The organism is Arthrobacter sp. 01T428 (assembly GCF_056398685.1).
In genome coordinates, this window is the sequence record NZ_JBFTPW010000007.1 from 1 (window position 1) to 182,803 (window position 182,803).

Annotated in this window: 151 protein-coding genes, 6 tRNA genes, 5 pseudogenes and 1 riboswitch; of the genes and pseudogenes, 92 read left to right on the forward strand and 70 right to left on the reverse strand. The window is 63.5% G+C overall.

Translation table 11 applies throughout. The features are described 5' to 3' along the window. Nucleotides 1-150: pseudogene (locus AC1DJB_RS09855) on the reverse strand (lipoyl synthase); the annotation flags it as partial. Further along, a complete protein-coding gene (lipB, locus tag AC1DJB_RS09860) occupies nt 147-815 on the reverse strand; it encodes a lipoyl(octanoyl) transferase LipB (protein WP_059389125.1) in 669 nt (222 codons plus the stop codon). The gene lipB and the pseudogene AC1DJB_RS09855, both read right to left, overlap by 4 nt. Before the next feature lie 143 nt (nt 816-958). Between lipB and AC1DJB_RS09865 the strand changes: the two genes are divergently transcribed. Continuing rightward, entirely contained in the window at nt 959-2,650 is a 1,692-nt protein-coding gene (locus tag AC1DJB_RS09865; RefSeq protein ID WP_476910176.1) for a serine/threonine-protein kinase, read from the forward strand. Between the two features lie 4 nt (nt 2,651-2,654). On the opposite strand, the gene AC1DJB_RS09870 is transcribed toward AC1DJB_RS09865, so the two are convergent. Continuing rightward, nucleotides 2,655-3,554, reverse strand: coding sequence for a TIGR01777 family oxidoreductase (locus AC1DJB_RS09870; protein ID WP_476910177.1), 900 nt, complete (start codon nt 3,552-3,554; stop codon nt 2,655-2,657). Between the two features lie 84 nt (nt 3,555-3,638). Between AC1DJB_RS09870 and AC1DJB_RS09875 the strand changes: the two genes are divergently transcribed. Beyond that, nucleotides 3,639-7,175, forward strand: a complete 3,537-nt coding sequence (locus tag AC1DJB_RS09875) for a S41 family peptidase (RefSeq protein WP_476910178.1) — start codon at nt 3,639-3,641, stop codon at nt 7,173-7,175. A gap of 85 nt (nt 7,176-7,260) precedes the next feature. Here the strand turns inward: AC1DJB_RS09875 and AC1DJB_RS09880 are convergent, their stop codons facing one another. The 5 genes and pseudogenes from AC1DJB_RS09880 to AC1DJB_RS09900 form a co-directional block, all read right to left on the reverse strand. Continuing rightward, on the reverse strand, nt 7,261-7,689 hold the full coding sequence (locus AC1DJB_RS09880) for an OsmC family protein (RefSeq protein WP_284990745.1): 429 nt from the start codon (nt 7,687-7,689) through the stop codon (nt 7,261-7,263). Between the two features lie 213 nt (nt 7,690-7,902). Continuing rightward, nucleotides 7,903-8,256, reverse strand: a complete 354-nt coding sequence (locus AC1DJB_RS09885; protein WP_306964687.1) for a hypothetical protein — start codon at nt 8,254-8,256, stop codon at nt 7,903-7,905. 121 nt (nt 8,257-8,377) lie between these two features. Then, a complete protein-coding gene (gene sucB, locus AC1DJB_RS09890) occupies nt 8,378-10,138 on the reverse strand; it encodes a 2-oxoglutarate dehydrogenase, E2 component, dihydrolipoamide succinyltransferase (RefSeq protein WP_476910179.1) in 1,761 nt (586 codons plus the stop codon). A gap of 22 nt (nt 10,139-10,160) precedes the next feature. Next, nucleotides 10,161-11,369, reverse strand: a pseudogene (locus tag AC1DJB_RS09895) (dihydrolipoyl dehydrogenase); the annotation flags it as partial. A gap of 234 nt (nt 11,370-11,603) precedes the next feature. After that, a complete protein-coding gene (locus AC1DJB_RS09900) occupies nt 11,604-13,124 on the reverse strand; it encodes a leucyl aminopeptidase (protein WP_284990741.1) in 1,521 nt (506 codons plus the stop codon). A 319-nt stretch (nt 13,125-13,443) separates the two neighbouring features. On the opposite strand from AC1DJB_RS09900, the gene AC1DJB_RS09905 reads away from it, so the two are divergent. From AC1DJB_RS09905 to AC1DJB_RS09920, 4 genes are all read left to right on the forward strand, one after another. Beyond that, nucleotides 13,444-14,382, forward strand: coding sequence for a proteasome assembly chaperone family protein (locus AC1DJB_RS09905; RefSeq protein ID WP_441437399.1), 939 nt, complete (start codon nt 13,444-13,446; stop codon nt 14,380-14,382). Nucleotides 14,383-14,417: 35 nt separating this feature from the next. Then, nucleotides 14,418-15,776 carry an MFS transporter gene (locus tag AC1DJB_RS09910; RefSeq protein ID WP_284990738.1) on the forward strand — a complete coding sequence of 453 codons (1,359 nt, stop codon included), beginning with the start codon at nt 14,418-14,420 and terminating at the stop codon, nt 15,774-15,776. Between the two features lie 102 nt (nt 15,777-15,878). Continuing rightward, complete coding sequence (locus AC1DJB_RS09915; protein ID WP_059389117.1) at nt 15,879-17,096, forward strand: DUF4192 domain-containing protein; 1,218 nt, start codon at nt 15,879-15,881, stop codon at nt 17,094-17,096. A 314-nt stretch (nt 17,097-17,410) separates the two neighbouring features. After that, entirely contained in the window at nt 17,411-18,709 is a 1,299-nt protein-coding gene (locus tag AC1DJB_RS09920) for an RNA polymerase sigma factor (RefSeq protein WP_059389116.1), read from the forward strand. 90 nt (nt 18,710-18,799) lie between these two features. Here AC1DJB_RS09920 and AC1DJB_RS09925 read toward each other — a convergent pair whose 3' ends face one another. Continuing rightward, a complete protein-coding gene (locus AC1DJB_RS09925; protein WP_441437398.1) occupies nt 18,800-20,212 on the reverse strand; it encodes an aminotransferase-like domain-containing protein in 1,413 nt (470 codons plus the stop codon). Between AC1DJB_RS09925 and AC1DJB_RS09930 the strand changes: the two are divergent. Both AC1DJB_RS09930 and AC1DJB_RS09935 read left to right on the forward strand, forming a co-directional pair. Continuing rightward, nucleotides 20,211-21,170 (forward strand): annotated as a pseudogene (locus tag AC1DJB_RS09930) (DMT family transporter). The gene AC1DJB_RS09925 and the pseudogene AC1DJB_RS09930 sit on opposite strands and share 2 nt — an antisense overlap. Nucleotides 21,171-21,222: 52 nt before the next feature. Continuing rightward, on the forward strand, nt 21,223-21,873 hold the full coding sequence (locus AC1DJB_RS09935) for an FMN-binding negative transcriptional regulator (protein WP_441437397.1): 651 nt from the start codon (nt 21,223-21,225) through the stop codon (nt 21,871-21,873). Between the two features lie 120 nt (nt 21,874-21,993). Here AC1DJB_RS09935 and AC1DJB_RS09940 read toward each other — a convergent pair whose 3' ends face one another. Further along, the gene (locus AC1DJB_RS09940) at nt 21,994-22,215 is read right to left on the reverse strand and encodes a DUF7455 domain-containing protein (RefSeq protein WP_059389114.1); all 222 of its coding nucleotides are present in this window, start codon (nt 22,213-22,215) and stop codon (nt 21,994-21,996) included. 222 nt (nt 22,216-22,437) lie between these two features. On the opposite strand from AC1DJB_RS09940, the gene AC1DJB_RS09945 reads away from it, so the two are divergent. Then, complete coding sequence (locus AC1DJB_RS09945) at nt 22,438-24,546, forward strand: DNA gyrase/topoisomerase IV subunit B (protein WP_284990733.1); 2,109 nt, start codon at nt 22,438-22,440, stop codon at nt 24,544-24,546. Nucleotides 24,547-24,592: 46 nt separating this feature from the next. On the opposite strand, the gene AC1DJB_RS09950 is transcribed toward AC1DJB_RS09945, so the two are convergent. Together AC1DJB_RS09950 and AC1DJB_RS09955 are read right to left on the reverse strand one after the other, a co-directional pair. Next, nucleotides 24,593-25,585, reverse strand: coding sequence for a M56 family metallopeptidase (locus AC1DJB_RS09950; RefSeq protein WP_306962502.1), 993 nt, complete (start codon nt 25,583-25,585; stop codon nt 24,593-24,595). Nucleotides 25,586-25,591: 6 nt separating this feature from the next. Further along, nucleotides 25,592-25,978, reverse strand: coding sequence for a BlaI/MecI/CopY family transcriptional regulator (locus AC1DJB_RS09955; protein ID WP_078105520.1), 387 nt, complete (start codon nt 25,976-25,978; stop codon nt 25,592-25,594). A gap of 276 nt (nt 25,979-26,254) precedes the next feature. Here AC1DJB_RS09955 and AC1DJB_RS09960 point away from each other — a divergent pair, with 276 nt between their 5' ends. From AC1DJB_RS09960 to cydD, 3 genes are read left to right on the forward strand one after another with little or no spacing between them, the layout of a single operon-like run. After that, nucleotides 26,255-27,868 (forward strand): cytochrome ubiquinol oxidase subunit I, encoded by a 1,614-nt coding sequence (locus AC1DJB_RS09960; protein WP_476910180.1) that lies wholly within the window; start codon nt 26,255-26,257, stop codon nt 27,866-27,868. 20 nt (nt 27,869-27,888) lie between these two features. After that, the gene (gene cydB, locus AC1DJB_RS09965; protein ID WP_441437395.1) at nt 27,889-28,986 is read left to right on the forward strand and encodes a cytochrome d ubiquinol oxidase subunit II; all 1,098 of its coding nucleotides are present in this window, start codon (nt 27,889-27,891) and stop codon (nt 28,984-28,986) included. 3 nt (nt 28,987-28,989) lie between these two features. Next, the gene (cydD, locus tag AC1DJB_RS09970) at nt 28,990-32,448 is read left to right on the forward strand and encodes a thiol reductant ABC exporter subunit CydD (protein WP_441437394.1); all 3,459 of its coding nucleotides are present in this window, start codon (nt 28,990-28,992) and stop codon (nt 32,446-32,448) included. Here cydD and AC1DJB_RS09975 read toward each other — a convergent pair. Then, complete coding sequence (locus AC1DJB_RS09975) at nt 32,420-33,505, reverse strand: NAD(P)H-dependent flavin oxidoreductase (RefSeq protein WP_284990728.1); 1,086 nt, start codon at nt 33,503-33,505, stop codon at nt 32,420-32,422. The two genes, cydD and AC1DJB_RS09975, sit on opposite strands and share 29 nt — an antisense overlap. 8 nt (nt 33,506-33,513) lie before the next feature. Further along, nucleotides 33,514-34,032 carry a DinB family protein gene (locus tag AC1DJB_RS09980; protein ID WP_059389112.1) on the reverse strand — a complete coding sequence of 173 codons (519 nt, stop codon included), beginning with the start codon at nt 34,030-34,032 and terminating at the stop codon, nt 33,514-33,516. Nucleotides 34,033-34,157: 125 nt separating this feature from the next. On the opposite strand from AC1DJB_RS09980, the gene AC1DJB_RS09985 reads away from it, so the two are divergent. Beyond that, nucleotides 34,158-34,538, forward strand: a complete 381-nt coding sequence (locus AC1DJB_RS09985; protein ID WP_059389111.1) for a VOC family protein — start codon at nt 34,158-34,160, stop codon at nt 34,536-34,538. A 41-nt stretch (nt 34,539-34,579) separates the two neighbouring features. Here the strand turns inward: AC1DJB_RS09985 and AC1DJB_RS09990 are convergent, their stop codons facing one another. Further along, nucleotides 34,580-37,117, reverse strand: coding sequence for a DNA gyrase/topoisomerase IV subunit A (locus tag AC1DJB_RS09990; protein ID WP_476910181.1), 2,538 nt, complete (start codon nt 37,115-37,117; stop codon nt 34,580-34,582). Between the two features lie 54 nt (nt 37,118-37,171). Between AC1DJB_RS09990 and AC1DJB_RS09995 the strand changes: the two genes are divergently transcribed. From AC1DJB_RS09995 to AC1DJB_RS10010, 4 genes are all read left to right on the forward strand, one after another. Further along, the gene (locus AC1DJB_RS09995; RefSeq protein WP_441437392.1) at nt 37,172-39,865 is read left to right on the forward strand and encodes a bifunctional acetate--CoA ligase family protein/GNAT family N-acetyltransferase; all 2,694 of its coding nucleotides are present in this window, start codon (nt 37,172-37,174) and stop codon (nt 39,863-39,865) included. Nucleotides 39,866-39,932: 67 nt separating this feature from the next. After that, complete coding sequence (locus AC1DJB_RS10000; RefSeq protein WP_307055134.1) at nt 39,933-40,661, forward strand: DUF5998 family protein; 729 nt, start codon at nt 39,933-39,935, stop codon at nt 40,659-40,661. Further along, on the forward strand, nt 40,661-41,890 hold the full coding sequence (locus AC1DJB_RS10005; RefSeq protein WP_284990722.1) for an alkaline phosphatase family protein: 1,230 nt from the start codon (nt 40,661-40,663) through the stop codon (nt 41,888-41,890). Before AC1DJB_RS10000 ends, AC1DJB_RS10005 begins: the two co-directional genes overlap by 1 nt. Continuing rightward, entirely contained in the window at nt 41,883-42,599 is a 717-nt protein-coding gene (locus AC1DJB_RS10010; protein ID WP_307055136.1) for a thymidine kinase, read from the forward strand. The genes AC1DJB_RS10005 and AC1DJB_RS10010 overlap by 8 nt, the downstream gene beginning before the upstream one ends. Nucleotides 42,600-42,622: 23 nt before the next feature. Here AC1DJB_RS10010 and sepH read toward each other — a convergent pair whose 3' ends face one another. After that, on the reverse strand, nt 42,623-43,993 hold the full coding sequence (sepH, locus tag AC1DJB_RS10015) for a septation protein SepH (RefSeq protein ID WP_441437390.1): 1,371 nt from the start codon (nt 43,991-43,993) through the stop codon (nt 42,623-42,625). A 283-nt stretch (nt 43,994-44,276) separates the two neighbouring features. On the opposite strand from sepH, the gene AC1DJB_RS10020 reads away from it, so the two are divergent. After that, nucleotides 44,277-44,576 (forward strand): DUF4193 domain-containing protein, encoded by a 300-nt coding sequence (locus tag AC1DJB_RS10020; RefSeq protein ID WP_059389107.1) that lies wholly within the window; start codon nt 44,277-44,279, stop codon nt 44,574-44,576. Here the strand turns inward: AC1DJB_RS10020 and AC1DJB_RS10025 are convergent. Further along, on the reverse strand, nt 44,573-45,073 hold the full coding sequence (locus AC1DJB_RS10025) for a DUF3093 domain-containing protein (RefSeq protein ID WP_476910182.1): 501 nt from the start codon (nt 45,071-45,073) through the stop codon (nt 44,573-44,575). The two genes, AC1DJB_RS10020 and AC1DJB_RS10025, sit on opposite strands and share 4 nt — an antisense overlap. A gap of 110 nt (nt 45,074-45,183) precedes the next feature. On the opposite strand from AC1DJB_RS10025, the gene dut reads away from it, so the two are divergent. The 4 genes from dut (at nt 45,184) to AC1DJB_RS10045 (ending at nt 47,690) form a co-directional block, all read left to right on the forward strand. After that, nucleotides 45,184-45,696: a dUTP diphosphatase gene (gene dut, locus AC1DJB_RS10030; protein ID WP_059389105.1), complete on the forward strand. Its 513-nt coding sequence runs from the start codon at nt 45,184-45,186 to the stop codon at nt 45,694-45,696. 110 nt (nt 45,697-45,806) lie between these two features. Then, on the forward strand, nt 45,807-46,556 hold the full coding sequence (locus AC1DJB_RS10035; protein WP_476910183.1) for a DUF3710 domain-containing protein: 750 nt from the start codon (nt 45,807-45,809) through the stop codon (nt 46,554-46,556). Further along, nucleotides 46,549-46,902, forward strand: coding sequence for a hypothetical protein (locus tag AC1DJB_RS10040; protein WP_059389104.1), 354 nt, complete (start codon nt 46,549-46,551; stop codon nt 46,900-46,902). The genes AC1DJB_RS10035 and AC1DJB_RS10040 overlap by 8 nt, the downstream gene beginning before the upstream one ends. After that, nucleotides 46,899-47,690, forward strand: a complete 792-nt coding sequence (locus AC1DJB_RS10045; RefSeq protein ID WP_284990715.1) for a DUF3159 domain-containing protein — start codon at nt 46,899-46,901, stop codon at nt 47,688-47,690. The genes AC1DJB_RS10040 and AC1DJB_RS10045 overlap by 4 nt, the downstream gene beginning before the upstream one ends. Here the strand turns inward: AC1DJB_RS10045 and AC1DJB_RS10050 are convergent. Next, nucleotides 47,660-48,391 carry a potassium channel family protein gene (locus AC1DJB_RS10050; RefSeq protein ID WP_284990714.1) on the reverse strand — a complete coding sequence of 244 codons (732 nt, stop codon included), beginning with the start codon at nt 48,389-48,391 and terminating at the stop codon, nt 47,660-47,662. The two genes, AC1DJB_RS10045 and AC1DJB_RS10050, sit on opposite strands and share 31 nt — an antisense overlap. After that, nucleotides 48,388-49,062, reverse strand: coding sequence for a potassium channel family protein (locus AC1DJB_RS10055; protein WP_059389103.1), 675 nt, complete (start codon nt 49,060-49,062; stop codon nt 48,388-48,390). The genes AC1DJB_RS10050 and AC1DJB_RS10055 overlap by 4 nt, the downstream gene beginning before the upstream one ends. A gap of 110 nt (nt 49,063-49,172) precedes the next feature. Between AC1DJB_RS10055 and AC1DJB_RS10060 the strand changes: the two genes are divergently transcribed. The 8 genes from AC1DJB_RS10060 to AC1DJB_RS10095 all read left to right on the forward strand — a co-directional run bounded on the left by AC1DJB_RS10060 (nt 49,173) and on the right by AC1DJB_RS10095 (nt 60,638). Then, a complete protein-coding gene (locus AC1DJB_RS10060) occupies nt 49,173-51,146 on the forward strand; it encodes an APC family permease (RefSeq protein ID WP_332603114.1) in 1,974 nt (657 codons plus the stop codon). Then, nucleotides 51,146-52,543, forward strand: coding sequence for a class I SAM-dependent RNA methyltransferase (locus AC1DJB_RS10065; RefSeq protein WP_441437387.1), 1,398 nt, complete (start codon nt 51,146-51,148; stop codon nt 52,541-52,543). Before AC1DJB_RS10060 ends, AC1DJB_RS10065 begins: the two co-directional genes overlap by 1 nt. A 139-nt stretch (nt 52,544-52,682) precedes the next feature. Beyond that, on the forward strand, nt 52,683-55,514 hold the full coding sequence (locus AC1DJB_RS10070; RefSeq protein ID WP_306962474.1) for an aconitate hydratase: 2,832 nt from the start codon (nt 52,683-52,685) through the stop codon (nt 55,512-55,514). A 151-nt stretch (nt 55,515-55,665) separates the two neighbouring features. After that, complete coding sequence (gene dxs, locus AC1DJB_RS10075) at nt 55,666-57,639, forward strand: 1-deoxy-D-xylulose-5-phosphate synthase (protein WP_306962472.1); 1,974 nt, start codon at nt 55,666-55,668, stop codon at nt 57,637-57,639. Nucleotides 57,640-57,733: 94 nt separating this feature from the next. After that, nucleotides 57,734-58,294, forward strand: coding sequence for a hypothetical protein (locus tag AC1DJB_RS10080; RefSeq protein WP_059389101.1), 561 nt, complete (start codon nt 57,734-57,736; stop codon nt 58,292-58,294). 30 nt (nt 58,295-58,324) lie between these two features. Next, nucleotides 58,325-58,540, forward strand: coding sequence for a helix-hairpin-helix domain-containing protein (locus tag AC1DJB_RS10085; protein ID WP_028266791.1), 216 nt, complete (start codon nt 58,325-58,327; stop codon nt 58,538-58,540). 39 nt (nt 58,541-58,579) lie between these two features. Further along, nucleotides 58,580-59,557, forward strand: coding sequence for an aldo/keto reductase (locus tag AC1DJB_RS10090; RefSeq protein ID WP_476910184.1), 978 nt, complete (start codon nt 58,580-58,582; stop codon nt 59,555-59,557). Between the two features lie 10 nt (nt 59,558-59,567). After that, nucleotides 59,568-60,638: a nucleoside hydrolase gene (locus AC1DJB_RS10095; RefSeq protein WP_476910185.1), complete on the forward strand. Its 1,071-nt coding sequence runs from the start codon at nt 59,568-59,570 to the stop codon at nt 60,636-60,638. A gap of 10 nt (nt 60,639-60,648) precedes the next feature. Here AC1DJB_RS10095 and AC1DJB_RS10100 read toward each other — a convergent pair whose 3' ends face one another. The 9 genes from AC1DJB_RS10100 to AC1DJB_RS10140 all read right to left on the reverse strand — a co-directional run bounded on the left by AC1DJB_RS10100 (nt 60,649) and on the right by AC1DJB_RS10140 (nt 70,910). Next, complete coding sequence (locus tag AC1DJB_RS10100; RefSeq protein WP_476910186.1) at nt 60,649-62,799, reverse strand: 3-hydroxyacyl-CoA dehydrogenase NAD-binding domain-containing protein; 2,151 nt, start codon at nt 62,797-62,799, stop codon at nt 60,649-60,651. Further along, nucleotides 62,796-64,088, reverse strand: coding sequence for a thiolase family protein (locus tag AC1DJB_RS10105; RefSeq protein WP_476910187.1), 1,293 nt, complete (start codon nt 64,086-64,088; stop codon nt 62,796-62,798). The genes AC1DJB_RS10100 and AC1DJB_RS10105 overlap by 4 nt, the downstream gene beginning before the upstream one ends. A gap of 281 nt (nt 64,089-64,369) precedes the next feature. Then, complete coding sequence (locus tag AC1DJB_RS10110) at nt 64,370-65,722, reverse strand: HRDC domain-containing protein (RefSeq protein WP_332603109.1); 1,353 nt, start codon at nt 65,720-65,722, stop codon at nt 64,370-64,372. Between the two features lie 69 nt (nt 65,723-65,791). Next, complete coding sequence (locus tag AC1DJB_RS10115) at nt 65,792-66,457, reverse strand: DUF3000 domain-containing protein (RefSeq protein ID WP_059389098.1); 666 nt, start codon at nt 66,455-66,457, stop codon at nt 65,792-65,794. A gap of 61 nt (nt 66,458-66,518) precedes the next feature. Next, nucleotides 66,519-67,631: a threonine aldolase family protein gene (locus AC1DJB_RS10120; protein WP_476910188.1), complete on the reverse strand. Its 1,113-nt coding sequence runs from the start codon at nt 67,629-67,631 to the stop codon at nt 66,519-66,521. Between the two features lie 9 nt (nt 67,632-67,640). Beyond that, the gene (locus AC1DJB_RS10125) at nt 67,641-68,372 is read right to left on the reverse strand and encodes an SDR family oxidoreductase (protein ID WP_476910189.1); all 732 of its coding nucleotides are present in this window, start codon (nt 68,370-68,372) and stop codon (nt 67,641-67,643) included. Then, nucleotides 68,369-69,739, reverse strand: a complete 1,371-nt coding sequence (locus AC1DJB_RS10130) for a DUF6421 family protein (protein WP_284990702.1) — start codon at nt 69,737-69,739, stop codon at nt 68,369-68,371. Before AC1DJB_RS10130 ends, AC1DJB_RS10125 begins: the two co-directional genes overlap by 4 nt. Before the next feature lie 174 nt (nt 69,740-69,913). After that, a complete protein-coding gene (gene msrB / locus AC1DJB_RS10135; RefSeq protein WP_284990701.1) occupies nt 69,914-70,405 on the reverse strand; it encodes a peptide-methionine (R)-S-oxide reductase MsrB in 492 nt (163 codons plus the stop codon). Between the two features lie 13 nt (nt 70,406-70,418). Further along, nucleotides 70,419-70,910: a hypothetical protein gene (locus AC1DJB_RS10140; protein WP_059389095.1), complete on the reverse strand. Its 492-nt coding sequence runs from the start codon at nt 70,908-70,910 to the stop codon at nt 70,419-70,421. Between the two features lie 141 nt (nt 70,911-71,051). Between AC1DJB_RS10140 and AC1DJB_RS10145 the strand changes: the two genes are divergently transcribed. Further along, nucleotides 71,052-72,302 carry an alpha/beta hydrolase family protein gene (locus AC1DJB_RS10145; RefSeq protein WP_476910190.1) on the forward strand — a complete coding sequence of 417 codons (1,251 nt, stop codon included), beginning with the start codon at nt 71,052-71,054 and terminating at the stop codon, nt 72,300-72,302. 27 nt (nt 72,303-72,329) lie between these two features. Here the strand turns inward: AC1DJB_RS10145 and ybaK are convergent, their stop codons facing one another. From ybaK to AC1DJB_RS10160, 3 genes are all read right to left on the reverse strand, one after another. Continuing rightward, on the reverse strand, nt 72,330-72,821 hold the full coding sequence (ybaK, locus tag AC1DJB_RS10150; protein ID WP_476910191.1) for a Cys-tRNA(Pro) deacylase: 492 nt from the start codon (nt 72,819-72,821) through the stop codon (nt 72,330-72,332). Nucleotides 72,822-72,836: 15 nt separating this feature from the next. Continuing rightward, nucleotides 72,837-73,292 carry a SufE family protein gene (locus AC1DJB_RS10155; protein ID WP_284990698.1) on the reverse strand — a complete coding sequence of 152 codons (456 nt, stop codon included), beginning with the start codon at nt 73,290-73,292 and terminating at the stop codon, nt 72,837-72,839. 101 nt (nt 73,293-73,393) lie between these two features. After that, nucleotides 73,394-74,317, reverse strand: coding sequence for a sulfurtransferase (locus AC1DJB_RS10160; RefSeq protein ID WP_476910192.1), 924 nt, complete (start codon nt 74,315-74,317; stop codon nt 73,394-73,396). Nucleotides 74,318-74,526: 209 nt separating this feature from the next. Between AC1DJB_RS10160 and zapE the strand changes: the two genes are divergently transcribed. Next, nucleotides 74,527-75,564 (forward strand): cell division protein ZapE, encoded by a 1,038-nt coding sequence (zapE, locus tag AC1DJB_RS10165; protein ID WP_284990696.1) that lies wholly within the window; start codon nt 74,527-74,529, stop codon nt 75,562-75,564. A gap of 25 nt (nt 75,565-75,589) precedes the next feature. Here the strand turns inward: zapE and AC1DJB_RS10170 are convergent. The 6 genes and pseudogenes from AC1DJB_RS10170 to AC1DJB_RS10195 form a co-directional block, all read right to left on the reverse strand. Next, nucleotides 75,590-76,807 (reverse strand): annotated as a pseudogene (locus AC1DJB_RS10170) (benzoate/H(+) symporter BenE family transporter). A gap of 464 nt (nt 76,808-77,271) precedes the next feature. Continuing rightward, nucleotides 77,272-78,699, reverse strand: coding sequence for an amino acid permease (locus AC1DJB_RS10175; RefSeq protein WP_476910237.1), 1,428 nt, complete (start codon nt 78,697-78,699; stop codon nt 77,272-77,274). A gap of 268 nt (nt 78,700-78,967) precedes the next feature. Further along, a tRNA-Gly gene (locus AC1DJB_RS10180) sits at nt 78,968-79,043 on the reverse strand. A gap of 57 nt (nt 79,044-79,100) precedes the next feature. After that, nucleotides 79,101-79,175 (reverse strand) — tRNA-Val (locus AC1DJB_RS10185). A gap of 41 nt (nt 79,176-79,216) precedes the next feature. Then, nucleotides 79,217-79,287, reverse strand: a tRNA-Cys gene (locus AC1DJB_RS10190). Nucleotides 79,288-79,342: 55 nt separating this feature from the next. Further along, nucleotides 79,343-79,415 (reverse strand) — tRNA-Gly (locus AC1DJB_RS10195). A gap of 260 nt (nt 79,416-79,675) precedes the next feature. On the opposite strand from AC1DJB_RS10195, the gene AC1DJB_RS10200 reads away from it, so the two are divergent. Continuing rightward, nucleotides 79,676-79,750: transfer RNA gene (locus AC1DJB_RS10200), tRNA-Val, on the forward strand. A 76-nt stretch (nt 79,751-79,826) separates the two neighbouring features. Here AC1DJB_RS10200 and AC1DJB_RS10205 read toward each other — a convergent pair. Then, complete coding sequence (locus AC1DJB_RS10205; RefSeq protein ID WP_476910193.1) at nt 79,827-80,975, reverse strand: GGDEF domain-containing protein; 1,149 nt, start codon at nt 80,973-80,975, stop codon at nt 79,827-79,829. A gap of 163 nt (nt 80,976-81,138) precedes the next feature. Between AC1DJB_RS10205 and AC1DJB_RS10210 the strand changes: the two genes are divergently transcribed. The 14 genes from AC1DJB_RS10210 to hisF all read left to right on the forward strand — a co-directional run bounded on the left by AC1DJB_RS10210 (nt 81,139) and on the right by hisF (nt 92,798). Beyond that, nucleotides 81,139-82,020 (forward strand): cytochrome, encoded by an 882-nt coding sequence (locus tag AC1DJB_RS10210; RefSeq protein ID WP_284990693.1) that lies wholly within the window; start codon nt 81,139-81,141, stop codon nt 82,018-82,020. A 50-nt stretch (nt 82,021-82,070) separates the two neighbouring features. Further along, nucleotides 82,071-82,637 (forward strand): peptide deformylase, encoded by a 567-nt coding sequence (gene def, locus AC1DJB_RS10215; protein ID WP_059389087.1) that lies wholly within the window; start codon nt 82,071-82,073, stop codon nt 82,635-82,637. Further along, nucleotides 82,634-83,554, forward strand: coding sequence for a methionyl-tRNA formyltransferase (gene fmt, locus AC1DJB_RS10220; RefSeq protein WP_441437380.1), 921 nt, complete (start codon nt 82,634-82,636; stop codon nt 83,552-83,554). The genes def and fmt overlap by 4 nt, the downstream gene beginning before the upstream one ends. Next, nucleotides 83,551-85,101 carry an RsmB/NOP family class I SAM-dependent RNA methyltransferase gene (locus tag AC1DJB_RS10225; RefSeq protein WP_306962457.1) on the forward strand — a complete coding sequence of 517 codons (1,551 nt, stop codon included), beginning with the start codon at nt 83,551-83,553 and terminating at the stop codon, nt 85,099-85,101. The genes fmt and AC1DJB_RS10225 overlap by 4 nt, the downstream gene beginning before the upstream one ends. Nucleotides 85,102-85,194: 93 nt before the next feature. Next, complete coding sequence (gene rpe / locus AC1DJB_RS10230) at nt 85,195-85,857, forward strand: ribulose-phosphate 3-epimerase (protein ID WP_307054506.1); 663 nt, start codon at nt 85,195-85,197, stop codon at nt 85,855-85,857. Between the two features lie 99 nt (nt 85,858-85,956). Next, nucleotides 85,957-86,111: riboswitch (FMN riboswitch) on the forward strand. 85 nt (nt 86,112-86,196) lie between these two features. Beyond that, on the forward strand, nt 86,197-86,895 hold the full coding sequence (gene pnuC / locus AC1DJB_RS10235; RefSeq protein WP_284990753.1) for a nicotinamide riboside transporter PnuC: 699 nt from the start codon (nt 86,197-86,199) through the stop codon (nt 86,893-86,895). After that, entirely contained in the window at nt 86,892-88,043 is a 1,152-nt protein-coding gene (gene ribD, locus AC1DJB_RS10240; RefSeq protein WP_284990688.1) for a bifunctional diaminohydroxyphosphoribosylaminopyrimidine deaminase/5-amino-6-(5-phosphoribosylamino)uracil reductase RibD, read from the forward strand. Before pnuC ends, ribD begins: the two co-directional genes overlap by 4 nt. Then, complete coding sequence (locus AC1DJB_RS10245; protein WP_441437378.1) at nt 88,043-88,681, forward strand: riboflavin synthase; 639 nt, start codon at nt 88,043-88,045, stop codon at nt 88,679-88,681. Before ribD ends, AC1DJB_RS10245 begins: the two co-directional genes overlap by 1 nt. Before the next feature lie 71 nt (nt 88,682-88,752). Beyond that, nucleotides 88,753-89,373, forward strand: a complete 621-nt coding sequence (gene ribB / locus AC1DJB_RS10250) for a 3,4-dihydroxy-2-butanone-4-phosphate synthase (protein ID WP_370872257.1) — start codon at nt 88,753-88,755, stop codon at nt 89,371-89,373. Continuing rightward, nucleotides 89,370-90,071, forward strand: a complete 702-nt coding sequence (gene ribA, locus AC1DJB_RS10255; protein ID WP_059389084.1) for a GTP cyclohydrolase II — start codon at nt 89,370-89,372, stop codon at nt 90,069-90,071. The genes ribB and ribA overlap by 4 nt, the downstream gene beginning before the upstream one ends. 41 nt (nt 90,072-90,112) lie before the next feature. Beyond that, complete coding sequence (ribH, locus tag AC1DJB_RS10260; RefSeq protein ID WP_441437377.1) at nt 90,113-90,598, forward strand: 6,7-dimethyl-8-ribityllumazine synthase; 486 nt, start codon at nt 90,113-90,115, stop codon at nt 90,596-90,598. 117 nt (nt 90,599-90,715) lie between these two features. Continuing rightward, nucleotides 90,716-90,979, forward strand: coding sequence for a phosphoribosyl-ATP diphosphatase (locus AC1DJB_RS10265; protein WP_018778638.1), 264 nt, complete (start codon nt 90,716-90,718; stop codon nt 90,977-90,979). A gap of 158 nt (nt 90,980-91,137) precedes the next feature. After that, nucleotides 91,138-91,998 carry an ATP phosphoribosyltransferase gene (gene hisG / locus AC1DJB_RS10270; protein WP_284990752.1) on the forward strand — a complete coding sequence of 287 codons (861 nt, stop codon included), beginning with the start codon at nt 91,138-91,140 and terminating at the stop codon, nt 91,996-91,998. A gap of 23 nt (nt 91,999-92,021) precedes the next feature. Then, on the forward strand, nt 92,022-92,798 hold the full coding sequence (gene hisF / locus AC1DJB_RS10275; protein ID WP_078105458.1) for an imidazole glycerol phosphate synthase subunit HisF: 777 nt from the start codon (nt 92,022-92,024) through the stop codon (nt 92,796-92,798). A gap of 88 nt (nt 92,799-92,886) precedes the next feature. Here the strand turns inward: hisF and AC1DJB_RS10280 are convergent, their stop codons facing one another. After that, the gene (locus AC1DJB_RS10280) at nt 92,887-93,531 is read right to left on the reverse strand and encodes a TIGR03085 family metal-binding protein (protein ID WP_284990683.1); all 645 of its coding nucleotides are present in this window, start codon (nt 93,529-93,531) and stop codon (nt 92,887-92,889) included. Between the two features lie 89 nt (nt 93,532-93,620). Here AC1DJB_RS10280 and hisI point away from each other — a divergent pair, with 89 nt between their 5' ends. From hisI to pyk, 11 genes are all read left to right on the forward strand, one after another. Continuing rightward, nucleotides 93,621-94,049 (forward strand): phosphoribosyl-AMP cyclohydrolase, encoded by a 429-nt coding sequence (gene hisI, locus AC1DJB_RS10285; protein WP_332603101.1) that lies wholly within the window; start codon nt 93,621-93,623, stop codon nt 94,047-94,049. Between the two features lie 55 nt (nt 94,050-94,104). Beyond that, complete coding sequence (locus tag AC1DJB_RS10290) at nt 94,105-95,685, forward strand: anthranilate synthase component I (protein ID WP_306962447.1); 1,581 nt, start codon at nt 94,105-94,107, stop codon at nt 95,683-95,685. Next, complete coding sequence (locus AC1DJB_RS10295) at nt 95,682-96,287, forward strand: Trp biosynthesis-associated membrane protein (RefSeq protein WP_284990679.1); 606 nt, start codon at nt 95,682-95,684, stop codon at nt 96,285-96,287. The genes AC1DJB_RS10290 and AC1DJB_RS10295 overlap by 4 nt, the downstream gene beginning before the upstream one ends. Before the next feature lie 89 nt (nt 96,288-96,376). Further along, nucleotides 96,377-96,649 carry an HGxxPAAW family protein gene (locus AC1DJB_RS10300; RefSeq protein WP_236817197.1) on the forward strand — a complete coding sequence of 91 codons (273 nt, stop codon included), beginning with the start codon at nt 96,377-96,379 and terminating at the stop codon, nt 96,647-96,649. Between the two features lie 2 nt (nt 96,650-96,651). Beyond that, complete coding sequence (trpC, locus tag AC1DJB_RS10305; RefSeq protein WP_441437376.1) at nt 96,652-97,470, forward strand: indole-3-glycerol phosphate synthase TrpC; 819 nt, start codon at nt 96,652-96,654, stop codon at nt 97,468-97,470. A gap of 108 nt (nt 97,471-97,578) precedes the next feature. Further along, nucleotides 97,579-98,961 carry a tryptophan synthase subunit beta gene (gene trpB / locus AC1DJB_RS10310; RefSeq protein ID WP_441437375.1) on the forward strand — a complete coding sequence of 461 codons (1,383 nt, stop codon included), beginning with the start codon at nt 97,579-97,581 and terminating at the stop codon, nt 98,959-98,961. Beyond that, nucleotides 98,961-99,773 carry a tryptophan synthase subunit alpha gene (gene trpA / locus AC1DJB_RS10315; RefSeq protein WP_236817209.1) on the forward strand — a complete coding sequence of 271 codons (813 nt, stop codon included), beginning with the start codon at nt 98,961-98,963 and terminating at the stop codon, nt 99,771-99,773. Before trpB ends, trpA begins: the two co-directional genes overlap by 1 nt. A gap of 20 nt (nt 99,774-99,793) precedes the next feature. Continuing rightward, nucleotides 99,794-101,005 carry a prolipoprotein diacylglyceryl transferase gene (lgt, locus tag AC1DJB_RS10320; RefSeq protein ID WP_441437374.1) on the forward strand — a complete coding sequence of 404 codons (1,212 nt, stop codon included), beginning with the start codon at nt 99,794-99,796 and terminating at the stop codon, nt 101,003-101,005. A gap of 262 nt (nt 101,006-101,267) precedes the next feature. Next, on the forward strand, nt 101,268-105,881 hold the full coding sequence (gene gltB / locus AC1DJB_RS10325; RefSeq protein WP_441437373.1) for a glutamate synthase large subunit: 4,614 nt from the start codon (nt 101,268-101,270) through the stop codon (nt 105,879-105,881). Next, the gene (locus tag AC1DJB_RS10330) at nt 105,874-107,331 is read left to right on the forward strand and encodes a glutamate synthase subunit beta (protein ID WP_284990672.1); all 1,458 of its coding nucleotides are present in this window, start codon (nt 105,874-105,876) and stop codon (nt 107,329-107,331) included. Before gltB ends, AC1DJB_RS10330 begins: the two co-directional genes overlap by 8 nt. Nucleotides 107,332-107,388: 57 nt before the next feature. After that, complete coding sequence (gene pyk / locus AC1DJB_RS10335; RefSeq protein ID WP_059389080.1) at nt 107,389-108,888, forward strand: pyruvate kinase; 1,500 nt, start codon at nt 107,389-107,391, stop codon at nt 108,886-108,888. 133 nt (nt 108,889-109,021) lie between these two features. Here pyk and AC1DJB_RS10340 read toward each other — a convergent pair whose 3' ends face one another. After that, nucleotides 109,022-109,627, reverse strand: coding sequence for an ANTAR domain-containing response regulator (locus AC1DJB_RS10340; RefSeq protein ID WP_059389079.1), 606 nt, complete (start codon nt 109,625-109,627; stop codon nt 109,022-109,024). A gap of 196 nt (nt 109,628-109,823) precedes the next feature. Between AC1DJB_RS10340 and AC1DJB_RS10345 the strand changes: the two genes are divergently transcribed. Further along, nucleotides 109,824-109,905 (forward strand) — tRNA-Leu (locus AC1DJB_RS10345). Between the two features lie 218 nt (nt 109,906-110,123). Here AC1DJB_RS10345 and AC1DJB_RS10350 read toward each other — a convergent pair. From AC1DJB_RS10350 to AC1DJB_RS10405, 12 genes are all read right to left on the reverse strand, one after another. Beyond that, nucleotides 110,124-110,306: a hypothetical protein gene (locus tag AC1DJB_RS10350; protein ID WP_476910194.1), complete on the reverse strand. Its 183-nt coding sequence runs from the start codon at nt 110,304-110,306 to the stop codon at nt 110,124-110,126. Nucleotides 110,307-110,581: 275 nt separating this feature from the next. Further along, a complete protein-coding gene (locus AC1DJB_RS10355) occupies nt 110,582-110,914 on the reverse strand; it encodes a hypothetical protein (RefSeq protein ID WP_476910195.1) in 333 nt (110 codons plus the stop codon). A gap of 88 nt (nt 110,915-111,002) precedes the next feature. Continuing rightward, nucleotides 111,003-112,022, reverse strand: coding sequence for an acetylxylan esterase (locus AC1DJB_RS10360; protein WP_476910196.1), 1,020 nt, complete (start codon nt 112,020-112,022; stop codon nt 111,003-111,005). Next, nucleotides 112,009-113,280: a Gfo/Idh/MocA family protein gene (locus AC1DJB_RS10365; protein ID WP_476910197.1), complete on the reverse strand. Its 1,272-nt coding sequence runs from the start codon at nt 113,278-113,280 to the stop codon at nt 112,009-112,011. The genes AC1DJB_RS10360 and AC1DJB_RS10365 overlap by 14 nt, the downstream gene beginning before the upstream one ends. Further along, on the reverse strand, nt 113,277-114,071 hold the full coding sequence (locus AC1DJB_RS10370) for a ThuA domain-containing protein (protein ID WP_476910198.1): 795 nt from the start codon (nt 114,069-114,071) through the stop codon (nt 113,277-113,279). The genes AC1DJB_RS10365 and AC1DJB_RS10370 overlap by 4 nt, the downstream gene beginning before the upstream one ends. Then, nucleotides 114,064-115,971, reverse strand: coding sequence for a beta-L-arabinofuranosidase domain-containing protein (locus tag AC1DJB_RS10375; protein ID WP_476910199.1), 1,908 nt, complete (start codon nt 115,969-115,971; stop codon nt 114,064-114,066). Before AC1DJB_RS10375 ends, AC1DJB_RS10370 begins: the two co-directional genes overlap by 8 nt. A gap of 73 nt (nt 115,972-116,044) precedes the next feature. Continuing rightward, on the reverse strand, nt 116,045-117,004 hold the full coding sequence (locus tag AC1DJB_RS10380) for a glycoside hydrolase family 43 protein (RefSeq protein ID WP_476910200.1): 960 nt from the start codon (nt 117,002-117,004) through the stop codon (nt 116,045-116,047). A gap of 2 nt (nt 117,005-117,006) precedes the next feature. After that, nucleotides 117,007-117,918, reverse strand: a complete 912-nt coding sequence (locus tag AC1DJB_RS10385; RefSeq protein WP_476910201.1) for a carbohydrate ABC transporter permease — start codon at nt 117,916-117,918, stop codon at nt 117,007-117,009. 1 nt (nt 117,919) lies between these two features. Continuing rightward, nucleotides 117,920-118,795: a carbohydrate ABC transporter permease gene (locus AC1DJB_RS10390; RefSeq protein WP_476910202.1), complete on the reverse strand. Its 876-nt coding sequence runs from the start codon at nt 118,793-118,795 to the stop codon at nt 117,920-117,922. Between the two features lie 69 nt (nt 118,796-118,864). Beyond that, on the reverse strand, nt 118,865-120,097 hold the full coding sequence (locus AC1DJB_RS10395; protein ID WP_476910203.1) for an ABC transporter substrate-binding protein: 1,233 nt from the start codon (nt 120,095-120,097) through the stop codon (nt 118,865-118,867). Nucleotides 120,098-120,673: 576 nt separating this feature from the next. Then, complete coding sequence (locus AC1DJB_RS10400; RefSeq protein ID WP_476910204.1) at nt 120,674-121,678, reverse strand: LacI family DNA-binding transcriptional regulator; 1,005 nt, start codon at nt 121,676-121,678, stop codon at nt 120,674-120,676. A gap of 151 nt (nt 121,679-121,829) precedes the next feature. Further along, entirely contained in the window at nt 121,830-124,262 is a 2,433-nt protein-coding gene (locus AC1DJB_RS10405) for a carbohydrate binding domain-containing protein (protein ID WP_476910205.1), read from the reverse strand. 153 nt (nt 124,263-124,415) lie between these two features. On the opposite strand from AC1DJB_RS10405, the gene AC1DJB_RS10410 reads away from it, so the two are divergent. Further along, a complete protein-coding gene (locus tag AC1DJB_RS10410; RefSeq protein ID WP_476910206.1) occupies nt 124,416-125,954 on the forward strand; it encodes an alpha-L-fucosidase in 1,539 nt (512 codons plus the stop codon). 70 nt (nt 125,955-126,024) lie between these two features. Here AC1DJB_RS10410 and AC1DJB_RS10415 read toward each other — a convergent pair whose 3' ends face one another. After that, nucleotides 126,025-126,612, reverse strand: a complete 588-nt coding sequence (locus AC1DJB_RS10415; protein WP_476910207.1) for a DUF1349 domain-containing protein — start codon at nt 126,610-126,612, stop codon at nt 126,025-126,027. Between the two features lie 456 nt (nt 126,613-127,068). On the opposite strand from AC1DJB_RS10415, the gene AC1DJB_RS10420 reads away from it, so the two are divergent. The 11 genes from AC1DJB_RS10420 (at nt 127,069) to AC1DJB_RS10470 (ending at nt 138,640) form a co-directional block, all read left to right on the forward strand. Beyond that, nucleotides 127,069-128,025: a transporter substrate-binding domain-containing protein gene (locus tag AC1DJB_RS10420; protein ID WP_476910208.1), complete on the forward strand. Its 957-nt coding sequence runs from the start codon at nt 127,069-127,071 to the stop codon at nt 128,023-128,025. A 34-nt stretch (nt 128,026-128,059) separates the two neighbouring features. Next, the gene (locus AC1DJB_RS10425) at nt 128,060-128,716 is read left to right on the forward strand and encodes an amino acid ABC transporter permease (protein WP_441437358.1); all 657 of its coding nucleotides are present in this window, start codon (nt 128,060-128,062) and stop codon (nt 128,714-128,716) included. Then, on the forward strand, nt 128,713-129,390 hold the full coding sequence (locus tag AC1DJB_RS10430; protein ID WP_441437357.1) for an amino acid ABC transporter permease: 678 nt from the start codon (nt 128,713-128,715) through the stop codon (nt 129,388-129,390). The genes AC1DJB_RS10425 and AC1DJB_RS10430 overlap by 4 nt, the downstream gene beginning before the upstream one ends. A gap of 115 nt (nt 129,391-129,505) precedes the next feature. Continuing rightward, nucleotides 129,506-130,270 carry an SDR family NAD(P)-dependent oxidoreductase gene (locus AC1DJB_RS10435; protein ID WP_476910209.1) on the forward strand — a complete coding sequence of 255 codons (765 nt, stop codon included), beginning with the start codon at nt 129,506-129,508 and terminating at the stop codon, nt 130,268-130,270. A gap of 14 nt (nt 130,271-130,284) precedes the next feature. After that, nucleotides 130,285-131,187: an amino acid ABC transporter ATP-binding protein gene (locus AC1DJB_RS10440; RefSeq protein ID WP_476910210.1), complete on the forward strand. Its 903-nt coding sequence runs from the start codon at nt 130,285-130,287 to the stop codon at nt 131,185-131,187. 63 nt (nt 131,188-131,250) lie between these two features. Next, the gene (locus tag AC1DJB_RS10445) at nt 131,251-131,979 is read left to right on the forward strand and encodes an amino acid ABC transporter ATP-binding protein (protein ID WP_476910211.1); all 729 of its coding nucleotides are present in this window, start codon (nt 131,251-131,253) and stop codon (nt 131,977-131,979) included. Nucleotides 131,980-132,274: 295 nt separating this feature from the next. Continuing rightward, nucleotides 132,275-133,906, forward strand: a complete 1,632-nt coding sequence (locus tag AC1DJB_RS10450; protein WP_476910212.1) for an FAD-dependent oxidoreductase — start codon at nt 132,275-132,277, stop codon at nt 133,904-133,906. A gap of 31 nt (nt 133,907-133,937) precedes the next feature. Then, entirely contained in the window at nt 133,938-135,272 is a 1,335-nt protein-coding gene (locus AC1DJB_RS10455) for an MFS transporter (RefSeq protein WP_476910213.1), read from the forward strand. A 23-nt stretch (nt 135,273-135,295) separates the two neighbouring features. Further along, entirely contained in the window at nt 135,296-136,183 is an 888-nt protein-coding gene (locus tag AC1DJB_RS10460) for an MBL fold metallo-hydrolase (protein WP_476910214.1), read from the forward strand. A gap of 4 nt (nt 136,184-136,187) precedes the next feature. Next, entirely contained in the window at nt 136,188-137,792 is a 1,605-nt protein-coding gene (locus AC1DJB_RS10465; RefSeq protein WP_476910215.1) for a thiamine pyrophosphate-dependent enzyme, read from the forward strand. Then, entirely contained in the window at nt 137,789-138,640 is an 852-nt protein-coding gene (locus AC1DJB_RS10470) for a hypothetical protein (RefSeq protein ID WP_476910216.1), read from the forward strand. Before AC1DJB_RS10465 ends, AC1DJB_RS10470 begins: the two co-directional genes overlap by 4 nt. 87 nt (nt 138,641-138,727) lie before the next feature. Here AC1DJB_RS10470 and AC1DJB_RS10475 read toward each other — a convergent pair whose 3' ends face one another. Beyond that, nucleotides 138,728-139,435 (reverse strand): GntR family transcriptional regulator, encoded by a 708-nt coding sequence (locus tag AC1DJB_RS10475; protein WP_441437348.1) that lies wholly within the window; start codon nt 139,433-139,435, stop codon nt 138,728-138,730. A gap of 157 nt (nt 139,436-139,592) precedes the next feature. Further along, nucleotides 139,593-140,732 (reverse strand): histidinol-phosphate transaminase, encoded by a 1,140-nt coding sequence (gene hisC / locus AC1DJB_RS10480; RefSeq protein WP_476910217.1) that lies wholly within the window; start codon nt 140,730-140,732, stop codon nt 139,593-139,595. A 68-nt stretch (nt 140,733-140,800) separates the two neighbouring features. Between hisC and AC1DJB_RS10485 the strand changes: the two genes are divergently transcribed. After that, nucleotides 140,801-142,249, forward strand: a complete 1,449-nt coding sequence (locus AC1DJB_RS10485; RefSeq protein ID WP_476910218.1) for an aldehyde dehydrogenase family protein — start codon at nt 140,801-140,803, stop codon at nt 142,247-142,249. A 166-nt stretch (nt 142,250-142,415) separates the two neighbouring features. Here AC1DJB_RS10485 and AC1DJB_RS10490 read toward each other — a convergent pair whose 3' ends face one another. Next, nucleotides 142,416-143,516, reverse strand: coding sequence for a LacI family DNA-binding transcriptional regulator (locus AC1DJB_RS10490; protein WP_476910219.1), 1,101 nt, complete (start codon nt 143,514-143,516; stop codon nt 142,416-142,418). Nucleotides 143,517-144,071: 555 nt separating this feature from the next. On the opposite strand from AC1DJB_RS10490, the gene AC1DJB_RS10495 reads away from it, so the two are divergent. From AC1DJB_RS10495 to AC1DJB_RS10515, 5 genes are all read left to right on the forward strand, one after another. Beyond that, nucleotides 144,072-145,400, forward strand: a complete 1,329-nt coding sequence (locus AC1DJB_RS10495; protein ID WP_476910220.1) for an ABC transporter substrate-binding protein — start codon at nt 144,072-144,074, stop codon at nt 145,398-145,400. A 104-nt stretch (nt 145,401-145,504) separates the two neighbouring features. Next, nucleotides 145,505-146,443: a carbohydrate ABC transporter permease gene (locus tag AC1DJB_RS10500; RefSeq protein ID WP_476910221.1), complete on the forward strand. Its 939-nt coding sequence runs from the start codon at nt 145,505-145,507 to the stop codon at nt 146,441-146,443. Then, nucleotides 146,440-147,303: a carbohydrate ABC transporter permease gene (locus tag AC1DJB_RS10505; protein WP_476910222.1), complete on the forward strand. Its 864-nt coding sequence runs from the start codon at nt 146,440-146,442 to the stop codon at nt 147,301-147,303. Before AC1DJB_RS10500 ends, AC1DJB_RS10505 begins: the two co-directional genes overlap by 4 nt. Then, the gene (locus tag AC1DJB_RS10510) at nt 147,300-149,390 is read left to right on the forward strand and encodes an alpha-galactosidase (RefSeq protein ID WP_476910223.1); all 2,091 of its coding nucleotides are present in this window, start codon (nt 147,300-147,302) and stop codon (nt 149,388-149,390) included. Before AC1DJB_RS10505 ends, AC1DJB_RS10510 begins: the two co-directional genes overlap by 4 nt. A gap of 57 nt (nt 149,391-149,447) precedes the next feature. Continuing rightward, nucleotides 149,448-151,115 carry an amylo-alpha-1,6-glucosidase gene (locus AC1DJB_RS10515; RefSeq protein WP_476910224.1) on the forward strand — a complete coding sequence of 556 codons (1,668 nt, stop codon included), beginning with the start codon at nt 149,448-149,450 and terminating at the stop codon, nt 151,113-151,115. An 88-nt stretch (nt 151,116-151,203) separates the two neighbouring features. Here AC1DJB_RS10515 and AC1DJB_RS10520 read toward each other — a convergent pair whose 3' ends face one another. The 8 genes from AC1DJB_RS10520 to AC1DJB_RS10555 form a co-directional block, all read right to left on the reverse strand. Continuing rightward, on the reverse strand, nt 151,204-151,464 hold the full coding sequence (locus AC1DJB_RS10520) for a hypothetical protein (RefSeq protein WP_476910225.1): 261 nt from the start codon (nt 151,462-151,464) through the stop codon (nt 151,204-151,206). Nucleotides 151,465-151,809: 345 nt separating this feature from the next. Beyond that, the gene (locus tag AC1DJB_RS10525; RefSeq protein WP_476910226.1) at nt 151,810-152,763 is read right to left on the reverse strand and encodes a LacI family DNA-binding transcriptional regulator; all 954 of its coding nucleotides are present in this window, start codon (nt 152,761-152,763) and stop codon (nt 151,810-151,812) included. 87 nt (nt 152,764-152,850) lie between these two features. Next, nucleotides 152,851-154,074, reverse strand: coding sequence for a glycoside hydrolase family 1 protein (locus AC1DJB_RS10530; protein WP_441437337.1), 1,224 nt, complete (start codon nt 154,072-154,074; stop codon nt 152,851-152,853). A gap of 87 nt (nt 154,075-154,161) precedes the next feature. After that, nucleotides 154,162-156,429 (reverse strand): glycoside hydrolase family 3 C-terminal domain-containing protein, encoded by a 2,268-nt coding sequence (locus AC1DJB_RS10535; RefSeq protein WP_476900898.1) that lies wholly within the window; start codon nt 156,427-156,429, stop codon nt 154,162-154,164. A gap of 69 nt (nt 156,430-156,498) precedes the next feature. Continuing rightward, nucleotides 156,499-157,845, reverse strand: coding sequence for an MFS transporter (locus AC1DJB_RS10540; RefSeq protein WP_441437335.1), 1,347 nt, complete (start codon nt 157,843-157,845; stop codon nt 156,499-156,501). 79 nt (nt 157,846-157,924) lie between these two features. Continuing rightward, nucleotides 157,925-160,405, reverse strand: a complete 2,481-nt coding sequence (locus tag AC1DJB_RS10545; protein WP_441437334.1) for a glycoside hydrolase family 2 TIM barrel-domain containing protein — start codon at nt 160,403-160,405, stop codon at nt 157,925-157,927. Between the two features lie 119 nt (nt 160,406-160,524). Next, complete coding sequence (locus tag AC1DJB_RS10550; protein ID WP_441437333.1) at nt 160,525-161,490, reverse strand: alpha/beta hydrolase; 966 nt, start codon at nt 161,488-161,490, stop codon at nt 160,525-160,527. Between the two features lie 332 nt (nt 161,491-161,822). Continuing rightward, nucleotides 161,823-162,434, reverse strand: a complete 612-nt coding sequence (locus tag AC1DJB_RS10555) for a TetR/AcrR family transcriptional regulator (protein WP_476910227.1) — start codon at nt 162,432-162,434, stop codon at nt 161,823-161,825. A 65-nt stretch (nt 162,435-162,499) separates the two neighbouring features. On the opposite strand from AC1DJB_RS10555, the gene AC1DJB_RS10560 reads away from it, so the two are divergent. The 4 genes from AC1DJB_RS10560 to AC1DJB_RS10575 are packed head-to-tail and all read left to right on the forward strand — an operon-like array spanning nt 162,500 to nt 166,606. Further along, the gene (locus tag AC1DJB_RS10560) at nt 162,500-163,279 is read left to right on the forward strand and encodes an SDR family NAD(P)-dependent oxidoreductase (RefSeq protein WP_476910228.1); all 780 of its coding nucleotides are present in this window, start codon (nt 162,500-162,502) and stop codon (nt 163,277-163,279) included. A gap of 41 nt (nt 163,280-163,320) precedes the next feature. Beyond that, nucleotides 163,321-164,820: an FAD-binding oxidoreductase gene (locus AC1DJB_RS10565; protein WP_441437330.1), complete on the forward strand. Its 1,500-nt coding sequence runs from the start codon at nt 163,321-163,323 to the stop codon at nt 164,818-164,820. Next, nucleotides 164,817-165,842, forward strand: a complete 1,026-nt coding sequence (locus AC1DJB_RS10570) for a zinc-dependent alcohol dehydrogenase (RefSeq protein ID WP_441437329.1) — start codon at nt 164,817-164,819, stop codon at nt 165,840-165,842. Before AC1DJB_RS10565 ends, AC1DJB_RS10570 begins: the two co-directional genes overlap by 4 nt. After that, entirely contained in the window at nt 165,839-166,606 is a 768-nt protein-coding gene (locus AC1DJB_RS10575) for an alpha/beta hydrolase family protein (RefSeq protein WP_441437328.1), read from the forward strand. The genes AC1DJB_RS10570 and AC1DJB_RS10575 overlap by 4 nt, the downstream gene beginning before the upstream one ends. Before the next feature lie 562 nt (nt 166,607-167,168). Here AC1DJB_RS10575 and AC1DJB_RS10580 read toward each other — a convergent pair. Continuing rightward, entirely contained in the window at nt 167,169-168,077 is a 909-nt protein-coding gene (locus AC1DJB_RS10580; RefSeq protein WP_476910229.1) for a GntR family transcriptional regulator, read from the reverse strand. Here AC1DJB_RS10580 and AC1DJB_RS10585 point away from each other — a divergent pair. The 10 genes from AC1DJB_RS10585 (at nt 167,986) to AC1DJB_RS10630 (ending at nt 178,023) form a co-directional block, all read left to right on the forward strand. Continuing rightward, complete coding sequence (locus AC1DJB_RS10585; protein ID WP_476910230.1) at nt 167,986-168,939, forward strand: succinylglutamate desuccinylase/aspartoacylase family protein; 954 nt, start codon at nt 167,986-167,988, stop codon at nt 168,937-168,939. The genes AC1DJB_RS10580 and AC1DJB_RS10585 overlap by 92 nt on opposite strands. Before the next feature lie 2 nt (nt 168,940-168,941). Beyond that, complete coding sequence (gene solA, locus AC1DJB_RS10590) at nt 168,942-170,099, forward strand: N-methyl-L-tryptophan oxidase (RefSeq protein WP_476910231.1); 1,158 nt, start codon at nt 168,942-168,944, stop codon at nt 170,097-170,099. Nucleotides 170,100-170,208: 109 nt separating this feature from the next. Beyond that, nucleotides 170,209-171,132 (forward strand): ABC transporter substrate-binding protein, encoded by a 924-nt coding sequence (locus AC1DJB_RS10595; RefSeq protein WP_476910232.1) that lies wholly within the window; start codon nt 170,209-170,211, stop codon nt 171,130-171,132. Nucleotides 171,133-171,179: 47 nt separating this feature from the next. Further along, nucleotides 171,180-172,076 carry an amino acid ABC transporter permease gene (locus tag AC1DJB_RS10600; protein ID WP_442003132.1) on the forward strand — a complete coding sequence of 299 codons (897 nt, stop codon included), beginning with the start codon at nt 171,180-171,182 and terminating at the stop codon, nt 172,074-172,076. Next, nucleotides 172,073-172,840: an amino acid ABC transporter ATP-binding protein gene (locus AC1DJB_RS10605; RefSeq protein WP_476910233.1), complete on the forward strand. Its 768-nt coding sequence runs from the start codon at nt 172,073-172,075 to the stop codon at nt 172,838-172,840. The genes AC1DJB_RS10600 and AC1DJB_RS10605 overlap by 4 nt, the downstream gene beginning before the upstream one ends. Nucleotide 172,841: 1 nt before the next feature. Beyond that, the gene (locus AC1DJB_RS10610) at nt 172,842-174,023 is read left to right on the forward strand and encodes an FAD-dependent oxidoreductase (protein ID WP_441437321.1); all 1,182 of its coding nucleotides are present in this window, start codon (nt 172,842-172,844) and stop codon (nt 174,021-174,023) included. A gap of 10 nt (nt 174,024-174,033) precedes the next feature. Further along, nucleotides 174,034-174,552 carry a RidA family protein gene (locus tag AC1DJB_RS10615; protein ID WP_476910234.1) on the forward strand — a complete coding sequence of 173 codons (519 nt, stop codon included), beginning with the start codon at nt 174,034-174,036 and terminating at the stop codon, nt 174,550-174,552. Between the two features lie 17 nt (nt 174,553-174,569). After that, the gene (locus tag AC1DJB_RS10620) at nt 174,570-175,676 is read left to right on the forward strand and encodes an alanine racemase (RefSeq protein ID WP_442003133.1); all 1,107 of its coding nucleotides are present in this window, start codon (nt 174,570-174,572) and stop codon (nt 175,674-175,676) included. A gap of 54 nt (nt 175,677-175,730) precedes the next feature. Continuing rightward, nucleotides 175,731-176,474: an SDR family NAD(P)-dependent oxidoreductase gene (locus AC1DJB_RS10625; protein ID WP_442003134.1), complete on the forward strand. Its 744-nt coding sequence runs from the start codon at nt 175,731-175,733 to the stop codon at nt 176,472-176,474. An 88-nt stretch (nt 176,475-176,562) separates the two neighbouring features. After that, nucleotides 176,563-178,023 (forward strand): NAD-dependent succinate-semialdehyde dehydrogenase, encoded by a 1,461-nt coding sequence (locus tag AC1DJB_RS10630; RefSeq protein ID WP_441437317.1) that lies wholly within the window; start codon nt 176,563-176,565, stop codon nt 178,021-178,023. Nucleotides 178,024-180,414: 2,391 nt separating this feature from the next. On the opposite strand, the gene AC1DJB_RS10635 is transcribed toward AC1DJB_RS10630, so the two are convergent. Further along, on the reverse strand, nt 180,415-180,768 hold the full coding sequence (locus tag AC1DJB_RS10635; RefSeq protein WP_476910235.1) for a TraR/DksA family transcriptional regulator: 354 nt from the start codon (nt 180,766-180,768) through the stop codon (nt 180,415-180,417). Between the two features lie 145 nt (nt 180,769-180,913). Beyond that, nucleotides 180,914-181,246: pseudogene (locus AC1DJB_RS10640) on the reverse strand (LLM class flavin-dependent oxidoreductase); the annotation flags it as partial. Nucleotides 181,247-181,311: 65 nt separating this feature from the next. Between AC1DJB_RS10640 and AC1DJB_RS10645 the strand changes: the two are divergent. Further along, complete coding sequence (locus tag AC1DJB_RS10645) at nt 181,312-181,491, forward strand: hypothetical protein (RefSeq protein ID WP_284991722.1); 180 nt, start codon at nt 181,312-181,314, stop codon at nt 181,489-181,491. A 170-nt stretch (nt 181,492-181,661) separates the two neighbouring features. On the opposite strand, the gene AC1DJB_RS10650 is transcribed toward AC1DJB_RS10645, so the two are convergent. The 3 genes from AC1DJB_RS10650 to AC1DJB_RS10660 form a co-directional block, all read right to left on the reverse strand. Then, complete coding sequence (locus AC1DJB_RS10650) at nt 181,662-181,949, reverse strand: hypothetical protein (protein WP_284991723.1); 288 nt, start codon at nt 181,947-181,949, stop codon at nt 181,662-181,664. Between the two features lie 17 nt (nt 181,950-181,966). Then, nucleotides 181,967-182,341: a hypothetical protein gene (locus AC1DJB_RS10655; RefSeq protein ID WP_306961475.1), complete on the reverse strand. Its 375-nt coding sequence runs from the start codon at nt 182,339-182,341 to the stop codon at nt 181,967-181,969. Between the two features lie 34 nt (nt 182,342-182,375). Further along, a partial coding sequence (locus tag AC1DJB_RS10660; RefSeq protein WP_476910236.1) for a J domain-containing protein occupies nt 182,376-182,803 on the reverse strand: 428 nt, incomplete at its 5' end.

Genomic DNA, 182,803 nt, shown 5'->3' on the forward strand with positions numbered 1-182,803 from the left:
GCCTTCTTTTTTCACGAGGTTCTTCAGGCCCACGAATTCCGGGCCCATCTGGACCTTGGCCTTGATCCACTCGGGCTTGCGTTCGACCGGGACGGCTTTGTTGCGCTGTTCAACGCGCAGCAGCTTACGGCCTTCAGGTGCCAGGGTCACTGGAGTGCTCCTTCGGGGCTGGATACGAGTGCTTCTTCGTGCTTGCGGAACTCTTCGATGAAGCGCTCGGCAATGTCGGCCGGGTTGATGGTCTTGCCGGTCTCGATGGACATGGTGGTGACGCTCGCGTCGGTGATGCCGCACGCGATGATCTGTGCGTAGGGAGCGAGGTCATTGCTGCAGTTGATGGCCACGCCGTGCATGGTCACGCCGTCGAGGACGCGGATACCGATCGCGGCGATCTTGCGGTCCGGACCCTTGTCGTCCGCGAGGACCCAGACTCCCGCCCGGCCTTTGACCCGCGTGGCCTTGATTCCGTAGTCCTCCATGATCGCGATCATGACGGCTTCGAGACGCTCGACGTAGTCACGGATCCCGGCGCGGTTCTTCAGTTTGAGGATGGGGTAGGCAATGAGCTGGCCGGGTCCGTGCCAGGTCAATTTGCCGCCACGGTCCACGGGAACAACCGGCGTGCCGTCAAACGGGCGCTCGTGGTCCTCCGTGAGCTTGCCTGCCGTGTACACCGCGGCATGTTCAAGGAGCAAGACGGTGCTGGGTTTGTCGCCGGCAACAACCTTGTTGTGGAGTTCGCGCTGGATATCCCAGCCCTGCATGTAGTCAACGAAATCCGGGGCAAGACCCAGCTGTGAAAACTCAAGAGTCATGGGGACAAGCTTAGACCCCGCGGGGCGCAGGCCATGATTTTGTGGCCAAGCTCTCAGTCGTACTCGGCTTGCTTGCGGGGCTCCGGTCCTTGGCCTGTGGATAACTTCTGCGGGAATCCGCGATTTCCGGTATTTGTTGAGGCATGGAGACTTTTTCGACCTGCGGGAGTGCCCAGGACCGTGAGCGGGACATGCCCTCCCAAGGGATCGAACCTTCCGAACCTGTGATCCCGGGCTTTGTTGCGGTGCGTGAACTGGGCCGCGGCGGAAGAGCCACGGTGTGGCTCGCAACGGAACAGCGGTCGGGGAAAAGCTTCGCCGTGAAATGCCTCGGCCGGAAACCGGAGACGGCGGATCCACGCGACGCCAAGTCATCCCTGCTGCGTGAGGTGCGGCTTCTATCCAGGCTGGACCACGAGCACCTCGTCAAAGTCCATGGCGTTGTTGAGTTGGCAAAGTCCGTCGACGGCGGCTTGGGCGTGGTCATGGACTACGCCCCTGGCGGCTCGCTTGGGCAGTTGGTGTCCAGCAGGGGGAGTCTTGGCGTGGGCGAGACAGTGACCATCCTGACGCCCCTGGCACAGGCCTTGGCCTATCTGCATTGCCAAGGGGTGACACACTCCGATGTTTCGCCCGGAAATGTCCTCTTCACCGCGCAAGGGAAACCGCTCCTCTCGGACATGGGCATTTCCCGCATGGTGGGGGACGCCGCGGGGGTTCCGGACTCGGGCACCCCAGGATTCGCGGATCCTGCTCCGGCTGTCCGGGGGACAGCGGAACTGGAGCCGCAGCGCGATACCTACGCCCTCGCCGCGCTTGGCTGGTATTGCCTCACGGGTTCCGCCCCGGACACTGCGGCACGCCGGCCGCCCTTGACACTCTTGGTGCCTGCGGTGCCTACTGCCTTGGCCGTTGCGATCGAGGCCGGGCTTCATCCAGACGCGCAGCAGCGGCCGTCCGCGGCCGAATTGGGTGTCGCGGTCTACCGAAGCGCACCGCCGGAAGCTGTGGACCTTTCCGTTTCGGTGCACGCGACGGTTGTTCCGGAACTGATGACCCGGCGTCGGGCTTCTGCTCCTCGCCCAAAGCGCGCCCGCATCGCGGCGCTTTTCGGCCGCTTCCGCCCTCCAGGGTCGGGACGCAGACACCGGCGTGCGGTTGCGCCGGTTTCGGCACGACGGCGGGCGGCGCCCGTCGTGCTCGCTCTGGGGATGATTGCGGGCGCCGGATCAGTAGCCGCTGTGTGGTTGGCTGGTGCGGTATGGTGGGCTGGCGATCGAGGACCGGGAGCCGGGCAGACGGCCCCTGGCCCGGCGTCGAGTGCTTCCCAGGAAGAACGGGGCGCGAGCGAGCCCGGCATGCCGCGCAATACCCAGCAGGGGGCCGGTCCCGATAAAGTCCCGGTGGAGGCAGAAGTTCCCGCGGTGGTATGGGGCCGGATCCGATCCGCAAACCCGGAGGAAGCCATACGGGGACTGTCGGCACTCCGGGACAAGGCGCTGAGTTCCGGAAAGTTCGAGCTCCTGGAACACGTTAATGTGCAGGGCTCGGCGGCTGCCGCCTCCGATGGAAAGCTCAAGGACGAATTGCTCGGCGCCGGCTTGGTTCTCGCGGGCTTTTCCACCACCCTCTCGAGCGTGAGTGTGGAGAGACCTTCCAGCCCGGACCGGGCAGCAGTTGCTGTCACGGTGGAAACGTCCGCGTATGAAGAACGGGACGCCGCAGGGGAGATCGTCGGAGCGCGCCCCCGGGGCGAACCACAGGAACTCAGGGTGGTTCTCCTGCGTGGCGAGGACGCGTGGAGGATCACCGAGATCCTGGCCAAGCAGTCTTAAATGATCATTTGCCGCCGCTTGCCACCCATTGGGCGGCATCCGCCAGCGCGGGGTGCTTCCAGGCAAAGCCTGAGTCCACCAGCCGTGCCGGTTCCATGCGCTGGTTGGCGAGGACAAGTTCCTCCGCCAGATGGCTGCCGAGGACCAATCGCAGCGCGGGGGCAGGTACGCGAAGGAACGCAGGCCGGTGCAGGGCCGCCGCCAACTGCGCAACGATGGCGTTGACGTCAGCGCTTTCCGGGGCGCACACGTTGACGGGACCTTCGAGCGCCGAGTTGAGCAGGTATTCGAAGGCTGAAACTTCATCCACAAGGGAAATCCAGGGCCAATATTGCCGGCCGTTTCCCAACGGTCCGCCCACGCCCATCTTCAACAACGGAAGAAGCGGCCCCAGCGCTCCGCCATCAGGGCTGAGGACCACGCCGGTACGCGGCGTCACCACCCGCACGCCGGCAGGCGCCGTGTGGGCGGCGGCCTCCCAATCGACGCACAGGGTGGCCAGCATGCCTTTGCCTGGCCCCGCGTCTTCCCGGAGCAGGCCGGCACGGGACGAGCCGTAATAACCCGAGGCGGACTGGCTCAGGAATGTTCCGGGCGGAGTTCCCAGCCGTCCCATGGCTGCCGTGAGAGTTTTTGTGGTCCGCAATCGTGAGTCGATAATTTCGCGCACGCGTGCTTTGGTCCAGCGCCGCTCCCCGATGCCTGCACCGGAGAGGTTGACCACAGCGTCTGCGCCATCGAGTACCGCCTCATCCAGTTGGCCCGCGGCCGGATCCCAAGAGGCTTCGCCGGTTCCTGCAGGCGGGCGGCGAACCAGCCGGACGACGTCGTGCCCGCTGCCGAGGAGATGCGCGGAGAGCGCAGTTCCGATGAATCCCGAGGCACCCGATATCACGATTCGCATGCCCTATCTCATCATGGCAAGCATCACTCCGGCATTACGGCAGGCCTCAAAAGCCCTCGCGACTCCTTTGACTATGATCGAACAATGACCTCCTCCAGCTACTTCCGTTTCCCGCATTTGCACGGTGATTTGATCACCTTCGTGGCCGAAGACGACGTTTGGATTGCGCCCGTGGCCGGAGGCCGCGCGTGGCGGATTTCGGCCCAGCAGCTCCCTGCGCGCAATCCCCGCTTCACCCCGGACGGCAAGCGGCTTGTGTGGACGACGATCGTCGGGGCTGCTCCCGAGGTGGTGACAGCGAACGTCGACGGCGGCGGGTACCGGCAGTTGAGCTACTTCGGTCACAGCACCACCCGTGTCAAGGGATTCACCTCCTCAGGCGACGTTGTGGTCACGACGGCTTTTGAACAGGCCGAGGGGCGGCACACGCATGCTTACGCCTTGCCGTTCGACGGCGGCCCCGCCGTCGAGCTTCCTTTCGGCCCCGTCGAATCGGTGGCGTTCGGCCCGGAAGTGGGGGACGAGCGACCCGTTGTCCTTGCCAGTGTGCTCTCGCGCGAGCCTGCCTGGTGGAAGCGGTACCGTGGCGGTACCGCGGGCAAACTGTGGATCGACGCCGACGGGAACGGCGAGTTCGCCCGCTTGCTTTCCGGGCTCGACGGGAACCTCGCGGACCCGCTGTGGGTAGGCGGACGGATCGCCTTCCTCTCGGATCACGAGGGCTACGGAAATCTTTACTCGGTGCGGCCGGACGGTTCGGACCTGCGCCGGCACACCGATCACGAGGACTTCTACGTCCGGCACGCCGCGAGCGACGGCAAGCGGGTCATCTTCGAATCGGCTGGCGAGTTGTGGATCCTGCCGAGTCTTGAGTCCGACGCCGAGGCAGTACGGCTTGACGTCAGCCTGGGCTCGGCATCCCAGTCGCGGCGGCCGGCACCCCTCAAAGTCGCCGCCCACTTGGGCGACGTCTTCCCCAACGCGGCCGGTTCGGCAAGCGCTGTGGAATCCCACGGAACCATCCACTGGCTGCGCCACAAAGACGGACCGTCCCGCGTTGTCGAAGCGACTCCCGGCGTGCGGGCACGGCTTCCCCGGCCCCTTATTGACGGTCGTATCGCCTACGTAGCGGACCATGACGGCGTCGACGCCATCTACATCAAGAGGATTGCCCCGCGCTTGTCGCAACCGGCGGTCGAAGCACCAGTCCAGGACGCCGCACCCGCCCGACGCGAAGGTGAAGAGGACGGCGCCGGACAACTGCCCCGCCCCGTCTCGGCATCGGCGATCACGGGACAGCCCGCGACGTCCGGTGTTCGGCTGCAGGAACCGCACGCGGAGCCAGCTGCGGCGTCCGCGGATAGCGTGACTGCACCGATGAGCGCCACACGTGGCGGAGCCGAAGAGCCACGGCTCGACTTCCTGAGGATCGATTTCCCCAGGGCAGCCCGTCCAAGCGCCCTCGAAGCCAGTCCCGATGGCAAGTGGCTTGCCGTGGGTACCGCGTTCGGGGACGTTTACCTGGCCGACACTGCCAATGGCACCTTGTCGCGGCTTGTCAGCGTAGGGGACGGCAGCATTGACGGCCTCGCGTGGTCGCCGGACGCGCAATGGCTCGCATGGTCAGAGCCTGTGACATCCTTCGGCTCACGGAGCAAGTTGCGCATGGTCAACACCGCCAACCCTGGAGACATCGTGGAGGTCACGGACGGCCGCTTCTGCGACGAATCGCCGGCCTTCACTCCCGACGGAAAATTCCTGGCGTTCCTCTCGAACCGCAGCTTCGATCCCGTGTACGACGGCCATGCCTTCGACCTGTCGTTCCCCAGCCCCATCAAGCCGTACCTTGTGGCACTCGCTGCAGCCACTCCTTCGCCCTTCGGCCCGGTAGTGGACATGCTGGACGAGGAGGAAGCGGACGCCGTACCCGAAGGGGAGAACGGCGCAAGGAACGCCGAGAAGGACGGTACCGGGGATGGTGCCGGAACCGCCGTCACGGTCCGGGTGGACCGTGAGGGCCTGCCGTTGCGCGTCATCGGCGTCCCGGTGCCGCAGGGCAACTACTCGGCGCTTTCGGCCTCCAGCGGCGCGCTGCTGTGGCTCGATACCCCCCTCTCAGGCGTCACGGGAGATGGCCGTGGCACGGTGCAGGACAAGGCACCTGCTCCAGCGCTGGTCCGCTACGAGCTTTCGAAGCAGAAACAGGTCACACTCGTCCCCGCCGTGGAGCGCTACCGACTCTCCGGAGACGGCAAGAAACTGGTCTTCGTCAATGACAAGCAGGTTGTCGCCGTACCATCCGAGGCCAAGGCCGAGGAAGAATCGGGAGAGCTTGTCAAGGTTGAGCTGAACCGGATCCGGATGGTCTTGGATCCGTTGTCCGTATGGGGACAGGCATTCGACGAAGCATGGCGGCTGCAGCGGGACTTCTTCTGGACCGAAGACATGGCGGGCCAGGACTGGGATTCGGTCTACCGGCGGTACCGTCCCGTCGTCGAACGCCTCGGCTCGCACGACGACCTGGTGGACCTTCTGTGGGAACTGCACGGTGAGCTTGGCACGTCCCACGCATACGTTCGTCCGGCTGCGGTGGGCGAACCAGGGAGCAACGGCCAGGGCAGGCTCGGTGCCGACCTCAAGCTCACGGAAGCCGGTTGGGAGATCACGCGCATCCTCGCGGGAGACACTTCCGACCCTCTGGCCAACTCGCCGCTGACCCGGCCGGGAGCCGACGCGAAGGTGGGCGACGTGATCCTGGCGATCGACGGCGTCGGGCTCTCCGCAGACCGTACTCCGGCCAAGCAACTGGTGGGCGCTGCGGGCCGGACCGTGGAACTCACGATCCTGAACGGCGGCCGGCACGCCGGGGCGGCAGGCCGGCAGCGGCGGATCGCCGTGGTTCCCGTGAAGGATGAGGAACGCTTGCGGTACCAGGAGTGGGTGCACGCCAACAGGCGCACCGTGCGCGAGGCCTCGAATGGAAAGTTCGGCTATCTGCATGTACCGGACATGATGGCCAACGGCTGGGCGCAGCTTCACCGGGACCTTGACACCGAGACCGCGCTGGACGGGTTGATTGTCGATGTCCGGCGGAACCGCGGTGGCCACACGTCGCAGCTCGTGGCTGAACTGATCGGCCGCAAGGTCACCGGCTGGAGCATGCCGCGCGGCGAAAAGCCGCGTACGTACCCGCACCACGCCCCGCGCGGCCCCGTCATTATCCTCGCCGACGAATTCGCCGGCTCCGACGGCGACATCATCACGCAGGTGTCCAAACTCCGCGGCATCGGCCCGGTCATCGGCACCCGGACCTGGGGCGGCGTGGTCGGCATCGACAACCGTTTCGCCCTGGCTGACGGCACCGGCGTGACCCAGCCGCGCTATGCCACGTGGTTCTCCGGCGGCATCGGTTGGAGCGTGGAGAACTTCGGGGTTGAGCCTGACATCGAAGTAGTGTTCCCGCCGCACGCCTACGCGGCCGGTACCGATCCCCAGCTGGAGTACGGGATCGGCGCGCTCAAGGAAATGGTGCAGGAACTACCCACGGACCGGCCACCGGTGCGTGAAGGCTACCGCAAGCTCCGCCCGGCCGCGTTGCCCGCAAGGCCGCAAAAGAGCTAGCTGGAGGCCCGCACGACGAAGTCCCCGCCCTTCCGGAAGGAAAGGCGGGGACTCGCTTTTTGGACAGGTTTCGGACGGGTTGCCGCTAGGAAGCGAGCGTGGCATCCAGCGTGATCGGGGTTGCCCGGAGTGCCTGGGAAACCGGGCAGTTGAGCTTGGCGTCTTCGGCGAGGCGCTGGAATTCCTCTTCGGAAACACCCGGGATGCGTGCGCTCACGGTCAGGTGGATGCCCGTGATGCCTTCGCCTGGCTGGAAGGTGACGTCGGCCTTGGTGTTGACCTCCTCCGGCGCGAAGCCTGCGCCTGCGACGCCGTTGCTGAAGGCCATCGAGAAGCATGCCGAGTGCGCGGCGGCAATCAGCTCTTCGGGGCTGGTCTTGCCCTCTGCGGACTCCGCGCGGGCCTTCCAGGTGACGTTGAAGGTTCCGAGTCCGGAGCTGTCCAGCGTGGTGTTGCCGGCGCCTTCGATCAGGTTGCCGTTCCATACGGTGTGTGCGGTGCGTGTTGTTGCCATGTCCACTCCTCAGCGTCGTTGCGAATTGGCATCCGGATACCGGATGCCGCCGGGTTCAATCCTAGGGATTCGACGGCGGCCGCGCACCGCTTGTCCGCTCTCAGAGGATTGTGACTGCCGTGGTTCGGGCGGCCACGGATTAAGCGGCGACGGCCGCCCGGACGAATGGTCCAGGCGGCCGCGCGGTTTGCTCCGGTCAGCGCTTTTCCGCTCCTACTGCCAGATCGTTGCGATGGCGATGTTGAGCAATCCCAGGCCGCCGACGCCATGGGCCAGTCCTGTTGAGACCGGTTCGCCCTTCTTGACCTTGCGTGAGCCGATGACGGCGAGCACGGCCACGGCGAGGCCGATCGCGAACTTGATGCCCAGCTTGAAGTAGTCGGGGTGGGCGTTGGGCAGCATGGGGAGGATTCCCATCATGGCAATGCCGGTGATCAGCTGCACGAAGGCGCCGTCGCGCTGGCGCGGGTGGACGGTCGGCTGCTTCATGGTGGCGATCCAGTAGCCCACAATCATGGCTGCGCCGACGATATGCAAGAACAGCAGGACGTTGAAGAGGATAGTCATGGCTCCAGCTTAGCCAGATTCTTCTACGAGCCGTAGCAAAGCCACGGAAGAAAATGCATGCAAAGACGGGAAGGTCCCGGCGGTTTCCCGCCGGGACCTTCCCGTCACGTGATGATACTTATTAGAGGCCGAGGTCGGCTTCGAAGGCACCTTCCTCAAGGCGGGCCCTGAGGGTCTGCAGGAAGCGGCCGGCGTCGGCACCGTCAACCAGGCGGTGGTCGTACGTGAGGGACAGGTACATCATGGAGCGGATGGCGATCGAGTCGTCACCGTTTTCGTCCGCAACCACGACAGGACGCTTGACGATCGCGCCGGTGCCCAGGATGCCCACCTGCGGTTGGTTGATGATCGGCGTGTCGAACAGTGCGCCGACAGAACCGATGTTGGTGATGCTGAACGTACCGCCGGACAGCTCGTCCGGACCGATCTTCCCCTGGCGGGTGCGGCCGGCGACGTCGGCGATCTTGCTGGCCAGGCCGGCAAGGTTCAGGTTGCCGGCGTCGGAAATGACCGGAACCAGCAAGCCCTTGTCGGTGTCCACCGCAATCGCGAGGTGTTCCGCGTTGTGGTAGGTGATTTCCTGCTTGTCTTCGTCATACGCAGCGTTCAGCTTGGGGTGCTGCTTCAAGGCTTCGGCCACGGCCTTGGCGATGAATGGCAGGAAGGTCAGCTTGACGCCGTTCTGGGCCTCGAAGGAGCCCTTGGCCTTGAGGCGGAGCTTGGCGATCTTGGTCATGTCGACCTCGTGCACCTGGGTCAGCTGCGTTGAAGTTTCGAGGGACTCGCGCATGCGGCGGGCGATGACCTGGCGGATGCGGGGAGCCTTCTCCACGGTACCGCGGAGCGAGGAAGCAGCCACGGGGGCGGCAGCAGGCTTGCCGGGTGTCGCGGCTGCGGCCGCCGGCGCAGAAATCGATGCTGCCTGCGCAGCCGTTTTCATTGCGTCGGCTGCGGCGAGCACGTCCTGCTTCCGGATACGGCCGCCGACGCCGGTGCCCGTCACGGTGGTGATGTCGACACCGTTCTGGTTGGCAAGCTTGCGGACGAGCGGGGTGACGTAACCGGACTCGCTCGAAGACGCTGCGGGTGCCGGAGCTGCTGCCGGCGCGGGTGCGGCTACCGGGGCAGCCGGTGCTGCGGGTGCCGGTGCTGCTGCCTGCGCGGGTGCGGCTTCAACGACGGGTGCCGGTGCGGCGGGGGCTGCAGCCACAGGTGCCGGGGCTGCGGGTGCTGCCGCAGGTGCGGGTGCCGCTGCGGCGGGGGCGCCCGAGCCGATGACGGCAAGGACAGAGCCGACTTCAGCGGTCTCGTCCTCGTTGACGCGGATCTCAAGCAAAGTACCGGCCACGGGGGAGGGGATCTCGGTGTCGACCTTGTCGGTGGAGACCTCGAGGAGCGGTTCGTCCACCTCGACGCTGTCGCCCACGGCCTTGAGCCAGCGGGTGACGGTGCCTTCGGTGACGCTTTCACCCAGGGCGGGGAGAGTCACATCGTGACCCGATGCCTCGCCGGAAGCTGCCGCCGGGGCTGCGGCTTCTTCGGCAACGGGAGCCGGTGCTGCTTCAGGTGCCGGTGCTGCTTCAGGTGCGGGGGCTGCCGGTGCTTCTTCCGCAGGTGCGGCGGCGGGCGCTGCAGCGCCGTTGCTGCCGCTGCCGATCCGGACCAGGGGAGCGCCGACTTCGGCGGTCTCGTCTTCAGCCACGAGGATTTCTTCGATAATGCCGGCAATAGGAGACGGGATTTCAGTGTCTACTTTGTCGGTGGAAACTTCGAGCAGGGGCTCGTCGACTTCCACTCGGTCACCAACCTGCTTGAGCCAGCGAGTGACGGTGCCTTCGGTGACGCTTTCACCAAGGGCGGGCAAGTTAACGGATTCAGACATGTCGTCCCCGTTCTCCTTATTGATCTTTAGTGCGGATGAGTGTTGCCTGCTGGGGTCCTGCGCCCGCAGTTCGTGGGATGGAGCTCTTGCCGTTGCCGGCCAGGTTGTATTCCTGGGTCTGGACCTGGTCCTCGCCGAACTTCTCCTTGGCGCCCTTTTCGGTGTAGCCGACGGTGGCGATTTCAGGTTCGCAGAAGGTGACCTTCGGGATGTTCACGTCTTCCACGACTACCGGGTTCAGGCCGGCGATCTCTTCGGCGACGAAGATGCCCTGCTGGTAACCGCGGTGGGCCAGCTGGACGCCCGGGACGATGTCGCCGACGGCGTAGACGTTGCCGACGCCGGTGTGCAGGCGCTCGTTGGTGATGACGAAGCCGCGGTCGATGGTGACGCCTGCCTCTTCGTAGCCGAGGTTGGCGGTGACGGGGCCACGGCCAACGGCAACCAGGAGGAGATCGGCTTCGAAGGTCTGGCCGTCAACCAGGGTGACCTTCACTCCGTTGTCGTCCTGCTCGACGCCCTGGAAGAAGACGCCGGTGCTGAACTTGATGCCGCGCTTCTTGAAAGCGCGCTCAAGGTTCTTCACGATGGCGGTGTCTTCGTTCGGAACGAGGGAGGGGAGGCCTTCGACGATCGTGACGTCGACGCCGAAGGACTTCCACACGGAAGCGAATTCGACGCCGATGACGCCGCCGCCGAGGACGATGACGCTCTTGGGGATGTAGTCCATGGTCAGCGCTTCATCGGACGTGATGACGCGGCCGCCGATTTCCAGGCCGGGCAGGGAACGGGAGTAGGAACCCGTGGCCAGGACGATGTTCTTGCCCTTGTAGGCTGTGCCGTCCACGACGACGGTGTCGGTGCCCTGCAGCTTGCCTTCGCCTTCGATGACCGTGATGCCCTTGGACTTGATGAGTCCCTGCAGGCCCTTGTACTTACCGGCGACGATTCCGTCCTTGTAGGCGTTCACGGCCGTGATGTCGATGCTGTCCAACGTGACGTTGACGCCGTACTTGGCGGAGTCGCGTGCGTGGTCGGCCAGTTCGGCCGAGTGCAGCAGGGCCTTGGTGGGGATACAGCCGTTGTGCAGGCAGGTGCCGCCGAGCTTTCCCTTCTCGACGAGGCCAACGGTGAAACCAAGCTGAACGGCACGCAGAGCCGTGGCGTAGCCGCCGCTGCCGCCACCGAGTACCAGGATGTCGAATTCTTGCGCAGTTGCCTGATCGGCCACTAGGACGCTCCCTCGCGTGAGCGATGACACGCGACTACGCGTCATCTGGTCTTGGAACTTGTACTGCCGCGATTATGCCAGCACCGAAGTTCTCTTGCATTTGTGACTACCGTGGTTCACCTTAGCGAACCACTTATCCATGCTCCACCCTGCCGGGGCATTTGTGGGGCGCTTGTGGCCAGACTCACGTCGGGCCGTGGGGCCGGTCATGAACCGGCCCCACTTGGGACTTGCTTAGGCTGTCGCCAGCACGTCTTCGACGTAAGCGAGCAGCGTCCGGACAGTGCAGCCGGTGCCTTGCTTGGGCGTGTAGCCGTAGGGGCTGCCGTTGTTGAAGGACGGGCCGGCGATGTCGACGTGCGCCCAGGGGATCTGCTTGCCCTCGGCGTCCTTCCCGACGAACTCACGCAGGAACACGGCCGCCGTCATCATTCCACCGTGGCGTTCGCCGATGTTGGCGATGTCCGCCACCTGCGAATCAAGGCTGGCCCGAAGCTCCTCCGGCAGCGGCATCGGCCACACGAGTTCGCCCGCGCGATCTGCCGCGGACTTGAGCGCGCCCGTGACGGAGTCGGAACCCATGACTCCGGCAGTGCGGTTGCCGAGGGCGATCAGCTGGGCGCCCGTCAGCGTCGCGACGTCGATGATGGCGTCCGGCTGCTCGAGGCTGGCCGCGACGATTCCGTCCGCCATGACCAGGCGTCCCTCGGCGTCGGTGTTGAGGACCTCGACCGTCTTGCCGCCGTACACGGTAAGGACGTCTGCCGGGCGCTGTGCAGCGCCCGAGGGCATGTTCTCGGCGATGCAGAGCCACGCGGTCACCTTGACGGGCAACCCGAGCCCCGCGACGGCCAGGACAGTATTAAGTACGACGGCGGCGCCCGCCATGTCGCTCTTCATGTCGCCCATGCCGAGGGCCGGCTTGATGGAAATGCCGCCCGTGTCAAAGGTGATGCCCTTACCGACCAGGGCGATCTTCTTGGTGGCCTTGGCCGGGGCGTACTCCACCTTGACGAGGCGCGGCTGGCGGGTCGAACCTTTTCCAACGCCCAGGATTCCGCCGAACCCGTCCTTTTCGAGGCGTTTTTCGTCCCACACGGTGACCTTGACCGGCAGCCCCTTGGAGAGTTCCTTGGCAGCTTCGGCAAAGGACTCCGGGTAGAGGTGGCTCGGAGGCTCGTTGACCAGCGTGCGGGTGGCGTTGACCGCGCGTCCCACGAGCAAGGCCCGATCGAGCGCGGGCTGGACGTCCTTGCCGTCAAACGCCGTGTGGATCAGGACCTTGCCGACCGGGTCCTTGAGGCCGTCCTTGCTGGAGCGGTGCTCTGTATAGGAATAGGAACCCAGCACAGCGCCTTCGGCGACGGCTGCGACGTCGGCGAGGGACGCCGTCGGGAGGGCCAGCGTCACGGAGGACAAACCGGCAAGTTGGCGGACGGCGGATCCCGCAGTCCGGCGCAGGGTTTCCTCGGCCAGGAGGGCGTCGTCGGCGACTTTGCCGACACCCGCCAGGACGAGGACGCCCGAACCGGTCTCCGGAAGACCCGGCAGACGGTGTACCTGATCGGCTGCTCCCGTGATGCCGAGGAGGCCCAATGAAGCCGCGAGGGTTTCCGCGGCCTTCGCGCCCAAGGGGTTCCCGAGCAGTACCGGCCCGTCTTCCCCCTGACCGACGGCTATCACGAGTGCGTCGCTGGGCGCCTTCTTCAGGTCCTTGGCGATAGTGCCAAGGGTGATGTCTGTAGTCTTCACCACGAGGATTTGTCCTCATCTCTCTCTGCATGGCTTGGCCGGGCTGCATGTTAGGCGCCCGGCCCTGGTACCCCTCCGTTGTCCGCCTGGGACAACGTCGGTGGTTGCTTGGGTCCGCACACGGCGGCACGTCTCGATCGTAGTCTGTCTGCCGCGCCGGAAAGCAATTAAATGAGAGTTGCGGCACATTGGCCGACAGGAATGCGCGGCCCGTCCGGGGCGTTGTACCAATACAGGGAGCGTGGCCGGCCGCCAAGGCATCCGCTGCGGCGTGCAGCCGCCTGCTCCTCCAATGAACTTGAAACTGCGAAAGGAACATGCCGTGCTTGAACGGATTTCCGGCTCACTCCTTGACCCTGAGTCGCTCTACGCGAGCAACATCGAGCTCTTCCACAGCCCGGACACCAGGGGCCTCAACATGCTGATGGGCTTCACGGGATTCGCTGACGCCGGGCACGTGGTCCAGCAGATCAACCGGGAACTGCTGGATACGCTCGAAGTCGAAACGGTGGCTGTGTTCGACGCCGACCAGCTCATCGACTACCGCACGCGCCGTCCCCACATCAGCTTTGTCGAAGACCATCTGGAAGACTACAAAGCCCCTCAATTGGCGCTTTACAAGCTGAATGACGGCTTGGGCGAGCCGTTCCTGTTGCTTGCCGGTTTTGAACCGGACCTCCAGTGGGAGCGTTTCGCGCGCGCCGTCGTCGGGATCGTGGAAAAACTGGACGTCAACCTGGTGACCTGGATCCACTCCATCCCTATGCCGGTTCCGCACACCCGGCCGGTTGGTGTCACGGTGCACGGCAACCGTCCGGAACTCATCGAGGGCATTTCCACGTGGAAGCCGACGGTCGAGGTTCCTGCGGCCATTGGCCACATCCTCGAGTTGCGGCTGGCCGAAGCCGGGCGGAAAGTGGCCGGGTATGTCATCCACGTCCCGCACTACCTTGCGGATGCCGAGTACCCGCCGGCAGCGGTGGCGGGACTCGAATACCTCGGTGCAGCCACGTCCCTGATGCTGCCGACGGACCGCCTTCGCGAGGCCGGCAGGGAAGTGGGCAGGCAGATCGCCGAACAAGTGGAAGCATCCGAGGACGTCCAGCAGGTCGTTTCCAAGCTGGAGTCCCGCTATGACGACAAGGCCGAGGGAACGGTCCGCCGTTCCCTGCTGGCCGACGAGAACGACGAATTGCCCAACGCCGAGGATCTGGGCGCGGCGGTTGAGGCGTATCTCGCACGTAAAGATGCGCGCCCATAAAGCAGCTTTAATGCGGCCCCGGGCATAATGGAAGGGTGAACGCACCCCGCGCCTGGCTCATTTGGACGATCGGGGTGCTTGCCTACCTTGTGGCAGTGGCCCAGCGCACATCCTTTGGTGTGTCCGGGCTGGAGGCTACCGAACGGTTCCATGCCAGCGCGGCGGCCATCTCCTTCTTCACCGTGCTTCAGCTGCTGGTCTACGCAGGCCTCCAAATACCGGTTGGGCTCCTGGTTGACCGCTTCGGCTCGCGCGCCATGATCGCCAGCGGTGCCGTACTCATGGGCCTCGGTCAACTCCAGCTGGCATATGCCGACGCTGTTCCGGCTGGAGTGCTCGGCAGGGTCCTGGTCGGCGCCGGGGACGCCATGACCTTCGTCTCCGTGATCCGCCTCGTGCCGATCTGGTTCGCGCCGGCGAGGGTTCCGCTCGTCACTCAGCTGACGGGAATGTCGGGCCAGCTCGGCCAGCTCATCAGTGTGGTGCCCTTCGCCCTCGTCCTTCATTCGGCAGGCTGGAACACGGCTTTCCTGGCGTTGAGCTCGTTGTCCGCGCTCGCCGTCGTCCTTGTCCTTGCCTTGCTCAGGGACGTTCCGCCGGGCCACCCGCCCAGGGAGAACGCGCAGGGGCTGCGCGCCACGGGCGTGACCCTCGCGCGTGCCTGGAAGCAGCCCGGCACGCGCCTGGGACTCTGGTGCCACTTCACTGTCCAGTTCAGCGGCAACGTCTTCGCCATGTCCTGGGGCTACCCGTTCCTGGTCTCGGCGCAGGGCCTGAACCCGGCCACTGTGTCCGCCCTGATGGGACTGTTCGTCGTCACCAGCATTCTCGTGGGCCCTCTGTTTGGAACCTTCGTGGCCAGGCACCCGATGCGGCGCTCGGCCATGGTGCTCCTGATCACGGCGGCTACGGCACTTGCCTGGGCTGCTGTCCTGCTGTTGCCCAGCAGGGCGCCCCTGTGGTTGCTTGCATTGCTCGTGATTGCCCTGGCGATCGGCGGACCCGGGTCCATGATCGGCTTTGATTTTGCCCGGACATTCAATCCTTCCCACAGGATTGGTACCGCCACGGGCATCGTCAATGTGGGCGGCTTCGTTGCCGCGCTCCTGACGATCTACTTGGTTGGGCTCATCCTCGACATTCTCCACACGAGTGGTTTCTCGGGCGGGGAGCTGTACGGCCTGGCGTCCTTCCGCATCGCATTGAGCGTGCAGTTCCTGTTCCTTCTCGTGGGCACGGTGTTGATCCTCATGACCCGTCGCAAGGTGCGCCGTCAGATGGCCGCCCAAGGCGTCCACGTCCCGCCGCTCCTCGTGTCGTTGGCGAACCAGCGCCGGCGCCGCGTGGAATTGCGCCGCGAACGTCTCGCGAAGCAGCGGAGTTCCACGCCGTAGCCTGTTTTCGCGGTGTTCCTCCACAGGGGTCGACGGACACCTTTGTCCACATAGGGCAATTGAGGCCTGCCGTGGCCCGCCATTGATGCCGATGCTGGATTCATGACAGCAGACAACCGCGTGACCGTCTTCCGGCCCGAGGACATCCTCGGCTTCATTCCCCACGCCTTGGGGCTCTGGCCAAAGGAGAGCCTCGTTGCCATCACGCTGCGGGGGCAGACACTTGGCGCCACACTCCGCGTGGACCTTCCGGGCGAGAGATCCGACCGCGCGCTTGCCGCGTACTCACGGAGGATCGGTGAGTATCTGGAAGCGGACCATGACGCCGACGGCGTGCTCTTGGCATTCTTCAGCGACGACGGTTGGGACGCCGGCGGCGCCGTGCCGCACGGCCTGCCGCTGCTGGAAGCCCTGGTACGCGTCCTGGATCATCGGGGCTTGGTGTTGCGGGATGCATGGTTCATTGGTTCCGACTACTGGCGAAGCGCATTCTGCACCGATGTGGAGTGCTGTCCCCTTCCCGGCCGTCCCGTAGACCAGATCCTCGATAGCCGGCTCAACGCGGAAATGGTGTTCCGGGGGAGCAACGTCTTGGAATCGCCACTGTTGTTGGGGCCTGAGGACGAGCCCGTCCGTGATCCGGAATTCATGCGCACGGAAGACGCCACGCTTGGGGAATTGCTCCGGCTATGGCGGAGCAGGAAGGCATTCGAAGAAATGCTGGATGTGTGGAGCGGGGTCCTCGATTCCGGCCGCCCAGCGGAGTTCGACTGCGAGGCTGCGGCGTTCCTCCGGGCAAGCCTGCGGGTCTCCGCCTGGCGCGACGCCGTGGTGGTCCTGGCGGCTGCCGGGAAAACCGTCGCTTGTGGCGGTGCGGAGGCCTTCGGCTTCTTTGACCAAGACGACGATGAACAGGGTTCCTTGGTCGTTCCGCCCGGTCTCTGTCCCCCTCCACCAGCAGCGGGCAAGCGGACTCCGGCCACGGATGTCAGCGTCTTGCGCTATGGAGACGTGCTCCTGGGCCTCTACCCGGAGAACCCCGACTGGAGACGGTTGACGAGCCTGGACGGGGTTCTGGCGATGCTCTCCCGGCGCAGTGGTGGGGAGGCGCGCGCTGCAACGCTTACGATCCGGGGGTGGATTCAGTGGTGCCGGGGGAGCGGTTCGTTCGCCCGCGAGCTCCTGTCCCAGGCTGACGCTGAACAACGGGGCTATCGACTCGCGGAGTTGCTCGCCGAGGTGGTGAGGCGCGGAACAGTCTGCGGCTGGGCCAAAAGCAAGTCGTCCGCGTGGCGGAAGTTCGGTGGTGCGGTGGCATGACTCCAAGCCCCGGGGTGACTCCAGGAGCGTCACATTGAGTGAAATCCGTGCGGCACGTAATTGTCTGCCCGGTAGCGGATATCGACCCCCGGAACTCAAAACCGTGAGACAATGGTTGCCGAGACCCGGTTGGGTCCGTGTTTCAAGTGCCGTTAACGTCCCCTGAACTCTAGGGAACATTAAGGCGCCGTCGGGAGTTTTACGTAGAGACTCTGCAGTCGGCGATGGCACTTGATGTTGATCACGGACTTGACAGGGTCATAGTGGTGTTGCCCCCATGGTGATTCCACAGACCGCCGCTAGAAAGGTTTTCTGTGACCCCGTCTTCCGCCGAGAAGGAACCCGCCGCCCTGGCCGAACTGTCCGCCGAAGAAAAGAAGGCGGCTACAGCTGCGAAGCGTGCGGCAACGCGTGCTGCCAATGCTTCGACTGCAGGTGCAGACAAGCCGGCACCCAAGAAGCGCGGGCCCAAGCCCGGCGCCAAGGCCGCTGCCGAAGCAGCCAACAAGTCCGCCGGCGCCGACGAGGACTCCGAAGAAGAAGCCGAGGATTTTGACGCCGTCGTTCCCGACGAAGCAGAGCTCACGGAGGAAGTCGAAGAAGGCGAAGAGGGCAAGAAGCCCGCGACCACCGGCTCCGGCTTTGTTTACTCGGATGCCGATGACGATGACGCGCCTGTCCAGCAGGTCATGTCAGCCGGTGCCACGGCCGACCCCGTCAAGGACTACCTGAAGCAGATCGGCAAGGTTGCCCTGCTGAACGCGGAGCAGGAAGTCGACCTTGCGCTCCGCATTGAAGCGGGTCTCTTCGCAGAAGAGAAGATCAATGCCGACGACGGCTCCATGGACCCGAAGCTCAAGCGTGAACTCGAGTTCATCATCCACGACGGCAAGAGGGCCAAGAACCACCTCCTCGAAGCCAACCTGCGCCTCGTGGTCTCGCTGGCCAAGCGCTACACAGGCCGCGGCATGCTCTTCCTGGACCTCATCCAGGAAGGCAACCTGGGCCTGATCCGTGCAGTGGAGAAGTTCGACTACACCAAGGGCTTCAAGTTCTCCACCTACGCCACTTGGTGGATCCGTCAGGCCATCACCCGCGCCATGGCGGACCAGGCCCGTACCATCCGCATCCCGGTGCACATGGTGGAAGTCATCAACAAGCTGGCACGCGTCCAGCGCCAGATGCTCCAGGACCTTGGACGCGAACCTACGCCTGAGGAACTTGCCCTCGAGCTGGACATGACTCCCGAGAAGGTCGTTGAAGTCCAGAAGTACGGCCGCGAGCCCATCTCGCTGCACACTCCGCTGGGCGAGGACGGCGATTCCGAATTCGGCGACCTCATCGAGGACTCCGAAGCGGTTGTGCCCGCGGACGCCGTAAGCTTCACCCTCCTCCAGGAACAGTTGCACTCAGTGCTCGATACCCTGTCCGAGCGGGAAGCAGGCGTCGTCGCGATGCGCTTCGGCCTTACCGACGGCCAGCCGAAGACTTTAGACGAAATCGGCAAGGTCTATGGAGTCACCCGCGAACGCATCCGTCAGATCGAATCGAAGACGATGTCAAAGCTGCGCCACCCCTCGCGGTCGCAGGTTCTGCGCGACTACCTTGACTAAAGCAACGGACGCCATGCCTTAGCCGGCACCGCCCGTCAAAAGTGGACCCCCGGATTCCCCGGGGGTCCACTTTTGCATCAGCGGCTGTATCTAAGGGCTGTTCCGTTCGAGCGCGTGGCCAAGGATGCGGGCACCTTCCGGGAACGCCGATGGGTTGGGTCCCGCATAGTTGAGCCGGATGAACGGTCCCGCCGGTTCGGCGGGGAACCACTCAGTACCGACCGCGATCATCACCCCGGCACTCTCGCAGTCACGGGTCAGCCCCTCGAGGTCCGTGCCGTCCGGCAGGCGTGCCCAGAGATTCAGCCCTCCCTTGGGGATGAGGCTGAGGTGGGCCTGGGGGGCGTGCTCACGAAGGCTCGTGACAAGGAGGTCGCGGCGCGACTGAAGCTGATGGCGGAGGCTGCGCAGATGCGTCTGCCAGGCCGGCTGCGTGACCACATCGAGTGCCGCAGCCTGGAGGAGCCCGCTGACGTACATCGACTCGGCTGCCCGGTCCGCAAGGATGCGTTCGCGGGCCGGGCCGCGAGCAATGACCGCGGCAACGCGGATGGCGGGTGAAACGCTTTTCGTGAGGGAGCGCAAGTAGACCACATGGCCCGAATCGTCACGTGCGGCGATGGGTACCGGCGTCGACGTGATGCCGAAGTCGTGGGCCCAGTCGTCCTCGACGAGGAAGGCGCCGTACTCCCGGACAACATCCAGGACTTCTTCCCCACGGCGGGCGGACCACTGCGCACCGGTGGGGTTGGCATAGTTCGGTTGGGCGTAGAACAACCGGGCGCCCGTCTCCTCAAAGGCCCTGGCCAATTCTTCGGGCTCGGGCCCCTCGGCTCCGCTGGGCACCGGGACGATGCGGACTCCGGCCTGGGTCGCGGCCAGGATGGCTCCCCAGTAGCTCGGGGATTCCATGAGCAGTGGCTGCCCGTGGCCCACCAATGCCGTGAAGATGGAGCTGAGGCCTCCTTGGCTTCCCGGCAGGACGATGACGTCGCTCGGTGTCGGCGGGGTGAGTCCTGCCGGCGTCGCGGTGCCGAGTTCGTGCGCGAACCAGGACTGCAATTCGGGAAGTCCCGGCGCCGGAGGTCGGGACAGGGCAGCGTCGCCGCGGGCCACGCGGGCGAGAGCGGCCCGGACAAGCCGTTCCGGCAGGAGTTCCCGGTCCGGGTATCCGGAGTGGAAGGCAATAGTGGCGTTCGAGGTGTCGCGCATCGTGGTGGAGGCTGAGCGGGAAGGAGCCTGCGGCGCACGCAACGCTGCGGTTTGCCAGCCGTAGTCCGAGGGGCGCGCTGTCCGGACGGCCCGGACGAAGGTCCCGACGCCGGGCCGGCTCTCGATCAAGCCCTGCGAAGTGAGCGTCTGCAAGGCCTTCTGCACCGTCACAGGGCTGGCCTGGTACTCGGCAACCAGTGACCGCGTGGACGGCAGCCGGGATCCCGGAGCGGCCCCGGTGATCCATTCCCGCAGTCGCATCGCAATCCTGGAACTGCTATCGTTGTTCATGAAAGACAATAGTAGCGCTACTACAATTATTCGAGAAGTGATACCGTCCCGCTCGATAACGGGCCTCTGGTGGGGCCTCCTCGGAGTAGCGGCGTTTTCCTTCACTGTTCCCTTCACCCGAGTGGCGGTGGGTGGCCTGTCGCCGCTGTTCATCGGCTCCGGCCGTGCCGTCGTCGCAGCGATACTCGCGGCATCCGCCCTCGTGCTCACCAGGCAGCGCCTTCCGCGAGGCAAACAATGGGCACGGCTCGCGGTGGTCGCCGCCGGGATTGTTGTCGGCTTTCCGCTACTCACCTCATTCGCGCTTACGACGGCGCCGGCCAGCCACGGCGCTGTCGTCATCGCCCTGCTGCCTGCTGCGACGGCAACCGCCGCGGTGCTCCGCGGGCGTGAGCATCCTCCGGCAGCCTTCTGGCTGGTCACGGCCGTAGGGGCCGTTGCGGCCATCGGATTTGCCCTATCGCAGGCCGGTAACCCAGCGCAGTCCGGTGGGTTCGGGCAACTCAACTGGGCAGACGTGCTCCTCCTCGGCGCCGTCGTTTCCGCGGCCATCGGTTACGCGGAAGGTGGCCTGCTCCCCCGCGAACTCGGCGCATGGCAGACCGTATCCTGGGCGCTCGTCCTGGCCCTGCCGTTGATGGCCGGCCTGACAGCACTCTCCGTGTCCCAGCAGCCGCCGTCAGCCTCACCGGTCCAATGGGCCGCTTTTGCATACCTCGGAGTCGTCAGCATGTTCTTCGGCTTCGTCGCCTGGTACCGGGGCCTCGCCGTCGGGCCCATGGCCAAGGTCAGCCAGGTATAACTCATCCAGCCCGTGCTGAGCATTTGCTGGGCAGGGCTGTTGCTGGGCGAATCCCTGGGCTGGACCACGATCGTCGGCGGGCTGGCCGTCATCGCTTGCGCCGGCATCGCGGTCCGGGTCCGCCTCAATCCGCAGCCCGCCGACCAAGGCCGCTGAAGACCAATAGAACACCGAGACCACCCGCCACAGAAAAGGAAGAATAGAACCCATGTACATCCCAGCGCACTTCGAGGCCGGTCCTGACGTGATCCACGACCTCCTGACGCGGCCAGGTGCAGCCAATCTGGTCACCATGACATCACAGGGCATGCTCGCGACTTTCCTGCCGCTCATCTACGAGCCCTCGATCGGCGAACACGGCGCGCTCCACGGACACCTCGCCCGAACCAACCCGCAATGGTCCGAGCCCTCGATCGGGGAATCACTCGTCATCATCCAGGGCGCGGACGCCTACATCTCGCCTACCTGGTATGCATCGAAGGAAGAGCACGGACGCGTCGTCCCGACGTGGAACTACTCCACGGCCCACGTTTACGGCAGGCTTGCCGTCCATGACGACGCCGAGTGGCTCGGGAATCATGTCAGGCAGCTGACCGGGCTCAATGAAGCCCGTTCCGAGCGGCCGTGGTCCGTGGATGACGCCCCGGAGCGCTACGTCTCCGGCCAGTTGCGTGCGATCGTCGGCATCGAGCTGGTGATCAGCCGTATCGAGGCGAAGGCAAAACTGAGCCAGAACCGGCCCGATAAAGACATCATTGGGGTCGTGGCCGGCCTTGGCGCCCAAGGGCACCAGGAGATCGCTGCCGACGTGGCCAGGGCCAGGCAGGATAGGACGCACCGGGACGCGGGCCGCGCCTAGGCAACGTTGCGGCCTGGGCCGGGAGACCCCGGTTAACGAAGCGGCCCCCTCCGTCCGGAGGGGGCCGCTGTCTCTATGAAGTTTTGTCAGCCAGGTGGCCGCGGGGGCCAGCCATTGGGGCTAGTCGGCGAGGACGGGTTCCTTCTCCTGAAGGCGCGCCGTCTCGTCATGCCAGTCCGAAGTCATCGGCCGCAGCGTGGCCTCTACTGCACGTGCGTGGTGGCCGCAGAAGAGCAGCTCACCGCCGGAGGACTCGAGTACAACGCGGACATATGCCTGGGCCCCGCAACGGTCGCACCGGTCGAGTGCATTGAGTGTGCGGTCTGCAACTGCTGTTGTCATGTTCGGCCTCCTTAGTAGTTCTGTGTATCCATATAACCAGCATTCGAAGCAAAACCATGGCAAGGATGGGTCACGTTCGCTGTCCGCGTATCACATGTGCGTAACACCGGGAAGTGGCGTCCAGCACGATTGGGAGTGGCAGCTCTCGTCCGGGCTCCGGGGCAGCTAGCCTAGGAGGAGTGTTTTTTGCCTCTGTTACACCCCCGAAGGAGCGCCCCGCCCGTGGCACCGAGTTCTGAATACAACGCCCGGCACCTTTCAGTTTTGGAAGGACTGGAGGCGGTCCGCAAACGTCCGGGCATGTACATCGGCTCCACCGACTCCCGCGGCCTCATGCACTGCCTGTGGGAGATCATCGACAACTCCGTGGACGAGGCGCTGGCAGGCTTCGGACACGACATCCAGATCATCCTCCATGCGGACAATTCGGTGGAAATCCACGACGACGGCCGCGGCATCCCCGTGGACCTGGAACCCAAGACCGGGCTCACCGGCGTCGAAGTTGTCTTCACCAAACTTCACGCAGGCGGAAAGTTCGGCGGTGGCTCCTACACGGCGTCCGGCGGTCTGCACGGCGTTGGCGCGTCGGTAGTGAACGCGCTCTCCGCCCGTCTGGACGTGCAGGTGGACCGCGGCGGCAAGACCTACCAGATGTCCTTCCGCCGGGGCGAGCCCGGACGGTTCAAGGACACCGGCTCGAAGCTCAGCCCGACGTCGGTCTTCGAACCGTTCGTCGAGAACTCGGTGCTCGACGTCGTCGGCAAGGCCAAGCGCGGCGTCACCGGTACCCGCATCCGCTACTGGGCAGACCGGCAGATCTTCACCCCGGACGCGAAGTTCGCCTACGAGGACTTGGCCGCGCGCGCCCGCCAAACGTCTTTCCTCGTTCCGGGCCTCAAGCTCACTGTCCGGGACGAGCGCCGGCTCCCCGGCACCCCCGGCGAGAGCGGCCCGCACCAGGAGGTCTTCCACCACGACGGCGGCATTTCCGAATTCGTCGACTTCCTCGCCGCGGATTCGGGCGTCACGGATATTTGGCGGCTCCATGGCGCGGGCAAGTTCAAGGAAACCGTTCCGGTCCTTGACGAAAACGGGCACAGCAAGATCGCTGAAGTGGAACGCGACTGTGAAGTGGACATAGCGCTGCGCTGGGGAATCGGCTACGAAACCACCATGCGGAGCTTCGTCAACATCATCGCCACGCCCAAGGGTGGCACGCACCAGGCCGGCTTTGAGCAGGCACTCCTGAAGACGTTCCGCAAGGCCGTCGAAACGAACGCGCGCAAGCTCAAAGCGGGCAACGACAAGATTGAAAAAGACGACGTCCTGGCTGGCCTCACGGCAGTGCTGACGGTCCGCTTGGCCGAGCCGCAATTCGAGGGCCAGACCAAGGAAATCCTGGGGACATCGGCTGTCAGGGCGATTGTTGCCAAGGTGGTCGAGGATGAGATCACCGCGCGCCTGAACTCGGCGAACCGCAACGACAAGGCCCAGTCCGCCCTGCTGCTCGAGAAAATCGTCAGCGAAATGAAGTCCCGTATCTCGGCCCGCGTCCACAAGGAAACGCAGCGCCGGAAGAATGCGCTGGAAACGTCGTCGATGCCCACCAAGCTGGCAGATTGCCGCACGGACGACGTCGGACGCTCTGAGCTGTTCATCGTGGAAGGTGACTCCGCCCTGGGCACCGCAAAGCTGGCGCGGTCCTCGGACTTCCAAGCGCTGTTGCCGATCCGTGGCAAGATCCTGAACGTGCAGAAAGCCTCGGTGGGGGACATGCTCTCCAACGCGGAGTGCGCAGCCCTCATCCAGGTGGTGGGTGCCGGCTCGGGCCGCAGCTTCGACATCGACGCCGCCCGCTACGGCAAGGTGATCCTGATGACCGATGCAGACGTCGACGGCGCGCACATCCGTACGCTGCTGCTCACCTTGTTCTTCCGGTACATGCGTCCGATGATCGACGAGGGCCGGGTATATGCGGCCGTCCCGCCGCTGCACCGTGTGGAAGTCATCAACGCCGGCCAGAAGGCCAACGAGATGATCTATACGTACTCGGAGGCCGAACTGCACGTCCTGCTGGCCAGGCTCGCCAAGGAGGGCAAGCGCTACAAGGAGCCGATCCAGCGCTACAAGGGCCTCGGCGAAATGGACGCCGAACAGCTCGCCGAGACCACGATGGATCCGCGCCACCGCACCCTCCGCAAAGTGGGGATCGAGAACGCGAAGATGGCGGAGGACACCTTCGACCTACTCATGGGATCGGACGTCGCCCCGCGCAAGGACTTCATTATTGCCGGCGCAGCGGACCTGGACCGGGAACGCATCGACGCCTGATCCGGTGGGCCTGCGTAGCCCGGCAGCCTGCTCAGTCCAATCCGGTTCAGCCCAGCAAACCCGGGACAATCAGCAAGCCTGTCGGCACAGCGAGCAACATGGCTGACGCCGCGAGGACCAGGGCGCGCTGGGCTGCCGGAAGCGGTGGCTTGGGTGAGAGCAGCCGGCTGACGCGCGACGCCGTCGTACGCGGTGAATCGGCACCGCCGGTGCCGCTCAAGGTGCTGCCTTCGGGGGAAGCGTCGTCGCTGCTTGTTCCGGGCGGGGCGAATTGCTCCACGGGACGGGCGGAACCGCTGGCCACGATCGCGATCGCCTTGATGAGTGTTCCTTTGCTTTCGGTGCGCAGGGCCACGTCATCGGCGAGCATTTCGATCAGGGAGTTGACCGCAACCTGGGCGAGCCGCGTGGTGGGGAACCAGGGGAGTGCCTGGCGCCACGCCGCGAAGGCCCACAAGAGAAGGTCATGGCGTTGCGAGAGGTGGGCATTCTCGTGGATGAGGACGGCCCGGAGCTCGGCAGGCTCGAGGGCAGCCATCAGGCCGTCGGACAGGACGGTCACCGACCGTGCGCCGCCGGGCAGGCAGTACGCAACGGGGGAGTCGTGGTTGATGACCACGGTGCCGGGGCCGTCGTCGGACGGTGAGGCCAGGAGTGCGAGGAGTTCGCGGTGCCTCCGCCGCTGCCGCTCGATCTTGACGTAGGTGAGCAGCAAGGTGAATACGAGATGGGCGCTCAACAGTGCCGCGGCGGACAAAGCGAACAAGTGCCAGAAGCCCAGTGCCGTGGTGGGCTCGTTGTGGAGCACCATGCCGGCCAGGGAACGCAGGCCCGCAATGAGGTTGTCGCCGATGGGCTCGAGCCCGTAGACGAGCATGGCGCCGATCATGGAGAGGCCACCGGCGAGTGCGATGGCCTGCCAGAGGACCATTGCCATGAAGGGTGCGCGTGACGGCCATTCGGCGCGCGACAAAAGGACAGGAACCGGCCAGGCCAGCACCAAAGCAAGGACCGCCAGAAAATATGAGGTCCAGAACATGGGGGCTTAGTTTTTGCCGAGCAGCTTGCGCAGCGTGGCGGCTTCACTTTCGCTTACGGAACCGATGAACCGGGCCAGCACGGCTTCGCGGTCCGGGGCGGAGCCAAGGGCCTCGTGCATGAGGTCCGCCGTGTGGTCCGCGCGGCTCGAAACAGCCTGGTAGCGGTGCGGGCGGGTGCCGCGTTCGCGCTCCACGAGGCCTTTCTTCTCGAGGCGGGACAAGACCGTCAGCACCGTGGTGACTGCGAGGTCCTTGCCCTGGTGTCCTGCAATACCATCCGTGGCGGCGGAATCCTGCGCCAGCAGATCACGGAGTTTGTTGGCTGTCGCAGCCTCCTGGCCCGCCCAAAGGAGATCCATGACCGCCCGTTCCAGTTCGCCAAGACTTGCCATCAACGCATCCCTACTTTCCGCACTTGCCTTGCCCGTTTTCGCGGGCTGTATGGAAGTGCGACGATCCAACATTCCTCCCTCAATCTACCCCTTTTCGGGCGGCGATTCTACGTGAGGTAGAACATGCGGCGCGGCGTGTCCTTGCGGCACTGTGACACCGCTGGAAGAGTGGTGAGCACATCGCAGGGGTTTGTTCTACACTGTGTAGAAGAAGTCGGTTCTACGCAACGTAGAAAATGGACGCCGCCAGAGGGCGGCGGAACAATAAGGACAGCCATGGACGCCTTGGAAATCGCACGCTGGCAATTTGGAATCACCACGGTCTACCACTTCATGATGGTGCCGTTGACCATCGGGCTGGGCCTCGTGGTGGCCGTCATCCAGACCCTCTGGTATCGCACCGGCAAGGTGGAATACCTGCGGATGACCAAGTTCTGGGGCAAGCTCTTCCTCATCAACTTCATCATGGGCGTGGCCACGGGCATCGTGCAGGAATTCCAATTCGGCATGGCGTGGAGCGAATACAGCCGGTTCGTCGGCGACGTGTTCGGTGCGCCCCTGGCCTTGGAAGCGCTTCTGGCGTTCTTCGTCGAATCGACCTTCCTGGGACTCTGGATCTTCGGCTGGAAGCAACTCAAGCGCGGCATCCACCTCGCGTGCCTCTGGATCGCCGTGATCGGCTCGGTCTTCTCGGCCTATTTCATCATCGTGGCCAACTCCTGGATGCAGCACCCCGTCGGCGTCACGATGGTCAACGGGCGTCCCGTCATGACCGACGCCTGGGCGGTCTTCACCGACAACACCGCCATGGTGGCCGTACCCCACACGCTCTTCGGCGCGCTGGCCGTCGCCGGTGCGTTCCTCCTGGGCATCGCCTGGTACCACCTCTGGCGCCGCCGCCACGATGGCATTGACACCGTAGGAGCCGATGGCCGGGCCGTAGCAGGCGAAGCCGTCATTCCCGGACGGGACAAGGCCGACTACAAGGTGTGGATCACCTCCCTGCGGATCGGCGCCGTCGTCGCCATGATCTCGTTCGCCGGCACCGCATTCACGGGCGACTTGCAAGGCAAGCTGATGTTCGAACAACAGCCCATGAAGATGGCCGCGGCCGAGGCCGCCTGCCACGATGGCACCGGATTCTCCGTGCTGAGCGTGGGCAACCTCGGGTCCAAGAGCTGCAACGACATTGTGGCCGTGATCGAGGTCCCCGGCATCCTTTCCTTCCTGGCCAAGGGTGATTTCAACACCGAAGTGAAGGGCGTCAACAGCCTCCTTGACGAATACAAGGCCAAGTACGGCACCCACCTGCCGGACAATCCCCTGTACGGCGATCGGGCAGGCCAAGACATCCAGTACGTACCCGTCATGGAAGTGACCTACTGGGGCTTCCGCATGATGATCGGCTTCGGCGGGATCGCTGCCTTTGCCGCGTTGCTCGCCCTGTGGGTGACCCGCAAGGGCATGGTCCCGCAATCCCGCTGGATCATGCGCCTGGCGGTCTTCGGCATCCTCGCTCCCTTCGGTGCAAACGCCGCCGGTTGGATCTTCACCGAAATGGGCCGGCAGCCGTTCGTCGTCGCGCCCAATCCGGACGCCAGCGGCGTCGACCAAGTGTTCATGTTCACGGCCGCGGCCGTCTCACCCGGCGTCTCCGCCGCCGAGCTCATCACCTCGCTGGTCGTGTTGGCCTCCATCTACGCGGTCCTGCTGGTGGTCGAGGTCCGGCTGCTGGTCAAATACGCCCGGGGCGGAGTGGTGTCCGCCATGCCGGAGCTTGCCGAAGCCCGCCAGGGCGAAAAGAAGGAAAAGAAGGACGACGACGGCGGGACGCCGGGTGCTCCGGGCCAGCCCGGTGACAGCGACGACGTCCTGGCATTCGCCTACTAGGAAGCAAAGGGATCTTTCGAATGGAACTGTTGCCTACCGTCTGGTTCGTGGCCATCGCCGTGCTGTGGACGGGTTACCTCTTCCTGGAGGGCTTCGACCTCGGCGTCGGAATGCTCATGAAGCTCTTCGCCCGGAACAACACCGACCGCCGGGTGCTGCTGAACACGATCGGCCCGGTGTGGGACGGGAACGAAGTGTGGCTGCTGACCGCGGCCGGTGCCACCTTCGCGGCTTTCCCGCTGTGGTATGCCTCGTTGTTTTCGGCGCTCTACTTGCCGCTGCTCATTGTCCTGGTGGCCCTGATCTTCCGGGCTGTGGCCTTCGAGTACCGGGGCAAAGTGGACACCGCGCGCTGGCGGACCGTCTGGGACTGGGCGATCGCCTTGGGCTCGTTCACGGCCGCGTTCGGCATCGGCGCTGCCCTCGCGCTGACCACCACCGGGCTGCCGATCGACTCGAACGGCGACCGCCAGGGCGGCCCCTTTGCCTGGTTCAGCGGATACGCGGTGCTGGGCGGATTCGCCGTGGTCGCGTTCGCCCTGGTGCATGCGCTCGCGTTCCTGGCACTGAAGACCGACGGCGAAGTGCGCCACCGGGCGCGCCGCTGGTTTGTGCGGCTCGCCCCGCTCGCATTGCTGCCGCTGCTGGCATGGATGGTCGCCGTGCAGCTGCTCAGCGGCAAGCCGTTGACGTGGATCCTGGTGGCCCTCGGAGTCCTTGCAGCGGCAGGCGCCTGGGTCCTCGCCCGCCGCGGCGCTGAGGGCAAGGCTTTCGGAGCCCTGGGTGCGTTCCTGGTGTGCGCCACTGCGTCCATCTTCGGTGCGGCGTTCCCCGTGGTCATCCCGTCCACCTTGAACCCTGCCTTCAACCTCACCATTTCCAACGCCTCGTCCTCCGCCTACACCCTGGGGCTGATGAGCATCGTGGCTGCCGTCGGCTTGCCCCTCGTCATCGCCTACCAGGCCTGGACCTATTGGGTGTTCCGCCGCCGCGTGAGCGCTGCACATATTCCCCCCGCACATGGTTTCCTCCCCGCCATCGCGGCAAAGGTGCTGGTGGGCCATGCGGCGCCGGGCGGACCAGCCGCCAAACACTCACCCCACGACGCCGGCGAGTAGCGGATGAAGCCCCAGCTGCCTGCCGGACCCGCCACCCGATCGGCTTTGTATTTCCTTGGCCTGCTGTCCTCACTCAAGGCCTTGTCCCTGGTACTGATTGCGCAGGCCATCGCGGGGATGCTGTCCGGACTTGCGGCAGGCGGCTTGGGGTGGCGCGAAGGACTCCTTTGGGGCGCCGCCGGCGCTGTCCTGCGCTCGCTGACAGTCTGGGGCCAGGGAGTCGCGGCGCGCCGCGCGGCCCTCGGGGTCAAGGAAGAGCTGCGGTCCCGGCTGCTCGGGCGGGCACTCGGCCCCGGGGCAGCGGGACGGGTCGGCGACGTGAACGACGGCGGCCTCGCCGTGCTTGCGACCCGGAGCCTTGATGCACTGGACAACTACTACACCCAGTTCCTTCCCGCGTTGGTCAATTGTGCCGCTTTGCCCTTGCTCCTCGGCGTACGGATCCTCTTCGCGGACTGGGTCAGCGCCGTGGTGGTGGTGCTGACCCTGCCGCTGGTCCCGCTCTTCATGGTCCTGATCGGCCGCCATACCGAGGACCGGGTGCGCGAAGCCCAATCCACGCTGCGGAGGCTCTCGGGGCACATTCTGGAGTTGGCCAAGGGACTTCCGGTGCTGGTTGGACTGGGTCGCGCGGGAGAACAACGCGCAGCCCTTGAGGACCTCTCCGAGGAATACCGCTCGCGCACCATGGGAACCCTGCGGACTGCCTTCCTGTCGGCTCTCGCCCTGGAACTCATAGCCACCATCTCCGTCGCCGTCGTGGCCGTCTTCATCGGGGTTCGACTCGTGGCCGGCGACATGGGTCTGGAAGCAGGCCTGCTGGCCCTCATCCTGGCCCCCGATTGCTATCTTCCCCTGCGCGAGCTGGGCACTGCCCACCACGCCAGCGACGACGGGCGTGAGGCTTTGGCTGCAGCCACCGCCGTGCTGGAGTCGCCGGCGGGACGCCCGCTGAATGACGGGCACGACGACGGCGCGCACGCCAGCAGCGGGGCGCCAGCCGGCGTCGTGGTCACCAGACTGACGGTGACGTACGCGGGAAGGACGGCTGCCGCCGTCGGGCCCATCGGCTTCAAGGCTCCGGCCGGGCAGATCACCGCCCTTGACGGCCGCAGCGGTTCCGGCAAGAGCACCATCGTAGGTGTCCTCGCCGGCACGATCGGCGACGGTCCGCTGGCAACCCTCGAAGGGTCCGTCACCGGACTGGAAGCCGGAGCGGTCGCTTGGGTTCCGCAGCATCCCGTCATGGTCGCCGGCACGGTGCTCGACGAGATCATCCTTTACCTGAACGGCGGCAACCAGGACTTCGCGCCGTCCGGCCCTGGATCCACGCCGGACGCTGATATCGCAAGGGCCATGCGTTGCCTGGAGCAGGCCGCCGCGGAGCACCTCGCGTTCAAACATCCTGCCGAGTTGAGCCCTGGCGAAGTGCGGCGGGTGGCCGTGGCCCGCGGCTTGGCGCGCCTCGACGCCGGTGCCACGGTCCTGCTGCTCGACGAACCCACCGCCCACCTCGACGCCGCGTCCGCGGACGCCATCCGTTCGGCGATCGCGGGGCTGCGGGGGGCCGCGACTGTCATCCTCGTGGCCCACGACGCCGCGACCCGGAAGCTGGCGGACAACGTAGTGAGCGTCGACGGCGGGACGAGCGACCGCGTGGCCGCGCAGGAACACTCCGGTCCCGTGGGCCTGGAATCCGCCGTGTCCGTGCCTCCTCCGCTCCGGGGCGACGCGACTCCGGGAACTACACCGGACGGGGGAATTGAACCCCGCACCGCCATCTCCACGCTCAAGGCCCTCGCACGGATCCTGGCGCCCGTCCGCTACAAGTTCGCCGTTGCCGTGCTGCTCGCGGCGCTCGCCGCCTTGTTTGCCGTGGCACTGTCCGGGCTGTCCGGCTGGCTCATCATCCGGGCCAGCGAGCAACCGCCCATCCTGTACTTGCTTGGAGCGATCGTGGGCGTCCGGTTCTTCGGGATAGGCCGGGCGGTGCTGAGGTACGCCGAACGGCTGGTCGTCCACGACACGGTCTTCGCCGCCATGACGAGGCTCCGGGGCGCGCTCTGGGCAACTCTCAGCGCCCGGGCGCTGTCCTTGCGGCGGCTCCTGCAGGGCGGCAATGTCCTTGGAGCTGTGGTGGACGACGTCGATACGCTGCGCGACGTTCTGCCGCGCGTCGTGCTTCCCCCGCTGTCAGCGCTCGCCGTCGCGGTGTCGGCGGTGGTCGCCTCGGCGCTGCTGGTTCCCGCCACCGTGCCGGCGGTTGCAGCGACCGCCGTGGTTGGGCTGGTCCTGGCTCCGGTTCTTGCCCTGACAGCGGACCGCAACGCGGCACGCGCCGAGCAGGAACTGCGCTCGCTCGTTCTGCGCGATGTTGCCGCGGCCCTCGACGCCCGCGCGGAGCTCAGCGCCAACGGCGTCGCCGGAGCAGTCCTGTCGTCCTTGACCCGGAAGGACAACGCAGCCACGGTGGCAGCACAGCGTTCCGCGTGGGCTGATGGAATCGGCCAGGGGCTGACCGTGCTTGCCTGCACCCTGGGAGCCCTGGGGGCTGGGATTTTGGCAGCACCTTCAGTGCAGGCCGGAACGGTCGCGCCGGCGGTGCTCGCCGTCGTCGTCCTTGTCCAGCTGGCCCTCGCGGAACCCTACGCGGCGGCAGTGTCCGCCGTGCGGCAGGGTCCGGCATTGGCCGCGGTACTGCGGCGGATTGCCCAGTCAGGTGCCTTCGATACGCCGGAGGTCGACGGCGGTGTGCTGACGCTGCCGGAACGACCCGACGGCTCTTCGGGGCTGCTGCTGGATGGCCTTGAAGCGTCCTGGCCCGGCAGCGCGCCTGTATTCGGAGGGCTCAGCGCCGAAGCGGTGCCCGGACGCTGGCTCGCGGTCACCGGACCCTCCGGCTCGGGGAAATCCACGCTGCTCTCCGTGCTGCTTGGCTTCCTGCCCGCATCATCCGGGAGGGCCTACATCGGCGGGAAGGCCGCGTGGTGTCCCCAGGAGGCCCATCTCTTCGACTCCACGATTCGAGGCAATTTGCTGCTCGCCCGCCCGGCCGGCCGCAAGCCTTCCGAAGCGGATATGTACAAGGCCTTGGGCGCCGTCGGGCTTTCCGGAGTGGTTTCCGGGCTTCCCGGTGGTCTCGATAGCCGCATTGGCCCCTCGGGTTCGTTCTTGAGCGGCGGCGAACGCCAACGGCTGGCCATGGCACGCACCCTCCTCACAGGAGCAGCTGTGCTGCTCCTGGACGAGCCGACCGCCCATCTCGACGCCGAGGCCGGGCGGCTCATGATGGCGGAGCTGCGCGCCGGGCTGAAGGACGTCACAGTGGTCCTCGTGACCCACAACCCGGCCGACATCGACGGGAAAGATTCCCGGCTTGATCTCGGCTCGCCGTCGGCGCTCCCGGAGCTGGTGCGCGGGAACTGGCCCGAAGTTACGTTTGTCCGAGCCGCCCGAGGGTAGCGTCCACAGACTCGACGATATTGTCCACGAGTTTCCGGGCGTCGTCCTCCCTGATGAGCGGCGTCGATTGGCCTGCCCACAGCGACATCAGGCCCGGGATTCCCTGTGCCGCCGCGGCGGGCCGGAACTTGCCGGTCAGCCAGTTCTGGATCGGGAACGGGGCATGCACGGAAGGATCGGCGAGCTCCGCGATGATCCTGTTGGGGATGCCGCGAGCCAAACGGCCGCTGAGGGCACGGGTCAGGACCGTGTGGGCGGCGCCGGGTCCGCGCATCGCGGCCAGGTGTGCGGGACTGATGGCTGACTGCCGCGTGGCCAGGAAGGCCGAACCGATCTGGACGGCGTCCGCGCCCAGCGCCAACGCGGCAGCGACTCCACGGCCATCCGAGATACCGCCGGCCGCGATGACCGGAACCGAGACGGCATCCACCACCTGGGGCACCAGGGCCATGGTCCCCACGAGCGAGTCCTCCGGGGCGCGCAGGAAGGAAACCCGGTGTCCGCCGGCCTCCATCCCCGTGGCGACGATGGCGTCCACGCCGCCGGCATCCAAGGCCACCGCTTCGTCAACAGTGGTCGCGGTACCGACCACCACAATGCCGTTCCGCCGGGCCTGTTCAATGACGGCCCCCGATGGAACACCGAATACGAAGCTCAGCACAGCCGGCCGGGCCTCGATGGCCGCTTGGATCTGTTCCTGCAGATCGGGCAGGTAGGCGTCCGGTTGCGCGGGTGGTTCCACGCCCACCAGCTCGAAGTACGGCCGGAGGATGTCCACGTAGGCGGCGAACTGACCGGGGTCCGCGGTTGGCGGCTCCTCGCCCTCGATGGGGAGCCAAAGATTCAGTGCGAACGGTTTCCCGGTGGCCTCCCTGAGGTCGCGGGCCGTGGCCGCAATCCGTTCCGCATCGTAGCCGTAGAGGCCGTACGAACCCAGCCCGCCGGCTTCGCTGACTGTGGCCGCCAGCTCCACCGATGACAGGCCGCCGAATGGTCCGAGGACAATGGGCAGATCAATGGTGAACAGGCGGGTTGCCCTCGTGTCTTTCCACGACATCGCGGCGCCTAGCCGTCCACGTCGTGCAGGTGATGGACGACATCGTGCAGGAAGTACTGGGCGAACGTCAGCACTGTGAACGTCGAGCCGTTGCTGCGCACCCCCGTGCGGGGCCATTCGTCCTCGTGCACGGCAGCGAAGGAGTTGGCAATCTGGGTGCCCTCGGCGGCCAGCTGCCCAGCGACTTCGGCCGGATCCGCATTCGCGTAGTCGCCGTCGATCGCGGCCTTGTCCTGGTCCCAATTGGCGAAGCGGGCGTCGTCCTCCCGCAGCATCAAGTTCAGGCGCTGGTCGAAGAGGCTGAAGACATCCCGCACGTGGCAGGCATACTCCAGCGGTGACCACGTGTGTTCGTCCGGGCGGGTGGAGGCGTCCTCCCGGCGCAAAACGGCCCGCCAACGCGGCAGCATGTTCAGGACTGTCCCCGGGACGGTGGACGGCGTCACAGTGGCGGCGTCGAAGCCGCACTCGGGACAGGGCGTGGACAGGACCCAGGTCCAGTCCTTGTCATCGGGAATGATCGGCATGGCAGTAGTCTAGGGCCCGGATTCCTGATCCGGTCACACCGCACGTAGAGCGCCCTGTTCCAGCCCTGATCAGCCCGATCAGGAGTAAAGTTAGGTGCTGGGGAAGCCTGGAAAGTGAAACTGCCATGCTAAAGGATCTAAACGTCGCCGGCGTGCTCCCTGCCAGCGATATCGCCCGCGCACGCGACTTCTACCGCGACAAGCTAGGCCTCGAACCGGATAACCCGGAAGCCACAGACAACCTGATGTACAAGTGCGCCAACGGCACAGCCTTCCTGCTCTACGAGACGCCCAATGCCGGGACCGCGAAGAACACCCAGTTGGGATTCCAGAGCACGGACCTGGACCAGGACATGGCCGATCTCAGGGAACGCGGAGTGGTCTTCGAAGAGTACGACTTCCCGGGCCTGAAGACCGAAAACGGCGTAGCCACCATGCCGAGCGGAGAACGGGGAGCCTGGTTCCTCGATTCGGAAGGAAACATCCTCAGTATCGCCACGATGTAGCCCAGCGCGGCCGGGACGTACCCTTCAACGGCTACGTCCCGTCATTTCTCGCCGGCGTTTCCTTCTTCCCAAGCCATGCTCGCACCGATGGCATCCACGGGCTGGGAGAGGGGAACGCCGGAGCCGTCGCGGCGGCCGTGTTCTTGTGGGAGGGCACGGGCAACGCCGGCGCTGGATGACGCCTTCGCCGGACCATGGCCCGCCCACCCGAGCAGGAGTGTGTCTTCACCCTTGAGGAAACGGTGCGCCCGCACGCCTCCGGTCGCCCGGCCCTTGGCCGGGTACTCCTCGAACGGGGTGATCTTCGCCGTGCCCGGAGCGGTTCCCGGCAGCGCGCCGTTGCTGCCCGCAATCGTCACCACGACGGCGGCTGGATCATTGGCGCGCACCGTGCCGAAGTGGATGACGTCGTCGCCGACCCCCAGCTTGATTCCCGCCATGCCGCCGGCGGTACGGCCCTGCGGCCGAACGGCGGAGGCGCTGAAACGCAGGAGCTGCGCAAGCCGGGTCACGAAGACGAGGTCGACGTCGTCGTCCTGGGCGGGCTCCACGCCCACCACAGTGTCCTTGTCCTTGAGGGCAATGATTTCCCAGTCTTCGCGGTTTAGCGGGTAGTCAGGCTGGACGCGCTTGACGACGCCCTGGGCCGTACCGATGGCCAACACCGCATCCAGCGGCACGAACGCCACGAGCGATTCGCCCTTGAGCAGGGTGATGAAGTCTTTTGCCGCGACGCCCCCGGCAAGGTTGGGCAGGACGGACATTGCCGGCAGTGCCGGCATGTCCATGACCTGTACCCGCAGCATGCGGCCCTGCGAGGTGACCGCGCCGATCTCGCCGCGTGCGGTTGTCTTGACCACGGAGCGGTAGACATCATGCTTGCTCCGCGGGCCGGATTCGGCCAACGGCTCCTGATTGGAGGTCCGTGCGATCTGGCCGGAGGCGCTCAGGAGGGCCCAGCAAGGGTCATCGGGGATTTCGAGCGGGAGCGCGGCGGCCTTGCCCTTGCCGGCCGGGACGGCTGCTGCGAGGGCGGCGGCGACGGTGGGGGAGACAGCCTCGGATTCAAGGAGGACCGTGCGTCTCGGGGTACCGTACTTCTCGGCCACTTCGGCCAACTCTCCGGACACCAGCTCGCGCAGGAGCACGTCGGATGCCAGGATCGCCTCGAGCTCGGCGATCTCGCGCCGCAGTTCTTCCTGCTCCTTCTCGAGTTCGATGCGCGAGTACTTGGTCAGTTGGCGCAGGCGGAGTTCCAGGATGTAGTTGGCCTGGATCTCTGACAGGTCGTAGATGGACATCAGCCGTTCGCGGGCAGCCGATGCCTCGTCCGAGGAGCGGATGATCTGGATAACCTCGTCGATGTCGACGATCGCGATCAACAGGCCCTCCACCAGGTGGAGGCGGTCCTTTTTCTTTCCCAAGCGGAAGGCTGTGCGACGGCGCACGACGGACAGGCGGTGGCCGACGTACACCTGCAGGAGCTGGAGTAAGCCCAAGGTCTGCGGCTGCCCATCCACCAAGGTCACGTTGTTGATGCCGAAGGAGTCTTCCATCGGCGTGAACCGGTAGAGCTGCTGCAGCACGGCGTTGGGGTTGAAGCCGTTCTTGATCTCGATCACGAGCCGCAGTCCGTGCTTGCGGTCAGTGAGGTCCATGACGTCGCTGATGCCGCTCAGCTTCTTGGCGTTGACGGCATCCTTGATCTTTTCAATGACCTTCTCCGGACCCACCATGTAGGGGAGCTCGGTCACCACGAGGCCGGTGCGGCGCGCCGTGAGCTGCTCGATCTCCACCTTGGCGCGGGTCTTGAATGAACCGCGTCCCGTGGCGTAGGCGTCACGGATTCCGTCCAGGCCCACGATCCGGCCGCCGGTGGGCAAATCCGGGCCGGGCACGAACCGCATGACATCTTCCAGCGTGGCATCCGGGTTGGCGATGAGGTGCCGGGCGGCCGCGATGACTTCCACGAGGTTGTGGGGTGCCATGTTGGTGGCCATGCCGACGGCGATGCCCGTAGTGCCGTTGACCAGCAGATTGGGGAAGGCGGCCGGGAGCACGTCCGGCTGGGTGAGCTGGTTGTCGTAGTTGGGGACGAAGTCCACCACGTCTTCGTCGAGGTTCTCGGTCATCGTCATCGCAGCCGCGGCGAGCCGGGCTTCCGTGTAGCGCGGTGCTGCCGGGCCGTCGTCGAGCGAACCGAAGTTTCCGTGCCCGTCGATCAGGGGCAAGCGCAGCGAGAAGTCCTGTGCCATGCGGACCATGGCGTCATAGATGGCCGCATCACCGTGGGGGTGCAGCTTTCCCATGACTTCGCCCACCACGCGGGCACTCTTCACATGGCCGCGGTCCGGGCGCAGGCCCATGTCGCTCATCATGTACAAGATGCGCCGCTGAACGGGTTTGAGGCCGTCGCGCGCATCGGGGAGCGCACGGGAATAGATCACCGAATACGCGTACTCCAGGAAGGAGCCTTCCATTTCGGAAGTGACGTCGATATCGATGATGTTCTCGGTGAAGTCCCCGTCGACAGCGGCCGAGGCCGCGTTTGAGCGGGAGGGACTTTGGCTTCGTGCCATGGAGTCGGTGGATCCTTAAACGTGTACTGCGGAAGACTTGGCTAGGCTAAGCCTATGGTGGATCAGCCGGGCGCCGGCGTATATCCGGAATATTGGGAGGCCGATGTCGTGCTTCGCGACGGCGGAACGGCCCACTTGAGACCAATCTCACCCGAAGATGCCGGCGCCCTCCAAGCCTTCCATACGGCGCAGTCCGAGACGTCCATCTACATGCGGTTCTTCTCGTTCAAGCCGAGGCTCTCCAGCAAGGAACTGCACCGCTTCACAGAGGTGGACCACAAGGACCGGGTGGCGTTTGTCATCACCATCGGCGGAGAGATCGTCGGCGTCGGCCGCTACGATCGGCTCGATGACCCCACGGAGGCCGAAGTGGCCTTCAATATTTCCGATGTCCAGCAGGGCCGGGGCATCGGCTCCATCCTGCTCGAACACTTGGCCGCGGCCGCGCGGGAGAACGGCATCCGCCGCTTCACGGCCGAGGTCCTGCCGGAGAACCGCAAAATGCTGCGGGTCTTCGCCGATGCCGGCTATGAGCTTGCGCGCAAATTCGACGACGGCGTCGTCAGCGTTGAATTCAACATCGACCCCACCGCAAAATCCCTCGCCGTCATGGAATCGCGGGAACACCGCGCCGAGGCCCGCAGCGTGCGGGACTTGCTTGCGCCGTCGTCGATCGCGGTGGTGGGCGCCAGCCGCCGGTGGGGGACCGTCGGGCACCAGTTGCTTGAGCACATCCTGGATGGTGGATTCACCGGTGCGGTCTATGCGGTCAACCCTGAAGCCTTCGAGGTGGGCGGCATGAAGTCGTTCGCCCGGATCGGCGAAGTCCCCGGGCCGGTGCAGCTCGCCATCGTCGCTGTGCCTAACGAGGAAGTGCCGAAGGTCGTGGACGAGTGCGGGGCGGCCGGGGTCAAAGGCCTCGTGGTCGCCACAGCAGGGTACGCGGACGACGGCGAGCGGGGGCTGCGGAGGCAACGTGAGCTCGTGCGCCAGGCGAGGTCCTATGGGATGCGCGTGATCGGCCCCGAGTCCTTGGGGATCGTGAACACGAACCCGGAGGTTTCCCTCAACGCCTCCATGGCCCCGCACCTGCCCCGGCGCGGGGGACTGGGGCTGTTTTCGCAATCCGCGGCCATCGGGGTCTCCGTCTACGCGGCAGCGAGCCGCCGGGGCCTGGGCCTTTCCTCGTTCTTGTCTGCCGGCAACCGCGCCGATGTCTCCGGCAACGACGTCATGCAGTTCTGGGAAGACGATCCCGATACTGTCGCCGTCGGGCTCTATTTGGAGTCGATCGGCAATCCGCGCAAGTTCTCCCGCCTGGCCCGCCGATTGTCGCGGAGCAAGCCGGTCATCGTCGCCAAATCGGATGTGACGGGGCTTCGGCTTCCGCCGGGGCACGTGGTGAGGACCACACTGGCGCCTGCGGCCGCCCTGGACGCGATGATGCGCCAAGCCGGCGTCATCGCCGTCGAAACCATCGAACAGCTCATGGACGTGGCGCAGATCGTGTCCAGCCAGCCCCTGCCCAAGGGCCCGGCGCTCGCCGTCTACAGCAATTCCGCGGCCTTCGGCAAGGTCGTGGCGGACAACGCGGCGCCCCAGGGGCTCGTCGTCGACAGGATCGTCACCGACGTAGATCTGGACGCGGGGATGTCCGCATCGCGGGACGGGCTGCGGCGCAGCCTCCGGAAGAATCTTGCAGACGATTCCGTGCATGCGGTAGTGGCGGCCATGGTGCCGTCCCGCAGCCTCACGATGGAAGCGATCGCGGGAGTGCTCGCTGAATGCGCGGCGGAGGCCGGAAAGCCCGTCGTGGCGGCATTCACCGGGATCCTCGACACTTCCGTGCAACTGGACGGATTACTCGCCCCAAACGGGGAGTCCGGACCTTCCCTTCCTTGCTACTCCAGCGCGGGCAGCGCAGTGGCGGCCTTGGCGGCTGTGGTCCGTTACGCGAAGTGGCTGGACCGGGACCAAGGCATGTTCATCGAGCCTCCTGGTTGCGACCGCGAAGGTACCCGCGAACACATCGAGCGGCTCCTGTCTGCTGTCGCGGGGGAGCAATTGGTACGGCTCGACGGCGGCGAATCGGCCGCGCTTCTGTCCCGCTACGGAATCCCCGTGGTGCCGTCGGCTGTGTTCGAGAGCGACGACGAAGCGGTAGACGCCGCCGAACGGCTCGGCTGGCCCGTGGTGCTCAAGACCACGGATCCCGCCCTCCGGCACCGCCTGGACCTGGGAGGCGTGCGTCTCGACATCGAGGATGCGGACTCGCTTCGGCGCAACATCGCGCAGATGCGTCGCGCACTAGAGCCCTACGGTTCATCGGCCATAGAGGTGCAGACCATGGTTCCAGTGGGACAGGCGTGCACCTTCCGGGCCATCGAGGATCCGCTCCTGGGGCCCGTGGTCTCTTTCGGTTTGGCGGGAGACGCCGTGAACCTCCTGGACGATTGGGCGCACCGGGTACCTCCCTTATCCACGACTGATCTCCACGACTTCATCAGGGCACCCCGGGCTTCCCTGAAACTGTTCGGCTACCAAGGGCTGCCGGCCGTGGACGTGGCCGCCCTCGAAGACCTCGGAGCACGGCTGGTCCGGCTCAAGGATGAACACCCCGAAATCGCGCTCGTGGAGTTCAATCCCGTCCTGGCCGGGACCCGGGGCGCGAAAATCCTTGCCGCCGAGGTGTGGATCGGGAACGCCGCACAGCGCACAGACAGTGCCCGCCGTGCGATGCTCAGCTGAGCTGGCAGTTGACCGCCGGAGGGCCGGACGGTTATGAAGTCCCCAGCCGATCTGTGAAAATGGGGGTATGAGCTCGAAGTCCCCGACGCCTCCGTCCGGTCCGGCTACCACCGGGCACCATGCAACACACAACCACAGCTCGCAGGGGCAGAGCCTGGACCAGGCACTTCAACGGGCAGGCTTCTATCCTGTCCTGGTTGCCGATGTTGTGGCCGACGCCTTGGACGGGCGCGACTGCCTTGCGCATCTGGTGCATTTGGAAACACATTTCGACCGTGCCGAGGTCCGGCGGCACATCACGGTCCTCGTCCTCACCGAGGACATGCTGGTGATCACCCACGTCGACGACCAGCAGCTCGACGAAGCCGGGGAGCAGATCGTCGCCCAGATTTCCACCGAGTCCGTCCCCGTGGCACAGATCCGCTCGGTCGTCCTCAGCTACATGTATGCGCAGCCGCAGAACTACACTCCCAGCGACCCCGTCAGGGAGCTGACCCTCTCCATTGCCTGGTCCGGAGGCCAGCGGCTGGACGTGGGACCCGCCAGCTGCGGCGATCCCCAGTGCGAAGCCGACCACGGATACACGGGCACCATCTCCCAGGAGGACATCGTGCTGCGGATCAGCTCCGAGGCTGACGGACCCCGGGCCGTTCAGGACGCGAAGGTCTTTGCCCGCGCGCTGCGGGCCGTGAATACGGGCGCGCCCGGGCCCTCGGTTCACGCAAGTACCATCTCCGGTCCGCGACTCCGCTCCGGCGTCTTCGGCAACAGGCTGAGCCGCGGGCACCAGCGCTGATGGCGACGTCGGAACCCGTCGCCCAGGACACCGTCCCCGTTACCGGCGCCATCCCCGAGCTTCCCGGCGCGCCGCTGTATGGCAGCAAATCGATCGCCGAGGTTTTCACGAGCGCCGCGGCGAGCATGGGCCTGCCCGGCTTCGACAACAAACTGCACTTGCCCGCATCGCAACGCGTGTGCGTTGTTCTCGCCGATGGCCTGGGGCGCAATCTCCTGAAACAGAAGGCCGCGCACACCCCGTTTCTGAGGTCGATTGCGAATTCGGGACAGGGTGCCGTCCCGGTGTGGCTTGATTCGGCTTTTCCTTCCACCACGGCATCGTCCTTGGCCAGCCTTGGAACCGGCCGCACGCCCGGTGAACACGGCATGGTGGGCTATGACGTCCTGGATCCTGCCCAGGACAAGGTAGTCAACTTGCTCGGCAATTGGGACGCTGGTGTCGACCCCTTGCGTTGGCAGCCGTTCCCGACAATCTTCGAACGGGTGGCCGCTGACGCCGACGTCGTCACCGTGAGCCTGCCCCAGTTCGGGGCGTCGCCGATGACCCGCGCGGCGCTCCGGGGAAGCCGGTTCGTGGGCGGCACCTCGCTCCATGCCCGGACGGCAATGGCGGGGGAGGAAATGGCTGCGGGAACCCCCTCCCTCATGTACTTCTACGTCAACGAGCTGGACAAAGCCGGACACCGCTACGGCTGTCAGTCCGATCGCTGGGAGCACCAGCTCGAGGAAATCGATTCGACGGTCAAGAGGCTCTCTGCCTCACTGCCGGCGGGGACAACCATCCTGCTCACGGGCGACCATGGAATGCTCGACGTTCCCGAGTCTCAGCGCATCGACTATTCCGCCGATCCTGCCCTTATCGCAGGGGTGCGGCACACAGCGGGCGAGCCACGCATGGTCCACCTGTACCTCGAACCCGACGCCCGGGAGCTTCACCGGGACGCCCTGCTGGATGCCTGGCGCGCCCGCTTCGGCGACCGGATCTGGGCCTTCACGCGCGGGCAGGCCCTTGAAGCAGGACTCTTCGGGGTCCTTCGGCCGGAGGTTTCCCCCCGGATCGGGGATGTCATGATCGCGGCCCGGGACACCTTGGCGCTCTACGACGTCCGCCGCGTCCGTCCGACTGCCTTGGAGGTGGTGGGGCAACATGGTTCGCTGACCAAGGCGGAGCGTGAAGTTCCCTTGCTATGCTTCCAAGCCGGAGGTCCCAAGGGCCGCCGTGGCTGAACTCATTTTCTTCTCCGGAACCATGGACTGCGGCAAGTCCACCCTTGCCTTGCAGATGGATTACAACCACCGTGCCCGCGGCCGGGGCGGGGTCCGGTTCAGTTGCAACGACCGCGCCGGCGGATCCGTCATCTCCAGCCGTCTCGGGCTCCAGACGGACGCAGTGGAAGTCATTGACACCACCGATTTCTGGGACGAAGTTGTCCGACGCCGGACCACGGGCCTCAAGGTGGACTACCTGATCTGTGACGAAGCCCAGTTCTACTCACCCGTGCAAGTGGAACAGCTGGCGCGCGTGGTTGACGAGATGGGCGTAGACGTGTTCGCTTTCGGAATCACGTCCGACTTCCGCACCCGGCTGTTCCCCGGATCCCAGCGTTTCGTCGAGCTCGCGGACAGGGTCCAAGTCCTGCAAGTGGAAGCGCTTTGCTGGTGCGGCCGCCGGGCGACACACAATGCGCGGACCGTGGACGGCATCATGGTGGTTGAAGGCGAGCAAGTCGTGGTGGGAGACGTTGCCAGGGAGGCCGGACAAGCGGAGGTCACCCCGGAGCAAATCGACGCGTCGCACCCGGTTGTCGGGTACGAGACCCTATGCCGAAGGCACTACATGCGCCGGGTCACCGCTCATGGAGCCAATCTCATGGCGAGCCGGGATCAGTTGCTGCCGTTCGACGTCGACGCTTGCCTTTGGCACGGCGCCGGCTGAAGCCGCAACGAATTGAACGCTGCCTAGTCTCCGCGCGTCCCGAAGACGATTTCATCCCAGCTCGGAATGCTGGAGCGCTTGGGCCGTGACGGCTGGCGCTCGGCCGCTCCCGCGTCGGAAGTTTCTTCATCCTTCTGCCCGGAACGGGTGGGCTTCGGCTCTTCGCGATCCCGCCGGGGAGCGCCGCCGAGCAATTCGTCCAAGCCCGCCCGCGGCGATGCTGCTCCCGGGGTTCGCGCCTCGTCCTGGCCGGTCTGACCGTCGTGATCGTTCCTGCCGCGCAACATGGTCACGGGGCGCAGCGGACCGGGGATCACCGTGATTTCACGGGTGTCCGTGCTGACGCCGTCGTGAAGGTGGAGGGAATCGTCTTCCTTGTCGTCATGCTTCGGGGCCAGGCTCAGCCGCGACAGCATGGATGCACGCGCGTCACGGCGGCTGGGGGCCGGCCCGGATTCAGGCTGCTGGACCGTTGCCGTATCGGCCGGCTCTTTGTCAGCTGCGTCGCTGTCCGCACGTTCGTCGTCGACGTCGCCAGGACGTGGATGCGCAGCCGGAACGCCGCTGCTCAGAAGCAGCGCCAACGCGTCGTCACTGTCTTCGTCAAGTCCCAGCCTCTGTCCGCGACGCGAGCGCAACATGTCAAGGAGCCCATCGGCTTCCTTCGTGGCAGCGGCGGCAGCCGCGCGTGCGGCGGTCCCGGCATCGGCCTCAAAGTCAAAGGGCCGGTCGGAGACGGCCGCGAGCCGCCGCGCCGGTACGGGCCCATCAAGTGGTTCCAGTTCGCTGAGCTGCTGGGCCCAGCGGTTGGCGTTCTGGATGGATTTGCGGGCGGGATGGAACGTCCACATCGCGGGCGGTTCTTCGCCGATGCTCTCCAGGCTGCCTGGCTTGGTTTCGAAGCGTGCGACGACGGTCCACGTGCCATCGGTCCGGCGCCAGGAATCCCATTCCACGCTAGAGGAATCGATTCCGTGGGCCGTGAGCCGGTGTGCGACCATTTCGCCCAGGCTTGCGGGTTCATCGCCGAACGCTGCGCGGTAGGCGTCCTGGCCGGGGGCAGGGGCAGCGACTTCGACTTTGCGTGCCTGCTGGGCGATGTACTCGCGCTCTGCAAGCACAGGGCCCTCATACCGCTGCACGTTGGCGAGCGGCATCCCGGACAGCTCCGCCACTTCCGCGGCCGTAGCGCCGCTGCGGATGCGTGACTGAATGTCACGGGGGGACATGGCGACGGGCGTGATCGAGGAACGTGCGGCCACCTGGGCAGGTGTCCGGCTCGCTGCAACCCGCAACGCCTCATCAATCGGAAGCTGGAACATCTCGCCGCCGGTACCGCTCAACAGGAGATGTCCGCCGTCGTCGTGGACGCCAACCAGCCGTAGATCCCGCATAAAATCCTCCACCATGGCCTATCTGACATTCGAAACTCTGCCACCCGGTACGGCCTTTTCCTACTAGGACAAAGGGCGCGCCGCGATATTCCGCGATTTCCGGCATTCCGTGCGCAGGCGATCGGCACCGGGGTATGGACATTCGAGACATCCGGGAGGACAATCTGCCCGATATCGGGCACAAAAATGCGGCCCGCTGCGTTACATCCTTAGACCGGGCGAGGTTCCGGTCTACAGGATCGCAAGCCCTGCGTGACGTGCACGGGAGAACGAAGAAGGGACCATGGCAACGGACTACGACGCCCCTCGGAAGACCGAAGAAGACACCGAGGACTCGATCGAGGAACTCAAGTCGCATCGCACCGAGAAACAGTCGTCATCGGCTGTTGACATCGATGAGACTGACCTCGCGGACGCCTACGAGCTCCCCGGGGCGGACTTGTCCGGCGAAGAGCTGCTGGTCCGCGTCCTGCCTCCGCAACCGGACGAATTTACGTGCTTCAATTGCTTCCTCGTCAAACACCGCTCCCAGATTGCGCGGGAGAAGGACGGGCACCTTTATTGCAAGGAATGCGAAAGCTAGCCTCGTGAAGACTGCGTGGACAGCGCTGCCAGAAGTTCTTCGGGGCGGCGCGTGGACGTCAACCAGTACGGGGTGCGGTCCGCCGGGTCGGTGATTTCAATACGCACCACGGGATCGATCCAGCCCCGGAGGCACAGGAACGCCAGTCCGTGGAGACGGGTTCCGCGCTCCGCGGTGGCCTCGTCCTTGTGGTACGCGGTGACGGCGCCGACAAACTCGCGCTGGATAGTAGCGCGTCCCACTTGGACGGTGTCCCGGTCAACCACAATCGCCGGGGTGGACAACACCAGCATGGTGGTCATGATCGCAAAGAGGACCAGCGCGGCGATAAGCCCCGCGGTGATGCTGATCGGCGCGAACATCAAGATGCCCGCGGCGGACAAGCCGACCACCACAATCCAAATCCAGGGGGAGGGCCAGAGCTTTTCCGTAAACAGGACGCCCGTTCCACTCGAGGAATGGTGCGGCGCGGGTACGGAAGCAGTCGATTCAGGCATACCACCAGCTTATCGGGACTGTGCCCCCGGGAATTAACGCCCCTCATGCCCTGCGGCCGGCGTGCGGCCGCAACCGGGGAAGCACTCCGTGGGCGATAGAATGTGTGACTGTGAGCCACGAGACAGCAGTAGCCAGCCCAGCAGACACCTCCGCCGAATACGGCGCGCCGACCCTTCAGGTCCAACTGAAAATGCTCGACGCCGGATTGGAAGCGCCGTCCTACGCCCACCCCGGTGACGCCGGGGCGGACCTTCGGGCCCGCGCGGACGTATCGCTTGCGCCGGGTGAGCGGAAGCTTGTTCCCACGGGCGTCTCAATCGCACTGCCGAACGGCTTTGTCGCGCTGATCCACCCCCGGTCAGGGCTGGCAACCAAGCACGGACTCACGGTGGTGAACGCTCCCGGGACGGTTGATGCCGGCTACCGAGGTGAAATTTCCGTGACGCTTTTGAATACCGACCAAAACCACGCAATCGAACTCAAGCGCGGCGATAGAATTGCTCAAATGGTGATCCAGCGCGTCGAGTATGCGCAGTTCGTATCCGTGGAGGAGTTGTCCGACACCTCGCGCGGCACCGGCGGCTTTGGATCCACCGGAGGCTTCGCGCCGGCCGTGAGCTAGCAACAACCCTCGACAATCGGCGCCGCACGGAGCTGATTGCCATGCTGCCCGCGAGTTGATGGGCAGTCTGCGGTTTACTGGGGATAGACCACTACTAAGGAGACAACCCGATGCTTTTTGGGCGCGGAAAGAAGTCCAAGGCTGAGCAGCCGAAAGACAACGGTACTGAGCAGGCCAATGCCGCGACGACGCAGCAGGACGCCGGCACGGTAGCCAGTGGAGCCGCCAAGGGCGACTTCCGCCTGTCCAAGGGGCCATTGGATGCCAGCGAAATAGAGAGCCAGGATGGCTACGTGGATCTTGGCGCCTTGCTGATCGAGCCTTCCGATGGCCTTCAATTGCGCCTCGAAGTAGAAGAAGCAACCCAGCGGGTAGTGGCCGTCACCATGGACCTCGATGGCTCGAGCCTCCAGCTCCAAGCATTTGCCGCGCCACGCTCCGAAGGGCTGTGGGACGAGATCCGCGAACAAATCGGCCAGTCCGTATCCAGCCAAGGAGGCGAAGTCGAGGAGATCGTCGGCACCTTCGGCACGGAACTCATCGCCAAGCTTCCCACCGAATCCGCCGACGGCGGCCGTGGCTTCCGGGCCGCCCGGTTCATGGGCGTGGACGGACCCCGCTGGTTCCTCCGTGGCGTCATCGGCGGCAACGCGGCCTTGGACAGGAAAGCGGCCGAAGGACTGGAGAACCTCTTCCGCAAGGTTGTGGTCATTCGCGGAGACAACCCCATGCCGCCCCGCGAGCTGCTTCAGCTGAAGCTTCCCAAGGATGCTGTGGCCTCCGGCCAGCACGGCGCTCCCCATGAAACGCCGGAGCTTCAGCGGCCGGAACGCGGCCCGGAGATCACCCAGATTGGCTGACAAAGCGGCGCGTGCCGCTGCCGCCCATGGCAGCTCGGCGTCCCTGCCCCTCACTGAACTCCCTGTCCGGGGCAGGGTCGACTGCACGGGTTTCATCGAGTCGGTCACCTACCAGCCCGCCAATGAGCAAGCACACTTCTCGGCTATCGTCGTCGACCGGATTGCGCATAGGGGCGACACCGGTCCGTTGACCCGACTCCGCGTCATCTGGCTCGGGCGCCGCAAGGTGCCCGGTATTGAACCAGGGACGGTCCTGCGGCTCGAGGGCATGGTCACGCCGAAAGACGGGATGCCCACAATGTTCAATCCGCGCTACGAAATCCTCTCCCGGCAGGAGCACCAATGACCGTCGCCAATGGATCCGGCCCCCACGAAAAACCAGCGGAGGAGGAGCCCGGCTCGGCCGAGGAGGCCAGGCAGGGCGCCCAGGGGCCGAGCATTGCGGACATTGCCGCCGGCTACGCCGAGAAAGCCGGACTCCAACGCAACAGCCACGGGCACGTGGATATCCTCAAATCCGCCGGGGGTGTCCAGGGCATAGCCGAGAGCATCGTGCCAGGCCTCGTCTTCCTGATCGCTTTCATGGTCACCCGCGACCTTCCGGCGTCCCTGATCGCCTCCCTCGCGGCGGCAGCCGTCTTCACCGTAGTCCGGCTTGTCCAACGGCGCCCGTTGACCCAGGCGCTTGCGGGGATCGCCGGCGTCGCCATCTCCGCTTGGCTCGCGAACACCACCGGCAAGGCCGAGGATTTCTACGTCCTGGGCTTCTATACGAATATCGCCTACATCGCCGGAATGGTGCTGTCGATCCTGCTCAAGTGGCCGATCGCCGGCCTGCTTTTCGGATTCGTCCGCAACGAGGGCTTCGAATGGCGGAAGAACCCGGAGCGCCTGCGGGCCTACGCCATCGGCACGTGGGTAGTCATTGCCGTCCTGGCACTACGGCTGGTGGTCCAGGTGCCCCTGTATTTCATGGGCGAACCCGGCCTTGCCGCGCTCGCTACCATGAGGCTGATCATGGGCGCTCCGCTATACATCCTTGGGCTCTGGATTGCCTGGCTTCTGACCCGGCCGGTGCCGGGCCAGAAGCCGGATCGTGATCCTCAGCCGTCGAAGCCGTCGTCGTCGGACTGATCCGAAAACTCTTCTTCGACGTCAACTGAGCCGTGGTCCGCGGCGGACGGGGAAAGCAGCCCCCTGAGGCCGTCCTCAGCCGCAATGGTGGTGACGAAGAACAGCTCGTCGCCGCCGTCGATCACGTCGTCGCGGCTCGGCGTGATGGGCGCATGGTCCCGAAGGATCGCCACTAGGGTGGCGTCTTCGGGCCATTCGATGCCGCCCACGGTGCTGCCGATGATGTGCGAGTCGTGGGGAACGGTGAATTCCACGAGTGAGGAGACGCCCGTCTGCAAGGTCAGCAAGCGGACAAGGTCACCGATTTCCACGGCTTCTTCCACGAGCGCCGTCATGAGCTGCGGGGTGTTGACTGCGACGTCGACGCCCCAGGAATCGTTGAACATCCAGTCGTTCTTGGGATTGTTGACCCGGCCAACCGTGCGGCCCACACCGAATTCGGTCTTGGCCAGCAAGGACACCACGAGGTTGACTTTGTCGTCGCCGGTCGCGGACACGACGACGTCGGCCCCTTCCAGCTTCGCTTCCTGCAGCGTGCTCAATTCGCACGCGTCGCCCACGAGCCAGCGCGCCCCGCGGAGCCCGCTGCGACCGATGACCTCCGGTTTGAGGTCGATCAGCATGATCTCGTGTTTGTGGGCGAGCAATTCACGCGCGATCGATGAACCGACGCTGCCCGCGCCGACAATAACGACTTTCACTCAGACTCCTTGGCAGGTGCGCTGGAAAGGATGCGCGCCACCTCGGCGCTGCGGTCCAGATTCAACATGGCGTGCACGGTGTCGCCCTCCTGGTACGCCGTTCCGGCCTGGGGCAGGACGCCCTCTCCAAAACGGGTGAGGAAAGCGACACGGATTCCGGATGCTGCTTCGATGGCAGTCAGCGGGTGCCCGATCCAGCCTTGGTCGAGGTCCACTTCGGACAAAACCAACCGGCCCGAGGGTTCGCGGTAGTCGCCCGCCAAGTGTTGCTCGGGCAGGATCCGGCGCAGGACCTGGTCCGCGCTCCAGCGAACGGCGGCTACCGTGGGGATGCCCAGGCGCTGGTAGATTTCGGCGCGGCCGGGATCGTAGATGCGGGCAACAACATGCGAAACATGGAAAGTCTCACGGGCTACCCGGGTGGCGAGGATATTGGAGTTGTCACCGCTGGAGACGGCGGCGAAGGCGTACGCTTCCTCGCAACCTGCCTGCTTGAGGGTGTCCCGGTCGAAGCCGACGCCGGTGACTTTCCTGCCGGTGAACCCGCTGCGCAGGCGGCGGAAAGCACGGTCGTCCTGGTCGATGATTGCCACCGAATGGCCGGCGTCTTCCAAGGTGTGCGCCAACGTTGCGCCAACTCGTCCGCAACCCATGATCACAAAGTGAGCCACGGTTTCTCCTTCACTCTTATGCATGCCGCTCGGTAAGACTCTACCGGGGCAAGTCGCGGAAGCCAGTCCGCCGTCATGACATCGCGTTCGATTCAGAGTAGCTTTGCGGAGTGCTGACAATTCTCAACGCCGCGAAGCGGGTGTTGGTGGGGCGGCCGTTCCGGAACGACCGCCTGGCCCACACCCTGCTTCCCAAGCGCATTGCCCTGCCGATTTTCGCCTCGGACGCCCTGTCCTCCGTGGCGTACGCCCCTGACGAAATCCTGCTGACGCTGGCCCTCGCGGGCGTGAGTGCCGTGGCTATTTCGCCGCTCGTAGGCCTCGCGGTCATGGTGGTCTTGCTCACGGTTGTTGCCTCGTACCGGCAGAACGTCCACGCCTACCCTTCCGGTGGCGGCGACTACGAAATCGCCAACGTCAACCTGGGGAAGTTCGCTGGCCTGACCGTCGCCGCCGCGTTGCTGGTGGACTACGTCCTCACCGTCGCCGTGTCGATGTCCTCCGCCGCGGCGTACCTGACCACGGCGATCCCCTCGCTGCACGGGCAGCAGGCGCTCATCGCCACAGTCGGCGTCATCGTCCTGGCACTCGTCAACCTGCGCGGAATCAAGGAAGCGGGCAGTGTCTTCGCGGTTCCCACCTACATCTTCATGTTCTCCATCTTGGGCATGACGGCCGTCGGTATCTTCCAGGCGGCCACGGGCCAACTCGGCCAGGCTCCCTCGGCAGCCTTCACCATCGTCCCGCAAGAGGGATTCGACCAGGGACTCGTGGGCCTGGCAGGTGCGTTCCTGCTGCTGCGGGCTTTCTCCTCCGGAGCAGCCGCACTGACCGGTGTGGAGGCCATCAGCAACGGTGTACCGAACTTCAAGAAGCCCAAGAGCAAGAACGCCGCCACTACGCTCTTGCTGCTCGGCGTCATCGCCTCGGCCATGCTCGCGGGCATCATCTACCTCGCCAATGCCACCAAGGTCCACATCGTGCTGGATCCGGCCAAGGAATTCCTCCTGCATGGCCAGCCGCTCCCGGACGACTACATCCAGAACCCTGCCATCAGCCAGATTGCACAGACGATCTTCGGCGCCGGGTCCATCCCGTTCTACGTTGTTGTCGCGGCCACGGGCGTCATCCTCGTCTTCGCCTCCAACACGGCGTTCAACGGATTCCCGGTCCTAGGGTCCATCCTCGCGCAGGACGGCTACCTTCCCCGCCAGCTTCGGACCCGCGGAGACCGCCTGGCCTTCAGCAACGGCGTCCTCGCCCTTGCTGCCGGCGCCTTGGTCCTCATCATTTCCTTCAACGCCGATGTCACCAAGCTGATCCAGCTGTACATCGTGGGCGTCTTCATTTCCTTCACGATGAGCCAGTTGGGCATGGTGCGTCACTGGGGCAGGGAACTCAAACTTGCGCAGGACAAAGCCGTCCGCCTCAGGATCGTGAAGTCCCGCACCATCAACATGCTCGGCTTCGCCATGACGGCGCTGGTGCTGACCATCGTGCTGATCACCAAGTTCGAACAGGGTGCCTGGATCGCCCTTCTCGCGATGTTCGTCCTGTTCCTCATCATGTGGAGCATCCGCGCCCACTACGACAACGTGGCCAAGGAACTGGCCGTTGACGAGGATTCTTCCCCGCGTGCATTGCCTACCCGGGTCCATGCCGTGCTCCTGGTGTCCCACGTCCGCAAACCGGTGCTGCGCGCCCTCGCCTACGCGCGGGCGTCGAGGCCGTCCCGGCTGGACGCCATCATCGTCGACATCGACCACGAGGAGACCGCGCACACCGTCGAGGCCTGGGACAAGCTGGACATCCCTGTCCCGTTGACCGTTTTGGCGAGCCCGTACCGCGAAACCGTCACGCCGATCCTGGACTACGTCAAGAACATGCGCCGTGATTCCCCGCGCGACCTGATCGTCGTCTACATCCCGGAGTACGTCGTCGGCAAGTGGTGGGAACAGCTCGTCCACAACCAGACCGCCTTGCGCATCAAGGCCAGGCTCCACTTTGAACCCGGCGTCATGGTGGCCAGCGTCCCTTGGCAATTGAAATCCTCCGAAGAAGCAAAGGCATTGCAGGATACCTGATGACCCACCCGATCAACACCGAATCCAGCTCGCCCACGGCCCAGGACGGAGCTGCCACGGAGCTGGTGGTGGACGTCGGCCCCATCGCCCATGGCGGCCACTTTGTCGCACGGCACGAAGGCCGGGTTATTTTTGTCCGGCACGGCATCCCGGGGGAGAAGGTCCGGGTCCGGCTGACCGACGCAGGAGAGTCTTCCCGTTTCTGGCGTGCCGACGTCGTCGGCGTCCTGGAAGCGTCAGACGACCGGACGCGCCATTTCTGGCCGCTCGCCGACTCTCTTGCCGCCTGGCGCAAGGGCGGTCCGCCCGTGGGCGGCGCCGAACTCGGGCACGTAACACTGGAACGGCAACGGCTGCTCAAATCCGAAGTCCTCGCCGAACAGTTGAAGCGGCTCGCCGGCGTCGAACTCGATGTCGAAGTGGAGCCGGCGGCCGCCGGTGACGCGGCCCCCAGCGGTGTTGCGGCGTCCGACGGCGATACCGGGCTCGGCTGGCGGACCCGTGCCAGCTTTGCCGTCACCCCCGATGGCCGGCTGGGGATGCATGCCCACCGCTCCGACGTCGTGATTCCTGTCCATGAGATGCCTTTGGCACTGCCGGGCATCAACGAGTTGCGGCTCTGGGACATCGATCTGCGGGGGATCTCGCGGGTGGAAGTGGCCGCGCCCGCCAACGGATCGCGTCCCCTCGTCCTTCTCGCCCCGGAGGAGGGTACTGACGCCCGGCGCCTCAACCGGATCCTGGGCCAGCTCCCGCAAGAAGTCTCAGTGGCGAGCTTCGACCCCGTGGGTGGAGATGTCCTGCAGCTGCGCGGCAGGACGTGGGTCCAGGAATCGGCTGCCGGCCACGAATACCGGGTGACGGGAGAAGGGTTCTGGCAGATCCACAAGGACGCGCCCGGGACCCTGGTGGGGGCGGTGACGGGATTCCTGCACGACGGCGGCTACCTCCTTCCGGGATCGGCCGTCGCCGATCTTTACGCGGGAGCCGGATTGTTTACGGCGCCCTTGGCGGATGCCGTGGGGATCACCGGTTCGGTGCTGTCCGTCGAAGGATCGCCCGGGACCAGCCGCGATGCCCGCAAGAACCTGCACGGAGAGACCCAGGTGGAAATTGTCCAGGGCAGGGTGGAACGTGTCCTCCGGCAGCGACCCCGGAGCTTCGACGCCTTGGTGATCGACCCGCCGCGGGCCGGCGCCGGCAAGGCCGTGGTCAGCCAGCTCATCGAGTCCGGGCCCCGCGCAATCGCCTATGTGTCGTGTGATCCGGCCTCCTTCGCGCGCGATCTGGGGTACTTCCGGAACAGCGGATGGCGCCTCGAATCCCTCCGGGCATTTGACTTGTATCCGCACACACACCACCTGGAGACCGTTGCGTTGCTGGTGCCCGCGGCATAGACGCCACTACGATGGGGGAGAAGTCCTACGTCGCGCTTCACTTCTCCACCGGCCGGCAGTCGCTCAGATTAGGTTTGCCTAACTAGCTAGCGGTCAACCACGCGACAAAGATGAAAGCTGTTGCGAGAGGAGTCCTGCCATGAGCACTGTGGACAGCTTCGGTTCCAAAGGCGTACTGAATGTAGCCGGCACCGATTATGAAATTTTCCGGTTGAACTCCGTTGAGGGCGCAGACAGCCTTCCGTTCAGCCTTAAGGTATTGCTTGAAAACCTCCTGCGGACAGAAGATGGCGCCAATATCACGGCCGACCACGTCCGCGCCCTGGCTGGCTGGGACCCGGATGCCCAGCCAGACACCGAGATCCAGTTCACCCCGGCCCGAGTCATCATGCAGGACTTCACCGGGGTTCCCTGTGTGGTTGACCTTGCCACCATGCGTGAAGCCATCAAGGACCTCGGCGGCGACCCCAAGCGCGTCAACCCGCTGGCTCCGGCTGAGATGGTCATCGACCACTCCGTGCAGATCGATGCCTTCGGCAACTCCGGCGCGCTTGAGCGCAACATGGAGATCGAATACCAGCGCAACGGCGAGCGTTACCAGTTCCTGCGTTGGGGCCAGACTGCTTTCGACGACTTCAAGGTTGTCCCCCCGGGAACCGGCATCGTCCACCAGGTCAACATCGAATACCTGGCACGCACCGTCATGACCCGCGAAGTTGACGGCGTCCTCCGTGCCTACCCGGACACCTGCGTCGGCACGGACTCCCACACCACCATGGTCAACGGCCTGGGCGTGCTCGGCTGGGGCGTTGGCGGCATCGAAGCCGAGGCCGCCATGCTTGGCCAGCCCGTTTCCATGTTGATCCCGCGCGTTGTCGGCTTCAAGCTCACCGGCTCCATCCCCGCCGGCGCCACCGCCACGGACGTCGTCCTGACCATCACCGAGCAGCTGCGCAACCACGGCGTGGTCGGCAAGTTCGTGGAATTCTACGGCGAAGGCGTTGCGGCCGTGCCGTTGGCCAACCGCGCCACCATCGGCAACATGAGCCCGGAGTTCGGCTCAACGGCAGCGATGTTCCCGATCGACGACGTCACCCTCGAGTACTTGCGCCTCACCGGCCGCTCCGAGCAGAACGTCGCCCTGGTCGAGGCCTACGCGAAGGAACAGGGCCTCTGGCACGATCCCTCGCACGAGATCAAGTTCTCCGAGTACCTCGAGCTCGACCTGTCCACGGTTGTTCCCTCGATCTCGGGCCCGAAGCGTCCCCAGGACCGCATCATCCTCACCGAGTCCAAGGCCCAGTTCCGCGAGGACCTGCGCAACTACGTGAAGGAAGACCTGGCCGACGGAAGCCTGGACGAAGCGATCGACGAGAGCTTCCCGGCCTCCGATTCGCCGTCGTTCACCGCCACCGCGACGCACCTGTCCGACGTCGCGCCGCACGGACACGGCCCGAAGTCCAACGGTCGTCCGTCGAACAAGGTGAGCGTCACAACAGCGGACGGCCGCGAATTCGAACTGGACCACGGTGCCGTTTCGATCGCGTCGATCACGTCCTGCACCAACACGTCCAACCCGTCGGTGATGCTTGCTGCCGCGCTGCTCGCCCGCAACGCCGTCGACAAGGGCCTCACGTCCAAGCCGTGGGTCAAGACTTCGGTTGCTCCCGGCTCCAAAGTTGTCACCGACTACTACGAGAAGTCCGGCCTGACCCCCTACCTGGAGAAGCTCGGCTTCTACATCGTGGGCTACGGCTGCGCCACCTGCATCGGCAACTCTGGACCGCTCGACGCCGAAATCTCCGAGGCCATCCAGGCCAACGACCTTTCCGTCTCGGCTGTCCTCTCCGGCAACCGCAACTTCGAAGGCCGCATCAACCCGGACGTCAAGATGAACTACCTGGCCTCCCCGCCGCTGGTCATCGCCTACGCCCTGGCCGGAACCATGGACTTCGACTTCGACGCCGATCCGCTAGGCCAGGACCAGGACGGCAACGATGTCTTCTTGAAGGACATCTGGCCGAACCCGGTCGAGGTCCAGAAGGTCATCGATTCCTCGATCGACAAGGAAATGTTCGCCCGCGGCTACGAGGGCGTCTTCGACGGCGACGATCGCTGGAAGGCACTCGACACTCCGGCAGGCGACACCTTCGCCTGGGACGCCAAGTCCACCTACGTGCGGAAGCCCCCGTACTTCGAAGGCATGAAGGCGCAGCCGGAACCGGTAACGGACATCGCCGGAGCCCGCGTGCTGCTGAAGCTCGGCGACTCCGTCACCACCGACCACATCTCCCCGGCCGGTTCTTTCAAGTCGGACACCCCGGCAGGCCAGTACCTTCTGGCCAACGGCGTGGAGCGCAAGGACTTCAACTCCTACGGTTCGCGCCGTGGCAACCACGAGGTCATGATCCGCGGAACCTTCGCGAACATCCGCATCAAGAACCAGCTGCTCGCTGACTTCAACGACGGTGCGGGCGTCGAGGGTGGCTTCACCCGCGACTTCACCCAGGCGGACGGCCCCCAGGCCTACGTCTACGACGCTGCCCAGAACTACCAGGCAGCCGGCACCCCGCTGGTGGTCCTGGCCGGCAAGGAGTACGGCTCCGGCTCGTCCCGTGACTGGGCTGCCAAGGGAACCGCGCTGCTGGGCGTCAAGGCTGTCATCGCCGAAAGCTACGAGCGCATCCACCGCTCCAACCTCATCGGCATGGGCGTCCTCCCGCTGCAGTACCCGGCCGGCGAATCGGCTGCGTCGCTCGGCCTGGTCGGAACGGAAACGTTCTCCGTGGAGGGCGTCACCGAGCTGAACAACGGCACCACGCCGCGGACGCTCAAGGTCACGGCAACGGCCGAGGACGGCAGCACCAAGTCCTTCGACGCCGTGTTGCGTATCGATACGCCGGGCGAAGCGGACTACTACCGCAACGGCGGCATCCTTCAGTACGTTCTGCGCCAAATCTCGGCCCACTAGCCGATACCGGCGCGGGCTCCGCCTGCGCCAAAGGCAAAAGCTACAGCCCCGGCTGGTCATCGACCGGCCGGGGCTGTAGCCTTTCCTGCGGCTTGGTTCCGGCCAAGGCGTTAGAGTTGTATAGCACGTCAACCACCCTAAGGAGGGGCCGTTGGGACTCTTGGAGACAATCCGGAACCCGCAGGACCTGAGCAAGCTCACCGGTCAGCAGCTGGAGCAGCTTGCAGGCGAGATCAGGACTTTCCTCATCACCAACGTCGCCCAAACGGGTGGTCACCTTGGACCGAACCTTGGCGTGGTGGAACTCACCATGGCCATCCATAAGGTCTTCGATTCGCCGCGCGACAGCATCGTTTTCGACACCGGCCATCAGTCCTACGTCCACAAATTGCTGACCGGCAGGCAGGACTTCAGCACCCTCCGGCAGCAAGGTGGCATGTCCGGCTACCCCGATCGTGCCGAGTCCGAGCACGACATCGTGGAAAGCTCCCACGCGTCCTCTTCCTTGTCCTGGGCCGACGGTATCTCCCGTGCCCGCCAGTTGACCGGCGAAGGCGACCGCTGCGTTGTCGCCGTCGTCGGAGACGGTGCGCTGACGGGCGGCATGGCTTGGGAGGCAATCAACAACATCGCCGCCGACAAGCGGCGACGCGTGGTGATCGTCGTCAACGACAATGGCCGCTCCTATGCCCCGACGGTCGGCGGTCTTGCCGACTACCTCGCTTCGCTGCGCCCCACGATCGATTCCTTCCGGGCAGCCCCCACCTATGAAGTGGTGTTGGACTGGTGGAAGAAGAAACTCCAAAGCGGCGGCCCGATCGGCCAGTTCACCTACAGGAGCCTGCATGCCATGAAGAAGGGCATCAAGGACTGGTGGGCTCCGCAAGGCATGTTCGAAGACCTCGGCATGAAGTACATTGGCCCTGTCGACGGCCACAACATGCGTGCCCTTGAGCACGCGCTGACTACCGCCCGTAATTACGGCGGCCCGGTGATCGTCCACGCCATGACTGAAAAGGGGCACGGCTACGCGCCTGCCCTCGCCAACGAGGCGGACCAGTTCCACGCCGTCGGGATCATCGATCCCGAAACCGGCGAACCCACCGAAGCCGGTGGAGCCCGCTCGTGGACATCTGTGTTCGCTGAGGAAATCGCGGACATCGCCGATGAGCGCGAAGACATCGTCGGTATCACCGGGGCCATGCTGATCCCCGTCGGGTTGCACAAGTTCGCTGAACGGCACCCGGAAAGAGTGATCGACGTCGGGATCGCCGAACAGCACGCCCTCACCTCGGCCGCAGGCATGGCCTTCGGTGGACTGCACCCCGTCGTCGCCGTTTACGCGACGTTCCTGAACCGTGCCTTCGACCAGCTCCTCATGGACGTCGCCCTGCACAAAGCCGGAGTGACGGTCGTGTTGGACCGCGCCGGCGTGACGGGCCCGGACGGGGCCAGCCACCACGGCATGTGGGACATGGCGATGGTCCAGATCGTTCCAGGGCTGCACCTCGCGGCTCCGCGGGATGCCAGCCGCCTGCGGGAAGAACTCCGCGAAGCGGTTGCCATCGCCGACGCGCCCAGCGTGGTGCGCTTCTCCAAGGGCAGCGTGGGAAGCGAGATCGAAGCGATCGAACGGCTTTCCGACGGCGTCGACGTGCTGGCGCGCCGCCCGGAAGGCTCTACCGAGAACGATGTCCTGGTTGTCAGCGTAGGCGCAATGTCCGAACTCGCCCTCGACGTCGCGTCCCGGCTCGGATCCCAAGGCATCAGTTCCACCGTGGTGGATCCGCGGTGGGTCCTGCCTGTACGCAAGTCCATCATCGCCCTCGCTGCCCGGCACCGTTTGGTGATCTGCATCGAAGACGGCGTCCGGGCAGGCGGCGTCGGCTCCCGGATCCGCCAGGAGATGCGCGCGGCCGGCGTGGACACGGCCCTCAACGAAGTGGGGCTTCCGGTCGAATTCCTCGACCATGGAACCAGGAGCCAAGTCCTTGAGCGCGTGGGCCTTACCGCCCAACAGATAACGCACGACGTCGTCGCGCAGGTCCTGGGGACAAAGGTGCCTTTCGCGCGGCCCCTGCCAGGACAAGAACACCCCAGCACAGGCAGTCTCCCCAAACTGTGAACCGCCTGTTCAAGGCAGTATCCAACAAACAGGCACCCTTCGACGGCACAGGTCCGAACAGCACCTGCCCGGAGTGGTTCAGAAAAGGACAGGCATGAGCGGCATCATCCGCACCTATAAGCGCGACGACGAAGCGGTCCTGCATTTCCGGGAAGCTTGGTATGACGACGAATTCAAGCAGTTCGTCATCAACCACGGGGTCGTAGGACACCAGAGCAGCACTGACGAAACCGACGTCGACGACGAATCCGCCGTCGAAGGCCTCATGACGGCCTTTGCCGCGCAATGCGAAGAGGATGGCTACGCGGAGATTCCCGAGACCGAGCAGTTTTGGGTGGTCGCTCAGATCGCGCTCAAGACGAAGGACGGCACCGACCGCGACCGCTATCTTGAACGCAAGGCGAAGGCCGCGCTGACGAGCGAACTGGCCTGGCGCGGTTTGGGTACCGTGGATCGATCCGATATCAGCGACTCGAAGCTCAACATTTTCTGTCTGTGCCCGGATGTCAACAAGGCCGTCAACGCCATCAAGGTGTGCATCAGGGGAGAAGACCTGGACTTCACCAAGCTGAGCATCGCGGCGGCGCCCCATGCCGAACCCACCGCATTCAAAGTAAAACACTCGCCGAAAACGGGCGCGGGCTTTACCCTCTAAGGACCACATCACCGCTTCGAAGGGACACGCATGGCGCCCAAGAGCAACTGGCCCGGACACACTCCGCTGCCCAAGGGCTTGTCCGCTCCCGCACGAAGGGCACTCGCCCACGAAGGTCTGGAAACCCTGGAACAACTCGCCGAGTTCGGCGAGGGACGGGTCGCGGCCCTGCACGGCATGGGACCCAAGGTCATGGCCCAGTTGCACGATGCGATGGAAGAGGCGGGAATCGCCTTCGGATCCTGAGCGGCGGACCCGCCCCCGCGGTCGTTGTAGGGTGAAACCATGACTGAATATCGCCGTCTTGGAAATTCCGGATTGACCGTCTCAGTAGTCGGTTTGGGGTGCAACAATCTCGGGCGGGCCAATACAGCCACTGAGCCGCAGGAGGGTACCAACGCGGTAGTGCACGCCGCCTTGGACGCCGGAGTGACGCTTTTCGATGTTGCAGACGTCTACGGCCGGGAGCCCGGCCTCAGCGAGACCATGCTGGGCGTCGCCCTGAAAGGTCGCAGGGACGACGCCGTCGTGGCCACGAAATTCGGCATGGACATGCACGGCGCCAACGGCAACGATTTCGGCGCCCGGGGATCGCGCCGCTACATCATCCAAGCAGCCGAGGCATCGCTGCGCCGCCTCGGCACGGACTGGATTGACCTGTACCAGTACCACACCCCGGACCCCCTCACCCCGGTTGACGAGACCCTCGCAGCCCTCGATGACCTCGTCACAAGCGGCAAGGTCCGGTACCTCGGCCATTCCAACCGTGCTGGGTGGCAGATCGCCGAAGCCGAATACGTCGCACGGATACAGGGCGGTGCACGGTTCATTTCGACGCAGAACCACTACAACCTTCTGGACCGCCGCGCGGAACTCGAAGTCCTTCCGGCCGCCCAGGCTTTCGGGCTCGGTGTCCTGCCGTATTTCCCTCTGGCGAACGGGCTCCTGACGGGCAAGTATGCTCCAGGCAGCGCCCCGGAAGGATCGCGCCTCAGCCACACGCGGACCAACATGGTCCACGACGCCGACTGGGTCCAGTTGGGCAGGTTCAGCCAATTCGCCAAGGAGCGGGACCTGAACGAATTGCAGCTGGCCTTCTCCTGGCTGGCCGCCCAGCCCGCAGTCAGCAGCGTCATTGCGGGAGCCACCCGCCCGGAGCAGATCGCAGAAAACGCGAAAGCCGTGCGCTGGGTGCCCACGGCGGAAGAACGTGCCGAAATGGACGACATCTTCCCGCGCACGCCCAAGGTAGCCCTTTTCTAAGGAGCGTTCCATGAGCGGGGAGCAGGCAGTGGCTGCAGGCCGGCGCGAATCCGTGAGCTTGCTGGTGGACTGCGACACAGGAATCGACGACGCCCTGGCCCTCGCCTACCTGTGCAGCCAGCCGCAGGTGGAACTCGTCGCAGTGAGCAGCACTCCGGGCAACGTCGGGGCGGAGCAGGTGGCACGCAACAACCTGTCCCTGCTCGAGTTGTGTGGCCGCCCTGACGTGCCCGTTGCCATCGGGGCCCGGGCTCCGCTGCGGATCCCGCTGACCACCACGCCGGAAACCCACGGTCCCCAAGGCGTGGGCTACGCCGAGCTACCGGAACCGCGCGGACAACTGAACGGCGTCGACGCCGTCGAGCTTTGGGTCGAAGCGGCCCGGTCACGGCCGGGGGAGCTGACCGCCCTGTTGACGGCGCCCCTCACCAACTTTGCCCTCGCCCTGCGGGCCGAGCCGCGGCTGCCGGAGCTGCTGCGCGGCGTCGTGATCATGGGTGGCAGTTACTACTACCAGGGCAACACGACGCCCACCGCCGAGTGGAACACCCACGTTGATCCGCACGCAGCCGCCGAGGTGTTTGCGGCCTTCTCCGGACTTCCCGAGGAATGCCTTCCGGTGGTGTGCGCCTTGGAGACCACGGAACGGATCGAACTGACACCCGGGCACGTGGCGGCCTTGGCTGCCGAGGCGGGTTGCACGGAGCCGGAACTTGTCCTCCCGGAGCAGCCGGAGGGACGGCGCAGTACTGCGTCCAACGAACTCGTGCGGCACCTCAGCGATATGCTGCGCTTCTATTTCGAGTTCCACCGAAAGTACGGCCAAGGCTACGTGGCGCACATCCACGACTACTTCGCGGCGTCCGTCGCCGCACGCACTGCCAGGTACAGCACCCGCACGGCCACGGTGCACGTCGAGACGGCGGCCCCCAAGCTCATCGGAACCACCGTGGCGGACTTCCGCGGACTGTGGGGCGAGCCTCCCAACGCGCGCATCGTCTCGGAAAACCACCCAAGCGAAGCCTTCGCCGAACTGGTGCGCGCATTGGGCGGCCTTGCCCGGAGCCTGCCGGGTTCTTGACGCCGGAACGCTACCCGGCGGCCGGCTTCGACGCGATCCCGGGAGCCAGGAAGCGTTTGCCGTTGACACGCTCGGAGGCGCCCACCCGATCCAGATACGGTGTGATGCCGCCCAGGAACATCGGCCAGCCGGCGCCGAGGATGACACAGAGGTCAATGTCTTCAGGCCCGGCCACCACGCCTTCGGACAGCATGAGTCCGATTTCCTCGGCCAGGGCGTCCTGCGTGCGACGAAGGACCTCCTCGGAAGTGGACGGCGTGGTGCCGAAGGACATGAGTGCCAACGTGTCGGCCGGGATGACCGGCTGTCCGTCAGGACCCGGAGCCCAGAGTGACTTCACGCCGTTGTCAACCAACTTCTGCAGGTTCTGGGATACCGCAAAACGCTCGCCGAAGGCAGCGTGCAGCGATTCCTGGACGTGCTGGGCGACCGGAAGGCCTACCATCGCGCTGAGGGTGAACGGACTCATCGGCAGGCCCATGGGGCGAAGCGCCGAATCGGCGACGTCCGCCGGCGTCCCTTCGTCGAACGCGGCAATGACTTCGCCCATGAGCCGCAGCAGGATCCGGTTGACAACGAAAGCGGCGGCGTCCTTGACCAGCACGGCTGTCTTCTTCAATCCCTTGGCGAGCTCGAACGCGGTGGCCAGCACGGCGTCGTCGGTCTTCGGGGCACGCACGATCTCCAGGAGCGGCATGACGGCGACGGGGTTGAAGAAGTGGAACCCGACCAGGCGTTCCGGGTGCTGCAGATCCTCAGCCATCGCGGTCACGGACAGCGAGGACGTGTTGGTGGCGAGGATGCATTCGGGGGAGACAATGGCCTCCACTTCGGCGAAGACCTGCTTCTTGACGTTGAGTTCTTCGAAGACAGCTTCAATGACGAAGTCTGCGTCGGCGAATGCCTCTTTGGAGACGGAGCCGGTGACCAGGGCCTTGGTCCGGTTGGCGGCGTCGGAGCTGATCCGCTTCTTGCCGAGCAGCTTGTCCACCTCCGCATGGACGTAGGCAACTCCCTTGTCCACGCGTTCCTGGTCGATGTCCGTCAGGACCACGGGCACTTTGAGCTGGCGCGCGAACAGCAGGGCGAGCTGGCTCGCCATCAGGCCGGCACCGACGACGCCGATCTTCGTCACCGGGCGCGCGAGCTTGCGGTCGGGCGCACCGGCAGGCCGCTTGGACCGTTTCTGCACGAGGTCCAGGAAGGCGTAGACGGTGGAGCGGAACTCGTCCGTCTGCATCAACTCTGCGAGCGTCTCGCATTCCAGGGCCGCGGAATCCGCCTTGCCCATGGTCCGGTTGGCCTCGAGGATATCCAGCACCTTGGCCGGAGCCGGTGATGCGTTTGACGTTTTGGCTTCCACGAACGCACGGCCCGCCGCCACAGCGCCGGCCCAGCGTTCGACAACCGAGGGGTCCTCCGGGTCCACGGAGTTGCTCCGATCCGGGACGGCCTCGCCCGCGATCACTTTCGCGGCCCAGGCAATGGACTGCTCCACGAAATCCGCGGGTTCGAAGATCGCGTCGGCAATGCCCAGCTGGAAAGCCTGGGGACCGGTGAGCGTGCGGTTGTTGCTCAGCGGATTCTCGATCATGACCTTGACGGCGTTTTCCGGGCCGATGAGGCGCGGCAGGATGTAGACGCCGCCCCAACCAGGGACGAGCCCGATGAAGGCTTCGGGCAAAGCGAGGGCACCGGCGCCCGTCGAGACCGTGCGGTACGTGGACTGGAGGGCGATTTCGAGGCCGCCTCCGAGCGCGAGGCCGTTGATGAAGGCGAAGCTGGGAACACCCAGATCGGCGAGCGTCGCGTAGACATCGTGGCCCAGTTGCGCCATCCACAGGCCGTGTTCCCGCTCTTCGAGTCGCTTGACCGCAGAGAGGTCCGCGCCGGCCACCAGGAAGTATGGCTTGCCTGTGACGCCGACGCCGACGATCTCGCCGCGCGCAGCGCGATCCTTGAGGCCTTCAAGTACCGTCCCGAGCTCGACGAGGGTATTCGGTCCGAGGGTGGTGGGCTTGGTGTGGTCCAGGCCGTTGTCGAGGGTGATCAGGGCGAACGTTCCGGCGTTGCCGGGGAGTTCGATGTCCTGAACGTAGGAGTGGGTCACGGTCTCGTCCGGGAACAGTCCGGCCAGTTTCTGGAATTCTGCGGCGCTCATGCTGCGGCTCCCTTGCTCTCGGTCTCGACGGCGGTCTCGGTCTCGCTGTTGTAGCTGTTGTGGCTGTTGTAGTCGGGGTGGTGCGGGTTCTCCCAGATTACTGTGGCACCCATTCCCAAACCGATGCACATGGTAGTGATGCCGTACCGGACGGACGGGTCTTCCTCGAACTGGCGGGCCAGTTGATTCATGAGCCGAACGCCGGATGATGCGAGGGGATGCCCGACGGCGATCGCTCCGCCGTAGCGGTTGACGCGAGGGTCGTCGTCGGCGATTCCGAAGTGGTCCAGGAAGCTCAGGACCTGAACCGCGAAGGCCTCGTTGATCTCGAAAAGGTCGATGTCCCCGATGCCGAGTCCGGCGTTCTTGAGGGCCTTCTCAGTGGCCGGGACCGGGCCGATACCCATGACCTCGGGTTCGACCCCCGCGAAAGCATAGGAGACCAGGCGCATTTTCACGGACAGGCCGAGCTCTTCGGCAGCCTCCGCGGAGGCCAGGACTGCCGCCGTCGCGCCGTCGTTCAAGCCGGCCGCGTTGCCTGCAGTGACCCGGCCATGGGCCCTGAACGGCGTACGCAGCTCCGCGAGGTCTTCAACGGTGGTCCCGGGCCGCGGCGGCTCATCGACGGTGTTCACTGACCAGCCTTGTCCGGGCTTCATCGTGGCGACCGGGACCAAGTCGGGCTGGATCTGTCCCTTGCCGTAGGCGGCGGCGAGCTTTGCCTGGGACGCCGCTGCGTAGGCGTCGGTTCGCTCTTTGGTGATCGCCGGGAAGCGGTCGTGCAGGTTCTCGGCGGTGTTGCCCATGTTCAGGGCGGCTGGATCGACGATCCGCTCGGACATGAACCTGGGGTTGGGATCCGCGCCCGCGCCCATGGGGTGGTTGCCCATGTGCTCCACGCCCCCGGCGATCACGACATCGTACGCGCCGAAACCGATGCCGCTCGCCGTCGTCGTGACCGCGGTCATTGCGCCGGCACACATGCGGTCGATCGCAAAGCCGGGCACGCTGCGGGGGAGGCCGGCCAGGAGGGCCGCAGTGCGGCCGATGGTCAAGCCTTGGTCGCCGGTCTGCGTCGTGGCGGCGATGGCGACTTCGTCAACGCGTTCGGCGGGCAAGCCCGGGCTGCGTCGCATCAGTTCCCGGATGCACTTGACCACGAGGTCGTCGGCGCGGGTGCCTGCATAGATGCCCTTGTCGCCCGCTTTGCCGAATGGCGTCCGGACACCGTCAACGAAAACGACGTCGCGGACTGTCCTCGGCTTGGCGCTGTTCCCGGTTTGGCTCATGTGTGACTCCTCGTTGAGACATGGATGCCGGACAGCCCTCATGGGGGAAGCCGGTGTCATTTACCGCCATGTTACTCGCCAGTAACTTAGCGCGCAAGGAGATCCCCGCTCACATATGACTGCCTTTGGTCCGATCCTCGCTCACGTATGACCGGTTTCCGGCGGACCCTCGCTCACGTCACCGAGCGGGGGTTGGGCCGGGAGGGCTCGTTTGTGAGCGGGGGTCGGGCCGGGAGGGCTTGTTTGTGAGCGAGGGTCCCAGGGGAGGCGGAAACCTCGGTTCAGGGCGCCGGGGTCCGTTCCTTGGACGCCGGGGTCCGCGGCTCTTTGGGCTCCTTGGGGGGCAACGGCTGCGGATTAAGTGACGCCTCGGTGAGGATCGGCGCCGTGATGGCGATTTGCCACTCGCGGGCGCCAAGGGCGCGCAGCTCTTCCGACACGGACTCCACGGTGATGTCCGACGGCGGCCGCCACAGCACGCGCCTCATGTAATCCGGGGTGAGCAGGTTTTCCACGGGAAGCTTGAGCCGATCCGCGGCCTCTTGTAGCCGGGGCCGGGCAGTCCCGAGCCGGGCCGCGGCTTCGGGATCGCGGTCTGTCCAGACACGAGGCGGCGGGGGAGCGTTGGTTGGAAGATGGAGCGGCGGAAGGTCGTCGGTGGTCCTCGCGCCGGCAATGCAGCGCAGCCAGCGTGGTGCTTCGCGCTGTGCCGCCCGTCCGTGGAAACCTTTGGTGGCCAGGAGCTGCGGAACGGTTGTGGGCATGGCCTTGGCGGCGGCGACCAAGGCGGAGTCGGGAATGAGGCGGCTGGGAGCAACATCCCGTTTCCGAGCGAGCTGATCCCGTTCGTACCAAAGTTCGCGCACGGCAGCCAATTGGCGGCGGTCACGGATCTGGTGCAGTCCGGAGGTCTTGCGCCACGGGTCCACCCGCGGGGCGGGAAGGCCTGCTCCGAGGATTCCGGCGAATTCCTGTTCGGCGAAATCCAGCTTGCCATCCGCTTCCAGGAGTTCGATCAGTTCTTCGCGCAGTTCGGCGAGCACCTCGACGTCGAGGGCCGCGTACCGCAGCCAGGGTTCCGGGAGGGGGCGGGTGGACCAGTCGGCGGCCGAGTGTTCCTTGGCGAGGCCGAAGCCCAGGAGCTGCTCTATGACGGCCGCCAGGCCTACGCGGGGCAGCCCGGCAAGGCGTGCGGCGAGCTCCGTGTCGAAGAGCTTGTCGGGCCACATGCCAAGCTCGGCCAGGCACGGAAGATCCTGCGTCGCGGCGTGCAGGATCCACTCGACGCCGCGCAGCGCCTCGTTGACGATTTTCAGGTCATCGAAGGGTTCGGGATCGATCAGCCAGGTGCCTGCGCCGTCGCGCCTGATCTGCACGAGGAAGGCGCGCTGCCCGTAGCGGAAGCCGGAGGCTCTTTCGGCGTCGACCCCGGCGGGGCCGGATCCCGCGGCGATGGCAGCGGCGCACCGCTCCAGGCCGGACAGGGTGTCGATGACAAGCGGCACCCCCTCGCGCGGGGCATCCAGATCGATGATCTCGGGTATTCGGCCTTCGAAGCCGTCTACCGTGATGTGTGGTGTGGGATCAGCAGCCGGAGCGCCGGCTGTGGTGGGTTCCAGATTTTCAGGGGTCATGGTGCCTTCAGTTTACCGACTCTGTGCCCGGCCGGTCCGGCCAAGGGCTCCAGCACACCTTCACAGGCTTCATGTGAGCCGCCGATTTGGCAGGGGCGTGACACCGGGAGGCAGGGGAGGGAGCCCCGCGAACGTGCAGACCATATCGCACCATGCCTCCAGATGGGCCTGGACATCGGAAGACGCTGGTGTCCATGAGGCGCGGAGTTCGATGTCGATGGTTTCAGGTCTTTCGGCCAACGTGCCGAAGCTCTCGGACAGGATGCGCGTGGCCGTTCCGCCAGCCGCCCGGTACTGGGCTGAATGGTTCTCCAGGGAGTCCACGAGCCATGTCCACGCAACGGAACCGAGCATGGCGTCATTGCCCATGTCGGCTTCCAGCTGGGCGCGGATATAGGTGACGATCCGGAATTCGCCGTCCCATACAGCCGAGCCGTCGGGATCATGGAGCAAGATGAACCGGCCTGTTGCAAGCTCGTCGTCTTCGTCGTCGGCCGCGCCGGGGGAACCCGGTGTGTTTTCGCTGGAAAATGCCATGGCGGCGGGGCCATGGACCGGGGTCCGGCCGGGACGCGTCGACCGGCTGAATACCTCTGCCCCCAGGGCAACGGCGTAGGGGGCCAAGCGGGAGGGCGCCGGGATTTCCGCGAGCCGCAGCTCGCTCCGGCACTTTGCTTTTCGTAGCGTTCCCAACGCATGCAAGAAATCCGCGGGAACCTGTGCGAGTGCGTTCACCTTCGCAGATTATGTGTCCGGGGCGGCGAAACCTTGAAGCCACGCCGCCCCGTCCTGCGGCCTATGCCGCGGCCAGTTCGCGCTTGATTGCGGCAACGAAGGAATCGATGTCCTCTTCGGTGGTGTCGAAGGAACACATCCAGCGCACCTCCCGGTTCGCTTCGTTCCAGTCGTAGAACTTGAAGGAGGAGCGGAGGCGATCGGCGACGCCGGCGGGCAGTACCGCGAAGACGCCGTTGGACTCCGTGGCCTGGGTAGGCTCCACGCCCTCGATGGAGTCGACCGCCGCACGCAGCCGTGAGGCCATGGCATTCGCGTGTTCCGCTGAGCGAAGCCACAGCCCGGACTCCAGAAGCGCGACGAACTGGACCGAGATGAAGCGCATCTTGGAGGCCAGCTGCATGTTCATCTTGCGCAGGAACTTCAGCCCGTGGGCGGCCTCGGGATTCAGGGCGACCACTACTTCGCCGAACAGCAGCCCGTTCTTGGTGCCGCCGAAGGACAAGATGTCGACGCCGGCGTCGCGGGTGAACGTCCGCAAGGGCACGCCAAGGTGGGCGGCAGCATTGGCGAGCCGGGCGCCGTCCATGTGCAGTTTCATGCCCTTGGCATGGATGTGGTCGGCGATCGCCCGGATTTCTTCCGGCGTGTAGCACGTGCCGAGCTCCGTGGTCTGCGTGATGGAGACGGCCAAGGGCTGCGCGCGGTGTTCGTCGCCCCAGCCCCACGCTTCGCGGTCGATCAATTCCGGGGTCAGCTTGCCGTCCGACGTCGGGACCTGGAGAAGCTTGATGCCGCCGATCCGCTCCGGTGCGCCGTTCTCGTCCATGTTGATGTGGGCGGTCGATGCGCAGATGACCGCACCCCAGCGCGGCAGCAGCGACTGCAGGGACAACACGTTCGCGCCAGTCCCGTTGAAGACGGGGAAGCATTCGATGCCTGCGCCGAAGTGCTCCTCCATGACTTCCTGGAGCCGGTCCGTGTACTGGTCCTCCCCGTAAGAGACCTGGTGGCCGCCATTGGCTGCGGCCAGGGCCGCCAGGATTTCAGGGTGGACGCCTGAGTAGTTGTCCGAGGCGAAACCGCGGACGGAGGGATCGTGGAGGCGCCCAACGGCTTCCGTGTCGAGGGCAGCCGGGAATTCTTCTGTAGTGCTCGTCACTTGTTCATTCACGCTTTCAGTCTATTTGGCCAGGAGGAGGCGCTGTCCGTTCAGTTCCGCTGCAGGCCTGTCGAAGAGCCCGACGGCGGCCGCCGCCAAGTCCTCGACGTCCGTGTACCCGGGGAATTTCCGCTCCGGGTGCTCCCGCCGCATCGCCGCGTCCAGGAGCGACTTCACCACGAAGACGACGGCGGCGCTGTGCTGCTCGGTTGGTTCGTCCTTGTTTCCTGATTGATCGCGGCGGAAACCGTCAGCCACGGCCAAGGTCCAGGTCTCCGCGGCAGCCTTGGCCGCCGCGTAGGTGGCGGCCCCGGCGGTAGGTGCGGCGACCGCCGTCGAACTCACCATGGCGAAACGGCCCGTGGGGGAAGAGGCGAGATCCTTGTAGAAGACCCTGGAGACGTTCCTCAGGGTTGTGATGGCGCTTTGCTCAAGGGCGGCCCAGTCTTCGTCCGGCTGGTCTTCGATTCCCTTGGCTCCGCGCCACCCTCCCACCAGATGGATGACGCCGTCGACCCTTTCCGTGCTCCCGTGGATCTCCGAGGCGAGTTCGCGCACGGACTCAAGCCGGGAAAGATCGCATACGAGGGGAGTGACGTCGTCGCCCGCTTCGGCCGCTGCAGCCTCGATTCGGGCCTCGTTTGAGCCGATGGTGAAGACCCGGTGCCCGGCCAGCGCGAAGGCGCGGGCCACGGCGATGCCGGAAGAGTTGCTGCCACCTGTGACGACGACAGTCAGCGGTCCGCCGGTCATGAGGCTGCGGTCTGCCCGGTGATACCGGTGGTTGATTCGATGATCGGACGCATTTTCTTCTCCAGTGCTTCGTAGAACATGGACAGGGGGAATTCGTCGTCGAGGACCTGGTCTGTGAGGCCGCGGGGCGGCCCGTCGAGCGGCAGTGCCTCCGGGCCCTTCGCCCAGACCGAAGCCGGGTGCGGAGTGACCGTACCGGAAATGAGCTTATACGCTGCAAGCCAGTGGGCGGCCTTGGGGCGGTCGATCGAGCGCCAGTACAGTTCTTCGATCCGGGCACCGAGCTCGATCACGACGTCGGCTGCCTCGTCCCAGTCGATGCTGAGCTTGCTGTCGGTCCAGTGCAGGACGTGGTGCTGGTGCATCCAGGCGAAGAGGAGCTGGCCGCCCAGTCCGTCGTAGTTGCGGACCCGGTTGCCGGTGATCGCGAAGCGGAAGATGCGGTCGAAGATGACGGCGTACTGCACGAGCTTCGCGTGGCGCCGGGCGTCCGGGGAGGCATCCTCGTCCTTTTCGATCCGGACGGATTCGCGGAAAGCCGTCAGGTCGCAGCGGAGCTCCTCGAGCGAGTAGAGGAAGAACGGCATCCGTTGCTTGATCATGAACGGATCGAAGGGAAGGTCGCCGCGCATGTGGGTGCGGTCGTGGATCAGGTCCCACATGACGAACGTGCGCTGCGTGAGTTCCTGGTCATCCAGCAGCTCGGCGGCATCTGGGGGAAGCTGCAGGGACGTCGTTGCGGCGGCTGCTTTGAGCACGCGGCGGAAGCGGGCGGCCTCGCGGTCTGCGAAGATGGCGCCCCACGTGAAGGCAGGCGTTTCCCGCACTGCAACGGTCTCGGGGAAGAGGACGGCCGAATTCGTGTCGTACCCGGGAGTGAAATCCACGAAACGGATGGGTACGAACAGCTTGTTGGAGTAGTCGCCGGCCTCCAAGGCGCCGATGAACTCGGGCCAGATCACCTCGATCAGGACCGCTTCCACGAGACGGCTCGTGCTGCCGTTCTGGGTGTACATGGGGAACACTACGAGGTGCTGGAGCCCGTCTTCGCGGTGTTCCTGCGGCTGGAAGGCCAGCAGTGAGTCGAGGAAGTCCGGAACTCCGAAGCCGGCGTCGGCCCAGCGGCCGAAGTCCGCGACCAGGAGTTCGAGATAGGCGGCGTCATGCGGGAACGCAGGTGCCATGCTCTTGATGGCTTCCGTGATGGTGGCCGTGTATGCCCGGGCAGCCTCGTGGTGGAGGGAATCCTGGATGGAACCGTCCTGGCTTTGGAACGCCTGGAGGGCAGTGGCCGCGGCCTTCAGGGAAATCCAGTCCCGGTTGTCAGAGGTGATGCGCGGACGGGTGGTGGTAACGGTGATGGTCATCGTCGACGGTGCCTTTCCTCAAGAATCATTGTTCTGAGGCGAGCGTAGCAAGCGGCCAGAGTCGCTAATTCAAAAGTGGCTCGAGCATAAGAAACTCTTTCGCAAGTGGCTCCGGCAGCCCCGGAAGATCCAGCCCGGGGAGGGCTGGCCTTGGGGACTGCCGGTAGCTTGGCGCTACTGCCCGGCCCGGGACTCGACAAGCCTGAGCGAAACGGAATTTATGCAATACCGCTGGTCAGTAGGTGTGCCGTAGCCCTCACCCTCGAAAACGTGCCCCAAGTGGGAATCGCAATTGGCGCAGCGGACCTCCACCCGTTCCATTCCCAAAGTACGGTCGTGGATGTAACGGACTGTGCCTTCCGCGAGTGGTGCCCAGAAGGACGGCCAGCCGCAATGGGAATCGAATTTCTCGTTGCTGGTGAAAAGCTCTGCGCCGCACGCGCGGCACTGGTAGACGCCTGCCGTATGGGTGTCCCAGTACTCACCCGTGTACGGGCGTTCCGTTCCGGCTTGGCGAAGAACCCTGAACTCCTCCGGGGTAAGTTCCTCGCGCCACTCGGCGTCCGTTTTCTCCACGCATTGCCCGTCCTTCGGGACATCCTGGAGGGGAACCCCGGCCAAGGGGTCCGCGGCTTGGAAGTACTTCCTGTTATCTGCAGTGCTCATGCTCACTCAACGCTCACGAGTCGCCGATAAATCCCGAGCCGGCATAGAGATGCAGGACGGGCAGCCCCAACTGATCCTGGGCTTTGTTCGCCCAATCTGTATGGAAGGTATCGGCGATCGCGTGCGGGCGGGTCACGACGACGGCCTGCGCGGCATTGAGAGCCTTGACCTTGGACACCAAGCCGGCCACCGCGCCGCCGTCGACGATTTCACCAGTCACCCCGCCACCCAGCCCATCCAGGGCCGCGAGCGACGCCGACAAGGCCTCGGCAGCCTGGGCCCGCTCCGACTGCGGATCCGGCGCCTCCGCGAGCAGATCCCGGAATGCCTTGGCTACTTCAAGCAACGAGAGGTTCTCGAGGAAGTCCACCAACAAATGCCGTTCGGTGTTTGCGGGCACCAGCACCACCAGGGGCGAGTCTCCGCCGTCGATCAGTTTGGCAATATTGACGCGGTCGTCCGGGCCGAGAGGCTCTTCGGTAAGGATGACGATTGGTTCACTCATGGCTACAGCGTAGACCTGAGCCGTGCCGGGAGGCATGGTTTCGCGCGGCAATTCTGTTCTCGCCGCGGTGTTGCCTCCCGCGAGGAAACGCCACAGAGGGCGCTGTTCGGAACACTGCCCCGCAACCGGGAGAATGGTCACATGGCATCCATGACCCGAGCTGCGCCAAACGTTGAGACCGGTGCGAAAATGTCCGTCCGCGCCAAATGGGCCGTTGCGGGGATCGTTGCTGGAAGCAGCATCGCCGGCTTGCTGGGCGCAGGGTCTTCTGCGCTCGCAGCCTATTTTGCCCGGCGTGTCATTACCCCCTCAACGCGCGAAGCCGACCAGGAGGTGTTGGCGGTGGTACGCGGTGATAAGGGGCTCCAGGTCATTCTCGCGGCCACCCCGGACACCACCGTCGACGGCGTGTTCAGCCTCTTCTTCGCGGGCGGGACAGGGTTCGCGCGGATCGGTCGGATCGTGTCCTATTCGCCCGCCGAACGGACGGTGCAGCGCGAAGTCGAGGAAGTCTATAGCGGGGATCTGTCGACGGCCCGGCGCGGGTGGTGGAGCGGTGCTGTGTACGACTCCCCGGCGGCGCTTGGCCTGGACTCCGAAGACATACAGATCGACGTCGAGGGTGGGCAGGCGCCTGCGTGGCTGGTTCCGTCAAGCGCCGGGAAACCGGCGAAAACCTGGGCGATCATGGTCCATGGCCGTGGGGCCACGCGGCTCGAAGGCTTGCGAGCCGCGCGCGTAGCGCACGACCTTGGGCTCAACAGCCTGCTCATTTCCTACCGGAACGACGGCCTGGCGCCGTCTGCCCCGGACGGGCGGTACGGCCTGGGGTCGACGGAATGGCACGACGTCGACGCCGCCATTGAGTACGCACTCGCGCACGGCGCCCGCGAAGTGGTCCTGTTCGGGTGGTCGATGGGCGGGGCGATCTGCCTGCAGACGGCCGATCTCTCGCATCACCGCCATGTGATCAGGGCCATGGTCCTGGACGCACCCGTGATCAACTGGGTCAACGTCCTGGCGCACCACGCGCAGATCAACAGGATCCCCTACGCCGTGGGCCGTTACGGGCAGCTCATGTTGGGGCACCCGTTGGGCAGGCGCCTGACCGGCCTGGCCGCGCCCGTCGACTTGAAGGCGATGGACTGGGATGCCCGCGCCGTCGAATTGCGGACTCCAACCCTGGTCATCCACAGCGTGGACGATGAGTATGTTCCCTACGAACCCTCGGCCAGCCTCGCCGAAAAGAATCCCGACATGGTCACCTTCGAACCTTTCGAAGGCGCGCGCCACACGAAGGAGTGGAATGTGGATCCGCAGAAATGGGAGCGGTTGGTGCGCTCATGGCTCGCTCCGCACCTCACGCCCCGCGGCGGGCCTGTGTCGGCGTGAGCATGCCGGTGCTACTGCCGGCGTTTGCTAGGGGCTGCCGATAGAGGCAGTCCGAGCGCCGGTCAGCCGGATAAGGTCTGCGGGATCCAGCTCGATGTCCAGGCCGCGGCGTCCACCGGACACGAGGACCGTGCCGAAGGCCAACGCCGATTCGTCGAGCACAGTTGGCGACGGCTGGCGCTGGCCCAGCGGGGAAATCCCGCCCAGGACATAGCCGGTGCGCCGCTCGGCCATCTTGGGGTCGGCCATGGTGGCCTTCTTCGATCCAAGAGCTGCCGCGATTGCCTTGAGATCCAGCGTGCCGCTGACCGGAACTATGCCTACCGCCAGCTTGCCGTCAATGTCCACCATAAAGGTCTTGAAGACCCGCTCGGGATCGATACCGAGGACCTCGGCCGCTTCAAGCCCGTAGCTGGCCGCCGAAGGATCGTGCGCATAGGGGTGCAGCGTGAAAGGAACGCCGGCCGCAGCCAGTACGGCTGTGGCCGGCGTTCCTTGTGAAGCCTGTTTCTTGGCCATTCCCGGTATCCCGGATCAGGACAACAAGCGGTCCGCCGCGGCGACCTTGCGCTTGATCCGCCCCAGCATGGCCGTCATGCCACGCATGCGCAGGGGAGTGATTGCCCGGGTGAGGCCCAGCAGTTCCGGCATGTCATCCGGTACAGCCAGGATCTCCGCGGCAGTCAGCCCATCCAGTCCTTCGTGCAGAACCCCCGCGAAGCCGCGCGTGGTAGGTGCCTCCGGCGGTGCCTTGAAGAACAAACGGTAAGCGACGCCGTCGGGGTTCTTTTCCTGTTCAATGGTCAGGAACAGCGGCGACTGGCACTCCACCACTTGTTCCAGCAGCTCAGGGTGGTCCAGCAGCCGTTCCGGCAAAGCCGGGAGCCCACGCGAGAACTCAAGCAACAGCTGAAGGCGATCGGGCTCGGTCAGTGCCTGGAAGTCATCGACAATTTCCGCCAATGCGGCGGGCAAAGTATAAGTACTCATCACTTCCAGCTTACGCAAGTCCGGGCCGGTCTGGCTCCTGTTGCTTGAATATGGCTTAGCCAATGTGGCAGGCCCATCGGGCAGGGCACGGAGATTCCGGACTACTTTCCGGCGAGTGCGGGGACGGAGCCTCGCTCAGCGCCCTTGGCGATCGGGACGCGCACTGCATTGCCCCACTCCGTCCAGGAACCGTCGTAGTTGCGGACCGTTTCGAAACCAAGCAGGTACTTCAGGGCGAACCAGGTGTGGCTGGAACGCTCGCCGATACGGCAGTAGGCCACGACGTCGTCGCCTTCCGTGAGGCCCGCTTCCCCGAGATAGAGGTCCTCAAGTTCGGTCCGGTTACGGTACGTGCCGTCTTCGGCAGCGGCCCGTGCCCACGGGATGGACGCCGCGGTGGGGATGTGCCCCCCGCGCAGGGCGCCCTCTTCGGGGTAGGCAGGCATGTGGGTGCGCTGGCCGGTGTATTCCTCAGGGGAGCGGACGTCGATCAGCGGCTTGCCGAAGTGGGCCAGCACGTCATCCTTGAAGGCACGGATCGGGGCGTCGTTCCGGTCGATCACGGGGTACTCGCCCGGGGCGGGCTGGGGGACATCAGTGGTGATGTCGCGGCCCTCGGCGATCCACTTGTCACGGCCGCCGTCCAGGAGCCGGACGTCCTCGTGGCCGAAAAGCGTGAAAACCCAGAGGGCGTAAGCGGCCCACCAGTTGGACTTGTCGCCGTAGATCACCACGGTGGTGTCCCGGGAGATGCCCTTGGCGGCCGCCAGGGCCGCGAAGGCTTCACCGTCGACGTAATCCCGGGTGACTTCATCATTCAGGTCCGTATGCCAGTCGATCTTGACCGCGCCCGGAATGTGGCCGGTCTCGTACAGGAGGACGTCTTCGTCGGATTCGACAACAACCAGCTTGCCGTCGCCAAGCGCGCCGCCTTCAAGGGCTGAGGCAAGCCACTCGGTGGACACCAGGCGTTCGGGGTGGGCGTACGCGGCGAACTTCTCGTTCTGTTCAACGGGGTAGGACATTGGTATGGCCTTTCACTGACACTTTCACTGACACCGGGCGGCACCGGGCGTTAGGACATGCCCGGGCTTTAGTCCCACAGTATCGAGGGCCGGGGACTAAAGCTCCTCCCCGTTCATATGGTGAAATATGGCCTTCATCACGTGTCCGCCCGGGGCATGGCATTGCCGGTATTCTTGCTGGGGACTTACGACACGAAGAACGGACCGCATTGGTACAGATCGAACAGCTCGCCGCGCGCACGCCGGCGGTCTCAGCGGATGAGATTCTCAAGGGTTTCTACCCTTCTCCACGGTTCGGCGAGGTGTCCTTCAAGAGCTACCGGCCTGATCCGAACCAGCCCAGCCAGGCGGCAGCGGTCAAGTCCCTGGAAGCGTTTGGGGCGACGGTCGGAGCCGGCGACGGAGACGGCCTGTTCAAGCGCCTTTTCAGCAAGAAGGCCAGCACCAGGGCCGGCATCTACCTCGACGGCGGATTCGGCGTCGGAAAGACCCACTTGCTGGCCTCCCTGTGGCACTCGGCTCCGGGTCCGAAAGCCTTCGGGACATTCGTGGAGTACACCAACCTCGTGGGCGCCCTCTCCTTCCGGAAAACCGTGGAGGCTCTGAGCAGCTACAAGCTTGTCTGCATTGACGAATTCGAGCTCGATGATCCGGGCGACACGGTGCTGATGTCCCGCCTCATGCGTGAATTGTCCGACGCCGGTGTGAAGCTCGCTGCCACATCCAACACTCTGCCTGGTTCACTGGGAGACGGCCGCTTTGCCGCCGTCGACTTCCAGCGGGAGATCCAGGTCCTTGCGGACCAGTTCGATGTTGTCAGGATCGACGGGGAAGACTTCAGGCACCGCGGCTTGCCCGCGGCTCCGGCACCCTTGAAGACCGAAGACCTCAAACGGCAGATGCACGCCGAGTTCGACGGCCAGACCGTGGCCGTGGACGACTTCCGCGGCCTGATCGACCACCTCGCCGGTGTCCACCCCAGCCGCTATCGCAAGCTGATCGCAGGCATCGATGCTGTTGTCTGGCGCGACGTCGAAACCATTACCGAGCAGGCCGTCGCCCTACGCTTCGTGGTACTGGCCGACCGCCTGTACGACAAGGACGTCCCGATCCTTGCCAGCGGTGTGCCCTTCGACAAGCTCTTCACTGAGGAAATGATGACTGGCGGGTACATGAAGAAGTACTTCCGCGCCGTGTCCCGTCTGACCGCCCTGGCACGCGAGGGCCAAAACCACGAGCCGTCGTAGAGATTGGGGCAGGCTGCCCCACGCTCTACTTTTGGGGTTCCCTGTCTTTCAGGACCCAACGCACCAGGATTCCGGCGGCAAGCGCCCAGAACGCGGCGCCGATCCCGGCGAAGCTGAGGCCCGAGGCCGCGATCAGGACCGTCACGGAGGCTCCCATGCGTTCTTCGGCAATAGCCAGGGCAGAGGCGATGGCGGATGCCAGGGTGCCCAGCAGGGCCAAGCCCGCGACGGCTTCCAGGAGCCCTGCCGGTGCCGCCGCCACAACGGTCACCAACGCGGCGGAGAAGGCTGCCAGCATGAGGTAGGCCAGGCCTGATGTGAAGGCCGCGATCCAGCGCCGGCCCCGGTCCGCACCTGCTTCTTCCCCTGCCGCCAGGGCAGCGCTCAACGCCGCCAAGTTGATCGCATGCCCGCCAAAGGGAGCCCCCAGCGCGGTCCCTGCGCCGGTCACCAGCATCGACTGGCGCCACGGGACGGTGTACCCGAAGGACTTCAGCACGGCCACCCCCGGAATGTTCTGGGAAGCCATGGTGACAATGAACAACGGCAGGGCGATGCCGGCCACGGTGGTGGGAGTGAAAGCAGGGGTGGTCCACTGCAACTCAGGCAACAGTCGGTTCACAGGAATATCCACGCCGTTGACCACGATGTAGATTCCGATGACTGCGAGTGCCACCAACAATGCGGCAGGGACCGACCAGCGGGGTGCCAGCTTCATCATGACCAGCCAGCAGAGGATCACCGGAGCCACCAAGAGGGGAGCGGTGCCCAAGGCTTTGAACGGGGCAAGGCAGAGGGACAAAAGCACTCCGGCCAGCATCGCCTGGGCGAGGGCCGTGGGAATCTTCGCCATTAGCTTGCCAAGCGCCGGAATGAGCCCGGTCAAGGCAATCAGTACACCAGCGATGAGGAAGGCGCCGACGGCGGCCGGCCACCCGCCGTCGGGCACTCCGGTTCCCGCCAGCAAAGCGGCCCCTGGCGTCGACCACGCAAGGGTGACAGGCAAGCGGGAGCGCCAGGAAAGCCAGAGCACGCCGAGCCCGAAGGCGAGGGTGAGGGCCAGGAGCCCGCTGGCGGCTTATTCCTGGGTGGCCCCCACCGCCCGGAGGCCTGCGAGCACTACTGCGAAGGAAGAAGTGAAACCGACCAGCGCGGTCACGATTCCAGCAACAAGCGGGCGGGAGAGCTGCCGGGAGGCGGAAGCTGGACGTGGCTGTCCGGTGTGGAGTGATGACGCTGGCATAGTCCATCACGTTACCGGAGCCTTGGTGCGCGTGCCGAGGCGGTAACAGTTAAACGCCAAGGGCACCGGCGGCGCCTCGCGGCGGGACCGGTGCCCCGTTGACGTAACTGTAATCGGGAGCTCTGGCCGGCAGAACCGGCTACGGAGCCTCATTGGCGGAGGGAGCTGTCCAGGCCGTAGCCCTTTCAGCGTCACCGTCGAGGTTGTCCACGAACTCGGAAGCGGCTCTCTGAACCGCATCTAGTCGTCGATAAAATCGGCGGTCTATTCGATCCCGTCCTTGATGGCTTCTTCACTGCCACCAACGAGGTCCTGAACTTTGCCCTTCAGATCGTCAAGTAATCCCACGGGCACCTCCCTTCAATCACGGAGCCAGTTCGCTCCTCCGTTCTCGATCCTAACCCGAGACCTTGGAGGTGCCAAGGGAAAATTTGACTGGAATGTCAAACGATCCTTGGAAAAGGTCACAGCTGCTTCTCGGGAGAAAGCTCCTGGTGGCGGGGGCTGTCCGGATCCATCAAGGAGTGCTTGCGACCGTAGCTGAAGTAGATGACCAGTCCGATGACCAGCCACACCACAAAACGCAGCCAGGTTTCCCAATGGAGCTGGAGCATGAGGAAGCCGGATGCGAGCATTCCGAAGGCCGGAACCACCGGCATGAACGGCAGCCGGAAGGTACGGGGCGCATTGGGCTTCTTGTAGCGGAAGATGATGACTGACAAGCACACCACCACAAACGCCGCGAGGATGCCGATATTGGTCAGGTCGGCGACGGCCTTGATGGGGAAGACGCCGGCGAGCAGCGCCGAGGCGATGCCTGCGATCCACGTGACGCGCTGCGGGGTGCCGTGCTTGTCGGTCCCCGCAAACCAGCCCGGGAGCAGGCCGTCACGGCTCATGGAGAACCAGACACGGGTGACGCCGAGCAGGAAGGTCAGCATCACGGTCAGGATGGACAGGACCGCGAATACGGAGATGATGGTGGCGATGACGGGCAAGCCGACTCCGGTGAAGGCGGAGGCGAAACCGGCGGTGGGATTGATGTCCTTGTAGTTCTGCATGCCGGTAAGTACCAGGGTGGCCGCTACGTAGAGGAGCATGGCGATGACAAGCGAAAGGACGATTGCCTTGGGCATGTGCTTCTTGCCGTCCTTGGCTTCCTCCGCGGCCGTACTCATGGCGTCATAGCCGAACACTGCGAAGAAGACCGTTGCGGAGCCGGCCAGGACCGGCCCGAAGCCGCTGGGCATGAATGGGTTGTAGTTGTTGGTGTTGATGTAGAAGATGCCCAGACCGATGATGAACAGAATGAGCACCACTTTGATGGCCACCGCCACGAGTTCGAAGCGGCCAAACGCCTTGGTTCCGCGGCTCAGGATCCAGGTGACCAGCAGGCAGACCAGGATGGCCGGAAGATTGATGACCCCGCCCTTCCCCTCGTCCACGGTGGAGGTCATCCAGGTGGGCATGTGGATGCCTATTCCGGCGAGGAATGCGTCAAAGTAGCCGGAGATGCCGATCGCGACGACGGCAACGATTGCGATGTACTCCAGCAGCAGGTCCCAGCCGATGAACCATCCGATGACCTCGCCAAGGGCGACGTAGCCATAGGTGTAGGCGGATCCGGCGCGGGGGATCATGCCCGCGAATTCGGCGTAGGAGAGTGCCGCGGCCGCAGAGGCAAGGCCCGCAACCAGGAACGAGATCAGCACGGCCGGGCCGACACCCGGGGTATCCGCGCTTCCGTGCGCCACGAGCCCGGCCAAGGAGAAGATCCCGACGCCGATGATGCCGCCGACGCCGATGGCCGTCAGTTGCCAGAGGCCCAGGCTTTTGAAGAGCCCGCTGTGCTTGCTTTCCTCCTCGATGTCGTCAATGGGTTTCTTCCTCATGATCGAGCGGACGAGAGTTTGTTGATTCACCATGTGCTCCTGCGTGTGGGCGTGGACGAATTAGGCCTGAAGAAAAGTATGCGAGCTGAATCACATTGGATAAAGTGATTTTTGCTGAGTGGTATTGATCAGTTCTGCTGATCTTTCGGGTGGGCGACACAGGTAGGCGGGGCGTAGTGGGTGGCTGCGGGCACAAAAAAAGCAGCTCCGGCGGAGCTGCTTGAACGGTGTCACTGCATTTGACCAGGTGCAATTGCGATGGAGGAAATGGAGCGGACGACGAGATTCGAACTCGCGACATCCACCTTGGCAAGGTGGTGCTCTACCAGCTGAGCTACGTCCGCACATGATGGTCATCCGGCCGGGGCCGGACGTTCATCAACAAGCAAGTTGCCTTGCCTTGGTGGGCGATACTGGGATCGAACCAGTGACCTCTTCCGTGTCAGGGAAGCGCGCTACCGCTGCGCCAATCGCCCAAATGCAATCCGGCCTGGACCGGAAACCAAGGTTTTCACCGAGGTGGGTACGGGATTCGAACCCGTGTATACGGCTTTGCAGGCCGCTGCCTCGCCTCTCGGCCAACCCACCGTGTAAGCACGATTCCTGGGGCTCCAAGAAGTCAATGCCGTGACAGTGTCCTGCGAGCGGACGACGAGATTCGAACTCGCGACATCCACCTTGGCAAGGTGGTGCTCTACCAGCTGAGCTACGTCCGCATAGTCTTCTTCGGCGGCCTGCCCGCAGGGGGCATTCCGTCGCTTTCCGACGAGTAAAAACTCTATAGGAGGTTCCGGGAAACTCCAAATCGATCTGCCGGAATCGTGAGCAATGGGCGTAAGTTCCTTGAATTGGCGCGGAATTTTCGAGTTACACGCTTGTGATTCTTGGGCATTTTCCTGGTTGTTGCCTAGCCGGCCGGCCCGATACTTTCCGGATTTTTGAATTCCGGCCGGGGTCGGTTAGTCTTCTTGTGCACGGGCGATTGGCGCAGTGGTAGCGCGCTTCGTTCACACCGAAGAGGTCACTGGTTCGAACCCAGTATCGCCCACCAAGAAGAGGTCCTGTGCGAAACATGGTTCATGTTTCGCACAGGACCTCTTGTCGTTGCTCGTGGATCCATCGCCCAATCACGCAAGGGGTGACGCCCGGACCACCCGGTTCCTTCCGAGTGACTTGGCTTCGTAGAGGGCCGCATCGGCGGCCGCAATCATCGCGGTGAGGTCGACGGCGTCGAACTCAGTTGACGTGACCCCGTAACTCACCGTTGGGACGTGGATGTCGTCGAGGCTCTTGGCTGCCGCCAAAGAGCGATTGATGTCGGCCGCGATGCTTTCAGCCCTTTCCTGGCTGGCTCCCGGCAAAAGCAGGATGAACTCTTCGCCCCCGTAGCGTCCGACCAGGTCCGTGGATCGTACCGACTCGGTGCACGCAGCCGCGAACGCCTGCAGTGCGGTGTCCCCGGCGGCATGACCGTACTCGTCATTGATCGCCTTGAAGTGGTCCAGATCGGCCAGGATCAATGAGGCGACCGAGTTTGTGGTGTGCAGGCGCTCGAGCTCCTTGGTGGCCAGCTCCATGAACGTGCCACGGTTGAGGAGCCCGGTCAGGTTGTCGCGGGCAGCGCGTTCGCTGAGCCGGTTGATCAACTGATCGTTGCTGAGGGCGGTCATGCTGAACGAGACGGCAACCAGGAGTATCAGCGTGACCAGGCTGGCCATGGAGGGGCCAAAATACAGGCGGAAGTTCGGTCCGCTTGGACCTTCGACGAGATACACGGACAGGCGGCAGAAATAGTAGGCCGCCAGGAATCCCGCGGCCAAGGCCATCGACTTGTGCACATGGGAGTAGCTGGAATCAAGTAGCCACAGATCGCGGGACGCCAACGCGATTCCCACAGTCATGAATCCCAGATAGACCAGGCCCCCGGACCACGTGTTGTGACCGGGGCTTTCCAAAATGGAGGCGATGGCCGTGACGCCACAGGCCGCGGCAAATTGCCACCGAGGCGGCGGTAACATCCTGAGGGACCGGGCGCCGGTCCACACACTGAACGCTCCGCCCACCAGGAGGACGTTTCCCGAGGGATTCGCCCAGACTTGATACGGCGTCCCGTTGAGAAGGAACGCAAGGTTGCCTGCGAGGAAGAAGAGGAGTGCGATGCACCACCACCCGTTGTAGGACGACCGCGTGCGCCTGAAGGATGCGTAGAACAAGAGGAGCAGGGTCAGGGCGACCACGCCTAGGGCGACTCGCAGTGTTGTTATATCGAGGACCAAGATGCGCTCCAGTAGCCGAGGACGTGACCAATTATGGCACCGTGAGTCAAGGAACCTTGCGCGCCATGCGTGGGGGCCTTGTGAATTACGGGACGGGGAAGTTCCGTCGACGGCCACCAAGGCTCCGCGTTTTCTTGTCGGCGGTGTGTGAAAGAGTTTTCTTATGACAGATCCACTGCTTGCCCATGCCACCGAATACGGCCGGATGTATGCCCGGTCCACGTCCGAGACTTTCTCGGTCCCTTCCATCACCACGGTGATCGGCCAGCAGGCCCATTCCCTGGACGGCTGGTTCGGCTACATGGGCGCCAGCAGCTTGGCGAAGGACCCGGAACTCCCGCAACATCTTTCCAGTCCTGCCAAGATGCGGCAGGCCGTCAACAAGGCAGCCAAGGCCGCGGAGGTGTACCGGGACGACGCCGCGCGCCGCGGCGACCGCGTGCACAACTACTGCGAGCAAGTGGCCCTCCGCGCCCTCGGACGCCCGCACCGCGTCAAGGAAACGCGTGAAGAGCTCGCTTCAAACGGCGAGGAAGCCTTCGCGGCCCGCTTCGATGAATGGTGGGAGTTGTACCGGGTGGAGCCCATCGCTCCCGAGATTACTGTCTGGAACTCAAGCGTTGGTTACGCCGGAACCTTGGACCTCGTCGCCAAAATCAACGGCAGGGTCTGCCTGATCGACTACAAAACCAAGGGCACAACCCGTGACGGAACAGTGAAACCGCTCGACGACAAGGTAGTGATGCAACTGGTTGCGGGCATGAAGGCCGAAGAAAGCCTCGTGGATCCGGTGGCCGGGGAGTGGGAACCGTGGAAATACGGTGAGAACCCGGTCCTGCTTGCGGTGGCTATCGGCGAGACCGAAGTGCGTCCCCAGCGGGCCAATCCGGACGTACTCAAGCACCACTGGTGGAAGTTCTGCGCCTTGAAGCGGGTGTGGGAGATGTCTGCCGATGTGGCCGCAGCGGGAACGGCGCTGCTCCCGGTAGCTCCGCCGTCGTACCCTGCCGCTGCAGCGCCCGCAGGCTCAACTAAACTGGCCTAGGCCCCTTTTGCCGGGACCGAAGCTTCGCCGATCGTGAGGAAAGACAGCACATGGCCATTTTGAGTATCCGTATCATCGGCGACCCCGTGCTCCGCACGGTTGCTGATCCAGTCACGGAATTCGGGCCTGAGCTCGCCAAACTGGTGGCGGACATGACCGAGACCATGGAGGACGTGGACGGTGCAGGGCTCGCCGCACCGCAGATCGGTGTCAGCCAGAGGGTCTTCACCTACCGGATCGGCGGGGTGGAAGGCCACATCATCAACCCCGTGCTTGAGAACAGCGATGACTTCCAGCCCGACGAGGTAGAGGGCTGCCTCTCCATTCCCGGACTCGCGTTCCCGGTTCGTCGCCGCAGGACCACCCGTGCAACCGGTGTGGACATCAACGGCAACACCGTGTCCGTGGAGGCGGAGGGCATGCTCGCGCGCTGCTTCCAGCACGAGACCGACCACCTGGACGGGATCCTGTTCACGGACCGCCTGGAGGGTGAGGACCGGAAAACCGCTCTCCGCGCCATCCGCGCGGCGAACTACCACTCCGTGACTGAACGGACCACGGCCAAGAGGGCCAACACCGTGGGCTCGAGCTTCGGCAGCTTCGGGGCCGCCGAATGAGGGTGCTCTTCGCCGGCACCCCGGCTGTCGCCGTCCCTTCCCTTGACGCGCTGATCGAGGCCGGATTCGAGATCGTCGCCGTGCTGACCAGGCCGGATGCCCCGACCGGCCGCAAGCGGATCCTGACGCCGTCTCCCGTGGCGGCACGTGCGGCTGAACTCGGCATCGACATCATCCACGCCTCGAAAGTGGACGCCGGGACCACCGAGCGGATCGCTTCGTATGAGCCGGACGTCGCCGCGATCGTCGCCTACGGGGGCCTCGTCCCCCAAGCCGCGCTCGGAGTACCGCGCCACGGCTGGATCAACCTCCACTTCTCCCTCCTCCCTGCCTGGCGCGGCGCGGCGCCGGTCCAACGCTCAGTCATCGCCGGTGACGACATCACCGGAGCCGCCACGTTCCTCCTGGAAGAAGGACTCGACACCGGACCGGTCTTCGGGACGTTGACGGAAACCGTGCGCCCCGAAGACACGGCCGGCGACTTGCTGGAGCGGCTCTCGCGCAGCGGGGCGGTCCTGCTCAGCCAGACGCTGTCCGCCGTCGAGTCCGGCAAAGCGGCGCCCCAGCCCCAGCAAGGCGATGTCTCGCTGGCGCCAAAACTGACGCTCGACGACGGCCGCCTCGACTGGACGCAACCGGCCCTCGCCATCAACCGCCGGTCCCGCGGCGTCACGCCCGAACCTGGAGCCTGGACCACGCTCGACGGACAGCGCGTCAAGCTGGAACCCGTCGGATTGCGCCCGGACATCCGGGACCTTGCGCCCGGCCAGGTCCGGGTTGACGGTAAGAACGTCCTGGTCGGGACCGGATCCCATGCAGTGCAGCTCGGGCGGATCCAGCCTGCGGGCAAGAAGATGATGCCGTCGGCCGATTGGGCCCGTGGTTTGGCAACACCAGAAAGCGTGGAATTCGAATGAATGAGTCCGGCCGGCGCGGCCCTAACAACAGCGGGAATCGGGACGGCGGGGGCCACGGCAACCGCGGTCCCCGGGGCGAGAGCATCCGCAACGCCCAAGGCCGCGAACGCAATAGGGGCCCGCAGCGCGGTTTCTCGACCAACGCACCGTCGCAGCGGACCCGGCGCGCGGATCCGGCACGATTGGTGGCGTTCGAAGTCTTGCGCGCAGTCGCTTCGGAAGACGCGTATGCGAACCTCGTGCTGCCCTCACGGATCCGCCACCACCACCTCGACAAGCGCGACGCCGGATTCGCCACCGAGCTGAGCTACGGGGCACTGCGCGGCCAGGGGATGTACGACGCCGTCCTGGCCGAGTGTGTCGACCGGCCGCTCGCCCAACTCGATCCGGCAGTCCTTGACGCGCTGCGGCTTGGCGCCCACCAATTGCTCGCCATGCGCGTTCCTGCCCACGCCGCACTCGACCAGACGGTCGGGTTGGCCCGCGCGGTCATCGGGGCCGGCCCGTCGTCGCTCATCAACGCAGTGCTTCGGAAAGTCACCGCCAAGACGCTGCCGGAGTGGCTCGACCACCTGCTGGAGAACGAGACCGACGAAACCAGGATCGCCTCCGTACGCCATGCGCACCCGGAATGGATTGTCAGGGCGCTGCGCCAGTCCCTCGTCATGCATGGACGTCCCGCGAGCGAAATCACCGAACTGCTCGAAGCCGACAATGCGGCGCCGGTGGTGAACCTCGTGGCGCTGCCCGGCATCGGCAATCTTGATGAAGCCCTGGAGAGCGGGGCCACCCCCGGCGAACTCGTCATCGATTCGGCGCTGTCCAGCGGCGGCGACCTCGGGCGCATGTCCTCCATCCGCGAAGGCACCACGCGCGTCCAGGACGTCGGATCCCAACTGGTAGCCCGCGCCGTCGCTGGTGTGGACCTCGGACAGTCCGCCAAGGACGGCGAGAAGTGGCTGGACCTGTGCGCCGGTCCCGGTGGCAAAGCAGCGCTGCTGGCGGCCCTCGCCCACCAGGAAGGTGCGACCCTCCTCGCGAACGAGCCCGCGGAACACCGGGCAAAGCTGGTCAGCCAAGCCCTCTCGGCGGTCCCGGCGGACGCCTGGACCGTACGGGTAGGCGACGGGCGCGACGTCGGCAAGGAACAACCGGAGACTTTCGACCGCGTGCTGGTCGACGTTCCCTGCAGCGGCCTTGGCGCGCTGCGCCGCCGCCCCGAATCACGGTGGCGCCGGACGCCCAAGGACCTTGCCGATCTCGGTCCGTTGCAGCGTGAACTGCTTAACTCGGCCATCGACGCCGTCAAGCCGGGCGGAGTAGTGGCGTACGTGACGTGCTCCCCGCACCCGGCCGAAACCACCGCCGTCGTCAGCGATGTCCTGCGCAAGCGGGACGACCTGGAGCAGATCGACTCCGGCGCGGCCCTGGATGCCGTCAGCCTGAGCGGCAACCTGGGCGCCGGGCACGGGTTGACCGCCCAACTGTGGCCGCACGTGCACCAAACCGATGCGATGTTCCTGGCCCTTATCCGGAAGAAGCCGTAACCTTCGGCGTCTTTCCCCGGCTGAAAGTCCCGCGTGCCTAAGCTGGAGAACTGCCAAACCACCCAGACCGCCACCAACACTGAGGGAACTGCCTTGACTGAGTGCTGTATCAACCCGAGCATCCTGTCCGCGGATTTCGTGAACCTGGAAGCCGAGCTGAAGAGAATCAGCAACGCCGACGCCGTCCACGTCGATGTGATGGACAACCACTTTGTCCCGAACCTGACGCTCGGCCTGCCGGTCGTGGAGCGGATCCAGGCCGTCAGCCCGGTCCCGCTCGACGCCCACCTGATGATCGCCGACGCCGACCGCTGGGCACCGGCCTACGCCGACGCGGGCGTGGCTTCCGTGACCTTCCATGCGGAAGCGGCGATGGCTCCCATCAAGCTCGCCCGTGAGCTCCGTGCCCGCGGTTCGAAGGCGGGCATGGCCCTTCGTCCGGCTACGCCGGTGGAACCGTACCTGGACATGCTCAGCGAACTGGACATGCTCCTCATCATGACCGTGGAACCGGGCTTCGGCGGGCAGTCCTTCCTTGACGTGACGCTGCCCAAGATCCGTCGGGCGCGTGCCGCGATCGACGGCTCGGGTGTCGGCGTGGCAATCCAGGTGGACGGCGGCGTCACGGAGGAGACCATCGTCCGGGCAGCCGAAGCCGGCGCGAATGTGTTCGTTGCCGGATCCGCCGTCTATGGCCACGAGGATCCGGCTGCCGCGATTGAGCGGCTGCGCGCCGCCGGCCTCGCGGCAATGTGACCGGCCCCGCGGCAATGTGACAACAATGACGCAATTGCCTGCATATTGGTCGGGGAATACATCAGCCATTCCTCCAGTTGTGTCAGAATAGCAATACACATACGTGCTCCGGGGTCGGTGTAATTCCGAACCGGCGGTTATAGTCCGCGACCCGCGAGCCATCGCGTTTCCTTCACGGGAATCACGGCGGCGGACGGTTGAACTGGTGGAATTCCGGTACCGACAGTTAAAGTCTGGATGGGAGAAGCACGTACAGTCATGCTTTGGGCGCTCCGTGCGCCCGGCATCGCGCTGTCGTACACCCCCGGAGCCATCGCGGCATTCGAGGGAAGGAACGACATGGACTTTCTGCGATGGCTCTTCGAAGCACAGATTCCCGTAGGCGGATCTGTGCTTGTTCTTCGCGAAGTGCTAGGCAATATTTTCGGGCTCGCCAGCGCCCTGGGCGGCATGCGCCGCAAAGTCTGGGCATGGCCCATCGGGATCGCAGGCAACGTGCTCCTGCTGACCGTCTTTCTTGGCAACGTCTTCGGTGCCGCCTCACCGGCAACCCTCTGGGGCCAGGCCGGACGACAGATCATGTTCATCAGCGTCGCCGCCTACGGCTGGTACCGCTGGCGCCAAGGCCTCCAAGCAGGCACCCACGGCCACGCCATTGTGCCCGGCTGGGCAAGCCCCAAAGTGCGGATCGGAATGCTGGCCGCCATGATTGCCGGAACAGCCGCACTCACCCCCGTCTTTGATTCCATGGGCTCCTACCCGCCCGTGTGGGCTGATGCCTGGACCTTTATGGGTTCACTCTTGGCAACGTATGGGATGGCGCGCGGCTGGACCGAATTCTGGTTGATCTGGGTTGCCGTGGACATTGTCGGAGTTCCGCTGCTTTTCAGCGCGGGCTACTTTGCCAGTGCGTTTATGTATCTCTTTTACGGGTTCTTCACACTCGCCGGATTCTTCGTCTGGTGGCGTGCGGACCGACGGGAAAGCCAGCCGCTCAGGGCAACAGCCGAGCCGGAAACCGCAGGAGCCCTCTCATGAGCGATGCCATTAACCCGAAATTTTCGGAAGCTGAGTCGGCGGCCATGGAGACCGCACTCCACGTGGCCCTCCGGGGACACCGTGGCGCCAATCCCTTGGTGGGAGCAGTAGTGCTCGGGCCCAAGGGAGAGCAACTCATCACGGGCTACCACCGGGGCGCCGGCACCCCCCACGCCGAGGCGGACGCGATCACCAAAGCGCAGGCAAGAGGCCTCGACCTCGCCGGAACCACCATGGTGGTCACCTTGGAGCCCTGCAACCACGTGGGCCGCACGGGACCGTGCACCCAGGCGATCATCGACGCCGGCGTATCGCGAGTGGTTTACGCCGTGGACGACCCCCACGATCCGGCAGCGGGAGGGGCCGCGAGGCTGCGCGCTGCCGGTGTGGACGTGCGGTCCGGGCTGGCCGCCGCCGAGGCCTTGAAGCTGAACCGGGAGTGGTTCAATGCGGTGGAGGCGAGGCGCCCGTTCGTCACTCTTCACATTGCCCAGACCCTGGACAGCAGGATCGCGGCCGCGGACGGGACCAGCCAATGGATCTCCAGTCCGGAATCGTTGGCCGACAACCACGGACTGCGCCGCTTGATCGACGCCATTCTGGTGGGTACCGAAACCGTCCTGGTGGACAACCCGCGGCTGACGGCACGGGAAGAGAACGGCGATGAATCGCCAAGCCAGCCACTCCGGGCCGTCATGGGTCTACGGGAGGTCCCGGCGGACGCCGCCGTGCGGGGGACTGACGGGAAGTTCGTCCATTTACCGACACGCGACCCTTCCGAAGCTTTGGAGTTGCTCTTCGCCGAAGGCGTCCGGCACGTCATGGTGGAAGGCGGCTCCCGCATCCTGAGCGCCTTCCTTGCCGCTGGCCTTGTGGATGAATTGATCGTCTATCTTGCGCCGACCTTGTTGGGCTCCGGTACGCCGGCCCTGACGGATCTGGGCATCTCCACCCTCGCAGACGCCCAGCACTGGAACTGGGACGACGCCGGTGGCGGTGCGGTCCATGCACTGGGCCGCGACCTCCGGCTGCATCTGAGGTCCGGCCCGTCGGATGGAAACAAACCGGCGTGGACGAAGTCGCACACCGAACACCATGAACCATTTCCGGGCAAGGACGCCTCGGACACCACTACAGGAGGACACTGATGTTTACCGGAATCGTTGCTGAACAAGGCACGGTCCTGTCCGTCGAGCACGACGGCGAGGCCAGCGCTACGCTGCGCCTCATGGCCCCCAGCACCACCGAAGGGCTTGGCTTGGGCGGCTCCATCGCGGTCAACGGCGTGTGCCTTACCGCCACGGACATCGACGGCCGGGAGTTCAGCGTTGACGTCATGGGCGAAACCCTCGTCCGCACCACCATCGGCGAACTGGCCGCGGGTGACACCGTGAACCTCGAACGGTGTGTCCAGGCGGGCGGCCGCCTGGACGGCCACGTCGTGCAGGGCCACGTCGACGGCGTCGGGCAGCTTCTGGAGCGCGAGTCGCTCGGCAATTGGGACCGGCTCCGCTTCGGCGTGCCGGCCCCGCTGGCACGGTACATCGCCGAAAAGGGGTCCATCGCCGTCGACGGCGTTTCACTCACCGTCACTGCCGTCAGCCCGGCCGAAGCAGAGAACCCCTGGTTTGAAGTGGGGCTCATTCCCACCACGCTGGACGAAACCGGACTCGGGGCCAAGGCCACGGGCGGGCGCGTCAACCTTGAGGTGGACGTTCTCGCGAAATACACCGAGCGCCTTTTGTCCTTCCGTGCGCCAGCAACCACCGGCGGGGCTGCCCAGTGAGCGCCGCACACAACGGCAGCACCACGGTGGTGCGCCAAGGGCTGGACCCCGTTGAAAAGGCCGTGCAGGCGATGGCGGCCGGCCGTCCCGTCATTGTCGTGGACAATGAAGACCGCGAAAACGAGGGCGACATCATCTTCGCCGCCGAACACGCGACGCCTGCACTCATGGGCTGGACCATCCGCTACAGCTCGGGCGTCATTTGCGTCCCCCTCGAAGGGGCGCGGGCCGATGCCCTGGCGCTGCCGCCCATGGTCCTGGTCAATGAAGATGCCAAGGGCACGGCCTACACGGTGTCCTGTGATGCCGCTGTGGGCGTAAGCACCGGGATTTCCGCCACGGACAGGGCCCTGACAGCCCGGATTCTGGCTGATTCCAGCAGCACGCCGTCCTCGATCACACGGCCCGGGCATATTTTTCCGCTCCGGGCCGTTAATGGGGGAGTGCGTGAACGTCCGGGGCACACGGAAGCGGCAGTTGATCTCTGCCGGCTTGCGGGGCTCGCCCCGGTGGGCGTGATCGCCGAGTTGGTACATGACGATGGTGAAATGATGCGCCTGGACAGCCTCCGGGAGTTCGCTGCGGAGCATGGATGTCCTCTGATTTCGATCGAGGATCTCGTTGCTTATGTTGTAGCGTCGGAGGCTGGGAACCAGGTTGCAATTCCGGCAGGAAACGAGGAGCAGCGATGACTACAGCGACAACGCACGACGGCGGCACTCCGGCGCGCGCAACGCATCCGGTGAGCGGCGGCCCGATTGTCCAGCTACCCACCGCCTTCGGTGAGTTCGTGGCACAGGCGTGGACCGACCTTGCTACCGGTGCGGAGCACCTGGCCGTGAGTTCCCCGAAGGCGCCGCTCGAAGGCAAGGCCCCGCTGGTGCGCCTGCACTCGGAGTGCCTCACGGGCGACGTTTTCGGTTCGTACCGCTGCGATTGCGGCGAACAGTTGGCCTATGCCCTCGAGCTGATCCGGGAAGAGGGCGGCACGTTGCTCTACCTGCGCGGACAGGAAGGCCGCGGCATCGGTCTCGCAAACAAGATCAAGGCCTACGCACTGCAAGAAGCCGGATTCGACACGGTCGAGGCCAACGAGCAGCTCGGGCTGCCGGTGGATGCACGCTGCTACAAAGCGGCTGCCCAGATCCTTGCCGAAATGGGCCTCCACGAAATCCGCCTCCTGAGCAACAACCCGGACAAGCAGAACCGGCTTGCCGCGGCCGGCGTGAAGGTTGTCGAGATGGTGCCCACCGAGGTTCCGTCCCGTGAAGAAAACCTTCGGTACCTTCAGACCAAGAAGGACCGGATGGACCACCGCCTGACCCTCGGTGACACCGAACCAGCCGGCACCCACGCTTCCGCCGGCACATTTGACCTCGAACAAGACTGAACTTCACCTACAAGCCTGACTGAACGGACTAACACACACCCATGAGCGGACACGGCGGCCCCACCATCGACCTCACCACCCTCAACCCGGCGGAAACCCACCAGCTGAAGCTCGCCATCGTGGCGGCCAGTTGGCATACCCAGATCATGGACGGGCTCCTCGACGGAGCACTGCGTGCCGCGAAGGAAGCCGGCATTGCCGAGCCCACTGTGCTGCGCGTCCCGGGATCCTTTGAGCTTCCCGTCGCGGCTGCACGGCTCGCGCCGCATTTCGACGCGGTCGTCGCCCTCGGCGTCGTCATCCGCGGCGGGACGCCGCACTTTGAGTACGTGTGCCAGGCGGCGACGGCGGGACTCACTGAAGTCAGCGTCCGCACCGGGGTGCCGGTCGGCTTCGGCGTGCTCACGTGCGACACCGAACAGCAGGGCCTGGACCGGGCCGGACTGGAAGGCTCGTCCGAGGACAAGGGGCACGAGGCCGTGACCGCTGCGCTCTCCACGGCACTGACCCTCAAGCAGTACACCTAGCAAATCGACGAAAGGGATGTGGGCATAACCGCGCACCTTGTGCGTTCGCTCACATCCCTTCCGTCATGCAATGACCCGACAGGCGGGCACCGCCCCCGAGCAAGTAGGCTGTAGGGCGTGAAGAATTTCGAGACGCTGTTCGCAGAACTGAGCGAAAAGGCAGCGACCCGTCCGGCAGGCTCCCGCACCGTCGCCGAATTGGACTCCGGAATCCACGGCATCGGCAAGAAGGTCGTGGAGGAAGCCGCCGAAGTCTGGATGGCTGCGGAGTATGAGTCCGATGAAGCCGCGGCCGAGGAAATCTCCCAGTTGCTCTACCACCTGCAGGTCCTGATGCTCGCCAAGGGACTGAGCCTGGAAGACGTTTACAAGCATCTCTAGCCACGTCCGCTTCGTCAGGACCTGGCAAGGTCCCACCGGAGCCCCAGCGTGGCCCCCGCGCTCACTGCATGTTCCCTCTGAGAAAAGTCTCATCTGAGAACAGTGCTGTGGGCACCATGCCTGAAACACTTACCTTCCACCCCCAAGAAAGTCCCAACATGCTGCGAGTAGCCGTCCCCAACAAGGGATCCCTGTCCGAAGCCGCCTCCGCGATGCTGTCCGAGGCGGGATACCGCCAGCGCCGCGATACCCGCGAACTGGTCATGGTCGATCCCGACAACGACATTGAGTTCTTCTTCCTCCGCCCCCGCGACATCGCCGTGTATGTCGGCCAAGGAACGCTCGACGTCGGCATCACGGGTCGAGACCTCCTGCTGGACGCGCAGGTCGAAGCGGAAGAGCTGCTTCCCCTTGGCTTTGCCGCGTCCACCTTCCGCTTCGCCGGCCCCGTCGGCGACTTCTCCGCCGTCGAGCAGCTTGAAGGCAAGCGCCTCGCCACGAGCTACGACGGCCTCCTGCGCGATTACCTCGCCGAGCGGGGCGTCAAAGCCAAGGTGGTCCGCCTCGACGGCGCCGTGGAGTCTTCCGTGCGCCTCGGCGTCGCAGACGCGATCGCCGACGTCGTCGAGACCGGAAACACGCTCAAAGCAGCCGGAATGGAGATCTTCGGCGAGCCCATCCTCAAGTCCGAAGCCGTCCTGATCCGTCGCACCGGCGAAGGTGGTGCCGCAAACGGCACCGTGAAGGAAATCGAGGTCCTGATCCGGCGCCTGCAGGGCGTGCTCGTGGCCCGCCAGTACGTCCTCATGGACTACGACATCCGCAAGGACCTCGTGGAAGAAGCCGCAACCCTCACCCCGGGCCTCGAATCGCCCACGGTGTCGCCGCTGCGCGACTCGGACTGGGTTGCCGTTCGCTCCATGGTTCCGAAGAAGGAAACCAACCGGATCATGGACGAGCTGTACGACCTTGGCGCCCGCGCGATCCTGGTCAGCAGCATCCACGCCTGCCGCATCTGACACGAGACAATCCAGGAGTAGCAATGGCTGTAGCAGTACGGGTCATCCCGTGCCTAGATGTCGACGCCGGCCGGGTGGTGAAGGGCATCAACTTCGAGGGTCTTCGCGACGCCGGAGATCCCGTCGAGCTGGCGCACCGCTATGACAACGCCGGGGCGGACGAGCTCACATTCCTTGATGTCACGGCGTCTTCCGGCAACCGGGAAACTACGTTCGACGTCGTTCGGCGCACTGCCGAGGAAGTCTTCATCCCGCTGACGGTCGGCGGTGGTGTCCGTGGCGTGGCCGAAGTGGACAAGCTCCTGCGTTTCGGCGCGGACAAGGCCTCCATCAACACGGCCGCCGTCGCACGCCCTGATGTCATCGACGAGATCACACGCCACTTCGGCTCACAGGTGCTGGTCCTGTCAGTGGACGCGCGGCGCACGAGGCCCGGCTCCGAGCCCACGGCCTCCGGCTTTGAGGTGACCACCCACGGCGGACGCCAGGGCACCGGAATCGACGCCATTGCGTGGGCCAAGGAAGCCGCGGACCGCGGTGTGGGGGAGATCCTCCTGAATTCCATCGACGCCGACGGCACCAAGGACGGTTTCGACCTCGAACTCATCCGCCTGGTCCGTGCGGCAGTCCACATCCCGATCATCGCTTCCGGTGGCGCTGGAAAGCCGGCGCATTTCCCGCCCGCGGTGGAGGCAGGTGCCGATGCCGTGTTAGCGGCTTCGGTGTTCCACTTCGGTCCGGATGACATGATCGCCCAGGTCAAGGCAGCGATCCGCGAAGCAGGCTTCCTGGTCCGCTAGCGGGTCCCGCCCAACTAGCTCGCAGTTGTTGTCGTTTTGAGCCCTCATAGCGACAACAACTGCGAGCTAGTTGGGGTTAAAGAGCAGGTTAGAGGCCGACTTCGGCTGACTGGAGGAGGGCGACGGCGTCGGGCTGGCCTTCGAAGGTGACGAGCGCGTGATGCGTGCGGCCGTGGGCGTGCATCAGGAGTTCACCGGGCTCGCCCACGATGGCGACGGATACGGGTGCCCGCTTGGCAACATGGCGCGGACCGGTAGGGCGGACCAACACGATTCCGAGGTCCACGCCGCGGTAGAGAATGGCGGCACGCTTGATCAGTTCATCCCACAGGGCGTCCGAGTATTCCTCGTCCAAGGCACGGGGGGCCCAGCGGTCTCCGGCCCGGCGGATGTCTTCCGTGTGCACGAAATACTCAATGAGGTTCGAGGACTCGTCGAGGGCCTTGATCTTCAGGGGAGACAACGCCGGTGGCCCCGAGCGGAAGGTATTCACCAGCTCGGCGTAATCTTCCGGCGTTTTGAGCTTCGAGGCCAGTTTGGCCGTGGCTTTATCGGAGGCCCTGGCGAGGCTCTTGATGAGCAAGCCGATACCGACGGCCGCTTTGCGCTCCCGCAAGTACAAGTGCGCCGCGAGGTCCTTTGTCAGCCACCCTTCGCAGAGCGTGGGGGAGTCAGGTCCGGCCGCCAGGAGTGTTTCGGCCAGTACTTCGCGGGAGGGATCGACGAAATGCATCACTTGTGAAACTAGCACGAGACGCGCTCTGTTGCGCAGTGGAACCGCCGCTGAATTTCGGCTCCATTTGAGGCACTAGACTTGATCTGATGTCTGAGCAGTCAACACCCCCAGCCACGCCCGCCGCCGCTTTCGCCGCGGAGCCCGCCGTCGCGCCCGTCAGCCCGCTCCCGCACGAGCTGGCCACCGCGCTGAAGCGCGATTCCGCCGGTCTCGTGGCAGCGATCATCCAGCAATTCGATACCGACGAAGTGCTGATGCTCGGCTGGATGGACGACGAAGCTTTGCACCGGACCCTGACTACGGGACGCGTGACCTTCTACTCCCGCTCCCGCCAGGAATACTGGCGCAAGGGAGACACCTCCGGGAACGTCCAGTTCGTGAAATCGGTGGCCCTGGATTGCGACGGCGATGCCCTCCTGGTCCGCGTCGACCAAGTGGGTGCGGCCTGCCACACCGGTACACGCACCTGCTTCGATGACCGCAGCCTCGCAGCCGTGACAGGCGAGCGGGACTAGCCCACCACACACCATCCACTGAGGCAAGCACACAAGAAGGCGGAGAACACAAACCATGCAGGACCTTGGAATCATCAGCCCGGGCCTGGAGGAGTTCCGCGAACTCGCCGCACACAGCCGGGTCATCCCGGTCCGGCTCAGGGTATTGGCCGACGCCGAGACGCCCATCGGGCTCTACCGCAAGCTGGCCCAGGGCCAGCCCGGCACCTTCCTCCTGGAGTCGGCAGCCGTCGGCGGAGCATGGTCACGCTATTCCTTCATTGGCTCCCGTTCGCGTGCAACACTGACCAGCAAGGACGGCCAGGCCCACTGGATCGGCGAGCCTCCCGTCGGCGTGCCGGTAGACGGCAGCCCGGTCGACGCCGTCCGTGACACCATTGCAGCCCTGCAGACGGACCGTTTCCCGGACCTTCCGCCCTTCACCTCCGGCCTGGTCGGCTTCCTCGGGTGGGAAACCGTCCGGCACTGGGAGAAACTGACCAGCCCCCCGGAAGATGACCTCCACCTGCCGGAACTGGCCCTGAACCTTGTCACCGACATGGCTGTCCACGACAACATGGACGGCACCGTCCTGCTGATTGCCAACGCGATCAATTTCGACAACAGCTCCGAACGCGTCGACGAAGCCTGGCACGACGCCGTCGCCCGCGTGAAGCGCCTCCTGGACCAGATCAGCACCCCCGTGAAGCAGCCCGTATCGGTGTTGCAGTCCGAAGCCCTCGACTTCGCGTCGAGCGTCCAGGAACGTTGGAACGAGCAGGAATACCTCAACGCGATCGACCGCGGCAAGGAAGCCATCGTAGACGGCGAGGTCTTCCAAGTGGTCATTTCGCGACGCTTCGAAATGGAGTGTGCCGCGGATCCGCTGGATGTCTACCGCGTGCTGCGCAACACCAACCCGAGCCCGTACATGTACCTCTTCAGCCTCGAAGATCCGGACGGCCGCGAATACACGATTGTCGGTTCCTCTCCCGAGGCCTTGGTGACCGTCACGGGCAATGAGGTCATCACCCACCCCATTGCCGGTTCGCGGCCCCGAGGCAAGACCGTCGAGGCCGACAAGGCGCTGGCCACCGAGTTGCTCGCGGACCAGAAGGAGCGCGCCGAACACCTCATGCTCGTGGACTTGTCCCGGAACGACCTGTCCAAGGTTTGCGTTGCAGGAACCGTGGACGTTACGCAGTTCATGGAGGTGGAACGCTTCAGTCACATCATGCACCTCGTGTCCACGGTGGTCGGAGAGTTGGCGCCCGGGGCGAAGGCATACGACGTGCTGAAGGCTACCTTCCCGGCCGGTACGCTCTCCGGTGCCCCCAAGCCGCGCGCCTTGCGTCTCCTGGACGAACTCGAACCTCACCGGCGCGGCATCTACGGCGGCGTGGTGGGTTACCTGGACTTCGCAGGCGATATGGACATGGCGATCGCCATCCGTTCAGCATTGTTGCGTGAGGGCCGGGCCTACGTCCAGGCGGGCGGCGGGATCGTGGCCGATTCCCACAAGCCTTCCGAAGCGCTCGAGACTGTCAACAAGGCGGCGGCCCCCTTGCGTGCCGTGCACACCGCGGGATCGCTCCACAACATTTCCCCGGACGCAGTTTCCGTGGAGACGGTCGTCGACGGGAACCCCGGCCTGTGAGCGCTGCCCGCCCTCAGCCGGCCACCACCAAGCCTCCCGTGTGGGCACGGAAAGGCAATGTCGTGCTCGGCATGGCAATTCTTGCCCTCGCGGTCTTCGGGACCACCACACAGACCTGGATCAACGTCCGGCTCGATCCCGCTGCCGCGGCGAATGCCGATCTCCACGTCCAGGGGAGCAAAGCGGCAACTGCGGTGACCGCACTCGCGCTCGTGGCACTTGCCGGGGGACTGGCATCGTCCATCGCGGGCAAGGTTTCACGCTGGATCATTGCAACGATCATCGTGCTTGCCTCGGCAGGGATCCTCATTGCCGCGGTGACCGTCCTGGCGGATCCCCTCGGCGCGGCGCAGGGAACCATTGCGGCGACCACCGGGATTTCGGGTGGGCAGGCAGCTGCGTCGTCCACTGTGTTCCCCGTGCTCGCGGTCGTGGCTGCGGGCCTGCTCGCTTTGTGCGGCGGCCTGCTGCCGCTCGCGGGCCGGCACTGGAAGGCGCGCACCAAGTACGACGTCGCCAGCAGGGCGGCCCTCGCGGGTTCCGGGCCGGTCGACGAGATCGATAGCTGGGACAGCCTCTCGCGCGGAGAAGACCCTACGTAAGACCCGACTGTCCGGACGTCGGACGATGTCCCGGGTGCGGTCAATAAATGGCAGAATGTAAGCAGTATTCATCCTGAGGAGATTTTCACATGAGCAAAACCACAGTGTCCGCGAGCAAGGCCCCTGTGACCGCTGCGAGCCACAGCGACGCCATCGGCCACGGCAACAGCCCGGCCGCGTGGACCTGCGTGATTGTCATGCTGGTAGGGGCCTTGGTGTCCTCCATCGCCTTTGTCATCGCCAGCACCCCCATCTTCATCGCCGGCATCGTCGTGATGGTGGCCGGCCTGATTGCCGGCTGGGCCATGCGCAAGGCCGGCTACGGCGTCGACGGCAGCAAGCTGAAGAACGCCGGCCACTGACTGTGACCGTTCTTGATGACATCATCGTCGGTGTCAGGGAGGACATGGAGGCCCGCCGCCGTCTTGTTTCCCTCGACGAGCTGAAAGAGCGCGCCGCGGCCACCGCGCCTGCGCTGGACGCGTGGGCTGCCTTGGGCGGTCCGGCGGCCAGCCGCGACGAACTGAAGGTCATCGCGGAAATCAAGCGCCGCAGCCCCTCCAAGGGCGATCTGGCGAGCATCGTCGACCCCGCGGCCCTTGCGGTGCAGTACGCCGACGGCGGTGCCTCCGTGATCAGCGTCCTCACCGAGCAGAGGCGCTTCAACGGGTCCCTGGCGGACCTCGACGCGGTGCGTGCCGCCGTCGACATTCCGTTGCTGCGCAAGGACTTCACGGTTGACGAGTACCAGATCTGGGAAGCCCGCGCCCATGGCGCGGACCTCATCCTGCTGATCGTCGCGGCGCTATCGGACGCACAGCTGCGGGAATTCAGCGCGTTGAGCCACGAGCTCGGCATGAACGTCCTGGTGGAAACCCACACGCCCGAGGAAATCGAGCGTGCGGCCGCGGCCCAGGCCCGGATCATCGGCGTGAACGTCCGCAACCTCAAGACGCTCGACGTCGACCGCTCCCTGTTTGCCTCGCTCGCCGGAAGCATTCCGGCGGGAGCGGTGGTCGTGGCCGAGTCCGGCGTGCGAAACGCCGACGACGTCGCGCATTATGCGGGGAACGGTGCCGACGCAATCCTTGTGGGCGAAGCCCTTGTCAGCGACTCCACCCCGCGCCAGCGGATCAGCGAATTCAAGGCGGCCGGAGCTGCCGCCATCGCCGTCAGGACCTGAGACAGGGCTGATTCGCGGCGTGGACCCGGACAGCAGCAGACGCGGCTGGTAGCTGTCCTGTGGCTCCTGGAAATACCCAACTACCAACTGAACAGGACGGTGAGACTGATGGTGGACGCATCAACAGCCAACTCGCAAGAGAACGTGGCAGACGCATTCCTACAAGGTGGAGCCTCGCTCCGCAACGCCGCCGGGCCGTACTTCGGCTCGTACGGTGGACGCTGGATGCCCGAGTCCCTCATCGCCGCCCTGGACGAGGTCGAGGACACGTTCGAGAAGGCCAAAGCCGATCCGGAGTTCCTTGCCCAGCTGAAGGACCTCAACAAGAACTACTCGGGCCGTCCGTCGCTGCTCACGGAAGCCAAGCGTTTCTCCCAGCACGCCGGCGGGGCCCGCATCTTCCTCAAGCGCGAAGACCTGAACCACACCGGATCCCACAAGATCAACAACGTCCTCGGCCAGGCTTTGCTCGCGAAGCGCATGGGCAAGACCCGCGTCATCGCTGAGACCGGCGCCGGCCAGCACGGAGTTGCCAGCGCCACCGCCGCGGCCCTCCTCGGCCTGGAATGCGTCGTCTACATGGGCGCGGAGGACTGCCGCCGCCAGGCACTCAACGTGGCCCGCATGCAGCTCCTCGGCGCTACCGTGGTTCCCGTGACGAACGGATCACAGACGCTCAAGGACGCCATCAACGACGCCCTCCGCGACTGGGTTGCCAACGTGGACAACACCCACTACCTGCTGGGCACCGCCGCCGGGGCACACCCGTTCCCGGCGATGGTGCGCTTCTTCCACGAGGTCATCGGCGAGGAAGCCCGTGCCCAGATCCTGGAGCAGACCGGAAAACTTCCGGACGCCGTCTGTGCCTGCATCGGCGGCGGTTCCAATGCCATCGGCATCTTCCACAGCTTCCTGGATGACGCCTCCGTGAAGATCTACGGCTTTGAAGCCGGCGGCGACGGTGTCGAAACCGGACGCCACGCGGCCGCGATCACCCTCGGACGGCCCGGCGTGCTGCATGGTGCCCGCTCCTACCTCATGCAGGACGAAGACGGCCAGACCATCGAGTCCCACTCGATTTCGGCAGGCCTGGACTACCCGAGCGTCGGCCCGGAACACTCCTACCTCGCAGACATTGGCCGCGTCACGTACGAGCCCATCACGGACACCGAGGCCATGGACGCGTTCCGCCTGCTCTGCCGGACTGAAGGCATCATCCCCGCCATCGAGTCCTCGCACGCCCTGGCCGGCGCCATCAAGGTGGGCAAGCAGCTGACCGAAGGCAAGGAGAACCCGGCCGACACGATCATCATCGTGAACCTGTCCGGGCGTGGCGACAAGGACGTGGAAACGGCGGCCGAATGGTTCGACATGTTGGATGAAAACGGCAACGTCAAGGGCACCACCCTCTCCACGCGCAAGCCCAAGGGCCCGTCCGAACGCAGCAACCTTGAGATCAGCACTGACGAAGCAAGCGAGGGCCAGAACTGATGACTGAGCAGATGACCAGCAAGTCCGCGGCCGCGATCGACCGTGCGAAGGCCCAGGGCCGGGCCGCGTTGATCGGATACCTCCCGGCAGGCTACCCGGACGTTCAGTCAAGCATCGACGCCGGCATCGCCATGGCGCGTAACGGCGCGGACCTCATTGAAATCGGCATCCCGTATTCGGACCCCGTCATGGACGGCGCTGTCATCCAGGCTGCCACCACGGAGGCAATCGCCAACGGGTTCCGTGTTGCCAGCGTCTTCGACGTCGTAGCGGGCATCACTGCGGCCACCGACGCCGCCGTGTTGGTCATGACCTACTGGAACCCGGTCATGCGCATGGGCGTCGACGAGTTCTCGCGCAGGCTGGCCGAGGCCGGGGGAGCCGGGCTCATCACGCCGGACCTTATTCCGGACGAGGCAGCCGAGTGGTTTGAAGCTTCGGACAAGTATGGACTCGACCGGGTCTTCCTCGTGGCCCCGTCGTCCACGCCGGAACGCCTGGCCATGACGGTGGAGGCAAGCCGCGGCTTCGTCTACGCCGTCTCCATCATGGGTGTCACCGGAGCCCGGCAGTCAGTCAGCAGCGCCGCGGAGAAGGTTGTGGCCGATACGCATGCTGCCGGCGCCGAACGGGTTTGCGTCGGACTCGGTGTCTCCACCGCGGACCATGTCCGCGAGATCGCCGCTTACGCCGACGGCGTGATCGTCGGTACCGCGCTGGTTGCGGCAATCCGCGATGGCGGCGTTGACGCCGTCGCGCAACTCACCAAGAACCTCAGCGCCGGCCTCGGCCGCGCAACAGCGCAGGCCTAGAAAAAGGAAAAGCGTAGACAATGCAGAGTCTCCTCCACGTCGCGGCAATGGCTCCCATGAGCATTCCGAGCCCCTCATGGTCCGGATTTGATATTCCGCTGCCGTGGGGGACTCTGCGCATCCATGCGTACGCCCTGTGCATTCTTCTGGGCATCATCCTGGGCCTGTGGCTCACCGCCGTGCGCTGGAAGCGCCGCGGCACCCCGGAAGGCAGCCTGTGGGACATCGCCATCTGGGCCATCCCCTTCGGCATCGTGGGCGGCCGGCTCTACCACGTCATCTCCTCACCGGACGCCTACTTCGGCCCCGGCTTCAACGGCACGGGTGACCTCTCCCTGATCCCGCAGATCTGGCGAGGCGGCCTGGGTATCTGGGGTGCCGTGGTTCTCGGCGTTGTCGGTGCCTGGCTCGGTTGCCGCCGGTCCGGCGTCAAGCTCACGGCCTTCCTGGATGCCGCAGCCCCCGGGCTGCTGCTGGCGCAAGCGATCGGACGATGGGGAAACTGGTTCAACCAGGAACTCTTCGGCGGACCCACCACCTTGCCGTGGGGCCTCCAAATAGATCCCAACAGCCCCAATTTCCCGGCCGGAATGCCCAGCGACACGCTCTTCCACCCGACGTTCCTTTACGAATCCCTCTGGAACATCGTCGGCGTCGTGGTCCTCCTCGTCCTGGACCGCCGCTTCCATTTCCGCCGCGGCAGGCTCTTCTGGCTGTATGCCATCTACTACACGCTTGGCCGCGTCTGGATCGAAGCGTTGCGGATCGACGATGCCGAACAGATCAACCTCTTCGGCATCACCACGCGGCTCAACGTATGGACGAGCATCTTCGTCTTCGTCGCGGCGCTCATCATCTTCATCGCCCTGAGCCTGCGCGGTAGGCCGGAACCGGACACAGCGTACCTTCCCGGCAGGGAGCCCTCCGCGGTGACAAGCGACGAAGATGAGCCCGCCGCCAACTCAAATGCCGATGAGCCGACTGCTGCCACTGAGACGGACAGCACAATTGTGACCGATGCGAAGGCCCATGATACGGACGGATCTGTCTCAGATACCGGTGCGCATGGTAATCTCCGGAATAACCAAAGCGATCTGGGCCATACTGCTGAGCCTACGGAAACGGCCGAGGAGTCACACGCCGGCGTCACGTCGGATTCCGGCTCCGCGTCCACCGAAACCACCGCCAGCAGCGCCCCCGGATCCGGGCCGGAAGCTGGCAGCACCAAGTAGCCAGCGCTACGGCACAGGGGAACCGGGCTACCGCCCAGAGGCCCCCGGCCACAGCGTCGTGGCACACTTGGCAGTCGCCCGGCAGCACACAGAGGCTCCGCGGTCAAGCTTGGGTCAGGGGCATGCGTAACTGTTCGTTGCGACTTGCCCGCTGACCTACAATTTCAAGTAACTAGCGCTTTGTTATGCCCGTCACACGGCAGGCAAGGTGGGGCCAACGTTGTCCCTTCCATTCGCACGATCTCGAGGAAGGACGTCTTCAATGACCCATCTTCATAACCCAAGCTGGTCCGAAACAGTCGAACCGCAGGGGGCCATCTCGCCCTTCAAGCGTTTCGCTGCGCTCCCGGAAGCCCAGGGACTCTACAACCCTGAGCAGGAGAAGGACGCTTGCGGCCTGGCCATTATCGCCACCCTGCGTGGTGAACCCGGCTATGACATCGTGGAAGCGGCACTGACTGCCCTGCGCAACCTCGAACACCGCGGCGCCGTGGGCGCCGACGAAGGCACGGGCGACGGCGCCGGGCTCCTCATGCAGGTTCCGGACGAATTCTTCCGGGCCGTCACTGAGTTCGAGCTCCCCGCACCCGGCCAGTACGTGGTGGGCACCGCCTTCCTGCCCGCTGAAACCCGCGAAGCAGAGACCGCAAAGGCCGGCATCGAGGCGCTTGCAGTCGATGAGGGACTGACGGTCCTTGGCTGGCGTGAAGTGCCGGTGGTCGGGGACCTGGTCGGCGCCATGGCCCGTGCCTGCATGCCTTACTTCGCGCAGCCGTTCCTTGCTTCCGCGACGGGCGAAGTGCTGGACCGGAATGAACTCGACTCCCGGGCCTGGCGTATCCGCAAGCGTGCCCAGAACAAGTTCGGCGTCTACTTCCCGTCGCTGTCCTCCCGCACCATCGTGTACAAGGGCATGTTGACCACTGCCCAGCTGGAGCCGTTCTACCCGGATCTCTCGGACAAGCGCTTCAAGACCAAGCTGGCCATCGTGCACTCGCGCTTCTCCACGAACACGTTCCCGTCGTGGCCGCTCGCCCAGCCCTTCCGCACCATCGCCCACAACGGCGAAATCAACACCGTCAAGGGCAACCGGAACTGGATGCGGGCGCGCCAGTCCCAACTCGCGAACCCGCTGCTGGGCGACTCCCCGGAGGAGTTGTACCCCATCTGCACGCCGGGTGCCTCGGACTCCGCGTCCTTCGATGAGGTTGCCGAGCTGCTCTGGCTTTCCGGGCGGCCCATCACGCATTCGATCATGATGATGATCCCCGAGGCGTGGGAAAACCACGCCACGATGGATCCGGCACGCCGCGCCTTCTACGAGTACCACTCCCTGCTCATGGAGCCGTGGGACGGTCCGGCGGCGGTGTCCTTCACCGACGGCAACCTCGTTGGTGCGACCCTTGACCGCAATGGCCTGCGCCCCGGCCGTTACTGGATCACCGAAGACGGCCTGATCGTCTTCGCCTCCGAAGTCGGCGTGATCGAGGTCGAACCGGCCAAGGTGGTCAAGAAGGGCCGTGTTTCGCCGGGGAAGATGTTCCTGGTGGACACCGAAGCCGGTCGCATCATCGACGACGCCGAGGTCAAGGCCGAGGTGGCCGCGGCCAACCCTTGGGCTGAATGGGTCAAGGACAACCTGATCGACCTCAACGAGCTACCCGAGCGCGAGCACGTGCTGCACACGGCTGCGTCCGTGAACATCCGCCAGCGGACGTTCGGCTACACCACCGAGGAGTTGAAGATCCTCCTCGGGCCGATGGCCCGGACCGGGGCCGAACCGCTCGGCGCCATGGGCTCCGACACTCCGGTTGCCGTGCTGTCCAAGCGCCCGCGCTTGCTGTTCGACTACTTCGTGCAGTCTTTCGCCCAGGTCACCAACCCGCCCCTGGACGCGATCCGCGAAGAGCTCGTGACCTCGCTAAAGTGCGCCATCGGTCCCAACGGCAACCTTCTCGACGTCGGGCAGGTCCGCCAGCCGCAGATCTCCCTGCCGTTCCCGGTGATCAACAACGACCAGCTCGCCAAGATCGCCAACATCGAGAACGCCGACGGCGACAAGGTCGCCATGAAGGTCCGCGGACTCTACCGTCCGGAGGGCGGCGAAGCAGCACTGCGGAGCCGCCTCACGGAAATCTGCGAGCAGGTTTCCGGCGCGATCAACCGCGGCGTGCAGTACATCGTGCTGTCCGACCGCGACTCCAACGCGCAGTGGGCCCCGATCCCGTCCCTGCTGCTCGTCAGCGCGGTACACCACCACTTGCTGCGCAGCGCCAACCGCACCAAGACCGCCCTGGTGGTCGAGGCCGGCGACGTCCGCGAAACGCACCACGTGGCGGTGCTCGTAGGCTTCGGCGCTTCCGCCGTGAACCCTTACCTGGCCATGGAATCCGTGGAGCAGCTCATCAGCACCGGCGAAGTGGTTGGCGTGACTCCCGAAGACGGCGTCTACAACCTCATCAAGGGCCTCGGCAAGGGTGTCCTGAAGATCATGTCCAAGATGGGCATTTCCACGGTGGCTTCCTACACCGGTGCCCAAACATTCGAAGCCTTGGGCCTGTCCCAGGACCTCGTGGACGAGTTCTTCTCCGGCACCCACTCCCAGTTGGGTGGCGTCGGCCTGGACGTCATCGCCGCCGAGGTTTCGGCACGCCACCAGATGGCCTACCCGGAAGGCGGCATCGAGTTGCCGCACCGTCCGTTGCTCGGCGGCGGCGAATACCAGTGGCGCCGCGACGGTGAACCGCACCTGTTCAACCCGGAGACTGTCTTCCGCCTCCAGCACGCCACGCGCGAACGCCGCTACGACATCTTCAAGTCCTACACCAAGGGAATCGACGACCAGTCCGAGAACCTCATGACCCTCCGCGGGCTCTTGAAGTTCAAGGACACCCTGCGCCCCGCCGTGCCGCTTGAGGAAGTCGAGCCGGTTTCCAGCATCGTGAAGCGCTTCTCCACCGGGGCGATGAGCTACGGCTCCATCTCCAAGGAAGCCCACGAAACCCTCGCAATCGCCATGAACCGGCTGGGCGCCAAGTCCAACACCGGTGAAGGCGGCGAAGACGTGGACCGCCTGCTGGACCCGGAGCGCCGCTCCGCGATCAAGCAGATCGCCTCCGGCCGTTTCGGCGTGACCAGCCTGTACCTGACCAACGCCGAGGACATCCAGATCAAGATGGCCCAGGGCGCCAAGCCCGGTGAAGGCGGCCAGCTGATGGCGCAGAAGGTGTACCCCTGGGTAGCCCGGACCCGCCACTCGACCCCCGGCGTCGGGCTCATCTCCCCGCCCCCGCACCACGACATCTACTCGATCGAGGACCTCGCACAGCTCATCTACGACGCCAAGCGGGCCAACCCCTCGGCGCGCGTGCACGTGAAGCTGGTGTCCGAAGTCGGGATCGGCACGGTGGCGTCCGGCGTCACCAAGGCGAAGGCCGACGTCGTGCTCGTCTCAGGGCACGACGGCGGAACCGGCGCCTCGCCGCTCAACTCGCTCAAGCACGCGGGTGTCCCGTGGGAGCTCGGCCTGGCCGAGACCCAGCAGACGCTCATGCTCAACGGGCTCCGCGACCGCGTGGTGGTCCAGGTGGACGGCCAGCTCAAGACGGGACGCGACGTCGTCATCGCCGCCCTGCTGGGTGCCGAGGAGTACGGTTTCGCGACCGCGCCCCTGGTGGTTTCCGGCTGCATCATGATGCGCGTCTGCCACCTCGACACCTGCCCGGTCGGCGTGGCAACCCAGAACCCCGAGCTCCGCGCCCGCTTCAACGGCAAGCCGGAATTCGTGGTCAACTTCTTCGAATTCCTTGCCGAGGAAGTCCGCGAGCTGCTTGCCGAACTCGGTTTCCGCAGCCTCGAAGAGGCCATCGGCCACGCCGAAGTCCTGGACACCCGGGAAGCGGTGGACCACTGGAAGGCGGACGGACTCGACCTCGACCCGATCCTGCACGGCCTCGAGTTCGACGACGACGTTCCCCTGCGGAACCTCACCGGCCAGAACCACGAGCTCGACAAGCACTTCGACCAGCGCCTCATCGGTATGGCCGCCGAGGCTTTGAGCGACCGCACCCCGGTGAAGATCGCGGTCGACGTCATCAACACGGACCGGTCGGTCGGCACCATGCTGGGCCACGTCGTAACCAAGACGTTCGGCGTCGATGTGCTCGCGACGGACACGATCGACATCACGCTGAAGGGCACCGCCGGGCAGTCGCTGGGCGCCTTCCTTCCGGCAGGCATCACCCTGCGCATGTTCGGCGACTCCAACGACTACGTCGGCAAGGGTCTCTCGGGTGGACGCATCATCGTCCGCCCGGACCGCACCAACGTTTTCCAGGCGGAGCGCAACGTCATCGCCGGCAACGTGATCGGCTACGGTGCCACGAGCGGCGAGATGTTCCTGCGCGGCCAGGTGGGCGAACGGTTCCTGGTACGCAACTCGGGCGCGACCGCCGTCGTCGAAGGCATCGGTGACCACGGCTGCGAGTACATGACCGGCGGCCAGACGCTGATCATCGGCCGCACCGGACGCAACTTCGGTGCCGGCATGTCCGGCGGTACAGCCTACGTGCTGGACCTCCAGCCTGCCCGGGTCAACAAGCAGGCGTTGGATTCCGGCGAGCTGCAGTTGCTCGAGCTTGACGACGAGGACCGCACCATCGTCCGTAGCCTCCTGGTCAAGCACCTGGAAGAAACCGAATCCGTCCTGGCGGGCCGCTTGCTCGAAAACTTCGATGACACAGCCGCCCGCATCACCAAAGTTCTGCCGCGCGACTACGCCGCAGTCCTGCAAACCCGTCTCGACGCCATTGAAGAGGGCCTTGATCCCGATGGCGAAGAAGTATGGTCTCGAATCCTGGAGGTAACCGGTGGCTGATCCACGCGGATTTCTGAAAGTCCGGCAGCGCGAGACGCAGCCTCGCCGTCCTGTTCCCGTCCGCATCATGGACTGGAAGGAAGTCTACGAAGCCCAGGACAAGGGCGTGCTCAAGAGCCAGGCAGGGCGCTGCATGGACTGCGGCGTTCCGTTCTGCCACCAGGGCTGCCCGCTCGGGAACCTCATTCCGGAGTGGAACGACCTGACCTGGCGCGGCAAAGGCGAGGAAGCGATCGAGCGCCTGCACGCGACGAACAACTTCCCGGAGTTCACCGGCCGCTTGTGTCCCGCGCCGTGCGAAGCATCCTGTGTCCTGGGCATCAACCAGCCCGCCGTGACCATCAAGCAGGTGGAAGTTTCGATCATCGACGACGCCTTCGAAAACGGCTGGGTCCAGCCGCTTCCGCCGGCACGCCTCTCCGGCAAGACGGTCGCCGTCGTCGGCTCCGGCCCCGCGGGGCTTGCCGTCGCACAGCAGCTGACTCGGGTCGGCCACACCGTGGCCGTCTACGAACGCGACGACAAGATCGGGGGACTGCTGCGCTATGGCATCCCCGACTTCAAGATGGAAAAGGAGCAGGTCGACCGCCGCGTCGAGCAGATGAAGGCCGAGGGCACCCGCTTCCGCACGGGTGTGGCAGTCGGAAGCGACGTGACGTGGGAGCAGTTGCGCCGCCGTTACGACTCCGTGGTGATCGCCACCGGTGCCACCGTTCCGCGCGACCTTCCCATCCCCGGCCGCGAACTCGAAGGCATCCACTTCGCGATGGACTACCTGGTGCCCGCCAACCGCGTGGTTGCCGGTGAAACCGTCGAGGGCCAGATCGACGCCAAGGGCAAGCACGTGATCATCCTCGGCGGCGGCGACACCGGCGCCGACTGCCTCGGCACGGCACACCGCCACGGCGCCGCGTCTGTCACGACCCTCGCGATCGGCAAGCAGCCGCCACTCGAGCGCGCCACGCACCAGCCATGGCCGACGTTCCCCACGCTCTTCGAGGTTGCCAGCGCACACGAAGAAGGCGGCGAACGCACCTACCTCGCTTCCACCGTTGAGTTCGTCGGCGAAAACGGCAAGCTCACCGGGGTCAAGGTCGCCGAGACCGAGTTCGTGGACGGCAAGCGCCTCCCGAAGGCCGGCACGGAGCGCGTCATTCCGGCCGACCTGGTCTTCCTGTCGCTCGGCTTCACGGGGGCGGAACCTGCCGGTATCACCGAACAGGTCAGCGCAGAATTCGACGGCCGCGGCAACGTGGCCCGAGATGGGTACTACATGACCAACACCGAGGGTGTTTTCGTGGCAGGCGATGCCGGCCGCGGGCAGTCCTTGATTGTCTGGGCGATCGCCGAAGGCCGCGCCTGCGCTGCCGCCGTCGACAAGTACCTCATGGGCAGCACCATTCTCCCCGCGCCGGTGGCTCCCACCGACCGGGCCATAGCGGTCCTCTAAGGACCGGCGCACGACGCTTTCCCAACTCCAACCGCAGCACACTACTAGGGTAGGTATATGAGACGCGCAAAAATCGTGGCAACGTTCGGACCGGCAATTTCCAGCTTTGACAACACCCTCGCGGTGCTGGAAGCCGGCGTCGACGTCGCCCGCATGAACATGAGCCACGGAGACTACTCGGTACACGACAACACGTACGAGAACGTCCGCAAGGCTTCCGCCCAGCTCCACAAGCCCGTTGCCATCATGGCCGACTTGCAGGGCCCGAAAATCCGCCTGGGTCGGTTTGTCGACGGCCCCCACGAACTCGCCGTCGGTGACACTTTCACCATCACCACCGAGGACGTCCCGGGTACCAAGGAAATCTGCTCCACCACGCTCAAGAGCCTGACCGAAGACGTCAACGTCGGCGATGCACTCCTGATCGATGACGGCAAGGTTGCCCTGCGCGCCATCGAGGTTGACGACGTCAAGGTGGTCGCCACGGTGACCGTCGGTGGCTGGGTCTCCAACAACAAGGGCATCAACCTTCCCGGCGTTGCCGTCAACGTCCCCGCACTGAGCGAAAAAGACGAAGACGATCTCCGCTGGGCCATGAAGCGCGGTGTCGACATGGTGGCACTGTCCTTCGTCCGCGATGCGTCCGACATCAAGCGCGTGCACGAAATCATGGACGAAGAAGGCCGCCGCGTGCCGGTGATCGCCAAGATCGAGAAGCCGCAGGCAGTGGAGCAGCTCCACGAGATCATTGACGCGTTCGACGCCATCATGGTTGCCCGTGGCGACCTCGGCGTGGAACTCCCGCTCGAGGAAGTGCCGATCGTCCAGAAGCGCGCCATCGAACTGGCCCGCCGCTGGGCCAAGCCGGTCATCGTGGCCACCCAGGTCCTCGAATCCATGATCGACAACCCGCGTCCGACCCGTGCCGAGGCTTCGGACTGCGCCAACGCAGTGCTCGACGGCGCCGACGCAGTCATGCTTTCCGGCGAGACCAGCGTGGGCAAGTACCCGATCGAGACGGTCAAGGTCATGGCCCGGATCATCGAGTCCACGGAAGAACACGGTCTTGAGCGCGTTCCTCCGCTGGGGACCAAGCCCAAGACCCGCGGTGGCGCCATCACGCGTGCCGCCGTCGAAATCGCCGACCAGCTGGACGCAAAGTACATCTGTACGTTCACCCAGTCCGGCGACTCGGCGCGCCGTCTGTCCCGCCTGCGTCCCGTCAAGCCGGTGTTCGCTTTCACCCCCGTGGAGCACGTCTGGAACCAGCTGGCGCTCACCTGGGGCATCCAGCCCGTCCTCGTCCCCATGGTGGGCCACACTGACGCCATGACGGCCCAGGTGGACCGCAGCCTCCTCGAGATGAAGATCGTGGAGAACGGCGACCTCGTGGTCATCGCGGCCGGTTCCCCTCCCGGACAGGCCGGTTCCACGAACTCGCTCAAGGTCCACAAAGTGGGCGACCTCGCAGACACGTCCCGTGTGGAAGAGGCCGCAGCCCGCAAGGAAAAGGTCGGACCGTGGCCTGAAAAGAAGAAGTCCAAGTCCAAGGCCTGATCTTTTAGCGCTGTTGAGGAGGCTCCGCCGTGTGGCGGGGCCTCCTCTGTCTTGTTTTGGGGCGGGGTGGTTCGCGTCCGGAGACGACGAAGGGCGCCGCTTCCCGTGGAAGCGGCGCCCTTCGCGGGGAGTGCTAGTTGACCTGGTTGATGATGGTCTCGGCGACCTCGCGCATGCTGAGGCGACGGTCCATGGAGGTCTTCTGGATCCACCGGAATGCTTCCGGCTCCGTGAGGCCCATCTTCGTGGTCAGGAGGCTCTTGGCGCGCTCCACAAGCTTGCGCGTGGCGAATTGCTCCTGAAGGTCGGTTACCTCGCTTTCGAGGGCCCTGATCTCCTCATGGCGGGACAGTGCGATTTCGATGGCCGGGATCAGATCGGCCGGAGTGAAAGGCTTCACGACGTAGGCCATGGCCCCCGCGTCGCGGGCGCGCTCCACGAGTTCCTTCTGGCTGAACGCTGTCAGCAGGACGACGGGGGCAATCCTCGCCTTGACGATCTTCTCCGCGGCAGAAATGCCGTCCATGACAGGCATCTTGACGTCCATGAGGACCAGATCCGGCTTCAGTTCTTCGGCCAGCTGGACGGCCTTCTCACCGTTGTCGGCTTCACCGACAACGTCGTAGCCCTCACCCTTCAAGATCTCGATGATGTCCAGGCGGATGAGGGTTTCATCTTCTGCGACAACTACTCGGCGTGCCGGCTGGGATGCGGGCTTGGACTCCGTCTGTTCTGACACGGGATCTCCTTCAAGACGTACGGCGGGTTCTCAACCATCTTAGTTGCACCCGGTCCCTGCGTATGATTTATCGCTCGGCCGAGCCGGTTCTGGAATTTAGCCTATCTGCATGTAGAGTAGTTTCGCGCACTGCAACAGGGAGCGTTGAGTTCTGTGAAGAGCCCGACGTCGGTTAGTCTTGTTTCGGTGTTTCCGCGCCCGAGTGGCGGAATTGGCAGACGCGCCGCACTCAAAATGCGGTATCGAAAGGTGTGTGGGTTCGAGTCCCACCTCGGGCACGGCATACCCCCTCGTCAGAGGGGGTATTTGCTTTAACGTGTGTACAAATTAGGTGGTCAGTTCCCTCTGACATTGACCGCGGGGTGTGCCTGGCGCCGCGGTTCGCCTGTTTTGTTGTGGGGGAGCGGGTTCAGGGTCGTGGCTGGTTGGCCCTCCGCGTGCTGTGAGCTGGGGTTATATGTTCCTCTCTTGGTTCGTTCGGTAGGTCGTGGTTGGCCTACACCTCTTCATGGGTAGGGGTACTGAGCACGACATGACTTCGAGAGCCTGCGTCAAAGTTCTTCAGTTCTGGCTCATTGCCGGAGCGGAGAGCCTTAGCTGGGGACGGCTTTGTCAGGCCAAAGCGGGTCTGTACATTGTCCACACTTAAATCCGCTTTTTCGTAGCTGTTCGCAGCCATTTGCCTAGTCCTCCTTCGGCCCACATTCTGCTCATCGCATGCGGTGCAATGACGACATGACGCCGGTCTTGAATTTCATTGCGTGCGCGGTTCCGTCGCTGAGCCGACCGAGGGCATTCAGGCCGGATTTATCCGTTTAGTCGATGCGGCACTACGAATGCAAGGGGGGCGGCGCGGGCTCTTAGTCGTTGGCAGGGGCTGTGGAGGTTTGCCGGATCACGCGCTTGACGGCCGAGCGTGCGGAAGCGGCCAGTCTGCCGATAAGTGCCCTGTCGTCAAGCTAAGGAAGAGGGGACCGTCAGGGGCGTTGATTTCTCAGACTCGCCTTGGAACTCGGCCGACAGGGAAACCCCGAGGACGAATGCGGCACCATCGAAGACGTTCGTTTCGACGACCGCGCCCAGGTTCGAGTCGGTGATAATGCGGACAAGCAGGATCACGAACACGACGGCGCTGAGGACCGCTACGATGTGGGAGAACTTATGGATGCAGCGGTAGCCGATGATCGCCAAGGTTGCCGACATGAGGGCAACGTCGAAGTACCCACGGGACACAGAGACCGGGTTACCCTTGCCGAACACCTTGTTCTGATCTTGCATTGACAGCACGCGGCGAGGTTCTTGATGAGGATTGCCGTCGAAAATGCACAAACCCACTAGTAGCAGGTTTGTCTTTTCGGCCGATTTGAACCGGGAGTTAGACTAGGAGCTGGCGGAGAAACAGAACCTGCTTTATCCAGTGGTGTTCCTGCCCTCCTTCATGGTTGTTGAACCTGTACACCTCCATCTCCTTCGTTGGGCCGGGACGGGACGCGTCAGAAGTGCCCGAGCCGTACGCGTTGAAGCTGGCGAAGACAGTAGAGGGCGGGCAGATGTCGTCACTTTGCGCTGCCGAGTAGAGCGCAGGCGCCGTAGCCCATCGTCCGAGGTTGACGCCGTCGAAATAGCGCAGGACGTCAAGTACTTGCTCATACCGGTCCCGATGACGGGCAAGGAAGGCGGCGATTTCCGGGTACGGGCCACGCGGGGCGATGTCGATAGCGCGCGGAAAATCCTGCAGGAACGGGACGTCGGGCAAAGCTGCCACGACGCCGTCGAGCCGACCGGCCACCAGCCCGGAGACAGCTACCACAATGCCGCCGCCCTGACTTCCGCCGGCGAGGACGACTCGTGCCGCATCCACCTCAGGGTGGGATTGTGCTGCCTCCACTGCCCGGAAGGCATCCGTGTACACCCGCCGGTAGTAGTAGTCTTCGCGGCTGCCGACGCCCCGGGTCATGAAGCCGGCATAACCCACGCCGCCAGCCGACGGATGGGGATCAGCAGTCTCACCCACAGCAAAACCGTAACCCTGGCCACGGGTGTCCATGATGAAATGCGCGTACCCCGCCTGCGCCCACCCTGTTTCCTGGTTCGCCAGTCCCCGCCCACCGGAGTAGCCGACGTAGTGGACCACCACAGGCAGCCTGGAACCTGAGTCCCTGATGGCAGGGAGGTGCAGCCATCCCTTGATGGGTTCCCCACCGTACCCTGCGAAGGTCACGTCAAAGGTATCGATCACAGAAAGGTAGTTCTCGACGGGCTCAAACCGGGCGTTCAGGGGGTAGGCTCTGGCATCCCCGATCGTGGCATCCCAGAATTCGCGAAGGTCTTCCGGCATCGTCACATCGGAGGTATAGCTGCGGAGCTGGGCCAACGGGAGGTCAAAAAGTGGCATCGCGTCCGATTCTGTTGTTTTCTGGAGGGGCTGGCTGGATCTGGCTTGGCATTTCCGTACCAGGAGCAGGTCCGAGGGCGGCTGCGGCGGAGAAGGCACCATCGATGGACCAGGAGTGGAGGACGGCGGCCACGTCCTGCCGCTTCTCGTCCCGGACAGCCTCTTCATAGGAACGTTCCAGTAGTGCGTCGATCTGCACCCGCCAGCCGGTGGCTGCGCTTTCGATGGCTGCTTCCACCATGGCCAGGCTGAGGATGTTCGCGTGAACCTGACCCATGGGCGGAGTTCCTGTTCGGAGCGCTGAAACGAACTCGTGCAAGGATCCGTGGACGTCCGGGCCCGGCTCCTCCACCACTCTCGGGCCCGGGTGAACGGGGGCATGCACCTGAACAGTATCCTCTACAGCAATGTCAGCAGCGGCGTCTGCGGGGGAGGATGGGGTCACGGTCGGGGGATTATCACCGTCCCACACGACAGTCCCGTTTTCGCCGCCGAGCCGCCAGGCTGCGTTCCAGGAGGTTTCCTGCCCGGGGCTGCACCAGCTTCCGTTGAACACGAACCGCTCGCCGCCGGACATTTCGAAGGACGCTACGGCTGCCGCGTCCCCTCGATACCAGCTCCAAGCAGGGTTGTATTCCTCGCAGAATACGGAGACGGGGTCCGCGTCCAGGAGGAAGCGCGCCATGTCGAACTGGTGGATGGCCATGTCCAGCAGTAGCGGGTGCTCCATCTGGTCGCGGTATCCGCCGAAATGCGGTGCCTTGAAGAAATCGGCGGACAGCGTGCCCAGCCGGCCGAGCCCGCCGGCGAGAGCCTTGCCGGCGAACAGGTCGCGGTTGTAGCGGCGGGACTGGCTGACCATGAACAGCTGGCCGGTGAGCTCGGCGGCAGCGACCAGGCTCAGGCCCTGAGCCACGGTGGACGCAACCGGCTTTTCGCCCAGCACGGGAAGCCCGGCGAAGAGCGCCTCGGTGGATACGGGATGGTGGGCGGCCGGAACCGTGACGTTGATGACCGCCTGGGCGCCGACGTCGGACGCCAGTTGCGCTGTTCCCCTCCCCACCGGAAGGTCAGGTTTGCCGATCGAGGCGGCGCTGGCACGCGCGGCGTCCAGGTTAAGGTCAACGATGCCGCTGAGCTCCACGAGCGGGGAGGCCTCCACCGCCCCCAGCCAGGTGTGGCCCATGGCTCCGGCGCCGACCAGCAGCACTTTTAGCGGACCCCGGTCGTCCTCAATTGTCGCGAACGGGCGGCTCATGCCGTGGTTTCCTCGTAGATCGCGGTGGCGCCCTTGTAGTCGGCGCCCTTGTAGAACTCATCGGTGTCATATTGCAGCAGTTCCGGAAGTTCCCGGCGTGGCCGGTCGGTGAATGCCCACTGGACGGCGTTGGAGATGACCCGGCGGATGTCTTTGTGGTGATACACCGGGAAGTCCTGATCGCCGGGGCTGAAGTAGAAGATCTTGCCGTGGCCGCGTCGGAAGGTGCAGCCGGAGCGGAAGACTTCGCCGCCGCTGAACGAACTGATGAAGACCAGTTCCTCGGGCGCAGGGATGTCGAAGAATTCGCCGTACATTTCCTGCCCATCAATGATGATGGGGTGCGGAACGCCCTTGGCGATGGGGTGGGTGGGGTCCACGGTCCACACCAGCTCGCGGTCCTGCTCGCTCCGCCAGCGCAGGGTGCACGTGGTGCCCATGAGCTTGGTGAAGATCTTGGACCAGTGGCCTGAGTGGAGCACGATCAGCCCCATTCCCGAGAGCACATGGCGGTGCACCCGCTCCACGATCTCCTCATCGACGTCGCCGTGGGCCATGTGCCCCCACCAGGTCAGGACGTCCGTGTTGCCCAGGACCTCTTCGGTAAGGCCGTGCTCCGGCTCGTCCAGGGTGGCGGTGCGGACGTCGACGGCGGCACCCAGGTTCTCCTCGATACCCTCCTTCACTGCGCCATGAATGCCCCGGGGGTAGAGTTTTGCCACCTGCTCGTGTTCCTGCTCATGCCGGTTTTCGTTCCAAACTGTGACCCGGATCGGGGTGCTTTCACTCATTGAAGCTCCTTGTACTTCTGTCATCGCCGGACTCCACGGGAAAGTAGACCGTGTAGTCGCCTTCAGTTACGTCGGAAAGGGGTACGAATTGTATGTCAGGGGTGCGGATGGTGCGGTACGTGCCTGCATTCCACCAGTGATGCGTCCTGGTCTCATCCGGCGCGAGAATAGTGGTGGCGTCCCCGCCATGTGCGCGTTCGACTGGCACGCGCCGTGAGGTCAATCCAGCGAGAACATAGGGTCCGTCTTCGAAGGACAGTACGCCAGGGTTCTCGGGAGCAGGGATGGCCCGAACCCGGGTCGGAAATTCGACGCGTAGGAGATCTCCCGCCGACCACTCGCGATCGACGAGAACCCACCCTTCTTCCTCGACGTAAGCAAGCTCATTCTCGTTGCAATACACGCGAAGTGGGGCACGGACCCAATCTGGTATTCGTAGTCGCAACGTGAATCGCGTCGTTTGGTCTGGACGCACCTCGATATCGAAGACCATTCGGTCGGGGCGTTCGGTCGGCAGATCCGGCTCCAGACGTTGGATAGCGTTTAGACCGCGCAGGGTTTCAGTTTGTCCGAACACCACACCGTCGAGAGGATCCTGCTGAATCCGAATAGCGACGCTTGTGTCGGCAACATCGTCCCAATGTGTGTCCGAGGGTATGTATTGGCTGATGCGGAGACCATCCTCGTCTCGCTGCACGGCAGCCGTCGCGTGGTGAGAGTGCGCTTGCAGGAGGGTGCCGTGGCAGCACCAGAAGTCGTTGGTGCGCGAGCCCCATTGTTTCTCACTGCCAGGCGCGAGGGAAAGAAAGTACGTCACCATGCCTGTCTTCTGATTTTGCTGCGCAAAAATTCCGTTAACCAGGTTGCGTTCAAAGTAGTCCGCATAGCTCTTTTCGCCCGTCCAGCTATACAAGACTTGCGCCAAACGCATCATGTTGTAAACAGTGCAATGCTCCTGCACGCGGTGTAAACGCAAAAGTACAATCTTCGAAGGTTGCCAGACCTCTCCCGATGTAGACCCACCCGTACAGTAAGTGCCACGGGAAGTAACGGCCTGAAACCAAAACGCTTCGACGATGTCACGCCAGCGCCGGTCTCCCGTAACCTCCCACGCTCGGGCAGCGCCCAGTATTTCAGGGATTTGCGTATTGGCGTGCCTGTTGGTCAACACGTCCTCACCGTTGAGCAGACGATCGAAGAAGCGTGGGCGGTCGTAGCGACTCATCAACACTGAGTATTTATTCTCGCCCGTTTCGCCGTAGAGATTCGCCCAAATCTCCAGCATCCCCCCGGTCTCCACATCCAGAACATCGTCAAGCTGCCCGCGGCTCAAATGATCCGTCCACTGCACGAACCAATCAGCGAAGTTCGTGAGCAGCTTCAGCGCTGCGGCGCTGCCTCCGGTCGCGTACATGTCCCACAGCCCCATGAGGATCTTGTGAACCGTATATTGGGGTGCCCACACCTCCTGACCCTGCACAACCCGGTCCATATATCCGCGCGGAATCCCAGCCACCCACTGACCGCCATTCGCCTCCTGGCATCTGACCAGCTCTTTGACAATGTGGTTGGCTCGCGCTCGTACTTCCTCGTCGTGTGTTGACAGGTAGGCTGCGGCCGACAACCAGTGACCGAGGATATGTCCGCGAAGGTCACTCGTGGGCGATTCCCATCCCCAGTGCCAGTTTTCGGGGCCGTCGGCTGCAGTTTCTCCGACAGTTGTCCCTACGGAGCCGGAGTATCGCCACAACCCCGCCTCCATGCGATAGGGGCGAAGTAAGTTCTCAGCGGTGAGACTCATCAAATATTCGCGATTCACCTGTGCTCTGGACAGCGCGGGACCCTCAAGTAGTTCCGCATCACGAGGTCCTACGAAGCCAAGTGGAATTCTCTGATTCACAAGTTCTCCCGATCAGGTCAAATGGACACTAAGGAAAGGTCGCCCGGCTAAGCCACTGAGGCGATTGTTTTGTTTAGTTGGAATAGTCGTCATTTGGAGCTGGGACCCGGTAGATCCCGTTGGTTTCGGCCACGCGTTGGATGGTAAGCCTTTCGAAGGTAAGTTCGTTGGGCTGGTGAAACACCAGAAAGCGGCTATTTCGTGTTGTGAGCAGCATTGCGTGTCCGCCATCAGATCCAACGAGGGGTTGCGGTTCGTGCGCCCATGGTCCGGTGATGAGTCCGGTGGAGCTGCGGGCCACTCCGACTGAATAGCCTCCTTCGCCGCCGCTGGACCAGAGGAGTGCAAGCCCCGCGTCATCGTGGATCACGAAGGGACCATCAGTGATGAACGCGAGGTCGTCGTAACCCGTTTCCTCATTGCGAAAGGGTCGTGTCCAGGGCGCCTCGGAGGCAGTGAACAGGAGAATCGGATCCCCTCTCGAGGTTCGCAAGTCGTCACTGAGACGCTGCGCATAAATTGCGCCATCCCCTGCCTGAAGCCATTCATGACAGAAGACCAGCCATGGCGCACCGGAGCGGTCCTGGTACAGGGTGCCATCAAGACACATCCATCCACTCGGTGTGACAGGTCCGTCACTCCAGGGTTGGAACAGCCCATCTGGGGCTGCTGCTGCCAGCACCTGGGTGCCGCGGCGGCCCGCGCGGTCGGCGAAGGTCGCAAACATCCACCATGTGCCGTTGTAGTAATGCACTTCTGGCGCCCAAAATTGGGTCTCGCCCCAGAATCCAGGACCCGGACGAAAGGCAGGGAAGGGTCCACTCCACTGCTCGAGGTCATCGCTCTCGTAACGGTCGAACCCGGCCCCCGGCCCGTGCCAGGGGCTCGGATCCGTCGTCCCGAAGAGCAGGTAGCGGTCCTCGTACTCCACGATGTACGGGTCTCGGATGCGCAATTCGGACCGTTCGATCGTGGCGTGGCGTGGGTTCGTTGTTTGGAGAGCGGTTGCCTGTTGTGAGTTGTTGTTCGCCATTGTCAGGACTTCACGGCACCCATCGTGAGTCCGCTTACGATTTGCCGTTGCAAGAAGGCAAACACGATGAGTAGGGGCGCGACGCCGAGCAACGCGGCGGGGAAGAGCAAACTCGGGTCCAGGGTGTAGCTGCCAACAAGGGAGTAGGCATTCACCATCACCGTTTTCAACGATGGATCCTGCACGAAGACCAGCGGAATGAGCAGGTCATTCCAGACACTGAGAGTCAGGAACGTGGCAAGGGTCGCAGTGACGGGTCGGAGGAGAGGGAACAGCACAACGAAGAACGTGCGCACCGGTCCCGATCCATCGATCGCGGCCGCTTCCTCCAGCTCGATCGGAATCTGTCGGAAGAACGACGTGTAGAAGAAGATCGCGACCGGAAGGTTGATGGCGGTGTAGGCGAGAATGATTCCCGCGTAGCTGTTCAGAAGGCCAACGTCTCGAAGCAAGAGGTACAGCGGTGCGATTAGTACAAAGATCGGGACCGTCGAGCCCGCAAGGAAGAGGCGATACACCCACGTCGTCCACGAACGGGTGATACGTGCAAGCGGGTACGCGGCAAGCGCTCCGACGATGATGGTCAAGATCAACGTGCCCGCCAAGACAACGGTCGAACTGAGCACCCCTTGGGTGTAGTTCATCTTCGAATAGGCGTTCGTGATGTTATCGATCGTCAGGCTCGTCGGCCAGCCCAGCGGATCGTTGATCACGTCGGAAGGAGGGCGCAAGGATGTCACGACTGTGTAGGCGAACGGGGCGAAGATCAGGATGACGGCGATGGCCAGGATCACGTCGCCGACCAGCGATAGGGGTCCGCGCCGACGTCGTGCCCCGGCTCGACGTTCCGCTCGACGTTCCCCTCGGAATGCTGTCGGGGCCGTGCGGGTTGCGGTGATGGTTGTGTTCTCCATGTTAGATTCGCTCCTCGCGACGTCGAAGAAGGGATTGGGTGGCTCCGGCAAAGAGCACGACGACAACCAGAAGGAGGACGGCAATGGTCGTGCCATAGGCGAAACTTCCCTGTCCTCCGAAGATCTTTTGGAAGATCAGCATGGTCAGGGTCGTGGTTGAACCGGCTGGCCCGCCGTTCGTCATCACGAAGGGGAGTTCGAAAACTTTGAGCGACCCCAGAAGGGAAAGGGTGACGCTTACGGTTGTGGCCGGGGCGAGAAGCGGCCACTCGACCGAGACAAATCTGCGCCAGCCTGTCGCTCCATCCACGCTCGATGCGTCGAGGAGTTCGGCCGGGAGGTTCATGTACCCGGCTAAAAAGATGGCAGCTGAATAGCCCGAAAACATCCAAATGTTGACCAGGGCGATCGCCCAGAGTGCCGTTGACGGATCGCCGAGCCACACATGTGTGAGCGTGTTCAAACCCAGCGATTTAAGGAGGGAGTTGACAGCTCCGTCTGGTGCCAGAAGCGAGTTCCAGACGAACGCGGCCATCACGGCCGACATGAGAGTGGGAACGAGAATGATTGTGCTGCCCAGTTGGCGGACGCGCGGGCGCATGAACAGAGCCCTGGCCAGGACCAGACCGATCGCATTCTGTGCGATGACCACCACGACCGCATACGCCACCGTGACGCCCAGTGCTCGTATGACGTCGCCGTCCTTTGCCATGGCGGCGTAGTTCGCCGCTCCGACGAAGTCGCCTGCATTGCCAATCTTGCTGTTCGTGACGCTCAACACGAGCCCCTGCACCAGCGGGTATACAATAATGGCGAAGTACAACGCCAGGGCGGGGGCCATGAATGCGATGGCTACGAGCGGTCTGCGGTGGATCATCGAACTTCCTTTAATTGAACTGAACGGCAGGGGTCGAGCTGGATGCCACCCGTCCCCTGCCGCCGTTGCCTACTTCTTGGGCTTGAGCTTCTCGTCGAGGTTCTTGACCGTCTGATCGATGCTCTGCTGACCAAGCCAGAGGGCCTGGATCTGCTCCTGCAATGTTTTCTCGCCCGCGGCATCCGCCCACGTGTTGGAAGGAAGGATGCGGTACCTTCCCTCGTTCACCGCCGCAACGAAGGCCTTTGTCGCGGCTCCGGAGGGGTTCTCGCCGTTGGTGAACGGCGACACTGCGTTCTCGGCGTCCAGGTAAGGCGAGGCGTTCTTGCTCTCAGACCAGAACTCGACGTACTTCTCTGCCGCCGATTTGGCCTTCGACTTGGCATTGACGCTGAACATCGTCCCGACAAACAGGTTCGCGTTCGAATCGGCCTTGCTGGTCGCCGGCCACGGGATGAATGAGTCATCCAGTCCGGCCTTCGTGAACGCTGATTGGTTCCACGCGCCCTGCAGATAGAATGCGCTCTTGCCCGCCTGGAAGTCAGAGATCCCAGTGCTCCACTCATCAACGCCGAGCTCGCTCTTGAAGTCAACAAACCCCTTCGACTGCAGATCCATCAGTTGCTGCAGCGACGACTTCCATGTAGAGAAAGACGCCTTTCCTTGCACGAAGTCCGCGTCGAACGTCGGGTTGTCTTTGTACACGAGCGTGGCAGCAATGGCGTTGATCGCCGCGTCTCCCGTCCACCCGCCCTTGTTGGGCAAAGAAATTGGAGTGATGCCGGCGTCCTTCGCCTTCTGAAGGGCCGCCTCGAACTCGGGCCACGTCGCGGGCGTCGACGTGATTCCTGCCTTCTGCAGCAGGGCGTTGTTGGCGAACAGCGAAATGCCAATAACCTCCATCGGCATCGCATAGGTCTTACCCTCGTTCTCAACGAACGGCTTGATCTCCTTGCGCACCCCGCCCACCCAGGGCTGCGACGACAGATCCTCGAGGTATCCCGAGGATCCCCAGTCCTGAACCTTGGCCGAGTCGGTCATGATGACGTCGGCGGTGTTTCCGGCGAGAAGTTCGGACTGCACACGCTGGGGATATGCAGCTGACGGGATGAATTCGTACTTGAGCGAAATATCAGGATTCGCCTTCTCGAAGGCGGCGTTGATTTCTTTCACGTTCGCCGGCTCGGCGTCGCCGCCTTTCCAGCCATACACCTTCAAGACAGTCTTGTCGCCGGTTCCGCTTGCGCCAGTCGACGAGCAACCCGTCATCAGGAGCGCGGACAGGGCGAGAACAGCTCCCACGACCAGGCGTCCGCGACGGCCTCTAGTGCTGTCTGAAGGAGCAACATCCCTGCGAACAGGTCGGGTGCTGTGATTCATGGTGTCCTCTCCATTGAGAATTTGTAACGCTCCAAATGGGCGCATCTACAGAATGATCTCGGACCATGGATTTGTCAAGTCAGCGCTTTCGACTCTTCAGAGATGCCCGGGAGCGGTGTTCGAGGAATCCTCTGTGAATGTCCCGTAGCGGCGGGCGCCGTCTGGCGCGCGCCGCTTTGGCACGCTCCACCGCGGAGCCTTCAAAAAGCGAACGCAGTGACGTCACGAAGGCGATATCGACCCGCTACGCCCGCTTCAATCTGGCAGCGAGAAGCAGGTTCCGGAGGAGTTTGTGTGCGAGGACCGGCTGCACCGGGACCATGGACGGAAGGCGGTGCGGATAGCACCGGAGGCTGAGGGCCGTCCACCCGCGGGCGCCGCAGCGTCCGCCCTTCGGGGAGCCGGTGATGGAGGCTCTGCGGTTCTGCTGGGCAGGGCAGGGGGCAGTCGCTGCGCAGGTGCCGGCGACAACTGATGTGGTTTCCCCGGGTCAGCGGGCTAAGCGGTTGATTCGCGCGCGACGAGGTGGAACGGAACGCTGAGTTGTTCGGGGACCGAGTCCGGGTCGGTGAGTTGCTTGGCCAGCAGCCGGATCGCCTCACGCGCCATCCACTCTTTGTCGATGAACATCGTGGAAAGCGTCGGTGAAGCAAACCGGCCGTCTTCGATGTCGTCGATTCCGATCACCGCGACGTCCTCCGGGACCTTCAGGCCGCGTCGGCGAAGCGCCGACATCGCGCCCAGTGCGAGCAGGTCGTTCGCGCAGAAAACCCCGTCAAACTCGACGCCGGCGTCGACGAGCTCTTCGATGGAGCGGGCTCCGTCTTCGCGAGTCCAATCCCGAACGGCCGTGACGGGCCCGGCTTCGCGCAGACCGGCCTCCTCCAGCGCCAGGTGAAAACCGGCTTCACGCTCCGACACCACGAATGGGTCACCGAACGTCTTGTCCCCGATCATCACCAGTCGCGACCGGCCCTGATCCAACAGGTGCTTGGTGGCAGTGTGCGAGATCGCCACCGAGTCAATGCCGACGCGATCAACGGACGACAACTTCGATCGCTCACCCAACAGCACGAGCGGTGCCCGACCACGCCTCAGTTCGATCTCTTCGTCCTCGATCACCGATGGGCTGAAGATGAGACCATCCGCGGAGCCCAGATTCCACGAGTCCGCAGCTTCTCGTTCACGCTCCAGGAGATTATCGGTCTGCTGAACGATCAGGCGCATCCCGGCATCGTCGGCTGCTGCAACCGCGGCCCGCGCCAACTCGGCGAAGTAGGGCTGCGCAAAATTGGGGATCGCAAGACTCACGAGACCCGTCCGCCCTGAGACGAGATTCTGGCCAATGGCCTGGGGGCGGTAGCCGAGTTTTTCGATGGCCGCGTTGACGCGCTGGCGCATCGATTCCCTAACATTCGGATGGTTTCGGATCACGTTCGAAACGCTGCTCTTCGAGACGTGCGCCTCGGCGGCGACGTCTTCCAGTGTTACTTGCCGGCCCATTCCCGTCCTTCGATCATTAACTCGCCGCGCCTGAAGATCCATCGGCCGGCGGCCGATTTGGAGCGTACCAAAGACAGTAGCGTACGAAAGACAGTAGCGCGATGTGGCTGTGTCGGCGATTTGCCGACACAGCGACAGATTGAGTTGGTGACTAGCCCAGCTCTTTCAGCGCGAGGTCATCGCATGCCCCGGCCGCCGATCCCGCGTTCTTGTAGCAATAGACGGTTGCTTGCGTGCTGGCAGTGCCCGTGGTGAACACCACTGCCGAGGGAGCGTATGTCGCCCCGGCCACCGCGTGGAATGACTCGGCAGCGCCGAATGACTTGACGCCCAGAGCAATCTCCTCGCCCGACACCGCATGCAGCCACCCAGTGAGAACGTACGTCGTGCCTGGCCGGAGGCCGCTGATCGTTTGCTGAACCCCGCTGTTCGCCGGTCCCGTCGCGAGCCCGAACGACCCGCTGTGGGCGGCACCAGCGGTGAGGGTGCCGGGGACTGACGACGACGGTGTCCAGGGTGATGGAGAGCCGGTCTCGAACCCTCCGTTAGACACCAGGCTTCCCGGGTTGGTGAGCTTGATGATGCTGAAGTCGTCACAGAAGCCCGGGCCGGTCCCGGCGTTCTTGTAGCAGTAGATCGTCGCGGTCGTGTTGGTGGATCCGGTCGTGAACGCCACCGTATTGAGTGCCCAGGCCGTGTCGGTCGATTTGCTGAAGGTCTCCGTTCCGCCGTAGTTCTTGACTCCTATCGCGAGCTGCTCGCCGACGACACCCACCTTGACCCATGCCAAGAGGAGGTACGTGGTCGAGGGAGTGAGCCCGCTGACAGTGTTTTCGGCTCCGCTGTTCGCATTGCCGGTCTGCAGGGCAGAGGTGCCATTCGACCACGTACTTGTCGTCACTGACGATCCTGACCCACTCAGCGTCCAGGATGTGAGGGCTCCCGAATCAAAGCTGCCATTTGGAACAAGATTCGTGCTGGCTCTCTCATAGGCACCGATACTGGGTACGGCCGCAATCGGATTGCCGGCGAAATCCCGACCGCCGTTCGAGGCGATGGGGACGCCAGCGCCCAAGGCGGGCGAGGACTCGCGCGGCTGATAGGCCGCCGCGCCGCCCGAGGCCTGCGTCGCGGATTGCAGCGGACCGACCAACTGTGGCGACAGATAGATGGTCCCCGTCGTCGGCTCATTGTTATTGCGCGGCCCATACAGCAGGTTGTTGGCGAAGACGGAACCCGTCGTCTGCAGGTAGCCCTTGGATCCGAAGTTCAGCACCAGGTTGTTTCGGAACTTGTAGGAACCTGACTGCGTATTGCCGGTTCGCGTTCCGATCACCGATGTCGCCCGTCCGGATGAGATATAGATGGTGTTGTTGTAGATGTCCGGAAGGGGCGCGGCTGAGCCGCTCTGGTTGGGGATGGCCCCGGGAAAGTCAAACACGTTGTGGGCTCGGTTGAAGTTGCTGGTAATCGGGCAACCGGCCGTGTTCGTATCGTCTTCGCTCACGTTGTAGCGGACGACCGTTCCGTCGCTTGGGGGTTCGCTCCCGATCTGCTGCATCATCAAGAGAAAACCACCGGAGTTATTGCGCGAGTAGTTGTACTGGATCGTCGTATTGTGGTTGCCCCAATCGACGTCGAACGCCATGCCGTCCTGCTGGTTGATCGTGCACGCCACTGTGTTGTTCTGGATCGTCGTGTCGCTGCTGCCGGCCACCCAGATTGAAGCTGCGGCCGTATTGCAGATGTTCCCGGAGGGCGGGCAGCCGGTCGTCGCTTTGACCCCTCCGTATGCCGCATCATTCCCGTCAATCAGCGCTGCAGCGCCGTTGACGACCAGGATATCGTCGCCGCCGGAGTACCGGATGTTGTTGTTCAGGATGCGAATGTTCGTCGTCTGGCCCGTGCCACGAGCGTTGCCGTCTGGTGTGACAGCGATGGCGATGCGGTCGACGTGGTCGAAGGTGTTGTTGGCGATGGTGATGTCGTTCCAGGTGGAGACGGACGCGGTCTGGTCGGTCTGGATGCCGATTCCCGCGTTCGACGAGTACCAGCCGCCTGACCATCCGGAGATGTTGCGAACGGTCATGTCGGTGACGGAGATGCCCGAGAGCGTCGTCCCCGACGAGTTCTCGACCAGCACTCCGCTCCTGAACGCGGGGGACGCCGCGGCGTTGCGGACCTCGAGACCCGAGAGTTGCCACTGCTGGACGTTGAGGAGCTTGATCACTGCACCCACCACGCCGTTGCCATCGATGATCGGCTTGGCACCAGATCCATAGCTTGTGATGACGGCGGGACTGCCTGCCGCTCCCGACCCGGACGGTGTCAGCTGACCCACGCAGGTCATTCCCGCCTTGAACAGGACTCGTTCGCCAGGGCCGAACTGCAGGGAGTTCACCGGTGCCAGCGAATTCCACGGACTCGCCTGAGTCCCCAGGCCATTCGTGCTGGCCGAGCAATCAACGAAGTGGTCTGATCCTGCAGCGTTTGCCACCCCGGCGTTGCTTTGTGCCGCCACCGTGAGGAGTACGGCGGCGAGGAGGGAAAGCATGGCTCGGGGACGTTTCGGACTTTTCAGCATGGGATGTCCATTCTCCTTTGAACAGTGAGATCCTTGGAACGCTCCAAGGACTGGGGTACACTGTCCTGCAGAACGCCCAGGCTGTCAACGACCATTCGGGTTGGTCTGGCCCAACGACCTCGATTTCAATGACGCTCGCGAGAAGGATCCACAATGACGTTGCCCTTGATCAACCCTGACGACCTCCCCGTTCCGGTCGATGTTTCTGATAACACCGCAGCGTTGGCGGGCGTTAAGCAGGTCATCGATGCCGGGCCCTACGACTCGACCTGGGAGTCGCTACAGAGGTACCGGGCACCGCTGTGGTATCACGACGGCAAGTTTGGGATCTTCCTCCATTGGGGAGTGTTCTCCGTCCCTGCGTTTGAGGACGAGTGGTACTCCCGCTCCATGTACCTGCAGGGTACGAAGTCATTCGAGCATCACATCGCCACATACGGAGCGCAGCGCACATTCGGGTACAAGGACTTCATCCCAAGTTTCACCATGGACAAGTTCCAGCCCGACGACTGGGCCGCGCTGTTCAAAGAGGCCGGGGCGCAGTTCGTGGTGCCGGTGGCCGAGCACCACGACGGCTTCGCCCTGTACGACACCGATCGTTCGCGCTGGAGCGTGACGCAGATGGGGCCGCGCCAGGACGTGTTCCGGCAGCTCGGCGACGCAGTGGATCGTGCCTGGATGGTTCTCGGCGCGTCGAGTCATCGCGCAGAACATTGGTTCTTCATGAACGGAGGTGCCCGGTTCGACTCCGACGTTCGCGATCCCGCTTACGCGGACTTCTATGGACCGGCCCAGCGTGAGGAGATCGCGCCGAATGAGCGCTTTCTCGAGGACTGGCTTCTGAGGTGTGTCGAGATCGTCGACAAATACCGGCCGCAGATCTTCTACTTCGATTGGTGGATCGAGTCGGCTGCGTTCGAGTCGTATCTGCGTCCCTTCGCTGCGTACTACTACAACCGCGCCGCCGAGTGGGGCCGTGAGGTCGTCATCAACTTCAAGTGGAATTCATTCGCGCCCGGGAGCGCTGTCTACGACATCGAACGCGGGACGATGGGCGGCATTCGCGACGACGTTTGGCAGAATGACACGTCGGTGTCGCGAACATCGTGGAGCTGGGTCGAAGGACACGTGTACAAAGGCGCCGACGAGCTAATTGCCGAACTGGTTGACACCGTCTCAAAAAACGGCGTTCTCCTCCTGAACGTCGGACCGAAGCCCGACGGCACCATCCCGGAAAGGGAACGACAGCTCCTCAAAGCGATCGGGGAGTGGCTGACCCGAAACGGGGAAGCGATCTACGGCAGTCGACCGTGGATCATTCCCGGGGAAGGTCCAACGGTGGTCATGGCCGGCTCGTTCGTCGACACTTCCTCGCCTGATTACACCGGCGCCGATGTTCGTTTCACGACTCGGAACGATATCACCGGCGACTACGTTTATGCGACATTGCTTGCACATCCGCAGGATGGAAAAGCCAGAATCCGATCGTTTGGAAGCGGCGCCGGGCTCCTTACCCGAGGAATCCGGGAGGTTCGAGTCCTCGGTTCTGCCGACGACGTTGCTTGGCAGCGTTCCGCTGAGTCGCTTGATGTGACGTTGCCGCCCCAATCGTCGACGGCGGCGGGTCCGGTCGTGCGGCTCTATCTCGAAGACGAGGCTCGCCCACCCCGTCAAGACTTCTTGCACGGATGAGGAGGATATCCGTGCTGGGAGACTGCAGGACAGTTAGGGCAGGCGGGGGAGCGCGGCCTTCGATGGGCACCTAAGCGTCGGGGTGCAAGCTGTCGTCCGGGGCTGTCGTTCGCCAGGACGTGAAGAGCACGGTGAGGTTAGGGCGCGAAGGGGCGCAGCAGTAGGGCCCTGCGGTGACGACAGCTTCCGGGTCAAGAGGCGCTACCCTTACCAGCTGCCATGGGTCGTCATCAACTCGGGCCCGGACGGTCAGGGCGTTGCCGGACCTACTAGCCCGGACAGTGACGTACCGGCCACCCCAGCCGGGAACCGGGGACAAAGACCAATCAGATACACCACGCGTCACCACCGCTCCGAGGCTTTCCTCGCCGTCGCTCCACTCGATGCCCGTCTTGATCCATGTCGTGTCATCGACACGGATGAAAATCCCGGCCTGGTCGAACTGGGCCGAGAAATCGAGATGGAAAGACACCTCCATGGCAGTGTCCTGCCCGAAAGGGGCGAGGAGGGCGTGTTCGGTGTCGTGAATGAATCCGTACGAAGTGACGCGCCAGGCGTCACTCTTCTCGACGGCGGTCACCAGCATGCCGTCTTCGGCAAACTCCACGTTCGCAGGTTCGGTCGTCCAAGTTCCCTCGGTCCAAGCAATTTCAGTCATTGTGTCAATTCCTTTTCGCCGCAGTCGGCGTCGGCGTGGCTGTCTTGCTGGCAGGCTTGGACACGGCGTCGCTCGACGTGCCGCTGCCTCCGCAAGCCGTCAAAGCGATGACGATCAGTGCCGAGCCCCAAATCCATGCAGAGCGTTCTCATTCATAGATTTCCCCAGGAAAGTCGAGTGGTACGACGGCAACGGCAGATGAGATAACACTACTGCCTGCCAGAGCGAGGAACGGTACTCGCCAGCCTGACGCGCATGCACGGGTATTCATGACCCGGGAATTGCCGGCACAACCGGCCTAGTCAAAGCCCCGATCAAACCCTGCCCAGACAAGTTTGGCGAAACTTCAAATACGATCAAAAACCTGTAGGTTTTCCTATACGATATGAGATAGCATGATTTACATCACAGCAACGTGGATCGAATGAGCCGCGTCCCCACAAGGAAGGACTTGAGATGGCCATCAGCGACAAGACCGAGAACGACACGCAGGAAGCCCCGGCAACCAAGGCCACTGAGCACCCCGGACGCCGCGGGCTCATTGCCGGCGCAGCCGCTGGTGCTGCCGTATTTGGCCTGACCCGCCTCATTCCGGGCGCCGACGGCGGTGCGAGCTCTGGGGGTGCCGGCGCGCCGGACAAAGAACCTTTGGTGGACAAGTGGCGTCGTACAAAGGAAGCCAACCTGGGCTGGGAGTTCTCCACCCCCTTGATGCAGTTCCGCAACTCCGCAGGGGAGCCGGACGGGTTCAGCGTTGAAATGGTCAAGATGATGATGGCAGACCTGGACAAGGACATTAAGATCAACTTCACCGAGATGCCCTTCGCTCAGCTGGTCCCTGCGCTGGTGTCGGGCAAAGTCGAAATGCTCGAACCGGTGACGAACCTGCCGACTCGGGCAAACGAGGGCATGTTCGCGGATATCCCGGCGAACTATGCAGCCATCTACGCTCTTCGTAAGCCTGGCAGCACTCTTGAAAAGGACGCCCAACTGAACGATCCAGCCGTGAAGATCGCTGTGATCCAGGGATCCTCGCAGGCCATTATCGGCGCCCAACGATACCCCAAGGCAACGTTCGTTGCTTTGGCCGATGCAACTGTGGCTATCGCAGAGGTTGCTTCGGGCCGTGCGGACATCACGTTGGCATCGATCTTCAATGTCATGAACGGGCTCCGCAACAACCCGGGCCTGACGGTGTTGCCCGGCGATCCGCTGTACGTAGACGTCAACACCTTCCTTCTGCCCCAGGGCGACTTCAAGTCCCAGGTCTGGGTTTCAAACTGGCTTCGCCACCACGCTGGCCGTGGCACGATCGCGACACTGTGGAACAAATGGGTCGGAGATGCGCTCCGGACCGAATTCAAGCTCCCGGTCGTCACCGTCGGACCCGGCGGCGCCCTCATTGAGGTCTAACCGGGATAGCCTCCCCACATCCACTTAGGAAATAATGCCTGATATGAATTGGGGCGAAGTCCTCAGCCGGTATGACCTCTTCCTTGCCGGGGCAGCAGTGGACATTTACATTGCCCTTGCAAGCTTTGTGCTAACAGTCGTCGTCGGCCTCTGCTTAGCCTCGATGTCCCGCGGAAACGGTTTTTTCAGAACGATTTCCTACATCCTCGTCCAGTTCGTGCGCGGGGCCCCGTTGTACGTTCTCCTTCTCTGGGTCTATTTCGGCGTATCGCAGGTCATCGGCTTCAACATCCCGCCGGTGGCTGCCGTGATCGTCGCGCTAGGCATTGCAACGTCCGGAGTCACGGCCGAGGTCTTTCGATCCTCATTCCTTGCCCTCGACAAGGGACAGGCGTTGGCGGCCAAATCCTTCGGAATGACACGCTGGCAGGCTTACAGTTCCGTGCTGTTTCCCCAAGCAATCCGGATTGCCTTACCCCAGCTGGGGAACGTCTTCGTCATGCAACTCAAAGGGGCCACCTACGCTGCCGTCATCGGAGTCGCTGAAGCCGTTTTCGTAGCCCAGGACATGTCGACAAGCCTGTTCCTGCCGTTCGAGGCCTACGCAGGATTGGCAATAATCCTGATCCTGATGGCCTTCGCGGCGTCCTTTGCCTTCAACCTCGCCGAAAGGGGGCTACGGATCAAATGAGCGACTGGTTCGAAAAGCTTTGGGCCACGTGGGGTCCTGTTCTGGGTTCCACCGGTGCGATCTCCGAGGGCATCTACGTGACACTCGCGGTGACCTTCGCATCCTTCGGCCTTGCCTGCATCGGTGGGCTCATCCTGACCCTGATGCGTCTGAGCGGCCTCAAGTGGCTGGAAAAGACCGCATTTGCATTGACGCAGATCTTCCGGTCGCTCTCGGCTTTTGTTTACATCCTCTTTATCTACTTCGCACTCCCTGCCGTCACCGGCATTCCGATCCCACCCATCGTGGCTGGAATTATCGGTCTTACCATTCTCAACAGCGCCTATATCGCAGAGATCCTGCGCTCGGCCTTGTCCAGCGTTGGAAGCGGCCAGCGGGAAGCGGCGGCCGTTTTGGGCATGTCGGCCACCCGCACCTACACCGACATCATCCTGCCGCAAGGCATCCGGGTGGCCATCCCTTCGTTGGTCAGTCAGTGGACGATCATCCTCAAGGATTCGTCGATCATCGGTGTTATCGGCGTTGCCGACATCATGTACAGGGCAAGCCACACAGCTGCCAAGACCTTCCAATACTTCGAGTACTACACCCTTGTCGGACTCATGTACGTGGTGGTCGTTTTCATCATGACTATCTTCAGTTCATGGGTCGAGCGAAAGCTGCGGATTCCGTGACCTGGTCCCTCACTCATGCTCGCCGGCGGCCTTCCACGGCCGTCGGGCAACAGATCTTCAAGCCAGCACCCCTTATACGCCAGGCAAATGGTGCACATCAAACCGGAAGGCTCCCATGCGTTTTCAATCAAAGGTAGTCCTCATCACTGGAGCTGCCGGCGGTTTGGGGGAGGCCTGCACCCGACGCTTTGCAGCTGAAGGCGCCTCACTGGTCCTGACCGATCTGGACCAGGACAAAGTCGAGACTCTGGCGGCCAAGTGCCGTGCCGGGTTCGGGACGGAGGTCGTGACTGTGGCCGGCGACGTCTCGGAAGAAGAGGTCGTGAACCGGGTGGTGGCGACCGGCCTGGAGGCGTTCGGGAGCATCGATGTGCTGTTCAATAACGCCGGAATCAATCCAACTGGCAACGTCGTGAACACCCCGCTGGACGTTTGGGATCTGACCATGAAAGTCAATGTCCGCTCAGCGTTCATGATGACTTCACGCGTCATCCCGTCGATGATCGAAGCCGGAGGCGGCGTCATCGTCAACACAGCCTCCATCGCCGCGTTCAAGGCCTCCACCAACGAAGCCGCGTACAGCGTCTCCAAGGCAGCGTTGCTCCAGCTGACCAAAGTGACGGCCCGAGACTTCGCCGATGCCAACATCAGGGCCAACGCAGTTTGCCCAGGAATTCTGGAAAATTTCATGGCAGACCGCAAGGTCATTTCCTCCGACGAAATGATGGAAAAGCGGCGGGCCAGGGTGCGGGAAATTGTTCCCTTTAAGAGGGAGGGGCGCTATGAGGAGATCGCTAACCTCGTTGCTTTCCTTGCCTGCGATGATTCGTCGTATGTCACCGGCGCTGCCTTCACGGCTGATGGCGGCCTCACAGTATGAAAGGGCCACAAGCCATGAACGATCCGCTAGTCGAAAACGGCGAAGAACTCATGACGCACGAGGATATAGCCGTTGGAGACATTGAAGATCTCCCTGACGCGGACCCCCAGCGCGACGAAACTGAACAGCGCGTACCGATTCTTGCACTTCGCAAAGTGTCCAAGACCTACAACGCCGGCACCGCCAAAGAGGTCAATGTACTCAAAGGCATTAATCTGGACGTCTACACCGGCGAAGTAGTGGTCCTTGTCGGCCCCAGCGGCTGCGGCAAGAGCACACTGCTGCGGTCCATGAACCTCATTGCGCCCCCAGACACGGGATCCATCACCTTCAAGGGCAAGACCTGGACCAACAGTGAGATCGACTTCTTCGATTTCAGGGGTCGCCGGGCAGAAATGCAGGCGATGGCACAGTGGCGGATGTCCATGGGTATGGTTTTCCAGAGTTTCAATCTCTTTCCCCACAAGACAGTGCTTGAGAACGCCATGATAGGTCCGCTCAGGGCTAAGAACATTGATCGTGTCGAAGCTGAGAAACTTGCCCTTGCCGGGCTGCGCAAAGTCGGCATGGAACAGAAGAGAGACTTCTTCCCCAGTTCCCTCTCCGGAGGTCAGAAGCAACGCGTTGCCATTGCCCGTGCGCTTGCTATGCAGCCTGACGTCATGCTCTTTGACGAAGCGACCTCCGCTCTGGACCCTGAGTTGCGGGTCGACATACTTGAGGAAATGAAGCAGCTCGCATCCGAGGGGATGACCATGGTGGTCGTCACCCACGAACTTGCCTTCGCGCGGGAGGTCGGCAGCCGCGTCATTTTCATGGAAAGCGGTCAAATTGCCGAGGATGGGCCAGCCAAAGAGACCATCGACAACCCCACGCACCCACGGTTCATCGAGTTCCTCCGTGCACTTCACCACTGACACGCCGGCCGGCTTCGCCCCAAGTCGAGCCCACGGCAGTTACGCAAGCAAAGGACGCATCACATGATCACTGCTCAGGGCGTCTCCAAGTCCTACGGGGCTGTGGAGGTTCTCAAAGATTGTTCCCTGCAGGTGGAGAAGGGGGAAGTCGTCATTATTTGCGGCCCGTCCGGCTCCGGCAAGAGCACTTTCATCAAGACCCTCAACGGACTCGAACCGATCAACGCGGGACGAATTGACATCGCCGGGTTCAAGCTGGAGCCGGGCAAAAAAGTGCCCCGGAAACTCCACTTCAACGTCGGCATGGTCTTTCAACACTTCGAACTCTTCCCACATCTCACGGCCCTGCAGAATGTCGCATTGCCCCAGGTCAAGGTTCTTCGCCGAAGCAAGGCCAAAGCCATGGAACGGTCGAAACAACTGCTGGCCCGTGTCGGGTTGGAAGCGCACGGGGACAAATACCCGCAAAACCTCTCTGGTGGGCAACAGCAGCGGGTGGCTATTGCGCGCACCCTGGCGATGGACCCTGAGATCATGCTCTTCGACGAGCCGACATCCGCGCTGGACCCTGAAATGGTCAACGAAGTGCTCTCAGTCATGACTGGTCTGGCCAAGGAGGGCATGACCATGCTGTGTGTCACCCACGAGATGGGCTTCGCCAAAAGGGCCGCGGACCGGGTGGTTTTCATGGACCAGGGCAGGATCCTCGAAGACCTGCCCGTTGAAGAGTTTTTTGAGAACTCCACAACGCAACGTGCCAGGGATTTCCTCTCGAAGATTCTGGTGCTGTAGGGCCGACGGGTCCTTTTGGTGTTAGGGTCCGCGACTCGGCTGAGTCCACCAGCCTACGGTTCAGATGGAATCGTGGGGCCCCGCCGTCCTGGACATCTTCCGTGAAACGATTTCACTATTGAAGGATCTCCTATAGGATTTCCAATAGCATGATACGCGTCACGGTAGGCGGCGCAGAGAACAGTCCGTTTGCCCTAAGCAACCCGGGAGGGAAGAACCACCGCCGATGAAACCCGCAACAAGCACCATTCAGCAGACAATCCCGAGAAGCAACGAAAGTGGGGGGACGCAGGCCATGAGCAGATTCTTTTACGACGTGGCAGTGGTTGGTTCCGGCGGCGCTGCTCTCGTTGCCGCGTGCGCCGCGGCCGACCGCGGTTTGTCCGTCGCCGTCCTGGAGTCGACGAATCTTCTTGGTGGGACAACAGCGCTCTCTGGTGGTCAGATGTGGATTCCAGCTTCTCCGGCTCTGACTCGTGCCGGCGTGAAAGACTCCGCTGACGATGCCCTGCAGTACTTGCGGCGTATCACGCTCGGAACCACCTCGGAAGCGTCCCTGCAGTCTTTTGTTGCCAACGGGCCGCGCTTTATTGACTACCTTGAGAACGAACTGGACATGCCGGTGGTCAATATTGACCGTCCGGACTATCACCCCGACTGGACGGGCGCCGCCTCCGGTCGTTCGCTCGAGCCGTCGCCGGTCTCCACGGAGGAACTTGGTCCATGGCGTGATCGCACCCGGACATCGCCGATAAGGGGACCCATTACCGGCCCTGAAGGACGTACCGGGGTCCAAGAGTCAGTTCTTCGTGAGCGCTCCGCTGCCGACGTTCGCACACAGGGTTCCGGGCTTGTTGCGGGTCTGGTGAAGGCGGCACTGCGGCGCGGTGTCGATCTGCAGATCAATTCGCGGGTCACGGCCATCACAAGGGCACCCGAACAGTTTGTTCTGGACACTGAAAAGGGCCAGGTCAGTGCAGGAACAGTAGTACTGGCCGCCGGCGGTTTTGCCAGCAACGCAAACCTTCGCTCTGCCTTCCTGCCCCCTGTTGACATCGTCCCCACCGCGGCACCTGGATCGTTGGGGGATGGCCTGAAGATGGGCACCTCCCTTGGCGGGTCTCTGCGGGGGATGAGCGAAGCGTGGTGGACCGCTGCGATATCCATCGGCGGCGAATCCATAGACAATGCGCCCTTGCATCGTAACGTCGTCCGGGAACTCGCCTACCCGGGATCCATCCTCGTCAACGCGGCAGGGGAGAGGTTCGTCAATGAAGCAAGTTCCTACAACGACCTCGGCAAAGCGTTCTTTGCGTTTGATCCAGCCAGCCACCGGTTCCCTAACCAACCGGCGTGGCTGATCTTCGACGCCGACTTCCGCAGCACCCGAACGGTTGCCGGAGTGGCCCCCACGGCGAGCCTTCCAAACGAATTTATCCAGGAAGAGGACCTTGAATCCCTTGCCGACCGCGCCGGTATCGACGCAACGTCGTTGATTCAAACCGTCACCCAAACCAACCAGATGGCTGCAACCGGCACCGATATCCAGTTCGGCCGGGGGAACAGCCCCCACGACCGGTTCAACGGCGACGAAACACACAAGCCCAACCCCTGCCTTGGCCGTGTGGCGCAGCCGCCATTCTTCGCTGTCCCGGTCGTCCTTGGTGCCAACGGAACCAAAGGCGGCCTTGCCACGGACCACGTCTCACGAGTCCTGGACCACGACGGCATACCGGTCGAAGGACTCTTCGCCGTCGGTGAGAACGCAGCGGCATTAATGGGCCCGGGATACGCAGGATCAGGAGCCTCCCTGGGCCCGGCCCTCACCGCGGCCTTCACGCTTGCCGAACACCTGGGCCGACCCCGAACCAACTCCCAGGCCAGCGACCACAAACACTCAATAGCCCCGCAGGTTAAACCCTCCTGACCCGGGTTGCACCACAGAAAGGAGGCCACACGTGGCCACCCAAACCAACAACCTACCCCGGCCTAAACCGAGGATTGTTCTCGCCGCATGCTTCGGTCACGCCGTTGAATGGTTCGAATTCGGCGTTTACGGATACCTGGCGACGGTGCTGGGAAAACTGTTCTTCCCAAGCGCAGATCCGGCAACCTCGATCCTGTCGGCATTGGCGGTATTTGGCGTAGCCTTCCTGGCCCGCCCCGTGGGTGCTGTGATCTTCGGCAATCTCGGAGACAAACTCGGCCGTCGGGCCGTCCTTTCCACCACGATCTTGCTTATGGGCGGCGCCACAACAGCCATCGGCCTGCTGCCTACCTACGAGGCCATTGGCGTCCTCGCGCCCGTTCTGCTGATCTCCCTTCGTCTTCTTCAAGGACTCTCCGCCGGTGGTGAGACATCCGGTGCAGCAGCGTTCCTTGCCGAGTCAGCTCCCGAAGGCCGGCGTGCGCTGTGGACTTCCAGCATCCAGGCAGTGGGAATCGTTGCGTTTGTCTGTGCGGCGTCCCTTGTAGCGGGCCTGACGGCCGTCCTTGGTGAAGAGGCATTGATCGCCTGGGGTTGGCGGATTCCTTTCCTGCTGTCGCTCCCGCTGGCCGGCATCGGGCTCTATCTCCGATTCAAAGTCGAAGAAACCCCTGCGTTCCAGGCAGCCGTAGCCAAGGAGGAGTCCGAACACCGGCCCGTGCCGATCAGGCAGCTGCTCGGTCACCACAAGAAAGCACTGCTGCTCCTGATCTGTATCGTCATGGTCGAAGCTGTCGCCTCCTACGTGGCCAAGACGTACGCCTCCACTTACCTCATCTCCACGATCGGTCTGAGTTCCAGCGCGGCTCTGCTGTCCACATCGGTGACTTTGTTGCTGGCGGCGGCGTTGATTCCCTTCTACGCCCTGCTCAGCGACCGGATCGGTCGTAAGCCCCTCCTCATCGGCGGCACCATTGGACTCATGGTTCTGGCCGTCCCGGCCTTCCTGCTCATCGGATCCGGCAGCCTCGGCGGGGCCATCGTCGGGCAGATCATGGCCATTGTTCCGGGAACAGCCATTTCCGTAGCCGTGGTCGTGGCCCAAACCGAACTCTTCCCGACCGAGGTCCGCTACTCCGGTGCGTCACTGGGCTACAACGTCGCGTACGCCCTGTTCGGCGGCACCGCCCCATATATGGCAGCGTTCCTTGTAGCTTCCACCGGCCTGAAACTCATGCCCGCGTTCTACCTGATCGTGATCGGGGCTATCGGGATGATCGCGATCTTGAAGCTGCCGGAGACCTATAAGAGGAACCTCATCCACGCATCGGTGAGCCCGGCGCGCGTTCCCGTGCATTCACAGTGATCCCTCAAAGGAGAGCGCCACGCATGAGCGAATCAAAGGACTCGGCACTGACGCCGCATGTCAACGAAGTTGTCGTGCTCGGCTCAGCCGGCGGTCCGACCCCTAAACCCGGTCGGCGTCCCGTTTCCCATGCACTGGTGATTGAGCAGGACATCACCCTCGTCGACTGCGGCAACGGGACAGTCAGCCAGTTCGTTAGTGCCGGGTTGAACCTGGGCCGACTCCGCAGGATCCTGATTTCGCACCACCACATCGACCACGTCGCGGACGTGGCCATGCTGCTGCACCTGGCATGGTCGCAACTGAGCGCCCCTGTCCACGTCATCGGTCCACCGCCCTTGGCACGTCTGTTCGAGCTGCATTACCAGGCCTTCGACTTCGATATACGGTCGCGCATGAACGATGAAGGCCGCCCCCACCTGCGCGAATTCGTCCGTGTGCAGGAAATAACCGGCCCTGAGGCCATCAACGACGGCTCCACCACAATCACCGCGGCATTGGTGGATCACCCACCGGTTGAACACGCCTTCGGCTACCGGATCGACCAGGGCGGCCTGAGTGTGTGCTTCTCCGGGGACACACGACCCAGCGAAGCGATCACCTCCCTGGCACGGGGCGCGGACCTTTTGATCCATGAGACGACCTACCTGACCAACGCCACTGACTATCTAGGCGCTGAACGGGCTGCTCTTGTGCTTCCCCGCATGCGCAGCGTCCACAGCGACCCCGGGGGAGCCGCCCGTGTTGCCGCCGAGGCTGGGACCAGGGAGCTTCTGCTTAGCCCGGTAGGCACCTTCGGCCCGGCGTCCGACGACGAAATCCTCGCTGAGGCGGCTATCGAATTCACCGGCAGGACCTGGGTCGGCAGCGACTTCCTACGCATACCACTTTCACAACCAGGAGAGAACTAATTCCATGACCACTTACAACACCGGCGGCGAAGCCGTCGTCAACAGTCTCAAGGCCAACGGTCTGACCACTGTCTTCGGACTGCCCGGCGTCCAGAACGACTGGTTGTACAACGCCTTCTACGACGCCGGAGATGACATCCGCCTCATCCACACCAGGCACGAGCAAGGCGCCGCCTACATGGCACTGGGGCACACCATGGCTACCGGAAAGCCCAGTGTGTGCAACGTCGTTCCGGGCCCTGGCGTATTGAATGCAGGAGCTGCCCTGGCCACCGCCTACGGCCTGAACGCCAAAATGCTATTCCTTACCGGCCAGATTCCCCAGAAGCTAATCGGCCGCGAGCTGGGAACCCTTCACGAAGTCCCGGATCAACCTGGACTGCTGCGCTCACTTACCAAGCATTACGACCGTGTCACCCACCCTGCCGAAGCTGGCAGCAAAATCGCCGACGCCATCCGCGCCCTCAACACAGGACGGCCCCGCCCCGCTGCCTTGGAAGTTCCCATGGACGTTCTGGAACAGCGCGCTCCTGTCCCGGACCACGTTCCGGTGGCCGACATGGCCGAAGACATCATCGACGAAGAGGGCATCGAAAAGGCTCTGAGCATCCTGGCCAGCGCAAAGAACCCCATGATCTTCGTCGCCAACGGCGCCCAGGATGTCTCTGCCGAAGTCACCAGGCTCGCCGAAATCCTTCAGGCGCCCGTGGTCGGTTACCGCACCGGACGAGGCATTGTTGACAGCCGCCACCCACTGAGCTGCTTCCTGCCCGAAGCCAAGCCGCTGTGGGCCGAAACCGACGTCGTCATCGCTCTGGGCGGCAGTGCCCGGTCTGCCCTGCAGGGTTGGGGACGTGGCAACCGTAAACTTATCCGCATCGACGTCGATCAGACGGTCCACGGACGCTACGGCCAACCCGACGCGGCCATCACTGGACGCCTCGAATCGCACCTGCCTGCCCTGATCGAGGGTCTGGAAAAACGCGGTGTCCAGAACGCCGACATCACCGAACAAATGACACTGGTGCACAAGGAATGGAAGGAACGCAGCGCGGTCCTGGACCAGCAGACAGCCTACCTCGCAGTGGTCCGCGAAGCCCTGGGCGTGGACGGGATCTTCGTTGACGAACTGACTCAAATTGGTTTCGCAAGCCGCATCCTGCTCCCTGTCCACAAACCCCGCACCTTCATCTCCACCGGGTACATGGGCACCCTTGGATACGGGTTCCCGACAGCGCTTGGTGCGAAGGTCGCAAAGCCGGACACGCGGGTGCTTTCCGTTACCGGAGACGGCGGATTCATGTTCGCTGCTACGGAACTGGCGACCGCAGCCCAGCACAACATTGGCCTCGTAACGGTCCTGTTCAACAACTCCCAATACGGCAACGTCCAACAAATGCAGCGGGATCTCTACGGCGGCAAGGTTATCGCCACGGACCTGGTCAACCCGAACTTTGAACAGTTCGTCACCTCGTTTGGTGCCTCCTATGGCCGGGCGACGTCCCCGCAGCAACTGGGGCCGGTACTTGAAGACGCCTTCCGGTCCGGCAAGCCCACGGTAGTTGAGGTTGTGGTTGGAAACATGATCAGTGTGGATCAGTTCCGGTGAGCCAGACGCTGAAAAGGCCGCCGGCGCCATACCTGGAAGAACTTTGGGGCAAGCTGGACGAGCTACGCTGCGTCGTCATCGTCGGGCTGCCCGGGACCGGGAAAAGCCTGCTGGTGCGTGAACTCGCAGCAGCCGTGGAATCGACCGGACGAACCAGTACCGTCCTGCAATGGGATGTCTCACGGGAGTCCTGGGATTCCCATTCCACGGCGTCGGCGCTCTATCCCGAAGTTGACGGGATTACCCATGCGGGGATCAGGCTCGCCATGGGCACCTGGGTTCGAACGGCCGTGGGAAAGTGGTTCGCAGAGCACCCCGGCCGCGAAGAAATGCTGATCATGGAAGCTCCTCATATCGGGGGCAGGTTCTCTGAGCTGTCCCACATCATTGGCGATGAGGCAGAACGGCCCCTGGCCGGGCCAGAGACACTTTTTGTCGTGGTTGCTCCTACCAAGGAACTGCAGCTCACTCTCAAACGCCAGCGGGCTGAGGACATGGAGTCCAGCGAAGGCTCCTACGAGAGCAACAATGCCACTCCTGACCTCTTGGATGAACTGACCAACTCGCTTCGGGCTCCTGCCGGAGAGTTGGGGATCTCCGGAGCTACCTCAACCGGGTACGACCCGGAACTGTACGCCGGTCTCATGCGGCATGTCCTCCGCCACCGGCATGTCCTGCTGATCCGTCCTGACGCGTTGATGAAGGTCACTGGTTCGGTCTACTCACTGGGTGTCAGCTCGAACCGGATATGGGCCACCGAGCAGGAAGTCACCGAATCACTGCACTTGGTGGCATCGCTGTCCTCGACCGAACTCACGCAGCGCACTGCAACTTGGTTCAGGACGTAAAGATGGCAACAGAAGAGAGGTGGTACTGGCTCTGCGGCCGGTACCACCTCTCTTTTCTCTTTGATTTACCGGGCGTGCAACCGGCATTTAGGCTGCAGGCCGGGAACTCAATTTTTCCTGCACGCGGCGGACCAAAACCAACGTGTGCTCGCGGCTGATCTCTTCAAGGTTGGAGTTGGCCTCTCCGTTCTCGATGGCATCAAGAATCCGGGTGTGGAAGCCAATGGTTTCTTTACCCGCAGAAAGCCCGAGGGTCTGAATGATGATGCCCCGTTCGCGCGCGAACACAAGGCTGCTGACCGTGTCTGTCCACTGGGACAGCCGCTGCAGTTCCTGGATCAGCAGGGCGTTGGGGCAACGGTTATGGATCATCTCGTGGAAGCGCCGGTTCAGGCTGGTCCAGGATTCAAAATCGAACTCATCCAATGCGCCCATGAGGAGGCCGTTGGTCTCCCGCAGTGCCGCAATCTCTTCGGCGGTGAGCAGCGGCGCCGCCGCCCGGGTCGCGTAGGCCTCCATGACGGCCTTCATCTCCATCAGGTTGAACCAATGCGTCTTGTCCAGCTGCACGATGGAAGGACCCGAGTTCGCCCCGTACTCGACCAAACCTTCAGCCTCGAGCCGGCGCAACGCCTCGCGGATCGGAGCCTGGCTGACTCCGATGTCCTTGACAAGATTGTCAATGATCAGACGCTGGCCCGCAGCGTACTGTGAGCCGACTATGCGGTTGCGAAGGATTTCATGGGCAAAATCAACTTTGGACTGGGTAGCAGCGGCTGGTGTTGTAACTGTCATGTCTCCCCCTTGGAGCGGTAACTACAAAAACTCAGGCATTGGCAATGCCCTTTCCCGCGACGGTCAGGGGCAGCTCACGGCAACCAAAAGGGCCGTATAGCTAATCCTATGCGATTGGGCCCAGTTGCGACGGGATCCACTCGCAAAATCTCCGCTCTTATGCCCTCTGCTGGGCGGTGTTGAGGACAACGCGGCCCATGGCGGCGATGGTTGCCTTCACCTGTTCCGGGGTTCCAACGGTGATCCTGACACTTTCGGGATCCCCCATGGCGTTACCGGGGCGAACAATGATTCCCTCGCCTTCCAGGGCCTTGGTGAAGGCCTTGGCGTCGCCGACTTTGACGTAGACGAAGTTCGCATGTGACTCCAGGGGCTCAAATTCGAGCTCGCGCAGGCCGGTGGTGAGGGCGTCACGGCCGTCCTTGTTCAACCCGACGCGGCGGGTGAGTTCGGCTTCCTCGTTCAGGCTGGCCAGGGCTGCAGCCTGGGCGACGTTGGAAACTTCGTAGTTGCTTTGCACCTTCTGGACAGCGGCGATGAGTTCGGGGGAACCCACGAGGTAGGCCACGCGCAGCCCGGCTAAACCGTAGGCCTTGGAGAACGTCCGGAGAGTGACGAGGTTGCGGCGGTTGAATGCGGGTTCAGCAATCGTGTTGGTGTATTCAGGGGACTGGGCGTATTCGAAGTAGGCCTCGTCCACCACAATGGTGACGTACTTGGGGACGTTATCGATGAAGCGAATCAGCTCTTCGCGGCCTACGATGCCGCCGGTGGGGTTGTTGGGGTTGCAGACGTAAACGATGCGGGTGTCTTCAGTGATCAGGCCCAGCATAGCTGCGAGGTCGTAGCTGCCGTCTTCGCGCACGGGCGTGCTCAGCGTCGTTGCTCCCTGTTTCCGCGCGTCGAGGGCGTAGGCGTGGAAGGTGGGGGTTGAAACCACAATGTTAGTCCCCTCATCGAGGAGGGCAACGGACAAGTGGTGGATCAGTCCGATGCCGCCGGCTCCAACGGCGACCTCAGCGATGTCGACGTTTAGCATCCGGGCCAATTCTCCGCGCAGGGTGCGGAATCCGGACTCTGGGTACAGGTTTGCCTTTCCTACCTGCTCCAGTGCGGCCTTCGCCGCGGACGGGAACGGGCCGTAGGGGCCTTCATTGGCGGCCAACCCGAGGAGCTCCAGCACGGCGCCTTCCCCAGCGGCATCACGAACGCTCCTTCCCGCGCTGTAGGGGGGAAGCCCATCGATCGCTGCCCGGATCCTGGGGCCGGCTCCGTTTTCATTTGCGGTGGTCTGCATATTTACCAATCCTAAGTTCTCCTATAGACTTTCCTATATGATTCTATACACGGTAGGGGAAGAGGACAATGGCTGAAACCGCAGTGTTGAAGGGGATCTTCGTCGGCAACCACTGGCGGCCGGCTACTGGCTCGAATGTTCTGGGTGTGTACAACCCGGCCAACGGCCAGCTCATCGGAGAGGTGGCCGCAGCCAGCCATGCGGACGTTGACCGTGCCAGTCTGGCCTCTCTTGAGGCCTTTCCGTCTTGGAGTACCACATCAGTAGGGGAGCGGGCTGCGATTGTCGCCCGGATTGCCGATGGCCTGGAGGCAAGGGCCGAGGAACTGGCCGATGGCATCACCGCTGAAGTGGGAACGCCACGACACAAGTGCGTGCGCATGCAGGTGCGTCCGGCCGTTCACAGCTTCCGCAGTGCTGCCCGGCTCGGCCCCGGCGTCCTGGTTCCTGAACGGTTGGACTCCACCCAAGTCCACAAAGTTCCTGTTGGGGTCGTAGCGTGCATCACCCCGTGGAACTACCCGCTGTACCAGATTGCATCCAAGGTTGCAGCGGCCCTCGTGGCCGGCTGCACGATCGTGCTCAAGCCCAGCGAGGTGGCGCCGAGCAACGCGGCGATCCTGGCAGATGTTGCTGCCGACGCGGGCCTGCCCCGGGGAGTTTTCAATGTTGTCTTCGGAGATGGCCCCACTACTGGTGAGGCAGTGATCAGCCACCCTGCAATCGACTTCGTGTCCTTCACCGGATCCACCAGGGCCGGCGGGCGGATCGCCAGCGTCGCCGGTGGGCTCATCAAACAGGTCTCTTTGGAGCTCGGAGGAAAATCGGCAAGCCTCATTCTTCCCGGTGCCGACCTTCCGCATGCCGTGGGCAAAACACTCGAGAAGAGCTTCCAGAATTCCGGGCAAACATGCGCAGCCCTCACGCGTCTCCTGGTCCCCTCCGAGACGCTGGAACAAGTCTCCTCGGCTCTGAAATCACAGGTGCCTGTTTTTGCCGTCGGCAGCCCCCAGGATACTGCCACTGTCCTGGGCCCGGTTGCCACGGCCGCACAGCGCGACAAGGTCCTCAACCTCACCACCGCAGCCCGTGCATCCGGAGCTGAAGTTTTGGCCTCCGGCCCTGTTTCAGGGGATCCGGAAGGCTATTACGTCCCGGCTCAAGCTTTTCTCACCGGCGCCAATGACGAACTGGCCCAAGAGGAAGTCTTCGGTCCAGTGCTGGCCGTCGTCCCATACGCCGACGTGGAGGAAGGCATCTTCATCGCCAACAACTCACCGTATGGCCTAAGTGGGGCTGTCTGGGGGCCAAGTCCGGAAGAAGCTGGCTTGGTGGCCACAAAGATCAGGACCGGAAGCGTTTCAGTGAATGGGGCGGCCACCCACCCGGATGCCCCATTTGGAGGTTTCCGGATGTCAGGGTTTGGCCGGGAACGAGGAGCCCACGGCATCGAAGAATTCCTCACTACTCAGTCAGTACATTTCCAAGAACCTCACCAAGCGGAACGCGCAACATGAAGAACCCCGATGAGAACTGGCCAAACCACAGCCGACCGCCTCCTACGGCCGGAGAGCAACGGCGGCGACGACGACTGCCATTCCTGCACCGGGCCGGAAATTGACCGGCTTCGAGCGCTGCGATAGCTATTTCCGCATGGCTGCCCATGCGGAACAGGTCGGTGACTCAGTCAGGGAGTGGGTCAGCTGGTCCAATACGTGTTCGAAAACTGGCCGTGGGGGCTTTGCCTGTCGTACTCGATCGAATCGTCAGCCCGGGTTCGAGGAGCAGATGGCGCGCTTGATCAGGGGGATCGATGATCATTTTCACGAGTTCCTGGGCGATGCGAGTCGACGGCTGACGTACTGACGTGATGCCGATGGCGCCCAATGACGTCAAGGATGTATCATCGAACCCGGTCACGGCCACGTCAACACCTGGAACGAGACCGAGTGCCCGCACCGCGAAGATCGCTCCAACTGCAAGGTAATCCGACGCGCAGATGATGGCGTCCGGCGGCGACTCCGACTGGAGAAGCTGCATGGCTATTTCTTCCCCTGCAGCGATCTCATCGGTGGCGAGGGAAACGCGGTCCGCGATGACTGAGCGCTGAAGTCCGTGCTTCCTGCACGCCGCGACGTATCCCTCGAGTCGCGCCGCGCTCCACACGGCATCGACCCCGAGGCCGATGAAGGCGAGCTGCCGGTGACCGCGTTCAACGACGTGCTCGACTGCCAGCTCAATTCCGTGTGCTTCGTCGATCTCCACCCAACTCCAAGGCGCCGATTTTCCTTCCAAGGTCTGGCCGTACCCGGCGAAGGGAATGGAACGCGATACCAGCTGCGCAGGGCGGGGATCATGGGGGGCGATGCTGCCCATGATGATGCCTGCGGCTGAGCCTCCGAAGTAGAGCGCATCGCATGCACTGAGCCAATCCTCAGGGTCTGCTGCGGCGATGAGGGTCAGATGCATGCCCTTTGCCTGGCACGCGGCCGCGAGCGAGTATAGGAAGTCATCCATATACCCGTCACCGCTGCGCTGGGTGGAGGGAAGCGCGTATCCGATCTGAGTCGGCTTGGACAGGCGCAGGCTCGTGGCGGCAGTGCTTTTCCTGTAACGGAGCTCTCTCATCGACGCGAGGACCTTTGCTTTGGTCTTCTCGGAGACGATATCCGGGCGATTGATGACATTTGAGACCGTCATCACTGAAACGCCCGCGTGTGAGGCTACATCGTTCATGTTGGTATGACGCGGGGCGCCCCCCGGTTCGTTGTAGTCGGCTGCCATTTTGCCCTCCCTGCCTGCCAGCTCGTAGTGGAACGCGATTGGCGCCAGCCCTGCTTATAGAGACGCACTTAACCCCGGCTCGGATTCGAGTTCGCGAGCATTCAGCCTCAAGCCGGGCACAATCAGCGAACCGGTTGAGCCCGACCTGACTCACGCGGTGTCCCCGGGGGCTGGCTCGGCGACGAGCGGCAGTATGGACGGGGAAAACGCAGCGAGGGGTGTCGTGGCCACTACGCACCCACGGTGGGTGCTGGATTTATTGTAACGTAAAAAATTTCTCAAAAAAGAATTGTAACGTCATTAATTTGTGGGTACGATCTCTCCTAAGTCCTCCGTATCCCGGTCAACCTCCGTATCCCGGTCGACCCTCCGTACCCGGTTATCCCCTCCTTATCCTGGTCATTCTCCGTGCCCGGTCACACTCCGTGTCCCGGTCGACGATGCCTGGCTGTATTCGCGGCAGGCTCAGAACGACGCGTTCAGCAGCTGTAATGGCGCACCCTGATCGAGCCCAACGTTGTACCGGACCCGCATCACATGAAAGAGGAACTACCAATGAAGCTAAAACCCTTCACCAGACGGCTTGCTGCCGTGTTCAGCATCGGCGCCCTCGCCGCAACGGCACTCGCGGGTTGCAGCTCGGGCGGGTCATCATCCGGCGACGGCAAGACTCTCAGCGTCTGGACATGGACGACGGCGGGTGCGCTTCTCAAACCGGCCGCGGACGCTTTTGAGAAAGCCAACCCGGGAACCAAAGTCGACATTGTCGATGTAGGAAACCCTGCCATCTGGGACAAAATCACTACCGGCCTCGCTGCTGGGGGCCAAGGACTCCCGGACATCATGAACACCGCTATCGACCAACTGCCCGGCTACACCGACAAGTTCCCGAACGGTTTCGTTGACATGGGCTCCTTGGGGGCCAAGGATCTCGCTGGCGATTTCGTACCTAGCGCCTGGGGTGGAGGACTGGGCAAGGACGGGCAGGTGTGGGGTATCCCGTTTGAAGTGAACACGGCCGGATTTGCTTACCGCAAGGACCTCTTGGACGCCGCCGGCATCGACATGGCATCCATCAAAACTTGGGACGAGCTCATCGACGCCGGTGTCACTCTGAAAGCCAAAACCGGAGCGAGTCTCTTCGAACTTAACAAGGCCGCAGCGAATACGAACGCAGCGGACTTTTGGCAGACCCTTACGCAGCAGCAGAACGCGTTCTACTTCAACAAAGACGGCGACATCACGCTAAATGGCCCGGAAGGGGTCAAGTCGCTGACACTGCTCAAGAAGATGAATGACAAGGGAGTCCTCGCGGACTCTGCATCCTTTACGAGTAGCAATGGGCTTAGGTTCGCAGACGGGTCGGTGGCGATAAGCCCGAGTGCGTCATGGTGGCCCGGTTACATCGAGGCCAAGCAACCTCAGCTCAAAGGAAAAATGGCCACCGCACTGCGCCCGGTGGTAGACGCAGGAGGCTCAACAGCTGCGCTGGCGGGATCCACCTACCTTTCCATCGCAGGCAACAGCGCCAACAAGGACCTGGCGTGGAAATTTGTTCACTTTGCCCTGGGCACACTGGATGGTCAGCAGGCGATGCAGACCGCACAGCCCTTCACCCCCGGCTTCGTACCGATGTATAAGACTCCAGGCTTCACTGACAATAGCGGCTACTGGGTCGGCGACTCTCCAAGCAAGGTCTTCGTCGACTCGATCACTCAGCCCGACCTCGCCGTGTCGAACTACACAAGCGACTACGCCCGCGCAATCAGAATCTACACAGATGCCCAGACAAAAGTGATGCTCTCCGGAGCAGACCCGAAGGCCGCGCTCGACGAGGCTGCCAAGCTCCTCGCCGCTCAAACTGGCCGAAAGATCGCCAGCTGAAACACCGGCTGAAGCCGCTTTTCACCAAATCCGATAGAGCGTCTGGCCCCGCCCCACCAGGTAGGCGTGGCGGAGCCAGGCGCCACCGAGGGAGCACCACGGTCATGACCGATACGCACGTCCAATCGCCACAAGTTGAATCGCCGCCGGTGGCACGGCGAGTACCCCCTTCCAGGCGGCCCTGGCTTACTCCAGGCAGGGTGCCATATGTCCTGCTCTCTCCGGTGATCATCCTTTTCGCCGCGTTCAAGGTCTACCCCGTCGGCTATGCTGCGTGGCTAAGTTTCACGACCAACCGTGGGGGAGTGCAGGGCTTCGCTGGGTTCGCGAACTACGAGCGCATTTTTAGCGACCCCCTGTTCTACAACGCTCTGGGCAATACCTTAATCATCTTGGTGATCCAAGTACCGGTGATGCTCATTTTGGCGCTCCTGCTGGCAGTGGCTCTCCATTCGACCCTCCTGAAGTTCCGTGCGGTCTTCCGTCTCGGTTACTTCCTTCCGGTCGTCATGGGTCTCGTCTCTTATGGTGTTGTCTTCAGCATGATGCTTGCCACGGACAACGGCATCGTGAACGTCGCGCTTCAGTCGGTTGGTCTACCGGCGATCCCTTGGCTTCAGGACGCGTTCTGGGCGAAAATTTCGCTCGGAATCGCGATGACGTGGCACTACACCGGGATCAACGCTGTCATTTATCTTGCCCAGCGGCAGAGCATCTCCGGGGACCTCTACGAAGCGGCCTCCATGGACGGCGCAGGTACAGTCAAACAGTTCTTCAACGTAACCATCCCGGGGTTACGCCCGGCAATCCTCTTGACGGTCGTCACCTCAACCATCGGCACACTTCAGCTGTTCGATGAACCGTACATCCTGACGAACGGCGGTCCCGACAACGCAACCATGACGATCGGCATGTACCTCTACCAGAACGCCTTCAAGTTCTTTGATTTCGGCTATGCCTCAGCTATTGGCTTCGTCCTTGTCGGAATGGTTGTCATCGTCAGCCTGGTCCAGTTCCGGTTCATCCAGGAGAAGAAAAGTTGAGCACCTCAGTAGAGAAAATGCGTGCTTCCGCGCGCATCCGGCACACCAAAGCTTCGAGCGCACTGCTCACGGCAGTCATCTTCCTAGGGTTCATCTTGATGGTGGCACCCTTCTATTGGCTGGTCATCGGCTCAACGCACAGCTCAGATGAAATCTTCGCCAATCCTCCAAATCTATTGCCGGGAGATCAGCTGTGGACAAACATTCAGGTCCTGTTCGGTGACCTCGGATTCGGGCGTGCAATCGCGAACTCCGCTGCTGTCTCGGTCATCTTCGTGATTCTTGGTGCGTTGATCTGCCTCTGTGGCGGATACGCCTTCGCGAAGTTTCAGTTCCGAGGCCGAACGCTGCTTTTCGGCGTGGTTATTGCGACCCTCGCCATCCCGAGCCAGGTAACTCTGGTTCCCCTGTTCCAGACGATGGTGACACTCGGATGGCTCAACTCATATCAAGGCCTCATCCTCCCGGGACTGGCCTACCCGTTTGGACTATTCCTTATGCGGCAGGCCATGGAATCAGTACCTGACGAATTGATCCAGGCCGGCCGCATCGATGGCGCGGGCGAGTTCCGCATCCTGTTCCAGATCGTGCTCCCAACGATCCTCCCGGCAATGGCCGCTCTGGCGATTTTCCTCTTCCTGGCGATCTGGAACGAATTCGTCTGGCCCTTGGTGATCCTGCGTGCAGAATCTGCTTACACGGTGCCGGTGGCACTTGCGTCCTTCCGTGATGTCAGTCTGACCGATTACGGCACCCTCATCACGGCAACAACCTTCTCCATCATCCCCGTATGTCTTGTGTTCATCTTCCTGCAGCGCTATTTCGTTGCTGGTCTTCTGTCTGGAGCTGTCAAACAGTGACCATCGATTCAAGTGTTAAATCCGCCTCCGTCGTGTCGTGGTCGATCCTCGCCTCTGGGCCTTCTGACACCGAAACCAGCCCGCTCTGGGAGCTGACCAACAACAGCACCCAGATGCGCCTCAGTATCGCTGGGCCGGTCTTTGAAATCGATGGACGAGCTGTAACGTGCAACGTTGGCGAGTTCGGACACGGACTCAAACGCCGTACCCTGAACAACGGCGCAGCCGAGGAATTCATATTCGAGGGCGAGGTCGACGGCGAGCCCGGCCTGCAGCTCACGCTGCTGCTGCGGGTGGCACCGGAAAGCCCCGTGGTGCGCTTCCGCTACGAATTGCGCAGTTCGACGCCTCGGCGGCTCACCAAGAGTGCTGGCAAGGAAGGGATTTCATATGTCGAGTTGCTCCGTCCCACCAGTGCCATCACTGAAGTGAGGATCTCCGATTTCGTCGAGCTTGGCCACTCTTTCATGCCCAACGAGGTCCCTATCGATTCTGCGGCTGCCAAGGCATTGTCGCCTTTGATCGGCCCCATTCTGGTAGGCGCTGAGGACGGGGCTTCTTGGCTGCTGGCCTACGAGCATGGAACCTCTGGCGGGGATCTGTTCTGCGGGTTCTGGGTCGATGGCGCCCGCGGCGTTCGAATTGGCTCAGTCAAGGGTGCCTACCTTAACGGTCAGCGGCTGGACACGGCCCAGGGATTCCGGACCCCCTGGCTTCTAGCGGCCGCTGTCGAAGGCAATCTGGACGACGTGGCGGCAGCGTTCCGTACGTTTCTGTTGAAGTACCAGTCCGAAAACGCGGAGTCCCGTCGACCGCAGATCTTCTACAACACATGGAACTTCCAGGAGCGTGAGCGCTACTGGCACGACAGGACCTACATCGATGGTCTGACTGAGGAGCGCGTGCTCGCCGAGATGGAAGTGGCAGCTCGGATGGGAATCGACACTTACGTGATCGACACCGGCTGGTACACCGCAACCGGAGACTGGGAGGTGAACCCGGAACGTTTCCCTGGCGCCCTGCTGAATGTCAGGCAACGAGCAGGCGAACTTGGCCTCCGCCTCGGGATCTGGTTCGATCCGACGTTGGCGGCATTCTCGAGCCGCGCTCTGGCCGCGCATCCCCGCGACATGAAGACGTGGCAAGGAGAACCCCTTCGGCCACGAGCAGTGTGGGAGACCGAGCCCAGCGCCCCCATGTGTTTAGTTAGTGACTGGTTCGAGACATTCGTGGGTCACCTCATCCGGATCAATCGCGAACTCGGCATCACATACTTCAAACTTGATGCGGTGAGCCAGTACGGCTGCGACAGCCCGGAACACCATCACGGAGACGACACCAACACCCCGAGCGAACGAGCGGACCGTTTCGCTTTCATGATGAGTGAGAGGATGACGGAGATCGCAGAGCGGTTGATGACTGCGGTGCCCGGTTCAATTGTCGATTTCGACGTGACCGAGAATCACCGATCTTTCGGCTTGAGCTTCCTTTCGGCTGGCAAGTACTTCCTCGTCAACAACGGACCGTACTACTCGGACTACGAGCTGCCCGCGGACTTGAACGGGGTGAACACCAATATGTTCTTCCACCCGGGTCGTTCACGCGGTTGGATATGCCGGGAACCATATGCCTTCGACCGATGGATCCCGTCCGTGCTGACCCTGGTCCATTATTTCCCGGACGACCCGCACGGCCACCAGCAGGAAAGCCTCGCAGCGATCATGCTCGGACACCACGGAATCTGGGGGGACCTGCTCACCATCTCGGAGGACGGCGTAGAGGGAATCCGCTCAACGCTTGACCGGTACCGGGCAGTCGCCATGGACTCGGCCCGGGCCAGCATGGTTACCATCGGGCTGGGTGCGGGAGCCGCAGAGATACGGGAGAAGATTCTCCCGCAAACTGGTCGTGGCGTCGTGTCGTTGTTCCCGGCCCGCGGGCAATCGATCCAACACGTGACCGCAGTTCCGGTGGATTCAGGCTATTGGAGCGGCGACGGCGTTGAGGTTTCCATAAACCCGGACGGCCGTGCTGTCATCCGCGCGACTCAGTCCGGGTCAGCAATTTTCGGGACCATTGGAGTCTGACCCGTGTCCAGTCAGCGCTCCTCCACCCCCTCAACCGACCTAGCAATTGAGTACTCTGTGAATCCCTTTGACCTCGAACACCTCCCGTTCGCCACGGCTGGCTCGTACTTCGCCGTGACATCAGCCGTGAACACTGAAGACGCCGGGAAATGGGTGGAGCTGCGGACGGTCCGGGGCAGGGCTGCAACGCGTGCACTTCTGCGCATCGCGCCTCGCGACGGACTTCACGGCAAAGCAGCGTTCGATATCGACCACCTTGTGCTTCCCGCAGCGGCAGGTCACGTCAGCGTCGACTTCAACACACACCGCGTTCTCAGTGTTTCCGGCGCAGGCGTTGGCTTCGAGCTCATCATGGAGGCGGCAAGCAACTACGACACGCTGGTCCGTGTGGCCGAAGATGAATGGCGCTACCTCAGATTCTCCTCACAGGTAACGATTGCCATCTGCGTTCTCAGGGGCAGAGGCATAGAGGAATCGACGTGGGCTGGAGAACGTCACACCATGGCTACACTCCAGTTCGCGCCCGGCAGCGTCGTGTTCATTGAGGAGACGAATGATGCGACGCCGACCGCTCGGAAACCCTGGTCGCCACCGTCATTCGATGTATTCGCCGCCGCTATGCCCGAGGTAAAACCGGAGCATCAGGCGGCGAAACAGCTCGCCAGCTACATCATGTGGTCCTCGATAGTAGAGCCCTCCGGAGCAGTGCAACGGCCGGCGATGTACATGTCGAAGGGAACGATGACCAACGTTTGGAGCTGGGACAACTGCTTCAACGCAATCTCATTAGCACAGCTTCCCGAGCTCGCTGAAGACCAGTTCTTCGTGCCGTTTGACGCCCAAGCGACAAGCGGTCGGCTGCCGGACTCCGTCAACGACAAGGTCATCGATTACACCTTCACCAAGCCTCCAATTCACGGATGGGCTCTGATGGCGCTATTCAGGGCGGGCGCGGTCAACTACGAGTGGTTGCTTCGTGCGTATGATCCTCTCCAACGGTGGACGCAATGGTGGCTGACGGAACGAGTCGCATCAGGACGCATTTTGCCGCACTACTTCCACGGGAATGACTCCGGGTGGGACAACAGCACGATCTTCGCCACAACGGTGCCTGTAGAGTCTCCTGATCTCGCGGCCTTCCTGGTCCTGCAGACAGAAGCGCTCAGTGAGATTGCCTCGCGACTGTCGCGTCCGGACGAAGCCAAGAAATGGGCAACCGTTTCATCCTCTCTCCTCAATTCGCTGCTCAAGGAAATGTGGGACGGTAGCCGATTCATCGCCCGCAAGCTCGACTCAACAGTCATCGAGTCCGCATCGCTCCTTCACCTCCTACCGGTAGTGCTCGGATCCCGTTTACCATCAGAGGTCTTCAACACACTTGTCAGTGACCTGGGGCGGTTCCGGACGGAATATGGTCTGGCAACCGAAGCCACGGATAGCCCGGCCTACATCGCCGATGGCTACTGGCGAGGTCCGATCTGGGCGCCGTGTACCGCATTGATCATTGACGGTCTCATCGATGGCGGGGAGGAACAACTAGCCCTGGATCTCGCCGAAAGATTGTGCGCAATGGCCTCTGCCTCCGGAATGGCCGAAAACTTTGACGCGGTCACTGGCGTCGGTCTGCGCGATCGAGCGTACACGTGGACCTCGAGCGTCTTTCTGACTCTGGCAGGACTGCTAGCTGCTGAAGAGCGAACGAACGACCCCTGCACAGGGGTCTAACGACGACGGAGTCGGCTCCGCTCCACTCAAACGCCGACCACGGACGCTCCCTCAACCTCGGTCAGTTGACTGCACTGCGTCCTCTACATCAATCATCCGCTGCACCACTCTGCCGGCCATCCAGAGGTTCGTGCTGTTGGCGGACCAGCCCGAACGGGACGGCCGGATGTGCCCGCACGATGTATACGCCAGCGTCGATGCGCGATATAAGAATCCCTGTTTTGTGTTCCGTGGCGGCGATCTTGACGACGTCGATTGCTTTCGTAAGGGCCTCGTCTACTTCGGTAGCGTGTTTGGCATGTACTTCCAGCATGCCCGGCGTTTCTGTTTGCTGACGGTTAATGTCCATGATCTTCCTGACTGTCCGTTGATGTTGCTGTCTAGACACTCCGCAGGCCTGGGCGGGGGTGATCCTTTTTCACGGGCGGAGAGGTGTGCATACCGGGCAGGGCTCATCCGGCTGCTGGTGGGCAAGTCGTGGGGTGAGCCAGCAGGAGGCATTTTCTCGGTGTAACTGCCACTCCGTGCCCGCTTGTTGCCTGCGGCGGTACGTGAGTGACGCATGACGAGAGCGGCTCGATTAACTGCCCCGCCAAAGGGATACCTAGCGGCCCAATAGGCCGGTGGCACGTTCTTACCCGACGGGGCCGGGACGAGAAGATCCGGCCCGGGGTAGTGATCCTGGGCTGGTGGCCTAGGCGGTCGACCGCTCGATGATGTCGATGTGAAGCTCGGGAATGGGTTGGTCCGCCTGCTGCTCATCCAAACGGTTAAGCAGCGACTGCATCGAGAGCTGACTGACCTGAGTGGGGTCGTATCCCATCGTGGTCAGCGGGGGGATGGTCAGCTGCGACAATGGGGTGTTGTCCATTCCGATCAGAGCGATGTCTTCGGGGATGTTCCAGCTTTTCTCGTGGGCAGCGTGCAAAAGTGCGGTGGCGACGTCGTCGTTGTAGCAGGCCACGGCAAATCCTCGGTGTCCCAATTCTTCCAGCGCCTTTCGGGCGTCCACGGGTGTGATATCAAGATGCAGAACGTGGGGTTCGTCAAGGCCCTGCCTAAGACACTCTTCCCTGAAGGTGCGTTCGCGGGGGCCGCCGAACGGGTCGCTGCGCGCGTCCCGCAGGTGCGCGTACGCAAGCTGTTGATAGCCGCGTTCGATGAGGTATCGCGCCTGCAGTCTTCCGATTTGCGCGTTGATGCCGTGACTGCCGGATTCGTCGGTCTCCAGCAGCTTGACGCCCCGGCGTTCAAGCAGCGCGCGCTGTCCCTCGGAAAGGGCAGCCAGCGTCAGGACTGCACGTGGCTTCAGCCCGACGATGAGCCTGTCGAAATCAGCGTCAGTACGGCTCGATAGACGCAGGACAAGTGTCAGGCCTCGTGCAGCGAGTTCATCCGTGAGCAGACCGTAGATGTCTTGAAGGTTGCGTCCGAAGGTTGTGTCAGGAATCAGCGCGATCACGATATCGCTGGCGCCGCGGGCCAGCGTACGTCCTGCTGACGATGGCTCGTAGCCTAGCTCAGCCACAGCTTTGGCAACACGGTCCCGCGTCTCCTGCGAAAAGGCTTTTTTCCCGTTAAGGATCATGCTGACCGTGGAACGAGCCACCCCGGCACGGTTGGCGACATCCTGGCTGGTGGGTATCACGACCGCCCGCCTTCCGTTGTTCGAGGTCTAATTATCATAGCTTCGGCTTCAGGGCGGGCTGCCCATGGCGGCGTTCCCCCGGGCCTGTCAGGACCCGCTGAGCCTCGCGCCGCCGGAGCGGGCGATGTTTCCGAGCCATCCGAGGCTTTCTTTGGGTTTACGTTCAAAGGTGGTCCGGTCTACGGCGACGAGGCCGAATTTCGGTTCCCAATGGCCCCATTCGTAGTTATCCAACAGTGACCAGTGCAGGTAACCGCGGACGTCGACACCATCTTCCATGGCCGCGGCCAGGTGCTGCAGGGCCTCGCGGGTATAGGCGATGCGCCGTGTGTCATCCGGGGTGGCGATACCGTTCTCGGTGACAAGGATGGGCACGTTTGCCACTTGGGCGGCGTGCCTTACCGCCATAGCAAGCGCGTCCGGCCGGTATGCGGTACCGATCATGGTGTTGTCCGGATGGGCCGGATGCGGCACCAGACCATTGGCGTCTACCTGCTGGGAGGTGTAGGACTGAACACCGACGAAGTCATCACCCTTCGCGGCCTCAAGGTAAAGGTCTTCAAAGTTCCACCGGATCTGCAGGAGGCGTTCTTCTCCTCCCGGTGCTGCAGTGAAGGACTGGTTTGCCACGCTCCAGCCAACTTGGGCGTCCGTGCGCTGGCGCAGTGCCTCGCGCGCCAGATGGTGGGCTTCGACGACGTACTTCCCGTCGTCTGGCACCGGAACCGGCAGCGGAGGCTGCTTATATTCGGTCTCACCCTGGTTTTCGACAGTGGGGCTCTGCCACGAGTCCAGTTCACCACGGCTGGCTGCTGCTTCCAGATTGAGCATCATGGCGAGCATGTTGGGTTCGTTGATGGTGATGACGTGTCCGACGTCGCCCAGAATGGACGAAGCGGCCTCCACGTAGCGTGAGAAGCGTTCGGGTGCAGCGGGGGCACTCCATCCGCCTTCGTCTGCGAACCATCGCGGGGAGCTGAAGTGGTGGAGGGTGATGACCGGTTTGATGCCCAGCTCCAGGGCGGTGTCAATCATGTGACGGTAATGAGCCAGCAGTGCAGGGGAGAACACTCCGGGCCGGGGTTCGATGCGCGCCCACTCGATTCCGAACCGGTAGGAGTTCAAGCCAGCCTCGGCGAGGAGGGTCATGTCCTCCCGGTAACGGTGATAGCTGTCGTTCGCGTCACCGCTGAGCTCCATACCAGGGAAGAGCCCTTCCCGGGCCCACCAGTCACTGTTGATGTTGTTTCCCTCGATCTGGTGCGGCGCCGTCGAAGCACCCCAGAGGAAATCCGGGCCAAACGTTGTCATTGGTGTCCTTTCGATGGGGCGTGGTGTCATGTGCGGGGTGGGAATCTCAGTCATGGGTGTGTTTTCCGTGGGTTTCAGGCCGGTGGGCTAGGCGGGGGAGGAAGTAGCCTCAGCGGGCTGCTCAAGCAGGGAGACAAGCCAATCGCCGTCAATGGCACCGCCGAGGATGCTCAGGATCTGGTTCATGGGCATGGAGAGCACCATGCGGGTGCCGTCGCTGTCGTCGTCCAGCTGTTGGCCGGATGCCGCCATGATGGGGTTGAGTTCGTTCGCCAGTGCCGGCCCCGCCGTGGGGTGTGCGAGCCACTCCGCAACGTCGGATTGCAGCGACAGGAGGCGTGGCAGTTCGTCACCGTCAAGTGCCACGTCCTGCTCCAGCAGGACGTGTGAGGCATTGTCGGATACTTGCACGGTGTAGCAGCCCGGGGCGACAACCCAGCGGTCAAGGATAACGTCCCAGTACCGAAGGTTCCTGCGGTCCAGGAGGAAATGGACCTCCCGGGTTTCGCCCGGTTGAAGGAGGACTTTGGTGAAGGCGGCGAGGATCCGTTCCGGGCGCAGGACCGGCCCGGCGTCGGTTGAAAGGTAGATCTGTATGACGTGTTTTGCCGGGATCTTTCCGGTGTTGGTGATATTCGCCGTAACAGCGATTTCGTCATGGCCGCGCGCTTCGGCCCGGAGGTCCGTTGTTTCGAAGGTGGAGTAACTTAGCCCGTGCCCGAAAGGGTACCGGACGGGCCGCTGCACCGTTTCGTAGTAGCGGTAGCCGACCATGACGCCTTCGGTGTAACGGACGTGGCCCTGCTCGCCGGGGAAGGACAGGTAAGTGGGCGTGTCCTGCAGCCGGAAAGGAATGGATTCGGCCAAGCGTCCGGAGGGACTCGTCACACCGAACAGCAGGTCAGCGATCGCTCTACCGCCGCCCTGGCCGAGGAGGAAACCTTCCAGGATGCCGTCCACCTGGTCATGCCATTCTTCAAGGGAGACAACACCCCCGTTCGCCAGGACAACGACGGTACGGGGGGCGGCGGCCGCGACCGCCCGGATGAGCTCGACCTGCACAGCGGCGAGTTCCAGCCTCGTCCGGTCGAACCCTTCGGATTCCTCCTCTTCGGGGTTGCCCGCGAATATGACAGCGACGTCCACGGTGCGGGCCGCCTCCACGGCGTGGGCACGGAGTTCAGCATCGTTCTCGCCGGGTTGGAGAGAGAAGCCCTGCGAGTAGTGGACGCTGCCATCAGAGACAGCGGCCCCCGCCTTGAGTTCCTCCAGGGGTATGTCGATGAGTGTGGCGTTGACGTGTGAGCTGCCCCCGCCCTGGTACCTGGGGTTGGTGGCGAATTCTCCGACAACCAGAAGGGATGTTCCTGGTTTCAGGGGCAGTACGCCGTCCTGGTTTTTGAGCAGGACAGCGCACTCGGTGGCGAGCTCACGTGCCAGTTCATGGTGCGCTGCGGAATCGAACTCAGTTGGGGCGGTCCCGGTGATGCGGGGTTCGCTGTAGGCGGCAAGGTCCAGAACCCGTTCCACTGCCAGATCGATCGCCGACTCGTTCACGCTCCCGTTTTGGACGGCCTTGATGAGCGCTTCGGTGGCGTACTGCCCTGGTCCGGGCATTGCCAGATCCAAGCCGGCGTTCAGTGCTGCCGGCCGTGTGCGGACCGCGCCCCAGTCGGACACCACAACGCCGTTGAATCCCCATTCGCCGCGCAGTACATCAGTGAGAAGCCAGCGGTTTTCTGAGGCGTGGACGCCGTTGATCTTGTTGTATGAGCACATGACCGTCGCCGGTTGCGCTTCGGTGACGACTCGTTCGAAGGCTGACAGGTGCACTTCGCGGAGTGTGCGTTCGTCGACGTCGGAGCTGATGACCATGCGCTCGGTCTCCTGGTCATTGGCCGCCAAATGCTTCACGGATGCTCCCACACCGTGCTCCTGCAAAGCCTTGACGTAGGCGCTCCCAAGTACGCCGGACAACAGCGGGTCCTCGGAGTAGTACTCGAAGTTCCTGCCTCCCAGAGGTGAGCGTTTGATATTCACGCCCGGGCCGAGGAGGATGTCCACGCCATGGGCCTGTGATTCTTTGGCCAAGGCGGCGCCGACGCGTGCGGCGACGTCCTCGCTCCAGCTGCATCCGATTCCTACCGCAGGCGGAAAACACGTTGCGGGCTGACTGCGGTATAGCCCGAGGTGGTCAGTCCCATGCTTCTGCATGCGGACGCCGTGGGGTCCGTCCGCCATGGTCACGGCACCAATGTGATGGTCCTTGATGGCAGTGGTTGACCAAAAGGTATCTCCGATCAACAGGGACGCTTTTTGCTGCAGCGTCAGCTGGCTGACGTCGATGTTCTGCATGGAATTCCTCTGTAGTAGGGGTGGCCCGGTTGCACGCTTGTCTGCTGCATTCCGTGTCGGACCGCGGGATCAGCGGACGGCTTTGACCTTCAGGACGACGACGCCGCCGAGGATCGTGAAGGCTCCGGCCAGCAGGTAAAGCAGGGAGTAGTTTTTGTCTCCTCCAGCGGCTACACCAATGCCCAGGAAAAGCGGTGCGATCAGCGGGGCGGCTGACTGTGCCAGGGAGTTAGCGAGTCCATTGATGCCTATGAACCGTCCGGCGTCGGTGTCCCGCTCGGGCAGTACGTCCAGGACCAGAGCCTGGTCAACGGCGGAAAAGATGCCAAGGCCCAGGTTTGAGATGGCTGAACCGATGAGAAGCATGGGCAGGTTGTCACCGAAAGCCATGACTACTGCGCCGGCGGAGAACATGAAACCGGCGCTGAGCACGAAGGGCTTGCGCTTGCGCAGCTTGTCGGAAAGGAAGCCGCCTCCGATGGAGCCGATGATCACCGTGACGATACCGAGCATCCCGCCGATTGCCACGAGGGTGCCTATTTCGGTGATCTGAACCCCGAGCCGCTGTGCGAAGTAGAACGCAGTGAAGGTTGAGCTCATGGTGAGGCCGAAGTAGAAAAGGAATCGTCCGAGCCAGTTCCACGAAAAGTCGGGGTGCGTGCGGGGGTTGTACACGAATTTGGACAGGACCAGGCGAAGGTTCAGCCTGTCCTCGAAGTTGCGGGTGCGGCTGTCGTCCTCACGGATGACGAATGTGAACAGAACGGTAAGGACCAGGCCGAGCACCGCGGGGATCATAAAGAGCAGCAAGGCGTCTTTGGCGAGGCTGCCGGCGAGGATGGCGCCTGTCACCGGTGCTGCCATGGTGACGAAGCCGACCAGGCCGCCGACTTTTCCGCGCTGGGACTCCGGCAGGCGATCTGCCTGGGAGTTGGTCAAGTTTCCAATGACGGTGTTCCAGCCCAGCGTCGTGACAACCCACCCCACGGTAACCATGGGCACGTCCGGTGCGAGGGCGATAATGAGCAGGCCCAGGGTTCCGAGAAGGGAGCCGGCTACGAGCCAGGGGCGGCGGCGCCCGAAGCGGCTTCGGGTGCGGTCACTGAGCACCCCGATGATGGGACCGGAGACCAGCGAGACTACGGCGGCGGCGCCGATGACGAACCCCAGGTACTCCTCGTGATCCGGTGCAATTGCTTTGATCTTGATGGCCAGGGACAGGGCAATGGGTGTCACGAGGGCGATGTAGGTTCCGAACATGCCCAGCAGCAGGAGCCAAATGTACTTGGCGCTGACCTTGGGCAGGTCCACCTGCCCGGTGACAGGAGGAGCAAGAAGTATTTGCTCCTCCGCCACCTCGGCTGGTGTGCCCCCGATGGTGGCGGTGGCCGGAGGAAGGTTGTTGTTGTTTTTCACGGCAGGACTCCGTCGTCTTGATGTACGGGTGTTGGGGGATTGAGGTGAAGTAAACACAGTTGGAGCGGTGGTGCTTGTGCTAGGAGACGAGCTGACGTTCTCCCGTTGCTTCGGTTGCGTTGGCACCGATGGTGACGGTGGCCGGTTGGCATCCGGAGGCTGTCACGGTGACGGTGACAGGGCCTTGCCCGGTTGGGCGGATGATGGCCAGGGCGCGGCCGTCAAAGGTTGTATGTGAGCCTGCTGTGAAGGGCTCGTCTGTAGCGGGATTGGCGCTTCCGAGGCCTTGGAGGACCGCGGGTCCGTCCACCGTTACGGCGACCTCGCGGTCCCGGCCGTTGTGAAGAACGCCGCTTCCGTCCGTGAGTGCTATTCGCAGGAAGGCGAGGTCCCCGGTGCCGGCTGTGAGTAGGTCGACGTCGGAGCTCACGTCAAGGTGCAATCGGTCGCGTGCCGTGGATAGCTGCACACGGGAATGCTCCTGGCCGTCCTTATACGCGACAGCGGTCAAGTCACCGGGGGTGTAGATGATGTCGAAATCGGTACGGAAGGCCAGGTTTTCTCCTACCTTGGATCGTCCGACAGGCACCCCGTTGAGGAGCAGTTCGACGTCGTCGGCGTCCGAGTACACCTCCACCTGGATCGGCTGTCCCTCGAATCCCTCCCAGGTCCAGCTGCTGATCGCATCACTCCAGGACCAAGGCGTCATGAGCGGTGTGCGCCCATGAAACTGCGGGCGCTGGACCGCGATGTATGGCGTTGACCGGAGCCCGAAGACAATCTCCCGGTAGTAGGAGGCGGGGCGGCGCTCACCTGTGATGTCGATGTCGCCTGTCCACGCGGTAAGCCACGGGTAGGGACGTGCCACGCTTGCTGCTGCACCATGGCCGCCGTCGGCGTATCCCACCGAGCCCAAGCCGGCTTCTCCCAGGTAGTCCCACCCGGTCCAGGCGAAGTCGCCAATAACATGATCGTTGGCTTTGACGAGGTCCCAGTTTTTGGCGATCTGCCCCGGAAAAGTCTCAGTGCCGGCAATGACGCGGTTCGGAAAGAGCGTCTTATCCAGCAGGTAGCGTCCGTCACCGTAGTTCATTCCTGCCACGTCAAGCACCGAAAAGGATTCGGCGGTCCGTTCGCTGACCATTTCGGAGGCCGAGATATGGTTCATCATGTCTCCGACCTGGGTCATCATCCCGTTCACGCCCGCTCCGGTGTCGCCAGCTGCGCCCTGGTGCTGTTTCATGCCGGCCAGGACAATGTCCAGACTCGATACAAAACCGTTGATACCGTTGGTGATGGGCCGGGTCCCGTCCAGCGACCGCAGTTTTTCGGCAAGCCGGCGGCTCCACACCCCGCCATCAGCAGTTCCGGTTTCCGGAATCTCATTGCCGATGGAGTACATGATCACACTGGGGTGATTGATGTCCTTGGCCACAAGGGCCTCAAGATCACGTTCCCACCACTGCGCGAAATCAGTGGCGTAGTCGTAATCGGATTTACCCGAGGTCCAAACGTCGAACGCTTCATCGATGACGAGCATCCCGAGCCGGTCACAGGCATCCAGGAGTGCCGAGCTCGCGGGGTTGTGCGAACTCCTGATGGCGTTGAAACCGGCTTCCTTCAGGACCCGGACCCGGCGCTCCTCGGCCGCGGCAATAGTCGCCGCACCCAAAGGTCCATTGTCGTGATGAACGCAGGCACCGCGCAGTTTCACCGTCTCACCATTGAGCCTCAACCCTCTCTTGGCGTCGACCTGGATCCGACGGATCCCGAACGTGACGGATTCCCTGTCGATGACCGCGCCTGCGTCTCGCAGCAGCAGGACGCACGTGTACAAGGACGGCGAATCGAATCCCCACAAGGCAGGATTCTCGACCATCAGCCGATGGCGCACCACAGCCGAGGTGCCTGGAAGCAGTGTGACAGGGGACTCGTCGCTGGCGACCTCGGCGATGCCTTCTTCATTGACCGACGCTGCTAAGTTGACCGTGGTGGTCACGGCGGTGGTGTTGGTGATCCTTGCAGTCACCTCCACCATCGCGCGATTGCTGTCGATGTCAGCAGTGGTGACACGGACACCATCTACCCCGATGTGGATAGGCTCCTTAACAATCAGGTGCACGTCCCGGTAGATCCCGGCACCGGTGTACCAGCGACTGTCCTTATGCGCCCGGCAGACCACCCGGACCTCGTTCGCGGCACCGAACCGAAGGAACGGGTCAATGCGCACGGTAAAGCGCGAGTAGCCATAAGCGTCTTGGCCGGCCAGGGCACCGTTGACGTACACCATCGCGTCCCGGTAAACGCCGTCGAACTCGAGAGCGAACACCTTGCCGCGATCTGCCTCATCAACATCGAGCATCCTGCGGTATTCGAAAGCACCACTGGGAAAATATCCGCCAGCCGCGCCGGCAGGAGCATCACCGCTTCTGGTTTTCGAGATCAGCGCATCATGCGGAAGCATTACATCAACCCACTGTTCACTTGCTCCGCCCAGTTCAGCGAAAGCACTGACCCTCGTCCGGACGGCCCATCCTTCGTTGAATGGTTTCCTGGCCATTAGCACTCCTAGAAAAATCAATAGCGATTGTCAGTGACTCGTCACGGCTTAACCACGCGCTGGTGCACGTCAACGGATGGTTGATTCCCGCGGTTGAGCGTCGTCGTCTCTCATGAAGCTCATGCTGCTGCCCAGGAGGCTTCAAGGAATCGGCGCGCCTGCTCGATCTGTTCTCGATCCTCCGGAGCCTCTCCCATGAACATGCCGTGCGGGGCACCTTCCCAGACATGAAGTTCGGCGCGGACGCCGGCCTGAAGGAGTTTGCGGTGCAACCGCACGGTATCCGAGAGGAGGAAGTCGCGCGTCCCGGAGGTCAGCATGACAGGCGGGAAGTCTGCGGTATATGTGCCGAACAGAGGTGAGATGTAGGGGTGCTCGAGTGACTGATCACCGCGGTATAGCTCGAGCATGTTCTTCGGGTGCCATTCGCTGAGGCCAAACCCGAGGGTGGTGTACGTGTCGCCGGCAAGCGTGAAATCGACACAAGGAGAAATGAGGCAGGCGGCGGCTGGCATTGGCAGACCCTCGTCTCGGGCCCTAAGGAGAAGGGCTGCTGAGAGATTGCCGCCTCCGGATTGCCCGGCGATGGCGATCGTCTCCGGCCTATGGCTCTTCAGCAGTTCGCGGTATACCGTCATGCAGTCATCCAGGCCAGCCGGGAACGGGTTGTCCGGGAGTTGCCGGTAGTCCATTCCCCAGGTGCGCACGCCGATGTTGCCGGCGATGAGCTCGGTGGAGCGGCGCGCAGTGGGCCCGCCGCCCCAAAGGAAACCTCCGCCGTGGATGTACAGAAGGACCCGCTCGTCGTCAGCTGCGATGTCCGACGGCTCAGCCATAAAGAATTTCGCCCCATGAACCTCGCCGGCTTCTACTGCTACTGCAACGTCTGATGTCACGGCGCCAGTTGTCGCTCGCGCCATGGTTTCGACGAAGACAGGGTCTGAGGATTCGGCGGCCGCCGCCAGGGCACGCCAGACCTCGACATCCTCAGGGGCGGGATCAGGCTGCGGCGGCCTTCCGGCGGCCATGGCCAATACATTCTGTGCCTCGAGGCTGATGGTGGTTGGAACAGGGTATTCGGTCATCGTGGAACGTTCTCCTCTGCGGGGATCGATCGTGAACTATTCGTGAAGTCAGGCGCTCTCGCGGTTAGTCGCGACATCGTGGGTGACGCGCGTCACCGATCTAATCACGCGTGGGTGACACGCGTCAATAGGGGCTGAAATTTCCCGTTGGGAATGCAGTGCATTGAGCGGCCGCGGCGCACAGATGGGTGTCGGCTGCAGCAAAGCCCTTGAAGAGCCACTCCAGTGGATCGCACCAGCTCAAGCATCGAAATGCGAAGCAGTTGATCCTCCGGGCCAAACTTTGACCCTGGAGCGTACGTCATCCGTCCAAGATGGGGGCGAAGACCTGGTTAGCCCAGCTGGAGGACGGCAAGCGCCCGCCGAAGGTAGGGGGCAGGGTCAGTGTCATCATTAGCCGCCCATTGCAGCCAGGCTTCGAATAATGCGCCAGCAAGAGCGGCGCACAGGTACCGGGCAGTGTCTTCAGGAATGCCACGGGCGGTGAGGTAGGAGCGGGTCTGGTCGTTGCGAGTCCCTAAGAATTCCTGGCTGCGGCACAGCAGCTCCGGGTGTTCGGCGATCAATCGGAGTCTCCCGCGGGTCACGGCGAGGTCCGGGAGGGCGGCAATACCCGTAAGCACGGCTTCCCGAAGTCCGTCCAGAATCGCCTGTCGGGACAGGGGATGTGCAGGGGCCGACTCCAAGGCAGCGGCGGAGGCTTCTATTACAGGTCCCATCCCGCCCCATACCAACTCTGCTTTATTGGCGAAATGGCGGTACAAAGTCTTCCGCCCAACGCGGGCCTCCCGCGCAATATCCTCCATCGAGGTCTGCTCATACCCCCGCTCGGCGAACATTTTGAGGGCAAGGGCGGCAACCGCTTCAGGGTCGATGCTCACCGGCCGCCCCGGCGACCGGTGGATAGTGATTGAATCGTTCGAAAGCATCTCACCAGTATTCACCCTTCCATTATGACACTGAGTATCGTAATCTTGGCTGCGACATCATCAGCGTCTGGAAGGACATCATGGGCAGCGAAGCCTCGTGGCAGGAAACCATCACTAATGGCCGCTTTGCGGGACAAACCGTCGTCGTAACGGGTGCAGCGTCCGGCATAGGGCAGGCGACTGCCATGCGCATCGCCAAGGAGGGCGGCAAGGTTATCGCCGCGGACATCAGCAAGCAGCGCCTCGAGGCTCTCGTTGAAGAGAATAAGAACCTGGACCTGGTGCCAGTGGCCGGTGACATCTCTACTGAGGAAACTATTGCCGCTGTGGTTTCTGCCGCCGGCGGGCGCATCGACGCCTTGGCGAACATTGCCGGAATCATGGATAACTTCGCACCAATCCATGAGGTGGACGATGACCTTTGGGACCGCGTTTTCCGGATCAACGTCACCGCCCTCATGCGTCTTACCCGCGCCGTTGTACCGCTGATGCTGGAAGCCGGGGCGGGGTCGGTAGTCAACGTTTCCTCAGAGGCCGGCATCCGCGGTTCGGCTGCCGGGGCTGCATACACTGCCTCCAAACATGCCGTTGTTGGCCTGACCAAGAACTCCGCCGTGATGTACGGCCCGAAGGGTCTTCGCTTCAATACCGTGGCTCCCGGGCCCACACTCACTGGCATCGAGGCAAACTTCGGCTCCCAACTGGCCACCGAACGGCTCATCCCACTCATGCAGGCCAATATCCCCACGCCCGCTAACGCCGCACAGTTGGCAGCCTCAATCACTTTCCTGCTCAGCGACGACGGCACCAACCTAAACGGCGCGGTTCTGGCCTCCGACGGCGGCTGGTCGGCGATTTAGCCGCCAAACAAAAAACCCTTCAAAAACAGGAGTTTCTTCTAATGTCAGAAAAGTTCTTTGAGGCAGTCTCCCAGATCCTTGGTCAAGATGCCGTTGACGTTTCGGATGCTGGCCGCGCCTCATACAGCAGCAACCGGCTCCCTGGCGGAGACCGTCAAACCGATGGGATTGTTTTTCCTTCTTCCACTGAAGACGTTTCCACCATTGTTCGCCTGGCCGCCGAGCATGGAGTGTCTTTGTGGCCGACCAGCACGGGCCATAACTGGGGCATGGGAGAGTTTTCCCCAGTCCGGGAAGGCCAGGTGGTTATGCACCTGGGCAAACGGATGAACCGCATCCTGGAAGTTGATGAACGACTCGGCTACGCCGTCATCGAACCGGGAGTAACCTTCCGACAGCTTCGGGCAAAAATGGCCGAACTCGGCGACAAGTTCATGATCAGCGGAACCTCCGGTCCGCCCGATGGCAGCATCATCGGCAATGCCCTCGACCGCGGTGCCGGCTACACCCCTCACTTCGATCACTTCGGCACGCTCTGCGGGATGGAAGTAGTTCTGCCCAACGGGGAAATCTTCAACACCGGAGACGGGTCCCTTCCCAATTCCAATAGCCGCTTTACTAATAAGTCGGGGTTCGGACCGCTCCTGGACGGCATCTTCACTCAATCCAACTTCGGCATTGTCACGCAGACTGCTGTCTGGCTGATGCCACGCCCGCCGGTCATTGTGGGATTTGCTTTCTCCTTCGCGGAGGACGAGGACCTTTCCGAGATCTTTGAAATGGTGCGCCCGCTGAAGCTCAACTCGGTGGTTCCTACCCTCATCAAGGTGACCTCCGGCGGTTACGGCTTCGCTACGGAGGATACCTACCCTTATAACCGCACCGACGGTCAGGTGCCACTGCCGGATGCCATCCGCCGGGAACTGCAGGAAAAGCATGGCACCGGAGCGTGGCTCGTGTCCGGCGCCCTGTATGGGCCTTCCGAGGAGGCGCTGCAGCCCACGCTCGGTAGGATCCGCGCCGTTTTCGAGGCATCAGGTAAGGCCACCTACATTTCCCACAAGGAAATGCTGGATAACCCCATCTACAAGATCCATCTCGACACCTACAGTGGTGAACCCACAGACAGTGAAGTCGACATGCTCAACTGGCGCCCTGGCGGTGGCGCGACCTGGTTCCTGCCCGCCACACCTATGATCGGCGAAGCTGCTGAGCTTCAGCACGAAACCTCACGCCGCGTCCTTGCCGAGCACGGGTTTGAGTACTTCGTCGAGTTCGTTTGCAGCACCAGGGCAGCACGCGGCCTGCACCTCATCATCTTCAACCGTCAGGACGCTGATGAGGTAGCCCGCATGAACGCCGCCTATGCTGCCTTGGTCGAAGCATACGACGAGATCGGCTACCCCATCGGACGAACCCCGACTGACTGGCAGGAACGGGCCATGGCCCGTCTGCCGGTACTGCAGCAGGTCACGCATCAAATTAAGGCGGCACTGGATCCCAAGGGAACCATCGCGCCGGGCAAGTACGGCATCTCATGAGTGCTGCAGCCATCAGCCTCGGTGGCCGTGTTCTTGAGCTGACAGCACCCTATGAGATGGATACTGTCGTACGCCCTGACCTAGGTCAGCCCGGCCCCGGTCAAGTCGTTGTCCGCATGGTCGCTCTGGGCCTGTGCGGCACAGACCTTCACATCTACTCCGGTCGGGGATCCATGTATCCATGGGTAACGGGGCATGACGGAGCCGGAATCATCCAATCGGTAGGGCCTGGAGTCGATCTCCAAGAGGGCCAACGCGTTGCCGTTGACCCCGTCGTCCGATGCGGGAAATGCGCGATGTGCCGGCAAGGCAAGGTGCAGCTCTGCGCGGACGGCGGATACCTCGGCATGCTCGGCCCAGGTTTGGCCGCTGAATATGTACAGCTTCCGGCGGCCCAACTCATTCCGCTGCCGGACGCGGTATCAGACCTGGCGGCCACCGTCTTGGAGCCCGTCGCCGTGGCCCTTCACACACTTCGCCGGGTGGCGCCCTTAATGCCCGGCCAGGGGGCCGCCGCCATCATTGGTGGAGGCCCGTTGGGCATCCTGCAGGCACAGGTATCCCAGCACTTTGGATGGGATTGCGTTGTCTTCGAGCCCCAGAAGCGACGCCGGGACCTGGGCAGCTCCCTTGGCGTGAAGATGTTCGATCCGGCGGAAGCTGAGGACATCGAGACACTTAAAGGCGGCCCGATACTGGTGATCGAGACATCCGCGGCCGGCGCGGGCGTCGACCTCGCCGAACGGATAGCAGCCCCGGGTTCCGTTGTTGCCATCGTGGGCCGTGGGCCGCATTCCCCGTCGCCAGCGAGCATCTTGCTCAAAGAGCTGTCGGTGCTGGGAATCAAGGGAGGCCCAGGCATGTACTCCGAGGCGGTGCGCTTGGTCCAGGAGGGCGTGGTTGATCCGGCATCAGTTATCACTGACCAGTTCCCTTGGTCGCAAGGTGCCAAGGCGTTTGCGCACACCGTTCAGAACCCCGAAACCGTGGTTCGCAGCGTCCTCCATGGGGCGTGGCAATGACAAAGCAAGTCATTAACTACGGAAAGCATCCTTCTCAGTTTGTCGAAGCCTGGTTTCCCGAGAACTGGTCACAGGACAGTGCTGTCGTGCTGCTCCATGGTGGCTGGTGGCGTGCTAAACACGACCTGCATCTGATGGATGAGCTGGCTGCTGATCTGCATCAGAGGGGGTATTTGGTTTGGAACGTAGAGTATCGAAGGATCGATGGCGACGACGGCGGTTGGCCTGGGACATTGGACGACGTCCTGGCAGCCATTCACCACCTGACCTCAGAGCCGCTGCGGGTAAACCCGTCATCCATTGCGGTCATTGGACATTCCGCCGGCGGACACCTGGCCCTGCTCGCGGCCAAGACAGCGCGACTGGCTGCTGTCGTTGCGCTCGCCCCGATCACGGATGTCGCCCGCTGCGCGGCTGAAGGACTGGGAGAGGGAGCGACGCCGGTCTTCCTCGAAAAGGCTGGTCTTACCAAGAAAGTCTTTGAAGAAGCTTCGCCTTTGGAGCAGGCACCGATCCGTGTTCCCCAATTGGTCGTCCACGGCTCGGATGATGTCCGGGTCCCCTTGAGCCACAGCAAGGCATACGTCTCCAGAGCCGCCGGGGTGGGGGACAATGTTGAACTTCGGGAAGTTCAGGGGGGCGACCACATGTTCGTCCTGCAGCCCGATCATTCGTATTGGCCCAAAGCGCTGGAGTGGCTGAACGACGTAACCGCCGACTCAGCGCCCGTACCTTCCGCCGGAGAAGACAAGCTCTCATTATGACGGGGAGCACAAAGATCCTCGGACCCGGAGAGGGCGAAACGCATACCAACCATGCGATTCGGGCTGCGCATTCTCCGGGTGATTCCGATCCGGGCGGCGATGGCATCGGCAGCGAAACGCGCATCCGCCTCCAACTCACTAGTTATCGTCTCGTCGATGCAGTCAGGGACTCCTGACATTCTGTCTCTGACGTGATTCGTCCTGGAAGAAAAGTGGGAAATTCTAGGGAAGGGATCCGAAATCTCACTCCAGTTTTTGGTGGCGCTCCCGGGAAATGTCTCTAGAGCTACCGTTTGATTGCTGAGCCGCGGCGGGGACTTGGCCCGCCAGAGGTTGCGGTTCGAGTTCGGATCCGGTGCCCTCGTGGCTGAGGCGAACGACGGCAACGTGACGCGGGCGAGTGCGCAGCACCACGCCCGACCGGTTCCTTACCTGATCCAAAGAGTCGTCAGATAGCAGCCCACTACTTTTAGGCCAGGTCTCGATCAACCACTTTCGAGCGGTGAGCATTCTGGTTCGGTGCCGCAAAGAAATATGAGGCCACGGCGTGGCCGATCTGCTGTTACTCCTGGTAGTAGTGCTGTTCGAGACCCTTGATGAGCAGTTCGGGCTCTCCGCTCATTGCGGCGTCGACCAGCAGCAGATGCCTGTCCGCCTGGCTGTCGGCGGTTCCCACGCCGCGCCGCATTATCGGCACCATCATGACGGCGAGAAGCGACTCCAGGCTCTGCCATGCCTCCACCAGTTTGGCCTTTGGCTGCTGATTCATCAGCGTTCCGTGGAACTCGCGGTCCAACCTCATGAGATCGTCTACGTCCTCTGGCAGACGAAGCCCCCGCATGCGTTCGGCGATGCGCCTCAGTTCTTTCTCAACGCTTTCGGACGGCGGAAGCACGGCGTGCATGGCAGCTCGTCCTTCGAGGGCTGCGAAGACTTCCCCGATCTCGGCGATGTCGCCGTCGCTGAAGTATCGAACCCGGTTACCTGAACCCGGCGAGAATTCGACGAGCCCGGTTGCGGCAAGGCGCGTCAGGGCCTCGCGGACTGTGCCGCGGCTCACAGACAGATCTTCAGCGAGCCTCTTTTCTACGAGATGCCGACCCGGATCGAGGGTTCCCAGGATGATTTCCCTCCTGATTCGGTGCGCCACTTGATCCACGAGCGTTGTTCGCTCCGCAACCCGAGGCGCAAGCGTTCTCGCGAGAGACGTCCTTGCTGGCTCAGAGGTAGGTTGACTCTCCATTGCGCTCACACCCCTATCGGCTAATGGCAGCCACCCGCGCTTTGGAGTGGGCCTTGACACTAGATCACCAAACGATAGTATCAAACAATCATGTCGGACATGATTGTCGGACACTATGGTCGGATAGGACACCAAAATGCATGATGGCTTCAGAAGCCAAGAGGCCGTGTTTCGCGGCCACTTCCACATTGCTGCCCTCCCTGGCGGCGGTTTGGATCTGCCGTACATCGAGATCCATGGCCGGGAGACCGGACCGCGGCTGACAGTGCTCGCAGGGGTCCACGGCTGTGAGTATGCGGCCATGGCTGCTCTGCGGGAGTTCGTTGCGGAGGTAAATCCTTCGGAACTGAGGGGGATCATCACGGCGGTTCCCGTGGTCAACCTCCCGGCTTACCTGAGCCGGACGCCCTTCATCGTTCCGGTGGACGGCAAGAATCTGAACAGGTGCTTTCCTGGAGACCCGAACGGCAGCTTTTCGGACGTACTGGCACACCACGTGTTCGAACGCTTCATCCGGGGAGCCGACTACGTCATCGACCTTCATTCCGGAGACGTACCGGAAGCTATTGAACCGGTAGTTATCTACGACGAGTCACCGGTGGGTGAGGCTGCCCGGCGGATCGCGGTGGCGTACGGAACCCAACATGTGATCAGGCAGCCTGCCGCCTCACGGGTAACCACCGGCACCACGAGTTCTGCTGCCGCGGATGCCGGTGTCCCGGCGATCACCGCTGAGGCAGGAGGCGGCGGCATCATCGATCGCAAGGCTGTCGCCATTCATGTCAGGGGTCTGCGGAATGTGGCTGCGACCTTGGGAATGCTCCCCTATGACGTTGAGCAAACCCCCGGCCAGGCCGAGCACGACCAAGGGTGGAGCTGGATTCACTCGCCGGTGGGCGGTTGGTGGCAACCGAACGTCGAACTTGGCCAGCCTGTCTCCAACGGCGAGCTTCTCGGACAGGTCAGTGACCTTTTCGGCGACGTCATCCACGAAGTAAGGGCGACGGAAGCCGGGATACCCATGATCATCACCACGAGTCCCGCGATAGCCGCGGACGGACTCCTTATGGTCCTAACCCAGGAGGTTTAAGAATGAGCACCACCAAGAAGCGAGTGGCCGTCATCGGTCTCGGAACGGCAGGCAGCATGTCCGCCTGGCGCCTGGCTTCACGGGGCATGGATGTAGTTGGTTACGAGCAGTTCGGAATTGCCCACGACCGTAGTGCCCACGCGGGCGAGTCCCGTATCTTCCGTACCGCTTACTTCGAAGACCCTGAATACGTGCCATTGCTTCGCACCGCCAAGGCGCTGTGGCAACAACTCGAGGGTGAGACGGGCACCAAACTGCTCACTCTTGCCGGCAATCTCATGCTGGGGGAGGCATCATCGCAGATGGCCAACGTCAGTGACTCCATCGATAAGTTCGGGGTGGACGCCTCCATCATTCCGCTCGACGAGGCGCGCACCCGCTGGCCGCACCATCCGTTCCACGAGGGCGACGCCGTTGTCCTGGACCGTGAAGCAGGCTATCTTCGCCCTGAGCTCGCGGTGCTGAAGGCCGCCTACCGGGCCAAGTCGCTGGGCGCCCAACTCCGCACCTACACCCCGGTTGAAGGGGTCGAAGTCAAGGACGACGGGGTCTGGGTCAGCGCCCATGGCCGGAGCGAGCGATACGACCACGTTGTGGTCACCACCGGTCCCTGGGCCGCGAAGCTGCTTCCGGAACTCGCGCCACTCGTGCAGGTTCGCAAGGCGGTGTCAGCGTGGTTCGTCACGAAGGAACGCGGAGCATTTGATCCGGCCAACTTCCCATGCTTCATACGCACGACGCCTGAAGAGTTCTATGGACTGCCGGCGATGGACGGGAACGGGCTGAAACTAGGCCTGTCCGGAACCGTCAACCGTCTGGTCGATGACCCCGACGCCCTCGACCGCACGGTCCCCATCGACGAAATGAAGGCATTCAGGCAACTCGTCGCCGATTCCTTCCCTGCACTCTATCCGGATCCTGTCCGTGTGGCCGCCTACATGGAGGGCTACACCCAGGACGGGCACGGGATCGTTGGGCGGCTTGGCGGCGAGGACCGCATCACCGTCCTCACAGGCCTGTCCGGTCATGGGTTCAAGCTTGCACCGGCGCTCGGCGAAATCGCCGCGGACTACGCCCTTCATGGTGCCAGTGACAACACGATCCCGCTCCTGAGCCCCGACCGGTTCCTTACGATCCAGACCTCGACGGCGAACCCGTGAGGTGACGCAAGGCCCGTCCCAGCCATTAACTACATCCATCTGGCACCACTACACGGCTTTTTCTGTAACCGCACCATCCCCAACCAAAATAAATTCCAAGGAAAACACCATGAAGACACAAAACAAGGTCCACGCCGCTGTGGCCTCACTGGCCCTCCTCATTGGCCTAACCGCGTGTGGCAACGCCGCCGGCAGTGAACCTTCGGCCAGCCCCACCGAGCTGGGCCTCAGGGACATCTCTGAGGGTGTCCAGCCCGATCCGAAGGCTGTGAGCCTCCTGCCGAAGTCGTACAAGGACAAAGGTGAGCTCACGGTGGCCGCGGACCTGCACTACCCGCCGACCGTCTTCCTCGCCGAAGACAACAAAACCCCGATCGGCCTCAACCCGGATATCACCCGGCTTATTGCCAAGAAGCTTGGCGTCAAGGTGAAGTTCGAGGACACGAAGTTCGACACCATCATTCCGGGCCTTGACGGTGGCCGCTTCGACTTCACCGTTTCGACCATGGCCAAGACCGAAGACCGGCTCAAGGTCGTGGACATGATCGACTACTTCAAGGCCGGCAGCTCCATTGGGGTGACCGCCGGAAATCCGCAGAAACTCACCAACGAGACCCTGTGCGGGAAGAGCATCGCCGTCACCCAAGGCTCAACCGGTCAGCTGCTGCGCCTTCCAGCCCTGAACGAGATGACCTGCACCTCCAAGGGACAGCCCGCAATCAACGCAGTGACGCTGCCCAACATCCAGGAAGCCCTCGTCCAGCTGCACTCCAAGCGCATCGACGGCATCCTCTACGACACCACGGCACTCGCCTGGGCGCAGACGCAGCAGCCGGGCTCCTTCCAGATGCTCACCCCTCCCCTCAACGTCGGCGGAACCGGAATCACGGCAGTTGCGCTGAAGAAGGGGTCGCCCCTGACCCCCGCCATTCAGGCAGCAGTCCAGTCGATCCTCGCTGACCCGGAGTACAAGGAGTCCCTCAAAACCTGGGGCCTCGAGTTTGGGGCCATTACCGACGCCAAGCTGAACTAGCAGGTGCCTGAATGACAACGGCTATCAGCAAAGGAAACAAAGCTGCCATGGGAAGCGTAGATGCAGCCCTCAAGCCACGGCTTCGGCTTCGGACCCGCTCCGAATACGCGGGGTGGATCCTTAGCATCCTCGTCGGCGTCGGGATCCTCACCTCGGTCCTCACAAACTCCAACTTCAAGTGGGAGATCGTCGGGAAGTACTTCTTCGCTGAGACGATCCTGCGCGGGCTCATGCTCACGATCTTCCTCACGGTTGCGAGCATGGCCCTGGGAACCTTGCTCGGGCTTGCCCTCGCGATCATGCGGGCTTCGCACGTGAAGCCGGTCTCCATGACAGCCGGGCTCTACATCACATTGTTCCGTGGCACCCCAGTGCTGGTGCAGCTGATCTTCTGGTTCAACATCTCCGCCCTTTACCCGAACCTGAGCATCGGGATCCCGTTCACCGACATCAGCACCGCCATCGACGTCAACACGATCATGGGCCCGATCACCGCAGCGCTTGTGGGCTTGACCCTCAACCAGGCCGCGTACATGGCCGAGATCATCCGCGGCGGCTTCTCCGCAGTAGGCAAGGGCCAGCTTGAGGCCGCCGACTCGCTCGGAATGAGCGCGTCCATGAGGATGCGCAAGGTCATCATCCCTCAGGCCATGCCGTCCATCATCCCGGCGACCGGCAATCAGTTCATCGGAATGTTCAAGGAAACCTCGCTGGTTAGCGTCCTCGGCGTGGCCGAGCTTCTGCAGAGCACCCAGTTGATCTACGCGCGCACCTTTGAGACCATCCCGCTGCTCATCGTGGCGAGCCTGTGGTACCTGGTCATGACCCTGCTGCTGAGCTACCCGCAGTCCAAGCTCGAACAGAAGTACTCCCGCGCAACAGCCCGGCTTCCGCGGAAGTCGAAATCCGTTGTGCTGACCGACCCGGAAGGTATCGCGCGATGAGCACCGACGGCACTATCCTTGCCCGGAAAATCCGAAAGTCCTTTGGACCCAAGACAGTCCTGAAGGACATCGACCTGGAGATTGCCAGCGGAGAGATCTGCTGCATCATCGGCCCCAGCGGCTCGGGAAAGTCCACCATCCTGCGCTGCATCAACGGCTTGGAGACCGTGGATTCCGGAATCCTGAAAGTCAACGGCGAGGACTTCGGCTACTACGAAACCGACAAGGCCTACCACGCCCTGCCTGCGAAGAAACTGGCCCAGCAGCGCACCAGGGTTGGCATGGTCTTCCAGTCCTTCAACCTGTTTCCAAACATGACCGCCCGGGAGAACGTCATGTCCGGACCGGTCCTGGTCAAGCGCGCGGACAAGAAGGAATCAGCCAAACGCGCCCAGGAACTGTTGACAAGCGTGGGCCTCGGCGCTTTCGGGGACCGCTACCCGGCCGAACTCTCCGGCGGGCAGCAGCAACGCGTCGCGATCGCGAGGTCCCTGGCCATGGATCCGGAAATCATGCTCTTCGACGAGCCGACATCTGCACTGGACCCCGAAAAGGTCGGTGAAGTCCTGACCGTTATGAAGGAGCTCGCCGAGAAGGGCATGACCATGGTGGTGGTCACCCACGAGATGGGCTTCGCCCGCGAAGTGGCCGATTCCCTGATCTTCATGGACGACGGCTACGTCGTCGAACGCGGCGACGCCCGCGAAGTGCTCCGCAACCCCCAAGAGTCCCGCACCCAGTCCTTCCTCGAGAAAGTGCTCTGAAATGACAGATGGAAAGTTGGCCGTCATCGGCCTCGGCACCATTGGCAGTATGGCCCTCTGGCAGGCCTCCCGGCTATCCGATTCCGTGGTCGGATTCGAAGCGCAGCTCCCTGCGCACGGACGCAGTGCCGTTGGCGGAGACACCCGCCTGTTCCGCATGCTCAACCTAAACCCGGGCTTCAATCCCATCCTGCAGAGCTCCCAACGTCTCTGGGCCGAGCTTGAGGACGAAACCGGACAGGACATCCTCCTGCGCTGCGGCGGAATCTACATTGGTACGGCGAACGGGGCGTACATCCCGCAGCTGCTCGAGTCGGCGCGGGCGACCGGCGTAGCGCACCAGATCCTCTCCCGGACGGAGATGGCCGAGCGGTATCCGCAGCACAACCTGCGTGCCGATGACATCGGTGTGTTCGACCCCAACGGCGGCGCACTCAGGACGGATCGGGCCGTCACGGCTGCGGTCTCCGCAGCCCAGGCCAACGGTGCGACAGTGCTCACCAACACCCCGGTAGACGGGATCCGGGAAACCGTAGACGGTGTAGTGGTGACCTCCGGGGACAAGTCCTGGACGTTCGAGAACGTCATCGTCGCCTCCGGCGGCTGGTCGCAGAAGCTCATGCCGGAGTCGCTCCAAGCGCACACCCAACCGAACAGGGTCTTCCTCACGTGGTTCGTCGCCAAAAATCCCGCGCTCTTCTCCCCAGAGCGGTTTCCTGTCTTCGTGCGGCTCTCCGGAGACCGGTCCATGTATGGTGCGCCCGCAGTTGATGGGGTCACCGTCAAGGCAACCCTGAATTTCCGGCCAACGCCTACCGGGAACCCCAGTGCGGTTCCGAGGGAACTTACTCCGGCAGAGATTGCCGAGACGACCGAGACGGTGAGCGAGTTCTTCCCCGGCCTGTATCCAAACATCGTCCGCTCGGACGCGTTCCCGGACCTCTTCACGACCGACCGCAACCCGCTGCTCGGCCGCCTCGACGCCGGTAGCAGGGTCTACTGCGCAACCGGGTTCTCCGGCGGGGGCTTCAAAATGGCCACCGGATATGGCGAGATCGCCGCCCGCGAAGCGCTCGGATTACAGACGTTCGATGGCTTGGATTTCGTACGTCCGGAACGGTTCATGAGCGTCCATAGCATGCAGGCTGCCGCGGCCGGACAATCCTCTTCCCACAACCAGTGAAAGCGTTGATATGAGCCTTCCCTTTGCCCCCACTGATTCTCGAGTCGGGCTGGTCGCCAACGGTGTGTCCGGCTCGCCATCGCACCGGCTCCAGGCTCTCGGCTTGAAGTTGCCCAGCCTCGCTGACAACCCGTACTACCTGCATCACCGGTCGGTGGACTCCAGTATTCACATCTCAGGCCAACTGCCGTACAAAGACGGCGAACTCCTGGGCACCGGCATCGTCGGCCACGATGTGGAGCTTGAAACAGCGCAGGAGCTTGCCCGCCACGCCGCGCTTAACGCACTTGCTGCCGCCGTCCAAGCGGTGGGCGACCTGGACAAGGTCCGCATCGTGCAGATGCTCGTTTTTGTGGCCAGTACACCGGACTCCGGTCTGCAGTCGCAGGTGGCCAATGCAGCCAGTGACTTGCTCATCGGGGTACTGGGTGAAAACGGACGGCACGCCCGTACTGCGATCGGTGTAGCCGGGCTGCCGCGCAGGAGCCCGGTCGAGATTCAGATGGTCTGCACGGAGGCGAGGGCATGAACCATAAGGAGCACTGCGTGAACCGCATTCAGCAAGCACTCGAGGCTCTCGTCGATCGGATCGACACGCCCTCACCCATCGTGCTGTCCGACGTGATGCAGGACAATATCGACCGGATGCAGGCCTTCGCAACCCAGCAGAACCTCGACGTCAGGCCACACGTCAAAACCCACAAATGCGTGGAAATCGGCCGGCGCCAGCTCAAAGCGGGTGCGGTCGGAATCACTGCAGGCAACGTCGGTGAGGCAGAGGTCTTCGCCGCGGCCGGGTTCGACAACGTCTTCATCGCCTACCCGATCTGGCCGGCTGGAACCAAAGGCCCACGGATCCGCGAGCTGGCCGAGACAACCCGGCTCCGGGTCGGAGTCGACAATGTGGCGGCGATCGATGCCTTGGCCGATGCGATGGGATCAGAAGCGGAGCTGCTGCAGGTGGTGATCGAGGTCGATTGTGGTGCGCGCCGTTCCGGGGCCGCTCCCGAGGCTGCCGGCGACCTCGCCCTCGCCGCCCGCAAGCGTGGCCTGATCCCGGCGGGCGTCTTCACCTATCCTGGCCATGGCAGTGCCGGACCGGACGCGCGCAAGCGAGCCGCCGAGGACCAGGACGCCGCACTCATCACCGCGGTACGGAGCCTCAGCGCAGCTGGCGTGACCGCAGAGGTGGTCAGCGCCGGCTCCACACCCACTGTGGAATTCGCCACCAACAGCGTCATCACCGAGATCAGGCCCGGCGAGTACGTCTTCAACGACCTCAACAACACCAGGCTCGGCGCCTGCACTGAGGACCAGATCGCGCTGTTCCTCGCCGGCACAGTGGTCAGCGACTGGGTCCCGGAGCAGGTCCTGCTCGATATCGGCACCAAAGCCCTCGGTCGCGAAGGCAGCCCCGAGATCGGGTACGGCGGCATTGCCGGCACTACGGCCGTGTTGTCCAAGCTCAATGAGTACCACGGCTTCCTTCCCCTGCCCGGGGACGGATTCCACCCCCGCGTCGGGACCGTGCTTCCCGTGGTGCCCAACCACGTCTGCCCGGTGGTGGTCAATTTCGAGGAGTACATCGTCACCGACAGCACCGGAACCACCCTGGAACGGTGGCCTGTGGACGCCCGCGGATTCCTCAACTGACCGCCTGAGGACTTTCGTCCCAACCCGACAGCCAACAATCAACCTCACGATGGAGTGCCTGACTTGAGACTAGACAAGACCACCGCCGTGGTGACCGGCGCCAGCAGCGGAATCGGCGAGGCGGTGAGTGCCCACTTCCGCCGCGAAGGTGCCCGGCTGCTGCTCACTGGCCGAAGGGAGCAACTTGATACGGCCCAGCCAGATGACCTGTACGTCCCGGGAGACCTTAACGACGAGGCCTTCGTCGAAAGCCTCGCCCGGCAGGCCGCCGAATCCTTCGGCACCGTCGACGTCGTCGTTATTAACCACGGCTTGCAGGTCACCGGCCCGCTCACGGAGATGGCGCACGAGGACGCGAAGAACGTGCTCAACAGCAACCTGCTCAGCGCCTTCCTGGTGATGAAGCATTTCGCACCACTGATGCCCGCGGCGGGAGGCTCGTTCGTGCTCGTCAGCTCACGGCTCGGCATGGTCGGCATGGCAGATCAAGTCCTGTACTCCGCAGCGAAGGGCGGCCTCATCATGCTGGCCAAGGGTGCCGCGATCGAGTGGGCCCCACAGAACATCCGCGTCAACGTTGTCGCTCCCGGGCTAACCATCACGCCAGTCATCGAAGCATCAATTCAGCGCACGCCCGATCCCGAGGCCTACCGCCGGCAGCGCGAGGGCCAAATCCCGCTCCAACGCCTCGCCACCCCCGAGGAAATCGCCGACGCCATCCTCTTCCTCGCATCCAAGGAAGCGTCCTACATCACCGGAGCGACGCTCCCGGTAGACGGCGGATACACCGCCTTCTAGCAGCGCATGATCCACAAAAACAGCGGGGCCCGGTCAACCGCCGGGTCCCGCACCCTTCCCAACAAAGCCTGAAACTGGAGCAACGCCCATGAGTACTGGAGCCACACTGGACCTCACCGAAACCCGGCTGTTCATCGGCGGGAAATGGATACCATCCGGCACAGGAGCCACGCTGCCGGTCATCAACCCTGCCACCGGCGAAGCGATCGCGCACGTTTCCGACGGCTCCGTCCAAGACGGAGCGGCGGCACTGGATGCCGCCTGCGCCGCCCAGGACGCTTGGGCAGCAACACCGGCAAGGGACCGCGCCGACATCCTTGCCCGCACCTATCAGGGCATCATCGACCGCCGCGACGAATTCGCCCGCCTGATCGTGGATGAGATGGGCAAGCCCTGGGCAGAAGCCCAATCCGAAGTCGACTACGGCGCAGGCTTCTTCCGCTGGTTCGCAGAATCCGCCGGACGGATCCACACCGAAGGCCAGTTCGGCGTCGAACCGGGCTCCAACTACCACATGGCAGTGTCCAAACGCCCGGTGGGCCCCTCCCTGCTGATCACCCCATGGAACTTCCCCCTTGCCATGGGCGCCCGCAAGATCGCACCGGCCTTGGCCGCCGGCTGCACCACCATCCTCAAGCCTGCCGCCCAGACCCCACTGACGTCCCTGCTACTCGCCCAGGTCCTCCAGGAAGCAGGCGTGCCCGCCGGTGTGATGAACGTCGTCGCGACGAGCAACTCCCGGGATCTGATCGGCGGCATCATGAGCGACGAACGGACCCGAAAGATCTCCTTCACCGGCTCCACCGAAGTCGGCCGGGTACTCCTGGCCCAAGCCGCGCAGAACGTCATGAACACCTCCATGGAACTCGGCGGGAACGCGCCATTGATTGTTTTCGACGACGCCGACCTCGATACCGCCATCGAAGGCGCCTACCTCGCCAAGCTCCGCAATGGCGGCCAGTCCTGCGTCGCAGCCAACCGGATCTATGTCCAGGCCGGCATCGCGCCCGAGTTCACCAAACGCTTCACGGAACGCCTCGCCGCCGTCAACGTAGGCAACGGCCACGAACCCAGCACCGGCCTAGGACCACTGATCGATGACAAGCAACGCGCAACCGTCCACAACCTCGTCACCGACGCCGTCGCCAAGGGAGCAACCTGCCTCACCGGCGGCCAGGTCATCGACGGCCCCGGCTACTACTACCAACCCACCGTCCTGACCAACATTCCAACCAACGCCAACATCAGGGAAGAAGAAATCTTCGGCCCCGTCGCAGCCATCTACACCTTCGACACCGAAGAAGAAGCCATCGTCGAAGCGAACGCCACCCCTTATGGCCTGGCCTCCTACATCTTCACTCAGGACCTTGGGCGGGCACTGCGCGTCGCCGACGCGATTGATGCCGGCATGACAGGAATCAACCGCGGACTCATCAGCAACCCGGCCGCACCCTTCGGCGGGACCAAACAATCAGGCCTCGGGCGCGAAGGGGGAATCGAAGGCCTCGAGGCCTACCAAGAAACCAAATACACCGGCATCCAACTCTGACCTGACTGGTCATGTCCGCCCAAACGCTAGAGAAACCATGGACGATTTCGCGGAGTGGAAGAGGCTTTTACGGCTGCCCATCGAAATGCGAAAGGCCGACCAGCGGAACCGTGGATGGCGCGAGGACCCAACGAGGTAGCGGTTCAAGATCCTCGGCGTCCCAAAACGGTTGATGCCCACCCGTGGAATGTCACGGCAGGCCGAGATGAGCCGTCTGAAGTGGGTGCATAGGGGTGGCCTCGTCAGGCCGCCTCGAGCTACACCAACTTCGTTCCCGTCAGGCCAAAGCCTGGGTTGCCCGGAGCTCACATCCGGAACTTGATAGGGATACTTGCTTGATGCAGATCGGGGCGGACACCTGTCGGAATCCGCTATTCGGAACCGTAGGTATTCCTCCAAATGGTTCTTTTCGCGTTCAAACCCGGCAGAGTCTACTGCACCGGAAGTGGCCTTTCTAAAGCTGTGAAGGCTGCATTGCTGACCATCCGGGGTGACCACACGCTCATCGGGCTGGCTCGGCCGGACGGTTGTGCCTAGCCCCAGCGGGTGCGTGGGACCGTCCCCCTCTCCTCCAACGAGTGTGAGTAATCAGCGGCCAATAGCCCTGATGCACGGAGCAGTGGCGCATCGGCGCCGGGTTCCTCCCGGGACGCCGCGGACCTCCCAGGAGGGTAGGGTGTCTGCGCACGTATCAATTCTACGCAGGGTAGAAAAAATGTTTGCGAGTCCAAGGTGATTGGTCGTGGGTGTTCGATGAAGTGCTGCGAAGGTGCAGAGTCTTCTTGGGGCCCCTGACATGGGAAAACGCGCAAAAGCATGCCGAGACGGGTTCTCTTCCGTCTTTCTACTCGTCCCACTTGCTGGCCGATACCGATGTTCTGTCGTCGGGTCGGTCGGAAGGTCTTGTCATGATGCTCGTGGTCTTCTCCGCCATGTTAACAAGGAAGGAGGTGCCGCCGTCGTGTTGGATGTTTCATCGTTCTGCCGGGTAGGGTGTGGTCGGATTTTGGTTCGTTCGACGGATGGGTGTGAGTCGTGCCCCAGGGGCCGCCGCCTCATCCCGGCAGGAGGCTCCAAGCGGGCTAAAAGGCTGAGCCTTAGCAGGCGATCTCCAGTGTGTGGCGGCTCCCCTTTTGCTGGTGCCGCTCCGACTGTGCAGAGCAGCTTGGGTCCCCTTTTCGTCGGTGGCGATCGAGCAAAAAAGAAGTGTGAACAATGTCCACACTTTCCACCCCGGACTGGCCGGTACTGCCGTCGGACTGGCCCCGATTCCGCTTGTTTCCGCCACTTCCCAGTGTTTCCAAGGCCAGGAATCGCCTTCGAGTCCCACCTGGGGCACGTTCCTATCCCAGGTTTTGTTGTGAAGAGCCCTTCGGGCCCTTTTTTCATAGGTGGCCGGTGGTGTGGCCGGTTGCCTCCTCGCGTGCTTCGCTGACCGACCGGTTGGCGTTCGGTACCTGTTCATGGATGCTTATGGCCTCAACAACATCAATTCGGGAAAATTCGCTGGAATTTTCCTTAGTGCCATCGTTGGGGTGCTCATCGGGCTCTTAGCTGTTCGGCTCTTGGTTGGCTGTTCTGCTTGATGATGGTTGGGCCGGGAAGGCGCCGTGACTTGTGCAGCCCACGATGCCCAGTGCCATTCCCGTTCGGACCAGGGATCGTTCTGTATGCAGCTTTCCATGGTTGCTGTCAGCGCCGACTGCGTAGTGCTGTAGATCTTCATCGCACTGTCTGCGCTGGGACGTCTGCTGCTTGGTCGTTTTCACGCTTGTTCATTGGGCGGCTGGCTGCCGTGTCTGTCGCCTGACCGGCAGGCGGTTCGAACGGGCAATCCGGCTTCGGGCGGTGAACGGGGTAAGCGTTTCAGCGTTGTGTCGAGTAGAGCCCGCAGCTCCTGGAAGTGCCGCTCGGTGGCCGCCGGGTTGAAGGCGGAGGTGTCCGCCATGGTTGTAGCCGCGCGGCGCCCCTGCATAGATTTCGTTGGACGCCTCAAGCTCTGCGGCCTGTAAGGCTTCGCCGAGCCGAGCGACGGCGTCCCATGCTGCGGTCATTGTCCGCGTGGCCGAATACGAACCGGGCCCGCGCATTGCCAAGCTTCAGGTGCGGGCTGTCTGGCCCGTCGGTGGCGAGGCCGCTGCCGCGGAAGCCGCCGCACGCTGCCAGCACGTCCGGGTGGGACGTGGTGGCAGCCACCTCCGGTACCGGTGGCTCGTACCCACGGACCCGCAGCCTTGCTACTTGTCCTTTGGCCTGCGGAAATTGGTCCCCGGCTGTGGACAGGGAAACAGGCCATCCGAGGAGGCAGAAGAGACAGTCCGCTGGCGGCGCTAGTGCTTCCACAGTCCGTTGCGCACGCGCGCTACCAACAGCGTTGCTCCGGGTGTTGGCTTAGCTTTGACCGGATGCGTGCTCTATGCAATACGGAGTCCAAGGCCTTGCCTCCAGGCGACCCTCCGCGATGGGCTTGCCGCACACGGCGCACAGTCCGTAACTCCCGTTGGCAATCCGCAGCAAAGCGGCCTCGATCTGTTCCAGGCCCACCCGGCTCTGCGCCATGAGTGCGGAAGCCTGGGAAAGTTCGAAAGCGATCGTGCTCCCTTCCGGATCGTGTTCGTCGTCGACGTTCGCGTCCTGCCTGGCGACGTTTACCGAAGTGATGTCCCCAAGGAGGGCTTTCAAGAGCGCAACCTTGCGGTCACGTTCCTCCTCAAGGAGTACTCGGAACCGCTTCGCATCGACCATGGGACGAAAGGCTACCGCACAGTTGAGCTTGAGTGGGCCAGTCCGCGACCTCGTGGGACCGCTCTGACAACTGGGAGCACCGCGACTCGGCAGCGCACAGCCGCCCAGGAATGCCCAACGTCTGGTCGATTGTAGGCCGTGACGCCTACTGCGGGTCGCGCCGGACTTCAGCTGGAGTCCATCCCAGGGCTGGACCGGGTTTGCTGGCGATGTCGGTGAGGATCTGGATGTAATCCTCGTGGTCGAAGCTGAAGGGCAGCGCAAACGCCACCTCGTCGACTTCCTGAAATCCTGCGTCTGCGTATAGCTGCTCGGCGATCTCGTCGCTGGTACCGATCAGGTCCGCGGCGAACAGCATGCCCCTTGCCCCCTGCGGCGCCCGTGTGCGGGGAGTTCGTTCGTCAACATACCACTGGTATTTCTCCCGCTGACCCGGCGATGCCGAATCAGTTGGGATGACCACCAGGCCCTGCGACACACCGGGGACACCCGATCGGTGACGCCGGCACGTACCCCGATGGTACATTTCCCGCCGGCGTCCTGATGACCGCCCCGCCGGGCGAGGTCAAGAGCGCGCTGCCGCTGGAGTCCGAGTTCGGCGTGTTCGAGGCGCCCTTGGAGGATTACGACGTCGTGGAGCTGACCCGCTTCGCCCGGCCCCTGATGCGGGGCCGGGTGGCGTTCGGCGATTGTTTCGCTGCGCCAGTGCCCGGCGCAGGGTGACCAGGCATTGGCGCGTTACCTTGACCCCGGTCCATCATCCGTGGGCCGTTTGCCGGGAAGCAGCAGGGCACAGATCCTTTTGAAGACGTGGAGCGGTGTGGGCGCCGGACGCCAGCTGGAAACAGCGCCCGGCCGCGTCATGGCGTCCGGCCGAACGGTGACCGCCCGCTCTACGTTGGGTCCGCCGGGGTTTGGGCGCTGCTGTTGAGGATGTAGTCGGTTGCTGCTGGTCCGGTCATGCGCAGGCTCGGGAACGTCCAGCCCTTTCCGGTCTTTTCCGGGCGAAGGCCCGCGAGGCGGAGTGCGGTGCGGAAAGCCTGGTCGGGCACGGGGACTCTCCGGTTCAAGGAACACCAGCTGACGTAAAGCCCATAGAACGCGTCGGCGTTGATCCCTGAATCGCTCGCGTCGTTAACAATGCAGTCCCGAAGGAACTGGCTGATCTGTGAAGGGGTCATTCTGTGCTCCTGGGAATTTAGGGTTGGATTCCGTAGATGAATTCCTTGGCGTGGGCGACGGCTTTTCTGAAGGCGTCGTTGCGGAGGGTGACTTGCCCGGGGTTTTTGGGGTCGGTTTCGAGGTAGTTCGTGTAGCCGGGCCGCAGGACCCAGATGTCACCGGACGGGGGGAGGTAGAAGACCCCGAAGGAACGGTGCTGGGGATCCTCGGTCCAGATGGGGACGACCGCGACCGCGGCACCGGTGTCCGGGTTGATCCATTGGGCCCGTGGCATGGGTTGTTCGTGGGTTTCTGGGTCCAGGAACGGCGCTGTTCCTTTGCCCCACCGCTTTTCGAAGCGTTCGTAGAAGGCGGGCATCAACTGGTTGTCGTAGGGTCGCCAGGCACTCATGGGGGCTCCTTGGGATTGTGTGGTTTTCCGGCTCTCAGCGCCTGATCTGCAGGATCAGCGTGTAGCCGGTTGGCGGATATGACCGTTGCCGGACCGGCATTCCCGGGTACCGTCCGGAGGGCGGCTCCCAGATGACCGGTCCGATCAGCAGCGACGCGGCGGGAAGCAACTGCCCTGGGATACGCACGGAGGCGGCGTCGGGCCGCTGCGGCTTGGCGTTCGCGGCTGGACGCGGGTGCTCCCGGTCGTAGGCGGCCCGCTTTTCCGGGTTGCCGAGGATGGCGTAGGCGGCCATGATGTCCCGGAGCTCTTCCTGTAATTGCTGTTCCGCCAGGCTGGGGTGTTCACGGGGTGCATGGGCCGCCCGGGTGTCGGGGTGCAGGCCGCGCATGAGGGTGCGGTAGGCGCGGGTTACCTCGCGGGCCGTGGCGGTGGGGGCGATATGCAGGATGCCGTAAAGGT

What these genes read in the sequence shown, in the direction of transcription:
- lipB (WP_059389125.1), bottom strand. Translation starts at nt 815, where the DNA reads ATGACTCTTGAGTTTTCACAGCTGGGTCTTGCCCCGGATTTCGTTGAC.
- AC1DJB_RS09865 (WP_476910176.1), top strand. Translation starts at nt 959, where the DNA reads ATGGAGACTTTTTCGACCTGCGGGAGTGCCCAGGACCGTGAGCGGGAC.
- AC1DJB_RS09870 (WP_476910177.1), bottom strand. Translation starts at nt 3,554, where the DNA reads ATGCGAATCGTGATATCGGGTGCCTCGGGATTCATCGGAACTGCGCTC.
- AC1DJB_RS09875 (WP_476910178.1), top strand. Translation starts at nt 3,639, where the DNA reads ATGACCTCCTCCAGCTACTTCCGTTTCCCGCATTTGCACGGTGATTTG.
- AC1DJB_RS09880 (WP_284990745.1), bottom strand. Translation starts at nt 7,689, where the DNA reads ATGGCAACAACACGCACCGCACACACCGTATGGAACGGCAACCTGATC.
- AC1DJB_RS09885 (WP_306964687.1), bottom strand. Translation starts at nt 8,256, where the DNA reads ATGACTATCCTCTTCAACGTCCTGCTGTTCTTGCATATCGTCGGCGCA.
- sucB (WP_476910179.1), bottom strand. Translation starts at nt 10,138, where the DNA reads ATGTCTGAATCCGTTAACTTGCCCGCCCTTGGTGAAAGCGTCACCGAA.
- AC1DJB_RS09915 (WP_059389117.1), top strand. Translation starts at nt 15,879, where the DNA reads ATGACAGCAGACAACCGCGTGACCGTCTTCCGGCCCGAGGACATCCTC.
- AC1DJB_RS09925 (WP_441437398.1), bottom strand. Translation starts at nt 20,212, where the DNA reads ATGAACAACGATAGCAGTTCCAGGATTGCGATGCGACTGCGGGAATGG.
- AC1DJB_RS09935 (WP_441437397.1), top strand. Translation starts at nt 21,223, where the DNA reads ATGTACATCCCAGCGCACTTCGAGGCCGGTCCTGACGTGATCCACGAC.
- AC1DJB_RS09940 (WP_059389114.1), bottom strand. Translation starts at nt 22,215, where the DNA reads ATGACAACAGCAGTTGCAGACCGCACACTCAATGCACTCGACCGGTGC.
- AC1DJB_RS09950 (WP_306962502.1), bottom strand. Translation starts at nt 25,585, where the DNA reads ATGTTCTGGACCTCATATTTTCTGGCGGTCCTTGCTTTGGTGCTGGCC.
- AC1DJB_RS09955 (WP_078105520.1), bottom strand. Translation starts at nt 25,978, where the DNA reads ATGGCAAGTCTTGGCGAACTGGAACGGGCGGTCATGGATCTCCTTTGG.
- AC1DJB_RS09960 (WP_476910180.1), top strand. Translation starts at nt 26,255, where the DNA reads ATGGACGCCTTGGAAATCGCACGCTGGCAATTTGGAATCACCACGGTC.
- cydB (WP_441437395.1), top strand. Translation starts at nt 27,889, where the DNA reads ATGGAACTGTTGCCTACCGTCTGGTTCGTGGCCATCGCCGTGCTGTGG.
- cydD (WP_441437394.1), top strand. Translation starts at nt 28,990, where the DNA reads ATGAAGCCCCAGCTGCCTGCCGGACCCGCCACCCGATCGGCTTTGTAT.
- AC1DJB_RS09975 (WP_284990728.1), bottom strand. Translation starts at nt 33,505, where the DNA reads ATGTCGTGGAAAGACACGAGGGCAACCCGCCTGTTCACCATTGATCTG.
- AC1DJB_RS09980 (WP_059389112.1), bottom strand. Translation starts at nt 34,032, where the DNA reads ATGCCGATCATTCCCGATGACAAGGACTGGACCTGGGTCCTGTCCACG.
- AC1DJB_RS09985 (WP_059389111.1), top strand. Translation starts at nt 34,158, where the DNA reads ATGCTAAAGGATCTAAACGTCGCCGGCGTGCTCCCTGCCAGCGATATC.
- AC1DJB_RS09990 (WP_476910181.1), bottom strand. Translation starts at nt 37,117, where the DNA reads ATGGCACGAAGCCAAAGTCCCTCCCGCTCAAACGCGGCCTCGGCCGCT.
- AC1DJB_RS09995 (WP_441437392.1), top strand. Translation starts at nt 37,172, where the DNA reads ATGGTGGATCAGCCGGGCGCCGGCGTATATCCGGAATATTGGGAGGCC.
- AC1DJB_RS10000 (WP_307055134.1), top strand. Translation starts at nt 39,933, where the DNA reads ATGAGCTCGAAGTCCCCGACGCCTCCGTCCGGTCCGGCTACCACCGGG.
- AC1DJB_RS10005 (WP_284990722.1), top strand. Translation starts at nt 40,661, where the DNA reads ATGGCGACGTCGGAACCCGTCGCCCAGGACACCGTCCCCGTTACCGGC.
- sepH (WP_441437390.1), bottom strand. Translation starts at nt 43,993, where the DNA reads ATGCGGGATCTACGGCTGGTTGGCGTCCACGACGACGGCGGACATCTC.
- AC1DJB_RS10020 (WP_059389107.1), top strand. Translation starts at nt 44,277, where the DNA reads ATGGCAACGGACTACGACGCCCCTCGGAAGACCGAAGAAGACACCGAG.
- AC1DJB_RS10025 (WP_476910182.1), bottom strand. Translation starts at nt 45,073, where the DNA reads ATGCCTGAATCGACTGCTTCCGTACCCGCGCCGCACCATTCCTCGAGT.
- AC1DJB_RS10035 (WP_476910183.1), top strand. Translation starts at nt 45,807, where the DNA reads ATGCTTTTTGGGCGCGGAAAGAAGTCCAAGGCTGAGCAGCCGAAAGAC.
- AC1DJB_RS10045 (WP_284990715.1), top strand. Translation starts at nt 46,899, where the DNA reads ATGACCGTCGCCAATGGATCCGGCCCCCACGAAAAACCAGCGGAGGAG.
- AC1DJB_RS10065 (WP_441437387.1), top strand. Translation starts at nt 51,146, where the DNA reads ATGACCCACCCGATCAACACCGAATCCAGCTCGCCCACGGCCCAGGAC.
- AC1DJB_RS10070 (WP_306962474.1), top strand. Translation starts at nt 52,683, where the DNA reads ATGAGCACTGTGGACAGCTTCGGTTCCAAAGGCGTACTGAATGTAGCC.
- AC1DJB_RS10080 (WP_059389101.1), top strand. Translation starts at nt 57,734, where the DNA reads ATGAGCGGCATCATCCGCACCTATAAGCGCGACGACGAAGCGGTCCTG.
- AC1DJB_RS10085 (WP_028266791.1), top strand. Translation starts at nt 58,325, where the DNA reads ATGGCGCCCAAGAGCAACTGGCCCGGACACACTCCGCTGCCCAAGGGC.
- AC1DJB_RS10090 (WP_476910184.1), top strand. Translation starts at nt 58,580, where the DNA reads ATGACTGAATATCGCCGTCTTGGAAATTCCGGATTGACCGTCTCAGTA.
- AC1DJB_RS10095 (WP_476910185.1), top strand. Translation starts at nt 59,568, where the DNA reads ATGAGCGGGGAGCAGGCAGTGGCTGCAGGCCGGCGCGAATCCGTGAGC.
- AC1DJB_RS10100 (WP_476910186.1), bottom strand. Translation starts at nt 62,799, where the DNA reads ATGAGCGCCGCAGAATTCCAGAAACTGGCCGGACTGTTCCCGGACGAG.
- AC1DJB_RS10105 (WP_476910187.1), bottom strand. Translation starts at nt 64,088, where the DNA reads ATGAGCCAAACCGGGAACAGCGCCAAGCCGAGGACAGTCCGCGACGTC.
- AC1DJB_RS10110 (WP_332603109.1), bottom strand. Translation starts at nt 65,722, where the DNA reads ATGACCCCTGAAAATCTGGAACCCACCACAGCCGGCGCTCCGGCTGCT.
- AC1DJB_RS10125 (WP_476910189.1), bottom strand. Translation starts at nt 68,372, where the DNA reads ATGACCGGCGGACCGCTGACTGTCGTCGTCACAGGTGGCAGCAACTCT.
- AC1DJB_RS10130 (WP_284990702.1), bottom strand. Translation starts at nt 69,739, where the DNA reads ATGACCATCACCGTTACCACCACCCGTCCGCGCATCACCTCTGACAAC.
- msrB (WP_284990701.1), bottom strand. Translation starts at nt 70,405, where the DNA reads ATGAGCACTGCAGATAACAGGAAGTACTTCCAAGCCGCGGACCCCTTG.
- AC1DJB_RS10140 (WP_059389095.1), bottom strand. Translation starts at nt 70,910, where the DNA reads ATGAGTGAACCAATCGTCATCCTTACCGAAGAGCCTCTCGGCCCGGAC.
- AC1DJB_RS10145 (WP_476910190.1), top strand. Translation starts at nt 71,052, where the DNA reads ATGGCATCCATGACCCGAGCTGCGCCAAACGTTGAGACCGGTGCGAAA.
- ybaK (WP_476910191.1), bottom strand. Translation starts at nt 72,821, where the DNA reads ATGGCCAAGAAACAGGCTTCACAAGGAACGCCGGCCACAGCCGTACTG.
- AC1DJB_RS10155 (WP_284990698.1), bottom strand. Translation starts at nt 73,292, where the DNA reads ATGAGTACTTATACTTTGCCCGCCGCATTGGCGGAAATTGTCGATGAC.
- AC1DJB_RS10160 (WP_476910192.1), bottom strand. Translation starts at nt 74,317, where the DNA reads ATGTCCTACCCCGTTGAACAGAACGAGAAGTTCGCCGCGTACGCCCAC.
- AC1DJB_RS10175 (WP_476910237.1), bottom strand. Translation starts at nt 78,699, where the DNA reads ATGAGGAAGAAACCCATTGACGACATCGAGGAGGAAAGCAAGCACAGC.
- AC1DJB_RS10210 (WP_284990693.1), top strand. Translation starts at nt 81,139, where the DNA reads ATGACAGATCCACTGCTTGCCCATGCCACCGAATACGGCCGGATGTAT.
- def (WP_059389087.1), top strand. Translation starts at nt 82,071, where the DNA reads ATGGCCATTTTGAGTATCCGTATCATCGGCGACCCCGTGCTCCGCACG.
- fmt (WP_441437380.1), top strand. Translation starts at nt 82,634, where the DNA reads ATGAGGGTGCTCTTCGCCGGCACCCCGGCTGTCGCCGTCCCTTCCCTT.
- AC1DJB_RS10225 (WP_306962457.1), top strand. Translation starts at nt 83,551, where the DNA reads ATGAATGAGTCCGGCCGGCGCGGCCCTAACAACAGCGGGAATCGGGAC.
- pnuC (WP_284990753.1), top strand. Translation starts at nt 86,197, where the DNA reads ATGGACTTTCTGCGATGGCTCTTCGAAGCACAGATTCCCGTAGGCGGA.
- ribD (WP_284990688.1), top strand. Translation starts at nt 86,892, where the DNA reads ATGAGCGATGCCATTAACCCGAAATTTTCGGAAGCTGAGTCGGCGGCC.
- AC1DJB_RS10245 (WP_441437378.1), top strand. Translation starts at nt 88,043, where the DNA reads ATGTTTACCGGAATCGTTGCTGAACAAGGCACGGTCCTGTCCGTCGAG.
- ribB (WP_370872257.1), top strand. Translation starts at nt 88,753, where the DNA reads ATGGCGGCCGGCCGTCCCGTCATTGTCGTGGACAATGAAGACCGCGAA.
- ribA (WP_059389084.1), top strand. Translation starts at nt 89,370, where the DNA reads ATGACTACAGCGACAACGCACGACGGCGGCACTCCGGCGCGCGCAACG.
- ribH (WP_441437377.1), top strand. Translation starts at nt 90,113, where the DNA reads ATGAGCGGACACGGCGGCCCCACCATCGACCTCACCACCCTCAACCCG.
- hisG (WP_284990752.1), top strand. Translation starts at nt 91,138, where the DNA reads ATGCTGCGAGTAGCCGTCCCCAACAAGGGATCCCTGTCCGAAGCCGCC.
- hisF (WP_078105458.1), top strand. Translation starts at nt 92,022, where the DNA reads ATGGCTGTAGCAGTACGGGTCATCCCGTGCCTAGATGTCGACGCCGGC.
- AC1DJB_RS10280 (WP_284990683.1), bottom strand. Translation starts at nt 93,531, where the DNA reads ATGCATTTCGTCGATCCCTCCCGCGAAGTACTGGCCGAAACACTCCTG.
- hisI (WP_332603101.1), top strand. Translation starts at nt 93,621, where the DNA reads ATGTCTGAGCAGTCAACACCCCCAGCCACGCCCGCCGCCGCTTTCGCC.
- AC1DJB_RS10290 (WP_306962447.1), top strand. Translation starts at nt 94,105, where the DNA reads ATGCAGGACCTTGGAATCATCAGCCCGGGCCTGGAGGAGTTCCGCGAA.
- AC1DJB_RS10300 (WP_236817197.1), top strand. Translation starts at nt 96,377, where the DNA reads ATGAGCAAAACCACAGTGTCCGCGAGCAAGGCCCCTGTGACCGCTGCG.
- trpB (WP_441437375.1), top strand. Translation starts at nt 97,579, where the DNA reads ATGGTGGACGCATCAACAGCCAACTCGCAAGAGAACGTGGCAGACGCA.
- trpA (WP_236817209.1), top strand. Translation starts at nt 98,961, where the DNA reads ATGACTGAGCAGATGACCAGCAAGTCCGCGGCCGCGATCGACCGTGCG.
- lgt (WP_441437374.1), top strand. Translation starts at nt 99,794, where the DNA reads ATGCAGAGTCTCCTCCACGTCGCGGCAATGGCTCCCATGAGCATTCCG.
- gltB (WP_441437373.1), top strand. Translation starts at nt 101,268, where the DNA reads ATGACCCATCTTCATAACCCAAGCTGGTCCGAAACAGTCGAACCGCAG.
- pyk (WP_059389080.1), top strand. Translation starts at nt 107,389, where the DNA reads ATGAGACGCGCAAAAATCGTGGCAACGTTCGGACCGGCAATTTCCAGC.
- AC1DJB_RS10350 (WP_476910194.1), bottom strand. Translation starts at nt 110,306, where the DNA reads ATGGCTGCGAACAGCTACGAAAAAGCGGATTTAAGTGTGGACAATGTA.
- AC1DJB_RS10360 (WP_476910196.1), bottom strand. Translation starts at nt 112,022, where the DNA reads ATGCCACTTTTTGACCTCCCGTTGGCCCAGCTCCGCAGCTATACCTCC.
- AC1DJB_RS10365 (WP_476910197.1), bottom strand. Translation starts at nt 113,280, where the DNA reads ATGAGCCGCCCGTTCGCGACAATTGAGGACGACCGGGGTCCGCTAAAA.
- AC1DJB_RS10370 (WP_476910198.1), bottom strand. Translation starts at nt 114,071, where the DNA reads ATGAGTGAAAGCACCCCGATCCGGGTCACAGTTTGGAACGAAAACCGG.
- AC1DJB_RS10380 (WP_476910200.1), bottom strand. Translation starts at nt 117,004, where the DNA reads ATGGCGAACAACAACTCACAACAGGCAACCGCTCTCCAAACAACGAAC.
- AC1DJB_RS10385 (WP_476910201.1), bottom strand. Translation starts at nt 117,918, where the DNA reads ATGGAGAACACAACCATCACCGCAACCCGCACGGCCCCGACAGCATTC.
- AC1DJB_RS10390 (WP_476910202.1), bottom strand. Translation starts at nt 118,795, where the DNA reads ATGATCCACCGCAGACCGCTCGTAGCCATCGCATTCATGGCCCCCGCC.
- AC1DJB_RS10400 (WP_476910204.1), bottom strand. Translation starts at nt 121,678, where the DNA reads ATGGGCCGGCAAGTAACACTGGAAGACGTCGCCGCCGAGGCGCACGTC.
- AC1DJB_RS10405 (WP_476910205.1), bottom strand. Translation starts at nt 124,262, where the DNA reads ATGCTGAAAAGTCCGAAACGTCCCCGAGCCATGCTTTCCCTCCTCGCC.
- AC1DJB_RS10410 (WP_476910206.1), top strand. Translation starts at nt 124,416, where the DNA reads ATGACGTTGCCCTTGATCAACCCTGACGACCTCCCCGTTCCGGTCGAT.
- AC1DJB_RS10415 (WP_476910207.1), bottom strand. Translation starts at nt 126,612, where the DNA reads ATGACTGAAATTGCTTGGACCGAGGGAACTTGGACGACCGAACCTGCG.
- AC1DJB_RS10420 (WP_476910208.1), top strand. Translation starts at nt 127,069, where the DNA reads ATGGCCATCAGCGACAAGACCGAGAACGACACGCAGGAAGCCCCGGCA.
- AC1DJB_RS10425 (WP_441437358.1), top strand. Translation starts at nt 128,060, where the DNA reads ATGCCTGATATGAATTGGGGCGAAGTCCTCAGCCGGTATGACCTCTTC.
- AC1DJB_RS10430 (WP_441437357.1), top strand. Translation starts at nt 128,713, where the DNA reads ATGAGCGACTGGTTCGAAAAGCTTTGGGCCACGTGGGGTCCTGTTCTG.
- AC1DJB_RS10435 (WP_476910209.1), top strand. Translation starts at nt 129,506, where the DNA reads ATGCGTTTTCAATCAAAGGTAGTCCTCATCACTGGAGCTGCCGGCGGT.
- AC1DJB_RS10440 (WP_476910210.1), top strand. Translation starts at nt 130,285, where the DNA reads ATGAACGATCCGCTAGTCGAAAACGGCGAAGAACTCATGACGCACGAG.
- AC1DJB_RS10445 (WP_476910211.1), top strand. Translation starts at nt 131,251, where the DNA reads ATGATCACTGCTCAGGGCGTCTCCAAGTCCTACGGGGCTGTGGAGGTT.
- AC1DJB_RS10450 (WP_476910212.1), top strand. Translation starts at nt 132,275, where the DNA reads ATGAGCAGATTCTTTTACGACGTGGCAGTGGTTGGTTCCGGCGGCGCT.
- AC1DJB_RS10460 (WP_476910214.1), top strand. Translation starts at nt 135,296, where the DNA reads ATGAGCGAATCAAAGGACTCGGCACTGACGCCGCATGTCAACGAAGTT.
- AC1DJB_RS10465 (WP_476910215.1), top strand. Translation starts at nt 136,188, where the DNA reads ATGACCACTTACAACACCGGCGGCGAAGCCGTCGTCAACAGTCTCAAG.
- AC1DJB_RS10475 (WP_441437348.1), bottom strand. Translation starts at nt 139,435, where the DNA reads ATGACAGTTACAACACCAGCCGCTGCTACCCAGTCCAAAGTTGATTTT.
- hisC (WP_476910217.1), bottom strand. Translation starts at nt 140,732, where the DNA reads ATGCAGACCACCGCAAATGAAAACGGAGCCGGCCCCAGGATCCGGGCA.
- AC1DJB_RS10485 (WP_476910218.1), top strand. Translation starts at nt 140,801, where the DNA reads ATGGCTGAAACCGCAGTGTTGAAGGGGATCTTCGTCGGCAACCACTGG.
- AC1DJB_RS10490 (WP_476910219.1), bottom strand. Translation starts at nt 143,516, where the DNA reads ATGGCAGCCGACTACAACGAACCGGGGGGCGCCCCGCGTCATACCAAC.
- AC1DJB_RS10495 (WP_476910220.1), top strand. Translation starts at nt 144,072, where the DNA reads ATGAAGCTAAAACCCTTCACCAGACGGCTTGCTGCCGTGTTCAGCATC.
- AC1DJB_RS10500 (WP_476910221.1), top strand. Translation starts at nt 145,505, where the DNA reads ATGACCGATACGCACGTCCAATCGCCACAAGTTGAATCGCCGCCGGTG.
- AC1DJB_RS10520 (WP_476910225.1), bottom strand. Translation starts at nt 151,464, where the DNA reads ATGGACATTAACCGTCAGCAAACAGAAACGCCGGGCATGCTGGAAGTA.
- AC1DJB_RS10530 (WP_441437337.1), bottom strand. Translation starts at nt 154,074, where the DNA reads ATGACAACGTTTGGCCCGGATTTCCTCTGGGGTGCTTCGACGGCGCCG.
- AC1DJB_RS10535 (WP_476900898.1), bottom strand. Translation starts at nt 156,429, where the DNA reads ATGCAGAACATCGACGTCAGCCAGCTGACGCTGCAGCAAAAAGCGTCC.
- AC1DJB_RS10545 (WP_441437334.1), bottom strand. Translation starts at nt 160,405, where the DNA reads ATGGCCAGGAAACCATTCAACGAAGGATGGGCCGTCCGGACGAGGGTC.
- AC1DJB_RS10550 (WP_441437333.1), bottom strand. Translation starts at nt 161,490, where the DNA reads ATGACCGAATACCCTGTTCCAACCACCATCAGCCTCGAGGCACAGAAT.
- AC1DJB_RS10560 (WP_476910228.1), top strand. Translation starts at nt 162,500, where the DNA reads ATGGGCAGCGAAGCCTCGTGGCAGGAAACCATCACTAATGGCCGCTTT.
- AC1DJB_RS10565 (WP_441437330.1), top strand. Translation starts at nt 163,321, where the DNA reads ATGTCAGAAAAGTTCTTTGAGGCAGTCTCCCAGATCCTTGGTCAAGAT.
- AC1DJB_RS10570 (WP_441437329.1), top strand. Translation starts at nt 164,817, where the DNA reads ATGAGTGCTGCAGCCATCAGCCTCGGTGGCCGTGTTCTTGAGCTGACA.
- AC1DJB_RS10575 (WP_441437328.1), top strand. Translation starts at nt 165,839, where the DNA reads ATGACAAAGCAAGTCATTAACTACGGAAAGCATCCTTCTCAGTTTGTC.
- AC1DJB_RS10585 (WP_476910230.1), top strand. Translation starts at nt 167,986, where the DNA reads ATGCATGATGGCTTCAGAAGCCAAGAGGCCGTGTTTCGCGGCCACTTC.
- AC1DJB_RS10580 (WP_476910229.1), bottom strand. Translation starts at nt 168,077, where the DNA reads ATGTACGGCAGATCCAAACCGCCGCCAGGGAGGGCAGCAATGTGGAAG.
- solA (WP_476910231.1), top strand. Translation starts at nt 168,942, where the DNA reads ATGAGCACCACCAAGAAGCGAGTGGCCGTCATCGGTCTCGGAACGGCA.
- AC1DJB_RS10595 (WP_476910232.1), top strand. Translation starts at nt 170,209, where the DNA reads ATGAAGACACAAAACAAGGTCCACGCCGCTGTGGCCTCACTGGCCCTC.
- AC1DJB_RS10600 (WP_442003132.1), top strand. Translation starts at nt 171,180, where the DNA reads ATGGGAAGCGTAGATGCAGCCCTCAAGCCACGGCTTCGGCTTCGGACC.
- AC1DJB_RS10605 (WP_476910233.1), top strand. Translation starts at nt 172,073, where the DNA reads ATGAGCACCGACGGCACTATCCTTGCCCGGAAAATCCGAAAGTCCTTT.
- AC1DJB_RS10610 (WP_441437321.1), top strand. Translation starts at nt 172,842, where the DNA reads ATGACAGATGGAAAGTTGGCCGTCATCGGCCTCGGCACCATTGGCAGT.
- AC1DJB_RS10615 (WP_476910234.1), top strand. Translation starts at nt 174,034, where the DNA reads ATGAGCCTTCCCTTTGCCCCCACTGATTCTCGAGTCGGGCTGGTCGCC.
- AC1DJB_RS10630 (WP_441437317.1), top strand. Translation starts at nt 176,563, where the DNA reads ATGAGTACTGGAGCCACACTGGACCTCACCGAAACCCGGCTGTTCATC.
- AC1DJB_RS10635 (WP_476910235.1), bottom strand. Translation starts at nt 180,768, where the DNA reads ATGGTCGATGCGAAGCGGTTCCGAGTACTCCTTGAGGAGGAACGTGAC.
- AC1DJB_RS10645 (WP_284991722.1), top strand. Translation starts at nt 181,312, where the DNA reads ATGACCGCCCCGCCGGGCGAGGTCAAGAGCGCGCTGCCGCTGGAGTCC.
- AC1DJB_RS10650 (WP_284991723.1), bottom strand. Translation starts at nt 181,949, where the DNA reads ATGACCCCTTCACAGATCAGCCAGTTCCTTCGGGACTGCATTGTTAAC.
- AC1DJB_RS10655 (WP_306961475.1), bottom strand. Translation starts at nt 182,341, where the DNA reads ATGAGTGCCTGGCGACCCTACGACAACCAGTTGATGCCCGCCTTCTAC.